This is a genomic window from Bradyrhizobium sp. B039, from assembly GCF_038965675.1.
Taxonomy (GTDB): domain Bacteria; phylum Pseudomonadota; class Alphaproteobacteria; order Rhizobiales; family Xanthobacteraceae; genus Bradyrhizobium; species Bradyrhizobium diazoefficiens.
This window is the reverse complement of record NZ_CP152416.1, coordinates 2037559-2266663: the sequence shown is the minus strand read 5'-3', so window position 1 is coordinate 2266663 and position 229105 is coordinate 2037559. Positions and strand designations below refer to the sequence as shown.

Sequence of the window (229105 nt, the reverse complement as noted above, 5' to 3'; positions counted from 1 at the left end):
CGCTGCGAGGAGGTCTCGACCGTGCCGGCCGGGGTCACGTTGTTCTGCTTGGCGAGCGAATCGAACAGCGCCTGCGGCGTGATGCCGAGGGTGGCGAGCTTGGCGTGGCTGAACTCGACGAAGATGCGCTCGTCCTGATTGCCGTAGACGTCGACCTTGGTCACGCCCGGCACCTTCAGGAGGCGCTGACGGAAGCCTTCGGACACCTTCTTGAGCTGGGCATAGTCGGCGCCGTCGCCGGTCATCATGTAGAGGATCGAATCGACGTCGGAGAACTCGTCGTTGACGACGGGTCCGAGGATGCCGGCGGGCAGCTGGCCCTGCACGTCAACAAGCTTCTTGCGCAGCAGATAGAAGAGGTACGGCACGTCCTTCGGCGGCGTCGAGTCGCGGAAGGTGACCTGGAGCGCGGTGAAGGCCGGCTTCGAATAGGTCTGCACCTTCTCGAAATAGGGCAGCTCCTGGATCTTCTTCTCGATGGGATCGGCGACCTGGGTCTGCATCTCCTGCGCGGTCGCGCCCGGCCAGATCACGGAGACGTTGACCACCTTCACCGTGAAGAACGGATCCTCGGCGCGGCCGAGCTTCTGATAGGAGAAGAAGCCGGCGACACCGAGCACGAGCATCAGGAACAGGACCAGCGTCGGATGGCTGACGGCCCAGGCCGAAAGGTTGAAGCGCTTCATCGCTCTCTCCGAAAAGACGATCCAGTTGCAAAAAACGACAGCCACTCAGTTCAACCCGTCGTCGCGAGGCAGCGAAGCAATCCAGGGGGCTGGGCAGGTTCTGGATCGCTTCGCCGCTTCAGCCCCAGCATTTGCGCTTGGGCCGAAACTCACCTCACACGACGAAACTCGACTTCTCTTGTCATTCCGGGATGGTCCGAAGGACCAGACCCGGAATCTCGAGATTCTCAGGTGCGCAATTGCGCACCATAGAGTTCGCCCTTCGGGGCGCCCCTAGAAAGACAGTGACGAGACGACCCGCACCCTCTGGCCCGGATCGAGCTTCTGCACGCCGAGAGCGACGATCCTGGCGCCCTCTTCGACACCGCTGGTGATGATGACGTCGTTGCTCTCGTAGGACTTCACCACCACCGGCTTCAGCGTCACCGCGCCGTTGTCGTCGACGACGTAGAAGGAGGGCTTGCCGCCTTCGTTGAACAGCGCCGACAGCGGCAGCCGCGCGACGCGCTCGGTGGCGGCGTCCGACAGCGTCAGCGTCGCGGTCATGCCGAGCGAAACCTTGTCGTCGGCCTCGGGCAGCGAGAACTTTGCGAGATAGGTGCGCGTGGCGGTATCCGCGGTGGGCGCGATCTCGCGCAGCTTGGCCGTATATTTCTTGCCCGGCTCCGACCAAAGAGTGACGCTGGCGGCGCCCGACTTGGCACGTCCGACCAGCGTCTCAGGGATCGCGACGACCGCTTCCTTCTCGGCAAAGCGGGCGACACGGATCGAAGCCTGGCCTGCGGCAACCACCTGGCCGGGCTCGATCAGCGTTGCGGTGACGACGCCACGGGCGTCGGCGTTGAGCGTCGCGTAGGAAAGGGAATTCTTGGTCAGCTCGACCGAGCGCTCGGCCCGGTTCAACCGTGCGCGGGCCTCATCGGCGGCGGCGCGGCTCGAATCCATCTGCGCGTCCGTGGTCCAGCCCTTGGCCTTCAGATCCTTGGCGCGCTGCTCGGCGGCGGCGGCCTGGGCCAGCACGCCGGTCGCAGCGGTCTGCTCGGCCACGGACTGCTCGGCCTGGAGCTTCAGGTCGACCTCGTCGAGGGTGGCGAGCGGCTGGCCGATCTCGACGGTCTGGCCGACCTCCACGAGGCGCTTGGCGACCTTGCCGGCGACGCGGAAGCCGAGGTCACTCTCGATCCGGGGCCTGACGGTGCCGACGAAGCTGCGCTCCGGGGTCTCTGCATCATAATGCGCAGTCGCGACCAGGACCGGCCGCGGAGGCTCGGCCTTCTCGGCGACGGTGTCATTGCACCCGGCCAGCGCCGCGGCCATCAGGGCCAGCGACACACCCGCCAAGAGCTTGGAATAGCTGGATAAAACCGACCGGACGAACATCGGAGGACACTCCTGCGACTGCAATGAGAGGAATGTCGACTAATCACTGATAAAAGTCAATAATCGTCAGTCATCAGGAAAGCGTGATCGTTAAGGGGTAGTGATCCCTGTCGCCCTGGCGAAAGCCAGGGCCCATTACCCTGAACTCGGTTGCTGGAAGAGGCCGTCTCCCCGCGTGCCCCAAGAGGAGCCGCGGAGTATGGGCCCTGGCTTGCGCCAGGGCGACGTTGGAGGAGACAGCTCGCAGCCCGGATGGGGCGCAGCGCAATCCGGGGCCTTTGGAGCATCGTGCGCGTGGTCCCGGATTTCGCTTTGCTCCATCCAGGCTACGCAGTCGTGAGTGGTGCTTTACCGCCCCTGCCCGGCGAACTCGTGCTTGCTGTCGTGGCCGCCGACAAACACCAAAATGCCGGCGAGCAGGGGCAGCACCGCGAGCACCAGCAGTCCGGTCGAGGTCTGGCCGGTGGCTTCCTTGACCCAGCCGATCAAATACGGCCCGCCGAAGCCGGCGAGGTTGCCGATCGAGTTGATCAGGGCGATGCCGCCGGCCGCGGCCGTGCCGGAGAGCCAGGCGGTCGGCAGCGTCCAGAACACGCCGAAGCAGCAGAACACGCCGATCGCGGCCACCGTCAGCACCACCATCGTCAGGGTGGGGTCGGTGAGATAGGAGGAGACGCCGAGCGCGACCGCGGTGAGCAGCAGCGGCGCGCCGACATGCATCACGCGCTCGCGCGTCGCATCGGAATGCCGCGCCCACAGGATCATCGCGACGGTGCCGAACAAATACGGGATCGCGGTGACGAAGCCGGTTTGGGCATTGGTGAGACCGAACGCTTTCACGATCTGCGGCAGCCAGAACTGCATGCCGTAGAGCGCGCCGACGAAGCCGAAATAGATCAGGCTGAGCGCGATCACCTTCGGCGAGGACAGCGCTTCGCCGAGCGACAGATGCTTCACCGCCTGCTTGGCCGCGATTTCGGAATCGAGCTTCGCCTTCAGCCAGGCCTTCTGCTCGGCCGAGAGCCAATCCGCCTTCTCCGGCCTGTCGGTGAGATAGAACCAGGTGACGATGCCGAGCAGCACCGAGGGGATGCCTTCGATAATGAAGAGCCACTGCCAGCCCTTCAGCCCCATCACGCCGTCGAGCCCGAGCAAGAGGCCCGAGACCGGCGCACCGATCACGGTCGAGACCGGGACGGCGATGGCGAAGGCCGCGAGGAAGCGGGCACGATACTCGGCCGGATACCAATAGGTGAGATAGAGGATGATGCCGGGGAAGAACCCGGCTTCGGCGACGCCGAGCAGGAAGCGCAGGACGTAGAAGCTCGTCACGCCGCTGACCATCGCCATCAGCGCCGAGATGATGCCCCAAGTCACCATGATGCGGGCGATCCAGCGGCTGGCGCCGAACTTTTCCAGCGCCAGATTGCTCGGCACCTCGAAGATGAAATAGCCGATGAAGAAGATGCCGGCGCCCCAGGAGAAGATCAGCGGCGTGAATTTCAGCTCCGCGTTCATGGTCAGCGCGGCGAAGCCGAGATTGACGCGGTCGAGATAGGAGAAGAAGTAGGCCAGCACCAGGAACGGGATCAGGCGCCAGGAGATGGCGCGGATGGTCGAGGTCTCGATTTCCGTCTTGGCTGTGCCGGCGGAACCGGCATAGGTCGTGGTCTGGCTCATGGCTTCCCCCCGGGGTTGTTGCTTTTATGGGCTGATCCGGGGTTTTGAGCATCGCCGCGAAAGAGTCAATGGAGCAAGCAATGCATGGGGCGCAGCCGGTCAAACCCATAGCGCCGCTTCGGACATCCCTGGTCCGGGCCGGGCTGGCGCTGGTCGTGATCGCCTGCGGACTGTCCCTGCGCTGGTACGGCTTCCCGCTCGGCCTTCCCGCCTTCGTCGTGAAGTATGGCGGCTCGCTGTTGTGGGCCACGATGGTGTTCGTGCTGGTCGGGGTTTTGCTGCCAAGGCTGTCGCGGATGCAGCTTGCAGCCATCGCGGCGGCGATCGCGGTGGTCGTCGAATTTTCCCGGCTGGTGCACACGCCGTGGCTCGATGCGTTCCGGCTCACCACGGCCGGCGCACTGCTGCTCGGGCGCATCTTCTCGCTGTGGAATCTGGTCGCTTACGCAGCAGGGATTGCGTTCGGCATCTGGATCGATCGGCTCGCCGAGACGCGCAGCCTCGCTCAATCCGCCAGCTGAAACCGCTCGAAGCGATCGAGCTCTTCCTCGATCACACGCTTGAGCTCCTTGCGCCCCGCGGTCTTCCTCCCCTCCCCGACCCAGGTCCATTTCTGCATCAAGAGCTTCTTCGCCTGCCGGTCGGTCTTGAGATCGAGCGCGGCGACGATCTCGTCGCCGACCAGCACCGGAAGCGCGAAATAGCCGAGCTTGCGCTTGGCCTTCGGCACATAGGCCTCGAACAGATGGTTGTAGCCGAAAATGAGACTGGTGCGCTTGCGCTGGATGATCAGGGGATCGAACGGCGAGAGGATGTGGACGAGATCGGGCGATGGCCCCTCACCGCCGGCCTCCAGCACCGCGGGCGCCGCCCAATGCTCCTGCTTGCCGGCGCCGTCGATCGCGACAGGGACGAGTTCGCCGCGACGGACGCGCGCGGCGATCAGGCGCGCGACCACCTTCTTGCTCGGCGCGTCGAGATGGCAGACCGAATCGAGACTCACCACGCCCTGCGACCGCAGCGCACGATCGAGCAGATAGGCCGTGATGTCCTTTGCCGATGCCGGCTTCGGCAGCTTGTCCCAGCCGAAATGGCGCGTCATCAGCTCGTAGGTCTTGAGCATGCCCTGGCGCTCGCTGATGGTCACGGCGCCGGTGTAGAAGGCAAGCTGCAACGCGCGCTTCGAGGGCTTGCGGCTCTGCCACAGATGCTCCTTCTCGGTGAGCACGTCGTCCTCGATGTCGCGGATCGTCAGCGGCCCGGCGAGCACCAGCCGCATCACCTTGCGCGTGTCGGCCGGCTTCACCGAGGCGAACCATTTGTGCCCTTCGCGCCGGTGCTCGCGCATCGCCGGCAGGAAGAAGCGGAAATCGTTCGAGGGGATGTAGGACAGCGCATGGGTCCAGTATTCGAACACGCTCCTGTCGACGCTCTGGGCCTGGCGCAGATCGGCGCGGCGGTAGGACGGAATGCGGCTGAACAGGATGTGGTGGTGGCAGCGCTCGATGACGTTGATGGTGTCGATCTGCACGTAGCCGAGATGAGCGGTCGCGTCCGCAACGGCCTGCGCACCCTCGCCGAACGGGGTGCGCTCATCCAGCCGCTGGGCGTGCAGCCAGATCTGCCGGGCCTGTGTCCTGGTGAGTGGGAGCGGTTTGGGCGCGCGTGACATTGCAGGGAGCAATGTAGCGGGATTCGCGCCGGGAAAAAGCAGCGGACCAGGAGCAACAAAAGAAAATGCCGCGCTGCCATCTGCTGACAGCGCGGCCGTTCGGCATGAACGAGGCCTACTTCGCCATCATGGCCTTCTGCGACTTCATGTAATGCATGCAGCCGCTCTTCATCTTGCCGTTGCTCATGTCGGTGTTGGCCATGGCCATTTCCTTGTTGGCCGCCATCTTGGCCGGCGTGTCGGCGGTGCCCATCATCATGGCCGTCGATTTCGTCATGTTCTCGCCGGTGCACGCCATCATGGCGGCGGAGGCGGGAGACAACGAAAGAGTGAACGCGACAAAAGCTGCGGTCGTGAGCAACATCTTCATGGAAAAGTCTCCTCCGTAAAACGAAACCGGCGTCATGCCGGCCTTCGCAATTACGTATTCTCTCGCGCGGACGTTTCGCGGCGAAGACAATTTTCTTGCTGCGCTGCGAAGGCGAAGGGCCTCAACGGCCGTCTTTCGGCGCTCTGGGCCGATCGCTGAGGCTACCGGTGGCGATATCGGGCTCGCACGAGGCCTTGCCGCGCCCCTCCGCCTGGCAGCGGTAGACGTTGCCGGTGAGACGGTCGACCAGCCACATGTTCTCGTCGTTTGGCCCGTCAAGGCCGACATAGCGGGAGGTCAGGCCCGTGATCAGGGTCGACAGCAGGATCGCCACCGCGATCATCGCCGCACCGATATAGATGGGCATGGAGCTCAGGGACACAGTCCGATCCGGCGGGCTACTGCGAAAGGATTGATAATCACTCGGCCTCGGCACTGGATGGAACTCGGCCCCCTTCGTCTGCGGTTGATGGCGAAGAACTCTGCTAGGCGTGCATCTGGCCGATTTCTTGTTCGCGAGCGGGCCCTGCGGAGACGGCTTTGCGGCCATCGGTGTGCAAGGGTTTCCAAAGCGGAAGCGGCCCGCGGGATCGAGCTGCCTTCACGCATCGCCGGTCGCCGAACTACCGTCGGAACAGGCCGCCCATCATGTGGCCGAACAAGCCGCCCGGCCCGCCCATGCCACCGCCACCGCCGTGAGCACGGCGGCCGCCACCACCGGACGCGCGGCGACGGGCGGGTTCGTCCTCGGACTCGTCGGAGGCGGTAACGCGGGCAGAGACGATCTCGGACTGCATCGCCTTGTGCTGAAGCTTGTTGAGATAGCCGGTCGTGGGATAGCCGCGCGCCGCCTGCCAGCGCTTGATCACGGTGCGGGTCTCCTCGTCGAACTTGCCGGTCGCCCTGACGTCGAAGCCGAGGCCGGTGAGGCGGCGCTGCACGTCGCGGCGCTGGTTCTTGTCGAGACCGATCTGGTCTTCGGAGACCTGGTCGGCCGTATCCGTGAAGGTCGCGGGATCGACGCCGGCAGTGAGGTTGCGCGTCGTCGTCGAGGGGCCGTCCTGGAGCGCGGCAATGCGGGCGAGCGCCAGCGGCTTGAAGGTGCCGTTCGGATAGTTTGTGAGGTAGGCGTTGAGCTCCTCGACCTTGTTGGTGTCCTTGATCGAGCGCCAGAACTCGAGCTCGACCTCGCCGGCCTGCGCGACGACGGATGCCGACGCTGCGGCATCGGGCGCTGCCATGGCCGCCGGATTGAGATAGACCGTGCCGGTGAGATTGGTGTGGCCCCAAGGCAGCTGCGCCTTGTTGGTCTCGTCGTTGACCTGGGCCCGGACCCTGGTCATCGCTTGCTGGATCTCGATGCCGGGCTGGGCGATATTGGCGAGAAGCGCGCGGGTGAACGGGCTGTTGGTGCCGGCTTCGCCGTCGAGCGCGGTCTGGCCGGGGCCGGTTGCGAACGCGATCAGCGTGCCCTCGCCCGACTTCATCTCGGCAAGGCCGCTCGCGACATTGACCGACCGCGTCGCCCTGGCCGAGCGGATCTTTGCGGCGAAGGGATTGTCGCGGCAGGCATCGAGGAACACAAGCTTCACCTTGGCATCCGCCATGGTCTGCTCCAGCGTCAGATCGACGTTGATGGCAGCGCCCAGCTTGACGTCCATCTCGGATTTGAGGTCGGCGTCGACAGGCAGCAGGTAATTGGTGCCGTTCACAGCGATGCCGTGGCCGGCATAAAAGAAAAGCGCCACATCGGCGCCTTCGCTCTTCTTGCCGAACTCGAGCAGCTTCGCCGTCATGGCGTCGCGGCTGAGGTTACTACCCTCGACCACGTCGAAGCCGACATTGCGCAGCACCCGTGCCATCGACCTGGCGTCGATCGCGGGGTTTGGAAGCTGTGGGACATTCTTGTAGGCGGCGTTGCCGACCACGAAGGCAACGCGCTTGTCGGCGAACGCCGCGTTACCGCTGAAGACGAAGGCTGCGAAGGACACTGCCGCGATCAGGAAACGCATGGTCTTTCTCCAGAGATCAAGAACCACCGACGCCCCCAGTGTGATCTCTTCCACGGAAGAGAAATGTGATTTAGATCACGTTTGGGTCGTGAAGGATCGAACCGGCCTCAAAGAAGACGCGACGATAATTGCTGGCCTGCCGAGCCTGACCTTCCCTCCGGAAGCAAAGCAGCCCGGTCGCGCACTCCGAAACGGCGCAAAGTGCGCTAGGATGAGCCCGCAGGCTCCTGCAGCCACCGTGACCAGGATCACATCGGGGGCTTTGAACCTGCCCTATGCTCGCAGCATCAAATCGTCATCAGGCGTAACAGCGAGGATACACAATGACCCGTTTTGATAAGTTTTTTGCACTGAAGGCGATTACGCTCACGGCCGCGCTGTCAATGACGGCGGGCCTGGCACTGGCCGGCGACAACAACATCTCTTCCGACAAGATCCTGGATGCGTTGAAGCCGAAGCCGGTGACCCGCGGCCTCTCCGTCGGTCCGCAGGCCGATCCGGCGGTGCAGGCCAAGGAAGCGACGTTCCTGAACACCGTGCGCAACCGCTCGACCCGGTCGCTCTCGACCGGCGAACGCGAGCAGATCGCCGAGTTAGCTGCGACCAAGCCGAAGATCGATCTGGAGATCCAGTTCGACTACAACTCGGCCGACATCGCCAAGACGTCGGTGCCGTCGGTGCAGGCGCTTGGCAAGGCGCTCTCCGATCCGGCGCTGAAGGGCTCGACCTTCGTGGTCGCCGGACACACCGACGCGATCGGCGGCGAAGAGTACAACCAAGGGCTCTCCGAACGTCGGGCCGACACCATCAAGAAGTACCTGGTGCAGAACTACGGCCTCAACGGCACCGATCTCGTCACCGTCGGCTACGGCAAGACCAAGCTGAAGGATACCGCCAACGGCGCCGACCCGATCAATCGCCGCGTCCAGGTCGTCAACATGGACACCAAGACCGCGTCGAAATGATCTAGAGCATGATCCGGACCCGGAGGGCCGCGCTAGCGCAAAGTACGCAGCGGTTTTCCGAAAAGACCATGCTCAGACAATGAGCTAAAGCGCGATGACGATTCATTCCAATCTCATCGCGCTGTCGTGCCGACCCGCCGCCCGCGCGGCAGGCGGACCGCGGCTCAGACCGGCACCGCTGCGGCGAGTGCCTCCCGCACCAAGCGCGCAAGCTCCGCCTTGCGGTAAGGCTTTTCAAGGATCGGGGCGGCCTGCTGGACGTGACCGTTCGCCGCCAGTGTTTCGAGGGCGTAACCCGACGTCAGCAGCACGCGCATCTCGGGCCTTGCCTTGCGCGCGAGCCCTGCAAGCTCCCAGCCGTTCACGCCTCCGGGCATCACGACATCGGTGAACAGCAGGTCGATGTGCGGCGCTGCGGCGAGCGTCTGGAGCGCCTCCTTGCCGTCGACCGCGGAGATCACCCTGTAGCCCAGGCTCTCCAGGCTCATCACCGCATAGGAGCGGACGAACGGATCGTCCTCGACCACCAGCACGGTTTCGGAGCCGCTCTGCACCACGTCCTTCTCGACCGCCAGCGGCGCGCTCTGCGTCTTCGCCAGCACGGCCGGAAGATAGATCCGCACGGTCGTCCCCAGGCCCGGCTCGCTGTAGATCGTGACATGGCCGTTGGATTGCTTGACGAAGCCGTAGACCATGCTGAGCCCGAGCCCACTGGCCTTGCCGACCTCCTTGGTGGTGAAGAAGGGCTCGAACGCCCGCTCCAGCACCCGCCTCGGCATGCCGGAACCGGTGTCGGTCACGGCGATCACGATATACTCGCCCGGCCCGACGTCGGGATGCGTGTTGTGATCGCCCACATCGAGCGATGCGTTCGCCGTCGAGATGGTCAGGCGTCCGCCCGATACCATCGCGTCCTGAGCGTTGAGCGCGAGGTTGAGGATCGCCGATTCGAGCTGCACCGGATCGGCGAAGGCCTGCCGCAGCGCAAGAGAATTCTACCGGGGGCCTATGCACGCGAGCGGGCACTAGATCCAGCTCTGGAACAGCATCAGCCGGTTGAAGCCCTGCATCGACGTTCCGATGAAGGCTGCGGAGATCGGCAGCATGATCGCAAATCCGATCGCGGCGAGGCCGACATAGGCCCACAGCAGCCAGCGCGGCAGGCCGTTCCGGCGCAGCACATAGACCAGCGCAAGCGACACCGCGGTTGCGGCCGGCAGATAATAGTAGATGAAACCCAGCGTGCGCGGCAGCAGCGCCCAGGCGAGCCACGGGCCGAAATAGAACGCCGCGATCAGGAACGCGTCCCAGCGGCGCGCGACGATGACGTCGCGCAGCACGATCGCGAGCGCGGCCAGCGCCGGCCACAGCACCAGCGGGTTGCCGAGGAAGACGATCGCCGACACGCTGTCCTCCGCCGTCTTGTCGAACAGGAACCACACCGGGCGGGCGAGCAGCGGCCAGGATGGCCACGAGCTCATGTAGGTGTGGCCGGCGATCGCAGTGGTGGTGTTGTCGGCAAAGATCCGGCGCTGCGCCTCGATCAGATCGGGCAGCGACAATCCATAGAGCGGAATGAAAGCGGCAAGATATGTCATCGCCGGCAGCACCGCGAAGCAGAGCGCGACATGCGGCGCCCTGAAGTCGGGCCAGAGGTCGGGCCGATACCAATCGTCCGGCCTTGCGTCGGCGAACAGCGTGCGCCAGCCCTGCATCAGGCGGATCACCGCGACGATGACGATGCAGATGCCGAGCGGAAACAGGCCGCTCCATTTGCAGGCCGCAGCACAGCCGAACAGGCTGCCCGCGAGCGCGAACAGCGCATGCGGCCGTTCCCTGCGAAAGCCATGCATGAAGGCGGCGGTCGCGAGCAGTCCGAAGCCGAGCGCGAAGATGTCGAGCATCGCGATGCGCGCCTGCACGTAGAGCATCTGGTTGAAGGCCGCGATCAGCGCCGCGGCGATCGCGGGCCCTTGCGCGGCAAACAGCGCGAGGCCGCACAGATAGATCGCGACGATCGCAAGCGCGCCGAACAAGGTCGCCGGATAGCGCCAGCCGAGCGCGTTATCGCCGAACGCCGCAATCGACGCGGCGATCAGCTCCTTGGCCAGCGGCGGATGCATCGGATTGAGCATCGGCTGCGACATCACCGGCGCAAGCATCTGCCGCGCCGCCGGGACGTAATGCACCTCGTCGAAAACGAACTTCTCCGGCGCGGTGAGACCGATCAGCAGCGCCAGATGCGCCATCAGGAAAATTGCGACAGCAATCACTGCGCTCCGCGACATCTTCGGAACCGCAGGCAATTCAAGCGGCTTTTGTGGGGATGTTTTGCGTGGCAAATCTGCTTCACCGCGGAGAAAACTATGGATGACGCTTTTCATTGAACGCATTCTGCCGCAACTGTCACTAAGCATAGCGCATGTCCCGCGCCGCTTGTGATAATTTCGCCACATCGCAAGCGCGCGCGATCCGGTACGATCAGGGACACATCGATCGGTTGCGAAATGAATTTGCGTTTCTGGCTTTTCCTCTCTCTGTTGTCGGCCGTAGTGTGCGCGGCGCCTTGCGCGCAGGCGCAGACGCGCGTCGGCGAAGCCGTCGTGATCCAGAACGAGGTGGTGCGCGTCGCCGCGACCACGACGCCGATCAGCGTCGGAGACAGCATGCTGCGCGACGAGACCGTGCGCACCGGCGCCGACAGCGCGGCGCGCTTCGTCATGGCCGACAGCACCAATCTGTCGCTCGGTCCCAGCGCCACGCTGAAGCTCGACCGCACCGTCTTCAACGACGAGCACAGCTATCGCGACGTCGCGATCCGCATGACGACAGGCGCATTCCGCTTCGTCACCGGACATTCCGAGAAGACCGCCTACAAGATCACGACGCCGCTCGCGACCATCGGCGTGCGCGGCACCACGCTCGACATCCTGTCCCAGCGCGGCCGGTCCGTCGTCGTGCTTCAGGACGGCGCGGCCAGCGTCTGCACGACGAGCTTCCAGTGCGTGCAGCTCACCCAGCCCGGCGATACCGCGGTCATCACCTCGACGGGCGGCAAGGTCAGCATCACCAAGACCAACACGCCGCCCTGGACCTTTGCCGCGACCTGCACCGCGAATGCCGGGCTATGCTCGGTCAACCAATATGCCAACGCCTCGCCGACCATCACGCCCGCCGTCCATGACGACGGCATGCTGTGCGGACGGTGACGATGGCGGAACTCCACCTGAGGCGCTTCATTCTCGCCGGCGTGCTGACCGCAGTGGCTGCGTTTGCGCTCGTCGCGTTCGATGCCCGTCCAGCGGCTGCGCAGGCGGCCTGCGAGTCCGAGTGCGGCGAACCGACGCCCACCCCGTCACCGACATATTCGCCCTCGCCGGCGCCGTCCCCGAGCCCGTATCCGTCACCGAGCCCGTATCCGTCGCCGAGTCCGTATCCCGCGCCGAGCCCGACGCCGACCGGCGCTGACTCCAGCGGCAACTCGATCGGTGGTCTCGCCAACCAGCGCTTCAACCAGATGATCACCAACCGGGTGCTCGGCACGGTGCTGCTCGGCGTCAACGAGCAGGTCAATTGCAGCGACTGCATCAGCACGTTCGGCTCGGCCGGCTCGTTCTCGGCCGGCATCCACGGCCGCAAGGAGCTGGCCAACAATCTGTCGCTGCTCGCCGGCATCGCCTACACGCAATACAGCGAGGGTGGCTACAACATCACCAGCGCACCGATCGGCGCCTTCGCGCTGCGCTATGATTTCACCGATTGGGGCTCGTCGCGCCCGTTCTTCGACATCGGCACGATCCTGACGCCGTGGGAGAAGGCGCGCTACACCCGCAGCTACAACACCAGCCTCGGCCCGGTGAGTGTCACGAGCTCCACCAACGCCTCCAACTACGCCGTCTACGGCCGCGCCGGCTGGATGAGCCGCATCTCGCCGCGCGACGAGGTCGCCGCCTCAATCGAGGTCTGGCAGCTCTGGCAGCGCGTGTCCGGCTATTCGGACAGCGCCGTGGCGTTCAATCCGTTCGACGCCACGATCGCGACCGGCACCGACCGCACCAGCCTGGTCAAGATCGGCGGCCAGTGGACGCATCTCTTCGGCAGCAACATCGAGGCCAACATCAACGGCGGCTGGGTGCAGTCGTTCGCCAGCCATAGCGGCATCGTCGCCACCGTGACCGGCGACGGCATGGTGGTGCCGACCATGGGCAACCAGGGCTGGTTCGAATATGGCGGCCGCCTCGGCTTCCGCGTGCAGAAGGGCTGGATCGTGGACCTCTTCGCCAATGGCACGCTGGGTCCGCAGCCGGTGGGGAACACCATCCACGGCGGCGTGGGGCTAAGGATTAACTATTAGCGGCGGCTTGGTACGCGCAGCCCCGGTCTCGTAGGGTGGGCAAAGCGCAAGCGTGCCCACCACTCCTCTCTCAACTGGGGACAGATGGTGGGCACGGCGCAATAGCGCCTTTGCCCACCCTACGGCACCTGTGCCGCCGTCACGCCGCCGACTTGCCCTCGAACGCCTGACGCAACACGGCGACGTCGAGCTTCACCATCTTCATCATGGCCTGCATCGCGCGCGCGGCCGCGGCCTTGTCGGGGCTCGTAAGGAATTCGAACATCACCTTCGGCACGACCTGCCAGGCCACGCCCCAGCGATCCCTGAGCCAGCCGCACTGCTCTTCCTTGCCGCCATGGGCGATGAAGGCGTTCCAGACGCTGTCGACCTGGGCCTGGTCGTCGCAATGGATCATCAGCGAGATCGCGTGGGTGTACTCCATCTTCATGCCGCCGTTGAGCGCGACCAGGGGCTGCCCGGCCACCGTGAACTCGACGACGAGCACGGAGCCTGTCTTGCCGGATGGGCCGTCCGAAACGTTGCGCTGGACGTGCGTGATCTCCGAATTCGGAACGAGCGAGACGTAGAACTTCGCGGCTTCCTCGGCATCGCCGTTGAACCACATGCAGGGCACGAGCTTGGACATGGAGAACGCTCCTCTTCAGGTTTTCAATGCTCTCGGATTTTCGATCAGGCGTTCGCCATCTCGGACTGCGCGGCGAATGCCGCGAGGTCCATCCAATTCACACCCCACATATGGCCATCCGGATCCTCGAAGCTGCGGCCGTACATGAAGCTGTACTCATCCTTCGGGCTGGGATCGGCCACCCCGCCCGCGACCTCGGCCTTGCCGACGATGGCGTCGACTTCGTCGCGGCTGTCGGCCGACAGGCAGAGCAGCACCTGGTTCGAGGTCTTCGCATCCGCGATCGGCTTGGGTGTGAACTGGCGGAATTTGTCGTGGGTCAGGAGCATGGCGAAAATGGTCTCGGAGAAGACCATGCAGCTCGCCGTATCGTCGCAGAACTGCGGGTTCCTGACCGCGCCGACCGCCTCATAAAAGGCCGTGGCGCGCTTGAGGTCGGTCACCGGCAGGTTGACGAAGATCATCTTGGGCATCGGAAGCTCCTTGGGCGGGGTTCTGCCCAAGGACGGACGGGCAGACGGCCATCCGACACGGCTTCCGGATATTTTTTTCAGGCCTGCCTGCCGTGGTCCTGTCGCGCAGAACCGGCAGGCCCGGGCCGGCCTTACTTCTTCTCGTTCGGGTCCCGGTGCACCGGATCGATCCACAGCACGGTCTCCGGCTTCTCGACCGGCTCGATGTCGAGATTGATCGCCACCGCCTCGCCGTCGCTGCGCACCAGCACGCATTCCAGCACCTCGTCGGGGCTGGCGTTGATCTCCTGGTGCGGCACGTAGGGCGGAACGAAGATGAAATCGCCGGGGCCGGCCTCCGCGGTGAATTGCAGGCTCTCGCCCCAGCGCATCCGCGCCTTGCCCTTCACCACATAGATGACGCTTTCGAGATGGCCGTGGTGATGTGCACCGGTCTTGGCGTCGGGCTTGATGCTGACCGTGCCCGCCCACAATTTCTGCGCGCCGACGCGTGCAAAATTGATGGCGGCCGCGCGGTCCATGCCGGCCGTCGACGGCACGTTGGTATCGAGCTGGTTGCCGGGAATGACGCGCACGCCGTCATGTTTCCAGCGATCGTCATGATCGTGTGCATGGTGGGAATGCGTGTTGTCATGGCCCGTCATGATCTTGCTTTCTGTTGGTTCCGTGCGCGGCAAACTAACCAAAGCCGCGGCATCAAGCCATACCAAAAAAGGAACGCTCGTAGTCGTCCCGTGTTGTCCCCGCGATAGAACTGGAAGGAGAGTTTCATGGGTAGCACGACCGACAAGATCAAAGGCAACGCCAACGAGGCGATCGGCAAGGCCAAGCAGGGCATCGGCGAGGCAACCGGTTCCGACCGCCTGAAGGGCGAAGGCGTGGTCCAGGAGGTGAAGGGCAAGGGCCAGCAGGCCATGGGCGATGCCAAGGACGCCGCGAAGGAAGCGATCGATCGCGCCGCGGCTGCAGCGAGGCGCGCGGCAGAGTGACGCGCGCAGAGCTGCAAACGAAAAGACCGGCCGCAAGGCCGGTCTTTTTGTTTTGTCCATTTGACCGTCATTCCGGGATGGTCCGAAGGACCAGACCCGGAATCTCGAGATTCCGGGTTCGATGCTTACGCATCGCCCCGGAATGACGGCTGCGCCGTCACTTCACCGCGAGCAATTCCACGTCGAACATCAGCGTCGCGTTCGGCGGGATCACGCCGCCGGCGCCGCGCGCGCCATAGCCGAGCTGCGGCGGGATGATCAGCGTGCGCTTGCCACCGACCTTCATCGAGGCGACGCCCTCGTCCCAGCCGGCGATCACGCGGCCCTTGCCGATCGGAAACTCGAACGGCTCCTTGCGATCGACCGAGGAGTCGAATTTCTTGCCCTTCTGGCCGTTTTCATAAAGCCAGCCGGTATAGTGCATCACGCAGATCTGGCCGGGCTGCGGCGAGGCGCCGGTGCCGACGGCGGTGTCGATGATTTGCAAGCCTGAAGCTGTGGTCATGGTCTTTCCTGCGGTCTGGGCCGAGGCCGTGGTGGAAACGAAATCGGACACGCCGGCGATCACGGTGATCGCGAGTGCCGACATGATGGCGAGGAGCACGCGCTGGAAACGCTGCATAAAACACCTTCCGTTTGAGGCGGGAGGTGTCTAGCGCAACGAGGGTGCAGTTTCCAGCCGTAACGTTGCAGCTCTGGCCCTCGATCAATACCCGAGCGCGCAGCCGTCCTTGCGCGGATCGGAACCGCCGGTGAGCGTGCCCTTGTCCCAGTCGATCCAGATCGCCTGGGCGCCGCCAAGCGGGCCGACCACGCTGGTGGTCTTGTGGCCGAGCTTCTTCAGGCCCTCGACGATGTCGGCCGGCACGCTGTCCTCGAGCTGGTACTGGCCCTCGTAGTGCAGGCCGCGCGGCATGTCGATCGCCTCCTGCACGTCGCAGCCATAGTCGAGGATGTTGGTCAACAGATGGGTCTGGCCGGTCGGCTGGTACTGGCCGCCCATCACCGCAAACGGCATCGTGGAACGGCCGCCCTTGGTGAGCAGGCCCGGCATGATCGTGTGGAGCGGGCGCTTGCCGCCCTCGATGCAGTTCGGATGGCCCGGCTGGATGCGGAAGCCACCGGCGCGGTTCTGGAGCAGCACGCCGGTCTTGTTCGAGACGATCGCCGAGCCGAAGGAATGCGCGACCGAATTGATGAACGAGCAGACGTTGCGGTCCTTGTCCACGACCGTGATGTAGATGGTCGAGGGGTTCATCGGCGGCGCGACGTTCGGCAGGTCGAGCATGCCGTCCATGCGGATCTTGCTGATGTACTCGTCGGCAAAGCCCTTTTCGAGCATCTCTGCGACGTTGATCTTCATGTGGTCGGGCGAGGCGACATGCATCTCGCGGTTCATGTAGGCGATGCGCGCGGCTTCAGCCTCGAGATGGAAGCGCTCGACGCTGACGGGCGCATACTTGGTCAGGTCGAAGCGCGACAGGATGTTGAGCATCAGAAGCGCGGTGACGCCCGGGCCGTTCGGCGGGCACTGCCAGACGTCGTAGCCCTTGTACATGGTGCCGATCGGCGTCGTCACTTCGGTGGTATGCGCGGCGAAATCGTCGAGCGTGTGCAGGCCGCCGATGCCGCGCAGGGTCTCGACCATGTCTTCCGCGATCGCGCCCTTGTAGAAGGCGTCGCGGCCGTCCTTGGCGATCGCGCGCAGCGTCTTGCCGAGCTCGGCCTGGCGGATGATGTCGCCGGCCACCGGCGGCTTGCCGCCCGGCAACAGGTAACGCACGGTGTTGGTGCCGCCCTTCAGCTTCTCGAACTGGTTCTTCCAGTCGAACGCGATGCGGGGGGCGACGACGTAGCCTTCCTCGGCCGCCTTGATCGCGGGCTGGAGCAGGCGGTCGAAGCCGAACTTGCCGTGATCGCGCAGCACGGTCGCGAAGGCGTCGATCACGCCGGGGATCGAGACCGCGTGCGCCGAGGTCAGCGGCACGGACGTGATCTTGCGCTCGAGATACCAGTCGGCATTCGCCGCCTTCGGTGCCCGGCCGGAGCCGTTATAGGCGATGATCTTGCCTTCACCGCGCGGCTGGATCAGCGCGAAGCAGTCGCCGCCGATGCCGGTCGATTGCGGCTCGATCACGCCGAGCACGGCCGAGCCGGCCACAGCCGCGTCCACTGCCGTGCCGCCCTCGCGCAGCACCTCGATCGCGGCCAGCGAGGCCTGCGGATGCGAGGTCGCCACCATCGCGTTGGTGGCGTGAACCGTGGACCTGCCGGGGAAATGGAAGTTTCTCATGCGAATTCTTGCTCTCTTGGGCCGTGCACGCGCACGGCGCGCCCTCTCGGAAAAACCGGGCTTACATGACACATTCCCGCCCGCCGGGGCAATGCTGGCATGCCAGGGAAATGGCTGCCATCCGCTGGGCGTATAGACCTTTTGCAAGCTCCGGCCATGCGGGTTTTCTGGGCGCCGGCCGCCTGCTAAACGAGCCCCATGTCTGACAAGAATTCGGTCACCAAGGTCGCCGCCTTCTACCAGTTCGCCGCCCTGCCCGATTACCGCGAGCTGCGCGAGCCGCTGCGCGCGTTCTGCGCTGGCCTGGCGCTGAAGGGCAGCGTGCTGCTGGCGCAGGAGGGCATCAACGGCACGATCGCCGGCGCACCTGACGCCATCGACACCTTCGCTCATGAACTCGCCCATGGCGTCATGTTCGGCGGCCGGCTGGACAATCTCGAGCTGAAATTCTCGACCGCCGAGGCGATGCCGTTCGGCCGGCTCAAGGTGCGGCTGAAGAAGGAGATCGTCACGCTCGGGGACGCGGCTGCCGATCCGACCCGGCAGGTCGGCACCTATGTCGATGCCGCCGCCTGGAACGCGCTGATCGCGGCGCCGGACACGCTGGTGCTGGACACCCGCAACGCCTTCGAGGTGGCGATGGGCACGTTCGAGGGCGCGGTCGATCCCGGTATCAAGAGCTTTGGCCAGTTCAAGGACTTTGCCGCGGAACGGCTCGATCCGGCAAAACACCGCAGGATCGCGATGTTCTGCACCGGAGGCATCCGCTGCGAGAAGGCGAGCGCGCACCTGCTCGCGCGCGGCTTTGCCGAGGTCTATCACCTCAAGGGCGGCATCCTGAAATATCTGGAAGAAGTGCCGGAAGCGCAGAGCCGCTGGCGCGGCGAATGCTTCGTGTTCGACGAGCGCGTCGCGCTCGGCCACGGACTGCGGGAACGGGACAAGGACGCAACACGTGACCAATGAGATCAAGACGCTGAGCGAGCGCATCGACACGCTGGAGACACGCCTCGCCTACCAGGACGACACGATCGAGACGCTGAACCAGACCATCACCGCGCAGTGGAAGCAGATCGACGCGCTGACGCGGCAGATCGCGCAGCTCAGTGAGCGGCTGCAGGAGGCCGAGACGAATGCGCCGGGCCCCGCCAACGAGCGCCCGCCGCATTATTGAGCGATATTGCTGCCGGACGGCCTTTACTGACCGGACGCTTTGGGCAGCAGGTTCATGACCTCGCCCGACATCATCAGCCGGTCACGGCCCATATCCTTGGCGGCGTAGAGCGCGCGGTCGGCGGCCTCCACCAGCGAAGCGGACCCTGCGGTGCGCTCGAACGACGGCCGGCAGGTCGCGCCGCCAAGCGAGACGGTCACAGATGCCGAAATCGGGCTCGAGGCGTGGACGAGGCCTGCCTGGTGAATGGCCTCGCGGATCCGCTCGCCGATCCGGGCGCAGCCGGTCGCATCGGTATTGGGGAGCAGCATGGCGAATTCCTCGCCGCCGTAGCGCGCCGCCAGATCGCCGGCGCGGTGCATCTCGGCCGCGAGGATCCTTGCGACCACGCGCAGGCAGGCGTCACCCGCGGGATGGCCATATTCGTCGTTGTAGGCCTTGAAATGATCGACGTCGATCATGAGCAGGGCGAGGCTGGAGCGGTCGCGATAGGCACGCGCCCATTCGTCGTTCAGACGGTCGTCGAAGCAGCGGCGGTTGGCAAGCCCGGTGAGGCTGTCCTCGGTCGCGAGCGTCTCGAGCCTGGTTTCCAGCGTCTTCTGCTCGGTGATGTCGCGCGAGATCGCGACCACGCCGTCGACGCTGCCGTTGTCCTTGCGTGTCACCCGCATGGTCGATTCGAGCCAGACTTCGCCCTTCTGCCGGTGCGAGTTGCGATAGGTGACGCGCACCTCGTCCTTCTCGCCGCGCTTCATGGCATCGACGAGGGCCTGGACCTGCGGCAGGTCGTCCGCTTGAACGCCCGCGAGCGCGGGCGTTCCGATCAGCTGGCTGGCCCGCCAGCCGACGACGCGGACCGACGAGGGAGAGACATAGCGCAGCCGCTCGTCGAGCCCGATACGGGTCACCATGTCGCTGGAGCCTTCTGCGAGCAGGCGGAAATGTGCTTCCTTCTCGACCAGGGCCGCCGCCATGCGCTGGCCCCGCTGCAACTGCCGCACCAGCACCGCGCCGATGATCGCGATCAACATGACCAGCGCGAGCACATACAGCATGCGGGAAATCGCGGCGGCGCGCCAGGGCGCCAGCAGTTGGTCCTTGTCGACGGTCGCGAGCAGGAAGAACGGATAGCGGCCAGAGCGCTTGAAGAAGCTGACGCGTTCGGCGCCGTCCAGCGGCGACTTGAAGTGATAGGCGCCGCTCGGCCGTTGCAGGCTCGGGTTGCGGAACAGCGGCTTGTCGGCGACGCTGCGTCCGACGAATTTCTCGTTGCTCGGGTAGCGCGCGACGATCAGGCCGTCGCCATGCGTCAGCGCCACGGAGCTGTTGCGGCCGATCTCGAACTGCTCGTAGAAATGCGACAGATATCCGGAGCTGATGGTCGCGAGCACCACGCCGCCAAAGCTGCCGTCCGGCTTGTTGAAGCGGCGCGACAGGGTGAGGACCCATTCGCCATCGAGCAGGCTCTTCACGGGACGGCCGAGATGGGCCTCTCGTTTCGGGGAGAGCTGGTGATGGCGGAAGAACGCGTCGTCGCTGAGCGTCGAGCCGATCGTGCCGGGCGAGGTCAGCCAGTTGCCATGGTCGTCGATGATGGCGAAGCTGTGCACGCGCTCCGTCGCCTTCTTGCGCACCTCCATGAGGTTTCTGAGCTTGGCGATCGTGGCAGGGTCGGTGCCGTCCATCTCCAGCCGGCTGACGACGCCGACGACGCCGGAATCGAGCAGATCGAGGCTGTCCTCGGCATGCTGCGTCAGCGAGCGCGCAACGTTCGCCATCTCGGTCTCGGCGCCCTTGAGCACCGCGTCGCGAGCGGCCCATTCACGCCAGGCGCTGACGCCGAGGATGGTCGCGCAGGTCAGCACGACAAACGCCGCCGCGCGTAGCGGCAGGCGGCTCCATCCGGCTCGTTGGGTAGCAGCGCTCATGCGGCAGAATTCTCCGATCGTTCGGAAAGTCTGCCGCTTCTGTTATTGAACTCTGAAATGACTGCCGAAATACACCGTAATACCTGCGCTTTCCAGTAGTCCTACGGACGCTGGGATCAGCGCATCGCTAACAAGGTATTAGCGAACCTATCGGAATCCAGCGCCCCTCCCGCTAGCTGAAGATGGCCTTAACCTTGTCCCAAAGCGAGGGACTGTCCGCATCCGCATCGGCCTTCGAGGGGGTCGGCTGGGTGGCGCTCACGGGATCGGACGCCGGGAAGCTGTCCTTGAGCCCGGTATCGAGCTTGGCATGGCGATCGGCGACGAGTGCCTCATGCAGATCGTCGGCGTGCTTGTCGTGCGGCGCGGGATTGAATGACTCAACCATGATCTCCTCCATTGGTTGGTCAACGCGGCCCAATTGCGCTTGTTCCCCTGTTCCGCTGAAGGCCGCGGCGGTGTATCAGGAGCCGTAACCTTGCTCAGGATCCTTCGTGCCCCAGTCAGCGACAAAGCCCTTCATCGACGTGCTCTCCGGCCAGCGCCAAGCCATCCCGCCGATGTGGATGATGCGCCAGGCCGGCCGCTATTTGCCGGAATATCGCGAGGTGCGGGCGAAGGCCGGCGGCTTCCTCGATCTCTGCTTCAACCCGGAACTTGCGGCCGAGGTCACGCTGCAACCGATCCGGAGATTCGGCTTCGATGCGGCGATCATCTTCTCGGACATCCTGGTGATCCCCTACGCGCTCGGCCGCTCCGTGCGCTTCGAGGTCGGCGAAGGCCCGCGGCTCGAGCCGCTGGATGATCCTGCGAAGGTCGCCACGCTCGCCCCGCGCGCCGACTTCGGCAAGCTCGCGCCGGTGTTCGATGCGCTGAAGATCGTGCGCGGCGCACTCGATCCCAAGACCGCGCTGATCGGCTTCTGTGGCGCGCCGTGGACGGTGGCGACCTACATGGTCGCGGGCCACGGCACGCCCGACCAAGCCCCGGCGCGGATGATGGCGTACCGGCATCCGGACGCGTTTGCGAAAATCATCGACGTGCTGGTCGACAACTCGATCGAGTATCTGCTGGCGCAGCTCGCAGCCGGTGCCAATGCCTTGCAGATCTTCGACACCTGGGCCGGCGTGCTGCCGCCCGCCGAGTTCGCGCGCTGGTCGGTCGAGCCGACGCGGCGCATCGTCGAGGGCGTGCGCGCAAAAGTGCCGGACGCGAAGATCATCGGCTTTCCCCGCGGCGCCGGCGCGCAATTGCCTGGTTATGTCGAGGCGACCGGCGTCAACGGCGTCAGCATCGACTGGACCGCGGAGCCGGCCTTCATCCGCGAGCGCGTGCAATCACGCGTCGCCGTGCAGGGCAATCTCGATCCGCTGGTGCTGATCACGGGTGGGGCCGCGCTCGACCGCGCGGTCGACAACGTGCTGGCGAACTTTGCGCAAGGGCGCTTCATCTTCAATCTCGGCCACGGCATCCAGCCGGAAACGCCGATCGCCCATGTCGAGCAGATGCTGAAGCGCGTGCGGGGGTGACAAGTCCCGCCCCCGAAGGGGCGGAAACAAAAAACGCGAAAACAACCCCATGCACAGTAGATGCACAGTACAAATCATTGGAGAATTTCGGTCGGCATGGTTCTGAGCCCTGCCGCGATCACGTTTGACTCGTCGGGCAAGACAGGCGCAGAATTACATGATCGCACCGACGATCGTTTAGCAGCAGGCTAGCGCGGCCGACTGCGCTCGATGATCTCGGCAGCGCCCTTCCCCAGCAGTTCAAGTCCCACCGCACGGCCAAGCTCACGCGGCCGGTTGGCGGGGCCTGTGCGCGAGGCTTCGATGATGGTGTTGCCGGAGAGGTCGAGCACGGATGCGGTGAGCGACATCTGATCGCCGGCGATGGTCGAGAAGCCCGCCACCGGCGAATTGCAGTGACCGTTGAGCACCCACAGCACTTCGCGCTCGGCATCGGCAGAGGCGTGTGCAGAGGGATCGTCGATCGATGACAGGATTTTTCGCGTTTGCCAGTCCTGCGCGGCGCATTCGACGGCGACGATGCCCTGCCCCGCCGCCGGCAACATCTCCGCCGGCGTAAACTCGTAGGCAATGCGGCTCGCCAGACCAACGCGATCAAGGCCCGAGCGCGCCATGATTAGCGCATCCGCCGGCCCCACCGCGCCGCCATCCGGCAGGCGCTGCTTCTCGCCATTGTCGAGCTTTCGCACACGCGTGTCAGCAGCCCCACGGAAGTGGATCACTTCTACATCGGGGAACAACCGCCGCGCATAGGCGCCCCGGCGGACGGCATTGGTGCCAATTTTAAAACCCTTGCCGCGCGACTGGCGCAGCGCCTCCAGCGTCACGCCGTCGCGCAGCACCAGCGCATCGCTTGGCGGATCGCGTGACAGCGTGGCGCCGATGACGAGGCCGGGCGTGTCCTCGTTGCCCGGCATGTCCTTCAGCGAATGCATCGCCGCCTGGAGCTCACCCGACAGGACGGCGGCGCGGATCTGCGCCACGAAGGCGCCGCCCTTGCCGCCATGCGGCAACAGCTTGCTGGTCTGGTCGAGATCGCCCGTGGTGTCGAACTTGACGATCTCGACGTCGAGACCGGGCACGGCGGCGGTCAGGCGGCGCGCGATCTCTTCCGTCTGTGCCAGCGCCATCGCGCTCTTGCGTGTGCCGATCTTCAGTCGCGTAGCCAAACTGTCTGCTCCTTCTCGCGCGGGTTTTACCGCGCATCCTCCAATATCATGTCGGAGGCCTTTTCGGCGATCATGATGATCGGCGCGTTGGTGTTCCCCGATACGAGGTCCGGCATGACCGAGCCGTCGACGACGCGAAGGCCTTCGAGCCCCCTCACCTTCAGCCGCTGGTCCACCACCGCGAGCGCGTCGTTGCCCATACGACAGGTCGAGGTCGGATGGTAGATGGTGCTGCCACGCTCGCGGCAATAATCGAGCAGCTCTCCATCCGTGGATACCTTCGCCCCGGGATCGTATTCGCTGACCACGAACGGCTTCAGCGCCGGCGCATTCAATATCTTGCGCAGGATCTTCAGGGCCTCGACGTTGGTGGTGCGATCGGTCTCGGTAGACATGTAGTTGATGCGGATTTCCGGCGGCACGGTCGGGTCGGCGCTCCGGATCCGCAAGGTCCCCCGGCTTTCGGGGCGGAGCTGGCAGACCGAGGCGGTGAAGCCGGAGAAATCGTGCAGCTTCTCGCCCATCTTGTCGGTCGAGAACGGCAGGAAGTGGACCTGGATGTCGGGCGAGGCAAGCCGCGGGCTGGTCTTGAAGAACGCACCCGCCGTACCGGCCGCGATCGTCAGCCAGCCCTTCCGGAACAGCGCATAGCGCGCGCCGGCGAGCGTGCGGCGGAGCGGATGATTGACGGTGTCGTTGAGCGTGATCTTCTGCGAGCAGCGCATCACGATGCGGACCTGCATGTGGTCCTGGAGATCGTGGCCGACGCCTTGCGCATCCAGCACCACGTCAATGCCGTGCTTGCGCAGCAGATCGCCGGGGCCGACGCCGGAGAGTTGCAGCAGCTGCGGCGAATTGTAGGCGCCGCTCGATAGCACGATCTCCTTGCGCGCGCGGGCACGGCGCACAGTTGCGCCCTGCCGATACTCGACGCCGACGGCGCGGCGGCCCTCGAACAGCACGCGCTGGCCGAGCGCCTCGGTCTCGATCCTGAGGTTGCCGCGCGTCTTCGCCGGGCCGAGATAGGCGACCGACGTCGAGGCGCGGCGGCCGTTGCGCGTCGTGGTCTGGAACAGGCCGACGCCTTCCTGCGTGGCGCCGTTGAAATCGGGATTGTAGGGCAGACCGGTCTCGACCGCGGCGTCGATGAAGGCCTTCGACAGCGGATCGGTCACGGTCATGTTGGAGACCGGCAGCGGGCCGTCGCTGCCGTGATACTGGTCGGCGCCGCGCGACTGGCTCTCGGCCTTCTTGAAATAGGGCAGCACGTCGTCATAGCCCCAGCCGGTGTTGCCGCGCTGGCGCCAGCGGTCATAGTCCTCGTGCTGGCCGCGAACATAGAGCAGGCCGTTGATCGAGCTCGAGCCGCCCAGCGTCTTACCGCGCGGCTGGAACACCTGGCGCCCCTTCAGCTCGGGCTCCGGCTCGGTCTGGTACATCCAGTTGACGCTCTTCTCCTTGAACAGTTTGCCGTAGCCGAGCGGCACGTGGATCCAGATGTTGGAATCTTTCGGGCCGGCCTCGAGCAGCAGCACGCTGTGCTTGCCGTCCGCAGACAGGCGGTTGGCGAGCACGCAGCCGGCGGAGCCGGCGCCGACGATGATGTAGTCGAATTCGGGATCGATTGGTGCGAGAGAGGAGTTTGCGGTCATGTCTTACTAGTCTTCTTGTTGATGTGGGCGTTTCCAGATTCGTCACTTACCACGATCATGCGCGCAGACGCAGCGCCTCGACCAGCGACTTGAACGCACGGGCATATTCCGCGCCCGCCCTTGCGATATCCGCGCGTCCGGCGCAGGCGACCGCAGCCTCCGTGACCGCACCGAGCAGCAGCCGCGCCAGTGGCTCGACCGGCTGCCGCGCGATCAGGCCGGCCTCCATCGCGGCCGCGATCGCGCGCGGCAGCTTGCCGCCAAAATGCTGCGCGTCGATCTCTCGCCAACGCTCCCAGCCCAGCACGGCCGGGCCGTCGCGCAGGATGATCTGACCGGTCGGGCCCTTGGCGGTCGCTGCAAAGTAATGCTGGGTGCCGGCGACCATCGCGGCGAGCACGTCCTTCTCGGCCCGCGCGGTGCTGTCGATCTCCGCGACGAGGTCGCGCGAGACCAGGTCGAATACGGCCTCGAACACTGCCTCCTTGGTCTTGAAGTGATGGTAGACCGCGCCCTTAGCGACGTCGGCCGCTTGCGCAATCTCGTCCATCGTGGTGGCGGCAAAGCCCTGCGTCCCGAACAGGCGGCGCGCCGCCGCCAGGATCGCCTCCGATGTCGCCGCCCGCCGCTCCGCCTGTTTCGCCATGTCGTCTCGTCTATAGCGCGGTGAGTTGAGATCGAAGCGAGTTCGGCCACGAGCGACGCTCCTTCCGTTCCCTCCCCCCATGTGAGGGAGGGTCAGTTAGGGGGGTGCCACACGGGGATTCCATCGATCGCGCATCCGTTCGGTGCATCATCAACAACTGGCACTCTTTGCTGAGCTACCCCTCTCCCTAGCCTTCCCCCACAAGGGGGGAGGGAACGCATCTTCGTTGAGGCACTGGCTGGGCTTCATCTCATCAATCTCGTGTAATCGAATTCGCTTCACGCAGCCAGTTGACTTTTCGACTACCGGTCGGTATTTACCGACCAGCAGTCGGTTTTAATCGAAAGGTGCGCCATGCCGAGCCGTGAGATCGTCGAAGCTTTTGCAAAGCGGCTGGAGGACGGGGACTTCGTCGGCGCGATCGAACAATTCTATGCGCCCGACGCCGCCACCTATGAAAACAACGCCGCGCCGACTGTCGGCCGGGAAGCACTGGCAGCGAAAGAGCGCGGTGTGCTGGCAGCGACCAAGGAGGTCAAGGCCGCGCGCATCGGGCCGAGCCTGATCGAGGGCGACACTGTCGCGACACGCTGGCGGTTCAGCTTCACCAGTGCTGAAGGGGTCGTCCGAACGTTGGATGAGATCGCGTGGCAGACCTGGCGGGGTGACGAGTTGATCGAAGAACGGTTCTATTACGACCCGAAGCAGCTGGGGCGGTGATCGCGTCTCCCGGCCACAGGTGTCATCTCCCGACCTGAACACCTGACCGGGCGATCAAGTATTCCGAGACGATGGTGATTGATCCGATAGGCCGCGGCGTACTGGATGCCGCCTGCGGCCTACGCTAAAGCTTCGGCGTCCCTGGACCTCAACCTCGGCGAAGCCTTGGCGTAGCCGGGTCGCGGGGCATGACCGCGGAGTTGGCAGGGAACATGCTCCTGCGGTTACAACCGTAACGCGGGGTGCCGCATTTGTATCGATTTGTTATCGATACTGTCGATTGGAACACGCAGAAGTGGTCGCGGCGACCGTGCCAAGCGGGGATAATTCATAGTTCGTCAAAGGTTTGCAGCGAATTCTCCCGATCGAGCCGGACGAACGGCCCATCCTGCTAGGCTCTGGAATGCGGACTCAACTGACCACCTATTTCGCGCGGCTGTTCGCCGGCGATCTGTCAGCGTTCGGCGGTCCCGCAACCGACGAGGCGCTGGCCGGTCACATCCGCGCAGAACAGATGTCGCTGGTGCTCGGCTATTCGGTCGGCATCATGCTCGCCAATGCCTGCAACGCCGCCGTGCTGGCGATCGCGCTGTGGCAGTCGCCGGACAGGGCGTTCGCCCTGATCTGGGCGGTCACCGTGGCCGGCGCCGCAATCGCGTTCGGTGTGCAATCCCATGCCTCGCGCCGCATCACCAAGCCGCAATTCGTCTCGCGGCGCGCCGTGCACCGGCTGGTGCGCAATGCCTTCGTGCTCGGGGCTGTCTGGGGCATCGTACCGGTCGCCTTCTTCGCCGACGCCGACACCGGCGGAAAACTCGTCATCACCTGCCTGTGCTCCGGGATGCTTGCCGGCGGCGCATTTGCCTTCGCCACGATTCCGATCGCGGCGATCGCATTCACGGCGCCCCTCTTCCTCGGGATCGCCATCTGCCTTGGACGCAGCAACGATGTGGCCTATTTGCTGATCGCCATCCTGGTGGCGGTCTACGGGACCGTGCTGCTCCGCGCCGTGTTCGTCAATTCGTTCTCGTTTGCGCGGCGCGTGATACGGCAGGTCGAGGCCGAGCGCACGGTGCGGCAGGATCCGTTGACGCATCTGCCCAACCGCTTCGCCTTCAACGAGACGCTCGATGCCGCCTTGAAGCGGCTGGCCCTGTCGGGCGAAGAGTTCGCGGTGCTGCTGCTCGACCTCGATCGCTTCAAGGAGGTCAACGACAAGTTCGGCCATCCCGCCGGCGACGAATTCCTGGTCCAGGTCGCAAGCCGCCTGCAACGCTGCACCCGCGCAGCCGAGCACGTCGCGCGCATCGGCGGCGACGAGTTCGCGCTGGTGATGGCCAATCTGGCACGGCCCGAAGATGCGCTCGAGATCGCCGAGCGCTTCGTCGCGTCGTTCGCCGAGCCGTTCCCGATCGAAGGCCGCCAGATCGTGGGCGCAACCAGCGTCGGCATCGTGCTGGCGCCACGGGACGGCAACACAGCGCTCGACGTCATGAAGAACGCCGACGCCGCGCTCTACCGCGCCAAGAAGGCGGGACCCGGCACGGTCTGCTTCTTCGAGGTCAGCGACGACAGGGTGTCGCGCGACCGCAAGGCGCTGCAATCGGACCTCGAGGGCGCGATCTCCAGGGACGAGCTGTTCCTGGCGTTCCAGCCGTTCCTCGACCTCGCCGAGAACCGGATCACGGGCTTCGAGGCGCTGTTGCGCTGGCAGCATCCCTCGCGCGGACTGGTGCCGCCGAGTGAGTTCATCCCCATCGCCGAGGAGACAGGGCTGATCCACGAGATCGGCGAATGGGTGATCCGGCGTGCCTGCGCCACGCTGGCGGACTGGCCCGAAGAGATCAGGGTCGCGGTGAATTTCTCCGCGGCGCAGTTTCACAACACCGGCATCCTCCAGACCATCGTGCAGGCGCTGGCCGACGCGAAGGTCTCGCCCAGCCGGCTCGAGGTCGAGATCACGGAATCGATGCTGCTGTCGAAATACGGCTCGGCCGCGTCGATCCTGAACGCGCTGCTGCAACTCGGCGTCACCGTGGCGCTGGATGATTTCGGCACCGGGTTCTCGTCACTGACTTACTTGCGCAAGCTGCCGTTCAGCCGCATCAAGATCGACCAGTCCTTCATCAGCGACATGCTGGTGCAGCCCGACTGTGCCGCGATCGTGAAGTCGGTGATTTCGCTCGCACGCGACCTGCGCATCGCCGTGGTCGCCGAGGGCGTCGAGACAGCCGACCAGCTCGAATATCTGCGCCAGATCAGTTGCGACGAAGTCCAAGGCTATCTGATCAGCCGGCCGGTGTCGGCCGATGGCGTGCTCGCGCTGCTCGACACGAAAAAGTTGGTGGCGACCTACGCGGCGTAGAGCATACAGTCGGAAAGTCGCCGGTATCATGGGATTGGTCTGCTTCCATGACCTAAGGCTACCCGCTGTTCTGAGAGTGGTTTCCGAGTGTTTCGGCGCGCTACCTCTAAAGATGACTTGCTGTGTCGGCTCCACTAAGCAACACTTGCCCCCATTTCAGAGTAGTCATTTTTGAGGGGCATCATCATGCCTGAGATATTTGACGTCGTGCTGTGGTGTGCCGCGCTTGCGACATGGCTGATGCTTCTGTTCGCCTTCCTGAGCAAGGCCCTGAAACCGCTCTCAAAGAGCGTCCGCCGCGTGATCGCGGAAGCTTTCAAGCCCAACTTGAAGTGATGTCGGCTACGATGCCCGATCGAAACTGAACCGGCCTGCCCCGGTGACGAAGATCAACATCGCGCCTCCCATGATCGAGATGTTCTTCAGGAAATGGTTGTATTGACCAATCTGCTGCGCGCCAGCGGGATACTCCCAGTAGCGGTGCGCGATAGCCGTTGCCGCCACGACGAACACAAACGTCAGAATTGCACAGTAGCGTGTGCCGATGCCCAATATCAAACCAACGGATATCAATACTTCCAGTGCGATGTTCGTCATGGTGAACAGCTCAGGTGCTGGAAGGTGCAGGGACCTGAAATAACCCACGGAGCCGCTGAAGTCGGATATTGCTCCGTAGGCGCTTCCGACGAATACCCACGCGAGCAGAACGCGGCCGATCAAAATCAGCGAGTCGGCACTCCCTGTGGCGAACTCATCGACTGCCCGCGAGACCGAATTGGATTTCATGGCAGAACCTCCACCCTTGTTGTCCAAGACCGGCTGAACACTTTGACTGCCGAGAGCAATCCTATCATGATTGGTGGACCGTACGAAGCGCTCTTGCCGGCTCGTTGGCGCGGCAAACGAAGCCCGCTTCGTCACGCAGAGCGGATGCGCAAGCCTTCAGGCCGATCGCGTTTTCCGGGTACGCCTTCCAGCCCGGTCAGATCGCGTCCGCGCGCAGCAACGTGTCCACGGTGATGGTGCCGCGGGCACGGGAGACGCAGGCGCAGATCTTCTGGTTGCTCTGTTTCTGATGGTCGCTGAAGAAGACGTCGCGATGGTCGATCTCGCCGTCGACCTCGACCACGTCGATGGCACACAGCCCGCATTCGCCGCGCTTGCAGTCGTACATCACGTCATGCCCGCTGGCATTGAGCACGTCCAGCATCGAGCGCTCGCGGGGAATTTCGAGCTCGATGTTCGTGTCCTTCAAGCGCACGCGAAACGTCTCGGTCGGCAGCGTGCCGCTGGAGCCGAAGGTCTCGTAGCGGAGATCGGGAAGCGGATGGCCGGCGCCGATCCAGGCGTGGCGCGCGGCATCCAGCATCCGCATCGGGCCGCAGAACAGCGCCAGCGCACCTTGCGGCAATGACGCGAACAGCGCGTCGAGATCGAGCCGGCAGCCTTCGTCGCTCGCATGGACCACCAGGCGGTCGCCGAGCATCCCGGCGAGATCGTCGAGATAGGCGGCCTCGCTACGCGAGCGCACGGCATAGTGCAGCGTGACGTTTGCCCCTCGCCGCGCCAGCGCCTGCGCCGCGCCGAGAATCGGGGTGATGCCGATGCCGCCGGCGATCAGGTAATAATTGTCGCGCGCCCAGTCGACCGCGAGCAGCGAGGCGGGCTGCGTGATGTCGAGCCGCGCGCCCGGTGCCAATTGCCACATATAGCGCGAGCCGCCGCGGGAATCCTCGGCGCGGCGCACCGCGATCCGCAAGCCACGCGAGGAGGCCTCGCCGACCAGCGAATAGGACCGCGTCTCCGGCAGGCCGTCGATGGTCACGCTGACATTGATGTGGCTGCCGACCGGATAGGCGGCGCCGTCGAACTGGTCGGGCCTGATCAGGAATTCGCGGATGCCGGGCGCAAGGTCACGCGTCGAGACGAGCGTCGCCGGGGTCCAGGTTTCGATGAAGCGCATGGTGACTAGCCCTGGTCGGTTGCGGTCTTGATCAGCGCGAGCGCCGGCAAGAGGTCGAGATGGGTCCGGTTGCGCAGCGCGAGCCGCAGGTTGCGTACGGCGAGCCGCGCGTGCTCGCGCATGATCGCTTCGGCGCGCGCGCCCTCGCGGTTTTCGATGGCGTCGATGACGACGCGGTGATGCTCCTGCCCGATGATCAGGATCTGCTGCGCCTCGGGCAGCGCCGATTGCGCCATCACGAAGCCGCTTGGCGAGGCGAATGGCAGCGCGGAGGCGCGGTCGATCTGCCGGATCAAGGGCGGGCTGCGCGACAATTCCGTGAGAAGCGCGTGGAAGCGCGCGTTCAGCGTGACATAGGACGAGAAGGCGTCGACCGAGATCGGCACCTGGCGCAGCAATTCGTCGATCGCAGCTAAGCATTCCTTCAACGGCTCGAGCTCGCGCGCGGAGACGCCGCGCTCGGCGGCAAAGCGCGCGGCGAGCCCTTCCAGCGTGCCGCGCAGCTCGATGGAATCGGAGATGTCGCGCTCGGAGAACGCCTTCACCATGAAGCCGCCGGAGGGAATCGCCTCCAACAGGCCCTCCTCCTCCAGCCGCACCAGCGCCATGCGCACCGGCGTGCGCGAGGCGCCCGTCGTCTCCACCGCCTGAAGCTCGGAGATGCGCTCGCCGGGACGCAACGCCCCCGACAGGATCTGGTCGCGCAGCGCGAGCTGCGCCTTCACGGTCTGCGAGACGGAGCGGTCGACCTCGCGCTCGGCCATATCGCTACTCCGCGGCCTGAAGGTGCTGCGGCGCGTTTTCCTTCGCCACCATCTTGTCGATCAGCTTGCGCGTCCACATCGCGCCGGCGTCGATGTTGAGGTTGTAGAAGACGCGATCCGGGTTCTCGTCCATCGCGCGCTGCTGCGCTTCGAGGATTAGCTCGTCCTCGCGGAAGATGCCGGAGACGCCCTCGCGGATTTCGGTGGTGATGCGCTGTTCGCCGATCTGATAGTTGCGGACGAAGGCCCAGAAATAGTGACAGGTCTTCTCCGTCTCCGGCGTGATGGTGTTGAGCACGAAGCCGTTGACGCCCTGCGAGCGGTCGCCTTCCGGCGCGCCGGTGCCTGTCGGCGCCACGCCGACGTCGATGGCGATGGTGCAGGGCGCCTCGAAGCGGATGATCTGCCAGCGGTCGACGAGGCCGGGCTTGCCGAGCTGCTTGGCCCAGAACGGCGGTGGCTCGATGTTCCGCATCCAGCGCGTCACCGTCACCGTCTTCTCGCCATGGGTGACGTCGAAAGGGGCTTCGGCAACGGCGTCGTTGCCGATCGAGGAGCCGTGCACGAAGGTCTCGTGGGTGAGGTCCATGAGATTGTCGAGCACGAGGCGGTAGTCGCAATTGACGCGGATGGTCTTGCCGTCGCCGGCCCAGGCCGGATCGTGATTCCAGTGCATGTCGGGCACGAGCGCGGGGTCGGCCAGCGCAGGGTCGCCCATCCAGAGCCAGATGTAGCGATGGCGCTCGACCACGGGATAGGCGCGGACGCAGGCCGAGGGATTGATGGTCTCCTGCGAGGGCATGAAGGTGCAGCGCCCCTGCGCATTGTACTTCAGGCCGTGATAGCCGCAGACGACGGTGTCGCCCTCGAGCCGGCCCTTGGACAGCGGCACCAGGCGATGCCAGCAGGCATCCTCCAGCGCGGCCACCGAGCCGTCGGCCTTGCGGTACATCACGACGTGCTTGCCGCAGATCGTCCGCGGCAACAGCGCCGGCTTCACCTCGGCGTCCCAGGCGGCGGCGTACCAGGCGTTCATCGGGAAGGGTTTTGTCATCGGTCTCACTCCCACGGCTTATGAATACGTTATGTATACAATAGTGGAGGAAAAAGAGCCATTCAAGGCCGAAATAGCCCTACTAAATTACCATTATAGACTATCCAGTATACATCCTCACCGCATATGGCCTGAGAGCTTAGTCACTAGCGCCTCAATAGCGTCATGGCCGGGCTTGTCCCGGCCATCCACGCGTTGCCACGCGGTGCAAAGAACGTGGATGCCCGGGATAAGCCCGGGCATGACGATCTATCGTGAGCGCGTGTGATTTTGCTCTGCTCTTAAGGGCAACTACGCCCCGAACACCTTCGCCAGCCCGGCCTGGGCCTCTTCCTGAATCCGCTTCAGGTGCTCGGTGCTGCGAAAGCTCTCCGCGTAGATCTTGTAGACGTCCTCGGTCCCCGACGGCCTCGCTGCGAACCAGCCGAAATCGGTCTCGACCTTGATGCCGCCGAACGGCTGGCCGTTGCCGGGCGCCTTGCTCAGCGTGGCGCGGACGGGATCGCCGGCGAGATCCTTCAGGCCGAGCTGCTCGGGCGTGACGGACTTCAAGATGTTCTTCTGCGGTGTGGTCGCCGCGACGTCGATGCGCGCGTAATGCGGCACGCCGAACTCGGCCGTGAGGTCGCCAAACAGCTGACTCGGATCGCGGCCGGTCTTCGCCATGATCTCGGCGGCGAGCAGGCCGAGGATGATGCCGTCCTTGTCGGTGGTCCACACCGTGCCGTCGCGGCGCAGGAACGAGGCCCCCGCACTCTCCTCGCCGCCGAAGCCGAAGCCGCCCGTGAGGAGGCCGTCGACGAACCATTTGAAGCCGACCGGCGTCTCGACCAGCTTGCGGCCGAGTTTTTTGGCCACGCGATCGATGATCGAGCTCGACACCACGGTCTTGCCGATCGCGGCGTCCCTGCCCCAGTTCGGGCGATGCGCGAACAGATGCGAGATCGCGGTCGCCAGATAATGGTTCGGATTCATCAGGCCGCCGGTGCGCGTCACGATGCCGTGGCGGTCGGCATCGGTGTCGTTGGCGAAGGCAACGTCGAAGCGGTCGCGCATCGCGATCAGGCTCGCCATCGCGTAAGGCGAGGAGCAGTCCATGCGGATCTTGCCGTCCCAGTCGACGGTCATGAAGCGGAAGGTCGGATCGATCGCCTCGTTCACCACCGTGGCCTTGAGGCCGTAGCGCTCGATGATCGGATGCCAGTAATGCACGGCGGCGCCGCCGAGCGGATCGATGCCGATATTGATGCCGGCGGATTTGACGAGATCGAGATCGACGACGTTGCCGAGATCGGCGACGTAGGGCGTGATGAAGTCGTAGGCGTGGACGGTCGCGGACTTTTTCGCCCTGGCATAGTCCATGCGCGCGACGCCCTTGAGCCCGTCGGCGAGATAGGCGTTGGCGCGCTTCTCGACGACGGAGGTCGCATCGGTGTCGGCCGGGCCGCCATGCGGCGGATTGTATTTGTAGCCGCCGTCTTCCGGCGGATTGTGCGAGGGCGTGACGATGACGCCGTCCGCGAGGCCCGACGTGCGGCCCTTGTTGTAGGTGAGGATCGCGTGCGAGATGACAGGCGTCGGCGTGTAGCCGCCATCCTTGTCGACCATGACGTCGACGCCGTTCGCCGCGAACACCTCGACGGCGCTGACCAGCGCCGGCTCGGCCAGCGCGTGGGTGTCGATGCCGATGAAGAGCGGGCCGGTCAGCCCCTTCTCCTTTCTGTAGTCACAAATTGCCTGCGTGGTCGCGAGGATATGGCCCTCGTTGAAGGTGTTCCTGAACGAGGTGCCGCGATGGCCGGAGGTGCCGAACGCCACCCGTTGCGCCGGATCAGCCACGTCCGGCTTGCCGGCGAAATAGGCCGTCACCAGCCGCGGAATATTGGCGAGCGCGCTCGGCGCAACCGGCTTACCCGCCGCGGGATCAACTTCTGCCACTGCAACTCCCCTGTACCCTTCGAACGACGCACTAGAACACCATACCATCGGCCAGCCCGTCGCCAAACCGGCCCGATGCCGCGCTCCGGTCAACGATCAACCGACAACGCCAATCCGCACAGGATGATCCATGGCGATTACGCATGGCGCGCCCTCGTACTTTGGTCCCGGATATCGGTTGATGCAGGACAAAGACGCCGCCGCGCCGCGTAGGGCACGCTGCTTTCCGATTGATGAACGAAGGCGGGGGATTTGCGGGATTAGCCGCCTGATCCCTTGGCTGATTCCTTGGCTGATTCCGTGGGGGAGTAGACTAAGATGACCGGTCGTCTGATCTTCGTGCTCATGCTGGCCCTGACCACATCGTCTTTGGCCACGTCGTCCGCCTCCGCCGCGGAGGGCGATCCGGCGAGGGGCAAGGCCGTCTTCCAGCGAACCTGTGAGAACTGCCACGCGGCGGTGATCGGGGTGAACAAGGTCGGCCCAAGTCTCTGGAATGTCATCGACCGCAAGCCCGCAATCGTCCCGGACTTCGCCTATTCTGATGCAATGAAGGCCAACAAGCAGGCCTGGACGCCAACAACGCTGGACGCCTATCTCGCCGATCCCCGCGGCGACGTCCACGGCGTCAAGATGTTCTTCAAGGGTCTGCCGAACCCCGCAGACCGGGCCAATGTCATCGCCTATCTTCAGACGTTGAGATGAACGATCGGGGCGGACGCTAGATCGATCCGGGACAACGCCCGTTCGCCGGGTCATGCGGTTCTGTTATGATCCGCGCGGCCACGGAGAATCATCCACGCATGGACCTCGCGCGCTGGCATCTGCCCGTGCTTATCTTGCTCGCCATTGCGGGGGCTGCGGCTCGCGCGAACGCCGCCGAGTTCTACACCGAGGATCTGCGCATCCCGATGACGGAGGCCGGGCCGCAGGGGCTGGAAGCTTTTCTGGTGCGCCCGGCGGGGACGAAGCGCTATCCGCTCGCGCTGCTCAGCCACGGCTCGCCGCGCAATTTCGACGACCGCGCGACCATGTCCGCGCACAAATATTACGGCATCGCGCTGGAATACGCCCGGCGCGGCTTTGCTGCGCTGATCGTGATGCGGCGCGGCTACGGCACCTCGCCCGGTGGACGCGTCGACAGCGTCGGCGGCTGCGCCAACGCGGCCTACCTGCCCGCGGCGGCGGTTGCGGTCGCGGATTTGCGCGCGGCGATCGATGCGATGGCACGTCGGGCCGACGTCACGACATCGGGCATGATCGCGGCCGGCCATTCCGCCGGCGGGCTCGCCACCGTCGCGCTGACTGCGCAGGCACCGGCCGGTCTCGTCGCCGCGATCAGCTTTGCCGGCGGCCGCGGCTCGCGCGACGACGACGACGTCTGCAACGAGGGTGGGCTGATGCAGGCCTTCGCCAGCTTCGGCAAGACGTCCCGCGTGCCGATGCTGTGGGTTTACGCGACCAACGACCTGTTCTTCGGGCCCGATCTCGCCCGCCGGCTCTATGACGGGTTTCGCGGCGGCGGCGGCAACGTGAAATTCGTCGCGGCGGCGCCTTACGGCGACGATGGCCATTATCTCTATTCCGTGGCGGGTCGTCCGCAATGGACGCCGTATGTGGACGCCTTCCTGCGCGAGCGCGGGCTCGGCCACGACGTCCTCAGTCCGCCCGATCCGCTGCCGCCGCCGAGCCAGCTCAACGAGGCCGCGCGCGCCGAGTTCGCGCGCTATCTCGCCAGCACCGTGCCGCACAAAGCTTTTGCGGTGTCGCCCAACGGCGGTTACGGCTGGCGTTCGGGGCGCGCGACGGCCGACGATGCCCAGCGCGATTCGCTCAGCGCCTGCATGAAATGGTCGCCCACCTGCGCGCTCTACGCGGTCGATGACCGGCTGGTCGGGGCCGCGCAAAGGACAATAACGGACCAGAGCGCCCGCGCGCGGTAGGCGCGAGGGCGATCAGGTCTTTCGACGGATGAGGCTAGAGCCGTTCGCTGAGCGCGAGCTTGTAGCCGACGCCGGTGACGGTCGCGATCACGGGCGTGCCGCTGCCGACGAGCTTGCGGCGCAGCCGCGCCACCAGCGCATCGACCGTGCGGATGTCGACCTCGGCCTGGCGGTTGCTGACGACCTCGATCAGATAGTCGCGGCTGAGCGGCCTGCCGTCGGCGCCGACAAGCGCCGCCAGCAGGTCGAACTCGGCCCGCGTCAGCGACACCGGCTTGCCGTCGTTGCCGAGCAGCTCGCGCCGCGTCAGATCGATGATCCAGTCGCCGAAGGCGATCGAATTGTGGTTGCGCGCCGCCTTGCGGTCGATCGAGCGCCGCCGCAGCACGCTGCGGGCGCGCGCAAGCAGGTCGCGCAGATTGATCGGCTTGGTGACGTAGTGGTCGCCCGCGATCTCGAGGCCGAGGATGCGATCGACGTCGGTGTCGCGGCGGGTCACGAAGATGATGCCCGCGTTGCTGGTCGCCTGGATTTCCTTGGCGAGCTCGAAGCCGTCGCCGTCGGGCAACTGCACGTCGAGGAAGATGAGGTCGGCGCGCCCACGCAGCGCCTGGCGGCATTCCGCGCAGGAGCCGGCGCCGACCACGTCGAAATTGTTCTCGCCGAAGTAACCGACCAGCATCGTCCGCGTCACCGGATCGTCTTCGACGACGATCAGCCGCTCGCGGCCTGCGGGACGCACGTCCTGACGTGCGGGATCAGCCACGATGGTGGATGTCCTGTGTGCTTGCGGGCCGGCCTGAAAATTCAAGTCGTCGCGCAACGCGCTGTCCTGTGAACGAACATTCACAACTGGTTCGAGCCCCCGAAATTGCCTGCTGGAATACTAGGCGTGTTGTGTTGCCTAAACAATATTGGTCACAGTCTCGACGTATAAAGTATGAATTGGCCCACAATTCTCATCCCGCGCATCATCGCGCAGGCACGGCTCGCGCGAGCGCCGGGAGCCGGCCCAAGACGGCCGACCGCGCACATCGGGACCCGGATTCAACCACCGGCTTATGCAAAGAAGCCCGTCACTTCGGAGAAACGGCAGCGCCTCCGACGCCCGATGCGGCTTGCCCCGCCGCGGACTTCAAATCTAATGTGAGTCCCCGGGGGATCTGGACGCTGGAGTAGGCGCCATGGAAGTCATACTGCTCGGCACCGGCGGCCCGCGCCCGGACCCGCGCCGCATGGCGACGACCACGCTGATCAGGCTCGGCGAAGAGAACATCCTGTTCGATGCGGGCCGCGGCGTCATGGTGCAGCTCAGCAAGGCCGGCGTGCCGCTTGGCGCCATCAACACGGTCTTTCTCACCCATCACCATTTCGACCATATCGGCGACCTCTACGATGTGATGCTGAATTCATGGATGCACGGGCGCAAGGACGCGCTGCGCATCTATGGGCCGCCGGATACCGAACGGCTGGTCAACACGCTGGTCACACAGGTCTACGACAAGGACATCACCTGGCGGGATCGGGGCGAGCCGACCTTCGGCGGCTGGAAGCCGGTCATCGCAACCGACATCATTCCGGGCCCGGTTCTCGACACCGGGCGCTGGAAGATCAGCGCCGAGCTCGTCTCGCATGGCGATGGCCTCGACATGCCGCCGGCCTTCCTCGCGCGCTGGATGTGTCTCGGCTACCGCTTCGAGGCGGAGGGCAAGGTCATCGCGATATCCGGCGACACGGTCCCCTGCCCCGGCCTGGAGCGACTGGCTGAGGGAGCCGACCTGCTGGTGCAGTGCTGCTTTCTCGCGACGCCGGAGATCAACAACGAGCACCTCCGCCGGCTTGCGAAATTCACGATCGCCTGCGGCGACACGGTCGGCAAGGTCGCGGCCAAGGCCGGCGTGAAGAAGCTCGCGCTGACCCATCACCGGCCGCGCACCGACGATTCCATGCTGAACGCGCTGCTCGCGGATGTCCGGCAGGACTATTCGGGTCCCGTCGTGCTCGGCGAGGACCTCACGCGGATCGAGGTCTGAAGGCCACCGATCTCAGGACGATGCGACCTCGATCCGGAACGACAAGCGCTCTTCGGCGCCGGCTGCGATATGCATCAGGCCGGGCTTGTCACTGAACGCGCCGTCGAAGCCGGCCGGGCTGGCATAGCCGCGCCATGGCTCGATGCAGAGGAACGGCGCGCCTGACGGTTTCGACCAGACGCCAAGCTCGCGAAAGCCGCGCCAGGACATCTTTAGCCAGGGCCCGCTGGATGCACTCGGCCCGGCCGCATAAAGCACCGAATTGCTGTCGATGCGATCGAAGATGATGGCGTCATCGACGAACAGGGATTCGGACAAGGGGAGCACGGTGCCGCTGACGGGACTTGGCTCCGTTGCCGCGCGCAGCAAGCCGCCGTCGAGACGGCGGACGGGCGACGACTCGGCGTTCGCGAAGGTCAGCGCATAGTCTTCCTTGGACACGCCGGGCTCAAGCGGCCAGTTGAATGCGGGATGGCCACCGAGCGAAGCCGGCAATGTTTCCTTGCCGGTGTTGGCGATCGTGAGCGAGAGATCGAGACCGGCGTCGTCGATCGCATAGGTGGCCGTCAGGCGGAACGCGAACGGGTAAAGCGCGCGCGTCGTCTCGCTGTCTTCGAGCACGAGCACACAGCGGCTCTCGCCGCGCTCCGCCCACGTGAAGCGGCTGTCGCGCGCAAAGCCGTGCTGGGTCATCCGGTATGTCTTGCCCCGGTGCCGCAGCTCGTCGTTGGCGAGACGCCCGACGATGGGAAACAACAGCGGCGCGTGGCGCGGCCAGGCCGGTGCGGCCTGCCAGACGAATTCGAGGCCGGCATCGCTCTTCAGCGAGCACATTTCGGCGCCGTGCGCCTTGATGGTCGCGGTCAGCCCGCCGCTGCGGATCGAGTGCGTGTCGTCGGTCATGACAATCTCCATAGCGGCAGCGAGGCCGACGGGCCGGGCGCGACCGCCTCGTGTGACCGATCATATCGCATCGAAGACGATTTCGCCCGCCTCGGGACGAGGCGGGCGAAAGGTCGCGAAGCTCAGTGCCCCGCGGCTCGTGTACTAGGCCTGAGACGACGGACGGCCGACGCTCTCGTAGGTGAAGCCGGCGGCGTGCATGTCTTCGGGGCTGTAGATGTTGCGGAGGTCGACGACGACGGGCTGCGCCATGACACTCTTCAGCCGGTCGAGATCGAGGCCGCGGAACTGCACCCATTCAGTGACGACAACCAGCGCATCGGCGCCTTGCGCACAGGAATAGGCGTCCTCGCAATAGGTGATGCTGGGCAGCTCACTCTTCGCCTGCTCCATGCCGACGGGATCGAAGGCCTTCACCTTGGCGCCCATGTCGATCAGGCCGGTCACCAGCGGGATCGACGGCGCATCGCGCATGTCGTCGGTGTCGGGCTTGAAGGTGAGGCCGAGCACGGCGATGGTCTTGCCGCGCAGCGAGCCGCCGAGCGCCTGGCTGACCTTGCGCGCCATCGCGCGCTTGCGGTTCTCGTTGACGGCCAGCACGGATTCGACGATGCGCAAGGACACGTCGTAGTCCTGCGCGATCTTGATCAGCGCCTTGGTGTCCTTCGGGAAGCACGAGCCGCCGAAGCCGGGACCTGCATGCAGGAACTTGGTGCCGATGCGGTTGTCCAGGCCAATGCCGCGCGCGACCTCCTGCACGTTGGCCCCGACCTTTTCGGAAAGGTCCGCGATCTCGTTGATGAAGGTGATCTTGGTCGCGAGGAACGCGTTGGCAGCGTATTTGATCATCTCGGCGGTGCGGCGCGCCGTGAACATCAGCGGCGCCTGGTTCAGCGACAGCGGGCGATAGATGTCGCCCATCACCTTGCGGGCGCGCTCGTCGGAGGTGCCGACCACGACGCGGTCCGGGAACTTGAAGTCGCGGATCGCCGCGCCCTCGCGCAGGAATTCGGGGTTGGAGGCGACGACGACGTCGGCGTTGGGATTGGTTTCGCGGATGATGCGCTCGACCTCGTCGCCGGTGCCGACCGGCACGGTCGACTTGGTCACGACGACGGTGAAGCCCGACAGCGACTGCGCGATCTCTTTCGCGGCGGCGTAGACGTAGGACAGATCGGCGTGGCCGTCACCGCGGCGCGACGGCGTGCCGACCGCGATGAAGACGGCATCGGCGTCCGCGACCGGCTTCGACAGGTCGGTGGTGAAGTCGAGCCGCTTGGCCTTGACGTTGGTCGCGACCAGCTCGTCGAGCCCGGGCTCGTAGATCGGGATCTCGCCGCGATGGAGCGCCGCGATCTTCTTCTCGTCCTTGTCGACGCAGGTGACGTCGTGACCGAAATCCGCAAAGCAGGCCCCGGACACCAGTCCCACATAGCCCGTTCCGATCATCGCGATTCGCATGAAAGACTCTTTCCGTTGAAGACGGATGCTCCACTGAACACCCTAGACCAATTCTCTATCCGACCGCACGCCCAACATTAGGGCAGCCTGCATCACCTGCCGAACAAACCTTCACCGCCTTGCGCGGGGGCAACGGCGGACATTTCCCAAAACGCGCCGCATATGCAGTCGACATATGCGACCGGTGCGCTGCACTTAACCATCGGTCCGGATGCGGAACACGGTGTTGGCGCGGTCGCGAGGTTACACGCCGTGGTACTTTCGATACCACTCGACGAAGCGGCCGAGACCCTCCGCAAGCGGCGTCGAAGGCGCGAAACCGACGTCGCGCTGGAGCGCGGAAATGTCGGCGCGCGTCTCCAGGACGTCGCCGGCCTGCATCGGCAGCAGCTTGCGGATCGCCGGCTTGCCGATGATCTTCTCCAGCGTCTCGACGAACTCGATCAGATTGACCGACCGGTTGTTGCCGATGTTGTAGACGCGATACGGCGCATAGCTCGTCGAGTTTTCCGGCGCTTCCGCGTTCCACGCGGGATTCGGCGTCGCGGGCCGGTCGAGGGTGCGGATGACGCCCTCGACGATGTCGTCGACATAGGTGAAGTCGCGCCACATGTCGCCATTATTGAAAATCTTGATCGGCTCATTGGCGAAGATCGCGCGCGTGAACAGCCAGGCGGCCATGTCGGGCCGGCCCCACGGACCGTAGACGGTGAAGAAGCGCAGACCGGTCACCGGCAGCTTGTGAACATGGGCGTAGGTGTGCGCCATCAATTCGTTGGCCTTCTTGCTCGCGGCGTAAAGGCTGACCGGATGGTTCACCGAATGCTCGGTCGAATACGGCAAGGTGCGGTTGGCGCCGTAGACGGAGCTCGACGAGGCGTAGACGAGATGCGCCACACCATGGCGCCGGCCGGCTTCGAGCACGGTGACGAAGCCGTCGCAATTGGCGCGGATGCTGGTGATGGGATCGTCGATCGACGCACGCACGCCTGGCTGCGCCGCCAGATGCACGACCCGATCGGGCGAGACCTCGTCGAAAACGCGCGTCACCGCGGCGAAGTCCGCAAGATCGATCTCGTGGAAGCTGAACCCGGGACGGTGCTCGAGCGTTGCAAGGCGTGCACGTTTCAGCGCGGGATCATAATACGGAGTGAGCGCATCGATGCCAACGACCTGCTCGCCACGCGCCAACAGCCGTTCACAAACGTGCATTCCGATAAAGCCGGCAGCACCGGTAACGATCACTGGCCGCAAATTTGTCACCTCGTTGATTCCGCGAATGCAATGCCAGACCAGGACATGAGAGGCAAGGTTCGGACGATCACGACAATCGTCAAATCAGGCGCTCATGTAAGCGCATCGAAATGTGTAGGAAACATGATGGCGCCATGCATCCTCGCATGCTATCCGCCTGCGAGGATGCTCGGACGATAGCTCCACATGTGTTACACCGCATAGATCGTATATTCGGCGCGAATGCTCAGTCTTGAGGCAACGTTCGCGCAGGATACCCACCGTAAGACACCCACGAAAAACAAGACACTCACGAAGAAAAAGATCGGCTTTGAAACTCTCCATCAATGGCAGGTTCCTGTCACAGTCGCTAACCGGCGTGCAGCGCTATGCCGCCGAAATCGTCAAGGCGATGGACCGTTTGCTGGCGAGCGGAGAGGCTCCGCGACAACTCCTGGACGCAGAGTGGCAAGTGCTGTCGCCGCCGAACGCGCAGCCGCTCCCCGGTCTTCGCCGTATCAACGTCAGGCAGGTCGGATCGTTGCAGGGGCACGCGTGGGACCAGATCGATCTGGCACGCGCGGCCGCCGGCACGCGCCTCATCAGCCTCGCCAATTCCGGCCCCGTGCTTCATCGCGACCACCTGGTCGTGATTCACGATGCGCAGGTTTTCAAACGTCCGGACTTCTTCAGCTGGCGCTACCTCGCCCTGCATCGGACGCTCGGCCATTTGCTGGCACGCACAGCAACGATCGCAACAGTTTCCACGTTTTCGCGCAACGAACTTGCCGAGGCGCTGTCGCTTGATCCTGCGTCGATCCCCGTCATCCCCAACAGCGCAGAGCACTTCGCCACCGTCGTGCCCGATTTCTCGATCATCGAAAAGCTGCATCTTGCGCCCTACGGGTTCTTCCTCTTCGTCGGCTCGATGACGAAGAACAAGAATGTCGACACCGCCATTCGCGCCGCCGAGCGGCTTGGCCGCGCGGATTTTCCGCTGGTCGTGGTCGGAGGCGACAACAGCAAGGTCTTTGGCGGCAACGCCATGGAATCGAGAACCGGCGTCGTCGTCGCCGGGCGCCTCAAGGACGAGGAGATCGCGGCGCTGTTCGCTCGAGCTGCCGCGTTCGTTTTTCCCAGCCTCTACGAGGGCTTCGGCATACCTCCCCTGGAGGCGATGTACTTCGCCTGCCCGGTGATCGCGAGTTCGGCCGCAGCCGTGCGCGAAACTTGCGACGACGCGGCCGTTTATTTCGACCCCCTCAACGCGGGCGAGCTTTCGGCACGAATGCACGAAAGAATTGCACTCGGCCGGATCTCGCCGGCGGAACAGGAGAAGCAGCAGAGGCGACTGGCGACATATTCCTGGGCCAAGTCCGCCGCAGCGATGCTCGAATTCCTCGCCAAACCCGCTCCCCACGCCGCATCCAGCCGTCAGACACAATGACGCGGCCCAAATATTGCTGCTTCGAGACGTTAGACGCGCGCCTGCAATATCCGGCGCCTGCAAGCCAAGAAAGGAATGACCGTTGTCCAGCGGCCTGAAAGTCCTGCATGTCGCCGAAACGGTCAGAGGCGGCATCGCGACCTACCTCAACGAGCTGCATCCGCATCAATGCGCGAGCTTCGGGCGCGGCAACGTCAACTATGTCGTCCCGTCCGATCATCGCAGCGATCTGGTGAACATCGAGGATGATGCCATCACCACGTTTCCGCGCGACGGCCGCAACGCGGTCGGCCTGTTTCGCATGCTGTCTGCGACCATGCGTGCGGTCCGGGAGTTTCGGCCCGACGTCATCCATCTTCACTCGTCCTTCGCCGGGCTCGTGGTGCGCCCGGTGCTCTGGCTGACCTATCGGCGTTCACGCATCGTCTATTGCCCGCACGGATGGGCATTCGGCCGCGAGACCGGCCGCCTCAGCCGCGAAGTCACGAAGTTCACCGAGCTCGTGCTGTCGAAATTCACCCACCGCATCGTGTGCATCTCGGAAAGCGAGCGGACCGATGCGATGCAGGTCGGGATCGCGGCGAACCGCCTCGTTCTTGTGCACAACGGGATTTCCAAGCAGCGGCCCGTGCTCGACACGCGCGCAGCGCCGTGGCGATCGGAGAAGATCAAGGTCCTCTTCATCGGACGCCTCGACCGCCAGAAGGGGTATGATCTCCTCATCGAGGCGGCCCGCGCGCTCGGAAACACGCTGGATGTGCGCCTGATCGGCGCGTCGGTCGTCAGCAAATTCCACCGAAGCGATCTGCCGGCCAACGTTTCCTTCCTGGGCTGGATGAACCGCAACCAGATCGAGGCCGAGCTCGACCAGGCCGACATGGTCGCAATTCCGTCACGCTGGGAGGCGTTTGGCCTGGTGGCGATCGAGGCCATGCGGGCGGCCAAGCCGATCATCGCCTTCCGCATCGGCGCCCTGCCGGAAATCGTCGAAGACAATGCGACGGGCGTGCTGTGCGACGAGGTCTCGGCGGAAAAGCTGGTTGAAGGTTTTCAGCGCGCAAGCCGGCTGGACCTGCCTGCGGTCGGCCGGGCCGGATATGAGCGCTTCAGCCGCCTCTACGACATCGAGCAGACGCACCGCACCCTGAGCCAGGTCTATGCCGACGTCCTGCACGTGCGGACAAGCGAATCCGGGCAGCAGGCGAAGCTGCAATCCGACTTCCCGAACAATCTGCGGTCGTAGCGGCCGTGCGATCAAGCCATCCGGCGGGCATCGCCCTGCGCGAACTCGCCGTCACTCACACGGTTGTCGGAGAACGACCACGCAATTGCGGAGGCGACCATCATCGCGCAGGTGAGAAAGCCGGCTGCGAACAGCAGTGATCCGGTGTGCAACATTGTCTTCGCCTTCCCTTTTGGTTTGGCCGACAAGTAGGCGGATCAGGATTAGGAAGACCTTACGGACGCCAGCGCGCGGCCAGCTTCCGAATCTAAGCGTTAACGGAGGTGGAATCCCGCCGCAGAAATATCGGTGCGATCACCCGGCGAGGGCGTCCGCTCAGGCTCCATGCCCGCCGCAGGACGACGAAAACACAACGCAGGGTCACTCAAAATCGGATCCAAGACTTGAAGTTTAGGCGATCTCATCTCGCGACGATGCAATTCCATCTGCGCGCCGCAGCTCACTAGTTCAGTCGCGGCCTCAATCGTGACATCGATCGGACACGTGTATGTCTAGTTTGCGAACTGCTTATAAAAGAGTACGTCGCGCACAAATTTTGCACAGCGATTCTGACGTGTATCTCGGTTCACAAGTTGCAATAAGGTCACAGCCATAAGTGCTTTACCATAAAGTCGAAGAGGCAGCAGTGACTCACCCGCACGATGGTTGGTACGGTGATTCCGATTTTAAATGAGTACGAGGGAATGGTGGTGGCTAAGACCGAACGTTTTTCTTTTGATTTCGGGATTAGTCGAATCCTGGCGCTGGCTGCTGTCGGCATCTCGCTGGCGGGTTGCGCGGGCTTCATCCCTCTGGACTCTCCGGATGCCGTTGCCACGCAGACCAACGCTGCGCTGGTCACCGAGCCGACCGCACCGCTCGCCTATGCCCTGATGCCGGTCAATCCGGCGATCGTTCAGGCGACCAACGCCTTCACCGATTCCTCCGGGATGGTGTTCTCGCGTCTTCCCGGCGGCAATTATCGCGACGTCACGATCGGCATCGGCGACATCGTCACCGTAACCGTGTACGAAGCGCAGGCGGGCGGCCTATTCATTCCGCGCGAAGCGGGCGTCCGGCCGGGTAACTTCGTCGACATTCCGCGTCAGCAGGTCGACCAGTCCGGCAACATCAACATTCCCTACGCCGGATCGATCAAGGTCGCCGGGCTGACGCCGCGCGCCGTGTCGAACATCATCCGCGAGCGCCTCAAGGACCGCGCCATCGATCCGCAGGCGGTCGTGAGCGTGGCCGAGCAGCGCGGCAACCAGATCAGCGTGCTCGGCGAGGTCAACTCGCCGCTCCGCTTTCCGGTCGACCCCGGCGGCATTCGCCTGATGGGCGCGATCGCGCGCGCCGGCGGCCCGAAATACCCTTCCTACGAGAGTACGATCACGATCAAGCGCGAGGGCCGCACCTACAATGAGTCGATGTCGACCGTGGTGCACCATCCCGGCGAGGACGTCCTGCTCGCGCCGGGCGACGTCGTCTTCCTGACCCGCATTCCGCGCGTCTACATGGTGTTCGGTTCGACGCCGTCGCCGGGATCGATCGGCGGCACCAACAATCGCCGCTTCTCGTTCGAGAACGACAACATGTCGCTGGCTGAAGCCATCGCGAAGGCGGGCGGCCTCGACGGCAACCGTGCGGATTCCAAGTCCATCTACGTCTACCGTTTCGAGCCGAAGCCGCTCCTGGAGCGTATCGGGGTCGAAGTATCCCAGTTCCCGACCAAGACGATCCCCGCCGTCTACAAGTTCGACATGAGCAAGCCCGACGGCTGGTTCCAGGCGGATACGTTCAGGATGCGCGATCATGACGTGATTTCGGTGGCGGAATCGCCGTCGACCGAATTCGTCAAGCTGATGAACCCGCTGAACGCGGCGACCACGAATGCGGACAACATCAGCACGGTGATCGTGAACTCCAAATAGCCCAACTCGGCGCGCTCCGTGGGGGCGCGCGGACAAGGTCGCCTCACCCAATTCGGGCCACAGAAGAGGATTAGCCTTGTCGAGTTGACGCGAGCAGGAGTGGATACGAGCGTGACGGAGCCAAAGAGGAAACGAGCCTTGCGTCGTTTCCGGATGCTGATGTGCGGTCTCTGCGCCGCGACCGGCCTCTCATATCCTGCGAACGCGCAGACCGCGCAGCCGCTCGACCAACGTTTCCTGCTGGGCGTCGGTACGCACCAGGGCCTGGGCGGCGTCACCAGCGCTCGCGGTTACGTACCTGCGACGGCCATCAAGCAAATGAAGGAGCTCGGGGTCACCGCGTTCCGGGACGATTTCCCTTGGTCGGATTTCGAGTTGCCCGGCAAGCGGCTCGGCTTCAACGCCCTGAACGGCCGCCTCGAGACCCAGATCAGGTCCGGTGTCGGAATTCCTCTGCTCATTCTCGGAGCCGGCCATCACCTCGTCCCGAACTCCGATCCGCCGACGACCGACGAAGCGCGCCAGAGATTCGTCACCTATGCAGCGGCGGCCGCGCAAGCGGTCGCAGCGCGGCAGCCCATCTTCGAATTGTGGAACGAGTACAATCTCCGAGCGCGCGCAGAGCCGCAATTCACGGTCGAAAATTACGTGACGCTTGCCCGTTTGGTGCAGCCGGCGGTCAAGCAGGCGGCGCCTTCTGCGCCCTTCGTGGTGGGCGCACTCGGCGACGATCCGGGCTGGAAATGGACCGACGCCCTGCTGAAGACCGACCTGCCTCGCATCGCCGACGGCATGTCCATCCACATCTACAACCATTGCCTGCCGCCGGCCGGGCGCACCGCGGCTGAAGCGATCGAGCGATTGGAAAACTTTCATCAACGCGTCGCACAGGCGACCGGCAATCCCAACTATCCGATCTACCTGACTGAAACGGGCTGGCCGACCCCGACCGCGAAATGCGGCGTGAACGAGCAGCTCTCGGCCGACAACATGGCGCAGATCATCCTCTGGTCATCGACCGCGGGTCCCTGGCTCAAGGGAATATGGCTCTACGAGCTCAAGGACAGCGGGACGAAGCCCGGCGAACTCGAGGACAATTTCGGCATCTATCATTTCGACAATTCGCCGAAGCCCGCGGTGTGTTCCATTCGCGAAAGCTGGGCCTTCATCCGTACGAGCCTGAAGGCGGCGCGCACCACGCCGATGCCGGGCGTCGTGCAGATCCGCAGTGACAGCGGATCCGAGACGAAAGTGGCGCTTTGGTCGGAGAATCCGTCGAAGCGCTTCGAAGTTCGATTAAAAAATGCGGAACCGAATGCCGAGATCAGCTATGTATGTCAGCAAGCACCGGGCTCTGCCGCCGGCGCCTGGACGGCGTTATCGACGACGCCCCTGCTTGTCAGTGTCAAGGGCACGACCGTGCCGGATTTCGAGATTCGGCCATCGAACTGACGCTGCGGCGGACTGCGCAATCCGGGGCTATCCTTGAAGATACTGATCGTTAACACGCTCTATCCGCCCGAAATCATCGGCGGCGCCGAAGTGTCTGTGTCGCTGCTCGCGGAGGCGCTGGTTCAGCGCGGCCACCAGGTTGCCGTGGTCTGCCTTCAGAACAAGCAGGATCGCACCGTCAACGAGCTCAGGGGCGTGCGCATCTACCGGGTGCCGCTGGACAACGACTACTGGCCGTTCGGCAACGACAGGAAGCCCTCCTCGGTCCAGCGCCTGAAGTGGCATCTCCAGGACACGTGGAATCGCAAGTCCGCGGCGCGTTTCGCCGAAATTCTCGATCTCGAAAAGCCCGAGGTCGTCCACACCAACAACCTCACCGGATTTTCGGTCTCGTTGTGGGCGGAAGCCAGGCGGCGCAACATCCGGATCGTGCACACCTTGCGCGACTATTCCCTGCTCTGCAAACGCTCGACGTTGTTTCGCGGAGACGCGACATGTGCGCAGCGCTGCACCCTCTGCGCGGCCATGACGTCTCCCTATCTGCTGGCCTCGCGCATGGTCGATGCGGTGGTCTCGAACAGCCAGTTCGTGCTCGACCAGCATACCAGGCTGAAATACTTCCCGGGCACCGATGGCCGGGTCATCTTCAACATCGCCGATCCAAGCTCCGTAGTACCCTCACCTCCCTCGAGCTCGGATGACCTGATATTCGGGTTCATCGGCCGGCTCGAGGCGGAAAAAGGTATCGAAGTGGTACTAAAAGCTGCCGCGCAGCTCCCCGACCAGGGATGGCAACTGAAAATTGCCGGAAAGGGGCTTGAGGATTACGTCCGGGGGCTCAAAAGCCGCAGCGGGAGGAACGTCGAATGGCTTGGCTTTGCAAAGGCGGCCGAATTCTATGCCAGCATCGACGTGTGCCTGGTGAGTTCGGTCTGGCCGGAGCCGCTGCCCCGGACGTTGATCGAAAGCATCAACGCCGGCCGGGCAACTATTTGCTCCACAGCAGGAGGGATTCCCGAGATCGCGGGGTTTTCCAACATGGTTGGGTCCTACGAGCCCAACGATCATAAGCGACTGGGAGAACTGATGCTGAAGGCCGTCAACGAGAGATCACGCTGGAAGCTCGCCCGGCCTCCGCAGCCCGGATTTGCCGAGAGGTTCTCTGCCGATTCAGTGACAGGTCAATATTTGGACGTCTATTTGAATAACAGTCGAACGAGCCGGCAATAGGCCGAAACGGAGATTTCACGAAGCCATTTGGCAGGATAGCTGGACAGACCTTTTCGATGAAGATCCTTATCACGTCATCCCTTTATCCGACGCCGTTGGCTCCGAAGGTGGTCGGTGGCGCGGAAACTTTCGTCCGTCGCCTCGCCGAGACGTTGGTCGGCCAGAACGACAGCGTGGAAGTGATACGTGCTGCCTCCACACCGAACCAGCAGATGGAGACCTGCAACGGCATCGACGTGCACTCGGCGGCCGTGCACAACATCTACTTTCCCTTCGCCAAGCAGCACAGCGCGCCCGTGCGCGGCATCTGGCACGCGATCGAGGACTGGCAGCAGATGTCGGAGCTCGTCGCCGCCAGGATCAAGGCATTCAAACCGGACATCCTGCATTCCAACAATCTCTCCGGCCTGACGACGGCGGTGTGGCGAACCGCGGCGGAACTGGGCATTCCGGTCCTGCACACGCTTCACGACTACTATCTCACCTGCCCCCGCTGCTCGCGCTTCTCGGACGGACACGCCTGCAAGGCAAGCTGCATGAGCTGCCAGATCCTGACCTTTCGCCGCCGCGGGGCGACGCGACATCTGGACGCCGTCGTCGGCGTCAGCCAGCGCATTCTCGACATCCATACCGGGCTCGGTCTCTTCACGCAGACACCGCTGAAGATCGTCATTCGAAACGCCTCGACGGCCGACGTCGGCAGCGAAGAGACGGCGATGCTCGACGGCACCGTCACATTCGGATTCATCGGGCGACTGACCGAAGAAAAAGGCATCTACAATCTGGTTCGCGCCATCGCGACGATCCCGCCTGAGCGGATCCGGCTCGTCATCGCGGGTCATGCCTCCGAGAGCCAGCGCAAGCAGATCAAGGGGCTCGCCCCCAATGCGCGGATCGAGTTTCTCGGCTTCGTGCAGCCGAAGGAGTTTTACGAACAGGTGAACGTCGTGGTCGTCCCCTCGGTCTGGGAAGATCCAAGCCCGCTCGTCGTCGCCGATGCCCAGGCCGCCTGCAAGCCCCTGCTCGGCACGCCGTTCGGCGGCATCCAGGAGGCGATCAAGCCGGGCCTGACCGGCTGGCTGACGTCTCCCGATCCGGACTCGATCGCCAAGAGCATTTCGGCGATCGTCGAGGCTCCCCAGCAGATCGTGGAGATGAGCGGACGATTGAAATCCGGCATCAACAAATGGGCCTTTGACGACGTGGTCACCGGCTATCGCAACGTCTACGACCAGCTCATGCGCGGCCGCGGCATGCCTCGCGCGTAATGGGGGCGGACGCAGATGCCACCGACGGCCTTCAATCATCCCGCCATGTTTTCCTTCACGCGTAGCCAGAAATGATCAGCCTGCTCGCATTCGGCAGCTACATCTACCAGAGTGCATCCGCGATCATTCTGATCTTCGCCGTCAGCCATATCCTCTCGCCAGCCCAATACACCTCGTTTTCGCTGGCACTGGCGGCGAGCCAGTTGTTCTGCGTCTTCGTGTTCGAATGGCTGCAACTGGCCGGCGTTCGCTTCCTCGCCGCCGCTTCCGGAGAAGAGGCGGCGCGTCTGCGATTCTCGCTGTTCAGCGCGGGACTGCTCAGCGCGCTGGTTCTGCTGCTCGTCGGCAGCGTGGCGGGGCTGGTGGGCACGCTCGAGACAAGCGTCGTCGCCCTCGCGCTGGCGATGGCCGTGCTACAGGGCGCCACCGACCTGTACTTCATGATCGTGCGCGTGTCCGATCGGCTGGCGACCGCATCCGTCCTCCTGATCCTGCGCGCCAGCGTGCTCCTGGCCGGCGCCGTCACGGCGGCGCTGCTCTACGGCACCGCGGCGGCGACGCTGTGCGGCATCGCCGCGGGCTACGGCGCGGCGCTTCTGGTGAGCCTGATCGTGCATCGCACCTCGCTGCATCGGGCGTCGCGACACGCCCTGCTGACGGATTGGCGCAATTTCTGCCGATACGGCATCATGGCCGCGGCCGCCTCCGTCATCCATCTCTCCGTCCCCGTCACCTTGCGCCTGATCGTGATCGCCACGCTCGGACGGACATCGACGGGTGCCGCCGGTTTTTCGATGGCGATCGACCTCCTGCAGCGGCCGTTCTCCGTTCTGGTGACCGCCATTCACACCGTCAGCTACCCCAATGTCGTCGTGCAGTTCGAGCGCGACGTCGACGGCGAGGCGCGCAGAGCAACCGCCCGCATGCTCGATTTCATCCTCTGCGCGACGATCGTGATGCTGGGGGGGCTGATCGGCCTTCTGCCCGATGCGGCGCATCTGTTCGTCCCGGCCGATCTGCTGGTCGATTTTCTCAACGCAGCGCCGGTCGCGGCGGTCTTCTACTTCCTCCACATTCACCTTCAGGCCACGCTCGCAGTGGTGCCGCATCTGACCAAATCGGCCACCAGGCTGGTGGTCGTCGCGGCGTGCCAGCTGGTGCTGGTATCGGCGGCCGCTTCGATCGGCGCCTTGCTGCACATATCGGTCGCCGGACAAATCGCGAGTGCGGCATTGGCCACCGCACTCATCATCCTCTTCGCCAGCGGCCCGTTGATCCGGTTCCGCGCTGCGCCACGGGCGCTGCTGATCGTGGAGGCAACCGTCGCGGCCGCCGCGATCGCCATGCTCGCGGCAGCTCCGTCAGCCTCTCTGCTCTGGCTCGCGGGAAAGATCGCCTTCGCCGGGCTCGCCGTCGTCCTGGTGACGTGGCGAGGCGATCTGCTGGCCTCGGCACGCAGTTCGAACTAGGCCTGCATCGGATGGGCCAGCGGATTCCCGCTGGCATCGCCCGCCAAACCGTAGATCCTGAGGGTCTGGTCAACCATCGGCCCGACACCGAAATATTGCTGGGCGCGCGCAAGAGCATTGCGCGACAGCGCGGCGCGCAACGCGGGATCGGCCAACTTCTCGAGCGCCCCCACGAGCGCGTCGACGTCTTCGAACGGCACGATGAAGCCGGTCTGGCCGTCGATGATCTGATCCGAAGCGCCCCCTGCCGGGGTCCGCACCGGGACCAGCCCCGTCGCCATGGCCTCGGCGACGCCGAGCGGGAATCCTTCGAACCGGCTCGGCAGCGCGAACACATCGGCGGCCCAGAGGATTTCGCGGACGTCGCCCATGAACCCGAGGAACTTGAACGTGTCCTTGTCCTTCTCGTCGGCGAAGGCAAACGACTTGATTTCCTTCTCGCGCTCGGCGCCGCCGCTGCCGACGAAGTAGCATTTGATGTCGATGGGCGAAGGACTGGCGCTGTCGCGGATCCTGCGCGCCGCCTTGATGAGCAAATCATGGCCCTTCACCCAGGCGAGACGGGCCGCCAGCAGGCACATGAACTCACCCTCGGCAACCCCGAATTTCGCGCGCGCATCGCGGCGCTCGGCATCCGACGGCGGCCGAAAATGCACCGTATCGACGCCGCCATACACCTTGGCGATCCGGTTCTTGCCGAACAAGACGTAGCGCCTGAGATGCCGGAGCGATTCCTCCGACATCAGGATGAGGGTGTGCGGAAAGAAAAGATTGAAGAACAGGATCTGGACCGGGCTGAAAGTCGATTGCGGCGCATTCTGCACCTTCTCGATGTTCCCGAGCACCGAGGGGTGATAGGTCGCGACGCAGCGCGCGCCGGTGAGCAGGGAGAGCAGCCTGCCCCACATCAGCATGCCGAGCCCATGGACGTTGATCACGGTGATGTCGTTCTCCCGGATCAGCTTCCAGAGCTGCATGAAGATCGATAGCGAGGGCAGCTTGCGAAGTCCGGGAACGACGTGCCACTGCTTGACCGCCGCCGCCAGCTTCTGGCGCTTGTATTCGGACTTCTCGTCCGACCGCACGATGCCGGAGACCAGGTGGATCTGCACGCCGCGGGCGTGCAGCCCCGTGGCCAAGGTCTCGCAATAGGATGCAATCCCGTCATTGCAATTCACGACCTCAACCAGAAACATGACATTCGGGGCGCCCGACATGGGATCCTGCATAGGAATGGCCTTCTACTCCGTTCGATCAACGAGACTTTAACCAGTGCTTAGCGGCAAAATTCGTGCCGTGCCAGCGGTTTGCCCGCCATAGCTTTGCGCGCCTAACATATTGACGTTGCGGATCTGCGACACTCCGCCCGGCATGGCCGCATCGCTCGATGTTGCCTTCACGCGCCCCCGCCGCCTCGGTCGGGGTGAGCCTGCCACGCGGATCGCGAAAGCAACGCCAAGTTGCACATCCTCGATATTCGCCCCGCCTCCGCGACGCGCCCGACCGATCGTGTCGTTCGTTCGACCTCCCGCTTCAATGCCGGTGAAGATCACCCCCTGCCCGTTCGGAAGGCAGACGAAAATTTCATCGACATCGACGCGACCGCCACAACACCAGGAGAGAAGAAAAAAAATTGCGTGCGAAAGTGCCGTGGCACTGCTTGCCAGCTTCTCGGGAAAATTTGGAAGGCTCCAGTCGACTTCGGCGCAAGACCAAGTGTCACATTCGACGCTTGATCCGTGTTTCTACGACTCCTAACAGCGCTTGACGCAAGACATTGGAAACAAATCTGCCCGCACGAGAAGCAAATGCGTTGCGATTAGGCATCGGCACAACATCGCTCGAACATCGTCGTTGCATCGCCATCGCGACGTCATGCTGCAAGCACATTAGCGTGGTCTTCACAGATGAAGCTCAGTCTAAGCAGATTCGTGCGCTGTGAGCGTCGCGCAGGAAAGTCTCGGCGAGAGAATCTCCGGGGTGCTTCCATTTTTACCGATCTCACCAACTCGAAAAACAGAGATTGGCCGATACGACGGACACAGGCGGCAACGAACTCTCGCGTTCCAGAAAAGGCTCTGAAATACCGATGACCACCGCATCACCAGATCAAACGATCCTGTCGGCGAGCACCTTCATCAGTTCCATCGGCGTCAATGTTCATGTTGGTTATTCGTGGGGCGCCTACGACAACCTCGCCCTCGTAGAGGACGACCTCAAATATCTCGGGGTGACCAAACTGCGCGGTGGACTCGCCACGAGCCCCGAGGCGCAACCGATCGTCGAAGGACTCGCGAAGGACGGATACAAATTCGATCTCGTGGTTCCGTCGGGTGTTCCAGAAGGCGGAACCGCAGCGCTCCAAGCCTATCTCGAGTCCGTCAAGGAGTTTGCGGCCAGCCATCCCGGCAGCGTCATCGCGCTGGAAGGCCTCAACGAGGCGAACATCCAGGGCTTCAGCTACAACGGCAGCTCCAGCGTTTCCGCCGCGGCACAGTTCCAGGCGGCCTACTATAACGCAATCAAGGCCGACGCCGCGCTCAAGGACATCCCCGTCTACAATCTGTCACTGGGCTACAACGACACGACCGACTACGCCAAACTTGGAGATATGTCGGGAGCGACCGACTACGCCAACTCCCACGCCTATGTCAGCACCAGCCTGACCCCCGCGGCAGCCCTCCAGGCTCTGCTCGGCAACGCGACGTCGATCACACCCGGCGATCCCGTCGTCATCACGGAAACCGGCTATACGACCAAGAGCGATACACCTTATGTTGGCGCCAGCGAAAACGTGCAGGCCAAGTCGATCCTGAACACGCTGGTCGACGCCTACAAGGACGGCGTCAGCACCACCTATCTCTATCAGCTGCTCGACGCTTCGGCGAGCAACGACCCCACCGATCCGGAATCGCACTGGGGCCTGTTCAACGGCGACGGAACCCCGAAGCTGGCGGCGACCGCGATCCACAATCTGACGACAATCCTGGCTGACGACGGCACCGGCGGCCACACGCCGACGGCTTCGCTGAACTACACGCTCGACGGTCTGCCGGCGTCCGGGAACAGCATGGTTCTCGGCAAGAGCAACGGCGCCTACGAGTTGGTGGTCTGGGCGGAACCCAAGATCTGGAACGACGCCACCGACACCGAGATCTCGAACCCAACCAGTTCGGTCACGGTGAACCTCGGCAGCGTCCACCATCTGATCAACGTTTACGACCCGCTGAAGGGCAGTTCGCCGATCGCCACCTACACCGACGTCAGCCAGATCGTGGTTCCGATCACGGATCATCCCCTGATCATCGAGATCGACGCTCCGACAGGAGGCGGCACGACACCGCCCGCCGTGACCGACGTCAGCGGAACCGCCGAGGACATCGTGTCGCAGATGTCCGAGCTGAACGCCTCGACCTCGCTTCAGACCATCACGCTCACCGACACGCACGTGCTTCCGGTCGCCTCGATCGCGACCATGGAGTACATGATCTCGCACTATACCAACGCGCTGGCGGCGATCCAGGGCGGCTACCAGTTCTCCGTCACCAACTCGACCGATACCTGGAGCGTGACCAGGGTCTACGACTCCTCGGCAAGGCTTGTATCGACCAGCACGTCCAACTTCACGAACGGCGTCATCACCAGCAAGGTCACGCTCAATACCGACGGCTCGTCGGAGAACATCGCCTATACCGACGGCAAGATGGTGCGTGACGTCACGGTCTCGCCGATCGGCGACAAGGACACCAAGACCTACGATGCAAGCGGCAATCTGATCGCGGACCTCGTCCAGAACAAGGACGGATCGTCCTCGAACACGCTCTACACGGCCGGCGTCAAGACCAAGGTCTATGTCACCAATGCCGACCGCACTCACGACAACTACTATTACAACATCACCGGCCAGTCCTACACGACCGAGCACGACCAGCTCGACGCGGGCGGAAGACTGCTGTCCGTCGTCCGCACGCATGCCGACGGCTCCATGGCCTACAGCCAAGTCTACAACAGCGACGGCAGCAAGGTCACGACCCAGTACGACTCCACGGGCCACAAGACCTCGGTGATCACCGTCACGGCGTCGGCGACCACGACCGATTTCTACACCACGGCCGGCGTCCTCAAGCAGACGGTCGTGCAGACGACCTCCGGCAACGTCACCACGACGAACTACAACGGCTCGTTGCTGGTGTCGGTCTACGTCGTCAACGCCGACGGGTCAAAAGAGTCGAAATTGTACGACGCCCAAGGCATCATCGCGAGCGACCTGATCCAGAATGCTGATGGCTCGTCCTCGAACACACTGTACACGGCCGGTGTCAAGACCAAGACCTACGTCACCAACGCCGACGGCAGCCTCGACAACTATTATTACAACATCACCGGCCAGTCCTACACCAGCGAGCACGATCATCTCGACGCAAGCGGCAAGCTGCTGTCGGTCAGCCGGACCCATGCCGACGGCACCATGGCCTACAGCCAGGTGTTCAACAGCGACGGCAGCAAGGTTACGACCCAGTACGACTCCACGGGTCACAAGACCTCGGTCGTCACCACGACGTCGACGGCCACCACGACCGATTTCTACACCACCGCCGGCGTCCTCAAGCAGACGGTCGTGCAGACGACCTCCGGCAACGTGACAACGACCAACTATAACGGCTCGCTGCTGGTGTCGATCTACGTGGTGAACGCCGACGGCTCGAAGGAATCGAAGCTCTACGACTCCAACGGCATCATCTCGGGGGACCTGGTTCAGAACACGGACGGCTCGTCCTCGAACACGGTCTACACGGCCGGTGTCAAGACCAAGGCCTACGTCACCAACGCCGACGGCAGCCGCGACAACTACTATTACAACATCACCGGCCAGTCCTACACGACCGAGCACGACCACATCGACCCGAGCGGAAAGCTGCTGCTGGTCAGCCGCACCCACGCCGACGGCACGATGGCCTATAGCCAGGTGCTGAACAGCGACGGCAGCAAGGTCACGACCCAGTACGACTCCACGGGTCACAAGATCTCCGTCGTCACCGTCACGTCGTCGGCCACGACGACCGACATCTATGACGCGGCGTCCGGAGCACTGAAACAGGAGATCGTCACGACGAGTTCCGGCAACACCACCACGACCAACTACAATGGCTCGCTGCTCGCGTCGGTCTACGTCGTCAACGCCGACGGGTCAAAGGACACCAAGCTGTACGATTCCAGCGGAAAGATCGCCAGCGACCTGGTCCAGAACAAGGATGGCTCGTCCTCGAACACGGTCTATTCGGCCGGCGTCAAGACCAAGCTCTATGTCACCAATGTTGACGGCAGCCATGACAACTCCTTCTACAACATCACGGGCCAGAGCTACACGACCGAGATCCAGCACCTCACTGCGGCCGGCACGCTCACGACCCTGACCCGACTCCATGCCGATGACACGCTTGCCTACAAGCAGGTGATCAACAGCGACGGCAGCAAGGTCACCGACCTCTATGACAGCACCGGCCACAAGACCAGCGAGATCCTCAACTCAACCGATGGCTCGACCACGACGGACAATTATGATTCGTCGGGAGCCCTGAGCCAGGAGATCCACAAGACAGCCGGCGGCGACGTCACGACCACGAACTACGCGAACGGGTTGAACGCTTCGATCTACGTCGTCAACGCCGACGGCTCCAAGGAGACGAAGCTGTTCGACAGCAGCGGCAGCCTGACCAGCGACTACGTGCTGAACAAGGACGGCTCGAACTCGACGACGGTGTACACGTCGGGCGTCAAGACCGCGGTTTATGCCAACAACACCGACGGCTCGCACGACAACACGATCTACAACATCACCGGCAAGAGCTATGTCACGGAGCAGCAGCACATCGACGCTGCGGGCAAGATGACGTCGCTCATCCGTTCGCACGCAGACGGCACGCTCGACTACACGCAAGTCATCAAGTCGGACGGCAGCAAGGTCACCGATGTCTACGACTCTACCGGGGTCAAGACGACCGAGACCCTCAACAACGCCGACGGAACGACGGATGTCTTCAAGTTCAAGGTCTCCGGCCTGCCGGGCGCCGTCGAACACGACAGCTACAATACCAGCGGCTCGCTGCTCTCGATCGACGTCCTCAACACCGACGGCACCCACACCGTCACGGCCGTGACTGCGGGACTGACGCTGGCCGGCGGCACCGGCAACGACGTCTTCTCCTCCGCACCGGGCACGACTACCGTCATGTTCGACGGCGGCAACGACCAGATCAAGAGCTTCCACGCCGGAACCGCGTCCAACCACGACACGATCGAAATCCTGAAATCACTGGTGGCCGACTACAGCCACCTCCAGATTTCGCAATCGGGCTCCGACACGCTGATCCAGCTCACCTCGGCCGATTCCATCCTGCTGAAGAATGTGAATTCGGCGACGCTCGATCACGGCAACTTCCTGTTCGTCTGACGACGCATCGGGCCGGCAGGTACGCCTGCCGGCCCGATGACGGAACACGGATGAACGGATGAAACGATGTCAGTGCGGCCGCGTGGCCGCACCGATGAAGATGATGTCCTCGGCGAGCAGCGGAAGCTGCCGCAGCAGCATCGACTTCAGCATTCCGGCGCGCATGAAGGTCGCCATCTTCACCTCGACCGGCGCATACCCGGCATCGATTGCGACCTTGGCGATCGTATAGGGCGTGAAGAAGAACCGGTGATCGCTGTTGATCGTCTCGACGTTCTTCAGGATACCCTTGATGTTGCCGCCCCTGAAGGCGTTCGGAACGGTGATCACGATCTGGTCGACGACGTCGCCGTAGTTCTCCCTGAAGCGCGACAGGAACGAGACCGGGTTGGGAATGTGCTCGACGACTTCGCCGAACACGGCGATGTCGAACTTCCGGCCGGATATTGCTTCGATCTTTTGACCCGACGTCACGTCTCCCGCGACCATGTTGTCGAGGCCGGAAACTCGTGACGCTTCCCGCACCGCGTCCGCATCGATATCGACGCCGACGGTGTATTCGGAACATTCCGTAATCAGGCCGTGCAGCCAATCCCGGTTGTCGATCTTGCGCTTGATGAGCGGCAGATGGTCACAGCACCCGACATGCAAGACCCGCTTGCCCCGACAGATATCCACCAGGACGTCGCATCTGTATCTGACGTCGCCGTCGCCCCGATACTGCACGACGATGGTGTCTTTGAATTTCGAGCCGTCGAGATAGGGATAGACTTGCGAAAAATCGGTAATGATCGACGACATCGGCTGGCCCTCGGTTACATGATTAGACGTTTCCCGACACAACTATACATAGCCAGCAATCAGAATTGTGACCGCTTTGCCGCCAAGGCCGATTAGAAGGACGTCACGATGATGGCCGGAATCTATGCAATTTGCCGCCTGTCGCATCATGGCCGGACGCGACATCGCTCGAACCAATGGAACCTGCTCAGGCCCATGCGTAGGACGGTTCGCCGGTCCGCGAACAAACGAGCAGCGCGGAACGAATGACGGTTCCGAACAACACTGAACCGCCCGAAAAGCACGTGTTGAACAAGAGCCTCTTTCGAGCGCAATGCCCCGATAACCAGCAGGGCCCTGGGCCCCGCCTTGCTGCTTTAAGCGCGCATCCGATCGGGTGCTTCCGAGCGCACGACCCGCGCAGGTGCTCCCGCAGCGACGGAACGCGGCGGAACGTCACGCGTCACAACCGCGTTGGCGGCGACGTTTGCTCCTGCGCCAATCGAAATGGGGCCGACGATTACGGCACCGGTATAGATGACGGCATCGTCCCCGATGGTCGGACAACCCGGCTCATCCCAGGCGCGCCGGCCAAGCGTGACGTTGTGATACAGCATCACGGAACGGCCGATCCGCGCCCCCTCGCCGATCACGACTCCGGTCGGATGCGGCAGGATCAGTCCCGGACCGATTTCTGCGAGAACCGAGATGTAGCAGCCTCGCCGCATCAGCGCCCTCACGAGCAGCCAGGTGATCTGATGACCCCAGCGCGTCCGGAAGCGCAGCATCTTGGCGATCCGCCACGTCGTGATCACGGCAAAGCCCGGGCTCGTCAGCAAGGCGACAATAGCGGCTCCAACGCCGGACCTGCCGGTGTTTGCCATCAGGTCCTCCCGCCACGGAATTCCCGGCTGGGACTTGTCGCCCATTCCCTCTCCTGAAGACATCAACCGATCTCTACTAACCTGCCGAGGGAAGATTTGCCTGCATCGGCGGAACCGACCCGCCGAGCAGCGACTGCATGCTGTTCCAGATACGACGCCTGAATATCACGTAGCTGCAAAGCACGACGACCGCATAAACGGCCGTCGCGATCAGCCAATGCGACAGACTTGCGACCTCGCCCTTCGTCGCCACGAGCGCGCACAACGTCCCCAGGGACGTCCCCACGGTGGCGGGCATCAGAGAACCGAACAACGACGCATAGGGAACCCCGCAGTTGCGGGCTCCGATCATCAGCATGAAAGCGCAAACCAGGATCGACACGACAAGGTACACCACGGCGACGGCCGTGAGTCCGAACGGCAGTGCGACGACAAAAGCAAGAATCATGCTGGCGCTATTGGCGCTGCTCACCCAGAACTGGAGCCGCGCCTGGTTGTGGGCCAGCAGGATCGGGCCGGCATAGGCCGCAATCGACTGCGCGGCACCCGCGGGCGCGAGAATGGCGATCAGCGGCAGCACCTCCTGCCAATGCGGCGAAAGGAATGTCGCAACGGGATATTTCAGCCCGAAGGTCAGATAGATCATCGCCGGGAACGTGATCATCGCCGTCATGCCGAGCACCGCGCAAATTGCCGCCTTGCGCCGGTCCTGTTCCCGCTCGCCGCTCATCCGGCTCAAGGTGGCCATGAGAACCCCTCCGCCCGGCCAGGAGAGAATCATCAGCGGAAGCGTCATGAACTGGAAGGCGAGACCGAACAGGCCGACCGCCGCCGCGCCCAACTTGGCGCCGATCAGGAGATTGCCGACGTTTCTGGCAGTGAAGTTGAGGACGTTCGAGGCCAGCACCCAGCCGCCGAACGACAGCATCAGGGCGACGCCGCGCCATTTGAAGTTCAGATGAATGTGGCGTCTGGTGTTCACATAGAACGCGACGGCGCGCACCGCCTGCATCAGGACATAGTACGCGATCAACGCCCAGATCCCCCACCCGAGCAGGGCGCCGACCACGCCCACCGTCGCGGACGCCATCGCGGCCCCGGCTTCGATCAGGGCGATCGTTTGATATTGCAGCGAGCGCTCCAGAACCGCACGCGGTCCCATCGCGGAAATGGACAAGACGACCGAACCGGAGAGCGCGGCCAGCACGGCCGGCAGTCCCTGCATGTCGACGGCGGCTCCGAGCGGCTTCGATGCGGCGGCCAGCACCAATGCACAGCCGATCCCGATCGCGACCATCAGCGTCGTCGCCGCACCGGCCTCCTCCTTCGTGAGCGACGTCCTCTGGATCATCGCGCTCGACAGCCCGAGGTCGGTCAGCATGGAGATGAAGGCGATGAACGGCAGCGAAAACGCCACGAGCCCGAATTCCGTCGGCGTCACGAAATAGGTGATCAGCAGCGTGATGAGGAACTGAACCGCCGACTTCACGACGTTCACGCTCGACATCGAGAGCAGATTCTTGATGATCATGACGTTACCCGCATGTGATCCGGCTGAAACGATGGCGAGCGCATGCGCTCAGGCGACATAACGGGCTTCACGACGCACTCCGAAAAACAGTCCTCGCAGCGCCGGGTCCAGCAAACGGCGCAGTCGCACTTCGATCAGCTCGTAACTGACCGTACCCGCTATCAGCGCGGCAATTAAGCCAAGACCTGCAAATCCGGCCCAGAGGAGCCAGAGATTGACTCCGTGCGCGGCCAGCTTCACTCCGATCACCTGCAACGGGAATAGCGCAAAAGGATGGACCAAATAGAGGCTATAGCTGATCTTTCCAAGGAACTGGAGGAATTTGCCGCTCAGAGCAACGGCAACACCGGAGTCTGGAGCAAGGACCATTCCAAACAGCAGCGCCCCCGGGAGCAAGCCGACCAGCGGATGCACATATTCGATCGACACGTACATCGCGGCCCCGCAAAGGATGCCGGCCAGCAACCCGGGCCAGCCGACGACGCGGATCCGCAGGCTGACGAGACTGAACAGCAATCCGACAAGGAAGAACGCGGCGATCGGCCGAAAGGCGATGCCCGCGAGACCGAGCAGGATAAAAGGCGCCGCCAGAAGCCAGTTCTTCCGCCGCACCACCGTCACGAAGACCAGCGCGAACAGGATGTAGAACGCCCATTCGTAGCTCAGGGTCCAAGCGTTCTGCTGGCCGATAGGCAATCCCAGTGCGTCCGGCAGGAACGCCAGATTGACAAGGAACAGCTTGAGATATGTCGGCAGATCGATCCCCTTGAAGAACTTGTAGCCAACCAGGGGCCCTGCCGTGAACAGGATCAGGTGCAGGATCACGAACACGGGAAGGATACGCAGGGCGCGATCGAGAAAGAACTTCCCGACGCTGCGGTGGCGCATGAGGCTCGCCGGAATCAGGAAGCCGCTGATCATGAAGAACAGCTCGACGCCGTGCCCGCCCATGTTGACCGTCGCTTCAAGCCACGGCCAGATGGGGGGCAGGAAGCCCGCCAGAAGCGGCATGTCCTGGAGATGCACGATCAGCACGCTGAGCGCCGCGACACCGCGCAGCCCCTGTATCGCCTCTACGAAATTCCTGCTGTCTCCGCTCACCACCACGATCCGATCTCAAGATGAAAGAAGGCGACGGACCGGAGCCCGCGCTGCGCGCCGCAGCTCATAGCTTGAAGCACCATGGCGATCATGCCGGCCGCGAAACCAGATCCTCGACGTCAGGCGCGAGCGGTGCCGCACTCGGGGCGGTCCTGTCACCCTTCTCCCGCGCAAAGACCTCGCTGAAGGCCACGCCCAGCATGATCAGACCGCTTGCCGGGCCATAGGCCAAGACAGTGATGGTGAAGAGGTTCATGGCGACCGCGAAAGACAGCTTGTAGATGTCCCTGGTCCTTGCGACCGCGAGGATGACCAGGATCATGAACACCACGAAGATCGGCCCGAACATCAGGTAGGTGCCGAGGTAGAAATTATCCACCGGGACGTAATAGCTGAGCTTGTTCGAGAACAGCAGCTGCGGATAGTTGAAGCAACCGAGGCCGCAGCCGACGAAGAAGCCGACCGGCATGAGATCGGCCATGTAGACGAACGGCAGCTGCCAGCTGTTGTTGACGCGGTCCTGCAGGCTGAACAGGCCGCGCGACATGCTGACGAGGCCGTTGCCGGAGAACAAGGCGATCAGCACCGCCGGCACCAGGATCGACAGGAACGAAAGAAGCGCCATCCGCCGCAGCATGGGAAACTTCTCGCGCTCGGGAACGAGACGAACGATGATCAGGCAAAGAACGTAGATCACCATCACGCCGAGCGACGTCTTGTTTGTGGTCAATTTGATGGCGTAGAGACCGATGGGCGTCCAGAACAGGCACCACGGCAGGCTTCGGCGCACCGAGATGATCACAAAGGAAATGAACACGAAGAACGCGGCCATCGTGCTGTCGGCAGCCAGTCCCGCCAGGCGTGTCTCGGAAGCCGACCACCACAGCCGCGTCGCCTGCCGCGTCGTGCCGAAAGTCTCGTAGGCATAGCCCACCCACGGCATCTGGAAGCGAGACGACAATATGATCCCGACGATCGTCAGGTAGAAGATCGGGTGAAGCCAGCGCTGTAGTCGATCGTAATCGCCGAAATTACGCCCGCAGAAGCAGAAGCCGACGAACACCGGCGCGATCATCTTGAACGACGACATCATGCCGCTGAAATAACCCAGGAACACGTATCCGAGGTAGAGCGCAAAGCAGATGTAGAACAGCGTGAGGATGGCGACGAGGTTCCGTCCCATCAGGATGTAGCGCTGCACGAAGGCGAAAATGCAGACCAGGGCAAAAATGTCGGGCAGGAACCACAACGGACTGATCTTGAGGACCGCCAGATAATAGCGCAGCGCGCCCGCGAGCGCGTCGCGGTAGAAATAAAGCAGGAGTGCGATCGCCTCGAGATTGAAGAATGCACTGCCTTCCTGCTGATGATGCAGAGGCATCCGCACCGGATCGACGATGCGCCAGTCCGAACTCGGGAGAGCCGAAGAGCTGCTGGACATCGCGCCTCACTCCGCCGCGGCAACAGAGGGAACGGCACGGCGGCTGAACAGCCGAAGCACGAACCGCGAACCGGGCATCTCGACCCGGAGATAGGTGAAGTTGGAAAGCGCAAGCACGGCCACGACGAAGACGGCCAGCAGCAGCGACGCCGCCAGTCCGGGAAGAAGATTGTCCACCATCTGCAGACGCGCCGGCCCCACGCCCCGCGCGAAGTACTGGATGAGAACGAGGACGAGGGCGTGCACCATGTAGATCGAATAGGAGCGCTTGCCCAACCACACCAGGGGTCGAACAGACAACAGCTTCGGCAGGAGCCGCTCGGGAAACGCCATCAGCGAGCCCAGCAGAGCGGCGAAAACGACCGGCGCGACGAAGCTGAGCCGTTCATCGAAGCCGACGACACAGACCAGCACGACGGCAACGGCGGCCAGTCCAATCTGGCAAACCGACTGAACGAGAGGGCTCACCGCGCGGCCTCTCCCGGTGACGAAGCGAAGCGTGAGCACGCCGATGAAGAAACCCAGAAAGCATCGGGTGAAGCCGTTGGTCTGGAAATCAAGCGTTTCATTCTTGAGCACGAAGATGATGAGCGCCGCGCCCAGGACGGCCAGCACGGCACTGAGGACATAGACGAGCCTGATGTAGCCGAGGCGCTGCGCCAGGACGACGACGCCGGCGAATACAATGTAGGTGTAGAATTCGGCGCTGATGCTCCAGCTCGGGCCGTTCCAGCTCAGATAGTCGAGCACGCCCATGGCATGGAGCAAAAACACGTTCGCGACGAACGAGTACACGTTGTTAACCTGGAGATCCGCCGATTCGTTGGTGGAGAAGTGCAGCAGGCCCATTTCGGTCAGCGATAGCCGCATCAGGCGGAACGCCAGAAACGCGAACAGCATGACGATGTGCAGCGGATAGATGCGTGCGATCCGACGCAGGGTAAACGTTCGGAAGTCGAACTCGCTGAATTCCGACTGAACGTAGCTCATCGAGATCACGATGCCGCTCAGCACGAAGAACAAATCGACGAAGAGCCAGGAATTGTGAAAGAACGCGACGTCGATCCAGGCGCGGTGAGGCAGCGCAGCGGCGAGCGGATCCGATCCGACGAAGTGATGGACGACCACGCAGAGGGCGGCGAGGCCGCGGACGCTGTCCAGTGGAACGTAGTGCGCCTTTGTTTGATGAGCTAGCACTTGAAAGACGCTCTACGATTCGACCAAAGCGAAATGCTGCGGTGCAATATAATGCCTCCACCGGGTGGTTTATTCAACTGAAAAGAGCCGAACCGCCGATCTCCGGCGCCGGACACTGCACACAAGATGCGGCAGCAAGAAGCCGGACACATCTGTGCTCCGGCTTCGGCAACGTGCTCATAAACTTCAATTCAGCTTTCGTGAGGCAACGGGCATTGCGTTTGGAACAGATCAGGGCTGCGCGCGCGAACCTCCGCCGCATTCCGTGCAATCGTGCGAATGACGGTCAACACGCCAGCTCGCATTAACTTGATCTCATGCGGGGTTCTGATAGCTCCGTCGGCGCTGAGCAGAACGACAGAGGGGCCTTTGGGCGCGATATCGCGATTTTTCGCCGCAGCCGTGTTTGTGCTGGCGCCACTTCCGCTCGGATCCCTCGACCTCGCGTGGATTTGCTTCTGGAATTTTCTGCTCGTTTGCAGCCTGCTGACCGCCGATCTCTCAGCGGTGAGCCGTCGCAACGCCATGCTGCTGATTCCGGCGGCAGTGGCCGTCGCGACAGTGGGCGTCATCGTCACGTTGCAAATGTGGAGCGGCCCTCCTGCACAATCCGCAACCATCTGGGAACTGCCGCGACGGTCGTTCGGTCTTGCCCTGCCTGACCTCCTTTCGATGACCGCACGCGGACCGTGGTTGGCGTTCGGGTCGGTCCTGCTGCTGTCACTCGCCTTCACGCGCGCGGTGATTCTTGCAAGCGATGCGAGAGCTGCCCGTTCGCTGCTACGAATACTGGCATGGGCCGGGTGCCTGTATGCACTCTACGGAATCCTGGCGGAGCTGATCGCGCCTGACGTGGTCCTATTCCGGCAGAAGGAAGCCTATCTCGGCTTCGTCACGGGAACGTTTGTCAACCGAAACACGGCGGCGACGTTCTGGGGCACCTGCGCCCTGCTGTTTCTGGTGCCGCTCCTGCGCACTATGCACCGCCAGGAGAGCGGGCCGCCGGAGCAACCGGATTGGCGAGCGCAGCTGGAGCAGATGCTCTCCACGCCGGTGGCGCTTGGCGCGGGCTTCGCGATCTGCACGATTGCGCTTGCCATGACCGGATCGCGCGCGGGCCTTCTGCTGTCGGTCGGCACATTCGTGCTGGCCATCATCCTCTATCTCGTGCCGCTCGAACTCGGCAGATCGCGGAAATGGCTGGTCCTTGGCGGCTCGGCGGCTGCAGGGCTCGTGCTCCTGCAACTCGTCGGCGGCCTCGTCGCAGGGCGAATCGTCGAACATGGGCTGATCGATCCCCAGAGGATTGCAGCCTACCAGGCCTCATTAGGGATCATCGCCGATCATCGGCTGCTCGGAATCGGGCTCGGCAATTTCGAGGCTGTTTTTCCCGCCTACAGACCCACAGTGCTCGGCAGTCTCGGCATCTGGGATCGCGCCCACAGCACGCCGGTGGAAATTGCCGTCGAATTGGGCATTCCCGCCTTTGCCGTGATCGCGCTCGTCAGCCTCTGGTACTTTTACCATTTGCTTACCGGAAGCTGGCGCAGGAAGCGCGATCGCTACATACCCGTCATCGGCGCGAGCGTCGCCGTATTGGGCGTATCACATAGCTGCATCGATTTTTCACTGCAAATCCCAGGATATGGCGTGTTTTTCGCGGCTATCGTCGGATGTGGCCTCGCGCAATCGCTGCCGTCACAATTGCGAAAAGAACGTGGCAAATCTGCGCAAATCGAGTTAAAGTAAAAAGAATGGAAATGGGCAGGGCAATGAGTTGGAATTCTGGTAAGCGCTTCGCTGTGGTTGTCGGAGCACTAACATTATTTGGTGGGTCGCCGGCTGCATTTGCTGCGACCGGCGTGAGTGCAGGCTGTATCGCCAACACCGGAATCGTTTCCGCGGAGCGAGCCACCGACTTTCTGGCCAATCCCGGAGGCCTGCTCGATCAGTTCAAGGACGGCCAGGGCGGTCTCGCATCGGCTGTCCGCGACCTTTTGACCGCACGTCCCGAGACCGTCGAGGGCATTGCCTCATTAGCGAAGGCCAGCAGCGCGGATCAGAGCCGCGCCATCGGCGCCGGACTCGGCACTGCGGCTTCCACTTGCGTGCTGACGCAGCCTCAGGTTGCCCAGCTGATCCAGCAGGCGGTTCTCAAGACAGACAATCCCGATCTGATCCAGTCGTTCACCAGCATCACCGGCGATATCGCCACCGAAGTGACGGCGGGCGCCGATCCGACGGGCGAAACCACTGCCGGAGGCGGACCGGGCTCGACCGCCGCGGAGGCGCGCGGTGGCGCGGCAACCTCGACCGTGCCCGTGGTGCTGAATCAGAGCGGCGGCAGCGCCCAGTCGCAGACGCAAACGCTGTTTGCAGCGACGTCGACCGCGGTTCTGACCTCCGTAAGCCCGTCGCGTTGACGACTGGAACCGCCGCGTTGACAGCGGATTAACCACCCCTGCCCGGCCGGTCTCGAGACCGGCCGATTTCGCTACAATTGTAAATTTCCGCGGAACCAAAGCTCAAATCGTTTGTGAGATACCCGTAGCGTCAAAAAGAAAACGCGAAATGGGGATGTCATGAGCTGGATTATCAAATCGCTGGTTGCGATCGGGGTCGCGACGGCCGGTGCGGCAGCCAAGGCCGACACGCTGAACGACGGTTCACAAAACCAGGCAAAGCGCGCATTCATCAGCGAGTACGACAATGCGCTCGCGCCGCTGCAATTCGTCAAGTTCTGCATGAACTACGACACCGAATGCGCCGCCGACACCGCCGAACGGACCCTGCCTTCGGGCGAGCGGGCAATGAGCATGCTGCGCGAGGTCAACAGTTCGGTCAACGCGTCCATCACTCCGATGCAGAAATCCACCAATCCGATGGTGGCGCGCTGGACGCTTGCGCCGTCCGCCGGCGATTGCAACGACTACGCGGTCACCAAGCGCCATCAGCTGATCGAGATGGGCTGGCCCAGATCGGCGCTGCGACTTGCAGTTGTCCTGACGGGCGGCAGGGGCCACCTTGTGCTGGTCGCGCGTCTCGCCGACGGAGACTTCGTTCTCGACAATCTTTCCGCTTCGGTGCGCCCCTGGAACGCGGCGGACTATGAATGGATCTCGATGCAGTCCGGCGGCAACCCGCAATTCTGGGTCGCGATCGGCGAGCATGGCGAGCGCCTGCGCGCCACGCGTCTCGCGATGCTGCGAACCGTCCAATAGATCGCGCGTTCCACTCTACCCGCCCCCAATCGACAGGCGCGAGGAGATGGTCCCTGGACCATTCCCTCGCCTTTGTCTTGACCATGGCGTTTGCCTAAGAATCGTGCTTAAGGCATGCGACCTTGATGCAATCATTTGCTGAATCTGCGTCTGATCGCAGCAGCAGCTTCGTTGATGTTGAATCGCGGTGCGGAGGATGGCAATTCGGTCCGCGCTGGGTTATATTTTGCGCCGCACAAGAATTTGACATAGTTTTGGGCCATCAAGGACCTACGGTCTAAATCGATACGCCATCCATAGTTCGCAACGAGATATGAGCGCGATCCTCCTCAAACTCGATAGCTTGTTGCGTGGTCCTCTCCGGGCTTCGCCGATTGCCGTCGCCGTTGCGCTGTTCGCAGCGTTTGCAACGCCGGCGCATGCGCAATGCGTCGATCGCGGCGAACGCGCCCCATCGGCCGCGATCAGTGCCTTCGTCTCGGATCCCTCGGTTCTGTTGCGGCAGTCGAAGAACGACAGGGACAAGCTCTCGGGACGGCTAACCGGGCTGCTGGTGACCGACATCGCGGCGCTCGAGCCGGTCCGGGACATGTTGCGCGAGGCGAGCCAGGCCGATCGCATCGCAATCGGCGCCGGGCTTCACCGTGCCGAGGAGCGCTGCGTCGCGACCAAACCCGACGTCGCGCGCAGGATCAGCGAATTCGTCGCCAAGCTGCACGACGGCTCCGTGCTTAAGGGATATTTCGCGGATCAGGATACGGCGGTTGCGCCCGCTTCGGGGAGCCCTGCCCCATCTACAGCCAATAACCAGCCGGCAGGCTCGAGCCAGGGCGCCGGCCTGATGTCGGGTGAATGGAAGACCGAACTCGCCGACCCGTTCAAGCCCGTTCCCCTCCCTGAGTGACAACCTCAAGATTCCCAGAGATGTTTCAGCCACGAGACCAGTTTCCGCAACGTCCGAGATATGCCATCGAGGTCGGTGGCACGACGCTTAGCGCCGAGCGCGCTCTGGACATCGTACGTCGCCAATGGCCGCTGATCGTCGCCATCGTGGCCGGTACGCTCGCGCTCGTTCTCGTCTACCTGATCGTTGCGACGCCGATGTACACGGCAAATGCGCGCATTCTGATGGATACGCGTCAGACCCAGGTGCTGGACAAGGACAGCGGAACCGCCAACGCGCTGATCGACCCGGGCTTCGTCGACAGCCAGGTCGAGATTCTCCAGTCCGACGACCTGCTCCTGTCGATCGTCCGGCGCCTGAAGCTCACCGAGGATTCGGAGTTCAACGGTTCAGACCCAGGATTGATTCCGCTGGTCATCGGCAAGGTCATCGCGATGTTCGGATCGGATGGCCCTCCGAGCAAGGAGCGCGTCGAGCGTGGCGCGGTCGAGCTGCTCCAGAAGAATCTCAAGGTCGAGCGCGTGCTGACGACCTATGTCCTTTCGATGAACTTCCGCTCGATCGATCCGAACAAGGCGGCGCAGATCGCGAACGCCATCGCGGACGCCTACATCGTGGGCGCGCTGGAAGCGAAATATCAGTCGACCAAGCGCGCCGGCGAATGGCTCCAGCAACGCAGCGCCGAGCTGCGTGAGCAAGCGACAGCGAGCGATCGCGCCGTGCAAACGTTCAAGGCGCAGAACAACATCGTCGGCACCAGCCGGGGCCTGATGAGCGAGCAGCAGCTCGCCGACGTCAACTCTCAGCTCATCGCCGCGCATGCGGCAACCGCGGAGGCCAAGGCCCGTCTCGACCGGATCGAGGCGTTGCTGGACAAGGACCTGGTCCAGCCGACGGTGACGGACGCCCTCAACAACACCGTGATCACCCGCCTGCGCGCCCAGTATCTCGACCTTGCGGCCCAATATGCCGATTGGTCGACCCGCTACGGCAAGACCCACCAGGCGGCCGTCAACCTGTCCAACCGCATGGACGAGCTGCGCAAGGCCATCGCGGACGAAGTGCGCCGTATCGCGGACGCGTATCGCAGCGAATACGAGATCGCCAAGAGCCGCGAGACGGCACTCGAGGACAACCTCAAGAATCTCGTGTCCCAGGCCGGCAGCACCAGCCAGGCGCAGGTCAAGCTGCGCGATCTCGAGAGCGCGGCGGACACCTATCGCAACCTCTACAACAACTTCCTCGAGAAGCTTCAGAACGCGACGCAGAACCAGAGCTTCCCGATCAGCGAAGCGCGCATCATCAGCACGGCGGTCAAGCCTGACAAGAAGAGCTCGCCCAAGACGCTGCTGGCGCTGGCCGGCGGCCTGCTCGGCGGCCTCTGTTTCGGCTTCGGCGCCGCCTTCACGAAGGAGCTGATGAGCGACGTACTGCGGTCTCCGAACGACGTCGAGGACCAGCTCGGGGTGAAATGCCTCGGCGTCCTTCCCGACATTCGCCCGGCGAGAGCCTCGGCGGATCATCCGGAAGCAAACATATCGAGCTACGTCGTCGAGCATCCGTTCTCGCGGTTTGCGGAGACGCTGCGGAACATCAAGGTGTCGATCGACGTCGCGCGCCTCTCGCGCGAGGTCAAGGTGATCGGCATCCTGTCGTCCCTGCCGAAGGAAGGAAAAACCACGGTCGCCGCCAATTTCGGTCATCTGACCGCGTTGACCGGCCACCGCACGCTGCTGATCGACGGCGACCTTCACACTCGCTCGCTGACGCGGGCGCTGGCTCCACATTCCAAGACCGGTCTGGTCGAAGCCCTCAAGGATCCGCACTCGTTCGGCTACCACATCCAGCGCAGCAAGGAGAGCGGGCTCGACTTCCTGCCCTCCGTCGTCGCCTCGCGCATGGTGAACTCGGCGGACGTCATTGCCTCGAAGTCGATGGCCGACCTGCTCGCGGTGGTTCGCGAGGAGTATGAGTACATCGTCATCGATCTGGCGCCGGTGATGCCGGTGGCCGACGCCAAGGCCGTCAGCCACCTCGTCGATGCGATGGTTTACGTGATCGAGTGGGGCCGCACGAGCCGCAATGCGCTCCAGGAATCGATGGCCAGCTCCGAGGGCATCCAGAAGAAGCTCCTGGGCGCCGTGCTCAATCGCGCCAATCCGAAGATGCTGAAGCGGATCGAGGCGTACAAGGGCTCGCACTACAACAGCTATTATGTCGAGGGCGCCTAGCACCGAGCCGCCGGCACAGCAGCCGGCGGGATCCGCGTTTCGCTGGCTTCTGCGCGGCTCGACCATCGCTCTCGCCGCTGTCGCGCTGGTCTGGGTCGCATCGGTTGTCCCGGATGTGACCAATCCCGCGGTCCCGCAGATCGCCGGCCGCGTGGCGCGCGGCGAACGCTATGAAACCGATCGCTTGAGGCGGATCGTGGGGGACAATCTGCCGTCCGCCCGCCGGCTATGCAGCGCCAAGACGCTGCGCGAACTCCTGCTGCTCCAGCTCGCAATCGCCGACGACTCGACCCGCGCAGGCGATCTGAAGCAGATCGACATCGACGCAGACGCCGTCGCGTCCACGAGCCTCGCGTTGCTGACGTGCGCACCGACGGAAGGACTGGGCTGGTTCGGCCGCTACTGGGCCGAAATCCGCCAGGTCGGCTTCGGGCCGCGAACAGCGGAGTTGCTGGATCTTTCCTATCGCTTCGCGCCGCACGAGGCCTGGCTCCAGCTCATCCGCGCACCGTTGGCTCTTCGCGTCTTCAACGCGGTCTCGCCGGAGCTCAAGGACTACGCCACACAGGACTTCGCCGACATCTTCCAGGCCCGCCTGTACCCCAGCGCCGCCACGCTCTATCAGGCGGCGGGCATGGAGGCGCGCGTCGCGCTGCTCGAACGCACTTGCGCGGCGCCGGAAGCCGATCGGGACCTGTTCTCGCATTTCGTCGCGGAGAAAGGCCTGCGGGTCCGCCATCGCTGCTATCCAACCGACGGCGACGGCGTTCGTACGAGCCGTTGAGGTTGGCAGGGGCCCTCGGCGTGTGCGCCGATGTCCGCGACATTCGGCGCCACGCAAACACCTCGCCTATTTGAGTTCGGTTCGCGGCACGCCCTGGGAAGGGCTGTCGGGCAGGTATTGCAGGAAGAACTTGGTCAGCCCGCGGCGGCTGCGCAGGATCGGCGACTCGAAGTACTTCCAGGACACATGCGCGACCGCGTAGGAGATCACGAAGCCGATGGCTGCGCCCGCGCTGATCTTCACGCTGTTGGGCACCGACATCCCGCCATAGAGCGTGAGCGCCTTACCGAGCGGGTTCGGGATGAAGTTATGCACGAGATAGAAGCCGTAGCTGATCTTCCCGAGATGCTCGAGCGGCTTCCACTCCAGTGCGTGAACAACGACACTTTCCTGGTTGGCGCGAACCCACCACACCAGGGCGACCAGGCAAAGCCCGATCGCAGTGTCGATCACCGGGAAAAGATACGAAGGCGCGTCGTAAATCACGCCGTTCGAGCACAACGCGAACGCCAAAATGAGGAGAAACGCGAACGTGCCGTTTCCGTTCGGAGCCCATCCTTGCCTGTGCAGATGCAGGATCGTGATCGCGCCACCGAACGCGATCAGGCTGAAATTCCAGGGCGACAAGGTGTGGATGGCGGTGTGATTGAAGCCCGACGAATACATCAGGAAATGACCGACCAGCCCGAGGGCGACGACGCACATGCAGGTGACGAAATGGCGCTCCAGGGGAAGCAGGATGAACAGGAAGGGCGCGACCACGTAAAACTGCTGCTCGACCGAGAGCGTCCAGAGCACGCCGAAGGGACCTGCGGTCCCGCCGATGACGCTGCCGATCCAGTAGTTGGACAGGTACACGACGTGATAGCGGAAGCCGAGGTCGGGCCCCGCGTGCTGAAAATACGCCCGGGTCAGGAACAGGATGGCGAGAAGCGCATAATATGCGGGAAAGATGCGCGTCGCGCGCTTCACCCAGAAGGTGACGATCTCCGCTGCAGGCCGGGACGCGGCCGTCTCGGCCTTGCTGCGCTGCCTGTTGAGCTCGCCGATGATGAGGAACCCGCTCAGGATGAAGAAGATCCAGACGCCGACGCTGCCTGAGTAGAACTGCAGTCCGCACTTGTGATTGAGATAGACCAGAACGACCGAAAGACCGCGCAGTCCGTTGAAGCCTAGAATACTGCCCGACTTTTCGGCGTTGGGGCGGTCAGATCCAAGTAGGGACATTGCTGGTTCTTCTCTTTGCACGGAGACCGAGAGCTACAGTCCCCTGGTTCTCAACTCTGTCAATTCTTCAGCCGACAGACGGCCGCCCGCAAACTCCGAGAGCAGAAAGAGCGCGACCTTGGGCCTGTCGATCTCGTACATCAGCCCAAACCTGTTCTCCGGAGGCTTCTTCTGCGGCTCGTCGAACAGCTCGTAGACCATGACGCTTTCGATCTCGACGTCTTTCTGGTTCTTCAGATATTGGAAGGTGTCCCGCAACGTCCGCAGGCATTGCTCCGTCAGAGCATCGCCAGGCTGGTTTCCATAGGCCGGCTTGTAGATCTCGCCGCAATTGACCTCGTTGAACGTCACCGGGCGGCGATAGGACGCGAGCTTCTTGAACAGGTCGAAGGGCAAATTTCGTCCATTCCAGTGCCGATGCGGATTCTGCCCCGCCACCTCGTAATAGTGGTAGGAGATCACGTCGTATTTCACGCCCCTGGACTCCATGAAGTCCAGGAAGCCCAGCATCGTCGAGGTCGTGTTCAACACCTTGCGCAGATGGCTTCCGGTCTCGCGATTGATCTGGTCGATGGCATCGGAGGCGCCGTGCAACACCTGGGCCCAGTCCTCCATCACCGGCATTTCGAAGTCAGCCGCCGTCATCCCGCGCCCGAACAGCTTCTTCCCGTCGGAATCGAGAGCGAGCAGGTTGATCTCGTTCTCCAGCTCCCAGTCGAGGACATCTGCGCTGAACTGCCGGACGAACGCGTAGGTCCGATCGTAACCCTGCCTGTAGAGGGCTTCCCCATCTCCCTTCGGATAGCGCCCTCTGTCTGTGCGGTCGCCATAGCGGAAGGGGAAGTTGATGAGAGGATGAAGCGTGATCGAATATCTTTTGGCCAGCGCGACGGTTTTCCGGAACATCGGCGCTTCGACCGGCTCGGCATCCTGCGTGAGATTGAGGCCAGTCCTGTATTGCGTCAGCCCTCGCGCCTTCATCAGCTGAAAGATCGGCTCGAGATCCCTGCGCTTCTGCGGCGGTCCGCCGACGCCCCATTCCAATGCGAGCGCATCGGAGCAGGACGCGACAACCGCGACGGCGAGCAGCAACAGCATGAGGGCTGACCTGACAAGGCGATGGCTCAATCTGCAAGGCTCCGCGTTTCGGTGGCTCCAATGGCCGATGGGGGGCGATAGATCGCGTGCTGCAAGATGCAGGCCGTCTCCGCCTCGCACGGACGTGATCGGCATCCAGCGCGACGAATGCGCGCCAGATTCAATCCGGCTCAGTAGGCTTCCTGATGAATCAGCGCCAGCGCGGTCTTCAGGATGATCCTGATGTCGAGCCAGATGCTCCAGTTGCTGACGTACCAGACGTCATACTCGACCCGCTTTTCCATCAGATCGATGGTCGGCGTCTCGCCACGGAAACCGTTGACTTGGGCCCATCCGGTCAGGCCCGGCTTCATGTGATGCCGGTACACGTAATTGCTGATGAGCTGGTCGTAGTAATTGTCATGCGCAAGCGCGTGCGGGCGCGGCCCGACCAGCGACATCTCGCCGCGAAGAACGTTCCAGAGCTGCGGCAGCTCGTCGATGCTGGTCCGACGCAGCACGCGGCCGACACGGGTGACACGCGCGTCGCTCTTCGTCGCCTGCGTGACGACATGACCGTTCTCCGCCACCGTCATGGAACGGAACTTCCAGATCTCGAACTGCTTGCCGTTGAAGCCGCGCCGGGACTGCTTGAAGATCACGTTGCCCCTGGAATCGAGCTTGATCATGATCGCGGCCGTCACCAGCAGCGGCGCCAGCAACAGCAGGGCGAACGAGGCAAGGCCGATATCGAGGCAGCGCTTCTGCGCCTGCTCGAACACGCTGAGCGGCGCACGCTGGATCTCAATCGCGACCGTGCCGCTGACCGGCTGGAACGGACGCGACACCAGATCCGCGATCGGAAAATCCGGCAGGAGACGAATCGGCTGGGGAACGACGCGCAGATGCTGGCTCAGCTTCTGGAGAAGCGGCATCTCGTCCCAGTCGATGACCAGGAGATATTCTTCCACGTCCGCCGTCCGGCCCTGACGAATGATGTCGCGAATCTCGCTGTCCCAGCCTGCGCCCTCTTCGGACGGCTCGAGCACGAAATGCCGCACGACGTTGAAGCCGTGCTTGCGCAGATCCTTGAAGCGGGTCGAGGTGAAATCGAGCGGCTTGAGGCTGAGCAGCACGACCTTGCGATCGACCAGACGGCCCTTGGCATAGCTCGAGGTCAGGGCCAGGCGCCACAACACGCGGAGCCCGCCCAAGGCAACGCCGCCGGTCGCAGCGAACAGCAGCGTAGTTCCGCGCGACAGATCCGCGGACGATTTGAGCAGGAACGCCTCGACCGCGAGGATGGTCAACGAGATCAGCCAGACCGCCAGGGCCTTGCGCAGCTGCCAGACCGTACTCAACAGGCGGTGATGATCGTAGACGCCCTGGAAATAGGCGATGGTCACGAATACCGCGCCGACGACGAGACCGGCTCCGACGGACGAATCCTGCTCGACGACAAGCACGCGATACAAACCGCTCGCGACGAAATAGCTGAGCAGCACGGCGAGGAAGTCGCCGGCGATCAAAGCCACCTGGAGGGGTCTCTGGAGGGCACCGCGTCGGTTCGATATAGCCGAATAATAGTTTTCCGAACCGTAAGTTGCTACAGCCATCCGAACCTCGCTGCCTCGTCACGCACCCGCAATCACGATTGCGAGCAAATCGATCGAAATTTTTCGACGTGCGCCGAAGTATATCTTAACTAAACAAAGCGACATTGCGGCAGTGCACCGAAAAAATCAAATCGATTTTTCTGCAACGCAGTATCGCATCGAGAGAATGCTCAAACTGCTGTCACACACGTGACAATTATGCGGGCAATGCGCCGCGATTTCTGTCAAATCGCGTCATTTTCGCGCAACGCGTCGCGCGCATTTGAACGACTGTTCAACCATGCCGCTTAAGTCGTTATTAGCCCGCGGCCATTAACACTCGTGACCAATTCGAGGAGTTGTGTCGTGAGTACCGTCGTCGTCTTCAGCCTGCTGATCGGATCGTTGCTGGGAGGCCGATTCCGAGTCTTCATCCTGCCGCCTGCCATCATTCTCGGTGCAGCGATCCTCGGCGCGGGCGCGGTCTGGCAGGGACATGATTCGGGTCACACCGTTGTTACGATTCTCGTCTTTGCGGCGGTGCTCCAGTTTGGCTATTTCTGCGGCGCGGCTCTGGTCCGCGTGCGAGCATCAGCCTATCGCGGCAAGGCCGCGCCATCGTTCGACAGCCGGAGCTTCGGCTAGTCGGCCTGGAAGCAGCAAGGATCGGCGGTTCGCAGAGCTCTGATGAGCCTTCAGCATCAGAAGGCGGGAAAAAAGCGGCTCTTGGCACCCCGATTCCGTCGATAGCATATTGACATCCCGGGCGAAGCTCTCTGAAAGAGTTGGGCCCCATGCCCACGACAGCGCCCCGAAATTCGCCCCGGCCGAAGCTACCGAACGGCGTGCGCATCTATGCGCTCAGCGACATCCACGGCTGCGCGCACCTGCTCGAACAGATGTTTGCCGTCATCGATGCGGACATGGCGAACAGCCGGCCCTATCGCGCGATCGAGGTCTTCCTCGGCGACTACATCGATCGCGGACCGGACTCGCGCCACACCCTCGACCTCCTGATCAGGCGCAGCCGCCGCCGCAACACGGTCTTCCTCAAGGGCAATCACGAGGCCTATTTCACCTCGGTGCTGGAGGACCCCTCGCGCGCCACCGAATGGTTTCAGTTCGGCGGACTCCAGACCCTGATGTCGTATGGCGTGTCGGCCGCGCCGGGCCTCAGCAAGGACGAACAGTCCGATCTCGTGCGCGAACTCACATCCGCGATGCCGCCGGAGCACATCGCGTTCCTGCGCCAGCTGCGGCCGACATTCACATGCGGCGACTTCTTCTTCGTCCATGCCGGAGTGCGCCCGGGCATTCCGCTCTCCGAACAGCGCGAATCCGACCTGTTGTGGATCAGGGACGAATTCCTCCAGAGCAAGAGGCGTTTCGGCAAGTATGTCGTGCACGGCCACACGCCGGTGCGGCAGGCCGAGCTGCTGGAGAACCGCGCCAACATCGATACCGGGGCGTACGCCACCGGAAATCTGACGCTGCTGTCCATCCAGGGCAACAGCATGCTCGCGATCTAGCCGCCCACGCTCGCGCGCCACACTCTAATTGGTGGAGCTTGCCGGAGGCCGATATTCCGGAAAACGGCTCAGCATCGCCGCCTTCAGGAACTTGAAATGCGCGATCGAGGCACCGAGCTCCTTGAGCCGGCGCTGGCCGTTCAGGATCTCCTTGTCGAACAGATCCTGATGGTGATTGTCGAGCGCCTCGCGCTCGAGATATTCGTCATCGCCGTTGCCGAAGGTCACGGCCGCACGCGCCAGCACGTCTTCCACCCGGCGATTGAGGCCCGATTGCTCCCGCTCCGCCGCATGGAGCGCGTCCTCGATCGCGATCATGATGGCTTCGATCCGCGTACGATCGGTTTCGGCGTCGCGCTCGGGCGAGCGCGCACGGAACGTCTGCTCTCCCCCGAAACGGTCCTTCAGGAAGTTATGGGTGCGGGCCCGCAAGAAGAGCTGAAACATGCGTGCACTTTCCGGTTCGAGGCGCCAGACCAGAAAATGGGTCCGGGATGGTTAATAAAGATTGAAGCCTTCGCGCCGTTCGGTGCGGCTTTGCGCCATCCAGGCCCTCCAGGCGCCCTCGTGCTTCTCGTAGAGCTCAAGCCGGCGCCGCTCACCGGCATCCGGCCACACGTCACGGCCGCCGGACGCGACCTGCACCCGGCCCGGCGCCTGGCCACTGTCGAGCCGCTCGAACTCGAACGTCTCCTCGGGCGTCAGGCCAATCAGGACACGCCGGCCACCCGCATCGACGAAATAGCGCCGCGGCGCCGTGTTCGTCGAACTGGTGATGGCGTCTACCCGCGTTCCCGTCATGATCCACTCCCCTGCATCCACGCCCCTGCCTACAACCGTGCCACGCCGGTTGTAAATCATCGGAATACACGTCCGCGCCATCGCCAACACGATGCGCCAGTGTCATCTTCGAGTTGTGTCGAGATCATGATGAGCGCCGCTGATTTTCTTGCCACGCCCGAGATTTTTTGGGCAGCACCGTGCTTGCGAAGTGGTCCGCCGCGCGCTCAGCCGAAGAACCAGAGGAACAACCGCACCAGCAACAGCGTGATGAAGTACACCCAGCCCGCCATCGCAATCAGCGCAACGCTGAAAAATGCGCCTTCGAATGCCCACTCTCTGATCTTCGTGAGGGGAAGTGCCGCTCGCGCTCTCTGAAGCATCTCGGTCTTCTGATTGTTTGTTTGATTTGTTCTTCGCCGTTCGCGCGAACATAGCCGAACGAATTCGACGATCTCGTGACGAGTCGTCTGAGCGAAGTGCAATGCTGCTTGTCGGGATTTGCTTGCACCTTGCGCGGCGTCGCGATTGGATCGCTTCTCGTTCGGAGCGGTTGCGATCGACACCGCGCGGTGATTCAATTCAAATTGATTCCGCGCGACGCAGCCGCCGCGACGACGATTCTGCAATCGCGCGCAGGTGATCGCGGCAAGATCAAGTGATCGCTGCAAGATGATGTCTCCGGGTATGGCGCGGCGCCCGTCAGTCGAGGATGCGGCGACCCGGCTCCGCACAACGGGTACGCGACGAGGCCGGCTTCGTGGCGGATCGCTCCGGCCACGATCTCCGCGACGCCGTGGATTCCGGCAAGGCCGGACGCGAGCCCGGCCGGCGTCCCCGCGAGGCTTCGAAAGCGGGCTTGGCGAAGGCCGTCCGCTGGCTCTGCGACAGCCGGACATGATGACAGAACATCCTCGATCGCGGCTGTCGGAGCGCGCGGATCGACCGCGGTTCACAAAAACACCGTGGTACTACGGAGCGCCGCGCGCCGATTTCATCGCGGTAAGGTTGAGCGGTTAGCTTAATCCGCGTTGTTTGTTGCGAATGCCGAGGGATCGCATATCCATCTTCACACCGGGCTGCCCCAAGCCCGGCCCCACCCAAGCAAAGCCGTCGAGCGAACATGGGTCCGCTTGGCGGCTTTGTCGTTGTGTCGACGAGAGGATGAATTCGGTTATGGCGCGCAGGCCCTGGTCGTTCAAGGAAGACCGCCGGCTGATGGAGTTGGCCAAGTCTTCGACTTCGCTGGAAGAGGCGGCAAAGCTTCTCGGTCGCTCGCCCGATGCGATCAAGCGCATGGCCTTGCGTCTCGGCCTGTCGCTGAAATCCAAGGGCACCAAGAAGAACTAGCGTCCGTCGCGCCGGCCGTGCGCGACAGTTCACGGACGTGCGCGCCTGCCCGATCGACCGGTGAGCGGAAAGCCGCCAATCGACGCAGCCCGAACGCCTTCAGCACACTCGATCTCTCCGCGCCTGGATGTTAAGCTGCCCGGCGATGAAGATCGATCATCGACGGGCTTCGATGTCCGCCCGATCGTTTGTTGGAGGAATGGATCATGTTGTCCCGCGCACTGGCTGTAGCTTTGCTCCTGGCTCTGCCCTCGATGGCGTCGGCGCAAGTCCCCGTGCGGTTCGGATTTCCGAATGGTGCGCCATGGTGTGCCTTTGGCTTCGATTGCAGATTTCTGAATTACCGCGAGTGCGCGGACTGGATCTATGATCCTGCGCGAAACTGCCTCAAGAATCCGTACTTCGCAGCCCACTACCCGACCGATGTCGACAAGGGCTGGTCCTACAATCGGCGCTGAACGTCGCCCTCCTGCCGACGACTTCGTCATGCGGTCAGGCGCGCGGCTTCGTGCCTGGCCCGGCTCGTCAATGACGAGAATTTGGGCAGGGACGATCGGCTGCTCCTCCGCAAAGCCGGAACTCTCGACCGCGCCCCGCATTGTTCCCGAAAGGAATGCGGGAGGCGGCGCCATGGCAAGCTCTTTCCTGATCGTGATGTCGATCTGGCTTGGCATCAACATCCTGTTCGTGGCCGTGAGATTGTGGGTCACAAGACCAGGGAGCCGGCGGGTTGATGACGCCCCCAGCCAATTCAGCATGAAATCGCGACTGCATCGCCACGCTTGACGTCGTCAGATGCGCAACCGCCGAAATGGGCCGTCTCTGCCGTTCGCTCGTGAACCTCGGTTCATGCCCGCGAAGGTTTATGAACCTTAACGATGTTCCTGGCTTTCGAAACCGACCAGCGGGCCGACCGGTTATGTTGGCGCCATGCGCCGCAACCATCTCATCGCAGCCGCCGGAATCTGCCTCGCGCTCATCATCTATGCCACGCTGGCCAAGCTCGCGGGCAGGCCGGCGCTCATGGGCCATGCGGAGGCCTACTCGGTCGTCGTCATCGAGCGCTTCAGCGCCTACGGCCTGTTGGGCTTCCTGCTGTCGTTCCTGCTGCCGGGGCGCGTCAAACTGGCTTGCGCGTTTGTGGTGGCCGTTGCAGTCGGTCTCGAGGTTATGCAGGCGGTGACGCCGGATCGTGATCCGCGGCTCATCGATGTGCTGCAAAAGGCCGCCGGCGGCACCGTCGGCGTCCTTCTGGCCCAAACCATCCTGGCTTTCCTGCCAAGGCCGCCGTCTTAGCGCGGCCGACGGCCGACCTACGCCACTCCGCGCCTGAGGCTCTCCTGCTGGGTCGCGAGAACTCCCGACATCTGCCGATGGGTTTCACGCAACGCCGCGATCGCATCATCGAGACCGAATTCGGCTTCGCGAATGGTCTCGAAGAACCGGGCCATCAAGGCGAGGTTCAGCTTGACGCGGGTGTTACCGTCGCGACTCTTGCGGCGATCGAGCGACAGATGCTGCGCCTGAAGCCGGGCTTCGGCAGCACTACAGCCGTTGAGCGTCGCGAGTTCGTCATATGTCATCCAGATTTGAGGCATGTCCCTGTCCGTCTTTTGTTATGGACCTCAACCTAGATTTCACCTCTAAAGGCACGGTTGCCGCAATGCGGTGACGAAGGGTTTTCGCGACAACAGCGTCAATGCAAAGCTAAGACGCGGGATCCTTTGCTGTATCCTTTGCTGTATCCTTGGGCGACGCAAATGGATGGCGCGGCCGGGAGCGGCTGTCGAGATTCTTGGGCAATTTGTCGGCATTGAGCTTCACGACCGCGCATCGAGCGTCGGCGGCAGGCGCATCTTCCTGGCTGTAGATCAGCGTCGCCTCGAATTTGACGTCGGGTGCTTCCTTGGCCGTGCCCGAGCAGGTCGCGACCAGGCCATTGCACACACCCGCAAGATCGACCTCGACCTCGTCCGGCCCGAACACGCTCGGCGGACCATCGGTGTGCCGGTTCACGGTCAAGACGGCCGAGAAGTGCTTCTCATTGACACGATAAGAGCCACCATAGGTGAAGAAGCTGTCGCTACCCGAGATCCGGCCCTCGATCAGATCCACGACGCCGGTGCCCTGGCCGCGCGGCGTCCTGAACCAGGCAGCGTATTTGCCGTCTCTCAACATACGAATTTCTCGGCGTGAAAATTGACGGGTATTTGCAACCAACTCTGGGGCGCGACAATGACCAAACCGCCAGCGCTTTCGGCAGGGTTAACGCCCCGAAAACCCGATCCATCGAATTGCCGCCGGCGCGCGACGCGACGGCACCGACGTCAAAACAATTCTATGCCGTCGTCGGCGGTCTCGACCGCCTCGACGCGCCGCGTGGCGGCGACCGACGCAAGCCCGAGCGTTTGCAGGAACTCCCGGTGGACGTCCCGCTCGCGCTCCATCGTGTAGCGCGCGAAGAGATCGTCGAGCATGGCCTCGTCCTGCGCACCCGGTTGCGGCCGCCGGGCGACCGCACTCGCAGTCTCGAGGCGCGCGGCCACCGCAGGCAAAGTCGCGGAGCTTTCGCCGAGCTTGCTCATCAGGCCTTGCGCCGAATTCATCAGGCTCTCGAATTCCGCTCCCTCGTCGACGAGCCGGCTCATCAGCTTGTCGAGCCGTTCGTTGCCGGCCTCGACCTCGCGCAGCGCCTGGAGGATCTGCGGCTCGAGGTTGGCAAGCTGCGTGGGATCGCCCTGCACGCGAAGCTCCTTCAGTGCCTTGGCCGAGCGCTCGATGCCGTCGAGCACGGGCCGGAGGCGCCCCGCCCCCGCCGAAACCTGGTCCGCAGTCGCCTTGAGCTCGTTGGCGATCACGACGAAGGCGCTGCCGCGGCTGCCGAGATGGCTTGCCTTGAGACCGGCATTCATCCCGATCAGGGTGATGTCGACGGTCGCATCGGCGAGCCCGGCGATCGCCTGGCGAAATTTCGCCAGCGTATCCTCGACAATGGCCAGCGCGTCATCGACCGCACGGCCGGCGCCCTCGCAGGTGGCGATCAGGGTCGAGGCATGCGCCAATATCTGCTTGATGCGCGTCAGGAACGACGACGAGCCGCCATCCTCACCGCCGAACAGGGTGCGGCCGTGGCCGACGACGCTGGCCGCATCATTCAAGATAGCCGCCAGCGCGCGAACGATCTGGCCGATGTCGCCACCGAACTCGCGCTGGGCGTCCCTCAGCTGGGCGGCCTGCAACAGGCAGATGGCGCGCGCGCCGTCATCGCTCGTGACGGGTTCGGGAACGAGGCTTGGTGAAGGTCCTGACGCAAGACCGAAACCGTGACAGACATGCTCGAGACGCTGGCGCGTACTGTCGCCGGCCTGCAAGGAAATGATCGCGCTGCCGACCGCCTCGGCGATCTTCCTGGTGCTGGCGCTGGCGAGATCGGCGACATGGCTGCTCTTGCTGCGCTGGTCGCGCAATCCGCCATAGGCCTCGCCGAGCTCGGCGCTCTCCGAGACCAGCTGGTTCCCGTAACGGCTCTCGAACTCCTTCTGCCGGCCGGAGGCGGTGGCAACGGCTTCCGACAGACGTTGCTGGTCCCGTGCGCAGCCCTCGATCGAGCGCTGCACGGCCTTGCCGAGATCGTAGGCTTCCTGCGTAAAGGCGAGAAAGCCTTCACGGTCGCCATCGAGCGAAGCCGCCTCGATCCGCGCGCTGCGCGCGATGATGGTGATCATTCCGATGTGCTTGAACAGCGGTTTGAGCAGCGAGGACGCCTCCTCCGTACTCTTGCCGATCGTCGCAAGCAGTGCGCTCTCGGCCGGCAGCGTCTGCGCCAGCTCGCTGAGCCGCGCGGCGATCTCCTGCAGCGCGGTCGCGGCGCCCTCGATCTCGGCGCCGGAGAGCTCCTCGGAGAGCGTGGCGAGGCCCTGGTTCAGCTCCTTGAAGATGATGTGGCCGCGACCGAGCTCCCGACCGACGCGCGCAAAGACATCCTCGATGCGCGACGAGACATCCTCGATCGCCGCGGTCGCTTCAGTGAGCGTGGTGGCCGGAATGGCGGACATTGCAATCAACCTGCCACCGCGACGTGCCCGGCCTGATACCAGAGCATGATCTCGCGCGGAATATGGTGCAGCGGCACGACCTTCTCGACCCCGCCATGGGCGATGGCTTCCTTGGGCATGCCGAACACCACGCAGCTGTCTTCATCCTGTGCTCGCGTCGAGGCGCCGAGCTTGCGCATCTCCAGCATTCCGCGCGCGCCATCGTCGCCCATGCCGGTCATGATGACGCCGAGCGCGTTGGCGCCGGCGTGCTGGGCCGCCGAGCGGAACAGCACGTCGACTGAGGGGCGATGCCGCGACACCGGCGGACCGTCCTTGATCGCAATCTGGTAGCGCAGCCCGATACGCTGAAGCAGCATGTGACGGGCGCCCGGGGCAATATAGGCGCTGCCCGGCAGCACCGGCTCGCCGTCCTCGGCCTCCTTGACCCGGATCTGGCAGACGCTGTCGAGACGTCTGGCAAACGCCGCGGTGAACCCCGCCGGCATGTGCTGGACGATGAGAAGCGGAGGGCAGTGCGGCGGCAGCATCTCGAGGACGTCGTTGAGCGCCTCGGTGCCGCCCGTCGATGCGCCGATGCACACGATGCGCTCCGTCGTCGGCCGGACCTTGCCCTGCACCGGCGGCGGGATGATGGCGTCGGCCGTCAGCTTCTTCTCGACCACCCGGCGCTCCGCACGCGGGCGCACGCGGGCGCGCGCCGCCGACTTGACGGCCTCGCGCAGCCGCGTGGAGCATTCGAGCAGCGCCTGCCGCGTGTCGATCTTCGGCTTCGGCACGATGTCGACCGCGCCCGCCTCGAACGCCTCGAACATCACGTTCGAGCCTTCTTCGGTCAGCGAGGAGCAGATGATCACCGGGATCGGACGTTGCGCCATGATCTTGCGCAGGAACGTCATGCCGTCCATGCGCGGCATCTCGATGTCGAGGATCATGACGTCGGGGATCTCGTTCTGGAGGCGGCGCGCGGCTGCGAACGGGTCGGACGCGGTCCCCATCACCTCGATGTCCGGATCGTCATTGAGGATCGTCTGAAGGATTTGGCGCACCGACGCCGAATCGTCCACGATCAGCACGCGAACTTTCTCCCTCGGCATTCTGGTTGCGCTCCGGCTAGACCTTGAAAATGGTTGGCTGAACTTGCTTCAAACCCGGCACTGCACTGTGAATCATCGATTCCGAATGTCCGACCAGCAGATAGCCGCCGGGCCGCAAATGGCTGCACAATTGCTCGATCACCTTGCGCTGCGTCTCGCGCTCGAAATAAATCAGGACGTTGCGGCAAAAGATGATGTCGACGTCGCGGTCGACGGGATAGGACGCATCCATGAGGTTCATCCGCATGAAATGCGTCATGCGCCGCAATTCCGGCACCACCCGCACCTCGCCGCGCGACTTGTCCCGCGACGACAGGAAGTACCGCTTCACGAAGGGCTCCGGCACCGGCGCGAGAACGTCGCGGGTGTAGATCGCGGTCTTGGCAAGGCGCAGCACCGCGGTCGAGATGTCGGTCCCGAGGATGCGGTACTGAAACCGCGAGCCGTTCCGCGTCATGTCGTCCAGCACCATCGCGGTCGTGTAGGCTTCCATGCCGGTGGAGCTCGCCGAGCTCCAGATCTTCAGGTTCGCGTTCTTCCGTCCATGCAATTTGAGCAGGGCCGGGATTGCGACGTCCCGCATGAAAGTGAAGTGCTGGGGCTCGCGGAAGAAGTCGGTCTTGTTGGTCGTCACCACATCGATCAAATGGGTGAGCTCGGTGTCGAAATGCTCCGCCCCGAACAGGTTGTCGACATATTCGTTGAGGTCGGAGAAGTTCAGCGCGCGCACGCGCTTGTGCAGCCGCCCCTCCAGCATCAGCCGCTTGCCTTGCGGCAGCTTGATGCCGACCTGGCCCTCGATCAATTCGGCAATGGTCCGGAAGTGGCGGTCCGACAGATGCACGGCCATGTCCTGCACGGCGGGCATCATGGTCGCCGGCCCCGGTCCGAGATGGCCGCCTGCACTGAATGTCGGGCCACCCGGGCCATCTTGAATCCTACACGTTTACGCAATCACAGATCGGCCCCCGGTGGGGGCCGATCCCTCAGAGAGCCTTAGCGCTGGAAATCGGCGTCCCGATCGTCCTCGCCGTCGTTCATGTCGAAGGCGAAGCCACCGCCGCCCGCAACCTTCATGGCACGCGCGGGCTTGGCCGGCGGCTTCCTGGCCGGGCGCTCGACGGCCGCCATGGTGGCCGCCTTGGCGCGCAACTGATTGACCGCCCGGTCGATCGGTGCGGCCGCGCGGCCCTTTCCACCCTGCTCGATGCGGAAATAAGCGATAGTGGACTGGAGCTGCTCGGCCTGCGAGGCGAGCTCCTCCGAGGTCGAGGACACCTGCTCGGAAGCGCTGGCGTTCTGCTGGCCGACCTTGTCGAGCTGCTGGATCGCCTGGTTGATCTGGGCCGAACCGACGTCCTGCTCGCGGCAGGCCGCGGTGATCTCCTCGACCAGCTCGGCGGTCTTCTTGATATCAGGGACGAGCTTGGCAAGCATATTGCCGGCTTCCTGCGCGACCTTGACTGTTTCAGTCGAGAGCGTGCCGATCTCGGCCGCCGCAGCCTGGCTGCGCTCGGCAAGCTTGCGCACTTCGGAAGCGACGACTGCAAAGCCCTTGCCGTGCTCGCCGGCGCGCGCGGCTTCGACCGCCGCGTTCAGCGCGAGCAGGTCGGTCTGGCGCGCGATCTCCTGCACGATGGTAATCTTCTCGGCGATGGTCTGCATCGCGTTGACGGCGCGTCCGACGGCCGCGCCGCTGGCCTCCGCGTCCTTGGCCGACTGCGCGGCGATCTTCTCGGTCTGGTTGGCGTTGTCGGCGTTCTGCTTCACGTTCGAGGCCATCTCCTCCATCGAGGACGAGGCTTCCTCGGCGGACGAGGCCTGCTCGGTCGCGCCCTGCGAAAGCTGCTCGGCGCTCGCGGAAAGCTCCTGACTGCCGGCAGAGACGTTCTGCGCCGCCGTCAGAGCTTCCGACACGATCTGGCGGAGCTTTTCCACCATGCGCTCGAGGGCAAGGCCCAGCGTGTCCTTGTCCGACTGCGGCTTGGCCTCAACCATGAGATTGCCCTGCGCAATCTCGTTGGCGACGGCCGCAGTGGCGTTCAGGTTCACGGTCATCGCATTCAGCGATTTGATGAGATCGCCGATCTCGTCATTGCTGGACGACTCGATCTTACGGCTGAGATCGCCGATCGCCACCGCGTCGGCGAGGCCGACGGCCTGTGCCAGCGCGCGGCTGATGTTGAGGGCGATCCAGGTGGCGGCAACAGCGGCGATCAGGAGCGAGGCAATGACCAGGCTCATCAGCAGCATTTCGGCGCGGGCGCCGTCCTGCTTGGACTGCTCGGCCTGCTCCGCCATGTTCTTCTTGACGTTCTTGATGTAGCCGTCGGCTGCTTCCAGCGCGTCCGCGACGACCTTGCGGCCGTCATGCATGGACCGGTCCAGGGCCTTCGGCTTGTCGGACTTCGCGAGCCTGACCGTCTCATCCTGATAGGCGCTCAGCTTGGCAAACGCCGTGGAGAAGTTCTCCATCAGTTTCTTGCCGCCTTCGCTGGCGGCGGCGTGGATCTCGTCCTTGGACTTGATGAGCGCTTCGCGATTCTTGGCGAGGTCGGCTACGAACTGATCGTATTCAGCATCGGTCGCCGCGAGGATCGAGTTCTTTTCGGCGCGCACCAGAAACAGGATGCCTTCCTTGAGTTCCGCGGCCTTTTCCATGCGGCCCGCGCGGCTAACCAGAGTCTCGGTGGTGCCGACCATGTCCGACAGCTTCACATAGCCGACCGCGCCGGCGATCATGGAGAGCAGGATGACGACGCCGAAGGCGCTGGCAAGCTTGGCTTTGACGGTAAATCTCATGTCAATCTCGTTGGTTCGAATTGGGGGGCATACGCTTGACCATGCTTACTCTTGCAAACTCAGGCGGCGCGGGGCGCATCGCGCCCTTCCGGGATCTCGTCATGCGCCATCAGCTTGGCGAGATCGAAGATCACGACGAATTTCTCGCCCTTGCGGCCGATGCCGGCGGCGTAGTCGGATTGCCATTTGCCACCGACCTCGGGGATGGGCTCGATCGCCTGCTCGTCGATGTCGGTGACCTCGAACACGCAATCGGCGACGAAGCCGACACCGACCAGACGGTCCTTCATCGGCACGTCGAGGATGATGATGCGGGTCGCCTCGGTCGTCGCCACGCTCGGCAGGCCGAGCTTGGTCCGGAGGTCCACGATCGGATAGCCGCTGCCGCGCACGTCGATCATGCCGAGCAGGAAGTTCGGCGCATGCGGCAGCCGCGAGATCGGACGCATGTCGAGAATTTCGCGGACGTTGCGGATGCTGATGCCGAACGTCTCGCCGGCGAGTCCGAGCGTCAGATATTGCGAGGTTGCGGCCATGCTGCAGTCCAGGGGTCCCGGGGTTTGCGAATGAGCACGATCCGGCACGAGGCCGGACCGCCTGATCAACGTTGGAATTCGGCGTCGCGGTCGTCTTCGCCGTCGTGCATGTCGAACGCGAAGCCGCCACTGCCGGCGACCTTCATCGCACGTGCGGGTTTGCGGACAGGCGCGGGCTTCTTCACGCCGCGATCCGCCGCAGCCATGTGCGCCGCCTTGGCGCGGAGCTGGGTAACGGCACGATCGATCGGCGCCGGCGCCGCGCTCTCGCCGCGGCCGGCATGGTCGATGCGGAAGAACGAGATTGTGGACTGGAGCTGCTCGGCCTGCGAAGCGAGCTCCTCCGAGGTCGAGGAGACCTGCTCGGAGGCGCTGGCGTTCTGCTGGCCGACCTTGTCGAGCTGCTGGATCGCCTGGTTGATCTGGGCCGAACCGACGTCCTGTTCACGGCAAGCGGCGGTGATCTCCTGGACCAGCTCAGCCGTCTTCTTGATGTCGGGCACGAGCTTGGACAGCATGTCGCCGGCCTCCCGGGCGACCTTCACCGTCTCCGTGGACAGCGTGCCGATTTCGGCCGCGGCCGCCTGACTGCGCTCGGCGAGCTTGCGGACCTCGGAAGCGACCACCGCAAAGCCCTTGCCGTGTTCGCCGGCCCGCGCGGCCTCGACCGCGGCGTTGAGCGCCAGCAGATCGGTCTGCCGTGCGATCTCCTGCACGATGGTGATCTTCTCAGCGATCGTCTGCATCGCGTTAACCGCACGACCGACGGCCGCGCCGCTGGATTCCGCATCCTTGGCGGACTGCGCGGCAATCTTCTCGGTCTGGTTGGCGTTGTCGGCGTTCTGCTTCACGTTCGAGGCCATCTCCTCCATCGAGGAAGAAGCTTCCTCGGCGGACGAGGCCTGCTCGGTCGCGCCCTGCGAGAGCTGCTCGGCGCTGGCGGAGAGCTCTTGGCTGCCGGCCGAGACGTTCTGCGCGGCGGTCAACGCCTCCGCGACGATCTGCCGGAGCTTCTCGACCATCACGTTCAGGGACCTGACGAGGTCGCCAATCTCATCGTTGCTGGCGGACGGGATGGTCTGGCTGAGATCGCCCTCCGCAACCGCGCCGGCAAGGCCAACGGCGCGGCCCAGCGAACGGCTGATCGAGATGGAAATCCAGAGCGCAGCCCCGATCGCAATCGCCAGCGAAATGCCGAGCAGCGTCATCAGCACGAACTGCGCCTGGTGGCCTTCCTCCTTGGATTGGACCGCCTGCTCCGCCATCTGCTTTTTCGTGTTGCCGACATAGGCGCTCATGGCTTCCATCGCGTCCGCGACGACCTTGCGACCGTCGCCCATGGAGCGTTCGGTCGCCTTTGCCTTGTCGGTCTTGGCCAGTCTGAACGTCTCTTCCTGATACGCATTCATCTTGGCGTATGTCACAGCGAAGCTGTCGAGCAGCTTCCTGCCGGCTTCGCTCGCCAACGCGTAGACCTCGTCCTTGGTCTTCAGCGCCTGGTCACGAATCTTGGCGGCATCGGCGGCAAACTGTTCGGCCTGGGCTTCCGCTCCGAGAATTGAATTCTTCTCCGCCCGCAGCTGAAGCAGGATATCCTTTTCGATTTGCGTCGCCTTCTCCATCCGGGTCGCGCGCAGGACCATGCTGTCAGCAGTGGCCATCATGTCGCCGAGCTTCATGTACGCGACACCGCCGGCGACCATGGACAGGACAATGACCAGGCCGAATGCGCTGGCCAGCTTCGCTTTGACCGTAAATCTCATTTCCAGCCCCTAAACCTCAAGTCCCACCCCTGGGACTCATTTCAATTCAGAATGCGTTCCATGTTGGGAACGATGACGAACTCTTCACGCCATTTGGCGATGAAGCGAATGAACTCCGGCTTCCAGTGCATGCCGACGCGCGGCGTCTGCTGCACGTCGGTCTGCGAGATCTCCGTGACCTCATAGACCTTGTCGGCGGTGACGCCGACCAGGACGGGCTCGCCGTCGAGCTCCAGCTCGATGACGACGATGCGCGTGTCGGCCGAGTTGTCGAGCTGCGGCATACCGAAGCGGATGCGCAGGTCCGCGAGCGGAATGACGTTGCCGCGTACGTTGATCACGCTGGGAACGAAAGCCCGTGCGCCGGCGACCTTGGTCACCGGCACGGGATCGATGATCTCGCGCACGAGGCCCGCGTCGAGCGCGAACTTCTCCTCGCCGAGGCCGATCATCACGACCTGCATCGCGTCGGCCTGATGCTCGCCGGCCAAAGTCTCGTTCATCACGCCGCCTCGCTGATGTGCTGCTTCTCGACCTTCGACTGCGCCAGCGCGACGAGCTGCGCGACGTCGAGGATCAGCGCCGCCGTGCCGTCACCCAGGATGGTCGCGCCCGAGAAGATCGTGACATCCGAATGCAGCTTGGAGAGCGACTTGATCACGGTCTGGTGGTTGCCGATGATCTGGTCGGCGACGAGACCGACGCGGCTTTCACCGGTCGAGATGATGATCGTCTTCTGGTGCCGGTCGGGCGCCCCCGACGACGACATGATCTCGCGCAGGCGCAGGAACGGAACGAGGTTGCCGCGGACGTTGAGGAAATTGCGGCCGCGCGAACGCTCGTCCTCGGCCGTCAGCTCGACGCATTCCTCCACCGCCGACAGCGGAATGATGTAGCGGCCTTCGCCGACGCGGATCAGGAGGCCTTCGATGATCGCGAGCGTCAAGGGCAGGCGCAGCGTCACGGTGGTGCCCTCGCCCGGCTTGGTCGACAGGTCGATGGTGCCGCGCATGTTCTCGATGGTGCGCTTGACCACGTCCATACCGACGCCGCGGCCGGACAGCGCCGAGATGGTCTGCGCGGTCGAGAAGCCCGGGTGGAACAGGAACTGGTGGATCTCGTGATCGGTCAGCACGGCGCCGGCTGCGATCAGCCCCTGCTCTTCCGCCTTGGCACGGATGCGCGCGGTGTTGAGGCCGCCGCCATTGTCCTTCACGGTGACGAGCACCTGCGCGCCGGAATGAACGGCGGCGAGCTCGATCCGGCCCTGCTCGGTCTTGCCGTTGGCGGCGCGCGTTGCGGTGTCTTCGATGCCGTGGTCGATGGCGTTGCGGATCAGATGCACCAGCGGATCGGCCAGGCACTCGATCATGGTCTTGTCGAGTTCGGTGTCCTCGCCCGTGGTGACGAATTCGACCGGCTTCGACAGATCGCGTGACAGATCGTGGATCAGGCGGCGGAAGCGGCCGAACAGCGAGCCGATCGGCACCATGCGCGCGCCCATCGTGGTGTCGCGCAAGGAGGAGGCGAGGCGCTCGATCTCCTCGGCGATCATCTTGATCGAGAGGTCGGAGCCTGACGATGCGAGCTGGGTCAGCCGCGCCTGGGCGATGACGAGCTCGCCGACCCGGTCCATCAGTTCGTCGAGGCGTTCGGCCTGGACGCGGACGGTGGCGATGCCGCGATCGTCGCGCTTGGCCTCGGCCTTCGGCTCCGGCTTCGGTTCAGATTTGGGCTCCGCCTTTGCGGCGGGCTGCGCGGCGATCGGCGCGGCAGCAGCCTCGACCACCGGCGCAGGCATCTCGGCCTCAGGTGCCGGCTCCTCGTCGATGAGCTGGAATAGCGGCATCGGCGCGGGCGCTTCGACATGCTCCAAGGGCGAGAGGGTCAGCTTCATCTCGTCCTGGACGAACATGAAGACGTCGTCGATCGCGTCCTTGTCGCAAGCCGCGTGCAGCTTGACGTCCCACTTCAGATAGCAGTCTTCCGGCTCCATCTCGTCGAGGAACGGGATGCCGTCGGTAACAGGCACGACGAAGCAGGGGCCGAGCTTGCAGAGATCTTCCAGGAGGTCGAGCGGGTTCGAGCCGTTGCGCAGGATGTGCGATTCGAATTCCAGATACAGGTGCCAGCCGGGCTGCTTGCTCTCGACCGGCGCCGCCGCCTCCGCGATCCCGGCGACCGGCGCAACAGGCTGGTCGGACGAGACAAAGCGCTTGAGGTCGTCGAGGATGCCTTCGCCGATGACGTCATCGGTCGACTGGGGATCCTCGATCAGGGCGCGGATATAGTCCTTGGCGGCGAGCGCGACCGAGATCAGTTCCTGCGTCGGCTTGATCTCGCCCTTGCGGACGCGATCGAACGCGGTCTCGAATTCGTGGGTGAAGGAGGCGACCTTGTCGAAGCCGAACATGGCGCCCGAGCCCTTGATCGTATGCAGGGCGCGGAAGGCGGAATCGACGAGTTCGCGGTCATCGGGACGCAGGCCGAGATCGAGCAAGGCTCCTTCAAGAACTTCGAAGAGCTCACTGGCTTCCTGACGAAAGACCTCGGTCGGGTCCATTGCACTCATGCGCGCACCAGCTTGCCGACGACGGCGAGCAACTGCTCCGGCTTGAAGGGCTTGGTGATCCAGCCCGTGGCGCCGGCGCTCTTGGCCTCCTGCTTCACCGTGTCGTTGGATTCGGTGGTCAGGAACACGATCGGCATGCCGACCGCGCTCGGCAGCTTGCGCAGCGCCCGGATCAGCTCCAGCCCGTTCATGACCGGCATATTGAGGTCGGTGATCACGAGGTCGAGCTTGCCGGCCTGGGCCTTGGCGAGCCCTTGCGCACCGTCACCGGCCTCGATCACGTTATGACCGGCCGGCTCGAGCACGACCTTGATCATTTGCCGAATGCTGGGGGAATCGTCGACGGTCAGAATCGTGGCCATCAGGTGCCATCTTTCTTTTGCGGGAAGTGCTGTTCGATCATCGCCTCGCTGGCGAAGCCGGCGCGGCGAAGGGTGTTGCGCAGAGATTGGGAGAATGCGGTGAGCACCACCGGGCGGCCCTGGGCCTCGCCCGTCCTGGCGGTCGACAGCAGAAGCTGGATCGAGGTCACGTCGGCCTTGTCGACGCGCGAACAATCGATCTCGAGCCGCTGCTCGCGGCCGAACGCCTCGCGAATGAGGTCATAGACGCTGCGAATGGCCGCGATGCTGCAATCGGCGGGTAACCGCAACGACCACTTCGGCTCCGTCGGATTGAGCGCCATCGCTGCCCCCGCCCTTGCAAAATTCCGATACACGTTTGACGCGAATCAAGTGAGCAAACCCCTAACGGAGAGGTCCGTACAACTACGGGTCACATTCCCGAGGACTTCGCGCAATTGCATGCAACGGTGCATAGCCTGCTGAAATCGCATGCGAGGCGCGCATATCGCAGCGCGTGCGCACGCACGGCGCATTTGCTTCGCGTTAAATTCGCACGGGTTATGCAGTCGGTTCGTGCCCTTGCCAGCGAAGAGAGCCCCGGCCGCCGATGCTGACCCAAGCGCTTCTGGTTGACGACAGCCGTTCCGTCCTCAACTTCCTGAAACGTCACATCGAGGCCGAAGGTCTGGTCGAAGCCACCACCTTCCTCGATCCCGTGCAGGCACTGGCCTGCGCACGGGAGCGCGTCTTCGACCTCGTGCTGGTCGACTACGAGATGCCGCACATGGACGGCATCAGCTTCATCCGCACGCTCCGCACCCTTCCCGGCTGCGTCGACATCCCTATCGCGATGATCACGTCGCGGCAGACCGATGACGTGAAGATGGAAGCGCTGCAGGCCGGTGCAACCGATTTCCTGCCCAAGCAGCCGCAGAGCGTCGAGATGACGGTGCGTCTACGGAATTTGATTCAGCTTGGTGCAGCCGTACGCAAGCTCAACGATCGCGCCGCGCATCTGGCCAGTGAAGTCGCGGCCGCGATACGCAAGCTCGGCGAGCGCGAGGAAGAGATCATCCTGCGGCTCGCGCTCGCGGTCGAATACCGCGACAACGACACCGGCGAGCACACCCTGCGGGTCGCCCGCTACAGCCGCATCATCGCCGAGCAGCTCGGCCTGCCGGCCCGGCTCTGCCGCGACATCTATCTCGCCGCACCGCTGCACGACGTCGGCAAGGTCGCCATTCCCGACAATATCCTGCTCAAGCCCGGCCGGCTGACCGACGAGGAGATGGCGGTGATCCGTACCCACGCCACGATCGGCGAACGGATCCTGGCGGACTCCAGTTGCGAGCTGATCCAGCTCGGTGCGCAAATTGCCGCAGGCCACCACGAGCGCTGGGACGGCGCAGGCTATCCGAACGGCCTCAAGACGGACGAGATCCCGGTGGCCGCTCGCGTGGTCGCTGTCGCCGACGTGTTCGACGCGCTGACGACGCGGCGGCCATATAAAGAGCCGATGCCGCTCGAGGCGGCACGCAACTACCTGGTCGAGAACCAGGGACGGCAGTTCGACCCGGCCTGCGTCGAGGCTTTCCTGTCGCGCTGGAACGAAGTCATGGAGATCGCTGCCGGGCAGCAGGCGACGCCATTTCAGAAGACGGAGGCGACGCTCGCCCCTGTCATGGAGAGAGCCGTCGAGGGCCGGACGGCCGAAGACCGTTCGCCGCAGGCCGTTCCGGCCGCCTGAGATCGCATATCCCGGCAACAGCTTGCCGCGGCTCTGTTTTCTCCGGTCGCCGGTTTGAACCTGTTCCTGATAGAGTGCACCAATGTCCAAGAGTGATTCCGGTCACACTTGCCTGGGCGCTCCTCTGCTAAGCATCGAACCAGGACGGGACCGGTAGAGCATCGGTAGAATTGAATGAGAATCCCCATGAGAAGCCTGATCGGCGCCGTTGTCGGCGCGCTCTGTGTCGCGACCCCCGCTCTGGCGGAGACCCCGGCCGCGATCGTCGAGGACGTCCAGGGCAAGGTCGACGGCATCGCGTTCATGGACTATGTGGCGCCGGGCAAGATCATCAAGCTCGGCCCGAAGGCGAGCGTCACGCTCAGCTATCTCAAATCCTGCCTGCGCGAGACGATCAGCGAAGGCGTCGTGCTGGTCGGCGCCGAGCAGAGCACCGTACAGCTCGGCGAGGTCAAGCGGGACAAGGTGCCCTGCGACACCAACGCGGCGAAGCTGTCCGAGCGAGAGGCCAACCAGAGCGCCGCGACCACCTTCCGCACCATGCGCTCGGACGCCAAGGGCGCGCCGGCCAAGCTGCCGACGATCTACGGCGTCGCACCGCTGGTGCAGGCCAAGAGCGGCAGCACGCTGGTGATCGAGCGCACCGACGGCAAGGAACCCACGATCACCGTGCCGCTCAAAAGCGAAGCCATGATCGGCGGCAAGTTCTATGATTTTGCCAAGGCCGGGAAGTCGCTGACCCCCGGCGGCAGCTATCTCGCCATTCTCGGCGCCAAGCGCTATGCCTTCCAGGTCGACGCCAGCGCCACCTCATCGCCGACGCCGATCGTCGGCCGCCTGCTGCGGCTCGAATAGGCGGCTTGCGACGGGGCGATGCGGCGGATCGGAAGGCGGGACATCGTTGCAGCGATCCTGATTGCGCTCTTCGCGGGCGCGGTCTTCACGTCTCCGCCGCTTCAGACGCTGCAGGGCCTGTCGCTCGACATCCTCACCGCGATGCGCGGCAAGCTGGTCGGCGACCGCCGCGATCCCGCGACATCGCCGGTCGTCGTCGTGGCCATCGACGGGGAGACCTACGACACTCCGCCCTTCAAGGGATCGCCGACGCTGACCTGGACGCGCGAAATTGGCCGCGTGCTCGGAAGCATCACTGAGGGCGGCGCCAAGGTGATCGGCTTCGACGTCATCTTTCCCAGCTCGATCGAGCAGTCGGAGATTCCCTTCGGCGACGCGCCACTCGGCAGCCGCATGAAGGGTTTTGACCGGGACTACCTCATCGCACTCCGGCAACTTTCCGACAGCGGCAAGCTGGTGCTCGGCGAGATCCTGAGCAACGACCATCCGGACAGGCCCTACCGCGCGCAGCAACTGGCGGTGAAAAACAATATCCGCGCCCTCAACGTCCATACCGACCCCGACGACGTGATCCGGCGGATGCCCCTGAGCTTTGCCATCGACGGCAAGCCGGTCCCCGCGATGGCGATCGAACTCGCCGCGCGCGCGCTCGGCACGACGCCCGGAACCGAGCCATCCGGCGCGATGCAGCTGTCCGGCTACACGATCCCGAGCGCGATCCCCAACACGTTGACGCTCAACTTCCGCGGCATGGGCCGCGACATCCCGGCCTATTCCTTCGCCGACCTGCGTGCCTGCGTCGAGAAGGGCGACCGCGATTTCTTCCGCCGCGCCTTCGAGGGCAAGGTCGTCCTGCTCGGCACCGTCCTCAATTTCGAGGACCGCAAGCTCACCTCGATGCGGCTGTCCGGCGGATATGACGGCTCGCCCGCGCCGCGCTGCGCCCTGCCCGCCTCGGCGGGTACCGCGCAAAAGGCCCGCAGCGATATCGCCGGCGTGTTCGTGCATGCCACCGTCGTGCGAAACCTGATCGAGCGCGACGCCGTGACCGAGCTCGGCTTTCCGGCGCGGACCATCCTCACAATTGCGTTCGCGGCGATCATCGCCTGCGCGGCCTGCATGCTCGCACCCGGCGGCGCTGTGATCGCCTGGCTCGCCCTCACCGCCGTTTACGCCGGTATGGCCGTCGCCGCGTTCGTGCATGCCCTGGCGCTGCCCTTGACGGAGCCCGCGCTCGCGAGCCTGGCCGCGCTCGCGATGATGATCGGCTACCGCTTCATGCTGGCCGATCGCGACGAGCGTTTTCTGCGCAAGAGCTTCGCCTTCTATCTCGCGCCTGAAGTCATCAATACCATGGTCGCGTCCGGCAAGATGCCGGCGCTCGGCGGCGAGATGCGCAACGTCACCATGTTCTTCTCCGACCTCAGCGGGTTCTCCTCGATCGCAGAGACGATGACGCCGGGCGAGCTGGTCACGCTGATGAACGAATATCTCTCCGCCATGACCGACATCATCGAAGGCCATGGCGGCTATGTCGACAAATATATCGGCGATTCCATCGTCGCCATGTTCGGCGCGCCGGCCGACGATCCCGCCCACGCGCGCAATGCCGTCCGCGCGGCGCTGAAGTGCCACGAAAAGCTGGCGGACCTCAACGCCAACAACGCCGCCTTCGCGGGCCACGGCCTGTCGCACCGCATCGGGCTCAACAGCGGCGAAGCCGTGGTCGGCAATATCGGCTCCCGCCGCCGCTTCAACTACACCGTGATGAGCGACACCGTGAACGTCGCCTCGCGGCTCGAGGGTGCGAACAAATATTACGGCACCGCGATCATGGCCTCGGAGGCGACAGTGGCGCAGACAGGTGACGCCTTCGCCTGGCGCGAGCTCGACGCAATCAGGGTGCAGGGCCGCGGCGAGGCGATCAAGGTGTTCGAGCCGCTGGCGGAGAGGGACGGGGAGAGTGCCGAGCAGAAGAAGGTGACGGCGTTGTATGCGGAAGGACTGGCCTGCTGGCGCGCACGGGAGTTCGCGAAGGCGGTTGATGCGTTCGACCGGCTAGCCAAGGTCGATCCGCCATCGTCAATGTTTGCAAAGCGCGCCAGAGCGCTTGTCGCAAATCCACCGTCGCTGGAATGGACACCAGTCAACACGCTCGAAGGGAAGTAGCCGCGTCAGCCGAGAGCGCTAGCTTCCCCTCTCCCCTTGCGGGAGAGGGTGGCTCGCCGCAAGGCGGCGAGACGGGTGAGGGGTTTCTCTCGGCGCATCCAACTCTCACTTGAATTCGCGGAGACATACCCCTCATCCGGCGCTTCGCGCCACCTTCTCCCACAAGGGGAGAAGGGAGGGCAGCATCGCGTGTTGCGCGATCATCTCGCTCAAAACGGCAGGCCCACATAGTTCTCCGCGAGCAGGCGCTGCGCCGTTTCGGACGAGAACAGATATTCCAGCTCCGTCTGCTGAAGACGATCCTCATAGTCAAGACGATCGGGGAAGCGATGCAGCAGCATCGTCATCCACCAGGAGAAGCGCTGCGCCTTCCAGATCCGCGCCAGCGCCTTGGCGGAATAGCCTTCGAGGCCGGAATCATCGCCGCTCTGATAATGTGCGAGCATGGCATGATAGAGATAGTAGATGTCGGAGGCGGCGCTGTTCAGCCCGCGCGCGCCGGTGGGCGGCACGATGTGGGCTGCATCGCCGGCGAGGAACAGGCGGCCATAGCTCATCGGTTCGGCGACGAAGCTGCGCAATGGCGCGATGCTCTTTTCGATCGCGGGCCCCGTGATCAAGCGGCCGGCGACCTCTTCCGGCAGGCGGCGCTTCAGCTCGGCCCAGAACGCGTCGTCCGACCAGTCCTCGACCTTGTCGGTGAGCGGCACCTGGATGTAGTAGCGGCTCAGCACCTGTGAACGCAGGGAACACAGCGCAAAGCCGCGCTCGTGCTTCACATAGATCAGCTCGGACGAGACCGGCTTGGTGCGCGACAGCACCCCGAGCCAGCCAAACGGATAGACCTTCTCGTATTCGCGCAGCACGTCCTTTGGGATCGACCTGCGGCTGACGCCGTGGAAGCCGTCGGCGCCGACGATGTAGTCGCAATCGACGCGAACGATCTCGTCGTTCGAGCGGTACGTCACGTAGGGGCGGTCCGACGCGAGATCATGCGGCGTCACGTCCTCGGCATTGTGCACGACCTTGCCGCCAAGGCGGTCGCGCGCCTCGTAGAGGTCGCGCGTCAGCTCGGTCTGGCCGTAGACCAGCACCGAATTGCCGCCGGAGTGCTTGTGCAGATCGATGTGGGAGAGCACCCCGTCATGGGCGATCTCGAACCCCCGGTGGATCTCGCCTTCGCGGTCCATCCGCTCGCCGCATTGCGCCTCGCGCATCAGTTTCGCAAAACCGTGCTCGAGCACGCCGGCGCGGATCCGGGCCAGCACGTGGTCGCGGCTGTATTTCTCCAGCACGACCGTGTCGATGCCCTTCAGATGCAGGAGCTGGGACAAGAGCAGCCCGGACGGCCCGCCACCGATAATACAGACCTGAACTTTCATTTTCGCGTCCTCCCGTCGGCACTTTTTTGCAGATTCAGCCGCGCAAACCGATGGAGGGTTTCGTCTTTGTCTTGTACTATTCGAACATGAAAAGCGCCGCCCCTGCCCCCGCGATCCGGGTCTACAATCTGTTCGGCGAGTCCGGCGACCTGCCCGACGTCGTGCATTGTGAGACGATCGCGTCCCGCTCCGTACTTCACGACTGGACCCTGGCCGTGCACCGCCATGCCCGGCTGCACCAGGTCCTGCTGATCGAGCGCGGCGGCGGCGAGGCGACGCTCGACGGACGCGTGGTGCCGTTGAAGCCGATGCAGATCGTCAACGTACCCGTCGGACACGTCCACGGCTTCCGCTTCGTGCCTGAGACCCAAGGCTGGGTGCTGACCATCGCGGCGGAGATTCTGGACGAGGCGCTGCTCGCCGCCGAAGGCCTGCGCGGGGCCCTGTTACAATCAGGCGTGGTGCGCGGCACCCCGCAGATCCGCGCCACCATGAAGCAGATCTTCGCCGAACACGCCGCCCGCGATTTCGGCCGCGCACATGTGCTGCGCGCTTTGTCGGCAGCCATGATCGGGCTGGTGGCCCGCGCGCTCACGAGCGAGACCGGTGGCAATGGCACTGCCGAATCCGGCCTGTTCCGCCGCTTCGAGGCGCTGCTCGAGCAGCATCATCTGGAACGCTGGAGCGTCGCGGACTACGCAGGCGCGCTGTCGATCACGCCGACCCATCTCAACCGGGTGACGCGGGCGGCGACCGGCGACACCGCCTCGCACCTGATCCTCAACCGCCTGATCCGCGAGGCGCGGCGCAACCTCGTCTACACCAACCTGCCGGTCTCGACGATCGCTTACGCGCTCGGCTTCGAGGACCCCGCCTATTTCAGCCGCGTTTATGCCGCCGCCACGGGGCTATCGCCGCGCGCCTTTCGCACCCGGCTGCATGGTGATGAAGGCTGACACATCAGCCGATCGAACAGCCGCGCCCATGGTCGAAGGCCACGCTGGGAACCGCAATGGCCTTTGTTGCCCGCGCTGCCACTTACCTTCGTATATCGGGCCCTATCCTTTGGATAGAGGCCCTTTACCTCAGTACAATTGAGTAGGGAACGCGCGCGCCTTAGCCTGGCTGCATTCGGCGCCCTGGCGCTAGTGGCATTGGATCCTCCCTAACCTGGGCGCAAGACGGCCGCCCCTGTCCGGTCGTCTGCGCTGCTTTTTCGGCAAGCCATCGGTGCCTTCATTGTTCTTCCGGCCGACACACCGCGCCCTGGCGGTGGGATCGGCCGCCTTTCGCGTGCAACTGGAGATTTACGCAGAATGTCTTCGATTGAGAAGATCGCACTCTTTATCGATGGCTCCAATCTCCATGCCACCTCCAAGGCGCTCGGCTTCGACATCGACTACAGGCGTCTGCTCGGCGAATTCCAAAGCCGAGGTGCGCTGTTGCGGGCCTTCTACTACACGACCCTCATCGAGGATCAGGAGTATTCGTCGATCCGCCCCTTGATCGATTGGCTCGACTATAACGGATACACCGTCGTCACCAAGTTCACGAAGGAATTCGTCGACGCCATCACCGGCCGCCGCAAGGTGAAGGGCAGCATGGATGTCGACCTCGCCGTAAATGCGATGGAGCTCGCCGAGCACGTCGATCAGATCGTGTTGTTCTCGGGCGATGGCAATTTTCGTTCGCTGGTGGAAGCGCTGCAGCGCCGCGGTGTCCGCGTAACGGTCGTCTCCACACTCTCCACTCAGCCAGCCATGGTCGCCGACGACCTGCGCCGACAGGCGGACGTATTCATTGATTTGGCAGAACTGAAACCAAAAGTGGGGCGCGATCCGGCCAATCGGCCGGGATCGCGCGAGATGCGCCAGTTACCGCAATTCCTCGCGCGCGTAGCGATCGATCGCGGCGACCAGGTGGAGTGATCCTGCGGGAGGCCGCACGACTCTCAGACGTCGAAGAACACGGTCTCCTCGGGCCCCTGCAAATTGATCGTGAAGGAATACACGACCTTGCCGGCGCGCTCGCTTCGCGTTGCGATCAACGTCTTGCGCCGGGCCGGCTGTTCGATCAGGTTGAGCACGGGGTCTCCGGCGTTGGCAGCCTCTTCATCCGAGAAATAGAGCCGCGTGTTGAGACCGATATTGATGCCGCGCGCGACGATCCAGACATTGACGTGCGGCGCGCATTTGCGCCCTGCCTTGTCGGTGATGGCGCCGGGCTTGATGGTCTCGAAGGTCACGAGCCCGCTGTCGAAGTCGGAGCCGGCGCGGCCCCAGCCGCGAAACTCCTGCTCCAGCGCGCCGGCCGAGCGGTCGGCCGGATGGTTGTAGCGGCCGGCCGCATTGGCCTGCCAGATTTCCAGCAGCACGTCGCGCAGCGGCGTACCGGTGCCGTCAAGCACCTTGCCTTCCAGCGTGATGCGTTCGCCCCGGGTGTTCGGCGTCACCAGCACGTTGGAAAAGTTCTTCTCGAAGATATCGAAGCCGGCCATGGCCGGGATCAGGCCGATGTGGACGTAGGGGCCGGCGGTCTGCGAGGCGGTTTCCTTGAGATAGTTGAGCGGCTGCGGCATTTGCTCAGTTCCCCGCGGTGCGATTTTCGAAATAGGTGGAACGCTGACCGCGCAGGACGATGTCGAAGCGGTACGCGAGCGAGTCGAACGGTGTCGAGGCGTTGAGGTCGAGCGGCGCGACCAGGCGATCGAGCGCATCCTTGTCCGGAATCGTCGTCAGGATCGGGCAGACCGGGATCAGGGGATCGCCCTCGAAATACATCTGCGTGATCAGCCGCTGCGCAAAGCCTGAGCCGAACACCGAGAAGTGGATGTGGGCGGGACGCCAGCTGTTGACGAAGTTGCGCCAGGGATAAGGACCCGGCTTCACGGTGCGGAAATAATAATAGCCGGTGTCGTCAGTCAGCGCGCGGCCGCAGCCGCCGAAATTCGGATCGATCGGCGCCAGATACGTGTCCTTCTTGTGCCGGTAGCGGCCGCCGGCATTGGCCTGCCAGAATTCGACCAGCGTGTTCGGAACGCCGCGGCCGGTCTCGTCCAGCACGCGACCGTGGACGATGATGCGCTCGCCGACAGGATCGCCGTCCTTGGCGTAGTTGCGGATCAGGTCGTTGTCGAGCGGGCCGAGATCGTTGTGGCCGAACACCGGTCCCGTGATTTCCGAGACCGAATTCTCCAGTGACAGCAGCGCCTGGCGCGGCGAGCGCAGCACCGAGGATTTGTAGCCGGGGGCATACGCGGGCGGATGGATGGAACGGTCGCGCTGGAAGAAGCCGCCGTCGCCGAGCGGCGGCGTGAACGGCTCGGGGCGGTTGAGGCGGGGATCCTGCAAGGCTGTCGCCTGGGCATTCATCGGCGTTGTCTCTCCCTAGGGCATCCCGGGGTCCGGGTGCGCGGCTTATTGAACGATAATGCCGCCACCTATTCTCAAGATAAATAGATCGATTATAATGAATTCCATGAAAAAAATCGATCATTTGGCCCTCGACGGCCATGCCCTCGAATTGTTCCTCGCCGTGCTGGAAGAAGGCTCGGTGACGGCGGCGGCAACGCGGCTCGGCCTGACGCAATCCGCCGTCAGCCACAGCCTGAATAAGCTGCGGCGGATCGCTGGAGATCCGCTGTTCGCCAAGTCCGGCCGCGGCATCGTCGCCACCGCGCACGCCCAGGCCCTCGCGGCGAAGGCGCGTGCGCTGATCGACGAGATGCGCAGCTTTGCCGGCGGCGTCAGCTTCGAGCCGGCGCAGGCCCAGCTCTCGCTGACGATCGCCGCCAACGATTTCCAGCGCGACCTGTTGCTGCCGCGCTTCTTCGGCCATGTCAGCGAACAGGTGAAGAGCCTGCACCTGCGGGTAATCCCCTCGCAGTCCCCCTCCCCCGCGATGCTGCGCGAGAACCGGTGCGATCTCATGATCACGCCGCTGCCGCCGTCCGGCGTCGACATCGTGCAGAAGCGCGTGCTGAGCGACCACTACGTCTGTTACTTTGACCCGAAGGCACGTACCGCGCCCGCCGGTCGCAGCGCCTATCTCGCAGCGCGCCACATCACCGTGGTCTACACCGACAATGAGCGGCTCGACTTCGACCGCCGGCTGGCGGCCAACGGCTTCCACCGCGACATCGCCATCTCCGTACCGAGCTTTTCAGGCGTGCCGTCGTTCCTGCGCGGCACGCAGATGCTCGCGAGCATGCCGAGCCTGCTCGCGTCCGGTGTCATGCAGGGCTTCGCACATGCCCGAATTCCGCTGGCCTCGGGCACTCGGACCCTGGCCGAGCTGCCGATGTTCATGGTCTGGCACCAGCGCTACCAGAAAGACCCGGCCCATCGCTGGATCAGGAACCAGCTCGAGACGGTAGCAGAGACCGCCGCAGGAGCATGAACGGCAGAATCGGGAACGTCCGAACTTCAGGTCAATTCCGCCGACAGCTTGCGCATCGCGCGGTCGAGAACCTCGACCTCCTCCGAAGTCAGCACGGCAAGCAGCCTCGTCTCCCGTTCCAGCGCGAACGGCACGATCTTGCGGAAAAGCGCGCGGCCTGCTGACGTCAGCGAAACGATCAGCTCGCGACGGTCATCAGAAGCATGTTTTCGGCTGACGATGCCGCGCGTCTCCAGTCCCTGGACGGCGCGGCTGACCTGCATCTTGTCGAGCGTGGTGAGCGGCCCGATTTCCTTGGTCGCAATCTGGGTCCGCGCGCCAAGAATGGCAAGCACACGCCATTCCTGACGCGTCAGCGCAAAGCGTTCCGAATAGACTTCGGCCACGGCCAGCGACACCTGTTCGGCCAGACGCGCCAGCCGATACGGAAAATACTGCTGCAGATCGAGCTCGGTGCCGGCATCCTGCGCCGGACCCGCTGCCCTATTTCGTGCTTCGCGCAAACGTCCCGCCATGCCGCTCAGTCCCTGGCTTGCATTCCTGCAAAAGTTTTCCGGGCAGATTGATCCAGATCAACCCAGGAGATTGTAACATTTGATACTAATTCCGCAACCATCAAAGGGAGTGACGCCGCCATGAAAATCGAGAAGATCCATCACGTCGCCTATCGCTGCGTCGACGCCAAGGCAACCGTCGAGTTCTACAAGAAGGTCTTGAACATGGATCTTCTCGGCGCGATCGCCGAGGATCGCGTGCCTTCCACCAAGGCGCCCGATCCGTACATGCACATTTTCCTCGATGCAGGGAACGGCAACATCCTCGCCTTCTTCGAGCTGCCGAACTCGCCGCCCATGGGCCGCGATCCCAACACGCCGGAATGGACCCAGCACATCGCCTTTCAGGTCAAGGACCTCGCCGAGCTCGAGGAAGCCCGGGCGCGCGCGGAAGCTACCGGCCTCGACGTCGTCGGCGTCACCGACCACACCATCTTCAAGTCCATCTACTTTCGCGATCCGAGCGGCCACCGCCTCGAGATCGCGGCCTGGACCGCCACGCCGGACCAGATCGACCGCATGAAATCGGTCGCGCACGAGATGGTCGAGGAATGGTCACGCACCAGGCGTCCGCCACGTCATAACGCCTGGATGCACGAGAAAGAGTTTCAGGACGCACATTGAATTCGGCACGACTCGCGAGGAACCGGACATGACGAACTACATCTATCCGAAGTTCGGCTATTTGCGCTCGAAAGAACAGGCCGAGGGCATCGTCAAACGGCACCCGATCGTCGTCATCGGCGCAGGTCCCGTTGGGCTCACCGCAGCCCTCGATTGCGCGGCGCGCGGCCAGCCGGTTGTTTTGCTCGACGACAACGATACCGTCAGCATCGGCTCACGCGCCGTCTGCTATGCCAAGCGCCCGCTGGAGATCTGGAACCGGCTCGACTGCGCCGATCCCATGGTCGAACGCGGCGTGAGCTGGAACGTCGGCAAGGTATTCTTTCGCGACGAGCTTTCCTACCAGTTCGACCTCCTGCCCGAGAGCGACCACGAGTGGCCCGCCATGATCAACCTCCAGCAATATCATTTGGAGGAGATCCTGGTCGCCAGGTGCCGCGCCAGCCCACTCATTGATCTACGCTGGAAGCACCGGCTGATCAGCCTCAAGCAGGCGGCCGATCATGCCGAGCTCGCGGTGGAGACGCCCGATGGCATCTTCACTATGGAGGCGCAGTGGGTGATCGCCTGCGACGGCGCCAATTCCGATACGCGCAAGATGGTAGGCGCCGAATTCAAGGGGCAGTACTTTGAGGACCGCTTCCTGATCGCCGACGTCGCCATGAAGGCGGATTTCCCGACCGAGCGTTGGTTCTGGTTCGATCCGCCGTTCCATCCCGCGCAGTCCGTGCTCCTGCACCGGCAGGCCGACGACATATGGCGCATCGACTTCCAGCTCGGCTGGGACGCAGATCCCGACGAGGAGAAGCGGCCGGAGCGGGTCATCCCGCGCATCAAGGCGATGCTGGGCGAGGATACGGAGTTCGAGCTCGAATGGGTCTCGATCTATCAGTTCGCCTGTCGGCGGATCGACGAGTTCCGCCACGGCAGGGTGCTGTTTGCCGGCGATGCTGCACACCAGGTCTCACCGTTCGGTGCCCGCGGCGCCAACACCGGCGTGCAGGACATCGACAATCTCGCCTGGAAGCTCGCTATGGTATTGCGTGGAGAGGCGCCGAAGGCGCTCCTCGACAGCTATCACGACGAACGCGCATACGCCGCCGATGACAACATCCTGAACTCGACGCGAGCGACCGACTTCATCACACCAAAAACCAAGGTAAGCCGCCATTTCCGCGACGCCGTGCTCGAACTCGCGCAGCATCACGGCTTTGCGCGCCCACTGGTCAACAGCGGCCGGCTGTCGACACCGACACCTTACGTTACCTCGCCCCTCAATACCTTGGACGACAGCCTGCTCGACGGCGAGATGCGGCCCGGCACCAACGCTGCGGACGCTCCGGTGACGATTGGCGGCAAGCCCGACTGGTTTCTCAACTGCCTTGGCGCGGGCTTCGTCGTCGTGACATTCGACCAAGCGGTGGACAACGAGCGGATCGAGGTCGGGCCAATCGCGGCACGGGTCATCCGTGTCGGGCGTGACATTGATGATCCCAGGGGTGTTCTGGCGAGTCGCTACGGCACGTCGACTGGCACCACATACCTCTTCCGGCCCGACCAATATGTCGCCGCGCGCTGGGCTGGCTTCGACGAAGGAAAGATCTCCGCGGCGCTGTTGCGCGCTACTGCTCAAGACGCCGTACGGCAGAAGGAGATTGCGGCATGATGCTCAACCGCTCACCGAATATCGCCGATCCAGACGGATTCTATGCCGAACTGATCGGCAGCCAGCGGGATTTGAACGAAGAGCAAGCGCTGCGCATGAACGCTCGGCTGATCCTGCTGCTCGCCAATCACATCGGCGACCGCGACGTGCTCGCGGAGGCAATCAGCTGCGCGCGCAGCGGCCGCGGATAGGCGCGTCTTCGCACCGCCCTCGATATCAGGATGTTCGGCGTCGTTGCCGGATCAGGCCGAAGCCATCTTCCGGTACGGGCCGGCGGGGACGGGAGGCAGCCTTCCAACAGGCCTTTCCCAAATTCAGGCCGCCCTTCGCCAAACCCACTGGTTGCGCGCGGACCGCCACGCTAGAATTCGGCCATGACAGTGACCGATATTGCGAGCCGGACCTACAATCACAGCTGGCGGCTGGATCCCATCATCCGCAGCCTGCTCGATACCGACTTCTATAAGCTATTGATGTTGCAGATGATTCGGGATGACTACCCGAATCAGCAGGTGACCTTCTCGGTCATCAACCGCTCGCGCCATGTGCGGCTCGCCGAGATCATCGACGAGGGCGAGCTGCGCGCCCAGCTCGACCACGCCCGCACCATCCGCTTCACCAAGAAGGAGCTGATCTGGCTCGCCGGTAACACCTTCTACGGCAAGACCCATATGTTCTCGGCGGATTTCATCCGCTGGCTGGCCGAATTCCGCCTGCCCGAATACGAGCTGCGCAAGGTCGAGGGGCAGTACGAATTGCACTTCCACGGGCCGTGGACCCACACCACGATGTGGGAGATTCCGGCGCTCGCGATTCTCAACGAGCTACGCTCGCGCGCGGCGATCAAGGGCCGCGGCCGCTTCGAGCTCGACGTGCTCTACGCCCGCGCCAAGGCCAAGCTGTGGACCAAGGTCGAGCGGCTGCGCAAGCTGGAGAACCTGAGGCTCTCCGACTTCGGCACCCGCCGGCGTCACGGCTTTCTCTGGCAGCGCTGGTGCGTCGAGGCGGTGAAGGAAGGCCTCGGCCCCTCCTTCATCGGCACCTCCAACGTGCTGCTCGCGATGGACAACGACCTCGAGGCCATCGGCACCAACGCGCACGAGCTGCCGATGGTCGCGGCCGGGCTCGCCAAGGACGACGAGGAGTTGCGCTGGGCGCCCTATCGCATTCTCGACCAGTGGCGTCAGACCTACGGCGGCAACCTCCTGATCGCACTGCCCGACGCCTTCGGTACGAAAGCGTTCCTGCGCGATGCGCCGGAATGGGTCGCCGACTGGACCGGCTTCCGCCCCGACAGCGCGCCGCCAATCCAGGCCGGCGAGGAGATCATCGCCTGGTGGGAGAAGAAGGGCCGCAACCCCAGGGACAAGCTGCTCGTCTTTTCCGACGCGATGGACGTCGGCTCGATCGAGGAGACCTATCACCACTTCACCGGCCGCGTGCGGCTCTCTTTCGGCTGGGGCACCAACCTCACCAACGACTTCGTCGGCTGCGCCCCGGACGGCTCGTTCAATCTCGATCCGATCTCGCTGGTCTGCAAGGTGTCGTCGGTCGACGGCCATCCGGCGGTCAAGCTCTCCGACAATCCGGAGAAGGCAACCGGCCTCCCCTCGGAGATCGAGCGTTACCTGCGCGTGTTCGGCGACGTCGGCCGCGTGCGCAAGCCGGTGCTGGTCTAGCAATTCTCTCGATCGGGTAAACCGCACGCCACGAATGCGCGGCATTGGTTCGCCAATACCGCGCCAGTTCCGCTTCCTCAGTATTTGAAGCGATCTGCGCGCATCCACGTCACGACGCCTTCACCCTACGGCGCAGTCCCCCGCGTCTTTCAGGTCGAGTTAAGCAACCATCCCTTCTACTTGACGTTGCAGGCGCAACGCTCCGCTGGGGTCGTTGATCGATTTGGGGAACTAAGGGTGTTTCGCAGGACATCGGCGTCGACGAAGGGACACAGCTTCCTTCATGTCATCAAGCTCGTCTCGCCTTTCGTGATGGTCGTCGTGCTTCAGGCGGCGATTGCGGGATTCAGCCTCGAGGTGATGTCATCGGTCCGCGCCTATGTCGCGGGCGAAGCGCTGTGGTCGCGCTCGCAGAAGAACGCCGTCTATTTCCTCAATAGCTATTTGCATTCGGGCGAACCGAGCCAGTTCGCGCAATACCAGGCCTCGCTCGCCGTTCCGATCGGCGACGAGTTCGCACGCTGGGCGCTCGAGCGAGATCCCGTCGACGTCGAAGCCGCCCGCATCGGCTTCCTGCAAGGCGGCAACCATCCCGATGACGTTCCGGGATTGATCTGGCTGTTTCGCTATTTCAACCGCGTCAGCTTCCTCCAGGAAGCGATCCGCGAGTGGGCGGCCACCGATCCGATGCTGCTGGAGCTGAGCGTGTTCGGCGAGGTCATCCGGTCCGAGCTGGAGAAGGGCCCTGTTCAGGACAGCGGCCGCCTGCGATTCCTGTCGTCGCGGCTCTCTGAGCTCAACACCCAGTTCACGGTGCATGCCAACCGCTTCTCCACCGTCCTCGGCGAAGGCTCCCGCGCGATCAAATTGACGCTGACCAGCATCAACATCCTCACCGCCGTGACGCTGATCCTGCTGCTGATCTGGCACACGCGGCGATTGGTGCTGCAACGAAAGGCGTTCGAGGATGCCCTGCATGCCGAGAAGGAGCGCCTGGCCTGGCAGGCGTCGCACGACTGGCTGACGGGCCTTGCCAACCGCCGCGCCTTCGAGGCGCGCCTGCAAGGCGAGCTCGACAATATCGCGGCAGGCTCGCTGGGCCTGATCCTGCTCGACCTCGACCAGTTCAAGAACGTCAACGACAGCTGCGGCCATCTTGCGGGCGACCGCCTGCTCTGCCAGGTCTCGCGCCTCCTGCAACAGGACCGGCGCCCGCATGATCTGGTGGCCCGGCTCGGCGGCGACGAATTCGGCCTGATCCTGCCGCGGTGCTCGCCGTTCGACGCAACGGACATCGCCGAACGGCTGCGACGAGCGCTCGAGCTGTTCAGCTTCGCCTGGGACGATCGCTGCTTTGCAGTGACTGCCAGCATCGGCATCACCTGCATCACCGACCGCGACACCACGCTCGAGGACGCGATGCGGCGCGCGGATGCCGCCTGCTATCGCGCCAAGGAAAAGGGACGCAACCGGGTTCAGGTCGACGGTGTGCGGCCCGACGTCGTCCTCGTTGCAGCACGGCCACGCGAAGCTGCCCGCGCCTGAGGCCGCCCGCCCTATCGGCGCAAAGGCAGAATCCCGAGGCCCGCAAGGTGCGCGTCGAGGAACTGCTCCACCTGCTGGCGCAGCAACTGGGGCGGCACGGCCACCATGCGCTCCTCGAGACCGAGCGAGATGATGCCGTGCACCGCGGAGAACAGGGTGCGCGACAACAGCGCGATCTTCACGTCATCCGCATCCGGCAGCAGCCGCACCAGCGGCGGGTGCATCAGCGCGAAGGCGTCCATCACCATCTGAAGGATGTCGTCCGGATAGGGGCGATCGTCCTCCATCCGATGCTCGAACAGCGAACGCAGCAAATTCGCGTGCTCCGCAAAGAATTCGAGATAGGCCTCGGCAAGCCCGTAGAGCTGGCCGACCGGATCCTCGGCCGGAACCCCCGAAAGCCGCGATGTGAGCGCCTGAACGGTCTCCCGATTGACGGTCAGGATCACCCCGTCGAAGTCGCCGAACTCGTTATAGACGCTGCCGACCGAGCAGCCGGCGGCTTCGGCGACGTCACGAACCTTCAATGATCTCAAACCCTTAGAAGAAATTATGGTGCGGGCGATCTCCAGGATCAGGAGCCGTCGCCGAACTTTTTTTTGGTCGCGCAGCGATTCTTCTTGAACATTGTTCATTTTAAAGCTACTCATGTGAACATTGTTCAAATTAACCCGGAGACCTGCAAAATGCAAACCCTCGCTGTTGATATTGCCACCACCTTCGTCGACGACGCCGCAGCCCTCGTGACCGGGCTCGGCCGGGCCATCCTCAAGCGCGCGATGGCGCCGATCGATCGCATCGCCAATGCCTGCGACATTGCCGGCGTGCTCGCTGAGCGTCGCGCGACCTTCCGGATGTGGCGCGCCAACCGTGGCCGCACCCGTCGCGAAGGCCGCAGGTTCAGCCTGCTTGGTCGCTTCTCCCCCTTTCGCCACCTCGCTCACCTCACCTGAGGCACCCGCCGCGAAGCGGTTCGAATGCAAGAAAAGGCCGCAATGAAGGACTTACCATTTTCCGACATTCGCGGCCGATGTCGCGGGCCTTACCGGTGCGGTTCAGTTTTTGCTCACGGCCCGTCGCATATCCGGGTCAGCGCGGCCCTTCCGTCCAAAGCCGACGCGGCCGCAACCGGAAATTTGCGAACCTAACGAGACCATTTGGAGACCAACAGGATCGGAGGGATCGAGGGGACAGAGCAAGCCGACGACCATCGTCACTCTGCAATCGTTCGTCCCATTCCCTTCCGGTCGTGACGCTTTCACCGCCCACGAAGCAACCTCAGGCTGCCTTTCCAAAACAGGACTAGTCATGATCAGGGAATTGATGTCGTCACGCCGCTTCGCGCCGCTGTTCTGGGCGCAGTTCTTCTCGGCGCTCAATGACAACGTGCTCAAGAACGCACTCGTCATCATCCTGCTTTACAGTGCCGCGACCGGCCACGGCGACGCGCTGGTGACGGTGGCAGGCGCCGTCTTCATCTTCCCCTATTTCATCCTGTCCGGGCTCGGCGGACAGCTCGCCGACAAATACGTCAAATCCGTCGTCGCAAGGCGGCTCAAATTCACCGAGATCTTCGCCGCGGGCTTTGCCGCCGCCGGCTTCTTCCTGCACTCGGTGCCGCTGCTGTTCGCAGCGCTCGCGCTGTTCGGCATCATCGCCGCCCTGTTCGGCCCCGTGAAATATTCCATGCTGCCGGACCAGCTCGAGCTCGGCGAGCTCGCGACCGGCAATGCGCTGGTCGAAGGCGCGACCTTCATGGCCATCCTGCTCGGCACCGTCGCCGGCGGGCAGTTCGTGGCCGGCTCCGCCCACATGGGCTGGGTCGCATCGGCCGTGGTCGTGCTGGCCATGCTGTCCTGGGCTTTCGCTTCCCGCATTCCGCAGACCACGCCCTCCGCGCCCGATCTGCCCGTCGATGCCAATCCCTGGACCTCGACTCTCGGCTTACTGAAGACGCTGCACGCCGACCACCGTCTGTGGGACGGCACCGTGATCGTCTCCTGGTTCTGGCTGGTCGGCGCCATCGTGCTGTCGCTGCTGCCGGCGCTGGTCAAGGAGGTCGTCGGCGGCACCGAAGGCGTGGTGACGCTGTGTCTTGCGATCTTCGCGATCGGCATCGCCATCGGCTCGCTGTTCGCGGCGCAACTGAGCCACGTTCGCCCGAACCTCGCCCTGGTGCCGATCGGCGCCATCATCATGGGGTTTGCCGGCCTCGATCTCGCCTGGGCCATCGGCGTGACCACCAAGGGTCACGACATCACCGCGCTCGACTTCGCAACCTCGTTCGCCGGCCTGCGCATGCTGATCGACTTCGTCGCCTTCGCATTCGGCGGCGGCCTGTTCGTCGTTCCCTCTTTCGCCGCAGTTCAGGCCTGGTCGGAACCTTCCGAGCGCGCCCGCATCATCGCGGCCGGCAATGTACTACAGGCTGCCTTCATGGTGGTCGGCTCGCTGTTCGTCGCGCTGCTGCAGGCCGCAGGCCTCCATGTCGGCTGGATCTTCTTCGGCCTTGGCGTCGCCAGCTTCGGCGCGGTGTGGTTCGTGCTGACGAAATGGGGCAAGGAAGGCGTGCGCGATTTCGGCGGGTTGCTGTTCCGCGCACTGTTCCGCACCGAGATCCGCGGCCTCGAGAACCTGCCGCCATCCGGCACGCGCATGCTGATCGCGCCGAACCATGTCAGCCTGATCGACGGCCCGCTGCTGCACGCCGTGCTGCCGATCGACGCGAGTTTCGCGGTCGATACCGGCATCGCCAAGGCCTGGTGGGCCAAGCCGTTCCTGCGGGTGGTGAAGCATTACACCATGGACCCGACCAAGCCGCTGGCCGCGCGCGACCTGATCAAGCTGGTTGCCGCCGGCGAGCCGGTGGTCATCTTTCCGGAAGGACGCATCACCGTCTCCGGCTCGCTGATGAAGGTTTATGACGGCACCGCGATGATCGCGGACAAGGCCGACGCCGTGGTCGTGCCCGTCCGCATCGAAGGCGCGCAGCGCTCGCATCTCAGCTACCTCAACAGCAGCCAGATCAAGCGCTCGTGGTTTCCGCGGGTGACGGTCACGATCCTGCCGCCGGTCAAGCTTCCGGTCGATCCGGCGCTGAAGGGCAAGGCACGCCGCAACGCCGCGGGTGCAGCGCTCCAGGACGTGATGATCGACGCTCTGGTCAAGAACGCCATGCTCGATCACTCGCTGTTCGAAGCGCTCGGACACGCCTATCGCGACCGCGACACCGGCAAGGTCATCGTCGAGGACGCGCTCGGCACCAAGCTGACCTATCGCAAGCTGATCCTGGGCGCGCAGGTCCTGAGCCGGAAGCTGGAAGACGGCACCGCCGTCGGCGAGAATGTCGGCGTGCTGCTGCCGAACTCCGCGGGCGTCGCCGTCGTCTTCATGGCCCTGCAGAACATCGGCCGCGTGCCGGCGATGCTCAACTTCTCGGCCGGTCCGGTCAACGTCCTCGCCGCCATGAAGGCCGCGCAGGTCAAGACCGTACTGACTTCGAAAGCCTTCATCGAGAAGGGCAAGCTCGACAAGCTGATGGCCGCAATCTCCGCGGAGGCGCGCGTGGTCTATCTCGAGGACGTCCGCGCCTCGATCGGTGTGGCCGACAAGATCAAGGGCCTGCTCGCAGGCACCGCGCCGCGTGTCGCACGCCAGGCGAACGATCCGGCCGTCGTGCTGTTCACCTCGGGTTCGGAAGGCACGCCCAAGGGCGTGGTGCTGTCCCACCGCAACATCCTCGCCAACGCGGCGCAGGCGCTGGCGCGGGTCGATGCCAACGCCAATGACAAGGTGTTCAACGTGCTGCCGGTGTTCCACTCCTTCGGGCTGACAGGCGGAATGATGATGCCGCTGCTCGCGGGCATTCCGATCTACATGTACCCGTCCCCGCTGCACTACCGGATCGTGCCCGAGCTGATCTACCAGACCGGCGCCACGATCCTGTTCGGCACCGACACGTTCCTCACCGGCTATGCGCGCTCGGCGCATGCCTACGACTTCCGCACCCTGCGTCTGGTGATCGCCGGCGCCGAGGCGGTCAAGGACCGCACCCGGCAGGTGTTCATGGAGCGCTACGGCATCCGCATCCTCGAGGGCTATGGTGTCACCGAGACGGCGCCGGTGCTGGCGATGAACACGCCGATGGCCAACCGTCCCGGCACCGTCGGCCGCCTGTCGCCGCTGATGGAAAGCCGCCTCGATCCGGTCCCCGGCATCGAGGACGGCGGCCGCCTCTCCGTGCGCGGACCGAACGTGATGCTCGGCTACCTCAGGGCCGAAAATCCCGGCGTGCTCGAAGTGCTCGCGGAAGGCTGGCACGACACCGGCGACATCGTCGCCATCGACCCGGCCGGCTTCATCACCATCAAGGGCCGCGCCAAGCGCTTTGCCAAGATCGCAGGCGAGATGGTCTCGCTGTCGGCAGTCGAAAGCATCGCGGCGACGCTGTGGCCGCAGGCCGGCTCGGTCGCCGTGTCGATCCCCGACCAGCGCAAGGGCGAGCGCATCGTGCTGCTGACGACGGAGAAGACCGCCGAGCGCAGCGCGATGCAGGGCCAGGCCAAGGCGATCGGCGCGTCCGAGCTGACCGTGCCCGCCGCGATCATGGTGGTCGACAAGGTGCCGCTGCTCGGCACCGGCAAGACCGACTATGTCACGGCAACGACGATGGCCCGCGAGCAGGCATCCGCGCCGGAGCGCGAGGTGGCGTAATCCAGATGCACGAGGCGCCTCAATCAGGCGACGCGCGATGTCCGGGAGTGGTTCTGCTTCATGGCATCGCGCGCACCTCGGCATCCCTGACTAGGCTGGAGCGGGCGCTCCGGGCGAGCGGGTTCACGACGCTTAACATCGACTATTCCAGCCGCAGCAAGCCGATCGCGGCCATCGTAGACGACATTCATCCGGCGATCGCCCGTTTCGGCGAAGTTGAGGCGCCGCTGCATTTCGTCGCACATTCGATGGGCGGCCTCGTCGCGCGCGCCTACATCGCAAGACACCGCCCCGCCCGGCTTGCCCGCGTCGTGATGCTGGGCACGCCGAACAGCGGCAGCGAGGTCGCTGATCTCCTGCAGGGATTTCTGCCCTACCGCGCATTCTACGGGCCAGCCGGCCTCGAGCTCACCACCACGCCCGCGACCGCGCCGAATGCCTTCCCCGCCATCGACTATCCGGTCGGTGTGATCGCCGGAAACCGCTTCATCGATCCCGTCGCCGGTCTCTTCGTTCTGCCGAAGCCCAATGACGGACGGGTGTCGGTGCAGAGCACGATGCTGGCCGGCATGACCGACCATGTCGTCGTGAAGGCGTCCCACACCGGGCTGCCACGTCACGCCGTCGCGATCGCGCAGACGATCGCTTTTCTGCGCAACGGCCATTTTCGGCCGAGGTAACGGGGTCACGGCGCCGTCCGCCGTTCCTGTGCATAACGAACCAGCGCCGCGAAGCGATAGATGCCGTGCACGAACTTGCCGTAGGGCATGGTGATGAACAGCGCAAACACGGCGCCGAGATGCAGCGCCAACAACGGCCCCATGGCCGCGGTCTCGCGCAGGAGCAGAAGCAGCATGCCGGTGAGACCGGTCAGGAACAGCATGGCGATGAAGCCGACATCCATGCCGTAGCTGTTCTCGTCCAGCAGTTCCGGCGCCCTGCGCAATTTCGCGACGTACAGGCCGATCGGCCCGACGATGAGGCCGATGCCGCCGAGCGCGCCGAGCACGACGGGCAGATCCCACCACGGATACGGCGCCTCGCGTCCGAGGAGATAGTGATACAGCGTGGCGACGGACGTCGCGGCAAAGCACAGCAGGAAGCCGTAGAACGTCAGGTGATGATAGAGCTTGCGCCGGTCGGTCGGCTTGTCGTCCTCGTTGTAGCAGCCAACGCCGCCGCCATGGAGATAGCGCAGCTCGCCGGCATCGCGGATCGCCTGGACAATCGAGCCGCCGTCGGCGCGGCCGCCGATCGGCGTGCCGATATCGCGCCAGAAGGCACGCACGCTCATGACAAGCGCAAGGATGGCATAGAGGAATGCCGCGCTGAACAACGCAGCCATCGCGTTGTGCGGCATCAGTTTGTAGAACGCGCCCGGCCCGGTATGGACACCGAACAGCACGCTGCGATCGTTCAGCGCAGCAAAGCCGAAGGTAAAGGCGCCCATGCTGAGCGCAGCGACGATGCTGATCAAGAGACCATTGCGCGCGAAGGCGCCGGACAGCGCCTGCGGCCAGGCGTAGGCCGCATAAGACTCCGCGCGCGCGACCGCGAGCGTCTTCGGGACGTTGACGTCGAATTCGTGCGGCGGCGAAAACTGGCAATCGACGTAGCAGGCGCCACAGGAATGGCAGAGGTTGGCGAGATAATTGAGATCGCCGTCGGAGAAGGCGCGGCGCATCTCCATGGCGGGAAATACCGCGCAAAGACCCTCGCAGTAGCGGCAGGAATTGCAGACCGTCATCAGGCGGTCGGCTTCGTCCAGAATTTGGGTTCCGTGCATGGCTCTACTTCGTCAGGCCTTTGCCCTCGAGCCATTTCTGGATCAGGGCCGCGACCTCGAGGTTGTTCTTGTCCATCATCACCATATGCGAATTGCCCTTGATGCCGGCCTGTGGGAGGTCGACGATGTCGACGCTGCCCCCGGCCGCCTTGATGGCGTCCGCAAAGGCGATGCCGTTGGCGCGGATCTTGGGCCAGCGCGAATCGCGCTCGATATAGTCGCCGTAGATGATGAGGGTCGGAATGTTCTTCAGCACATCCGCCCTCGCGGGATCACCGATGCCGGCCGGCTCGATCGCAATCAGCGCCTTGACCTTGTCAGGCCGGGCTTGCGCGACCTTGAAGCCGAAGCTGCCGGCCTGGCTGTGGAACAGGATCACCGAGGGGCCGACGCGATCGAGCTCGGCGATATAGGCGGCGATGGTCGCATCATCAGTCGTGGTCCAGCGCGGTACGTTCTGCTTGACGAAATTCTGGTAGCCCTCGACCGGAAACTGGTTGCCCGGCAGCACCTTTCGCTTGGCGGGATCGGGATCGTAGGAGTTTGGCCCATCACCGATGCGGAAACGCTCGAACGGATTGGCCGTGGTGAGGAAGACAGGCTCGCTCTTGAAGATATCAGGATATTGCGCCCAGCCTGCGCGCCCGCGCTCCACCGCGTCGGAATTGTAGACTGCCCATCCCTTGCGCAGAAAATAATTCAGCCAGCCTTCGCGTCCGTCAGGCGTGGTTTCGTAGGTGACGCCGGTCAGTCCGCCGCCGTGCCACATCAGCAGCGGATAAGCCCCCTTCTCGTTGGCCGGCAGGAAATACTGCACGTACATCTGCTCGACCTGATACGTGCCATTGGGATCGACCTTGGCCGGCACGCCGCCAGGCGCGAACACGACCTCCTTCACCGCCTTGCCGGAGATTTCGACAAGACGCCCGCCGACATGGAACGACCCCATGTCGCGCAGGGTGATCGGCTCAGCGGCGCGGGCGTGGCCGACGATCAGCAGCGCCGTGATCGAGGCAATGACAATACGCGACATGGTTTCTCCCATCACCTTTCTTCTTGGTCCCTAGTTCTTCGCATGACGTGCCGCTTCCCGCCCTGCGATCCGCCCGAACACGCTGCCGATGGTCATGCCAATGCCCGCCGCGTAGCCCTTGCCGAGCACGTTGCCGGCCATGATCTCGCCGGCCGCGAACATGTTCGCCGACGGCTTGCCGTCAGCCATCAGCATCCGCGCTTCCTTGGTCACGCGCGTGCCGAGATAGGTGAAGGTGATGCCGGGCCGCACCGGATAGGCGAGATAGGGCGGCGTCTCGATCCGCCGCGCCCAATGCGTCTTCTGCGGCGTGATGCCCTCCGTGCGGCAGTCGTCCAGGATGGTGTGGTCGAACGTGCCGGGCCTCACCGCGGCGTTGAACTCGGTGATGGTCTTTTCCAGCGCGGCCGGATCGAGCTCGAGCTTGCTGGCAAGCTCCGCGACCGTCTGCCCGGCGATCGGCGGGAACAGCGTCGGCATGAACGAGGTAACGACGGTGGAATCGAAGATGATATAGGCAATCTGATCGGGCTGCGCCGCGACCAGCCGGCCCCAGATCGCATAGCGCTTCGGCCAGATGTCCTCGCCCTCGTCATAGAAGCGCTGGGCGTGCTTGTTGACGACGATGCCGAACACAACCGAGTCATGACGCGTGATGATGCCGCCGTCGAATTTCGGCGCGCGGGCGTCGATCGCCACCGCGTGGCACTGGGTGGGATCACCGACCTCCTGCACGCCCTTGTCGAGCAGCATTTTCAGGATCGAGCCGCGGTTATAGGGCGTGCCGCGGATCAGGAAGTTGTCAGCCGCCTCGCCCCAATATTGCTTCAGCCATTCGATGTTGGCCTCGAACCCGCCGGCCGCGGCGACCAGCGACGTCGCGCGGATCTCGGTCTCGCCCTTGATCGGTCGCTTGAGGCGGGCGGCCAGGAACATGCCGTCCTCGATCACGAGGTCCGTGACCTCGGCATCGTATTCGACATCGACGCCGAGCCGCTCGGCGGTGAGGTAGAGCGCATTCAGCATCGCGCGGCCGCCGCCGAGAAAGAAGGAGTTGGTGCGGCCGAGGCTCAGCGTGCCGCCGAGCGAGGGCTGCCAGCGCACGCCCTGCTCCACGATCCAGTTCAGGATGTCCTTGGACTCCCGGATCATGTGGCGCGCAAGTTCCTCGTCGGTCTGCCCGCCGGTGACCAGCAGCAGATCCTTCCAGAATTCCTCCTCGGTGTAGGGGCCGGTGAGGATTTCGGTGGCAGCGTCATGGGCGCAGCGCATGTTGCGGGTGTGGCGGGTGTTGCCGCCGCGATAGAATTTTGGCGCGCCTTCAAGCACGAGCACCGAGGCGCCGCCACGACGCGCCGCGATCGCCGCACACAGCGCCGCGTTGCCGCCTCCGATCACCAGCACGTCGTATTTGCTGCTCATGCCGTCTGCCCGATACGACGAAGTTGGAGACATTCTGCCCGCCGGCGGCCTCGGTCAACCGGTCTGCCATTGCGTACTTTTGTATACAAAGATATACAGAAGCTGCGCAAGCCGCATCTCTGCATGGGCAGGATGCGCTTTTTGCTTCGAGGATGCATGACGAGACGCCCGGCAAAGGCAGGATCGATCGCGCGCGGCGCGGGCGTCGCGCTGGGCGAAGCGGTGTTCCGCTCACTCTGCGAGGCGCTCCAGGCCGGCAGCTACCGCGCGGGCGATCGCCTGCGCGAGGAGGAAGTGGCGCAGCGGCTGAAGGTCAGTCGCACGCCGGTTCGCGAAGCGCTGGGCCGCCTCGCGGCGCGCGGCTTCGTCGAGCCCGCCGGCGGCCGCGGCCTGATCGTCCGCAACCTCGATATCTCCGAGGTGCTCGAGCTCTACGCCATGCGCGAGATCATGGAAGGCGCCGCCGCGCGCCTCGCCGCCGAGCACGCCTCGGCGACCGAAATCGACGCGCTCCGGGACATCGAGCAGACCTTCGTCGAGGCGCCCGCGACCGACGCGATCGAGATGGCGCGGCTCAACCGCGCCTTCCACGAGGCGATCTGCCGCGCCGCGCGCAACCGCTATCTCGACAACGCCTCCCGCGAACTGCAGGACTGGATCGCCCTGCTCGGCCCGACCACCTTCACGGTGACGGGACGCCCCACGACCAGCCACGGCGAGCACCAGGCCATCATCGACGCCATCGCCGCGCGCGACGGCGACAGGGCCGAACAGCTCGCGCGCGCACACATCCGCGAGGCGCTGCGCTGCCGGCTGAAATTGTTGCAGAAGCAGTAGAGCGCTGCGCTCACGCCAGCACATCCGCGGCGACCGCCTTCGAGACATCCCGGACGTCGGCGGGCTTGAGCCGCACCTGCAAGCCGCGCTGGCCGCCATTGAGATAGACGTAGTCATGCGCGAGCGCGCTCTGCTCGATCACCGTGCGCACGGGCTTGCGCTGCCCGAACGGGCTGATGCCGCCGACCTTGAAGCCAGTGACGCGCTCGGCTTCCGGCGGCTTCATCATCTGCGCCGACTTGCCGCCCACGGCGGCGAGCTTCTTCATCGAGACTTCCTGGTCGGACGGAACGATCACGCAGACCGGCTTGCCGTCGACGAGCGCCATCAGCGTCTTCAACACGCGCGCCGGATTCTCACCGAGGGCCGACGCCGCCTGGAGCCCGATGCTCTCCGCATCGGGATCATAGTCGTAAGCGTGGACGGTGAAGGCTACATCGGCGGCCGCGAGCGCGCGTGTGGCGGGAGTGACTTTGGACATGGGTCACATTTACCACCGTCATTGCTGGGAGCGAAGCGACGAGTACGGCGCAAACTCTCCCCGGGTCGTCCTGGCGAAAGCCAGGACCCATTACCCCAGGGAGCGGTTTGGCGAAGACTTGTCGTTGGGTATTGCCACCGTCCGCGCTCGATAGATTCCGCGGTATGGGTCCTGGCTTTCGCCAGGACGACATCGGAGTGTTTGGCGGATATCGCGCCGCCCAACGAACGCCGCCCTTACTCCGCAGCGTCGCGCATCTCCACGCGTTCGGCTCTGGCCGCGCAGAACTTGAATTCCGGGATCTTGCCGAACGGATCGAGCGCCGGGTTGGTCAGGAGGTTCGCCGCTGCCTCCGCGTAGCAGAACGGCATGAACACCATGTTCTCCGGAACGTCGCGGTCGGAGCGGACCTTGACCTCGACGGCGCCCCGGCGGGTCTCCAGGCGAATGAAATCGCCAGGCGCGAGCTGCTTCTTGTGCATGTCCTTCGGGCTCATGAAGGCGACCGCCTCCGGCTCGATCTGGTCGAGCACCTGGGCGCGGCGGGTCATCGAGCCGGTGTGCCAATGCTCCAGCACGCGGCCGGTCGAGAGCACCATCGGATATTCGGCGTCAGGCAATTCATCCGGCGGGATGACCTTCGCGGGCACGATCTTGCCGCGGCCGCTCGCGGTCGGGAAGCCCGTGGTGAAGATGATTTCGTTGCCCGGCTTGTTCGGATCGTCCGCCGGATAGGTGACGGCACCTTCGCGCACCAGCCGTTCCCAGCTGATGTTCTTGAGCGACGGCATGAGCTCTGCCATCTCGGTGTAGACATCGCCGGCGCCGGCGTAATTCCACGGCAGGCCCATGCGCTTGCCGATCTCCTGGATGATCCAGAGATCCTGCCGCGCATCGCCCGGCGGCTTGATCACCTGGCGCGCGAGCTGCACGCGGCGATCCGTATTGGTGAAGGAGCCCTCCTTCTCGGCGAAGGCCGAGGCCGGCAGGATGACGTCGGCGTGGAATGCGGTCTCGGTCACGAAGAGGTCCTGCACCACGAGATGGTCGAGCATGGCGAGCGCGTGGCGCGCGTGCTGGAGATCGGGGTCCGACATCGCGGGGTTTTCACCCTCGATATACATGCCCTTGATCTCGCCGGCATGGATCGCGTTCATGATCTCGACCACCGTGAGGCCGCGAACGGGATCGAGATCCTGCTGCCACAGCTTCTCGAAGGCCCCGCGCAAGTCGTCGCGGCCGACCGGCTGGTAATCCGGCAGGAACATCGGGATCAGGCCGGCATCGGAGGCGCCCTGCACGTTGTTCTGGCCGCGCAGCGGATGCAGGCCGGTGCCGGGGCGGCCGACCTGGCCGGTGATCAGCGCGAGCGCGATCAGGCAGCGCGCATTGTCGGTGCCGTGGACGTGCTGGCTGATGCCCATGCCCCAGAAGATGATCGACGATTTTGCCCGCGCATAGGTGCGTGCAACCTCACGCAGCGTTTGCGCCGGGACGCCGCAGATCGCCTCCATCTTCTCCGGCGTGAATTCCTTGATCTTCTCCTTGAGGTCCTCAAAACCCTCGGTGTAGCCGGCGATGTACTGGTCGTCGGTCAGGCCTTCAGTGATGATCGTGTTGATCATCGCGTTCAGCATGGCGACGTCGGAGCCGGGCTTGAACTGCAGATGCTTGGTCGCATGGCGCGACAGCGTCTGCCGGCGCGGGTCCATCACGAACAGCTTGGCGCCGTTCTGCTTGACCGCGTTCTTGATGAAGGTCGCGGCGACCGGATGGTTCACGGTCGGGTTGGCGCCGATCACGATGATGACCTCGGCGTCCATCGCCGCGGAGAACGGCGCCGACACGGCGCCCGAGCTGAGACCTTCGAACAGCGCCGCCACCGACGAGGCGTGGCACAGCCGGGTGCAGTGGTCGACATTGTTGGAGCCGAAACCGGTGCGCACCAGCTTCTGGAACAGATAGGCCTCTTCGTTCGAGCCCTTGGCCGAGCCGAAGCCGGCGAGCGCCTTCGCGCCGTTCGTGTCGCGGATCTTGACGAGCCCCTTGGCGGCGATGTCGAGCGCCTCTTCCCAGCTCGCTTCGCGGAAATGGGTGAAGGGATTGGCCGGATCGACCTGGTCGTTGGCATCCTTCTTCGCATTAGGCAGCCGCACCAGCGGCTTGGTCAGGCGGTGCGGATGGTGGATGTAGTCGAAGCCGAAGCGGCCCTTCACACAGAGACGGTTGTGATTGGCGGGGCCATCACGGCCCTCGGCATAGATCACCTTCTCGTCCTTGACCTCGTACGTGACCTGACAGCCGACGCCGCAGAACGGGCAGAGCGAATCCACCTTCTTGTCCGCGTAAGTCACGCGGGTCTGGTTCTCGTCGAGCATCACGGCCGGCATCAACGCGCCGGTCGGGCAGGCCTGCACGCATTCGCCGCAAGCAACGCAGGTGGACTCGCCCATGGGATCGTCGAAGTCGAACACGATCTTCGAGCCATGGCTGCGGTAGGCCATGCCGATGACGTCGTTGACCTGGACCTCGCGGCAGGCGCGCACGCACAGGCCGCACTGGATGCAGGCATCGAGATTGACGCGCATCGCCGGATGGCTCGCGTCGGTCGCCCAGCGCTCGGCAGCGGGAAAGCGGCTCTCGGTGACGCCGGTGGTCTCGGCCCAGTGCCAGAACTTCGAGTCCGGATCGTGCGAGGTTTCGCGCGCCGGCTGGTCGGCGACGAGCAGCTCCATCACCATCTTCTGCGCGGAAACCGCACGCGCGGACTCGGTCTTCACCTTCATGCCGACCGACGGCGTGCGCTTGCACGATGCGGCGAGCACGCGCTCGCCCTCGATCTCGACCATGCAGGCGCGGCAATTGCCGTCGGGACGATAGTCGGGCGCCGGCGAGTAGCAGAGATGCGGGATCTCGCGGCCCTGGCGTTTTGCGACTTGCCAGATGGTCTCGCCGGGACTGGCCTCGACCTGCTTGCCGTCGAGCTCGAACGTAATCTTCGTCATTCGGCCGCTTCCTTGAACTCGTCAGGGAAATATTTGATCACGGTGGTAAGCGGATTCGATGCCGCCTGCCCGAGCCCGCAGATCGAGGCATCGCGCATCGCCTGGCTCAATTCTTCCAGCAACGCGCGGTTCCAGACTGGCTTCTGCATCAGCAGCGCCGCCTTCTGGGTCCCAACGCGGCACGGCGTGCACTGGCCGCAGCTCTCGTCCTCGAAGAATTTCATCAGGTTCAGGGCCGCTGCTCGCACGCTGTCCTTCTGCGACAGGATCACGATCGCGGCCGAGCCGATGAAGCAGCCGTATTTCTCCAGCGTGCCGAAATCGAGCGGGATGTCGTCCATCGACGCCGGCAGGATGCCGCCCGAGGCGCCACCCGGAAGATAAGCGTAGAAGGTGTGGCCGTCGGCCATGCCGCCGCAATATTCGTCGATCAACTCGCGCACGGTGATGCCTGACGGCGCGAGCTTCATGCCGGGATTCTTCACGCGGCCGGAGACCGAGAAGCTGCGCAGGCCATGACGCTCGTGGCGGCCGTGGCCCTTCCACCAGTCGGCGCCCTTCTCGACGATGTCGCGCACCCACCACAGCGTCTCGACGTTGTTGATCAGCGTCGGCAGTCCGAACAGGCCGACCTGGAACGGATAAGGCGGCTTGTGCCGGGGCAGGCCGCGCTTGCCCTCGATGCTCTCGAGCAGCGAAGATTCCTCGCCGCAGATGTAGGCGCCGGCGCCGCGGCGCATGTGCAACGTCGGGCCGCCCGGCGGCAGCTTTGCGATCTCGCGCTCCAGGATCTCGCGTGCGGCCGGATATTCGTCGCGGATGTAGATGTAGACGTCGGACGCCTCAACGATATGCGCACCGATCAGGGTGCCCTCGAGGAAGCGATGCGGGTCGTTGTTGAGGTAGACGCGGTCCTTGAAGGTGCCCGGCTCGCCCTCGTCGCCGTTGACCGCCATCAGCCGCGGGCCGGGCTCGCCAAGCACCGCGCGCCATTTGCGTCCCGTCGGGAAGCCCGCGCCGCCGAGACCACGCAGGCTGGAATCCTCGAGAAGCCTGAGGATATCGTCCTTGCTGACCGCCCCGGAGCGCAGCCGCTCCAGCAGCTTGTATCCGCCGTCCTTCACATAGGCGTCGTAGTCGACATAAGCAGGAATGTGCGCGTGAACGTCGCCGCGCGCTGCCGTGGCCAGCACCTCGGCGGCCGTAGCCTGATGCACGAAATGATGGCCGACTTCCGCGACCGGGGCCGCGTCGCACAATCCGACACAGGGCGCGCGTACGACGCGAATACCGGGACCGGCGCTGCGCTGGAGATCCTGCAACAGCTGCCCACCGCCGAGCATCTCACAGGTCAACGAATCGCAGACGCGGATCGTCAGCGGCGCGATATCAGGCTCACCTTCCTTCACGATGTCGAAATGCGCGTAGAAAGTCGCGGTCTCGAACACCTCGGCGAAGGCGAGCTTCATCTCGTCGGCGAGGGCCGCAAGATGCGCCGCCGAGATCTGGTGATATTTGTCCTGGATCAGGTGGAGATATTCGATCAGGAGGTCGCGCCGCCGCGGGCGATCGCCGAGCAGCTGCTCGATCTCGTGTGCGGCGGTGGGATCGACCTGCCGCCCCTTGGGCGTGGCCTTGGCTCGCTTCCGCCCCTCGCCCGGATGTTCGAACGAGCGGACCTCGTGCACGTCATGGCTCATCGATGAGTCTCGTAAACCTTCTTTAAAACACGTCCAAGTCTAGCCGTTGGCATACCAGATGCCAAGAGAATTCATCCATTCCGATAAGCATTTAAGGGGCACGGGGCCAACAAGCCCCACGCCCCTTGCCTCGAACTGTTGGTGGAACCCGACCTCAGGTCTTGTTCATGCACTCCTCGATGTAGAACCAGCGATCGTCGCCGGCGAGGCCCTTGGACTTCACGTCGGCGCGGCAGGCCTTGAGCTTCGGCTTGTTGGCGGACCACTTCGCCTTCATGTCCTTCAGCTTCTGCATGGTGAGCTTGATCTTGCCCGGCTTGGCCTCCGTCGTCGCGGCCGGTGCCGTGGTGGCAGGCGCCGCCGCGGTTTGCGCGGACGCTGCATGAAGGCCTGCGACCAGCAACACGGCCGCAAGGCAAATTCGGGTGCGAAGCATTTAAATCCCCTAAGTACCAGTCTTGATGATGTCTGAAAGGCGAACGCCGCGGGACACCGATGATGAGCATCCCGCGGCTGTCTTGATGGCGATCAGAATATCTTGACCGCGCTCTCCAGCGTCTTCCACACACCCCAGAGCAGGGGAATGCCGACGAAGGCCCAGAACAGCGCCGCCTTGGCGTCAAGCCCGCCAAACCCGATGCCGTAAGAGCCGTGCGGTCCGGCTGCGGCGGCGCTGGCGCTCGCCGCCTGCAACTTGGCGACATCGGCCTCCTTCATGTGCCACTTCGGATCGACCGGCTTGATCAGGTAGTTGCAGATCAGGCCCGCAATCAGCATCGCGCACAGGATGTACATGGTGGTGTTGTAGAGCTGATCGCGCGGCACGCCGGCCGCGAGCTGGAACTCGCGGATGTAGTTGACCACGACGGGGCCGATGATGCCCGCGGTGGACCATGCCGTCAGCAGCCGGCCGTGGATGGCGCCCACGAACTGCGTGCCGAACATGTCGGCGAGATAGGCCGGCACGGTCGCGAAGCCGCCGCCATACATCGACAGGATGATGCCGAAGCCGAGCACGAAGAGCAGCTTCGAGCCCATCGCCGCAAAGGTCGGCGCCAGCGCATAGAGCACGATGCCGAGGATGAAGAAGGTGTAGTAGGTGTTCTTGCGTCCGATCTTGTCCGACAGCGATGCCCAGAAGAAGCGGCCGCCGATGTTGAACAGCGACAGCAATCCGGCGAAGCCCGCGGCGATCGCCGCGATCTGCGCCTTCTGCCCGGCATCGAGCGCGTTGAAGCCGACGTCCGGCAGGCCGATCAGCTTGCCGGCGAAGATCTCCTGCAGCATGGGCGAGGCCATGCCGATCACGCCGATACCCGCCGACACGTTCAGGCAGAGCACCCACCAGATCAGCCAGAACTGCGGCGTCTTGTGTGCGTCATTGAGATGAACGTTGTTCTTCGAGATCATCGCGTTGGCCTTGGACGGCGGGGTCCAGCCTTCGGGCTGCCAGCCGGGCGGCGGCAAGCGATAACGGAACGCGCCGATCATCATGAACACGAAGTAGATGACGCCCATCGCCACGAAGGTCTCCCAGACGCCGACCGAAGTCGGGGTCTTGAAGTAGTTCATCAAGAGGTTCGCCAGCGGCGCGCCGATCATGGCGCCGCCGCCGAAGCCCATGATGGCCATGCCGGTCGCCATGCCGCGGCGGTCGGGGAACCACTTCACTAGCGTCGACACCGGTGAGATATAGCCAAGGCCGAGACCGATGCCGCCGATCACGCCCGAGCCCAGCCACATCAACCAGAGTTGGTGGGTGTAGATGCCGATCGCGCCGAGAAACAGGCCGCCGCACCAGCACAACGCGGCAACGAAGCCGGCCTTGCGCGGACCGACCCGCTCGAGCCAGCCGCCCCAGATCGCGGCCGAAACGCCGAGCAGCACGAAGAACAGCGTGTACATCCAGCCCAGGCTCGCGACTTTCCAGTCGCAGGTGGTGGAGAACAACTCCTGGAACAGCGAGATGTCGGAGCACGCCTTCGGCGCGTTCAACCCGATCGCGCGCGACAGTGGCAGCCAGAACACCGAGAAGCCGTAGGCCATGCCGATGCAGAGATGGATGCACAGCGCCGCAGGCGGCACCAGCCAGCGATTGAAGCCGGCGGTCGCAATCGTCCGCTCACGATCAAGAAAGCCAGAGCCAGCGCCCGATATCGTTCCGGCGCTCTCAATAGTAGACATACAGTCCTCCCCTAAGCCGCCCTTCTGAGCAGCCTGCCGCTAAGATCCTGATCCTCAGCCATTCACGGTGCAGCCAGCTGTCCCCGCTGCCCCGCATCATCATCCGGCGCGCGCCAGGATCGGTCACGCACCTCCGAAAAGTTAACCCCTCGAGCGGGGCTCTATGCCCGATACCACGTGCAGGCTTCGTGTTTGGCCCGTTGATCCGCGTATCGCAGACAACACTCAACCTCCGCGCCCGCACGGAGAAAGTCAATTTGGGCAGAAGCCATGATCGATGTCGATAGACAAAAGGTCGGTATCAACGCGGTAACGCGTCAGGAACGCAGCGCACCATTGGTGTTGCCTATCGGACCATTTGCCTTTTCTATCAAGAACACGATGCGCGCGTCGTTGCGCTCGGTGATCTCCACCGTGTCGCCGGTCTCGCGAATCAGATTCGGAATGTCGATCACCGACAGCGGATCGGTGCAGTACACCTCGAGCTGATCGCCAGGCTGCAACGGTTTGAGCGCCTTGCGTGTCTTCAGGGCGGGCAGCGGGCATTTCAGCCCGGTGAGATCGAGCGTGGTTCTGGTCATGGGCGCAACATGGCGGGACCGATCAATGGCGTCAACGCAACCGGTCAGAGCAGATCGGCATAGGACAGGAACCCCACGCCCTGCCCTGGCTCGACACGCGTGATGTCCTCGCCGAGCTCGACGAGGCCGTCGGTCTCGACCAGCGACGACAACAGCCCGGCGCCTTCGCGCGGGAACTTGATTGCCTCCAGCGCGCCATCCTCTCCCCGCCGCAACGAGACACGAACATATTCGCGGCGGCCGATCTTCTTCTTGTAGGTGAACGCCGCGCGCACCGGGATCGGCAACAGCGGCTCCGGCAAACCACCCATCAGCGCCAGCACCGTCGGCCGCACCACATGGACGAAGGTAACGAAGCTCGCGACGGGATTGCCGGGCAGGCCGATCAGCGGCGTGCCGCCGATGATGCCCATTGCCACGGGCCGGCCGGGCTTGATCGCCATCCGCCACAGCACCAGCGAGCCGATGCTCTCGACCGCCGCCTTGACGTGGTCCTCCTCGCCGGTCGAGACGCCGCCGGTGGTGAGGATCAGGTCGTGGCTGCCTGCAACCTGCTTCAAGCCATTCGCGAGGGAAGTCCGCTCGTCACGCAGGATGCCGAGATCGCTGACCTCGCAGCCGAGCCGGCGCAGCATCGCCATCAGCATGAAGCGGTTGGAGTCGAACAGCTGCGAGGCGGCGCGCGGCTCGCCCGGCGACGCCAGCTCGTCACCGGTCGAGAACACCGCAACGCGGATGCGCCTGACGACGTCGACCCGCGTCAGGCCGAACGCCGCGGCGAGCGCGACGTGCTGCGGCAGCAAGCGCTGGCCGGCGCGCAGCGCGACGTGCCCTTGAGGGATGTCCTCGCCCGCGGGCCGGACGTTTGCGCCCGGCTTCAGCCCCGGCGGCAGCACGATCCTGGCGGCGTCATCGGTGCGGACATCCTCCTGCATGAAGACGGTCCCGGCATCCGGCGGCATCGGCGCACCCGTGAAGATGCGCGCGGTGTGGCCGGGCCTGATCGGCGCGTGAGCAAGGCCGCCGGCCTGGATGCGGCCATCGAGCGGCAGCGCCCGTTCCGCGCTGTCCGGGAGATCGGCGTCGCGCACGGCATAGCCGTCGACGGCGGAGTTGGTGAAGGGTGGCAGCGGCAGGGGCGCGGCGATGTCTCGGGCCAGCACGCGCCCGTCCGCATCGACCAGCGCCACGGTTTCGAGATCGGCAATCGCGTTGACGCGCGTCGTGATCAGGCCAACGGCCTCGTCGACCGACATCATCGGTCCGCCAAAGGCAAAGCAATCGTCAGACAGTTGCGCCATGGTGCCTCGTCAGCGCATAGCAGCGCTTTTCGCGACCGCTTCCTCGACCGGCATCGCCACACGCAACAGCAGCGACGCCGCGGCCGGGATATCGTCGAGATGGACGGTCGGCAGCCGGGTGTCAATCGCAGCGTCGGTCGCGATCCCGGCAATTCCGGGATCGTCGGGAAACAGCAACGGTTTGCCGTTGCCGGCACGATGGACCTCGATCTTGCGGTGCGGCTCGCGCTTGAAACCCTCGACCACGACGAGATCGACCGCGGAAAGCTTGCTCAGGAGTTCCGGCAGCCGCGGCTCCGCCGCGCCGCGCAACTCGTGCATCAGAGCCCAGCGATTTGACGAGGCAACCAGCACCTCTGCCGCGCCCGCCTCGCGATGGCGCCAGGAATCCTTGCCGGGCACGTCGACGTCGAACTGGTGATGCGCATGCTTGATGACGGAGACGCGCAGGCCTTGCGCGCTGAAATACGGGATCAGCCGCGTCAACAGCGTGGTCTTGCCCGCACCGCTCCAGCCTGCAAGGCCGATGACTTTCATAACCGATCCGTCTCCGCCAACGACGCGCCTGCCGATGGAACCGCCGGCCTCTCCCCGTCATTGCGAGCGTAGCGAAGCAATCCAGACTGCCACCGCGGTATAGTTCTGGATTGCTTCGCCGCGCGCAATGACGGCGAGGCAGCATTTTCGCTTTCCGCCAGCATGCTTATATCGGCTTGACCCGAATGTCATGCTAACGTCGTGGCCATGATGAAGATCGACAAAGCGCCGGTGCCCCTGATCGTCCCCAATCCGGATGACCCGCGCCTGACCCAGAGCGTGACCGGGACCGACCAGACCGGCGCCAGGGTCGAGATCAAGGTGCCGATGGAGCGGCCGCTGACGCTCTACCTGAATTCCCAGGAGATCGTCACCATGATGACGATCGGCGACTATCCGGAATATCTGGCGCTGGGCTATCTGCTCAACCAGAACATGCTGAAATATAATGACGCGGTGACCGAGGTCGAATACGACGACGACCTCCAGGTGGTGGTCGTGCGCACCTCGCATCACACCAATTTCGAGGCCAAGCTGAAGAAGCGCACGCAGACCTCGGGCTGCGCCCAGGGCACCGCCTTCGGCGATCTGCTGGAAGCGGTCGAGAGCGTCGCGCTGCCAAAGGCGGAGCTGCGCACCTCATGGCTCTACCAGATGACGCAGACCATCAACACCATGCCCTCTCTGTACCTGGAGGCCGGTGCGATCCACGGCTGTGTGCTGTGCAAGGAGGGCGAGCCGCTCTGCTACACCGAGGACGTCGGTCGCCACAACGCCGTGGACAAGATCGCGGGCTGGATGTACCGCCACGGCGTCGATGCCGGCGACAAGATCCTCTACACCACGGGACGTCTCACCTCGGAGATGGTGATCAAGACGGTACGCATGGGCATTCCGATCCTGGTGTCGCGCTCCGGCTTCACCGCGTGGGGCGTCGATCTCGCAAGACAGGTGGGCCTGACGCTGATCGGCCGCACCCGCGGCAAGCGCTTCATCGCGCTCGCTGGCGAGGAACGGATCGTCTACGACCAGAACCTTGCTTACGTCGAAGAGGAGTCGGCCAAGCACAAGCGCAAGGGTGAAGGTGGTGACGACTGAAACTCCGCTGACGCAAGGCGTGCTGCTCGCCGGCGGCCTCGCGCGACGCATGGGCGGCGGCGACAAGCCGATGCGCACCATCGGCGGACGCACCATCCTGGAGCGCGTGATCGCACGTCTTTCGCCCCAGTGCAGCGGACTGATCCTCAATGCGAACGGCGATCCCGCGCGCTTCGCCACATTCGGCCTGCAGGTGGTCGCCGACGACGTACCCGGCTTTCCCGGCCCGCTCGCCGGCATTCTCGCCGCGCTCGACTGGACCGCGGCGAACCGGCCGGGGATCGAATGGGTGCTCAGTGCCGCCGGCGACTGCCCGTTCCTGCCGCGCGATCTCGTCGCGCGCCTGCATGAAGCCCGTGAGCGGGAGAGCGCGCAGCTCGCGGTCGCCGCATCGGGCGACCAGTCGCATCCGGTGATCGGGCTGTGGCGCGTTGCCTTGCGCGACGAATTGCGCCACGCCCTCGTCGTCGAGGACCTGCGCAAGATCGACCGCTGGACCGCACGCTATCCGCTCGCAACGGTGACGTGGCCGGCCGAGCCGCTCGATCCGTTCTTCAACGCCAATACGGTCGAGGACATCGCCGAGGCCGAGCGGCTCGCGGCGCTGGATGACGCGGCTTAGCCTCGCGCATCCGCGCCTCCAGCCCCAGCGCGCGCAACACCTTCATGGCATTGCAGCCGATCTGGATGCCGGCGCCAATGCGGGCGAATTGGGAGGCCTGCTCGTAGACCATCACATTGATGCCGACGCGCCGGAGCGCCGCGGCGGTCGCAAGCCCGCCCATGCCGGCACCGACGATCGCAACCGAAAGCGGCCTTGCCATCGCGTCCCCCAACCTGTCGCACGGCTTGAACGCCGTGTCGTCGTCTATCGTCTACGCCGGCCGGAAGCCCGCTCGCTCCAGTGCCGTACGTGCCTCGCCCGAGCCGAGTGCGTCGAGAAAGGCCTGTACCGCCGGACGCTGCTTGCGCGCCGTCACCAACGCAAAGTCATAATGCTCTTCCGCGAGCGGAATGAAACCGAGGCCGACCGCATGGGCGACCGGCGCAATGGTCATGCCCCAGTCGGCGCGTTGCTGCGCGACGGCGGCGGCAACGGCGTTGTGCGAGCGCGGCTGGTTCCAATAGCCTTCGGGGCGCGCACCGCCGAGCAGCCGGTCGATCAGGATACGCGTGCCGGCGCCCTGGTTGCGGTTGACCATGATGCAGGCGGGATCCGTGAGCGCGGCGGCAACGGCGTCCTTTGCGCTGAGGCCCTCGAAGCGCTTGTCGCCCTCGCGGAACACGATGCCCTGCATCCGCCGCCAGCCCGGCACGAGCTCAAGCCCTTCGACAAGGTAAGGCGTGTTGTAGGTCTCGCTTCTGTCGTCGAACAGATGGATCGGCGCGAGATCGCACTCGCCCCGTTTCGCCGCCGCAAGCCCGCCGAGGCTGCCGACCGCGATCGAGCGCACCGTGAGGCCCGCATGCGCGAGCTGTGCGGTGACGAGGTCGAGGCCGGTGCAATGGCTGCCGACGATGACGAGATCAGGCACGCGCACATGCGGCGTGAACAGCGTCACCTCGGCCTCGGTCCCCGCGGGCATCTGATCGGCGAGCGCATCGATGCGCAGGAAGCCGTCGGCCTGCGCGAAGGAGGTGATCGCACCGGAGCCCTTGCCGGAGGGATAGGCGATCAGGCCGCCCCTGCCCTCGACCAGCGAGACCATGACGAATTCGGTGCGGCCGAGCTCGGAGGCAATGCGCACCGGCACGGTCGCGCTGACCTTGGCATCGGAGCGCGGCGGCAGGCCGGCCATCCTGCGCAGCACCGGCACGATCATGTCGTGGAAGGTGAACATCGCCGAGGTCGGAAAGCCCGGCAGGATCACCACCGGCTTGCCGTCGCAGACCGCGAGGCACAGCGGCTTGCCGGGCTTGAGCGCCACGCCATGCGCGACGATGCCGGGCTGGCCGAGCCGGCTGATGATGCGGTGGGACAGGTCGCCCGCGCCTTTCGACGTGCCGCCGGAGAGCACCAGCATGTCGGCGTCCGCCAGCGCGCGGCGCATGGCGGATTCGAGCTTCGCATCGTCGTCGGGAATGGCGCCAAGGAAGATTGCCTCGCCGCCATTCTCGTCGATCGCGGCCGCGACGATCGCGCCGTTGGTGTCGTAGATCTCCGCGGGCGCGAGCACCTCGCCGGGCTGAACCAGTTCGTCGCCGGTCGAGATCACGGCGACCCGCGGCTTGCGCGCGACGGCCACCTCGGCGATGCCGCAGGCCGCCAGCATGCCGATCTCGCGTGAGCCGACGAGCGTGCCGGCGCGCAGCAGGGCTTCGCCGCGCGCAATGTCGGAGCCCGCATAGGAGACGAACTGCCCGGGAGACGCGGCTCGGCGGATATCGATCGCATCCGGGCCGGCCGGCTGGGTGTGCTCGACCATGACGACAGCGTCGGCGCCGCGCGGCAGCGGGCCGCCGGTGGCGATCGGCGTTGCGGTGCCCGTGGCAACTTGCATCCTCGGCGCGGTGCCGCAGTGGATGGTCTCGCCGTTCAACGCAAGGCGAACAGGCGCACCTTCGCCGGCCGCGGCGAGGTCCGCGGAGCGGACGGCAAAGCCGTCGACATTGGAACGGTCGAACGGCGGGACGTCGATCGGGGCGGTGACGTCTTCGGCGAGCGCCGTGCCGAGCGTATCGGCAAGCTTGCGCGTTTCGCTCGGAATCGCGCGGGGAAACAGCGCCGCCTCGAAACGAGCCATCGCCTCCTCACGCGAGAGGATCTTGAGGAACTGCTCCTGTTCGAGCGCGCTGCGGTCTTGCGATTGCGGGATCATCGTCATGCCGGAACCCATATCACTCCCGCATCAGATAGGCATCGACGGATGCGCCCGCTGCAAATCCCTCGTGGCTGGCGGGTATGATCAGCCATGCATCCGTACGGGCAATGGCCTGGAACGGCCACTCCCCCACTGCAAGCGGCATCCAGGCATGATGGTCCTCGGCCAGCAGTGCGATTTCGGCAATGCCGACACTGGACGCGATCTTGCGCGCGAGCGGCCGTGTCACGTGCCGGCGCTGCTGCCGTGCCGACAAACGATCGACGAGCGGAAGCACCAGCGCGAGCCAGGCTGCGAGCGCATGATCCGGCGAGCCGGGCAAGGCAACGACGGGAACTTTTTCGAGCCGCCCGACCGCGGCGGTGCGGCCGGGCTGAAGCGCAATGCCATGGGCGATCACGTCACCGCGCCGGGCCAGCGCCGTGACAGCGGCATCGCGGCGGCCGACGCCGCTGCCGCCGACTATCAGCAGCAGGTCGCAGGAGGAAGCATCGAGCGCATCTGCAATCGATGCGCCATCGCGCGCGGCGGCCTCGAACGCCCTCACATCCAGTCCCGCGACGCGCGCGATCCCGGCAATCATATGCGCCGTCGTCGTCGTATCAGGCACATTGACGATGCGCAGCCGCGGCCGCCGCACGCTCAGCCTGTCCACCGCCGCGACGCCGGCGAGCATCAGCGCGGCCGGACCGACCGGATATCCTTCTGTGCCGGCAAGCGTGCGAACGGCGATGTCGCTTCCGGCGCGGCGGACACCCTGCCCCGGCACGCCCTCCGCCAGCACCTGCGCGAGCGGTCCAGACATCTCGACGGCGTCGGCATCGAGCACACAGTCGCATCCCGCCGGCATCGCGTCGCCGGCATCGACCCAGGCCGGCGCCGTCGCCAGCGGCGACGGCGAATAGGCGGACGCACCGACGAGATCATTGGCGCGCAACGCCCACCCGTCCATGCCGGCAATGTCGTGCGGCGGATAGGCCGCAAGCAGCGGAGCGTCCGCCGCGATACAGCCGATCGCTTCAGTCAGCGGCAACGCAACAGGTGTGATCGGTTCAACGTCTCGCAGCAACGCGGCAAGCGCGGTGTCGAGCGGCGTCAGCGATGGCGGCAGGCGCTGGGTCATGCGCCATGATGGACCATGCAACGCTGCGTTTGGCAACCGCCGGAGATGCAGATGTCAGCCGGCCGACTTGTCCGCATTCGGAAAGAACAGCTGCTGCCCGTCGACCCTGTAGCCGGCGATCGCCGCCTGCCCGTCCGGCGAGATCAGCCAGTCGATGAAGGTCTGCCCCAGCTCCTTCTTCACGCTCGGAAACTTCTCGGGGTTGACCAACATCACGCCGTACTGGTTGAGCAGCCGCTTGTCGCCCTCGACGATGATGTCGAGATCGCCGCGCTCCTTGAAGGCGATCCAGCTGCCGCGGTCCGACAGCACATAGGCATTTGCGACACGCGCAGCTTCGAGCGCCGCGCCCATGCCCTCCTTGGCCTCGCGGTACCAGGCGCCTTTGGCAGCGGCGATGTCGATGCCGGCGACGATCCAGAGCGCGAGCTCCGCGGCGTGGGTGCCGGAGCGATCGCCGCGCGTCACGAACGGCGCGCCCTTGGCCTCGATCGCCTTGAGCGCGGTCGCGATGTCCTTGCCCTTCACGCCGGCAGGATCGCTCTTCGGCCCGATCAGCACGTAGTCGTTGTACATCACGTCGAAGCGCTTCACGGCAAAACCTTCGGCGACGAACTTTTCCTCCTGTGGCCGCGCATGCATCAGCACGACGTCCGCATCGCCCTTGCGCGCCTCGTTGAGCACCTCGTCGGCGCGCTGAGCGATCACCCTCACGTCAATGCCGGTCCTGTCACGGAAAATCGGCAGCAGATGATCGAGCAGGCCCGAATCCTGCGTCGCTGTGGTGGAGGCCAGGACGATGGCGCGGTCCTCCGCGAACGACGCTGCGATGTCCGCGGTCAGGCCGCAGAGAAGCGCGAGTGCAACGGACAGGCGGCGAAAGGCCATGAGCTGGTTCCCATTGGATGCGGCCACGATCATGAGGATCGATTGCGCCGCACTCGTGACGCATTTGCCCCTCGCGCGCTACCGTTCGGGAAATTCCGGCAATTGCAGCCGATTGCAATCGCGCGCGCGACAGCAAGGCCCGCACCATGTGAGCGCTTCAGGATCGTTCACCAAAGCGGAAGAGGCGCCTGCGGATGTGTTGCAAAGCAACGAGATGATCGGGCATGGTTCCCGCGGACCGAAAATGAACTGCAGAATTCCACCTGCGACGAAAGTCCAAAAAGAAGCAAGAATTTGCATAGGAATGCAGGATGGAATTCCTGACGACCAGTGAAGCCGCTGACTATCTCCGACTTGGCGAACGCAAGCTCTACGAACTCGTCACCACCGGCGCGATCCCCTGTAGCAAGGTGACCGGGAAGTGGCTCTTCCCGCGGCACGAACTCGATCTCTGGGTGCTGTCCGGACTGGCGCGCCCTGCGGGCATGCTGGCCACGGAGCCGCCACCCGTCGTGGGCGGGAGCCAGGACGAGCTCCTGGACTGGAGCCTGCGCGAATCCGGCTCCGGCCTGGGATCGATGAGCGAGGGGAGCGCGCGCGGGCTCGAGCGCCTGCAGCGCGACGAGGTGACGGCTGTCGCAGTGCACTTCCACAGCCTGGATGCCTCCGGCAATCTTGCCTCCGACGCCAATGTGACGGCGCTGCGAGACGCTCCGGACCTGCATGACGCGCTGCTGGTCGCATTCGCGCGCCGCGAGCAGGGTCTCGTGCTGCCGCCGGGCAATCCGAAGCGATTGCGCGGTCTCGCCGACGTGCTCGCGCTCGGCGCCAGGATGGCGATGCGACAACAGGGCACAGGCGCGCAGATGCTGCTCGACGTGCTCCTGAAGCGCGCCGACGCCACCACCCGCGATTTGCGCCGGGTGGAGACGCCGGCCCTCACCGGGCCGGATCTTGCCGAAATGGTCCGCGCCGGCCAGGCCGATTGCGGGGTGGCGACACGCGCGGCGGCGCGCTCGGCCGGCCTCGATTTCGTGCCGCTGGTCTGGGAAAATCTCGATCTGGCGATGCGACAGCGCAGCTATTTCCGCCCCACCATGCAGGCCCTGATCCGGTTCCTGAGCGAAAGACGGCTGCGCCAGCGCGCCGAGGAGCTGACCGGCTACGACCCCTCGCCGGCGGGGCAGATCCGCTTCGCCGCCTGACATTGACGCCCGCCCCCAAATAGTTGCAAAAGAAACCAATTCAGCCGGGCATACCCGGGCAACACCGGCCAACGAGCCGGATCAGGGGAGGACAAGCGTGAATCCAGCAAGATTTGGACTGCCGGTCGCGGCCGGCTTTGCAGCGACGTTCTTGGCGGCAGCACTGCTGCCGGGCGCCGCAATGGCGCAGGTTTCCGACAACGTCGTCAAGATCGGCGTGCTCACCGACATGAACGGTCCCGCTTCCGCGCCGACCGGCCAGGGCTCGGTGACGGCGGCGCAGATGGCGATCGACGATTTCGGCGGCACCGTGCTCGGCAAGCCGATCAGCATCGTGATCGGCGACCACCAGCTCAAGGCCGATATCGGCGGCGCCATCGCGCGGCGCTGGTACGACGTCGACCAGGTCGATCTGATCGTCGACGTGCCGGTCTCGGCGGTCGGGCTCGCGGTGCAGAACATCGCCAACGAGAAGAAGCGGCTGTTCATCACCCACTCCACCGGCACCGCCGATTTCCACGGCAAGTTCTGCTCTCCTTACGCGATCCAGTGGGTGTTCGACACCCGCGCGCTCGCGGTCGGCACCGCGGATGCCGTGGTCAAGCGCGGCGGCGACAGCTGGTTCTTCATCACCGACGACTACGCCTTCGGCCATTCGCTGGAGCGCGATGCCTCCAGCGTCGTCACCGCCAATGGCGGCAAGGTGCTGGGCTCGGTGAAGCCGCCGCTGGCAACGCCCGACCTCTCATCGTTCGTGCTGCAGGCGCAGGCCTCCAAGGCCAAGATCATCGGCATTGCGGCAGGCCCCCCGAACAACATGAACGAGATCAAGACCGGCTCGGAGTTCGGCGTGTTCAAGGGCGGCCAGCAGATGGCGGCGCTGCTGGCGCTGATCACCGACATCCACGGCCTCGGCCTGCAGGCGGCGCAAGGCCTGTTGCTGACCACCTCGTTCTACTGGGACATGGACGACAAGACGCGCGAATGGTCGAAGCGCTATTTCGCCAAGATGAACAAGATGCCGTCGATGTGGCAGGCCGGCGTCTATTCGAGCGTGATGCACTATCTCAACGCCATCAAGGAGACCGGCACCGACGATCCGCTGAAGGTGGCGGCGAAGATGCGGGAAAAACCGATCGAGGATTTCTTCGCCCGCAACGGCAAGCTGCGCGAGGACAATCTGATGGTGCACGACCTCTGGCTGGTGCAGGTGAAGACGCCGGAAGAGAGCAAATACCCGTGGGATTACTACAAGATCCTCACGACCATCTCGGGCGACAAGGCGTTCGGGCCGCCGGACCCGGCGTGTGCGATGGTGAAGAAGTGACGATCGCTTAAAGCGATCGTCATTCCGGGGCGGTGCAAAGCACCGAACTACGGTGCGCAATTGCGCACCTGAGAATCTCTCGAGATTCCGGGTTCGCGCTTTGCGCGCCCCGGAATGACGGCCGCTTAGGGAGCGACCGTCATTTCACCACCCCGATCTCGCGAAAATACTTCACCACGCCCGGATGAATCAGCTCCGGCTTCGGCGCGGCTGCGACGGTGTTCGCCGTGGTCGTCTCGCAGGCCTGCGCGAGCCTCTTGCAGAACGTCGCCTCCACGCCATGCAGCGTCTTGGCGAGGCGATAGGCGACATCGTCGGGCAGATCCTCGCGCGTGAGGACAAAACTCCACGAACCGAGCGAGGCGATCGGCTCGGCCTGCTTCGGGTAGCTGCCGGCCGGCACGATCATCGGCTTCAGGAACGAATGCTTGGCGCGGATGCGCGTGACCTCTTCCGCGCTGGGCGCGATGAAGCGCGCGCCTGATGCGCTCGATGCGACCGCGGCAAAGCCGGGCCAGCCGATGCCGGCGCCCCACAGCGCGGCGACGCGTCCGTCCTCGACCATCGCAGGGCCGTCGCCGGCGCGGTCGAGATAGACGGCCTTAAAATCCTCGTCCTGCCTCAGCCCGAGGCCATCGAGCACGTAGCGCGCGAGGATCGGCAGGCCCGAGCCCTTGGCGCCGAACGCAACAGGCTGGCCAACGAGATCGCGAATGGTCTTGTAGGGGCTGTCGGCCCGCACCACGAACATGCCGGGGTTGGAATAGATCGCGGTGAGAATCTTCAGCCGCACCTTCGCACGGCCGATGCCGGCGAAGGCCTCGTAGGCCGGCTCGCCCGCGACCAAGGCGAGATCGAGCTCGCCCTTCTCCAACAGCGGAATGTTCTCGTTGCTGCCCTTGGTGTTGCGGGGTGCGATGGTGATTTGCGGATCGGCCGCGTTCATCACCTCCGCGAAGGCGTTGCCGTAGAGCGGGAAGCCGCCGCCGGGCGTTGCGGTGCCGAGGCTGAGTGTCGTGGTCGGAATGGCCGTGCCTCCGGTTTGAGCAGCAGCGGGGCTTAAGAGCAGCGCCGCGGCGAGAAGGATGATCGCGAATCTCATGGTCGTTCCCGGCGGACCTGCGTCAACACCGACTTGCGACGATGTAGGCAGCGGCCCGATTTTGTGAAAGCATGCAGCCCAACGACAATAATGCAATGGGAGGCGTCATGTTGCGAATTTTGCGTAACTATGTTTTCGGGCTGGTTTTTCTCTTAAGCCTTTTCAGCGCCGCACCTCCCGCCTCCGCCGCATATCCCGACCGCCCCGTGCACTGGATGATCGGCTTCGCCGCCGGCGGCCCGGTCGACATCGTGGCGCGGATCATGGCGCAGTGGCTGTCGGACCATCTCGGCCAGCAATTCATCGTCGAGAACCGCGCCGGCTCCGGCGGCAACATCGCCGCCGCCGCCGCGATCAACGCAGCCCCCGACGGCTACACGCTGCTGTTCGTCGCGCCCAACAACGCGATCTCGACCTCGCTCTACAAGAAGCTGCCTTACGACTTCCTGCGCGACACCGTGCCGGTCGCGAGCATCATGCAGCTCACCAACATGCTGGTGGTCTCCAACGCGATGCCGGTCAAGACGGTTCAGGAGTTCATCGACTACTGCAAGGCCAATCCCGGCAAGATCTCGTTTGCCTCGTCCGGCAACGGCACCTCGGTGCACATGTCGGCGGAGCTGTTCAAGGTGATGACCAAGTGCGACATGGTGCACGTGCCCTATCGCGGCTCGGCGATCGCCTTCCCCGACATCATCTCCAACAAGGTGCAGCTGATCTTCGACAATCTGCCGTCCGCGCTGGAGCAGGCGAAGGGCGGCAATGTCCGCGCGCTCGGCGTGACCTCGCCGCAGCGTTGGCCGATCGTGCCCGACGTGCCCGCGATCGCCGAGACCGTGCCCGGCTTCGAATCAGTCGGCTTCTACGGCATCTCCGCGCCGAAGGGCACGCCGCCCGACGTGGTCGAGATCCTCAACAAGGCCGTCGGCGAAGCGCTGAAGGACCCCAAGCTGGTCGCCCGCCTCGCCGAGACCGGCGGCATCCCCAAGCCGATGACACCAGCCGAGTTCGGCAAGCTGGTCGCGGACGAGACCGAGAAGTGGCGCAAGGTGGTGGAGTTCGCCGGGGTTTCGGTGGATTAGACAACGATCTGTGGCGAGCTTGCAGCTCGCCGGCAAGACATTGGAGGGGCCCCAGGAAGGCCCCTCCCATCGAAACATCGAAAACAACCGCATGCACAGTAGAAAGATCAAGCGATCACAAGGGGTTACAAAATCCAGGAAAACGAGCCTAGGCGGGGCTGGTTTGACCCGTCGGGCAAAACAGGATTATAAGGGCATCATCGCCAATTTCGGTATTTTAGAACTCGCAGGCATTGCTGCGCCGGCGTTTCCATCGGCCAGCGCCGGCATTGCACCCTCGCCTCCAGCCTTGTAAACGAACCGCGCACCGTTGCCGGCCGCGCGCGTTCCCGCGGCCGTCTCGCGGCGGGGCCTGTAGCTCAATGGTTAGAGCCGGCCGCTCATAACGGTCTGGTTGCAGGTTCGAGTCCTGCCGGGCCCACCACGCTTCGCCCTTCGTCGGACTACGCGTGGCGCAGCCACGCCGAGCCTAAATCCGGCTCAAGAAAAAAGTCTCCAATTTGCCCTTGCCCTTCACGTCAATGCTGCCGCGTGGCTCCAGCGCGAAGCGACCGACGAGGTGGCGGGCGATATCCCGGGACACATGGATTCGATTGGGCAGAGAGTAGGCCTCGAGCCGGCTGGCGACATTTACGGTATCGCCCCACACGTCGTAGATGAAGCGGTGTGCGCCGATGATGCCGGCAACCACGGGGCCCGAATGTATGCCGATCCGGATTTGCAACGGCCAGCCGAAATGGCTGTTGACGCGTCCCAGCCGATCGATCATGCCAAGTGCCATTTTCGCGATCGCTGCGATCGCATCGGGGTTCGGATCGGGCAAACCGGCGACGGCCATGTAGGCGTCGCCGATGGTCTTGATCTTCTCGACACCGAGCTCACGGGCAAGCGCGTCGAATTCCGAGAACAACCGGTTCAAGTACTCGACCATCGCTGCAGGCGTGACCCGTGACGAATGCTCGGTGAAGCCCACCAGATCGGCGAACAGAACGCTCACACCCTCGAAGCGGTCGGCAATCATGGCTTCGCCGTGGTTCAGACGGCCAATCACCTGTCTTGGCAGGATTGTCAGCAGCAGCCGCTCAAACTTGGCGGTCTCCTCCTCGATGCGGCGAAGATACTTCTGCTCGCGGTCGCGCCAGCGCTTCTTGTGCAAGCAAGCATTGATCCGCGCGCGCAGCAGGATCGGATCAAACGGCTTCGGCAGATAGTCCTCGGCCCCGGCCTCGATGCAGCGGACGGCGCTCTCGGTCTCCGCCAAGGCCGTGATCATGATCACCGGAATGCGGCGCAGCCGCTCATCCGCCTTCATGCGCACCAGCACATCAAGCCCGTTGATATCGGGCATCATCAAATCGAGCAGGACGAGGTCGAACTCATCGTTGGCGAGCGCCTGCAGCGCCTGCTGGCCGCCGGCCACCGAAGAGACGCGATGGCCGTCGCGGGTCAGTCGGCGCGACAGGAGGTCGCGATTGGCCTCGATATCGTCCACGACGAGAATAGAACCGGTTTCGGTGGCAGCATACTGCCGGACCGGCCCGAGGCTGCGCATCAGGTCGCTAACCATGACCGCGCCGGTCTGATCGGGAGCCAAGCTCGTCTCCTCGACATCAACCGAGAATCGCACGATGCGATCGAGGCGCAGCAACAGGTCGGTGGCCGCAGCCAGCAGGCGATCGAAATCCGCCCTCAGGGAGTCGCTTGAGAAACTGGCTGCATCCTCGCGCAGCATCTCACCATAGCCCTTGATCGCGTTGAGCGGCGTGCGCAGCTCGTGACGAAGATCCTGTTCTTGCGTGGTGGCCGCTGAGCCGGGCGGGCTCTTGGCGCGATCGCCGTCCATCAGCCGGTCGACCTTGCCGGCGAGATCCCGGGCTGCGCCGAGGATACGGTTCATATCGGGGAGGATGTCCAAGCGCCCGTTCCGGGACGCCTCTTCGTGCAGGATCTCTGCGTAGCCGAGCAAGGCGTTGACCGGGGACTGCAGTTCCTGGCGAAGATGGGCAAGCTGAATGCGCCAAGCGCGCGCGCTGTCGGTGTCAATGATACTCATGGCCGATCCGCGCGCGCGCGCCGGGCGTGCAGGGGTACCAGCTCGTCAAGCGCCGCCAGCACGGCCTTGCCGCTGTATTCGCCCTTGTGCACCAAATGCTGTACCTGGCCGTTGAGGCGCGAGCGATCCTCAACGGTCAGCGTCTTTGCGGTGACGACGATGACCGGGATGCTCCGCCAGCGGGACTCGGCTCGCACCCGTGCGATGAACTCGAACCCGTCCATCTCCGGCATCATCAGATCGAGCAGAATTGCATCGGGTGAAGCCTCATTCAAACGCTCAAGACCAATCCGACCATTCTCTGCTTGCGTCACCATGCAATCGATCTGCCGCAAGGCGCGCCCCATCAGCTCGCTGGCCGACGCGTCATCCTCGACTATCAGCACGTGTCGCGGCGCGCCCCTTGGGCAGCACTTTTCCACCGCGCTGACCAGTCTGTCGCGATCAATCGGCTTGACCAGGTAATCGGCGGCACCGAGCGAGAAGCCAATGCCCTGGTTGTCGACGATCGTGACCATGATCACAGGAATTTCCGCGAGTACCGCATCTTCTTTCATGGCGCTGAGCACGGCCCAGCCATCCATCTGCGGCATCAGAGCGTCGAGCGTGACGACATCGGGGTGCAGCGTGCGGGCGAGTTGCATCGCCTCCTCGCCATTTGCAGCCAGGCGAACGGCGTAGCCGCCGCGCTGCAGGTGTCGGCGAAGCAGCTCACGCGCATTGGGATCATCGTCGACCACGAGAACGATCGGCGCATGCTCGGGCTCGGCAGCCTGCGGACCCTCGGAACGCTTGTCTGCCGCCGAGACTGTAGTGTCCGATGCAGCGCGTGTTACCGCCGGCAGACGAACTACAAACGCCGTCCCCTTGCCGGCTTCGCTCGTCAGCGTCACGTCGCCACCCATCAGCCGGCAGAAGCTCTTGGTGATGGCGAGGCCCAGCCCCGTACCACCATAGACGCGGGTCGTCGAGTCGTCCGCCTGAGTAAAGGCCTCGAACACCTTGGCCTGCTGATCTGGCGTCATGCCGATGCCGGTATCGCGCACCTGGAACTCGATCCATTCGCCAGCCGCATTCGTGTGACGCAGCGCGGTCAGCGTTATCGTCCCGTTCCGCGTGAACTTGCAGGCATTGCTGAGAAGGTTGAACAGGGTCTGCCGCACCTTGGTCAGATCGCTGTGGATCGTGCCGATCTCGTCAGCACAGTTCGCCACCAGAGCGTTGCCGGTCTTGTTGGCCAGCGGGGTGACGGTCGCCGCGACGCTATCGATCATGGGGCGGAGCTCGAAGGTCTCGAGATAGAGCGTCATCTTGCCAGCCTCGATCTTGGAAAGATCGAGGATGTTGTCGATCAGGCCGAGCAGATGCTTGCCGGCATCCTGAATCTTGCGCAGGTCCGCCATCTCCGATTCGCGGCCGGCGCTCTGGGCGTCCTCGAACAGGATCTCGCTGTAACCGATGATCGCGTTCAAGGGTGTGCGCAGTTCATGACTCATGTTGGCTACGAAGTCCGACTTCGCGCGTGTCGCCTGCTCGCTCGCCCAGATCGCCTTGTGCAGCTCGCCTTCCATGCGCTTGCGGTCGCTGATGTCGGCGAGGCCGTTGATCATCGCCGGGCGCCCTTCGAACTCGACGCGCTGAGAAGCTATGAGCGCCCAGAACTCCTCGCCTCCAACCCGCTTGAGCAGCATCTCCATGCCCTCCACATGGCCGTGCTCGGTGAGCGCGCCGATGAAGCGCTCGCGATGTTGCGGGTCTGCGTAGAGGGTTTTCGCTTGCAGGCCCAGGGCAGACGAACCTTCGAGCTCGAACATCTCGCTGAAGCGCCGATTGGCATACCGGATGATCCCGTCATCAAAGGTTACGATCGCCACCGCCATAGGCGCGGCCTCGGCGATGACGCGCAGCCGCTGTTCGCTCTCTTGGATCGCCTGCTCCGCCTTCTTCACGTCGGTGATGTCGGTGTAGGTCGCCACGGTGCCGCCGTCGTCGGTTTTGCGCTCGTTGATCTGGATCCAGCGCCCGTCGGAGCGGCGTTGCACATGCGTGCCCTTGGGATCGCGATGCTGAGCGAGGCGTTGCTCGATCCAGGCTTCGACGCGCCCCTCCGCGTCGCGGATCTCGCCGCTCGCGGTCGCGTTGCGGAGGATTGTCTCGAACGATACGCCCTGATTCACGACATTGATGCTGGCGGTGCCGTGCATGTCCCGGTACCGCCGGTTGTATATAACCAGCTTGTCGTCGGCATCGTAGAGCGAGAAACCCTCGGAGATGCTCTCGATCGCGTCGACCAACCGGCGCTGCGCCTCTGTTGCCTTGTCGCGTGCCTCCGACAGCTCCTTCGAGCTCAGCTCTTGCGAGCGCTCGACCATCGCCCGATCGCTATCGAAATCGGTGTATGCGGAATCGACGGCCGCCACGAAAGACTGCAACGCAGCCGGTACTTCGCCCTCCATACCGAGGTGCTTTCTGAGCTGGCGTCGTAGCAGCCTGTGCATCTGTGCCCTGTGACCGTTCAGTCCTCGGCGAAAGTTGTAATTGTCATGGTTTGATTGTGAAGGCGGCAGTCGCCGCCATGCATGAAGGGGCAAAGCTCGCCGTACGAGTAGAACCCGGAAATCTTCGCATCCGCCCCGAAGACATTTCGAATTGCTTCGATTTCTTCCTCGGTGCGCTGCTTCATCACGAGCTTACGACCGACGCAGCTCACCAGAATTGCAAGGTCCGGTCGCCTGCCGCCGAGCCCGCTGAGACTGGCGTTGGCGGCGGCGGTCGCGCCGTCGACCAGATCGTCGACATTGGTCTTCATCAACTGCGCCGTTCCGCCCTGTGGGATGTCGCCCGCGAACGTCATTGACTTTTTCTGCTCGTCCACAGACAGGACGGTTCGGACGACACCCTGGCCGCCCTTTGCCTCGGTAACCAGGATGGGAAAAAGCAAGGCAGAGCTTGGCAACTGGTCGGCGTGGGGGCCCAGGTACGATTTATAGAGATCGAGCGCCGAACGCTCATCCAGCTCATAGAGGATGTTGCCTTCGGCCCGTGTGATGGTGCGCAGGGGCCCAAATGCCTGCCAGCCGCCCATCGATCCGTAGCCAATGCGCAAATCGTCGCCATACAGACCGACCGCCGCCACGCGCTGAGGGCCAGCGCCACCGTCGGCAATGACCCAAGTCTCGGCGAAGTTGGTTCCATCTCCGGAAAGGCCGCCAGTGATCGACACGCCTTCCGAGACGCCGCTCGCGAGACCGCGCGCCAGGTCGGAGCCGTTGACGTGCAAGCCGTCCGAAAGCACGAACACGTGGCGCAACGAGGCGTCGTTCAACTGCTGCGCGAGCTCCTTGCCGACGTTGTAGCTTGCCTTTGCGTCACCAATCGTAGCGGAGGCGAACCGCAGTCGCGTATGTTCGAAGTCGACAAGGGTGGCACTCACAGAGTCGTCGACGACCACGTCGCCGAGAATCTCGCCGGAAGTCGAGCAACCAAGCATGGCGGCCCCTTTGAAGTGGTCGCGCAACTCGCCCACGAGGCTGCCTGCCTGCACCAACGACCTAGCACCGAAAACGAACACGACACTCTGACGTCCGAGACGTCCGACTTCGCCAGTTGGCAAATTCGGCCGCCACCCGTCACTTTTGGACCACTCGTACTGCGCTGTTTTCATGAGTCGTCTCCATCACAAAGACAAACTCTCCGCCCCGATCGGGCCTCTGCCCCGGTCAGGACGTCCGCCTGAGCAGGGTAGCTGATCGCCGGTGCCGGCGATGAAATTCGCAGGACTGCACCCACCGCCTGGCCAGAGTCCATCCCATCTGGAGCGCGGCGAGCGGCCATTTTGTGTGTTCTTACGCCGGCCGCAATATGGCGACGACAACCTCCTGAAGCCGTGTAGCTAGCTCGTCATCTGTCCGGAATTTCTAGCCCCTCCATTGTCCCGTAGCTGCGAGCAGCGTCTCGATCTTGCCCAACAGCCTCTGCAGCTCGATCGGTTTTGTGTCGTAGTCGTCACAGCCGGCCTTGAGGGCCTTGTCCCGGTCGGTCGCCATGGCGTGCGCCGTGAGCGCGATGATAGGGATCTTGCGCAGTTCGGGCGTCGCCTTGATCTGGCGCGTCGCCTCCCAACCGTCGATCACCGGTAGGCTCATGTCCATCAAAATGAGATCTGGCCTGTCGCTCGTCGCGATCGCGACGCCGCGCGCTCCGTCCTCGGCAATGACGACCTCGTACCCACTGCGCACGAGGCGTCGCGAGAGCATATCGCGGTTCATCTCGTTGTCTTCGACCAGCAGGATCTTGGGCATCGCACCGCCTCGAGCCGGACTGTCAGTACCGCTTGCCGAGACTTCCAAATAGACGCCTGAAGAACAATTTAGCACCCAAGCCTACCTGTCGCATCACAAAAGATGGCGAGCAGTGGCGCCGACATTGAATTGAGGCGGGACGCGTGATCTGGGGCTGCGCCGACAGGTAGCTAACCACCTCTGCCACAAGAACGGCCGTGAGCCGGCGTTGCAGATGGTTGATGCGGGGTCGCTTTCCCTTGTCCGCAAGGCGAGGTCGACAGCGACCCGTACCGCGACGCAGGTCTTGCTACTCGCTTACGGAGATCGACGCAATCGCCGTTCCCACCAACCACCACGCGCACCGCACCAGTTTCGCACCAGAAACGACCGCGCCAAAATGCAACGAACGCGATCCAACCCGAACAACGGCACAGCAAGATCAACGAAGCTGAACCATATCCCGCCGCTCATAACGGTCTGGTTGCAGGTTCGAGTCCTGCCGGGCCCACCAGCCTTCGCTCGCTTCGCGAGCTTCGGCTCGGCGAGCCAGCGCCACACGTCCAAGGCGAAGCGAGTGAGGCTGCCGCGCCGAAGCCCAAAGGGCGAAGGCGGGTATCTGAACCCTGCGGGCTACGCGTGGCGCAGCCGCGCGGAGAACGAGAGGCGAAGCGTGGGCTCCCGCCGCTTCGCGGGTTCGAAGGCTCATGAATCTAACGAACGACCCGTATTGGTTGTCACCGCGGCAATAGACCCGCCCCGCGTATCGGACCATACTACCCGGGCATCACTTTGTTCGACGAGCAAGGGGCCACCGAATGTACGCCAACATTCTCTTGAGCACGGATGGATCGGACGTCGCGAGAAGAGGCGTTGAGCATGGCATTGCCTTGGCGAAGGCCTTGAACGCCAGGTTGACAATCATCACCGTGACGGAAGCGATGCCGGTTGACTATGGGGGCGGACACGACTCGGGATGGATTCCGACGCGGGACGAGATTGACAGCTTTAACGCGGCCTGCAAGGCCCGTGCGGGCAAAGTGCTTGATGACGCCCGCGCCATGTCGGAGCAGATCGGTGCGCCTGCAGAATTTTTGCACGTTCCGAATGCGCACCCGGCGACTGCTATCATTGAAACGGCGAAGTCCAGGGGCTGCGATCTGATCGTCATGGCCTCTCATGGACGACGCGGCCTCAGAAAGCTGTTTTTGGGCAGCCAGACATCCGAGGTCCTGGTGGACGGAAGCATTCCGGTGCTGGTGGTGCCGAAGCCGGCATAGATGACCGTTCGGGGTTGACCCGGCGACGCTCGGCTGTTCCGCTGAGCTACCGGACAAGACCGCTCTCTCGCGGCAGGAGAATTTCATGACCAGTGAAAAAGGCCCGAACATCAAGAAGAAGCAGAAATGCAAAAACTGTGAAGGCAAAGGTTTGTTGAAGAAGGGCGACAAGGTGGTGAAGTGCCAGCGCTGCAAGGGCACGGGCGTGCGGTGATGTTGAGCTGATGACCTCTCCAATACCAAGGTAAGAGCCGCTAGCTGCCCACCAGTACGTCAACCGATTATCGGACTTTCGTTTCGCTGCCGCTATGTCGGCAACCCGCCGCGGCGCCGCAGAGATATCCCGGCCATGTTCGACCGCGTGCATAGGGGAAACTCTGACGCGAGGTGGATCGCCTTGCGTCAACGCCCGTCTTTCTGATAATGAAACGTCGTTCTAAAATATGGTCGCCTTCGAGTGGAGGAACACCGATGTCTGCCGGATTTCGAGTTTTGCCGCGGAAACGAAAGGTCGGCGAGGACGTCGTTGCGGGCTTTGCCCGCTTGCCCGTCGCGAATGTGAGCGACAGCATGTCCCGCCTGACGGCAGCCGGCGCCCGGCTTCGTCCCATGCACCAGGGTGGCGGGCTCGCAGGCCCCGCGTTGACAGTGAAGGCACCTCCCGGTGACAATCTGATGGTGCACAAGGCGATCGCGCTCGCCGAGCCCGGCGACATCATCGTGGTCGATGCCGGCGGCGATCTGACCAACGCAATCATCGGCGAGATGATGCTGATGCAAATGGCTAGGCGAGGGGTGGCCGGCGTGGTCATCAACGGCGCGATCCGCGACGCCGGTCATATTCGCGGCCAAAAGCTCCCGGTTTTCGCGGCTGGAGTCACGCACCGCGGCCCCTACAAGAACGGGCCTGGTGAGATCAATGTGCCGATCGCGATCGACGGGATGGTGATCGAGCCGGGTGACCTCATCATTGGCGACGACGACGGCCTGCTCTGCGTGCCGTTCGATCAGACCGGCGCGGTGTTCAAGGCCGCGACGGCGAAGTTCGAGGCTGAGCAGAAGCAGATCGCCAACATCGAGGCCGGCACGCACGATGCCTCCTGGGTGGACCGGCAATTGCGCGAGTTGAAGTGCGAAGGCATCGACTGAGACGCCTGTCGCCTGGCGGCTAGAAGCCGAACAGCTCGGCGGGATTTTCGACCAGGATGCGCCGGCGCGTAGGTTCGTCCGGCGCCCAGTCCGCGAGGAGATCGAGCAGCTGGGCGTCATCCGGCTTGGTCCCGCGCTGGGTGGGATGCGGCCAGTCCGTGCCCCACAGGATGCGCTCCGGCGCTGCGTGCACGTAGGCACGCGCAACCTCGCCGGAGTCGGCATAGGGCGGTCCGAGCTTGCTGTCCTCATAGGGCTCGGTCACCTTCACCCAGGTGCGGCCGCCATCCAGCATGCGGCGTATCGCGGCGAATGCCGGATGCTTGACGCCCTCCGGCTGAGGGATACGGCCGAGGTGGTCGATGACCACCCTGGTGGGAAGCGACCGGATCACGCTCTCATGGGTGGCGATCTGATCGCCCGTCATCAGGATCTGCACGTGCCAGCCGAGCGGACTCACCCGCGTTGCGAGCGTGGTCAGCATCTGCGGTGTCGTCGTGCCCCAGGTCTGCGGAGAAACGAAATTGACGCGGATGGCACGAACGCCGGCATCGGCGAGCGCCCGCAGCTCCGCATCCTTCACATCCGTGTCAACGACGGCAACCCCTCGCGACGAGGCGCCCAGCTGGCCCAGCGCGTCCACAAGGCACCGGGTGTCGATCCCATATGTCGACGGCTGGACCACCACGCTGCTCGTGGTGCCGAGCCGCCGCTGCAGCAGCCGATAGTCGGCGACCGTCGCGCCCGGCGGAAAGCCCTGGCGCCAATGCGGCGAGACGGGAAAACGCCCGTCATAGATGTGATGATGACAGTCACACGCGCCCGCCGGCGCATCCAGGCGTGGCGCCGCCGACCCGGTGCTGTTGGGCACCGCTTGCTCCACCCCGGCAGCCAAGGCGCCTGTGCTGCAAGCCAGCATGCCCATGACAACGCCGCGTCGCGTGATGAAGCGCTGCGGTCCTTTGCTGCGTGCGCTCATGGCTTCACCGCCGCCATTTCCGCCGCGCGCGCGACGTTGCGTCCAAGCACGAGGACACAGGCCGCGGCCACGGCACACAGCAGCGCAAGCGGCAACATCCCGAGCACGAAGCTGCCTGTCCGCTCCTTGACGACTCCGACGACGTTCACCATCAGGCCGCCGCCGATCAGGTTGGAAATCGCGTTGATCCCGGCGAGCCCCGCCGCGAGCGTGCTCGTCGAAAGCCAGCTTGCCGAAAGTGCCCAGAACGGTCCCTTGAAGGCATATGCGCCGACCAGGCAGAACGTCACCATGACGATGGTCGGCGCAACCGCGGTCCCGGTCATGCCCAGTGCCGCAAAACCACCTGCTGCGAACAACAGCGGGATCGCCGTGTGCCAGCGGCGCTCACCCGTCCTGTCCGAATGGCGGCCCCACAGCACCATGAGCACGGTCGCGATGCCGTACGGGATCGCATTGACAAAGCCGGTCTGCAGGTTGGAGAGGCCGAACGACTTCAGCAACTGCGGTTGCCAGACCGACAGCACGCTGCCCGTGGCGGAGGCGCCGGAGCAGACCAGGGCCATGACAAGAAAATGCTTGTTGGTGGCGAGCTGCCAGAGCGTGAGATGCCCGACCGGCTTGCGCGCGGCGGCCTCCGCCTCCATGCGCCGGGTCAGCCATTCCCGCTGTTCCACGGTCAGCCAGGAGGCCTGCGCGGGCTTGTCGGTCAGGACGAACAGGCACGCAAGACCCAGCAGAACCGTCGGCAGCCCTTCCAGAATGAACAGCCACTGCCAGCCGCGCAGACCGAGCGCGCCGTCGAGTTCAAGCAGGCCGACCGAAAGCGGCGAGCCCAGGAACGTGGCGAGCGGAATCGAAACCGTGAACGTCGCCAGGATGCGCGCCCGATACTGCGACGGCAGCCAATAGGTCAGATAGAGGATGGCGCCGGGAAAGAAGCCGGCCTCGGCCGCGCCGAGAATGAAGCGCATCGCATAGAGCGAGTACGGCCCGACGACAAACGCCATGCACGCGGTCACCAATCCCCAGGTAATCATGATGCGCGCGATCCAGCGCCGGGCGCCGACCTTTTGCAGAGCGAGGTTACTGGGCACCTCGACCAGGAAGTAGGAGACGAAGAACAGGCTGGCGGCGAAGCCGAACATCGCCGGCGTCAGCCCCAGATCCTTGTTCATCTGTAGGGCTGCGAAGCCGACGTTGACGCGGTCGAGCAACGCGAAGAAGTAGCAGATCATCAGGAACGGCACGAGGCGCAGGATAACCCTGCGCATCGTCCCCTTTTCGATCTGGTCGATTTCCGTTCGGGCGGCCGTCACGTTTCTCTCCCTGTTGTCTTCGGCGGGCTTGGCCTTATTCGGCCGCCTTCGCCCCGGCCTGCGTCTTGGCCACGATCGCGTCGATGGCGATCTTGTAGTTTTCGGGAACGACGCCCTTGAAATGCTCCTTCAGACCCAGGCTATCCTTCCAGCGAAGCCGCGCCGCCGTGGCGCGCGCCATCAGCGGCTCGATCCCGGCATCCGCGACCGCCTCGGCGGCCATCTCGACCTCTTCGGTGCGCCGCTTGGCATGGATGACGCCGGAGGGCGTCAGGCTCTCGACGGTGTCCATGAACGGACGCGTGAGCGTCTTCGACGCCGAGGCCAATACGGTTTCGTCCAGACCGTAGGACCGGGCCGCCAACAGCGTCTCGTCGATCAGCGCCTCGATGCCCTTGATCAGGACGGAGCGAAGGATCTTGATGCCCGAAGCCGTGCCGAGCTTCTCGCCCGCGAATGCGATGCTCATGCCCCAGGGCACGAGCAGATCGACGACGCGCTGCCCGGCGGGACCACTCGACATCATGTGCATCGAATAGCCGTGCTTGGGCGTCCCCATGATGGAGCCGTCACCGAGCGTGGCGCCCGTCCTGGCAAGCCGCTCGGCCACGCCGTACTTCACCTTCGGAGTGGCGGAGGCGAAGTCGAGGAAGGTGTGGCGGCCATCGAGCACGGGTGCAAACGCATCCGCGCTCTCGAGCGACGCCGAGCCCGGCGTGACGCTGAAGATCAGCTCCGCGGTATCGGCCAATTCCTTGTTGGACTTGACCAGCGTGACGCCTGCCGCCTTGGCGCGGCTCTGGATCAAGTCGGCGTATGGACCGTCGAAGGCGTATTTGTCGTAGCAGAAGATCTGCTGCAGTCCCGCCTCGCGCAGCCCTTTTCCCAACGTGCTGCCGATCTCGCCATAGCCGACCAGACCGAGGCGGAATTGCTGCTTTTCGCTCATCTTCAGATTCCTTTCGAGAGGCTTGCGATCGGGCCGGTGTGGCGGTCAGTCGCCCCACCCGGTCGCTGGAGACTGGCACCAACCACGCGGATCAGGATGGCGGCCAAGGTGAGAAATGCGGCCACCGAGATCAGGGCCCATGAGAAGCTGTCGGTCGACTGCCGGATCATGCCGATGAGATAGGGACCAACGAAGCCGCCGAGATTGCCGATTGAGACGATCATCGCGAGGCCGCCGGCGGCAGCGCTGCCGGTGAGGAAGCTCGACGGGATCGGCCAGAAAGTGGACTGGTAACACATGATCCCGATCACGGCGCCGCAGAGCGCGACGATCGAGATCAGCGCGGACGATGTCGCATAGCCGCAGACAATCAGTGACGCTGCGCCCACGAGCAGCGCGGATGCCACGAACCAGCTTCGTTCTCCGCCCCTGTCCGACAGGCGAGCCCACAGCATCATCGTGACGGCGCCGCAGATGTAGGGAATTGCCGCGATAAAGCCGACGGCAACGACACTGAAGCCGAGGCCCTTGATGATTTGCGGCATCCACAGGCCAAGCCCGACGGAGCCGATGATGGCGCAGAAGTTGACGGCGGCGCAGACAAGGACCCGCCAATTGACGAAGGCGTCCTTGAGCCGCGATAAGTGCTTGGCGGCGATGGCCTGACGCTCCGCCGCCAGCACCTCCGCGAGCCAGCTCCGCTCCTCGGGGCTCAGCCACTTGGCCTGCTCGGGCTTGTCGGTGAGCGTGAAGAAGCACACGAAGCCAAGGAGCGTCGCCGGCAGGCCTTCCAGGATCAGAAGCCACTGCCAACCATGCAAGCCGGCCAAGCCGTCGAGCGTCAGCAGCGAACTCGAGATCGGGGCGCCCACGATGTTCGCGATCGGAATGCCGAGCAGGAACGCCGCGGTCGCCGTACCCCGGACGCGCGCCGGAAACCAGTATGTAAAATAGAGGAATACGCCCGGCGTGAAGCCGGCTTCGCCGAGGCCGAGCAGGAAGCGCATGACGCCGAAGCTGACGGGACCGACCACGAATGCCGTTGCGGCCGAGATCAGGCCCCAGGTGATCAGGATGCGCGCGATCCACTTACGGGCGCCGATCGCCTGCAAGGCAAGGTTGCTCGGCACTTCTGCGAGGAAATAGCCGAAGAAGAACAGCCCCGCGCTCCAGCCGAATTCATAAGGCGAGATGCCGAGATCGCGGTTCATCGTCAGGCTGGCGATGCCGACGTTCACCCGATCGAGATAAGCGACGATGTAGCAGAGCAGCAGGAACGGCACGATCCGCCACAGCAACTTCGAGAGGATTTTCTCCTGCTCGGGTGTGAAGCCGGCGCCGACCGACGCGGCAGAGACACTTGCCATTGTTCCCTCCGAGACCGGCCGATGTTTCCCGGCCATGACGCGCCATAACAAAAATAGAACGACGTTGCAATTTATAATGAAACGCTGTTTCATTTTCTAAGAGTTGCAGCGAAGCGCTTGCGTCGCCCGATCGGAGGCGCTCCCCTGGAAAAGTGGAGTGCTGGCCGCCGGTTACGGTGTCCGGGAGGCCTGGAGAGAGACAGGCTGCCGCGCGTTTTCGATATGCGGCCACCTGCTCCGATGCATACCGAACTGATCGCGAGCCGGGCGCTGACCTAGTCGGCGTGCGAGAACAGCGGCATGCCCGGCGTTTCGAGTTCGGCGCGGAGCAGTGTTCCCGTGCGGCTCTCGGTAATGAAGAGGCTCTTTCGTTCCGGTCCACCGAACGCAAGATTGGTCGTGCCCACGCCCGCGCAGGAAACGATGCGATCGAGCGGCTCGGCGAGGGGTGACAGCCGCCACACGGAGCCGAAGCCGGTGTGGCAGACCAGCAGGTTGCCGCCGCTGTCCAGCGCCAGGCCGTCGGGGCCGCCGGGACCGCCGTGCAGGTGCGAGAATATGCCGACCTTCGTCGTCAGGCCGCTGGCCGGCAGTGGCACGCGCCAGACCTGGTTGGCCCGTGTCACGGCCACCAGCAGAAAGCTCTCCTCGTGGTCGACGACGATGCCGTTCGGACTCGGGATCGTGTTGATCAGGCAGGTGAGCCGGCCGTCGGGCGCGAGCTTCCAGACCCGGCCCGTGGGATCGTGCATCCCGGTCTGGCCCTGATCGGTGAAGTAAAGATCACCCGACGGCGCGAAGATGAGATCGTTCACGCCCTTGAAGCTCTCGCTTGCCGCCGTCTCCAGAAATGGCGTTACGCTGCCGCTGGCCGGATCCAGCAGCATGATCCCGCGCTTGTAGTCGGTGATGAACATGCGGCCGTCGCGGTGAATCTTCAGCCCGTTCGGCCACCCGTCATACTCGGTCACGAGCTCCCACGCGCCTTCCGGACTGACACGGAAGATGCGTCCATACGGAATATCGGTGACATACAGTCGGCCCTGCCGATCGAAGGATGGCCCTTCAAGGAAGGAGTCGATCTCACGTCCGCCCTGATTGGCGTCCGCCCAGGCGGTGCGGCGTGGCTTGCGGAACTGGTCCGGAAGCCGTGTGAAGATGCTGGTTTCGATCCGGCGCGGTGGGGCGAAGAACGTCATGGCGCGACCTTGGGAAAACCGTAGAGTTCGGCAGGGTTGTCGACGAGGATGCGCTTGAACACCGCATCGCCTCCCGCCCATACGGCGAAAAGATCGAGCAGATGCGCATCGTCAGGCTTGCGCTCCTTCTCGGAAGGGTGCGGCCAGTCGCTGCCCCAGACCATTCGCTCGGGCGCCGCCTTGACATAGGCCGCCGCGACGGCTCCGGCGTCAGCGTAGTCCGGCGCACCCTGCTTGCTCGACACATAGGGACCTGACAGCTTCACCCAGGTCTTGCCGCGGTCGAGCAAGCCGCGGATGATCTTGTAAGGCGCGCTCTCCAGGCCAGCCGGCTGCGGTATCTGGGCCAAGTGGTCAAAGACGAGGCCCCCGGGCAAAGACGCCAGAAGGTCCGCATTGTCCTCAATCTGCTTGGGACGCATGTTGATCTGGCAGTGCCAACCGAGATTGGCCAGTCTCGGGGCGAGCGACTTGAGAGAGTCCACCGTCAACGCTCCCGGAAAACCGAGATTGAAGCGGACACCGCGGACGCCCTGCTCGTCGAGCCGTTGCAGATCGGTATCCGATACGTCCTCGGGCACAACGGCGACCACGCGAAAGTTCTCCGGCCCAAGCGCCCGTCGTGACGCAATCTGCAGCCGGTTGTCCGTACCGTAAGTCGAGGGCTGGATGATGACGCCCCGCGTCGTGCCGATCCGGCGCTGCAGGGCGCGATAATCTTCGGGCAAGGCGTCCTCGGGCAGCAGCGTCGCGCCCTTCATGACCGGATAGCTCTTGTCATAGGTGTGGAAATGGCAATCGGTCGCGCCCGGCGGCGGAACGAAGTGCGGCTTCTCCGAGCCGCTCGACCAGCGCACCTCCTGCGCTGTCGCAAACCGGGGAAGCGCGGATGCAGTGAGTCCGGCCAAGACCGTCCTCCGCGTGAGCGAAGCTGAAGCCACGACGTTCGTCCTCCCCATACTTTGTTATGGCGAGCCTTATAAGTCGCGTCGACGGACCAGGCAATAAAAAATGAAACGACGTTGCGTTTTACGCAGACAGGCTGGCCGCCCGTTTGCGGGTGCTCTTTCCGGCTCCAGATGGCGGGGTTCCCCCGCATGCCACAGTGAGCCTGTTTGCAGCCTCGACCAGCGCGCCCTTGATTTGCTCTGCGCGCGCCGCCGTCAGCCGACTGACCGGCCCGGAGATGGCGAGCGCCCCGACCAGGGAGTCGCCGATGCCGAAGACGGGCATGGCGAGAGCGGCCGCATGAGGATCCGTGATGCCGGAGGTGAACAGCGGCAATTCGTCATCCGGTCGAGGCGGCCCGGACTCGTAGCGGCGGAGCGTTTGGGCAATGGCGGACTTGTCCATGGGACGGGTGTCGCCCGGCTGCACGGTCATCCGGATCCGATTGGTGGTCTCCACCCTGAAAAGACACAGCCTCTCCTCGCCGTTTCGCACATAGAAGGACGTCGTCTCGCCGGTTTTCGCCGCGAGCTGCTCAAGCACAGGCATGACATGATCGGACAGACGAAACGCCTGCTGATAGGCTGTCCCGAGACGCAAGGTCTCCGCATCGAGCCGATAAGAGCCGTCCGGCAGGCGCGCGAGCAGTCGGTAACGTTGCAGCGATAGAGCTAGCCGCAGGATCGTACTCTTCACCAGACCGGTCCGCTCGGCCAACTCAGCCAGGCTCAAGGCGCCGTCGCCCCGGCGAAATGCCGTCAATACCGCTAACGCCCGTTCGGCTGCCGATACGCCTTTGAGTGCAGGCGGCTTCTTCTCGGTCTGCTTTGCCATGTCCAATCCTCGTCGCTGCCATTTCCTACGGCATTCTCGCCGCGGGTAGAAGGGCTACGATGGCCTGCAGGGCTTTGGCGGGATATCGAGAGATCGCGTTCCGAGCTGGGCAGCTCTGCGTAAGGTCCGCGGGTCGTTTTGCCGTGAAGGCGAAGCTGATCGTTATCCCGAGACCGGATTGCAATGCTCGATCAGCAATTCCGTGAGGACCCGGATCTTCCGCGCGGGATGCTGGCCCGGCGGGCGGATGACATAGGCACCCGCCGGAGGTGGTGGATGACGGGTCATGACGGAAACAAGCGCACCCGATGCCAGCAATTCATTGGTAAGGAAATCGGGGAGGTAGGCAATCCCGAGCCCTGCTGTTGCGGCGGCCGCCAGAGCAGTGCCGTTGTCGGCCTTGAAGCGACCCTGTGGACGAACCGTGATGATCTTGTCGCCGTCCATGAGCTGCCAAGTTTCGGTGCCCTGCATGAGCGCTTGATGGGCGACGAGTTCCTCGGGTGTCTCAGGCGACCCGTGCTCTTTGACGTAGCCAGGACTCGCAACGAACTTGCCGTAGATCGGTCCGACGCGCTTGGCGATCAAATTGGAGTCTTGAAGATAGCCAATCCGAATCGCGCAGTCATAACCTCCTGCGATGAGATCGACGAATTGGTCACTGTAGCAGGTGTGGATTTGGAGCTGAGGGTGTCGTCGCGCCATTTCCGCCATCATGGGGGCGAAGTAGCTCGAGCCGAAGGACAGCGGCACAGCAACTCGCAAGCGTCCACGAAGCTCGCCGGCAGGCAGGATCGTCTCTTTGGCTACGTCGATCTCGGTGCAGACTCTGGCAGCATAGTCTCGGAACGTCACCCCAGCTTCCGTTAGAGCGGCGCCGCGGGTGGTTCGTGCAAGAAGCTGGACACCAAGTTCCGATTCAAGCCGCAAGAGCCGTCGGCTGACGATTGACTTGGAGACGCCGAGCCGGAGCGCAGCAGGCGAAACTCCGCCAGCATCAGCAACTTCTACGAATGTCCGCAGCTCCTCGATGTCCACTTTGGCGTTCCTCATTTCGCGACACAGCTCGCCACAAAACGGTACTACCGCATCGAACACGGGAACGGCAATAAGCCCTGCAGGTGGCCCGCCTTTGGCGAGCATCTCCCCAAAACCGATGCCGCATTGAACGGCAACAAAGGATGTCATGATGAAACTTCGTAACGGCCTTGCTTCGCTTCTTCGTCCCGAAGACTCAGTGCTCGTCCTGATCGACCACCAGCCCTATCAGCTTGCGAACGTGAACAGCCACGAACCGCAGATGGTGATCAACAACACGGCAGCTCTCGCGAAGGCAGCCAAGGCCTTCGGTGTCCCCACGATCCTGACGAGCGTGATTGCCGAGCGGGGTGGCCTGCTCTTCCCCCAGATCACCGAAGTGTTCCCCGGACAGGAGGTGATCGACCGGACGTTCATCAACACCTGGCAGGATAAGAAGGTGGTGGACGCGGTCAAGGCGACGGGCCGCAAGCAGCTGATCATCGCCGGTCTGTGGACCGAGATATGCGTCGCGATGCCGACGATCCAGGCCCTCGGCGAAGGCTGGGACGTCACTGTGGTCACAGATGCGTCCGGCGCCGTTTCGGTCGAGGCCCACGAGGTCGCCATCCAGCGCATGATTACGGCTGGCGCCAACATGATGACTTGGCTGGCAGTGGCGGCCGAATGGCAGCGCGACTGGGCCAGGGCCGATCAAGCCGTCAAGCTGACGGAGGTGATCCTGCAGCATGCCGGCGGGAGCGGCATCGCGTTCCTGTGGGAGCAGCAGCTGCTCAACACACCGGTACCGAAACGCGCGGGCTGAGCTGAACCGGGTGATGAGGATCCTCGATCTGGAACGGTGACTTTCGTGCATGCCCCGATTGGGGCATGCACCTCTCACTGCCGGCTCGCTCAATGTCCTGATCCGGGCAGGTTGCCGTGAATCAGAAGTGGACCTCGGTGCGCATACCAAGAACCACGGCATTGTCGGTCTTCACGCCCACGGCGTTATAGCCGCGCCCGCCGGGATTGATCACATACTGCGCGTCGAACTTGAGGTTCAGCCAGCCGGTCGCCTGCCATCCGTACCAGACTTCGATCGGAACTTCGTTGCCGCCGGCGTTGGGGCTGAGGGCAGCCGAGTTCACGTGGGTCGTGCCCACCGCGAAGCCGACTTCGTCCTGGGGACGCCAGCTAAACGTTCCGGTATGCCGGAAGCCCAGGGCGATCTGGTAGTCCTGATACGACGTCCGGTGATCGGCAACGGTCGTGTTGAGGAAAGTGTACCAGCCCTGCGCGCCCGGACCGTCGACGGTCAAGCGCTGAAGGATGGACTCGTAGACGCCGTAGCGGCCGCGTTGATCCCCGAGATTTTGATCCGGGACGCCTCCAATGCCGGGGATGGTGGAGATGACCCCGGGAAGGCCACCATCAATGGTCGATGCGCTGTCATACCAGCCGCCCAATCTCCAGGTCCCGTTCAGCGGCCCCGACGGCGCCCAGACCAACTCCACCGGCACCATCACGCCGCTGGCGCGGCTTGAGGCGGGGATGCCCGGCAGGAAGTAGATGGCAGGGTCTGACGTCGTCAGATAATTCGGATTGGCATCGTAGACGCCGACCGAAATCGTGAATTCCGGCGCCAGCTTGTAATGGACGACACCGGCCCATTGGCTCACCGGCCAGTTGTAGATGTAGCCACCCTGGATGTTGCCGGGCTGGCCGCCGCAGAAGGTCAGGTTAATGAACTCGCACAGGCCGAAGAAGAAGTCGGAGCCGACCGGAAGACGGCCGCCCTTGAGTTCGAGGCGGTCATCGAAAAGCTTCTGCGAGTAGTAGAGTTGTGTCAGGCGCAGAATATTGCCGCGGCCAAACACCTCGTTGGTCAGCTGCAAGGCGGGAATGTCCGCTTCGGTGTTCAGATTCTTGCCGAAGCGGTCGACCAGCGTCAGACCGACCGTGCCGCCGGGGATGCCCGCGAGCTTCCCCATATCGAGCTTCGCGCCGAACCACAGCTGACCGGCGTTGGCTGCGGTGTTCCTGCTTCCACCCGTGACGTTGCCGACAGATTCGTTACCCAGCGTCAGGCCCAGCTCGATGCCCTGCTCCTTCAGCTTCGTCCTGCCGAGATCGCCGAATAGATACGGTCTCGTCCAGAAATCGTCGGCAGCATAAGGAACAGGAGCAGCTTTCGTCGAAAAATCGGCCGCATGCACCGCGCCGCCCAGCAGCGACGAGAAAGCAATCCCCACACTGCACACTCGTGCGGTGTTTACAAACCTGCGCAACATCTTACTCGTCCTCCCGCCGTCTCAGGCTTTGCTTGTTTTGCCTCACGTTCCGGCCCAAAGCCCTCGAGCCAGGAACGCACTCCCTCCCCCAGCGGCCGCCGACGAAGCGGCCTTGTGTCAACTGGAGCGTGGATTCGTCATGCTTGATCACTCGTTCTCACCGGCAAGGCATCCGCGGCGCGCGGTGACGCGCCTTGTCCTTGCAACGGTGTCGATTTCGGCGCCGTGCGAGCGAGGCCCGCGAGGGCCTGCCTGCGCCGCCGGCGCGCCTGCAATTGCTGATCCGCCAGCACGCCGATCAGAATCACGGTCCCCATCACCGCGAAGTTCAAGGAATTGGGGATGCCCAGGATATTCACGAGGTTCTGCAGCACCTGTAGCAGCGCAGTCCCCAGCACGATACCGAGAATGGAGCCCTCGCCGCCGCGCAGGCTGCACCCGCCCAGGACGGCAGCTGCGATCGCGTAGAGCTCATAGAAATTGCCGAAGGAGCTCGGAGACACCGAGTTCGTGTAGAACACGAACAGGACTGTTGAAACGCCGGCCAGCCCACCGCTGATGATATAGGCGGTTGCGATCACGAGATTCGTGTTGATGCCCGAGAAGCGCGCCGCTTCCTCGTTCTTGCCGACGGCATAAAGCCAGCGCCCGTAGACCGAGCGATGCAGCAGCACGCCGAGGACGAGCGCAAGGACGATCAAAAGGATGAAGGTGTTCGGGATGCCCGCCAAGTTGCCGGAGGCAATGTTGCTCAGTGTCCCGGCCTCGTCGCCGTAGCCGAAGCCGCGCGTCGAGTCGCTCGTATAGTAGCGCGCGGCGCCGCGATAGATCAGCAACCCGCACAGCGTCACGATGAAGGGCTGCATCTTCAGCCGGGTGACGAGAAGACCCTGAATGGCGCCCAGCACGAGTCCGCCCAGCAACACGGCCAGCAGCGCCAGCGGCCAATGAACCTGATGAGTCGTCAGAAGATCGATGAAGATGACGCCGAGCAGCGCGAACATCGAGCCGAGCGAAAGGTCGATGCCGCCGGTGATGATCACGAGCCCCTCGCCCAGCGCAAACACACCGAACAGGCCAATCAGATTGGCCATGTTCAGCAGGTTCACCAGCGACAGGAAGGCCGGATTGATCAGGCCCGTGATGGCGGAAATCACCACGAGCAGCAGGCCCAGGCCGAGTTCCTTCTTGATCATGGCGCCGCCGCTTCCACGGTTTCCGGCGCCTGGCCCATTGCGAGCTGCAACACGTTGTATTCGCTGAACTGCGGGCGCTCCAGCACGCCGCTGACACTCCCCTCATGCATCACCGCGATCCGGTCGGAAACGCCGATCACCTCCTCCATGTCCGAGGAGATCATCACGATCGCGACGCCGTGGTCGGCGAGCTCGCGCATCAGCGCGTAGATCTCGCTCTTGGCACCGACATCGACGCCGCGGGTCGGCTCGTCGAAGAACATCACGCGCGGCTGCATGGAGAGCCACTTGCCCAGCACGACTTTCTGCTGGTTGCCGCCGGAGAGCGTGACGGCCTCGATATCGACGCTCGGCGCCTTGATGGAGAGGCGTCTGACCTGCTCCTTCGCCACCTTGCGCTCGGCCGCGCCGCTGACCAGCCACATCCGGGCATAATTCAGCAGGCTTGCCAGCGTCACGTTCTCCCGGATCGGCAGCTCCAGCACGAGCCCGGATTTCTTGCGGTCCTCCGGCATCAGATAGATGCCTTGCCTGATCGCGTCCCGCGGCGATGTGACATCGACCGGCGCGTTGTCGATCCTGATCTCGCCACCCAGCAGCGGATCGATGCCGAAGGCCGCGCGGGCAAGCGAGGTGCGACCGGCACCCACCAGCCCCGCCAGTCCGAGGATCTCGCCATGCCGCACGGAGAGATCGATCTGCCGATCGGGAAAGGCCGATGTCACGAGGCCGAGGATGTCGCAGCCACCCGGCTGCGGCGGCCGTTTCGGCGGCGTATGCAGCGCTTTCAGGTCGCGGCCGATCATCAGCCGGATCATTGCGGCATGGCTCAACTCGTCTCGCGCCAGCTCCCCCACCGTGCGCCCGTCGCGCAGCACCACGACGCGGTCGGCGCAGGTCATGATCTCGCCGAGCCGATGCGAGATATAGATGACCGCGATGCCGTGCGCCTTCAGATCGGCAATCACCTCGAGCAGCCGCTCGGTCTCCGAAATCGTCAGGCTGGAGGTCGGCTCGTCCATGATGATCACGCGGGCGTCGATCGAAAGCGCCTTGGCGATCTCCACCATCTGGCGCTCGGCGATCGACAGATTGTCGACCAGTGTGTCAGGAGCGAAATCGGCACCCAGCCGCTCCAGCAGCGGCGTCACGCGGGCGCGCATCTCAGCATTGTCCACCAGCTTCAGCGGGCCGCCGACAAGCTTCTCGCGTCCGATGAAGACGTTCGCGGCGACGTCGAGATTCTCGAACAGGTTCAATTCCTGATGCACGAAGGCGATGCCGGCCTGCGTCGCCTCGCTCACCGTCATGCGGGCGCGGTCGACGCCGCCGATGCGGATCACGCCCTGGGTTGGCGCGATCACGCCACCCAGCACGCGCATCAGCGTCGATTTGCCGGCGCCGTTCTCGCCGATCAGGCCCAGCACCTCGCCGCGGTACACGCGCAGGCTGACATCGTCGAGGGCCATGACCCCGGGATAGGACTTGCTGATCCCGGCGAGTTCGAACAGGATTTCCGCCATTCATCTCCTCCCGCACGACGCCCGGCGGCAGTGCCAGCCGGGCGTCGAAAGGCGGTGCTACTTACTTCTTCAGCAGGGCCTTCAGATCTGCGGTGAACTCCGCGACGTTGGACTTGCTGATCACCTTGGTCGGTACGATCAGCTTGCCGCCCGCCGGGATCCAGGACTTGTCCCCGTTCAGCGTCTTGATGATGTTGGTGGCGGAGAGATAGCCGAACTCGTACGGCTGCTGCACCACCGTCGACTCGATCGTGCCGTCGGAAACGCCCCGCAGCGTGCGCTGGTCCTCGTCGAAGCCGACGATCTTCACCTTGCCGGCCTTGCCCGCCGCCTTGACCGCGTCATAGATCAGCGGTGTCTCGTAGCTCCAAAGGCCGGACAGCAGTGCGATGTCGGGATATTTGACGAGCACGTTCTCCATGTTCGCCTTGGCCTTGGCGAAGTCCACCTGGTCGGTGAACACGTCGACCAGCTCGACCTTGGTGCCGGCGATCGCTTCCTTGATGCCTTGCACCCGCTCGCGGGCGTTGTCCGCGTCCATCGTGCCGACAAACAGCGCGATCTTGCCGCCGTTCGGCAACGCCTTCTTGATCTCCTCGCCGGCCTGCCGCCCGGCCGCGACGTTGTCGGTGCCGATATAGGCGAGGCGATTGCTCTGCGGCGCGTCGCTGTCCGTCGTGATCAAGACGGTCTTGGCCGCAACCTTGTTGAGCTGTTCGGTTGCGTGCGGCGCGTCGTCCACCGAGATGGAGATGCCGGCGACACCGCGCACCAGGAGGTCGTCCAGCTCGCGCCGCTGGCCCGCCGCCGTGCCTTCGTTGGTGACGATCAATTCGATATTGTAGTCCGGGTGCTCCTTCTGCGCCTTTTCGAGCCCGCGCCCGGCGATGGTCCAGAAATCGGCCGCGACATTGGTAACCAGCGCGATGGTCTTTTTCTGCTGCGCCTGCGCCATTCCCGCGGTCATCGCGAGCGCGGCGGCCGCGAGCAGCGGCACTATCAATTTCGTCCTTGATCCGTTCATGTGCACCTCCCTTTGGTCGCCCCGCATCAGGCGACTTCACGGCGCTTTTTGCGCCTTATTTTATTCACACAGCGAAGAAATGTCGCAGAGCAAAACAGAAAAATCAGGATGCACTTGCTCACTCTTCGAGTTTAGATAGTACATGGGGTATTATAATAGTAAATATGACGCATAACGACTCCCTTTGGCTGTGCTTTTTCAACAACACTACCGAGACACGCACCTATTAAATTCACTAACAGAATTAAATGGACAGCATGGTTGACCAGATTGAGCCACCGCGACGCGTTTCCAGCCTGGCCCGCGGGTCGAACCGCGGCCGCCTCGTCGAACTCTTGCGACGCCAGGGGCCATTGCCCCGCGTGGCGCTCGCCCGGAGCACGGGACTGAGCTTCCCCGCCGTTTCCGGTCTGACGTCGAGACTGATGGCGGAAGAGTTGTTGTGCGAGACCGAGACAGCGGCAACGTCATGGTCCGACGATACCGACGACGAGGATGCGGACGGGCTGAATGGCCGCCGCCGTGGCCGGCCGGTCGTGCTGCTGACCTTGAACCCGGAGTTCGGGCGCATCATCGCGGTCTCCGTACGCATGAACCTGATTGAGACGCTGATCGCCGATTTCGGAGGCTCTGGCCTGGCGCAGTCGCGACTTGCTCTCCCGACGCGCGCTCTCGATGCAGGCGCACTGCGCGATCTGGTCATCGCGCAGATCAATGCGATGCTTGATGCGACGGCGACGCCGCGCCATCAGCTGTTGGGAATCGGGCTTGCGCTGCAGGGTATCGTGAACGCCGATACCGGCCGGACGCTGTGGAGCCCGGCACTGTCGATCACCGACGTCGATCTGGCGACGCCGATACGTCAGGCGTTCGGGGTCGAGGTCGTGATGGCGAACGACGCCGTCGCAGTTGCGCTCGCCCTTACGGCCGCCGAACCGGCGCTGGCGGAGGGCCTCTCGGCCACGATCATGGTCGGTCACGGCATCGGGATGGGCGTTGTCGCCGATGGCGAAGCGCACTGGGGCGCCGGCAGCGAGATCGGCCATGTCAAGCTGGCGCCGGATGGTCCGCAATGCCGCTGCGGCCAGCGCGGCTGTATCGAGGCCTATCTTGCCGACTATGCGCTCTACCGCGACGCCCGCACCTTTCTCGACTTGCCGCCGGCGGACTCGCAGCAGCCGTCCGAGGCGCAGATGGCTCTGCTGCGCGAGCGGGCGCTGGGCGGCGATCCGCGCCTCGAGAACCTCTTCCAGCAGGCAGGTCGCGCGCTTGCCGAGGCGGTCGCGGCAACGATATCCGTGCTGCGCCCACACCATGTCATTCTGGCAGGGCCCGGCCTGCAGGCATTTGACATGATGCGCCTCGCCTATGAGGAGCGGCTTGAGCAGGCGGTGTTGCCATGGCTGCTCAAGTCCACGGCGATCTATCTGCGTCCAAGCGAGTCGACGGCAATTGTCGACGGCATGGTGCGGAGGACGCTGCGGGTGGTGGACCGAAACCACATGGAGGCGACCGAGTGAGCAACGGAGGTCGCTTGATTTTCAAGGCGAGGTCAGGGTTTGCGAGCCGGAGGTACTTACCCCTCCACCCGATAGAGCCGCCACCGCTCCGGCACGCCCTTGAGCTGATGCACACCGTGATCCCTGAAGCTGAACGTTGACTGCGTCTTCATCAGGTCCTTGACCGCGCTCGACACCAGAACCTCGCCGGCGCGCGCTTTGGCGGCGACGCGGGTGCCGATGTGAAAGGCGAGCCCGACCATTTCGCCGCCGCTCACCGTGTACTCGCCGGCATGCAGGCCCACCCTGACATCGAGGCCCAGCGTACGCACGGCTTCGCGGATCGCGGTCGCGCAACTGACGCCGGCCGCCGGCGCCTTGAACGTCGCGAGCACCCCGTCGCCCGTCGTCACGACTTCCTTGCCGCGCGAGGTCTTCAGCTCCTTGCGGACGGCCGCGTAATAGTGGCCCATGATCTTGGTCCATCGCGCATCGCCGAGCTTCGCGGCCTTTGCGGTGGAGCCGACGATATCGACGATCAGGATGGTGGCGAGCGCCTGCTTGGGCTCGGCGCTACCGTCGGCCGACCGGCGCCGGTTCGCAATGGGCCCGGTCAACGGCTCGTAGCGATGGTTCCGCCGCCGCGCGATCGCGGCCTTGGCATAGTCCTGGGCGCGCTGCACCGTGCCGCAACGAATTGTCTTCTCCTGCGGCAGACGCGTCCAGTAGACCTTTCGCCTGGCACCGGTGCCATGGACCTCCACGGCACCCCATTTCAGGAAAACCACCGGGCCAACGCGCCTGACGCACCACGCCTTCGACGTGTACCCCGATACGTTCGACCAATGGACTCCGATGCGAAGAAATTTTGGCATGAACGCGCGGCCACTTGCAGGAACGATTGGGCTACCGAGTGCAAAGCGTAGTGGTACACCCTCGCGTTTGCAATACGATCCGGCGTGAAGCCGTCCGGCGCGCGGCGGCCGGCGCCTGGAGCCGGCTCCGATTCTCCTGATGTGACGGACGCAATCAGCGAGCCTCGACAACTCGCACCCTACGCTCCTCTGCGAACCTCCTGCCTGCCGATCGTGCAGCGCCACGCCGCGAGACGTTCGGCTGGATGCTGCGCCATCCATTCGGCAAGCTGCGGCGCGCCCATCAGACAGGACTGCATCGTCACGTCCGCGAAGTCCGAGGTCGTGACGATCTGCTCACGGCAGTCTGTCGGAGACGAGAGGCTGCAGAGCACGGCAATGATCTTGATCATGTCACGAGAACTCCTTCGACCTGCTCGGGTTTTGCGTCGCCGCCCGGGTGGTCGACCCGCGGCCTGACAGGCTGCTTGCCGTCGGGATCGGTCGGTGGAAAGACGGCGTCACAGATGGCGCGCGCTTCCCGGATCAAACGCGCTCGTTCGCGCTCGGCCCTTGTGACCAGTCGAACAACTTCGCCCATATCGGCTCCACAGGTGGCAAAAGAGGAAACTGGCAAGCCGGCCTGGTTAAGCGACCAAACCGGCGGCGCAACCCGCCCTCACGGGTACCCTTCGTATCCAGTGCCGGTCGAACGCGCCGACGATTTCGCCGCATCGACCGTTGATGCCTTTTCGGCGCGCCGCTGATAGTCAGTGGCGAGCATCTCGAGCCGAGCCGCGACCACGGCGTCCGTCATGGTCCGGGCTGCGCGCAACAGGCTCTGCGCCGTCTCGAGATATTCCTTTCCTCGTCGCGACATCAGCATGGTCATAGGAGCCTCGCGCGGTTCTCTGAAAGCGTGTCGAAAGCCAACGGAAATCGGCCCACCCAGTCGCAGTCACCCTGCCGGCGCACCGTGAAACGTTCGAGGCACCTTTTCGAGCAAAGGGGCTTTCGCCAAGAGTAGTAGCGGACCAGACCAAACCTGCCGTCGCACACGGCACAGCGCCCGGTTCGACTGCGAATATCTTCGGAACAGCTTGGCATTGGCGTCTCCTCTTGGGATCGCATCCGATGCGTCGATCACCTTTTCTGTTGCATCGCGCCGGCAGCATTGACTGTCGTCGATGCGTTCGTGCGGCACCATTGGCAGGGCCGCCAGTAAAGCCAACCTAGGAGTTCTGCGCGGAGATTTCTTTTGACAATGCGTCCGATATTGCCCATCCGCACGACTTGCGACGCGCGCAGGGAGGGCGCACCGCAGCAACCGTGCGTTCGCGCAATCGCGTGATCCGGTAATGAGGCTGACAGGAACCGGCGCATCGCTCGGACGTTGGCGCAGGCCGGGTCCCACAAGACACCGGCACTTTGGCGGCTCCGGCTCTCAGCCCCCCTTGCGGAGTCGGCGTCGTCTCAAGGAGACAATGATCGATGGACGAAAGCCTGAGGGTCGTCTTTGCAATCGGCGCCACCGCGGCTGTCGTCGCAGGGGCATATCTCGCAATCCGGTTCTTCGCCGGATTCTACTAGGCCTTTCGCCCGGCGCTTTCAGCCGTGAAACGCGAACAGCTCGATCGGATCGCTGAAGCCGCGCACCTCGTACTCGCCCACCCGCTCCAGCTCGGACTTTCGCTCCACCAGCTCGGCGAAGTCGCGCGACAGCAGCACCGGTCGTCCCACCTGCTTGGTGAGCGCTTCGAGACGCGAGGCCATGTTGACGGCCGGGCCGATCACGGTGAAGTCGAGCCGGGTGGTCGAGCCGATATTGCCGTACATGACGTCGCCGACATGGACGCCGATGCCGTAGTTCAGCGGCGCGCGGCCGCTGCCGTTATTCCGCTCGTTGAGCGCGGCCATGGCCGCTCGAGCCTCGGTCACGGCATGCAGCAGGTTTGCGCAGGCGTTGGGCTGGCTGAGCGGGAAGATGGCAAGGAGGCCGTCGCCGATGAATTTCAGGATCTCGCCGCCGTGCCGCGCGATCGGCTCGGACATCGCGTCGAAATAGTCGTTGAGGAGGTCGATGACGTCGTCGCGCGGCCAGTTGTCGGAGATTTTCGTGAAATCCCTGAGGTCGCAGATCATGATCGCGGCGCGAACCGTGGTGCCGGTGCCGCGCCGGGTAGCGCCGGCGAGAATCAGCTCGCCGGCGTGTGCGCCGACATAGGTCTCCAGCAGGGTCCGCGCCAGGCGGTTCTTGATGCGGATCTCGCTGACCAGCGCCAGCACCGGCAACAGCTTCTTCAGCGCAGCGATATGCGCCTCCTCGAAGCCGCCGGGCCGGTCGGTCGCGAAGGTGATGAGATGACGCTTGCCGAGGGTGTGGTAGAGCGGCCAGGCCACATAGTCGGTCAGGCCCTTCGTCCGCATCTCGTCATAGAGGGCGTGCTTGCGGCCGAGCGCCGGATCGCGTTCGAGGTTCTCGCGCACCTCGGTCGCCCCGTCGAACATTTCGTTGGCGGGACTGCCGATGAATTCGGACCGCTCGCGCACGTCATAATCGACCCGCGCAATCTCGGCCTCGCGCATGCCGTCGGACCACATGAAGCGGGCCCCCAGCCATTGCGGATGATGGATCAGGACATGAAGCGTGGACCGCTTCAGCGGAATGCCGGCCTGCTGGAGGCGGATGCACATCTGCGCAAAGATATTGTCGATGAAGCGCTCGTCGCGCGTGCCGTTGGTCAGCCAGTCGACGACACCGTCGGACAGCGTCGCGGGGGGATTCTTGTCTGGTGCGCTCATATCCTGCCCTTCGCGGCGGCTTGCATCAAGGCAGATATCGTGCGCTGGCGGGGCCGCGTCAACCTAGCCAGTTGCACGGATCGTGCGCATCAGCAACAGTTGTGATCTAACCGGCGAGCCGGATCGATCCCAGCACCCCCAGCCCCGAGACGAGCGCCAGCCTGGACGGCTCGGTCAGCTCGACCTTCAGCGTGCTGCCGTGGGGAACCGCAAACTCCTCGCTATTGAGACGAATGCTGCAATGGCCGGAAACCGCGTAAACCAGATGCGTGCCGGCGGACAATGGCCGATCGCCGGGCTCCCGGAGCGCCAGGAGCTCGATCTCCGCCGCACCGCGCCGGGCCATCAGGTTCACGACCTCGACCGGACCCGCCTCGAGCTCGGTCACGATCTCGAGCTCGCCGGTGAAGCGCACGGTCGTGAACGGCTCGCGCTCGTCGAATTCCCGCCCCGGTGCTTTCAGCACCAGCCCGCGCCCACCCACGACCATCTGCAAGCGGTCGATGCCGGGCATGTAGGAGAACGGACCGGGCGCCACGATCGGCGTGGACGCAAAGCGCCAGAGCAGACTGTCCCAATCCTTCGTCGGGCTGCCTGCACGATGCGCATCCGCAATATCGGTGAAGATGCCGCCGCCGTTCTTCCAGGGCGAGCGGGTGTAGTATTCGGATTTCAGCAGCGTGGTTTTCATGTTCCTGGGTCGTCCGGGATCGCAAAAGGGCGAGATATCACGCAGCATCATGCGCGTGGCGAACCCGCTTTGCCAACCCGTTCGACGGCCGTTTCCGATTTAGCGGCTGGAGGCCTTTACCAGCGGGCATTTGCTCTCCGCGAGCGGCCAGACGGTCTCTTCAGGCGGGATCTTGCGCACGATGTCGAAGTAGTCCCAGGGATATTTCGAATCGGACGGCTTCTTGACTCGAACGAGGTACATGGTGCGCGTGACGCGGCCGTCCTCACGGATGCTGGCGTCCTCCGAGAAGACATCCTCGACCGGTATCGTCCTCATGGCGGCCGCAACCCGGCCGGCATCGTCGGTGCCGGCGCTGGCGACGGCCTTGAGATAGTGACGCACCGCGCCGTAGACGCCGGCATGCAGCATCGACGGCATCATGCCGGTCTTTGCAAAAAACGCCTTCGACCATGCGCGCGTCGCCTCGTTCATGTCCCAGTAGGAGGCCGTCGTCAGGTAGGTGCCCTGCGCATCCCTGAGGCCGAGCGCGTGCACGTCCTGGAGGAAGAGGATCAGCGCGGCGAGGCTTTGGCCACCCTGCACCAGCCCGAACTCGCCGGCCTGCCGCATCGCGTTGACGGTGTCATTGCCGGCATTGGCGAGGCCGATGACCTTGGCGCCGGAGGATTGCGCGCTCAGCAGGAACGAGGAGAAGTCCGACGTATTGAGCGGATGGCGCGCGCTGCCCAGCACCTTGCCGCCCAAGGCCGCAATCACGCTGGTCGCGTCCTGCTGGAGCTGATGGCCGAAGGCATAGTCCGACGCCAGGATGAACCAGGTGCCGCCTCCCGCCTTGACGACCGCGGACGCGGTCCCGTGCGAGACCGCATAGGTATCGTAGGTCCAGTGGAAGCCGTAGGGCGAGCACTGCTCGTTGGTCAACGCCGTCGTCCCCGGCCCCGAATAGAGAACGATCCGCTTCTTCTCGCGTGCGAGGCTCTGGACCGCGAGCGCAACGCCGGAATTGGGCACATCGACGATCGCATCGACATCCTCCACATCGAACCAGCGCCGGGCGATCGCCGTGCCGACATCGGCCTTGTGTTGGTGATCGGCCGAGACGATCTGGATCGGCTTGCCGAGAACCGCGCCACCGATCTCGCTCACCGCCATCTCGGCGGCGACGACCGAACCTTTGCCGGTGATGTCGGCGGTCACGCCGGCCATGTCGGTGAGGACGCCGATCTTGACGACGTCACCACTGACCTGCGCCCGTGCCGCGACGGGCTGCGCCAGCAGCAGAAGGACACATGCAATCCGTCTCATCCTTGGTATCCTCCAATGTGCCTGCAAGGCGCGGGATCTCAGCATCCGACCGTATCGAGCCAGGCCAGGATCATGGCGGCGAGATCATCGCTGTTGTCCTCGATCATCATCATGTGGCCGTTCCCCTCGATGCCGCGATCCGGAAGCCAGACGAACTCGGCGCCGAGATAGCTCGCCGTCGCCGCATCCACCTCGCGCGGATGGCGCGGGTCGCGGTCCCCGGTCACGATCATGATCGGCCTTTCCCGCAGACGCTCGGGATCAGCAATCCTGAGCCCCCGTCCGCCGATGTTGAAGCGCTCGTTCAGGATTCGCGCGCTCTCCGGCGCAAACGAGCGGCAGTAGTTTTCGAACGCGTGATGCGGAAAGCGCGGCCCGTTGGCCCAATAGGCGGCGGCAAAGTCCGCCGTCAGCCATACCGGCGCATCCTCGCTCGAGTAAACGGGATGACCGGCGCTGGCGTCATCGCGCAGCGCGCGGATCGCTGCCGGATCGTCGGGCAGATCGCGCAACAGATTGGCCGGTGGACCGGGGGCGATGCCGACCACGGCGCGGACCAGATCGGGACGCCGCTCGGCCATCCACCAGGCCATCGGACCGCCCGGCTTGCAGCTCGAGCGCCTCCTGTTCGCGCACCATCGAGCGGCTCCCGACCACCATGAGAAGCGGACAGGCCATTCGGCGCGGCGACGACAACGGACGCATCGAGGCTCCGCCCTCGACGACCTGCTCGACGCCTGTCATCCAGTGAACCGATGCCCGGTGCGCGACCGACCGCAAAAGACCGCCGTCGCACACGGCGGCGGCTACCCTGCGATCCGAGAGGACAAGGCGGGAGGCATGACTGGCACCCGCTCCTTCGCCGTAGATCGCTATCCGCTGCGCGTCGACATCCGGGCGGGCCTCCAGATAGTCCAGCCAGCATTGGAGGATATGCTCCTGTTTGAGCGGACGACGAACAGGCGAACTGCCGGGATCGATGAGCAGAAGTGACATGTTCCGGCGAAGCGAGGCGGGCAAGAGCCTGCTCATCATCGAGGCCAGGGTGACGTCCTCGTCGGCGATGCAGATGACCGCGGGCGCGGAAGGCCCGTGACAGAGCGCCGGCAGGAAGAAGCCGGTCAACGCTCCCTGCTCGAAGCCGTCGATCTCGACGTGCTCGATCGCGTGAGCCGCATCGTCCGCGAAGCTTCTCAGGCTGAGACCGACCCTATCGGCGAAGTCAGTACTCGCGAGATCGTCCGGAGAAGACAGGCTTCGCGCGACCTCGAACGCCATCAGCGCGCATATCCACGCTTCGCACGCGACGATCCGGCCGGCACCGTCCGCGCGCGCGGATTCGGCGGAGCTCCGGTAGTCTTCCGCAACCCTCAACCAGTCTGAAAACCAAAGATGCCTGTGCGCCTCGCGCGCAAGCTCCGCGACAGACAGACTTTCGAAAAATTCGGACGCGCGCTTTCGCAAGCGTACGAGGCTTCCACCGGCGCCGTCACAGCGGCCGTGAGGCCAATGATCACCTTCCATTTTTTTCTCCGAACGGCGCCGTCAGCGATTGGCCGGGCTTGCCGGCTGCGCATTCAGCGCAGAGCCGTGCACGCCTGCTCGATGCGATCCCAGGCGTACCTGGTCGCGTCCATCGCGCTTGCGTCTGCTGATGCCGTCCGCCTCGCCGATCTGTCTCGCTGCCGTCTCGACTCCACGCAGGGACAGCACATCGTGCCCCGCGCAGGATCGGAGCGTTGCTGCAGCGAGACCCCATCCGATGTTCGTTTCGTCTTCGCTTCGCGCGGGCGAGTGCACTTGGCCAAACCGTGTGTAGCCCCCATCAGCCGGTCTCAACACAAGTTGCACGCCGGCTCCAACTCAATCGTCACGTCTCAGCTCCGTTGCTGATGTACAGTCATGGCCCCGCGCCACTTTGCCATTTTTGCGGTCCTAGGTTTGTAGTTTTTTGTTGCGATCGACGACTAAATATTGGCTGCCATTTGATGACAGAGGAGGCAGGGCCTGTGTCGGCTTTCATCGTGAACCTGTTATGACCCGAACCGGCGCGCCGCCAATCAAGATAGCGAAGAAAGATGCGGCGGATTGCCGCTTTCATCGATGGCGGCCGTCTTCGCCGCGGTTTTTTTGACTGTCGATGTCGCAGGAAAACTCGCGAGACGAACCATCAACGCCGCTCATCCGCACACGGTGCGCGAAACGTGACGACATACGATCGCCTTCTAGGTGAGCCGGATGATCGAGACATCCGACATTCCGAAATTCGGATAAGCAGCTTGCTGTGAGCAGTGCGAGGATCTGCAGACCCATAGCCGGCCAGGAATCGTCACACTCCTGGCGTCAGCAACACGACTGCGCCGCCTGCCGGCCCCCTTGTATGCATTATCCCAGTTGCCATTATCGGGCACTTCGCTTTACATGCCGGCAACCTGCCCTCGGATTGCAGCCGGGGCACAAAAATCACATGACATTTCCAAGGGACGAAACATGGCGCGCAACATATTGATTCTCGGGGCTTCCTACGGCTCCCTGCTGGGCACGAAGCTGCTGATGGCAGGACACAACGTCACCCTGGTCTGCCGCGCCAAGACCGCGGAGCTGATCAACCGTGACGGTACCGAGGTCCGCATCAAGTTGCGCGACGAGGCGGTGCACCGGGCGATCTTCTCGCGCGACCTGCCCGGCAAGCTCGATGCGGTGACGCCGGCCGATGTCGACGTCTCCCGTTACGACATGGTCGGCCTTGCGATGCAGGAGCCGCAATACACCAACCACACGGTGCGCGTGCTCATGGTCAAGATCGCCGCGGCGAAGCTGCCGTGCCTGTCGATCATGAACATGCCGCCGCTGCCCTATCTGAAGCGGATTCCGGCGCTCGCAGGCATGGATCTCGAGGAGGCCTATACCAACGCGCAGGTGTGGGAGCGGTTCGAGCCGGGCCTGGTGACGCTGTGCTCGCCCGACCCGCAGGCCTTCCGTCCGCCGGAGGAAGCCGCGAACGTGCTTCACGTCGGCCTGCCCACCAACTTCAAGGCATCGGTCTTCGCCGACGAGAAGCACAACAAGGTGCTGCGCGAGCTCGAAGCCGACATCGACGCGGTGACGCTCGACGGCCACGACGTGCCGGTGAAGCTGAAAGTGTTCGATTCCCTGTTCGTGCCGCTGGCGAAGTGGTCGATGCTGCTGACCGGCAACTACCGCTGCATCACGCCGCACGAGCCGCAGTCGATCCGCGACGCCGTGCACGGCGATCTCAAGCGCTCGCAGACGATCTACGATCATGTCGACGCGATCGCCCGCCGCCTCGGCGCCGATCCGCAAGACCAGGTGCTGTTCGCGAAATACGCCAAGGCGGCCGAAAGCCTGCTCAAGCCGTCGTCGGCCGCGCGCGCGGTGGCCAGCGGCGCGCCCTTCATCGAGCGCGTCGACCTGCTGGTGAAGCTGATCTCGCATCAGCTCGGCGTGCCCAACCCCGAGATCGACCGCACGGTCGAGACCGTGGACCAGAAGCTGAACGAGAAGATCGTGCAGGGCGGATCGGGCGCGCAGTAGCCGCGCGCCACGTCTGTCGCTATCGCGCGACGCAGGCGCTCACGCGCTCAGGAATGATTGAAGCCAGATCAGGCCGGTCACGGCGACGAGCGTGACCGCGCCGGTGCGCGTGATGATCTCAGGGTAGCCGAGACGACGGGCGCCGCCGCCAAGCGTTGCGCTCAACGCAATCCACGCGGCGCCCGCGGTGACGATCTGAAGCGCGATCATTCCGAGCCACGGCAGGAGCTCGAACAGTCCGGCCTGGAGCGGCAGGAGCAGGAAGGCGAACACCATCGCCTTCGGATTCAGCAGCGTGGTGATCAGCACCTGACGGAACGTCACCACGGCGCCGCCGCGCAGCTCGCGCGCGTTGACGCGCCAGAGCATGACGGCAAGGCCCAGGATGTAGACACTGACCGCCACGCGAAGCACGACGGCCGCGAGCGGAATGCCGCTCACGACGGGACCGAGCGCCAGCCGCAGCAGCGCAATCGCCGCGAGATAGCCGAACAGCTCCGCCGCGAGCAGACGGAGCGACCGCGATATCCCAATCCCTGCCCCCGATGTCGCGAGCAAGGTGTTGGTCGGTCCCGGCATGGCGAGGAGAAAACAGGTCGCCGTGAAGAAGGTCAGGAAGTTCATAGCCCAGGCTAACAGCATCGCGCCGGCAAATCTTGATCTGCGTCATGCGGCGGCACCGCCATGCTCGACTTTGGCCGCGTTCGCACGGAACGGTTCCCGGTGTTGCCCGAACTCGATGAGAGCGATCGCGCCGTCCTGATCACGCGATCGTGTCGCTGCCCACGTCTCGTCGTCTTGCCTCGCGCTTAGGCGTGAGCAAGATAGCTTTGTAAGTCACCTTGCCCGGCATTGATTTGCGATGCCTGCGTTTGGGATCCAGACAAGAACACGAGAAGAAGCAATGGATCAGGCGATGCTGAGCGTCGTCCGTGCGGTCGAGGCAGGCGCGACGACCATGAAGGGCGTCATCGACGCGACCGGATTATCCCGTCTCAAGATCGAACGTGCGTTGGCTGCGCTGGAGAAACAAAAGCTCCTGGTGCGCGACGGCCAAGGCTTCAGGGCAACGGGTCTGCCGAGAACAGGGCTCAACCCGCGTCAATGCGGATCGTGCAACGCCTGCTGCGATATCCTCGAAGTCGCTGCGGTCGACAAGCCGGTGAACCAGCTCTGCAGGCATTGGCAGGCGGGCACCGGATGCACCATCTACGCGAGCCGCCCGCAGATGTGCCGGTCGTTCGCCTGCGCCTGGCTGCAAGGCCATCTCGACGATGCATGGTTTCCAGCGAAATCGGGCATCGTGGTGCATTTCAGCCAGGACGCCGTCAACGTCACGGTCGACGACGACTGCCCCGATCGCTGGCGCGAGGAGCCGTATTTCAGCAAGCTCGCCGAATGGTCGATGAACGGCATCAGGCGAATCGGAAACCGCGGCTACGCGACCCTCGTGGTCTCCAGCGAGAACCGATTCCTGCTGCTCGGACGCACCGTCGTTCCCGATCCGACGCCATCAGGCACCGCGTTCCTGCCGCTCACCCCCGACACGTTCCGGTTCTGGCGGGCAACATCACCGGAACATCTGCAGCGGCTGCACGAGCGCATCGCCGAGATCGAGCGGATCAGGCGGGAATTCGGCTCCTGCGCGATTCCCCCAAACGAGGACGACGATCCCGTCCCGCCCTATCGCCCCGCGCTTCTACGGTTGTCGAATCACGCCTGAACGCCGTCGTGGGCAACAGAGCATGATTCGCGCTGTGGTGCTCGACGCGCCCCGGCCGGGTTGATAAGCCCCTGTCCGCGAATGATGGGGACTTGAGTCGGGACATGACGGTTGCGATCGAGATGGGGCAGACCACGGCGGGCGCCGCGGCGGCCATGGACCTCGAGGAACTGCTGGCGACCCGCCTCCTGGTGCAGGGCAATTCGGGCTCCGGCAAGTCGCATCTGTTGCGGCGGCTGCTGGAGCAGAGCGCACCCTGGGTGCAGCAGGCCATCATCGACCCCGAGGGCGATTTCGTCACGCTGGCCGAGCGCTTCGGCCATCTCGTGATCGAGGCCGAGGATCACACCGAGCGCGGCCTTCAGGTCGCGGGCGAGCGCGCGCGGCTGCATCGCGTCTCCACCGTGCTCAATCTCGAGGGCCTCGATGCCGAGAACCAGATGCGCCGTGCCGCCGCGTTTCTCGGCGGCCTGTTCGACGTCGATCGCGACCATTGGTACCCGATGCTGGTGGTGGTGGACGAGGCGCAGCTGTTCGCGCCGGCAGTCGCCGGCGAGGTGTCGGACGAGGCGCGAAAACTGTCGCTCGGTGCCATGACCAATCTGATGTGCCGCGGCCGCAAGCGCGGGCTCGCCGGCATCATCGCGACCCAGCGGCTGGCAAAGCTCGCCAAGAACGTCGCGGCCGAGGCCTCCAACTTCCTGATGGGCCGGACCTTCCTCGACATCGACATGGCGCGCGCCGCCGACCTGCTCGGCATGGAGCGGCGCCAGGCGGAAGCCTTTCGCGATCTCGAGCGCGGCCAGTTCATGGCGCTGGGACCTGCGCTGTCGCGGCGTCCGCTACGCCTGAACATCGGCCCGACCGATACCCACGCGCGCAACTCCACGCCGCGGCTGATGCCGATGCCGGACTCCGCACGCGAGGATATGCGCGCCGTGATCCTGGCCGCGCCGCCGCCCGATGCCAGCCGGCCGCAGCGCCGGCCCGCGCCGGATCTGCTCGAACAGCTGCGCGCCGCGAAAGCGGCCGCCACGCCGGAGATCCGGCCTGAGGTGGTCGAGGTTCAGGTCAGCGCGGAGGAGCTCGCGGAGCGGCGCGAACGCGTCGACCGGACCCTGCGTGCCGTGCTCGCCGAGCCCGATGCCGGCTTCCGCGCCGTCGGCGTGCTCTATCAGGAGTTCGTGGTCCGCTGCCGCATCGAGGGCCTCGGCGCGGCCGTGCCTGACCTCAACGAATTCCGCCGCATGCTGACGCGCGCGCGCGCCGGGGTTGGCGCCGAGCATGCCGAGGACGACGACTGGCAGGACGTGTCGCTGCGCGCCTCGATCCTGCCCGACGACATGCAGGGCGTCTTCATGATGATCGCGCGCGCGGCGAAGGAAGGCTGGCCCTGCCCGGGCGATGCCGCGATCGCCCGCGCCTATGGCTCGCATTCGCTGCGCCGCGCGCAGCGCCTGCTCAGCTACATGGAGGAGCAGGGTCTCATCGTCTGCCAGCTCGACGGCGGCGGACGCAGGATCGTGACGCTGGTGGAGCTGGCCTGGGCGACCGCGCCCGGTGATCCCAATGGCGACGATCTGCCGGCGGAGCCGGCACAGAGCGCAGCTTCGGCCTGATCGTTACGCGGCCTCGGCCCCGCCGAGATAGGCGTCGCGGACGCGAGGATCGTCCTTCAGCGCCCGCGCGGGGCCGGAGAGCACGATCTTGCCGGTCTGGAGCACATAGGCCTCGTGCGCGATCTCAAGCGCGAGGCTGGCGTTCTGCTCGACCATGAACACGGACACGCCCTCCTGGTTGATGGTGCGGATCAGCTCAAGCACGCGGTCGACATAGAGCGGCGACAGGCCCATGGTCGGCTCGTCCATCACGATCATCCTGGGACGGCTCATCAGCGCGCGCGCCATCGCCACCATCTGCTGCTCGCCGCCGGACAAGGAGCCTGCGCGCTGCGACAGCCGCTGGCCGAGCTTCGGAAACAGCGTCAGCATCTTGTCGAGATCCTGCGCCACCGCATCGCGGTCGTTGCGCACGAAGGCGCCCATCAGGATGTTCTCGCGGACGGTCATGTCCGCGAACAACCGCCGCGCCTCCGGCACCGAGGCGATGCCGCGGCGGACGATCTGCGGCGTGGAGAGGCCAATCAGCGAGGCGCCGTCGAACGTCACGTCGCCGGACCGCGGCTTGACGAGGCCGAGGATGATCTTCATCGTCGTGGACTTGCCGCTGGCATTGCCGCCGAGCAGGCAGACGATGTGGCCGCGCGCGACCGTGATCGACAGGTCGAAATGCACCTGGGCCTGGCCGTAGAAGGTGTTGACATCGGACAGCGCGAGCAGCGGCCCGGAAGAGGAATTCGTCATGCCGCGCTCTCCTGCTCCGCCGCCCCCGACAAACCGTGACCGAGATAGGCCTCGATCACCTTGGGATCGCCACGCACCTGTTCGCCCGGCCCTTCCGCGATCTTCTTGCCCTCGTCCATGACGATGACGCGGTCGGAGAGGCGCATCACCATCTCGAGCTTGTGCTCGATCAACAGGATGGTCAGCCCCTCCGCCTTCAACTCGGCGACGAGGCCCTGCATTTCGGCAGTCTCGGTCGGGTTCATGCCGGCGGTCGGCTCGTCGAGCAGCAGCAGGCGCGGCTTAAGAGCGAGCGCACGAGCGATCTCGACGCGGCGGCGGTTGGCGTAGGAGAGGCTGTAGGCCGGCTGGTCGATCCGCGGCAGCAGCCGCTCGCCAAAGCGGGCGAGGATGGCTTTCACCTCCTCGCGCAGCCGTTCTTCCTCGTCCCTGACGCTGGCGGGACGCAGCAGCGCCAGCCCCAATTCCAGCAGCGGGCCGATCACCGGCACCGTCGGCTTTACCGCGCGCAGCCGCGTGTGCGCGCCGATCAGGACGTTGTCCATGACGCTGAGATTGCCGAAGACGCGGCCGAGCTGGAAGGTGCGCGCGATGCCTTCGGCCGCCAGCCGTTCCGGCGAGAGGCCGGTGATGTCCTGGCCTTCGAAGTGGACTTGACCTGCGTCGGGCCGGTCGAGCCCGGTCACGAGGTTGAACAGCGTCGTCTTGCCGGCGCCGTTCGGGCCGATGATGCTGACGAGCTCGCCCCTGGCGAGGTCGAGATCGATGGCGTCGACCGCGGTGAGGCCGCCGAAGCGCCGCGTCAGCCCGCGCAGCGACAGCATGGATGTGTGCTGCTCTGCCATCACATCGTTCCCAACAGGCCCTGCGGCCTGAACCGCACCAGTAGCAGCAGCACGATGCCGTAGATCAGGATGCGGTACTCCGCCGCGATCCGGAACAATTCTGGCAGACCGACCAGCGCCACCGATCCGACGATGGCGCCGACGACATTGCCGAGGCCGCCGAGGATCACGACCGTCAGCGCCAGGATGGACTGCTGCGTGTTGAAGGTCTCGTGGTTGATGTAGGAATAGAGATGCGCGGCGATGCCGCCGCTGATACCCGCCGCAAACCCGCCGAAGATGAAGGCCAGCGATTTGTAGCGGTTCAGGCTGAGGCCGTAGGCGCGCGCGGCGATGTCGTCGTCGCGGATGGCGCGAAAGCTGCGGCCGAGATGCGAGCCGAGCAGGCGCGCCTGGAGCAGCGCCAGAACGACCATGACCGCAAGGCTGAACCAGTAGACCGACGACGGGCTGACGAGGTCGTAGCCGAACAGCGACAGCGGCGGAATGCCGGAGATGCCGATCGGCCCGCGCGTGACGCTCTCCCAGTTCAGGATCACCAGCGACACGATCTCGCCGATGGCGAGCGTCGCGATCGAGACGTAGTGCCCGCGCAGGCGGAACGACGGCGAGATCAGAGCGGTGCCGAGCGCAGCGCTCATCAGGCCGCCGCCGATGATGGCGAGGCCGACGGGAACGGCGAAGCTCAGCGACAGCAGCGCGGACGTGTAGGCGCCGATCGCGAGCAGAGCCGCGTGTCCAAGCGAGACCTGGCCGATCGTGCCGGCGACCAGTGTCAGGCTGAGCGCGAGCATGCCGAGCAGCCAGGCGTTGATCAGGGTCTGGAGCACGTAGAACGACACCGGGAATAGCGGCAGGATCGCAAAGGCAGCGGCCGCCACCAGCAGCGCCCAGCGCGGAATGCGCACCGGCCGGCTCGGTGCGATGAAAGTCCCGGTGAGCGGCTCGGGCGGCGCTTGCCGCGCGCTGGCGAACAGGCCGTTCGGCCGCAACACCAGCACGACGACCAGCAGCAGGAACGCGAACAGATTGCGGTAGCTGGTGCCGAACACGGCGACGCCGTAGCTCTCCACCAGTCCCAGCAACAGGCTCCCGATCACCGCGCCCGGCACGTTGCCGGCGCCGCCGACGACTTCGGCGACGACGCCCTTGAGTGTCGCCTGAAGGCTCATCGCGGTGTCGATCTGGTTGTAGTACATGCCGACCAGCATGCCGGAGACGCCGCCGAGCGCCGCGGCGATGCCGAACACCGCCTGATTGACGCGGTTGACATCGACGCCCATCTGCATCGCGGCATCGCGGTCCTGCGCGGTGGCGCGCACCGCCCAGCCGAGCTTGCTGTAGCGCAGGAACACGAACAGCAGCAGCGCGCTGGTGATGCCGACGCCGGCGATGAGCAGATCGAGCGGGCCGATCGTGCCGCCGCCGATCTGGAAGCGGACGTCCGGCAACTGGCTCGGCAGCGCACGCGGGTTCGGCGAGAACGTCAGCATCACCAGCTGGTCGAGCACGAAGCTGATGCCGATGGTCGCGAGCAGCGGCGCGATGCGCACCGAGTTCTGGAGCGGCCGCAGGCCGAACCGCTCGATGATCAGCCCGACCAGCGCTGCGGCCACCGCGACCACGATGATGGTGAGCGGCAGCGGCGTATGCAGCTGCACCACCGCGACCCAGCCGATATAGGCACCGACCAGATAGATCGAGCCTTGCGCAAAGTTGATCAGCCGGCTGACGCCGAAGATCAGCGCGAGCCCGACCGCAACAAGGGCGTAGACATTGCCGACGATCAGCCCGTTGATCGTGTAGTCGAGCCAGGAAGACAAACGTTGGTCCCCGCGTAGGAAGGAAGGCAGCCGGAGCGGCGCGCTCCGGCCGTCAGGTCAGGTCGGCTTGCCGTCCCAGAGCGCGAACTGGCCCTTGCGCACGACCAGTTCTGCGTTCATGGCGCCCTTGACCCGGCGGCTCTCGACGTCGAACGTCGCCGAGCCGAAAATGACGCTCGACACATCCTTCACCTTGGCGAAGGCGTCGCGGATGGCGCGGCGATCGGTGCCGCCGATCCTCACGACCGCGGCCGCCATGTTCATCGCGTCGTAGGCATAGGCGTTGAAGGCGTCGGGCTCCTGCCCGTTGTACTTGGCCTTGAAGCCCGTGATGAATTTCTTCACCTCGGGCCTGGGATCCTCGGGGAAATAACGCGTGCCGAGATGGACGTCCTCGACCGCCTCGCCGCCGAGCTCCAGAAATTTCGGCGAGTATACCGAGCTTGCCGCGCAGATCGTCTGCTTCAGCCCGACCTGGCGGGCCTGGCGCGCGATCAGCGCACCGTCGGAATAGTAGGAGATCAGGATCAGCCCGTCCGGACTGGCGTCGCGCACGCGCACCAGGGTGGAGCGGAAGTCGCGCTCCTCCGCGATGTAGCCCTCGGTCACCGCGATCTCGGCGCCGTATTCCTTCGCCGCCTTGACGAAATAGTCGCGGCTGGTGCGGCCCCAATCGGTGTTGAGGTGGAGTATCGCGAGCTTCTTGAGACCGAGGCGCTTGACGGCATAGGCCGCCAGCAGCGGCTGCTCGTCGGCCTGGCTCACCGACGTGCTCCACATGAAGTCGCCACCCTTGGTGAAATCGGGGTGCGAATTGGTGAAACCGAACTGCACGAGGCCGCCGCGCTGATAGATCGGGGATGCCGCCATCGAGGCCGGGCTGGAGAAATCGCCGAGCTCCATGACGATCCGGGGATCGGACACGAACTTCTGGGCGATCGCCACCGACTGGCGCGGGTCGCTCTGGCTGTCCTCGAAGCTGTAGGCGAGCTTGCGGCCGTTGATGCCGCCCGCGGCCTGGATCTCGTCGAGTGCGAGATCGAAGCCCTGCTTCCACTGCGTGCCATATTGCGCGTTCGGCCCGGTCAGGGGGCCGCTGACGCCGAGCAGGATCGGCTCGGACGACTGCGCAAACGCGCTGCGCGAGAAGGCCGCTCCCGCCATCATGGCGGCGAGCGAGCCCTTGACCAGGGTACGGCGATCGATGTTGCTCATCTACGGCTCCATCCACTCAATGTTGAAACAAGCAGCAATTTCCATGCCGGTGAGGTTGCCTATTTCGAGGGCTCACCGAGCGACAGCATCAGCCGGTTCGCCCAGTTGAAGAACGAGGCGCCGTTGATGACGTCGACGATCTCCGCATCGTCGAGACCGGCGCGGCGCAGCTCCTCGATATTGTCGGGCCCGAACGCGATCGGCGTCGCGGCCAGCGCCACCGAGGCCTTGACCACGGCATTCCAGCGCTCGCCGAGATCGGCCTCGACGCCTTCGTCGAGCAGCCGCTGCACGTCGTCGCGGCGCTTGGAATAGGTGCTGGCAAATCGCGCATGCACGGAGGCGCAATAGATGCAGCCGTTGTAGCGCGAGGTCGCGGCGGCTGCGAGCTCGCGCTCGGCGCGCGGCAGGCCGTCGGCGACATTGTAGAAGATGTCCTTGTCGGTCTTGGTGCGGGCTTCCAGCACCTCGGGATCGCGCACCAAGAGGCGGAAATATTCCGACTTGGCGCGGGCGCGATCGACCAGGCCGGCGAAGTGCCGCTCGGTCAGCTCGGCCTCGGGCAACGGGTCGATCCACGACACCCAGCCGAGCTCGTCCTGGGTGAAGACGACGGGCGGATTGACGGTGTTTGCAGCGCTCATGATGCAGCCTCCTTACGCGCCAGCCGCGGCGTTTGCAGTGCGCCCAAGCGAGGCGCCGAGCACGCGCAGGCCCGTGACGACGCGCACCTGGAACGACAGGAACGCAACGAGCTGGGAGAAGGTGACGATGCCGGTATTCGACCAGCCGGCGGCCAGCAGCGCCTTCATGTCGGCGGACGCGGCATCGCGCGGCCGGAACACCAGCAGATGCGCATGCTCAAGCGCCGCAACGAGCCGGGGACCGAGGTCGGGCTTGCGCTCCGCGCTGACGCGATAGATCAAACCGGCCGTGTTCTCCACCGACAGCGGTCCAGCCGGGAACGCGCCGTACGGGCCCGAGGTCGCGCCGCGCGCGATTTCGACCTCGATCGCTTCGACGAGGCGCGCTCCCTCGGCGGTCGCAGCGAGCTTTGCCCGGTAGAACGCGGCGACAACGGGCTCGCGGTGAAGACCGATCACGAAGAACGCGACCGCGGCGCGCTCGGAAAGCAAAAAATCGCCGGCGTCGATCGGCTCGAACAGCGACAGATAGCTCTTCTGCGCGTTCTCGCGCGCCTGCACGCGCTTCGCGCGGATGCCGTCCAGGGCCGACCCCGGTTCGATCCCGGCGAGCGTGTCGATGATATCCTTCGTCGCCATCATTCAGCCTCGTACAACGCGATCATGTTCATTCCGATTATTGCTTGAGCGCGATCTTTTCGGAAAACCACCTGCGCACCTTGCGCGAACGCAGCCCTTCGGGTCCGGATCATGCCTTAGCCCGCCAGCGCCACGTCTTGCGCCGCCGTCCGGGTCCAGCCCAGCGCCGGCGCCACCTTGTCCGCGACCAGCTCGATCGAGCGCAGGACATAGGGGTGCGGTGCATCGACCGAATGCACCTGGAAGACCAGGTCGGTCACCCGCTCCAGAGTCGCGTCGCCACGCAGCGAGGCGATGACCTCGTCGGCGGCGCCGACATGGGTGTCGAACGCGGTGATCATCTCCGCCAGCGTCTCGCCCGGCGGAAGGTGACCGCCCTTCATGAATTGCGGCAGCGCGCGCCGCAATCCAATGTCGGCAAGGCGCATCGCTTCACGATGGTCGTCGGCGACGAAGACGCTGCGCGAGGCCATGATGCGCGGCTCGCGTCCCGGCGGCAGCGCTTCGAGATAGGCGTCGATGATCGGGTTCTGGATCTCGGCCAGCGTTGCGCGCGGCGCCTCCTTGGCCCGCGGCTGGGTACGCGAGAGCAGGAGGCCATCGCCCGCCTTGCCGGCGCGGGCGCCGCCGGCGACCGAGAATGTCGCCTGCCAGATCCGGCCGTCCAGTTGCGGCCGCTGCGGATAGAGCGTGTCGCCGCCGGTGAGCGGCTTACCGGCGAGCGCGGTGCGGACGACCTCGAGATTGCGCGCGAAGATCTCGTTGCGCTGGGCGCTGTCGAGACCGAAGGCGGCAAAGGCCGACGGATTGCCGCCGGTGCCGACGCCGAGCTCGAACCGGCCGTCGCAGAGAAGGTCGAGCACCGCGGCGTCCTCCGCCACCCTCACCGCATTCTCCAGCGGCAGCGTGACGATGCCGGTGCCGAGGCGGATGCGCGAGGTCTGCGCGGCGACATAACCCAGGAAGGTGAAGGGCGACGGCAGGCCGCCCTCGCGCTCGTGAAAATGGTGCTGCGCGATCCACGCGGAATCGAGGCCGGCCTTCTCGGCGCGCACGATCTGCTCGGCCGCAAAGCGATAGCGGTCCGCCGGCGGCGCCTCGTCGAGAAGCCGCGTGAAGAAGCCCAGTCTTTTCAGATTTGCGAACCGTTTCATGCCAACCGCGCCCGACGTTGCAACAGCCCGCATGATGTCTGCTGCCGCAGCGCGAGGCAAGCAGCCGCCGCGCAGGGCTGCCACCCCGGAGCCATCCATTCCTGCCGAAGATACGACGCCGGCTGCCTACCAGCTGGGCAGCACCGCCCCCTTGAACTTGGTCAGGACGAACTCCTTCACCTCAGGCGTATGGTAGCTGTCCACGAGCACCTTGACCCAGGGCTTGTCCTTGTCGGCGGTGCGAACCGCGATCAGGTTGACATAGGGTCCCTTCGGGTCCTCGCGCAGGATCGGATCCTTGACCGGATCGAGGCCCGCCTGGGTTGCATAGTTGGTGTTGATCGCGGCTGCGTCGACGTCGTCGAGCGCGCGCGGCGCCTGGGCGGCGTCGACCTCGATGAACTTCAGCTTCTTGGGATTCTCGGTGATGTCGAGCACCGTGGGCTTGAACCCCGTGCCATCCTTCAGCTTGATCACGCCCTTGTCGCGCAGCAGCAGCAGCACGCGGCCGCCATTGGTCGGATCGTTCGGGATCGAGACCTTGCCGCCCTCCGGGATATCGGCGAAGGCCTTGTGCTTCTTCGAATAGACGCCGATCGGGAAGTTCACGGTCAGGCCGACGGCCTCGATCTTGTAGCCGCGATCGGCTTTCTGGTTGTCCAGATACGGCTGGTTCTGGAACGAATTGGCCTGGATCTCGCCGGCGTCGAGCGCGGCGTTCGGCACCACATAATCGGAGAACTCGAGCAACTGGATATCGAGCCCCTGCCTGGCGGCGATCGGCTTCACCGCCTCGAGGATCTGCGCATGCGGCCCCGGCGTCACGCCGATCTTGATGGTCTCGGCTGTTGCTGTGGCCGACCAGGCGGCGAGCACGGTCGAGAGGATCAGAGGGAGGCGAAACGACATCTTGGTCTCCGTAGGTCTGCGACAATGATTGGAACCGTATTCGCTTCTCCGCAGGATGAAATCAATAAAATGGAAATCCATATTGGCGGCCTGGGCGGGCCACACCTTCTCCATTCGACGCCAAACAGAAAACGAATTCACGGCGCCCGACGGCGCTACAGTTGGTGACCAACGCGCTACTGCTGCCGGTGCCGGCCGTTGGCGTTGCCAGCATCAGGTGAGCCGCGCCTATTCGGACCGCCAGGTCGACGGCGACAGCATGACCAGGGCGCAGATCGCGGCATAGGCTGCGAGCGCCACCGCGACCATGGTGGCGAGCCCCGCCATGCCCGCGCCAAAGCTTGCCACCGCGATCCAGCCGCCGCCGGCCGCGATCAGGATCCGCGCGATCGAGGAGGCGAGCGGCCCCATGGCGCGCCCGGTGCCTTGGGCGGCGAAGGACGTGACGAAGCCGAAGCCGAGCGCGGCATAGGCCGGCGCCACGATGCGCAAATAGGTCATGCCTTCGCTCACCACCTCGGCATCGCGGCTGAAGAGATTGAGCCAGGCGGTCGGGAAGATCGCGACCAGCAGGCCGATCGTCCCGGTCATGACCATGCCGACGATGCCGCTGATCCAGCCGATCCGGCGCGCCCGCGCGGTCTGGCCCGCGCCCATGTTGACGCCGACCATGGTCAGGGTCGCCGTGCTGATGCCGAACAGCAGCGGGATCATGATGTAATCGAGCCGCGAGGCGATGCCGTAGCCGGCGAGCGCGGAGGTGCCGAACAGGCCGACCGCGCCAGTGACGAGGATGACGGTGAGGTTGGTCAGCACCGCATTGAAGGCGGTTGGAATGCCGACCTTCAGCATGTCGCCGAAGATTTTTGGGCGCAGCGGCACGATGTGCAGCGTCAGGCCTGTCGCACCCGAGGCCATGTAGCGCAGCAGGAACAGCATGGCCGCGCCATAATAGAGGCCGAAGGCGACGCCGGCGCCGCCGATGCCGAGCCGCGGGATCGGCCCGAGGCCGAAGATCAGCGCCGGCGAGACCGGGATGGTCACGATTGCGCCGACCAGCGTCACCAGCGCGGGCACCTTGACGTTGCCCGAGCCACGCAGCGCCGCCGCCTGGAGGTTGACGATCCACACCGGAATGGCGCCGGCGAACAGATAGTTGGAATAGGTGGTGGCCGCAGCGAGCGCATCGCCCTGGCCGCCGAGGGTACGGTAGAGCCACGGGCCGCCGAGAGTCACGCCGAGCGTGAACACACCGCCGGCGAGGATGGCGAGCACGACGGCATGAAACAGCGCCGCCTCGGCGTCATCACGGCGCCCCGCCCCGACCGCGCGCGCGACCGAGGACGCAACGCCAGAGCCGAACCCGCCGTTCGACATCATGGTCATCAGCATGAAGATCGGAAATACCAGCGCGGCGCCCGCCAGCGCGTCGGTACCGAGGAACCCGACATAATAGGCCTCGGCAATGTTCACCGCGGTCTGCGCCACCAGCACGGTCACGGTCGGCGCAGCCAGCTTGAGCAGCGTGGGGAGGATCGGCGCGATCAGCAGTGCCGCTCGCCGCTGCTCCGCCGCGCTTGGGGTGACGGCGGCGCCTGGCGCGGCCGCCTGGCGAAGCGGAGCCGCGGCATGGGCCGCGACTTGCGCGGCGGGCAAGGCTGGGGCGGCGGCATCCTCGACTGACATGGCCATGGTCCTTGCGTGCCTGCCGGACCGCCGCCAATCGGCCGCCCATTGCATTACGGCCATAATGTAATATTATGATCGTAATTCAATAGCCCGCTCCTCACGATTTCGTTGGCCGGGGTGGACATCGGCTCCCAAGGAGGCGCGATTGGCGCGGTACGACAAGGGACACCGGGACGCGACGCGGCGGCACATCATCGACGTCGCCTCGGCGCAGTTCCGCGAGAGCGGCATCGCCGCCGTCGGTCTCGCCGGCATCATGTCCGAGGCCGGCCTGACCAACGGCGCCTTCTACACACATTTCGAATCCAAGGAGGATCTGGTGCGCGCGGTGCTGCTGGATGCGCTTGAGCGGCGCGAGCAGCGGCACAAGGACAATCTCGAAAACGGCATCGCGCTGGAGACTACGATCCGCGACTACCTCTCCCCGCGCCATCGCGACCACGCCGGGACCGGCTGCCCGACCGCGGCGCTGGCGTCCGAGATCGCGCGGCATCCGAACGCGACGCGTGAAGCCTTCACCGCAAAGATGTCCGACATCATCGCGCTGATGGCGGCGCAGATGCCGGATGGCTCGGCTGCGGAGCGCCGGCGACGCGCGATGTCGGTCTATGCGACCATGGTCGGCGCGCTGCAATTGTCGCGGGCCGTGAGCGACAGGCAGTTGTCGGAGGAAATTCTGGAGAACGCGGTGAAGGCCGCGTTGGCGCTTGCGAATGGGCGGTGACGCGTTCGAAATCTTCGGCGACCCAACTGCGGCCGCTCTCCGACCCAGCTAGACGATGCCGCTTTGCCGGAGCGCGGCGATCGCGGCCGCGTCATAGCCGAGCTCCGCGAGGACACGATCGGTATGCTCGCCGAGCGTCGGCGGGCGGCTCGCGATGTCACCCGGCGTTTCCGACAGCCGCACGGCGGCCCGCGCCACCGGCGCGGGCTTCGGCAAGCCCGGATAATCGACGTCCTGCATGAAGCCGGCGGCACGAATGTGCGGATGATCCAGCGCCTGTTGCGGGCTGAGCACCGGCCCTGTCGGAATCATGGCCTTGCCCAGCGTGTCGACGGCCTCCTGCGTGGTGCGCTCGGCGCACCAGCGCGCCATCCGCTCGCTGATGACGGGGCCGTTGTTGCCGCGGCTGATGTCGTCGGCAAAACGCGGATCGTTCAGCCACTGCTCCTCCTCGCCCATCAGCCTGGCCCAGCGCTTGAACAGCGGATGACCGGTGACCTGGCACAGCACCCAGCCGTCTTTGGTGCGGTAGATGTCGGGGGGCGCTGCGGTCTGGCCGAGATTGCCTGTCGGAACGCGGTTGACGTTGATGACGGCCTGTTCGATCAGCGTGGCATTGGTGAAGGACAGCGCGGTGGCCAGCAGCGCGCCCTCGACGATCTGCCCGCGCCCGGACTTGCCGCGCTCGATCAGCGCGGCGAGCGTGCCGAACGCGCAGTGCAGCGCGGTTCCGAAATCGACCCAGTTCACCGCGGCGCGGTACGGCGGATCACCGCCGCCGGTCATGTACACCGAGCCCGACATGACCTGGCCGACACCGTCGAAGCCGACGCGGTCGGACCAGGGCCCCGGCCCGCCGAATGCGGTTGCCGTCGTCAGGATGATGTCGGGCTTGACCGCGCGAAGCGAGTCGTAATCGAGCTTCATCGCGCGCAGGGTCTGCGGCGGCAGGTTGGCGACGACCACGTCCGCGGTCGCAACCAGGCGGCGCATCACCTCCTGCCCCTCCGGCTTCATCGGATCGAGCGTGATGCACTTCTTGTTGCGGTTGACCTGGAGGAACAGCGCGCCCTCGCCGCCCGCGCCGACCGGCGCCACGAAGCGATCCTCGCTGCCGTCGCGCTTTTCAACGCGAATGACCTCGGCGCCGAATTCGGCCAGCAAGGTCGCGCAATAGGGACCCGCGATATAGCGCCCGAAATCGAGGACGCGCACGCCTTCCAGAACTCCCCCCATTGACCCTTTCCTTGATGTCTTCCGCCTAGATTACAGGGAATGGTTGCCGCGGCAAGGTGGCCGACGGCATGCCCCGATCAGCAGATGTGATCGGCCGACGGTTCGACTGGCCGATATTCTGCTCTAGTATGACCCGTCCGTCCCGCACCCAGAGCCGCAGCCATGCCGCAACAGTTCGATCGATCCGCTGAAGACCTCGGCAACGCGATCCATTTCGAGCACGTCAACATCCAGGTCCCGGATCAGCGCCTGGCGACGTTATTCTACGTCACGGGACTTGGGCTCACCCGCGATCCCTATCTGATGGTGTCCGACACCAACATGTGGATCAACGCCGGGCGGAGCCAGTTTCACCTGCCGAGCGGCAGGCCGCAGGTGCTGCGCGGCCATACCGGCCTCGTCATCGAGGGCCGCGAGGCGTTGCTGGCGCGATTGGCATCGGTCGCGAAGAAGCTCGAGGGGACGGCATTCACGTTCGCCGAGCACAATGACTATGTCGAGGCCGTCTGCCCATGGGGCAACCGGATGCGCGTCCATGAGCCGGACGCGGCGCGCTTCGGGCGGATCACGCTCGGCATTCCCTATGTCGAATTCGACGTGCCGATCGGAACGGCATCGGCGATCTGCGCCTTCTATCCTGACATCATGGGCATGCCCTCAGGCATGCGGAATGGCGACGGCACGGTTGCGGCGGTGAAGACGGGCCGCGACCAGCACCTGCTGTTCCGCGAGAGCGATCGGCCGCAGGGCGAGTATGACGGGCACCATGTGCAGATGTACATCACCGACTTCTCCGGCCCCTATCGCAAGCTGCTGGCGCGCAACCTGATCTCGCGCGAGGACAATCAATATCAGTACCGGTTCTGCGACATCGTCGATCTCGACAGCGGCAAGAAGCTGTTCACGGTCGAGCACGAGGTGCGCAGCGCGACCCACCCGATGTTCATGCGGCCGATGGTCAATCGCAATCCTGTCGTCACCAACCGGAACTACGCGTTCGGCCATGATCAGACGTCATGGGCGATGGGGCCGGATCAGTACGACGGATAGCGCGTTCAGGCTTCGCGATAATCCAGCAGGATCAGCCCGACCAGGATGAAGGCGACCGGCCAGATCCAGGCCGCCGCCCGCCTGACCCGGCCGTCGAGACGCAGTTCGAGCCAGCGGGCCCAGCCGGCGGCGACGCCGCAGAGCGCAAGCGGGGTGTGGCTCATCTCGATGAGCAGCTGGTCCTTGATGTTGGCGATCGCATGAGAATGCGTGAGCAGCAGGGCGCCGCCGAGCGCCGTGGTCAGGGGAAACACCAAGGCGGACGGACCGGCCTTGGTGCCGCGCAGCCGCACACGCCATTCGAACAGGCCGAACACGGCGATGAGCAGCACGAAGATGCGATGCTGCGCCACCTCCGGATCACGCAGCGACTCGAAGAAGCCCGCCGGGCCGAGCGGCCAGGCCTGCTCGTCGGCGCGGAAGAACAGGAAGGCCGCCATCGCGAGGAAGAGCAGCGGCCAGTGCCGCGCCCAGCGCCCCCAGCGGAAATGCTCGACCAGCGCCAGGAGCCCGATCAGCACCACGAAGACGCCGGCCCAGTGATGGTTGTACTCCGACCAGGCGATATCCTCGGCATTGCGCGGCAGGATCGTGCCCTCACCGGGAACGTAGGCCGATTGCGCGCTCGCGCGCCCGGCGTCTGCCAGGGTGATCTTCGCCTGGAGCTGCGCGACGGTCAGTCTGTCGTAATCCGGGCTGGTCAGGCGCGGCGGCCATTGCGGCGCGGCGCGCTCGACGATCTCCTGCCAGTCCAGGCGATCATGAGGGAGATCCGCGCCCGGCGGCAATGACGTCAGGGACGCCGCAGCAAGCAGCACGGTGATGCCGATGCCGATCTCGACCTCGGCGAAACGCTTCAGGCGAAAGATCGGCGTCGTGGGGTCGCGGCGCAGACGTTCGACGAGGAAGTAATTGCTCGCGCCAAGCATCAGCAGCATCAAGAGCAGCCCGACCTTCGCCAGTGTCATGACGCCATAGGCGGTGCCGTAGACCGCCGCGACGGAGCCGATATAGTTCGCCGCCATGACCAGACCACCGGAGACGATCGCCGCGACCGCCGCCATCGACATCAACGAATAGCGGCGCGCAATGAGGCGCCAGTCACCGGCGTCCTTGCAGCCGTTCAGCGCGATCAGGAAATAGGGCAGACCGCCGATCCAGGCGGCCGCCCCCGCCATGTGACCTGCGTCGGACAGCAGCAGCGGCCAGCGCACATCCGGCCGGCTGGCCGCATGCGTGAGCCGGGTCTGCATCGCGAGCGCCAGCACCGACAGGGCGAGAAGCGCGGCCGACCGCACCCGGTGCGCGGGGCCTTTCGTCAGGACGGCGATGCCGGCTGCGCAAGCCGCGATCACGAGGTCAGCGCGGCCAAAATCGGCAGTGACCGCTTCGCTCCAGGGCACCTGGAGCGTTCCGACGAGCGCGGCCGCGTTGAGCGCCAGCGAGGCGACGGTGAGGAGCGCCCATGCGACGGCGCTGAACCGCAGGAACGCGCGGCATCGCTCCTCGATCGAGAGGCCGAAGACGGAGAGCTGCGGCTGCAGCGGCCCCCACAGCAACAGCTGAAACGCGAGACCGCCGAGGGTGAACGACTGGGCGATCAGGATCAGGCCCCGCAGGACCACCGACAGATAGCCGAAGATGTCGAGGAGCAGGTACACGGCCGTGGTTTCAGCGGACGGTGAACGGAATGTCGCCGCGGGTGATGTGCCCGTCGACGCTCAAAACCTGCCAGCGCAGGTGCCATGTCCCCGCCGGCAGCAGCGTCTCATCGGCATTGAGCTCGTCGGCGGGCGCATCGGAAGCCGGCCTCAGCGCGCGCGACGCACCGTCCGGTGCCAGCAGCGTCAATTTCGAGCGGGCGTGATCGATCCGGCCGTTGAAGTGCAGGCGGATCGCGACGGTGTCACCGGATATTGTCGCGCCGGTCGCCGGCGAGGACGAGACGATGATGGCGTGGGCCTGGGACGCGTGCGGATGAGCAGGAAGCCACAGGGCAGTTAGAACGAATGCGATTCGGAAGAACCCGCGCATGATGCTCACTCGCTGTCGACAGCCGTCTCTTTCACCCGCCCCCTGGCGTGTGAACTTTACCGGACGCTATGTTGGAGCGAGTTGGTTGTTCGCAAGAGCGCGAGGAATTTGGATCTGATCGCGGATCGCGGAAAATCGCCGATTGTTGCCGTTGCGACACACTCAGGTGCGATCACCCCGCCGCGGCGTCCCTGCTCAGCGCGTCAGGATCGACCATGCGCCGCCGGGCGCCCGGAGCGATACGGCGATAGAGCACGACCGAGACGAGCCAGGCGAGCGCGAACAGCGCGATCACGGCGAAGCCGAAATTGGCGAGGGAGTCGTTGATGGCCTCGACCAGCGACCACAGCCCGCCGGACAGGCCGAGCCGGTCGCCGACGAGCCCCAGCGCCTCGATGCCGCCGATGAACAGCGCGACCGCGATCGAGGCGCCGGTGATCGTGAGGTTGTACCAGAGCTTGCGATAGGGATCGACGAAGGCCCAGCGATAGGCGCTCACCATCAGCGCGGAATCGGCGGTGTCGACCAGCGCCATGCCGGCGGCGAACAGGGCGGGGAACACCAGCACATGCGCGAGCGAGGCGCCGCGCGCGGCTTCGGTGGCGGAGATGCCGAGCAGGCCGATCTCGGTCGCGGTGTCGAAGCCGAGCCCGAACAGCAGGCCAAGCGGATACATGTGCCAGGGTTTGGTGACGAGGCGGAACATCGGGCCGAGCAAGCGCGCCAGGAATCCGCGGGCCGCGAGCAGCGCCTCGAGCTGCGCGGCGTCATGAATGCCTTGCTCGCGCACCTCGCGCAGGATCCGCCACAGGCCGACGAAGATGGCGAGATTGATCGCCGCGATCACCAGCAGGAACAGCGCCGATACCGAGGTGCCGATCAGGGCGCCGATCTCCTTCAGCAGGCTGTCGCCGCCGAGGCTCACGACGCCGAGCGCGAGCAGCGTGGTCGCGGCCAGGACGACCGTGGAATGGCCGAGCGCGAAATACAGGCCGACGCTGCGCGGCGCATCGCCCGCCTGCATCAGCTTGCGCACGACATTGTCGATCGCGGCGATGTGGTCGGCATCGACGGCATGACGCAGGCCGAACACCCAGGCGAGCAGTGCGGTCGCCATCACCGCGGGCCGGTCGCCGAACATCGCGAAGGCGAAGGCCCATGCGGCGATGTTGGCGGCGATCAGCCCGCCAAACAGCACGCCGGGCTCGAACGCCAGCCTCGCGACACCACCTGACTGAATCACGTCACCCCTCCGAGTATGATGTTCATACCAATCCATCATACTCGCCGGCAAGAGCGGGGCCATGTTCGGGGGACACAGCCGGTCACCCGGGAACGCGCGTCTCCACGATCGGCGATCGCGACATAGCGACGGCAGTTCGCGTCGAGCGCCTGGGTGGCGTGCAGGCGACCATCGGACCCATCCCCGACTCAATGCGCCGCCAGGATCTCTCCCAGAAACTTCCTGGTGCGATCGTGCTGCGGATTCCTGAAGAAGCTTTCCGGCTCGGCCTCCTCCACGATCCTGCCATCGGCCATGAAGATCACGCGATCGGCGACCTGCCGCGCAAACCCCATTTCATGGGTGACGCAGATCATGGTCATACCATCCGTCGCGAGCCCGATCATGGTGTCGAGGACCTCCTTGACCATTTCGGGGTCGAGCGCGGAGGTCGGCTCGTCGAACAGCATCACCTTCGGCTCCATGCAGAGCGCGCGCGCAATCGCAACGCGCTGTTGCTGGCCGCCCGACAACTGAGCCGGATATTTCTCGGCCTGGTTCCCTATTCTGACCCGATCGAGCAGACGGCGCGCGGTCTCTTCGGCTTTCGCCCGCGGCACACCCCGGGAGCGCATCGGCGCCAGCATGCAGTTCTCCAGCACGGTCATGTGCGGAAACAGGTTGAATTGCTGGAACACCATCCCGACCTCACGACGCACGGCATCGACCGAGCCGGCAGCGTCGTTCAGCCGCGTGCCGGCGACGACGACTTCGCCGCGCTGGTACGCTTCCAGCGCATTGATGCAGCGGATGAGGGTGGACTTGCCCGAACCGGACGGCCCGCACAGAACGATTTTTTCGCCCGGGCGGACCGTCAGGCTGATCTCGGTCAGGACCTGGTAGGTGCCGTACCATTTGCAGACGTCGCGCATGGCGATCATCGGCTCTGGAGCAGTTTCCATCGCGGCTACACCCGGCATGGCGCTCTCTCCCTGCCTAGCTGACGTTGAAGGGAATACCGGGAATGGTGTCGGGGAAAGCCGGCAGCCGATTATTCATCCACTTCTGATAGATCTTCGCCAGCTCGCCATTGGCCCTGATCTTCTCAATGAAGTCGTTGGCGAAGGCGTTGATCTCCTTCTCTCCGAGCCGGGTGCAGGCGCCGTTGTAGAGTTTCGTGAATTCGAGCTTGTTCTCGTAATAGCCGGGCTTCGATTCATCGAGGCGCGGAACGTAGAAGATGTTGCCACCGACCGCCTGGACCTGACCGGACAGCAGGGCCTGCATGGTCGGCGCGTCGCCGTCGAAGCGGCGAATGGTCGTGCCCGACGGCGCGGCCTTGGTCACGTCGCTGTCCTGCACGCTGCCGCGCGCGACGCCGATGACGTATTTGCCCATGTCTGCCGGAGATTTGATCTCGAACTCCTTCGGCGCGATGAAGGTGATGATGTTCGCGCCATAGGGTTTTGAGAACTGCACGGCCTTGGCCCGCTCCGGCAGCATGGCCATGGTCGCGAACAGGATATCGACACGACCGGAGGTCAGGGCCGGGATACGATTGGCGACCGCCAGTTGCGTGAACTCGGCGGGCACACCGAGCTCCCTGGCGAACAGCGCCGAAATCTCCGCATCGTACCCATCCTGCTTTCCCGTCGCATCGACAAATCCCCAGGGCGGATTATCGCCCTGGATGCCGATCAGAACCTTGCCCCTCGCCTTGATCTCCGACGGCGTCACCGCATAAGCGGCGCGCGTCAGCACGAATGGCGAGGCGATCGTCGCCGCTCCGAGCGCCAGCAGACGACGCCGGTTGAGTCCTGTGGTCCTTGCGTTGGTCATCATTCCCTCCTCTGTCCTCGTCCTGTTGTCTGTTGTTGCCCTCGTCATCGCGCGGCGACGGCCATCCGGCGTTCAAGCTGCGCGCCAACGAGCGACAGCGTCCAGCAGATGGCGAAATAGAGGGCGCACACCAAGCCGAGGACGAGCAGCGGCTTGAAGTTCTGGTTGGACACGATGGTCCCGGCCCGCATCAATTCGGTGAAGCCGATGATCGCTGCGAGCGACGTTCCCTTGATCAGCTGGACCAGAAATCCGATCGTCGCCGGCAGCGAAATGCGGATCGCCTGCGGCAGGACGACATCCTGCATCCGCGAGCCGTAGTTGAGGCTCAGCGCCTTGGCGGCCTCGACCTGGCCTTTCGGCACGGCCTCGATCGCGCCGCGCCAGATTTCGCCGAGGAACGCGCCGGAATGCAGCGTGAAGCCGATGGAGACCGAAACCCAGGCATCGAGCTTGAGGCCCGCCAGCGCCAGCCCGTAATAGACCACGAACAATTGCATCAGAAGCGGCGTGCCCTGGAACAAGGCGATGTAGCCGGCCGCGACGCGCTCCAGCGCGCGGTGGCCCGACGTGCGCGCGAGCGCCACGCCGAGGCCGGCGATCGAGCCGACCACGAAGCCGATCGCGGACAACGCAAGTGTCCATTTGAGGCCACCGAGCAGAAACAGGAACTGATTCCGGTCCATCGCCCCTCACTTCACGGGATAGCTGAAGTAACGCGCGTTGATCAGCGCGAACATCTGCATCAGCATCCACGACATGGCGAAATAGAGCAGCGTGACGACGCCATAGACCTCGAAACTGCGGAAGGTATTGGTCTCGATCGTCTGCCCGACCGAGGTCAGTTCATAGGCCGAGATCGCAGACGCGATGCTGGTCGTCAGCGTCAGCATGACGAACTGGCTGGTCAGCGACGGATAGATCGCACGCAGCGCCGGCTTCAGCACGATCAGGCGGAATACCTGCGCCCGGCTCAGGCTGAGCGCGAGACCGGCTTCCACCTGCCCCTTGTTGATCGACTGCACGCCACCGCGGATGATCTCGATCGCATAGGCCCCGCCGTTGACGCCGAGCGCGATGATCGCGGTCAGTGTCGGATCGAGGCGAACGCCGACCAGCGGCAGCGCAAAGAAGATGAAATAGATCTGCCCGAGGAACGGCGTGTTGCGGATCGCCTCCACGAAGGCGATGACGAGCCAGCGCAGCGCCAAGGCGCGGGATTCGCGCAGCACGACGCCGCCGATCCCGATCGCAAGCGCAAGCACCATGCCGGACAGCGCAAGCTCCAGCGTGCCGGCACAGCCCCACAGCAGGTCCGGAAGTCCGTCCAGCACGGGGCCAAAATCGAACGTGTAGTTCACCTCGTTCCCTCCCTCCGGGCGGCCCTTTTGCCGGCGTCGTTGAGATCGCGCCGCGGCTCTGCCCATCCTGGTCCGCCGAGCGGCGGTGAATGTGTTTGCGCTCAGGAAACCCTTTGCTGGTCTGGCGTTGCCGGTACAAACGGACTTGCCAGCGTTTCGTAGCGATGGCGCAGGTCGACGCGTCGTCCACCGACGGCCGCCTCGGCGACTGCCAGGGTCGCGATCAGGCTTCGCGCGCCGTCCTCGACCGGCTGCAACGACCGCACGTTGGCGCGAATGATGTCGCGGAAATGGTCGAGCTGGGCGACGTAGGGATCAATCGAGGAGGCATGGATGCGCTGGGCCTGGATCGGCTTGTTCCAGTCCTGCGCACCGCCGGCTTGCGACCATTGCACGAGCGCCGGAAATTCGATCGACCCGGCTCGGCCAAGGAAGCGATAACTGCTCTCGCCGCTGAACGGGAATTCGGGGGCCTCGCCGAGCCCCTGCTCGGAGGTCCAGGGCGAGACGGCGCTGTCGCTGATGAAAAACGTGCCGAGCGCGCCGCTGTCGAATTCGATCAGCGCCGCGGCGGTATCCTCGACCGCAAAGCTGCGCTGGCGGTTCGACGCAATCGCTTCCACGGCGACGATCTCGCCCACGGTGAAGCGCAGGAAGTCGATCTCGTGGATGAGGTTGATCAGGATCGGTCCGCCGCCGGCCTGTGAGCGCCACGGCGCGATCTCGAAGTAAGCGGCCGGCTTGTGGGTGGCCCAGATCGCCGACACCCCGACGACATCGCCGATCCGCCGTTCCCCCAACACTGCCTTCAGCGTCCTGACCTGCTGATGGTGGCGGCGGTGATGCCCGACCAGCGACTGGACGCCGGCCTTGCGCACCTCGGCAATCAGGCTTGCCGCGGTCTCCACCGTATCCGTGACCGGCTTCTCGATCAGGATGTGAATGCCGCGCCTGGCGCATGCGATGCCCTGCTCGGCATGAAGCTGGTTGGGCGAGGCGATGATCACGGCCTCCGGCCGCGCCTCGTCGAGCAGTTTCCTGTAGTCGGCGAAGACAGGGGTCCCGGGATAATCGGCTGCGACCCGGTCGGAGTTCACGTCCGCGATGCCGACGAGGTCATAGTCCCCGCGCCCGGCCAGCTTGGCGAGGTGCTTCCGCCCGATCAGTCCCGCGCCGATGACGCCTATGGTGATGTTCTTCATCTCACGTCGTCCGTATCTGGATTGGGCCGCCGGCTTCGCGGCGATGGTCTGGCCGCGACGCTCCCCGTACCCGATGCTCGAGCAGGCGCCTGGTGGCGTTGAGCGCGGTGGCGAGCCGGGGCCGCACCGCCAAGGCCGGCAACGGCATCTCGACGCTGAGGCTCGCGTCCACCGGAAGCGCTTCGAGGAGCTCGCCGAGCGGCAAGGCGCCTTCGCCCGGCGGCAACCGGCCTTCGCGCGCTTCAGCGATGATGGCGGCATCGCTCGCAGGCATATCCGCGACGACGTCGCAGATCTGCGCGGCGCGCAAATAGTGCGCGGGAATCGATATCAAGTCGCCCGGCTTGCCGCCGGAACGATGGAGATGCAGCGCATCGACGAGAATGGTGCCGTTGGCCTTGCCCGCGCCACGCACGATCGCCGCGGCCTGCGGCAGCGAGCCAATCGCGCGCCAGCGCATGAACTCCAGATCGACACGCAGGCCGAATTGCTGCGCGAGGTCGCAGAGATCGGCGAAATGCGCGGTGAGGCGGACCGGATCGTCGTCATCCCCCGATGCCGTGACCGCCACAGCGCCGAGATCGGCTGCGGCTTCGAACAGGCCCGCGAGCGCCGGAATGTCGATGCGAGGCGTGAGTTGAACGAACTCGATCTCGTTCAGTCGCACCCCCTCGCCGGCGAGAGAGCGTTTGAGCTCGCGGTGCGCGTCCGTTCCCAACCGCGTCGGATAGGCAGGTCCGCCGGCAGTCGCAGGGATCACGCGCAGGCCGATGAAGCTGAAGCCGGCACGCGCGGCCTCGGCCACAAGCGCGGCAGGCGCAAGGTCCAGGGCCGTCAGATGAGCAAGGCCGAGAGCCGTCATAGCTAATTAACCCATAGGTTAATTACAATTAACCCACGGGATAATTGATGTCAAGAACCGCCGATTGCGCTATGGAGGGTGGGGCAAGCAGGCCTGGCCGGATGCAGAGGACCGAACCGCCGGATGAGACCCAAGGAAAAGCCCGTCGCGGAGGACGCGAAGCAGCCGCCGGTGCGGCGGCGCGACCGGGAGCGCACCAAGCGCGAGATCCTGGAGATCGCGTTCGCGGAATTCGCCGAGAACGGCCTCGCCGGCGGCAATACCGATGCCATCGCCGCGCGCGCCAACATCACCAAGCGGCTGATTTTCTACTACTTCAAATCCAAGGAAGAGCTGTTCACGGCCGTGCTCGAGATGGCCTACGCCAAGATGCGCGTCGCCGAGCAGGATCTTCACCTCGAAGCGCTCGCGCCGGAGGCCGCGATTCGCAGGCTGGCCGAGTTCACCTTCGATTTCGACCAGGCCAACCCGGAATATGTCCGGCTGGTCACGATCGAGAACATCCATCGCGGACGGCACATCCGGGGCAGCAAGAAGCTCAAGGAGATGACGCGGCCGATTGTCAGCCAGATCGCCGCGGTGCTGGACCGGGGCGTTCGCGCCGGCGCGATCAGACCCGGCATCGATCCGATCGAACTGCACATGTCGCTGAACGCGCTCTGCTTCTTCTCGGTCGCGAACCGGCATACGTTCGAGGCGCAATTCGCAACCGACATGTCCTCGCAGAAGGCCAAGGCACAGCGGCGGCTCGAAATCGCCGACCTGCTCTGGCGCTATGTGCGGAGCGACTAGCGAAGGCGAATTGACGATGCCCCGCCCGGCTGGGCGCGATGCATCGTCGCGACGGCACGACCGCGCCATACACACCTTCGCCATTTCGCCGCAGGGGTTCCCCGCCTTGTCGGCATTGCCGCCTTGCCCGCGATGCAACATGATGGGTCGCCGGTGACGACTTTTCTGCGCGAAGGTGGAGCTCATCCGATGAACGAGAACGAAATCCGCAAGGCCATCGCGGAGGTGAAGGACGGCACGCTGTCGCGGCGCTCGTTCATCCGGACAATGGCCGCGGTCGGGATCGCGGCGCCCGTTGCAAGCCAGATTCTGCTCTGGAACGACGTGGCGATGGCGGATGCCACCTTGCCATACAAGCCGACCAAGGCCGGCGGCGGCGGCCCGCTGAAGATCCTGATCTGGCAGGCCCCCACCTTGCTCAATCCGCATTTCGCGCTCGGCACCAAGGACCAGGTCGCCTCGCGCATCTTCTTCGAGCCGCTCGCCGGCTGGGACAGGGAGGGCAACCTCATCCCCTGCCTCGCTGCGGAGGTTCCGACCAAGGCGAACGGCGGCCTCTCGCCGGATGGCACCAGCGTGACCTGGAAGCTGAAGCAGGGCGTGCGGTGGCATGACGGCAAGCCCTTCACCGCCGACGACGTCGTCTTCACCTGGCAATACGCAGCGGACCTCGCGACCGCGGCGTACACCACGGGGTCCTACCAGAACATCAAGGTCGAGAAGATCGACGACCACACCGTCAAGGTCATCTTCAAGGCTCCGACCCCGTTCTGGGCCGACCCCTTCGTCGGCGCGGTCGGCCAGATCCTGCCGAAACATCATTTCGGCGACTATGCCGGCGCGAAGTCGCGCGACGCACCGGGCAATCTGAAGCCGGTCGGCACCGGCCCGTACAAATTCGTCGAGTTCAAGCCGGGCGATTTGATCCTGGCCGAGCGCAACCCCGATTATCACGTCAGGAACCAGCCGCATTTCGACACGCTCGAGGTCAAGGGCGGCGGCGATGCGGTCTCTGCCGCGCGCGCCGTGCTGCAGACCGGCGAATACGACTATGCCTGGAACCTGCTGGTGGAGGACGAAGTCCTCAAGCGCATGGAGGCCAGCGGCAAAGGCAAGGTGGAGTTCACGCTCTCCGGCGGCGTCGAGTTCATCGTCCTCAACACGACGGACCCGTGGACCGAGGTCGACGGCGAGCGTTCGAACGCCAAGACCAAGCACCCAACGCTGTCCGATCCGGCCGTTCGCCGGGCGTTCAACCTGCTGGTCGATCGCGAGGCAATCCAGAAATTCATCTACGGCCGCGCCGCCGTCGCGACGGCGAGCTTCGTCAACCAGCCCAGCCAGTTCAAGTCGAGCAAGCTGAAATACGAGTTCAACGTCGACAAGGCGAACAAGATCCTCGACGAGGCCGGCTGGAAGATGGGCGCTGACGGCATTCGCGAGAAGGACGGCAAGAAGCTCAAATACGTCTTCCAGACCTCGATCAACGCCCCGCGGCAGAAGACGCAGGCCATCATCAAGCAGGCCTGCCAGAAGGCCGGGATCGACATCGAGATCAAGTCGGTCACGGCATCGGTATTCTTCTCGTCCGATGTCGGCAACCCCGACACCTATTCGAAGCTCTATTGCGACATGGAGATGTACAACACGACGCAGCCGCAGCCCGACCCGGAGCGGTTCTTGAACCAGTGCGTGTCGTGGGAGATTTCGACCAAGGAGAACAAATGGCTCGGCCGCAACGTCTCGCGCTGGTCCGATCCCGAGGCCGACAAGGCCTACAAGGCCGCGCAAAGCGAGCTCGATCCGGTCAAGCGCGCCGCGCTGCTGATCAAGGTCAACGAGATCTTCTGCGAAGCCAACGTGCTCGTGCCGCTGCTGTCGCGCAACATCGTCGGCGGCGCCGTCAACAGCCTCATGACCGACATCTCGGGCTGGGACGTCACGACGTGGAATCTGGGGAGTTGGTATCGGAGTTGAGGTGAGAAGCTGGCTTCACGCGCGCGCTGTCTCAACCGCATCATTGCCCTCCGGACGAGGGTGAATGCGACTTTCTTTCCGTTCAAGTACGGCGAAGGGTCGCTGCGCACGCTGATCCGCTCACCCTCTATCCACCACGCACTCGGCGGCATCGATGACGTACGCCGCGTGACGAAAATCCCTGATGACGGCGAGCTTGTCGGCGGACCAGTTCAGCAGCATGAAGTATTTCGGCCGCCCGTTCGGCTCATTGGGATCGAACACCAGGATCGCGGGACGTCCGTCGACCTGCCCCGTCACCAGGTGCCAGTCGCTGATCTTCGAATAATTGCCGAAATAGCGCGACACCTCGGCCTTGCCTTTCAGCCTGGTGCGGTTGACGAGCTCGAGCCTGACGTCATCGGCGATCATTTCGCGGATGGCGTCGAAGTCGCGGGCATTGAAGTGGCCGACATAGGCGTTGAGCCGCGTGCGGTCGGCGTCCGACAGGCCCGGCTGCGGCACATCGTCGGGCTGCTCGGCAAACTCACGCAGCCGCGTGCGCCCGCGATGCAGCGCGGCCTTCACCGCCGGCAGGCTGAAATCCATGATGTCGCAGACTTCGGCCAGCGAGCAGCCGAGCACGTCCATCAGGATCACGCTGGACCGCTGCGCCACCGGCAGCCGCATGAAGGTGCGCAGGCTGGTGGCAGCGATCTGGCGGCTTTCCAAATCATCGAGCTGGTCGGCAATCATCTCCACCTCCTCAGCCGAATGCAGCGCCTCCTGCCGGTTGCGGCGGCGCAGGAAATCCAGCGCGGTGTTGTGCGCGATGCGAAACAGCCAGCCCTCCGGATTGACGGCGGGCGTGACCGATTGCAGCGCTTCCATCGCCTTGATCAGCGCGTCCTGCAGCACGTCCTCACCGTCGATGACCGAGCCGACCATGCGCGCGCAGTAGCGATGCAGCTTCGGCCGCATCCCCGCCAGCAGGGCCTCGATATCGATGGTGGCCAGGGGGTGTGGCGCCATTGTTCCTCCGCCTCGCCTGCTCAGGACTCGTCCAGCATACGATAGTTGCCGACGATCCTCACGTCACGAACCAGCGGCGGCTCCGCGCAGCGGTCGCGGATGCCGTCCTGGAACGCCTGAAACGCCCTAAGCTTCGGGATCGGGCTCGAGCCGTCCTCGGCCGCGGCCTCGACAAAATGGATGAAGGTGTCGTCCTCCAGCCGCAGCGTCAGATAGCGCACGCCGTCTGGGCTCTCCGCCTTCAACTCCGCAAACACCGCCGCAACCAGCTCGGCGTTCCGGTCGGCCAGCTCCGGCTTGGTCTTGTACCTGATCAACGTCCTTCTCATCGCGCGCTCCTTTTTCGTGTCGCGACCTGGCTCGCGGCCGCCTCACCCCTAGGACGTTTGCCGGCAGCCGAAGGATGCGGCCCGGGAAAGATTTTTTTTGGGCGCATCCTTTGCCCCTCCGGCCTCGTCTAGCCCGCAGAACGCGCCGCGACAGGGTGGCGCAGCACACGGAGAGAGGGCGATGCAGATCCCGACCAATCCCGCCGAGCAGAACTGGGTGCTTGGCGTCACCGCGCTGGCATCCTTCATGATGGCGCTGGACGCCATGGTCATCACGACGGCATTCGCGGCCATCCGCGCTGAATTCGGCAGCCGGGTCGAGACGCTGCAATGGACCGTCAACGCCTTCAACCTGACCTTCGCAGTGCTGCTCCTGACCGGCGCCGCACTCGGCGACCGCTTCGGGCGCCGCCGCATGTTCGCGGCCGGGATCGCCCTGTTCGTCGTTGCATCGGCGGCCTGCGCGCTCGCCGGCAACGCCAACGCGCTGATCGCCGCCCGCGCGCTGCAGGGCGCCGGCGCCGCGCTGGTGATGCCGCTCGCAATGGCGATCCTGAGCGGCACGTTCGGCCGCGAGGAGCGCGCCCGCGCGCTCGGCATTTTCAGCAGCATCACCGGATGCGCGCTGATCATTGGCCCCGCCATCGGCGGCTTCATCACCGAGCACCTCGGCTGGCGCTGGGTGTTCTGGATCAATCTGCCGATCGGCCTGATCGCGATCGCCCTGGTGCTGGCACGGTTGCGCGAAAGCTTCGGACCGGCCGCCGCGTTGGACATCCCCGGACTGTCGCTCGTGGCGCTTGCGGCGCTCGCACTGGTCTGGAGCCTGTTGCGCGGCAACGCTGTGGGGTGGGCGAGCGCCGAGGTCATGGGCGCGCTGACGTCGGGCCTGGTGTTCGCGGCCGGCTTCGTGCTGTGGGAGTTGCGCGCGGCCGCGCCGATGGTGCCGATGCGGCTGTTTGCATCGCGTGCCCTCGCCTCCGGCATGTCGGCAAGCGTCCTGTTCTACGCCGCGATGTATGGCGTGGTGTTCCTGCTGCCGCAGTTCCTGCAGACCACGCTGGGCTTCGATGCCTTCGGCGCCGGACTTCGCCTGCTGCCCTGGACAGCGACGCTGTTCGTCACCGCGCCGATCGCCGGCGCGGTCGTCAACAGGTTCGGCGAGCGGCCGCTGGTGGTGACGGGATTGCTGATGCAGGCGATCGGCCTTGGCTGGATCGCCGAGATCGTGAATCCCGCGCTTCCCTACTCCGCCCTGGTCGCGCCGCTGGTGCTGGCCGGCGTTGGCGTCTCGATGGCGATGCCGGCGGCGCAGAACGCCATCCTGAGTTCGGTCACGGTGGCCGAGATGGGCAAGGCGTCCGGCGTCTTCAACATGGGCCGCTTCCTCGGCGGCATGTTCGGCATCGCTGCGCTGGTGGCGACCTTCTCGGCCAACGGCGGGGCCTACTCGGCCGCGCATTTCGAGAGCGGATTTGCTGCGGCGATGAGCCTCGCCGCAACGCTGTCGTTGGCCGGCGCGATTGCGGGGCTTTTCCTGCCGGCCCGGCGACGCATCGCCGGCGCAGCCGCGCCGCAGGATGCGTGACCTGTCAAACAGCGGACACGCCTTTCCGTTCTCGCGGCGCATGTCGCCCGAGCTTTGCTCCGTCGCTCCACCCTCTAAGCCAAGAGGGCGCAGGGAAGGCCGGGTGCCGGCTGGCACCCGCGGTCCGCTGCGCGAAAAGCACACGCAGGAAGAACCGCACAGCAGCATACAGGTGTAGCCAATCACTCGGCCTTCCCTGCGCAGTGGTTGGACGGCTTATGCCGTGCTCTCCCGGGAGCCGAACTTTCCCTCTGGCCTCCCTCACTCTCGCGAAAGTCGCCGACACCACGCCGGTTGACGCGAATGCCGCATCCGCAAGAGCTTGACCGTAGCAACGACGGCCAGGACCACACGGTTTTGCCGTACGCACGGCCCGCCATTTCGCCGCAGTTTTCCCGGCCCTGTCGACGGAGCCGGAAACTTACGGGCGAGACGAACCTGGCAGCGCCGCTCATCCGGCACGAAGTTTTGGGCTCACGGAGAGCAATCCGCCCTGCCCACGCTTCTCGCACCCGACGCTGCCGCGTCCACCGCAAGCCCGGCTCGCGAAAACGTGACGACACAAGATCGCCCCTCAAGGATGAGCCGGGATGGGCGACACATACGACAAATCCGAATTTCGGCAAAGTGGAATATTTTTGCGGGGAGGGGTTGACGGGGTGGCGAAACAGGACAGGATTTGGCTAGCGGCAGCCAAAGTAAACGCGACAAAATCAGGATTCGCGGCGCTCTAGTCGTACTCCTCAAACGCCACTAGAAGGTCGGCGCTTCGGTGTGCCACCGCACCAGGGCGTCCATATCGACCAGCTCTATCCTATCGGACAGCCTCGCCGATTCCGTAGCCTCCTCAGTGAACGCGGCTGTGGTGACGATGTAGCCCCGAAAAGCGCCTTGTTCTTCAATGACGCCCTTGAATTGCTGGACAGTGGGCCGTCCGACCTTATTGTCAGCCGAATGTCGCTTGCATTGTATGACCATCAATCCATCAGGATGAACGGCAAAGCCGTCGGCACCGAAGTCGTTCGATTTTCGCGTCGCCCATGCCTCAAGGCCGGCGGCTTCGAAGAAGCTCATAGTGTGGCGCTCGAACTGGAAGGGGTCCATGCCAAGCAGATGCTTCCGAAGAGCCAACTCCTCAACCGGCACGGCGAACCGAGTTGGGTCCATCGGCTGCTCCTTCATCGCAGCCTTCATTCGCGCACTAGTGCGGCGCAGCCGTTCGTCTTGGATGATGACCTCTATGATCTCGGCGACATGAGGCCGCACCTCAGGGTTTGTAATGACGGCTTCGATTATCGATGTGATGCCCGCCGTGCCGAGAAAAATCAGCAATAGTACTGGGACCCCAAGAGCACCGCCAAACGCTGCGATACCGGCTGCATGTCCGCCGACTAACGGAATGGCAGCTAACGTCGCGGGCAGAGCGATCTTCATCGACAACGGAAGGTCGGATTTCCGGTAGTTTGAAACGGCTTCAGAAACACTCTTCGCAATCGCAACAATGGCCGTTCGAGAACTGATCAGTGTATTCAGCTCCTTGAATTTTTCGACAGGTCGCAGATCACTGGCAACGATAGCGCGCGACTCGCTGAGCCATTGTACGGCGAGCACCCGATCTTCCGCGCGCGTCGTATGCTTGATGGCCGAAGCAAAACGGCCGACCAGCCATTTTCTGATGCCCTCTGTGATTGCATCGAACATGATTGCCCCTAAAACTGTAGATATTTCTATAGTGTCTGCGAACGATTAGCCAAGGAAATTTCAGATGAGAGCAATATTGATACTCGTCTTGTTAGCCATCGCCACTTGCAGCGCCCGGTGTGAGGAAACGCCCGCTCCCAGCCGGATCGACGGAATAACCAAGTCGGCGCGTGACATGATACCAGCCATGCCTTCAATGCCGTCCGTATCCCTTCCGTCGATGCCTGACCTCTCCTTACCAGACCTTTCCGATGCGACCGGCAAAGTCATGACGGAGTTCAATACGTTCATTCAGCAAGTCGGCGACGCGCTGCCTGTCCTCGAACAGATGGGTTATGAGGTCACCACATTCAAAATCACCTGGGGTCTGCCACCCAAAGCCCGGTTGCGACTGAAATCGACTGGCAACCCCGACGTTCAAAAAGTGAATGCAATCGCGGCAAAGGCAGCAAGCGGCGGCGTGCTGGTTTCCGCGCTGATCACGAGCGCCACAACAGCAAAGCGCATTCAGAGCACTATGCGTTTGGGAACGGCCTACCTAGACGTGGATTTCGCTGTGCCGCCTCGGGTGAACATGAAGTTCGTTAGCTCGAAGGCGAGCGACAAAGATGAAATGCTCCGCGACGCGGACGAGTTGGAGATAGCTTGCAAGTGACTTTGCGTCTCTTCTTCGCGACAGCAATCGCGCAGCGCACGCGCGACCGCATTCTCGGGCACGCCAGCGATGTCCGCGGCCGCTATGGTCGAAAAGGTCTTCTCGATCCTGAGATTGCCGCAATGATTGAGAAGCTTGAGCCGCCGGTGGTCAAGCGGACGAGAGAAGTGTTTACGCAGCCGGCAAAGCAAAAGAGAACGTCGCGCCGCCGTCCGGCTCATTCGCGGCCAGAAGCTCGCCGCCGTGCTCGCGCACAATGCCGTAACTGATCCAGAGGCCGAGTCCGGTGCCCTCGCCGACCCGCTTGGTCGTGAAGAACGGCTCGAAGATGTGGCTGATGTGGTCCTTGTCGATTCCCGGACCGTTGTCCGAAATCCGGAACAGGATCTCGTTGCCCTTGCGCGCCGCCGAGACGACCAGCCGCGGCAATTCGGTGTCGCGCATCGCGTCGATCGCGTTCTCGACGAGATTGACGATGACCTGGTGCAACTGTCCCTCGTTGCCGGAGATCCAGAGTTCCGGCTCGAGCTCCATCTGCAGGTCGATGCGCACCTGCTTGGTGCGGACGGCCCACAGCACAGCGGTGTTGATCAAACGCTCGATATTGACGCGCTCGACCTCGCCGAGCTTGCTGAAGGAGAGCCGGCGCAGATTCTTCACGATCTCGCTGATCCGGACCGCCCCCTCCATCGTGCCCTCGATCAGCGGGCCGAAATCCTCCATGACCTCGTCGATGCGCAGGCTCTTCTTCAGTGCGGCGAGGTCGCTCGCCCGGCCCTTGCCGTGGATCGCGTCGAGATAGGCGACGATGGCCGCGCGGTAGCGGATCAAGGTGTGAATGTTGCCGTAAACGAAGCTGATCGGATTGTTCAATTCGTGCGCGACGCCGGCGACGAGACGGCCGAGGCTCGCCATCTTCTCCTGCTCGACCAGCTGCCGCTGGGCGCGCTGCAATTCCTGATGGGCCTTGTGCAGCGCCTCATAGGCGCGGCGCAGCTCGCCGATCGGCCGCCCCGTCAGCACCACGCCGATGAAGCGGCCGCGATGATCGTGGCGCGGCGAGCTGTTGATCGCGAACAGATCGGTGCTGCCGCCGTCCGTCGCGAACCTCAATTCACCGTCGACGACGTCGGGCGTGCCGCGCGGCTTCAATAGCGGCACCAGCTTGGCACCGTCGGCGGCATCGATGACGTCGGCGATGTTCCTGCCGACCACGTCCCCGACGCTGCGGCCGAGCGCATGCTGGAACGCGGAATTGACCTGCTGCACCATCCCCCTGGCGTCGCAGACGATCAGGATGTCCGAGACGGATTCGATGACGTTGGTGACGAAGGCCTGCGCCTCCTCGAGCTCCGCGTTCTTGTGCTCGAGGTCGACCTCGTAGCGCAACAGGTCCGAATAGACCTCGTCCATCTTGCGGATGACTTCGATCCAGGCGCCTTCGCGCTCGCGGTCGAACTCGATCGCGCCGCCGCTGGTGACCAGCTTGAGCAGCGAATCCGCCTCGCTCGCTTCAGGAGAATGCGTCGCCTTTGGCATTTTTTCTCAGATCATACCTGGACAGCTTGTTCCTGAGCCCTACCCGTGAGAGACCCAGCTCGCTGGCGACACGACTGATGTTTCCGTCGTTCCTCTCCAGGCAGTTCATGATAACCGACTTCTCGAGATCCTCCACCTTGTCTTTCAGCGAGGCCGATCCGTTCAGCCTGCCGTGGGCCGGCAGCGGCGCGGATCGCTTCCCGTTGCGGCGGCCGAGCAGCGGCGGTGCGGCCAGCTCGTCCCGGTCGGCGAGCACGGCCATGCGCTGGATCTCGTTCTGGAGCTCGCGGACGTTGCCCGGCCAGTGATATTTGCCGAATTCCTCCAGCGCCGAACGCGCGAAGCGCAGATTCGGCCGGTTGAAGGAACTCTTGACCGCCGACAGCACGCCCTCCGCAATCAGCGGGATGTCCATCGGGCGCTCGCGCAGCGCCGGCATGTGCACCGGGAATGCGGCGAGGCGGTAGTACAGGTCGCGCCGGAAGCGGCCGGCCTCGACCTCCGCCTCCAGGTCGCGATTGGTCGCCGCCACCACGCGAACGTCGACCTTGCGCACGCGCTGCGCGCCGAGCGGCCGGATCTCGCTCTCCTGCAGCACACGCAGCAGCTTGACCTGGAACGCCGGCGAGGTCTCGCCGATCTCGTCGAGGAAGATCGTGCCGCCATCGGCGACCTCGAACAGGCCGATGCGATCCTGGTAGGCGCCGGTGAAGGCGCCCTTCTTGCAACCGAACAGCTCGCTTTCCAGGAGCTCGTCCGGCAGCGCGCCGCAGTTCTCGACCACGAACGCCCTGTTGGCCCGCGCCGAGCCGTAATGGATCGCGCGAGCCAGAAGCTCCTTGCCGGTGCCGGACTCGCCGGTGATCAGAACCGAGATATCGTAGTCGGCGGCGCGCCTGCCGAGCTCGATCACGGCGTGCATCGGGCTTTCCGTCGAATGCACGATGCGGTCGAAATCGTAGAGCTGCTTGGCCACCCCGCGCTTGACCGAGACGACCTTCTTGATGTGCCCGGAGGTCGCCTTGACGTCGACGCCGGCGGTCTCGGTCTCCTTCTGCAGCCGATAGAGCTGAACCGCCTCCTTGACGGTTTCGACCAGCTGGTCCGGCTGCCAGGGTTTGGTGATGTATTGATAGATGCCGGCCTCGTTCAGTCCCGCGATGATGTCCTCGGACTCCGAATAGCCGGAAATGATCATCCGCACCGGATCCGGCCAGAGCTCGCGGACGCGCTTCAGGAAGCTCACGCCGGATTCGTGCGGCATCCGCTGGTCGCAGAGGATCGCGTGGACGATCTCGCCCTCCAGCAGCTTCTCCGCATCGGTCGCGTTGCCGACGCAGAGCACCTCGAAATCCTCCCTGAGCACGCGCCGCAACGCTTCCTGCGAGCGGACCTCGTCGTCGACGACGAGAATAGTTCCCTGAATGCTCACGATGACACCGCCATGCCGACAGGCCGACCTGGCGCACGCCTGATACGGTGACCTGCGATGGTCAGCGGCGTGCGCGACTTCGGTACCTTATGGATGAAATTGTAGCGCGCGACATGATAGCTCGGATCGAAGCCGTAGAAATTCAGCTTCATCCGCCGCAGCTCCTCGTCGCGGTAGGATTGCAGAGGCTTTTCGGCCTCATCGGCGGCTCGCCGCTGCTGCTTGGCGGCAAGGCGCGCGGCAAAGCCGGCATCCGACGCCATGGCCGCGCCGCTCCGCACGAGGCTTGCGTCGGCGAGCGCCTCGCCCGACAGCACGCGGTCGACGATGGCGAGGCGCCGGGCTTCCGCCACGCCCATCGGGAGCCGGCATTGCGTGATCCGGGTTGCGTTCGCGGCCCCCGCACGGCGCGGCAGCAGATAGGTCCAGTATTCCGAGCCGTAGAGATTGCCCATGTCCTTGTAATGCGGATTGAGGATGACCTGGTCGCTCGCCCAGACCTCGTCGGCGGCAAGACTCAGGAACACGCCGCCCGCACCCGCATTGCCGCGAATGACCGAGACGACCAGGCGATCGGTGGTCTCGATGATCGCGCGGGCGAGATCGTCGATCGCATTGATGTTGCGCCAGGACTCGTCCGCGGCGCTTTCGGCCGCTTCGATCCCGGCAAGATGGATGCCGTTCGACCAATAGTCGGGGCCGCCGGTCAGCAGCAACACCCTGGTCGGGCGTTCCAGCGCCGCGCGATAGGCGCCGAGCAAGGCTTCGCAGTCGCCGGTCGCCATGGCGCCGTTGTAGAAGGAGAACGCGAGCTCGCCGACTTCGCCATGCTCGCGATACCGGATCGGGGCGTAGCCGCAGCCAGGCCGGTGCGGCAAATACGCCGCCTCCGCGGCGAAGACTTTCGCAGCCGGCAGCTTCAGGCTCTTCGGCGCGAGTCGCCTGACATGGCCGATCCAGACCGCGCCATCGACCGTGGCACGCGCCAGCGCGCCCTCGCATTGCGCGATGACGGTGCCGGGCACGCCGGAGATATCGTGCGCTTCGTGCGCATCGAACAGCCTGACCTCCTGGAAGAACAGGCTATCGACGAGGCCCGGCATGCCATCGGCGCTGTTGATCTTGCGCAGCACGGTCGCGGTGCTGTCGTGCTGCCAGTCGATCGTCCGGTCCGCCTGACGGCAAGGTCCGCGCACGCGAATGCGCGGGTCGCCCACCTGCATCGGCTGCGGGGCTGCCTGTCCGGCTTCGATCGCAGCGACCGCTTCGAGCACGGCCGCGACCGCGCAGGAGGTTAGCTCGTTGCGGTAGATGCTGGACTTGGCCGCGCGCCGCATCGGGAAGCTGCGGAACGCCCAGACCGGACCGGCATCGAACTCGCCATCCGCCTGCAGCACCGTGACGCCCCACTCGGCGACGCCTTCCAGAACCGCCCAGTCGAGCGCGGCCGGACCGCGGTCGCCGGGCGGCCCGGGATGGACGACCAGGCAGCGCACACTCCGCCAGACGTCGTCGGGGATCGCGCGCTTCAGGAACGGCGCGATCACCAGGTCCGGCCGATGCAGCGCCACGCTCTCGCGCGTGACGTCGGCGTGGATGTCCAGCTCGACCGAAACCTCGTGGCCGCGCTCGCGCAACTCGACATGGAGCCGCTGCGTCAGGCTGTTGAAGGAATGCGATAACAGCAGGATGCGCATCTCGAAGCCTCAACAGATTCTCGGCAGTTGCTCGCCCGACAGCCAATCGACGATTCGACCGCCGCCGAAGCTCGTCGCCATCTGCACGAAATGATGATCGTCGGCAACGGCCTCGCCAATGTCGGCGGCGTCGCGGCCGAGCGGATGCGCCCGCATCGCGGCCAGCACCGCTCCGGCGGCCTCCGGCGCGACGATCGCGACCAGCTTGCCCTCATTGGCGACGTGGAGCGGATCAAGTCCAAGCAGCTCGCAGGCCGCAGCCACGCCCGGCTTCACCGGGATCGCCTCCTCGAGGAGATGGAAGCCGAGGTTGGACTGCTGGGCGATCTCGTTCAGCGTCGCGGCAAGCCCGCCGCGCGTGGGATCGCGCATCAGGCGGATGCCACGACCGCCGGCCTGCACCATCCTGGCGACGAGATCGTGCAGCGACGCCGAGTCCGAGACGATCTCGGTCTCAAAAGCGAGATTCTGCCGCTTGGACATGATGGCGACGCCGTGGTCGCCGAGCGTGCCGGAGATCAGGACGCGATCGCCGACGCGGGCCTTCTCGGCCGACAGATCGAGCCCGTCAGGCACGACGCCGACGCCCGCGGTCGAAATGAACAGGCCGTCGGCCTTGCCGCGCTCGACCACCTTGGTGTCACCGGTGATGATGTGGACGTCGGCCTCGCGCGCCGCCGCCCCCATCGACTCCGCGATCAGCTTGAGGTCGGCGAAGCGAAAGCCCTCCTCGATGATGAAGCTCGCCGAGAGATAGAGCGGCTTCGCGCCGGCCATGGCGATGTCGTTGACGGTGCCGTGCACCGCGAGCGAGCCGATATTGCCGCCGGGAAAGAACAGCGGCGAGACCACATAGCCGTCGGTCGTCATCACCATGCGCCCGGCGCGGACGTCGAACGCCGACTGGTCGTTGCCGCGCGCCAGCCATTCATTGCCGAAGGCTTCGTGGAACAGGCCGGAGATCAACTGCGCCATGGCGCGGCCGCCCGAGCCGTGGGACAGGTCGACGCAGCCGTTCCTGATGTCGAGCTTGCGCTGATAGGCCTTCATGACGCCCGCCTCTGCTGATGATCGCGGAAGCGGCCGTAAGTCCAGTGCGCGGCGCAGGCGCCTTCGGAGGAGACCATGCAGGAGCCCATCGGCGTCTCCGGTGTGCAGACGGTGCCGAACAGCTTGCAATCCACCGGCTTCTTCACACCGCGCAGGATCGCGCCGCATTCGCAGGCCGGATTGTCGTCGACGCGCAGCTCGTTCATGTCGAAGCGGACCTCAGCGTCGTATTTCGCGTAAGCGCGCTTCAGCTTCAACCCGCTATAGGGCACCTGCCCGAGCCCGCGCCACTCGAACTGATCGCGCAGCTCGAAGATGTCGGACACCTCTTCCTTGGCGCGCAGATTGCCGTCGCGGGTCACGGCGCGGCTGTACTGGTTCTCGACCTCATGCCTGTGCTCGTTGACCTGCCGCACCAGCATCAGGATCGCCTGCATCATGTCGAGCGGCTCGAAGCCCGCGATCACCACAGGCTTGCCGAACTCCTCGGCAAAGAACTCGTAAGGCGCGGTACCGATGATGGTCGAGACGTGGGCGGGTCCGACAAAGCCGTCGATCTCGACGCGGCCGATGTTGCGGATGTCGGGGCTCTCCAGAATGTTCTGCATCGCCGGCGGCGTCAGCACGTGGTTGCAGAACACGCTGAAGTTTTCGAGTTGCTTCTTCCCGGCCAATCGGATCATGACCGCGGTCGGCGGCGTCGTCGTCTCGAAGCCGATGGCGAAGAACACCACCTCGCGCCCGGGATTGTCCTCGGCGATCCGGATCGCGTCGATCGTGGAATAGACCATGCGGATGTCGGCACCACGGGCCTTCGCCTTCAGGAGCGATGCGCCCTGCGAGCCCGGGACGCGCATCAGGTCGCCATAGACGCACAGGATGATGTCGGGCCGCATCGCGAGCCGGATCGCCATGTCGATGCGTCCGGCCGGCAGCACGCAGACCGGACAGCCGGGACCGTGAATCATCCGTACGTTCGCAGGCAGCATGTCCTCCAGACCGTAACGCGAGATCGCGTGGGTATGGCCGCCGCAGAATTCCATGAAGCGATAGGGCTTTCGCGGATCGGCTTCCGCGCGGATCGCTTTGGCGAGCCCGAGCGCGATCTCCTTGTCGCGAAACTCATCGGCATATTTCATGACGCGGCTCCCTGTCCCTCGGTGCTGAGCTCGCGCAACAATTCGAGCGTCCGCCTCGCCTCCTCCGGATCGATCTTGGTCAGGGCGTAACCGACATGGATGATCACGTAGTCGCCGACGGCGAGGTCCTCGATCAGGGCGACCGAAATTTCCTTGCTGACGCCGTCGATGGAGACGATCGCCATCTCGTCGGGCAGGAGTTTTGTGACCTCAGCGGGTATCGCGAGACACATCAGGCGGTTCCTTCCTGGCCTTGCTGTTCGAGGAGTTTGAGTGCGGCGATCCAGGCCTGCCCGAGGCTGAGACCGCCGTCATTGGGCGGCATTTGCCGCGGCAACAGCGGCGAGAGACCGGCCGCGATACAGCCGCGCTCGATCTCGGAACTGAGGATCGCGTTGAGAAAGCAGCCGCCGCTCAAGGCGACGGTCGTGATGCCGGTCTCGCGCGCCGCGCGGCCGATCCAGTCGACGCAGGCAGCCGCAAGCGTGCCATGGAACAGCCCGGCCCCGTCGACTGGATCGATGCCCTCCGCCGCAAGCCGCGCAAGCAACGGAAACAGGGACAGCACCCCGTCCTCGATCGTCCAGCCGTCTTTCATGGAGCGCGGCGTGCGAACATGCGCCTCCAGCTTCATCGCGGCTTCGCCCTCGTAGCTCTGCACCGGGCAGAGACCGAGCAATCCCGCCGCTGCGTCGAACAGCCGGCCGGCGCTGGTCGTCACCGGCACGCCCGGCTGTTCGAGCATGGCGCAGAGACGTGCGGCCTGCGGCTGCGCCGCGAAACGGGTTGCGATCGCATCGCTGCGGCGAAGGCCATGCAGCACGCTTGCGGCCATGCGCCACGGCTCGCGCGCGGCACGATCGCCACCCGGCAACATCATCGGCGCCAGATGTCCGAGCCGCCGGAACTGCGCGCTCTGGCACAGCAGGAGCTCGCCGCCCCAATTGCCGCCGTCGCTACCCTGGCCGAAGCCGTCGAGCACCAGCGCCAACGCAGGTCCCGTGAGGCCATGCTCCGCCAGGACGGAAGCGGCATGGGCATGATGGTGCTGGACCGCGATCAGCCGCCGTCCGCTCGCTTCGGCGAAGCGGGTCGATGCCATGTTCGGGTGCAAGTCATGGACGATAACCACCGGCTCGACGTCCAGCGTCGACAGCAGATGGCCGACGGTTTCCTCGAAGAAGCGGACGCCTTCCGCGGTGTCGAGATCGCCGATATGCTGGGAGACGAAGGCCTCGTTGCCGCGCGTGACCGTCACGGTCGACTTCAGCGCGCCGCCGACGGCCAGGATCGGCGGCACGGTCTGTGCGAGACGAACCGGCTCGGGAACGTAACCACGGGCGCGGCGGATGAACCGCGTCCGCCCGGCGACGACCGCCGCCACGGAATCGTCGGCGCGCGTGACGATGTCGCGGTCATGGGTGACGATGAGATCGGCGATGCCGGCAAGGCGCAGCTCCGCCTCGCGATTGTCGATCAGAAGCGGCTCGCCGCCGGGATTGGCGCTGGTGGCGACGGTCGCCCAACTTTCGCCGGCCCGCTTATGCACCGAATTCAGCGCCTCGAAGATCAGGTGATGAAGCGGGGTGACCGGCAGCATGATGCCGATCCGCGACAGCCCCGGCGCAATCGCAGGCGCGAGCCTATGGCGGGACGTCATCAGCACGATCGGCCGCGGCGACGTTTCGAGCAAGGCAAGCTCGGCAGCGTCGGCAGCGGCGATGCCGGCGACCGCGTCCACCGAGCCAACCATCACGGCAAACGGCTTCTGGTCGCGCTCCTTGCGCTGCCGCAGCCGCTGCACGGCCGCTTCGTCACGGGCATCGCAGATGAGCTGGTAGCCGCCGAGCCCCTTGATCGCGACGATTTTGCCTGCGGCAATCGCGGCGGCAATCTCCTCGATTCCGTGGCTGAGCCTTGGGCCGCATTGCGGGCAGGCAATCGCCTCGGCATGGAAACGGCGGCTCCTGGGGTCGGCATAGTCGTCCGCACAGGCCTTGCACATCGCGAAGCGCTTCATCGCGGTGGTGGGGCGATCGTAGGGCAGCCGCTCGGCGATGGTGTAGCGCGGACCGCAATGGGTGCAGTTGACGAAGGGGTAACGATGAAACCGGCTGGCGGGATCGAACAGCTCACGCAGGCATTCCGGACAGGTCGCGGCATCGGCGACGATGCGCGTCGATACCCTGCCCTGCTTGCTGGCGCGGATGCAAAACTCCTCGCTCGCCATGGCGCCGACCGGGTGCACCGAGATCTCGTCGATGCGGGCGAGCGGCGGCTTTTCGAGCGGCAGCGCCGCGACGAAGTCCGACGCGCGCTCTCCTTCCACCTCGATGATGACGCCGTGGGGATCGTTGGCGACGAAACCGCCGAGGCGATAGCGCGTGGCGAGGCCGTAGACATAGGGACGAAAGCCGACACCCTGCACCGCGCCACGCACATGCAGGCGCAGCCGCCGTCCGTCCAGTGCTGTAGCCTCGCCGCCCATCGTCATTCCGCCGCCGTCATCGCGGCCGGCCTCGTCGCCTCCATCCGCCTGCGAATCCAGGCATAGAACGCCGCAAAGCCTTCGCCGGTGCGCGCCGACACCGTCAGCACCTCGATCTTCGGGTTGACCCGCCGTGCATATTCGATCGTCTTCGCCAGATCGAAATCAAGGACGGGCGCGAGATCGATCTTGTTGATCAGCATCAGGGACGAGGCGGCGAACATGTCAGGATATTTCAGCGGCTTGTCCTCGCCCTCGGTGGTCGAGAACACCACGATCTTGCAGGCTTCGCCAAGATCGAACGCTGCCGGGCAAACGAGGTTGCCGACATTCTCGATGAAAAGCAGCCCGCCGTTCAGCCAGGGCAGCCGGTCATAGGCCTCGCCGACCATGGCGGCATCGAGATGGCAGCCCTTGCCGGTGTTGACCTGGATCGCCGGCACGCCGGTCGCGCGAATGCGCTCGGCATCGTTGGAGGTCTGCTGGTCGCCTTCGATCACGCCGATCGCAAAACTGTCCTTCAGCTCGGAGACGGCACGGACCAAGAGCGAGGTCTTGCCGGCGCCGGGGCTCGAGACAAGGTTGAAGGCAAGCACCTCGTCGGCGCGGAAGCGGGCGCGATTGTCGGCGGCGAGCCTGTCGTTCTTGCCGAGGATGTCGCGCTCGACCTGGATGATGCGGTCGCTGCTCATGCCGGCGATCTTCTGGCCGGCCGGATTGGCGCCGCAGTCGAGCAGCCCGGTGTCGCCGTGGGCGTGATCGCGGTGATGATGGTGGTCATGGTCATGACCGTGGTGGTGGTGATGATGCCCGTCGTGACCATGATCGTGGTCATGCCCGTGATCATGATGATGATCATGGGCATGTTCGATGGACGCCTTGCCGTCGCTGCAGCCGCAGACCGTACACATCAGTCGACCTCCAATTCCCTCACGCGCATCTCTTCGCCGCCCGTCACCTGCAATTGATAGCCGCCGCAGGACGGACACGGTTCGTATCGCTGCTTGATCTCGACGCTCTTGGAACAGGCCATGCACCACGCCGTGCCCGGCGTCTCGACGATCTCGAGTTTGGCGCCTTGCGCGATGGTCCGCGCGGCGACGGCCTCGAAGCAGAATTTCAGGGCCTCCGGCGCGACATGGCTGAGCGCACCGATCTCGAGACAGACAACGTTCACCTTTGCAAAGACGCGCTTGCGCGCTTCCTCCTCGACGATGCCGATGATGCCTTCGCACAGCGCCATCTCATGCATGGCCGGCCTCGCGAAAATCCACGCTGAAGCCGACGCAGGGATCGAAGGAGCCGACCAGCGCGCGAACCGCATCCTGGCCCGGTCGGCCCGCGGCGAGCGTCGCGCCCTTGAGGCTTTGGACCAGCGGACCGCGGGCGTGAAAGTTCCACTCGGTCGGCGCCAGGAATTCGAAGTTGACGATGCGATCCTCGTCGTCGAGTCCGACGGCGTGATGGAGCCGGCCGCGCGCGCATTCGACCGCGGCCGCGCCCTTGCCGGCGCCGAGCCGATAGCTCGCCACGATACCGTGTTCGAGATCCGCGTCGCCGTGATCGAGCCAGGTGCAGAGCTGCGCGACCTCGGCAATGCGCGCCCTCAGGCGCGCGGCGGGGCCCGCCGCCGTCGCTGAAATCTCTTCACGGTGCGCCCTGCGTGCCCAGACGCCGGTTTCCGGAATCTGGCCGCAGAGGTCCGGCGCATCGGAATAGGCCGCCCCGTCCGCCAGCAGACGCGCGACGATATCGAGATCGTTAGCCGCCGTCAGGAACGTTGGCTCGGCCACCGGCTGCGACACCAGCTTGCCATCGCATCCCTCGACGGAAGCTGCGAGCGCGCTGCCCGACGCAAGCGCATGGTCTTCGGAGATCCCCAGCGTGCCGACCGCGGTCCTGATCTGCGCGACCGCATCGCGACGCAGGGCCTGCGGCACGGCCTCGCTCGGACCGCCGAGGAGCGCACTCGCCTGCATCACTGCGCGCACCGCCGCAGCGCTTGTGCCGTCGAGCGCGCGCCGTCCGACGAAGAGGCCGCGCAGCAATTCGGTCAGCCGTTCGGCGACGACCACGGTGAGGCGATGCCGCACCGTCGCGGGCGCCGCCTCCTGCCCTTGCGCAGCTTCCACTGCCGACAGGAATGCGACCTGATGGGCAACCGAGCAGAGCGAGAACAGCCGCGGCAGCACCGGGAGCAGCGAGGCCGCCGGCTTTCCCGCAAACAGGCGCGTCAGCGGCGGCCGGCTGCGCGGCTGGATCGCGACGTCGGCGATCGTGGCGCCGGAGAGCCACACCGTAATGTCGATCTCGTTGCGGAACGAGAGGCTCATCCGCGCCGCTCCGTCAGGGTACCCCGCAGGAAGTTACGCCGATCGATCGGGGTTGTCGCGGGCTCGCGGCGGCGAACCGCCTCCTCGCTGTCGGCCGGCAGCATCAGCTCGGCAAGCGCGGCTTCAGCCGTCGCCCGCGCGGTGTCCATGTCGGCGAACTGGAACATCGGCGAGAACAGCGAGCAGCTCGCGATCCGGCCGATTTGCCCGACCTCGCTGATGGTGAACTCGATATCGCCCGCGGGAAAACGAATACGCGCAGTCGCGCCCGAGGTGGCCTGTGCCACCGCGCTCGCCGGCAGCACCACGTTCATGAACCAGGGCGTGACCATGATGCCGACGATCGTGCCGTTGAAGGCGCGGAAGCCGACCGCTTCGACGCCGAGCGCATCGTTGTAGATCGGCAGATCGCGCATGGCGCGCTCGCCGATCTCCCGATAGCTTCCGGCCAGGAGATCGCCCCATGCTACGGCGTCGGCGTCCGGATTTGGCGCGCTCCCGGTCATGATTCGATCGCCATGAACTTGGACTTCGGGGCGTCGCAATTCGGGCAGTGCCACTCCTCCGGCAACGCCGCGAACGGCGTGCCGGGCGCGATCTGCGCCACATCGTCACCGTCAGCCGGATCATAGACGGTCCAGCAGATGCCGCATTCCAGCCGCGTGACGTCGGTGACGTCCTGGCGCACGCCAAAATTCTCGAAGGCGCTCATTTGAAATAGGCCTCGATGATTTCCTTGAGCCGCTCGGCGGAATCCTCGAAATCCTCGTCCGCGGCCAGCGCAACGGTCGGCACGCCGCCGACTTCGAGCGTATCGAGAATGATGGTGTCCATGGCGTTGAAGAACTGCACGGACCAGACATTGCGGATGCCGGTGGACAGCACCCGGCAGGTGCCGTAACCGCGCGACACCAGTTGGATCGGTCCGTTCCGGATCGTGTCCTGCAAAAAGCTCATGTCGACCGGACTCATCGGCAACAGCGTGAAATTGATGATCTGCGAGCGGATGCCGGGCCGCCACGCGAGCGCCCGCTCGCGGATCTCGGCGAGCACCGGCAGCACGTTCATGGCACCCTCAGGCACCTGTCCGATCTCGAAATCGGCGGATGTCAGGTCGGCGGCCGCGCGCTTGACGATCTCCGGGACGGCGCCGATCTCGAGGTATTCGTGGTTGGCGTCGGTCTCGAGCCGCACGCGCCAGATCCCTGCCAGCACCGATTCCTGGATCTGCGTCAGCGATCCATCCGGCAGCGCGACGACGCCGGCGACCTCGCCTTCGCCGAGCACATCGGCAATGAGCTTGCTCTCGAGATCGTTGAGATTGGCGAGCCGGAACAATTGCGACGGCGCGTCGGCTTTCTGGCCCGCGATCGCATCTGCGATCCGCGAGAGCAGCGCGACCGCGTTTGGGCAGCTCCTGGCAAGCTCCGCGCTGTCGAGCGTTGCAAGCTTGGCGAGCGCACCGGCCGCCGTGAGGCTTCCTTTCGATGCATTGAGACTCTCTTCGCCGATCGGAAACACGCTGACCGGTTGCTCGGCGCCTTCGGGCGCATCCCAGAATCCGACTTTCATAACTCGACACCTTGTGTGCGGTGCTGGGGCACGATGGTGACGGCCACCGCGGCGCTTTGCCCGCGCGGCCGGTCGATCAGCTTGGTGATGCGGTCGACATAGACTGACCAGTCCTGGATCTTGGCGATCAGCCCCAGTGTCTCGCCCTTGGCGACGAAGATCAGCGTCGGCTGCACGCGGACGCCAAAACGCTGGCCGAGCGCGCTCTCGTCGCCGCGCGCGATGACCGCACCGCGCAGCCGGCCACCGAATGCGGCGATCAGCTCCGGCAGCACCACAGCGACGTCGGTCGCCTCCGGAAAGCGGTTGGGATCGCCCGCCGACAGCAGCACGGCGATCGCACCAGCCTCGTCTGTTGCGCCAAGAAAATGTTCAACCGTCGCGGCATCGACCTCATTCAGGCCGTGCCGCGTCAGATCATGCTTCCCCACCTGGAATTCCATTGGACCTCCCCTGACAAGCTTATGAATTGCTCGGGATAGGGGTTAGCAAGGCATGTGCCAGGATATGTTAGCGACTTTCTGGGTTTATCTCATTGACCTACATCAGATATTTTATTGCGCGCGGATGACGCAAGCTCTCGATGATAAGATACTTTCCATTATCAGTGAAAGCTATCTTTGCAGATAGAAAGACGCATTCCAGGTAGCTTGTGGCGCCCGCACGCCGATCCGGCCGCGGAGGCGGTGATTCCAGTTGATGCCTGGACGTGGGCCTATTCGGACCGCAGGTGCGCTGGCAGTTGCGGCTCGCGGTCGATCAAATCGGCGAAGAAGCGGTCGCAATCCTCACCGTCGAGCGCAGCACCAAGACCGTCGATCGCGGCGCCAATCAGGCGCGCCTCTTCCTCATCGAGAAGCCGGATCGCGGTGTCGATATAGACCAGCACGTGGGTGCCGACCGGCGGGTTGGAGAGCAGCAGCACGGAGACGCGGCGCTGTTCGCCGCGAAATGCGCACAGCGCCGAGACGCCATCCGTCTCGACAATCGTCATCGGCAGGCCGAGGCACATCGTGCTTTCTCCGGAGATCGCGCCTCTCAGGCCGGCCGCATCTCGTAATTGGCGTGATCGATGTCATTGGCGAGCAGCCGCTCGGACTCCGCCAATGGCGCGCTGCGGCGGCTGACCGTGACGCCCCACTCGGCCAAGACCTGGCAGGCGAGATCGATCGCGGGCGCGATCTGGTCGCGCACCGGCGGCGTCAGCGGCCCGCCCCAGTCTTCGAGATCGAGCGGCTGGCAGCCGATCAGCACGAGATGCTTCGGGCACCGGCCGAGCAGGTCGGCGGCGCTGATGACCTCCTGGAAGCCGGTCTGGTGCAGGCTCATCTTCTTGGCGCCGGTGAAACGCGGCACCTCGTCGTCGCGCACGAGCTTCAACCGGCCGGGCTCGAGCCCATAGTCGATGGCGTCGAACACGATGAGGCGATCGGCCTCCTCCAGATAGTTCACGAGGTAGAGCCCCTGCGTGCCGCCGTCGAGGATCGTGACGTTGTCAGGCACGGCGTAGCGGCGGTGGAACTCCTCCACCGCGCGCACGCCAAAGCCTTCGTCGGCCCACAGGATGTTGCCGATGCCGAGCACCAGGATGCGATTGTCTTGCGAGGATGTCGGCATCGTCAGTCTTCCCGTTTCAGTCGCGGAATTGCCGCTCGCCCGAGATCATCGAGGAGATGATGCTCTGGCGCGACATGATGTCTTCACGGACCGCGGCGTAGATGTGCACCATCACGAACACGACCAGCGCCCACATGCCGAGATGGTGCCAGGTGTGGACGTCCTGGCTGTTCGGCCAGATCGCAAACACCCAGCCGAACAGCTTGTGCTGCCAGCTGTCGATGCCCTGACCTTCCGAATAGAGCGCAAAGCCGGTGACGATCATGAAGGCCACGAACAGGGTGAAGCCCGTGAACATCGCGGTTTGCGCCAGCGGGTTGTGCCCGACATACATCTTCGGCTCGCGTTCCAGGAACGCGTACCAGCGGATCTCGTGCAGCACTTCCTTCCAGAACTGCTTGCGGTGAACCGGGATGTAGAAGATCTGCCGGGAGTGATGGTTGCCGACGAAGGCCCACAGGATACGCGTGAGGAAGAACACGGCGAGCACCTGTCCCGCAGCGAAATGGGCGAAGCGAATGTAGCCCATCACGAAGTTGTCGGACGCCTCGCCCGCGACCGTTGGCAGCGGCGTTCCGATCAGATAGCCGGTCACCATCAGCACGATGATCGAGAACGCGTTCACCCAGTGGCAGATCCGCACCGGCGCTTCGTAGACATAGACGGTGGGCCGCCCCACCGCACGTTCTCCGGAAGCGTCGGCGGCGATCGCCGCGAGGTCGGGCCTCGCGTCGGAGGCGGGAGCAACTGCATCCATCATGGCGCCCTCCTACCTGACCTTGACCTTGGCGAGCTCCTGGCCATCCGGGCTCATGACGTGCGTCGAACAGGCCAGGCACGGATCGAAGGAATGGATCGTGCGCAGAATCTCGAGCGGCTGCTCGGGATTGACCATCGGCGTGTTCATCAGCGACGCCTCGAAGGCGCCGATGTTGCCCTTGGGATCGCGCGGCGAGCCGTTCCAGGTGGTCGGCACGACGCACTGGTAGTTGTCGATCTTGGTGTCCTTGATCTTGATCCAGTGCGCGAGCGCGCCGCGCGGCGCCTCGGTGAAGCCGACGCCCTTGGCTTCCTTCGGCCAGCTCTCCGGCTTCCACTTGTCGACATTGGCGGTCGAGCTGTCCCCGGCCTTGATGTTGGCGACGAGCTTGTCCTGGAAGTAGCGCATCTGCCGTCCGGCCCAGACGGATTCGAGCGCGCGCGCGGCGGTGCGGCCGAGCGTCGAGAACAGCGCCGACGTCGGCAGGTTCAAATCCCTCAGGAACTTGTCGACGGGATCCTTGAACTCGGATTTGTTCTGCGCGTAGCCGACCACCCAGCGCGCCAGCGGGCCGACCTCCATGGCGTGGCCCTTCCAGCGAGGTGCCTTGATCCACGAATACTTGCCGCCCTCGTCGAGCTGCTCGATCGCGGTCTTGGTGCCCTTCGCATTGGGCCCCAGCACGTAGTTCGGCTCGGTGACGCCGTCCCAGGGATGCAGGCCCTTGGTCTCGTCAGGGTATTTGTACCAGGAGTGGACCACGAACTCCTGGATCTCGTCGGGGTTGGCGTGATCGACCGGAAACACTTCGGACAGATTGCCGTTGATGATGGCGCCCCGCGGCAGCTTCAGGCTCTTGGCGGAATAGTCGTTGGCATGTTCGGGCACGTCGCCATAGGCGAGCACGCTCTGGCCCGAGAGGCCGCCGCCATAGAGCCAGTCCTTGTAGAACGACCCGATCGCCGCCACGTCGGGCAGATAGACCATTTCGTTGAACTCGATCAGCCGGTCGATGATCGAGGAGATCAGGTTCAACCGCTCCATGTTGATGGCGCCGACGGCACCCGTGCCGTCGACGTTGATCGGACAGGGCACGCCGCCGACCAGCCAGTTCGGATGCGGGTTCTTGCCGCCGAAGATGGTGTGGATCTTGACGATCTCCTTCTGGAAGTCGAGCGCCTCCAGATAATGCGCCACGGCCATCAGATTGGCCTCGGGCGGCAGCTTGTAGGCCTTGCTGCCCCAATAACCGTTCTTGAACGGACCGAGCTGCCCGGATTCGACGAACTTCTTCAGCCTTGTCTGCAGATCCTTGAAATAGCCGGGCGACGACAGCGGCCAGTTCGAGATCGACTGCGCCAGCGTCGAGGTCGCCCGCGGATCGGCCGAGAGCGCGGAGACGACGTCGACCCAGTCCAGCGCGTGAAGGTGATAGAAATGCACGACGTGGTCGTGCACCTGCAATGCAAGCTGCATCAGATTGCGGATCGAATTGGCGTTCTCCGGAATGGTGATCCCGAGCGCGTTCTCGACCGCGCGCACCGACGTCAGTGCGTGGGTGCCGGTGCAGACGCCGCAGATCCGCTCGGTGAACGCCCAGGCGTCGCGGGGATCGCGGTTCTTCAGGATCACTTCGATCCCACGCCACATCGTGCCGGTCGAGACCGCATTGCGGATCACGTTGTCGGCGTCGACATTGACCTCGACCCGCATGTGACCTTCGATACGGGTCACCGGATCGACGACGATGCGCTTGCCGGAATTGTCGAGATTGAAGCCGTTGGGAGTCTGGATACCCATTGTGTTCCTACCCTAGTGTTTCTCTTCGCTCAGCTGTTGTGGTCGGCGTCTTCGCGCTTGGTCGCGAGCCGCTTCACTGCGGTCACGGCCGCATGCGCGGCCACCGCGGCGCCGACGGCGCCCGCCGCCACCATGCCGATCTGATCGGCGTTCTTCTCGATGCCGAACTGCTTGATGTTGGTGAGACGGTCGTAGAACGAGCCCTTGTCCCAGAAGCCGTCCTCGGAGCAGCCGATGCAGCCGTGGCCCGACTGGATTGGGAAGGACACGCCGCCGTTCCAGCGCACGGTCGAACAGGCGTTGTAAGTGGTCGGGCCCTTGCAGCCCATCTTGTAGAGGCAGTAGCCCTTGCGGGCGGCCTCGTCGTCCCACTCCTCGACGAACTGGCCGGCGTCGAAATGCGGACGGCGGTAGCATTTGTCGTGAATGCGCTGCGAGTAGAACATCTTCGGCCGGCCCTGGCGGTCGAGCTCGGGCAATTTGCCGAAGGTGGTGATGAAGGTGACGACGCCGGTCATCACTTCGGCGATCGGGGGGCATCCCGGCACCTTGATGATGGGCTTGTTGGTGATGACCTTGTCGATCGGCGTCGCCTGGGTCGGATTGGGCTTTGCCGCCTGCACGCAGCCCCAGGACGCGCAGGCGCCCCAGGCGATGATCGCCATCGCGTCCTCGGCCATCATCTTGAGCTTCTCGACGAACGGCTTGCCGCCGTCGATGCAGAACATGCCGCCTTCGTTCAGCGGCGGATTGCCTTCCACCGCGAGGATGTACTGGCCTTTGTGCTTGGCGCGGGTCTCCTCGAGGATGGCCTCCGCCTGGTGACCCGCGGCCGCCATGATGGTGTCGTCATAGTCGAGCGAGATCATCGACAGCACGGCATCCTTGACCAGCGGGTGCGCGGACCGGATGAAGCTCTCGGAGCAGCAGGTGCATTCGAGGCCGTGCATCCAGATCACGGGCACGCGCGGCTTGGTCTCGAGCGCGTTCGCGATGCGGCTCGCCGCCAGCGGCCCGAGCCCGAGGCTCGTCGCCGTCAGGCTGCAAAATTTGTGAAAGCTCCGACGCGTGATGCCTTGCCGCCTGATCACGCTGTAAAACGTTTCCGTCGCCGCGCCCATGTATCCTCCCGCCTTCGCTTTGACTTTTCGATGACGCCAAGGACAGCAAGAAGCAGGCCAACAGCCTGGAGCGATTCAAAAGTGGAGAGATTCCAGAACGTTGGGTGTTTGAATTGCTCGCAGGAGCGGTACACGAGGATGCTGGAGATACGAGAAGCGGAAACAATTCGATTTGCAGCCGGCAACGAAGTTTCCGGTCAGTGCGCGGTGCACACCATGCAGGGATCGAACGAGCGCACGATGTGCTGGATCGCGACCGCACGTGGGCCGGCGTCGCCGACATCGGTGCCGACCAGCGCCTGCTCCAGCGGGCCGCCGACGTCGAAGGAATCGCGCGGCGAGAAATTCCAGGTGGTCGGCGCGATGATCTGGTAGCGCTCGATCCTACCCTGGCTTACCGCCATCCAGTGCCCGAGACTGCCGCGGGCGGCCTCGACGAGCCCGACATAGCTTCCGTCGGGGATCTCGCGCGCATTGTTGCAGAATTGCTCCGACAATCGCAGCGCGCGCGTCCACTGCTCCATGGCCAGCGCGATGCGCGCGGTCTCGATCAGCCGCGCGATCACGCGGCTGCGCACGTTGGTGCCGTGCCGCGCGACCAGATCCGTGATCAGCGCCTGACCGGCCACCGTCTGGCGCGCGATCGCGCCGACCTCGATCGGCTGGCCCGACAGCCGCGGCGCCTTGCACCAGCTATAGGCCGCCGGCTTGTCGGGATCCGGAACCGTGCTGCTATGGGCGGGATCCGCGGAGGAATCCCGCATCCAGGCGTGCGAGACGTCCTCGGTGATCTGCGTCAGCGGCAGCGGTTCGATCGTGGCGCGCGGACCGAACAGGCCGCGTGGAAACAACTCGCCGTCGACGCCATGATAGGCGCCGTAGCTCATCATCAAGCCAGTGCCCCTGCCGAGCCCGGTCAACGCAAGACTGTCCGCAAGCCGCAGGAAATGGGCGAAATCGCCGCCGCGGCCGTCGCGCCAGCTATCCAGCTCGTCCGCGGAGGCAATCGCCAGCACATTCTCGAGCGAGTCCGCGAAGACGACACGCTCGAGAAAGCTTCGAAAGGCCGTCGTGATCGACAGCAGCCGGACGCGCTCGCCAAGGTCGATGGCGCGCGTCGTGCCGCCTGGCTGGAACGCGAGGCTATGCGGCCATTTCCCGGCGATGATGCCCATGGTCTCGAGCAGCCGCGCCCGCGCCGGCAGGGCATCGCGTGCTGCACTGCCGCGGGTCGCGGCAAAGCGCTCGCGCGTCTCCGCATGCCAGGAGTGCGCCGCATAGGCCTCGCGGGCAAAGTCGGGCATGAAAAAGATATAGAAGTGGGTCAGATGGTCGGCTGCGTTCTCCGCCGCATGCGCAATGTTCGTGGCAAGCAAGCCATTGGGCGCAGCCTCTATGGCCATGCCGTCGCGCAGGGCGGCAGCGGCCGCAACCGATTGCGAGACCGAGCAGATGCCGCAGATCCGCGGCGCCAGCGCCAGCGCATCGAGCGGTGGCCGTCCCTCCAGGATCTGCTCAAAACCACGGTAGAGCGGCGCCGTCACCTCGGCGCGCATGACGCGGCCGCCCTCGACGTCGAGGCGGACTTCGAGATCGCCCTCGACACGGTTGAACGGGCCGATCGTGATCCGCGTCATGGCTTGCCCTTGGCCGTCGAACGGCCCGGCGGCACGACGACGTGGTCGGCGGTCGCATTCAGCCGCACGCGCCGCGGCGTCGCCGACTTCGACAATGCCGCGAGCGCGACGAACCAGGCCTTTGGCATGTCAGTCGGCAAACCAACCGGAATGCCGGCGAGCTTGGCGGTCTCCAGGAAGTTCTGCGCCCCTTCGAATCCCGGCGAGGTGCAGGCGATACAGGCATAGCCGCCCTTGGTGCAGGAGCCGCCGCCGTTCCAGGAGCGCTGGTTGCAGTCGCCGACCGCCTGCGTCGCCTTGCAGCCGAGATGCTCCATCAGGCAGCCGCGCTCCGACATCGTCTCGGCGCTCGCCTTGAACTCGTAGAACTCGTTGCGCGAACAGCCGTGATGGGCAAGATGATTGGCGATGAATTTCGGCCGTCCGTAACCGTCGAGATCGGTCGCGGCAAGATCCTTGCTGGTCAGTGCCAGGATGGTTTCCATCATCCAGCCAGGATGCGGCGCGCAACCCGCGACATTGATGACGGGCAGACCGAGTCGCGAACGGAAGCCCGCGCCCAGCGCGCCGCCGCTGTCGGAACCTTCGAACTGCAACCCCACGGCATCGGTCGGGTTCGATCCCGCGGCCGGCACGCCGCCATAGGCAGCGCAGCTTCCGACCGCGATCACGTAGTCGGCGAGCGGCGCGAGATCGAGCATCCAGCGATAGACCGAGCGGTTGGTGCCCGCGAGCATGTTGAAGCGGCCGCTGTCGTTCGGGCCGCGGGCGACGGAGCCTTCCAGCAAGAGCAGATCCAGCTGCACCTTGCCGTCCAGAACGGACTGGAGCACCTCGACCGCTTCCTCGCCCGTCTCTTCGCTCACTGACGGATGCCACAGCAGGTTGATGCCGAACTGCCTCAATTCGTCGAACCAGCCGGAGGCGCCGCTTTCGAGGATCGACATGGTGCAGCCGCCGCAACTGGCTCCCTGCAGCCAAAGCACGTTGGTCGTCCCATCCGATCGGCTCATGGCTCCTCCTTAGCCCGCAAGCATCCGTCGCTCGTAGCACAAGAGCAAGGCTCTGGCTTGAGGGAACTCAATCATGCCCACCCGACGTCGCGCCGTCATGCTTCAAGTGCCGCTGGCGAATCCGGTGCGTGACAATCCAGGTGACGCCGATAGCGACCGGCACGAACAGCGCGGTCGCCAGCGACGGCTCGACATGTACGCCGCCGTCATGCGCGCCCTTGGCAAGATACCCGAACAGGCTGACGACGTAATAGCCGATCGCTGCCACCGACAGGCCCTCGACCGTACTTTGCAGGCGCAATTGCAGCTTGGTGCGCTCGTTCATCGAACGCAAGAGGTCACGATTTTGCTCCTCCAATTCGACGTCGACGCGGGTGCGCAGGAGGTCGGCGGCGCGCGCAAGCTTGATCGACAAATTGGCCTGACGCTCCTCCAGGGCGGCGCAGGTCCGCATCGCCGGCGCCATCCGGCGGGCGAGAAACGACGACCAGGTCGGATAGCCTGCGATCTCGCCGCCTTCGATCACCCCAAGTCGAGCCTGCACGATGTCGTAATAGGCCCGGCTGGCCCCGAACCTGAACAGGCTGCCGGCGGCGCCGCGCTCGAGCGAGGCGGCGAGCGCAGTCAGCTCGGTCAGAAGGTGATTGTTGAGCTTGAGGCCCTCCGCACCCTGCATCTCCTCGAGCACCTCGACCAGTCGGCGCCCGATGTGATCGACCGATGGTGCGAGTTCGAGCGCAGCCGGCAAGCCGAGCAGCGCCAGCGTGCGATAGGTCTCGATCTCCAGCACGCGCTGCACCAGAGCGCCCAAGCGGCCCGGCGACAGGCCGTCGTTGCAGATGAGGATGCGAACAAAACCATGGTCGTCCGCGCGAAAGTCGGAGGCGACCACGGCAGATCCGCTGCGGACCGCCGCCATCGCGAGGCTGCCTCGTTCGAAAACCTCCTGGGCACGCTCCAGCGCCGCCGAGGTTTGCTCGACCCCGAGCTTGACCGCGACCAGCAATTGGCCGGACTGCGACAGGGAGCGTATCAATGCGGCGGGCCCATCGCCGATCTCGCCGAAACTCCGAGCGGACGTATCCGCGTTGCCGAGGATCCAG

General features: G+C 64.4%; 213 protein-coding genes and 1 tRNA gene (2 of these 214 running past the window's edge). 69 read left to right on the top strand and 145 right to left on the bottom strand.

Going from position 1 to position 229105, the window contains the following annotated elements; translation table 11 throughout:
- The 3 genes from AAFG50_RS10780 to AAFG50_RS10770 form a co-directional block, all read right to left on the bottom strand.
- Positions 1-686, bottom strand: the start of a protein-coding gene (locus AAFG50_RS10780; RefSeq protein ID WP_011085210.1) for an efflux RND transporter permease subunit. Its footprint begins 2452 nt before the window's first position; only the first 686 of its 3138 coding nucleotides appear in the window; the start codon lies at positions 684-686; the stop codon falls past the left edge of the window.
- A 273-nt stretch (positions 687-959) separates the two neighbouring features.
- A complete protein-coding gene (locus AAFG50_RS10775; RefSeq protein WP_011085209.1) occupies positions 960-2066 on the bottom strand; it encodes an efflux RND transporter periplasmic adaptor subunit in 1107 nt (368 codons plus the stop codon).
- A 348-nt stretch (positions 2067-2414) separates the two neighbouring features.
- Positions 2415-3746, bottom strand: a complete 1332-nt coding sequence (locus tag AAFG50_RS10770) for an MFS transporter (RefSeq protein ID WP_011085208.1) — start codon at positions 3744-3746, stop codon at positions 2415-2417.
- Between the two features lie 80 nt (positions 3747-3826).
- Between AAFG50_RS10770 and AAFG50_RS10765 the strand changes: the two genes are divergently transcribed.
- Positions 3827-4267: a DUF2809 domain-containing protein gene (locus AAFG50_RS10765; RefSeq protein WP_039184951.1), complete on the top strand. Its 441-nt coding sequence runs from the start codon at positions 3827-3829 to the stop codon at positions 4265-4267.
- Here the strand turns inward: AAFG50_RS10765 and AAFG50_RS10760 are convergent.
- The 4 genes from AAFG50_RS10760 to AAFG50_RS10745 all read right to left on the bottom strand — a co-directional run bounded on the left by AAFG50_RS10760 (position 4252) and on the right by AAFG50_RS10745 (position 7800).
- The gene (locus tag AAFG50_RS10760; RefSeq protein WP_028175070.1) at positions 4252-5418 is read right to left on the bottom strand and encodes a crosslink repair DNA glycosylase YcaQ family protein; all 1167 of its coding nucleotides are present in this window, start codon (positions 5416-5418) and stop codon (positions 4252-4254) included. The genes AAFG50_RS10765 and AAFG50_RS10760 overlap by 16 nt on opposite strands.
- A gap of 115 nt (positions 5419-5533) precedes the next feature.
- On the bottom strand, positions 5534-5788 hold the full coding sequence (locus AAFG50_RS10755) for a hypothetical protein (protein WP_028175071.1): 255 nt from the start codon (positions 5786-5788) through the stop codon (positions 5534-5536).
- Between the two features lie 121 nt (positions 5789-5909).
- Positions 5910-6155 (bottom strand): hypothetical protein, encoded by a 246-nt coding sequence (locus tag AAFG50_RS10750; RefSeq protein ID WP_028175072.1) that lies wholly within the window; start codon positions 6153-6155, stop codon positions 5910-5912.
- 256 nt (positions 6156-6411) lie between these two features.
- Positions 6412-7800 (bottom strand): caspase family protein, encoded by a 1389-nt coding sequence (locus AAFG50_RS10745; RefSeq protein ID WP_028175073.1) that lies wholly within the window; start codon positions 7798-7800, stop codon positions 6412-6414.
- Between the two features lie 323 nt (positions 7801-8123).
- On the opposite strand from AAFG50_RS10745, the gene AAFG50_RS10740 reads away from it, so the two are divergent.
- Positions 8124-8765 (top strand): OmpA family protein, encoded by a 642-nt coding sequence (locus AAFG50_RS10740; protein ID WP_028175074.1) that lies wholly within the window; start codon positions 8124-8126, stop codon positions 8763-8765.
- Positions 8766-8929: 164 nt separating this feature from the next.
- Here the strand turns inward: AAFG50_RS10740 and AAFG50_RS10735 are convergent, their stop codons facing one another.
- Entirely contained in the window at positions 8930-9724 is a 795-nt protein-coding gene (locus AAFG50_RS10735) for an ATP-binding protein (RefSeq protein WP_080668229.1), read from the bottom strand.
- Between the two features lie 66 nt (positions 9725-9790).
- Positions 9791-11221 (bottom strand): phospholipid carrier-dependent glycosyltransferase, encoded by a 1431-nt coding sequence (locus AAFG50_RS10730; protein WP_039183954.1) that lies wholly within the window; start codon positions 11219-11221, stop codon positions 9791-9793.
- A 51-nt stretch (positions 11222-11272) separates the two neighbouring features.
- On the opposite strand from AAFG50_RS10730, the gene AAFG50_RS10725 reads away from it, so the two are divergent.
- Together AAFG50_RS10725 and AAFG50_RS10720 are read left to right on the top strand one after the other, a co-directional pair.
- Complete coding sequence (locus AAFG50_RS10725) at positions 11273-11974, top strand: FecR family protein (protein ID WP_028175076.1); 702 nt, start codon at positions 11273-11275, stop codon at positions 11972-11974.
- A 2-nt stretch (positions 11975-11976) separates the two neighbouring features.
- Positions 11977-13119 (top strand): hypothetical protein, encoded by a 1143-nt coding sequence (locus AAFG50_RS10720; protein ID WP_039183952.1) that lies wholly within the window; start codon positions 11977-11979, stop codon positions 13117-13119.
- 139 nt (positions 13120-13258) lie between these two features.
- Here AAFG50_RS10720 and AAFG50_RS10715 read toward each other — a convergent pair whose 3' ends face one another.
- The 3 genes from AAFG50_RS10715 to AAFG50_RS10705 all read right to left on the bottom strand — a co-directional run bounded on the left by AAFG50_RS10715 (position 13259) and on the right by AAFG50_RS10705 (position 14864).
- Positions 13259-13747 carry a VOC family protein gene (locus AAFG50_RS10715; protein WP_011085196.1) on the bottom strand — a complete coding sequence of 163 codons (489 nt, stop codon included), beginning with the start codon at positions 13745-13747 and terminating at the stop codon, positions 13259-13261.
- Between the two features lie 44 nt (positions 13748-13791).
- Positions 13792-14220: a VOC family protein gene (locus tag AAFG50_RS10710; RefSeq protein WP_028175078.1), complete on the bottom strand. Its 429-nt coding sequence runs from the start codon at positions 14218-14220 to the stop codon at positions 13792-13794.
- Between the two features lie 131 nt (positions 14221-14351).
- The gene (locus tag AAFG50_RS10705) at positions 14352-14864 is read right to left on the bottom strand and encodes a cupin domain-containing protein (RefSeq protein ID WP_028175079.1); all 513 of its coding nucleotides are present in this window, start codon (positions 14862-14864) and stop codon (positions 14352-14354) included.
- 126 nt (positions 14865-14990) lie between these two features.
- Between AAFG50_RS10705 and AAFG50_RS10700 the strand changes: the two genes are divergently transcribed.
- Entirely contained in the window at positions 14991-15209 is a 219-nt protein-coding gene (locus AAFG50_RS10700; protein WP_011085193.1) for a CsbD family protein, read from the top strand.
- Between the two features lie 157 nt (positions 15210-15366).
- On the opposite strand, the gene AAFG50_RS10695 is transcribed toward AAFG50_RS10700, so the two are convergent.
- On the bottom strand, positions 15367-15831 hold the full coding sequence (locus tag AAFG50_RS10695; RefSeq protein ID WP_011085192.1) for an FKBP-type peptidyl-prolyl cis-trans isomerase: 465 nt from the start codon (positions 15829-15831) through the stop codon (positions 15367-15369).
- An 84-nt stretch (positions 15832-15915) separates the two neighbouring features.
- Positions 15916-17502 (bottom strand): gamma-glutamyltransferase, encoded by a 1587-nt coding sequence (ggt, locus tag AAFG50_RS10690; protein ID WP_028175080.1) that lies wholly within the window; start codon positions 17500-17502, stop codon positions 15916-15918.
- 198 nt (positions 17503-17700) lie between these two features.
- On the opposite strand from ggt, the gene AAFG50_RS10685 reads away from it, so the two are divergent.
- Both AAFG50_RS10685 and AAFG50_RS10680 read left to right on the top strand, forming a co-directional pair.
- Positions 17701-18468, top strand: a complete 768-nt coding sequence (locus tag AAFG50_RS10685) for a rhodanese-related sulfurtransferase (protein WP_028175081.1) — start codon at positions 17701-17703, stop codon at positions 18466-18468.
- Positions 18458-18676, top strand: a complete 219-nt coding sequence (locus tag AAFG50_RS10680) for a SlyX family protein (RefSeq protein ID WP_011085189.1) — start codon at positions 18458-18460, stop codon at positions 18674-18676. The genes AAFG50_RS10685 and AAFG50_RS10680 overlap by 11 nt, the downstream gene beginning before the upstream one ends.
- A gap of 23 nt (positions 18677-18699) precedes the next feature.
- Here AAFG50_RS10680 and AAFG50_RS10675 read toward each other — a convergent pair whose 3' ends face one another.
- Both AAFG50_RS10675 and AAFG50_RS10670 read right to left on the bottom strand, forming a co-directional pair.
- Complete coding sequence (locus tag AAFG50_RS10675) at positions 18700-20604, bottom strand: diguanylate cyclase (protein WP_028175082.1); 1905 nt, start codon at positions 20602-20604, stop codon at positions 18700-18702.
- 172 nt (positions 20605-20776) lie between these two features.
- Positions 20777-20992, bottom strand: coding sequence for a hypothetical protein (locus tag AAFG50_RS10670; protein WP_028175083.1), 216 nt, complete (start codon positions 20990-20992; stop codon positions 20777-20779).
- Positions 20993-21098: 106 nt separating this feature from the next.
- Here AAFG50_RS10670 and hemE point away from each other — a divergent pair, with 106 nt between their 5' ends.
- Entirely contained in the window at positions 21099-22133 is a 1035-nt protein-coding gene (gene hemE, locus AAFG50_RS10665) for a uroporphyrinogen decarboxylase (protein WP_011085186.1), read from the top strand.
- Between the two features lie 188 nt (positions 22134-22321).
- Here the strand turns inward: hemE and hemC are convergent, their stop codons facing one another.
- Genes hemC through AAFG50_RS10650 form a run of 3 tightly spaced genes read right to left on the bottom strand, consistent with a single transcriptional unit; the run spans position 22322 to position 25600 of the window.
- Complete coding sequence (gene hemC, locus AAFG50_RS10660) at positions 22322-23302, bottom strand: hydroxymethylbilane synthase (RefSeq protein WP_028175084.1); 981 nt, start codon at positions 23300-23302, stop codon at positions 22322-22324.
- Between the two features lie 26 nt (positions 23303-23328).
- Entirely contained in the window at positions 23329-24954 is a 1626-nt protein-coding gene (locus tag AAFG50_RS10655) for a choline dehydrogenase (protein WP_028175085.1), read from the bottom strand.
- Between the two features lie 55 nt (positions 24955-25009).
- On the bottom strand, positions 25010-25600 hold the full coding sequence (locus tag AAFG50_RS10650) for a TetR/AcrR family transcriptional regulator (RefSeq protein WP_028175086.1): 591 nt from the start codon (positions 25598-25600) through the stop codon (positions 25010-25012).
- Between the two features lie 354 nt (positions 25601-25954).
- On the opposite strand from AAFG50_RS10650, the gene AAFG50_RS10645 reads away from it, so the two are divergent.
- From AAFG50_RS10645 to AAFG50_RS10635, 3 genes are all read left to right on the top strand, one after another.
- Entirely contained in the window at positions 25955-26320 is a 366-nt protein-coding gene (locus AAFG50_RS10645) for a nuclear transport factor 2 family protein (protein WP_011085182.1), read from the top strand.
- 403 nt (positions 26321-26723) lie between these two features.
- A complete protein-coding gene (locus AAFG50_RS10640; RefSeq protein ID WP_028175087.1) occupies positions 26724-28685 on the top strand; it encodes an EAL domain-containing protein in 1962 nt (653 codons plus the stop codon).
- A 186-nt stretch (positions 28686-28871) separates the two neighbouring features.
- On the top strand, positions 28872-29021 hold the full coding sequence (locus AAFG50_RS10635) for a hypothetical protein (RefSeq protein WP_166466020.1): 150 nt from the start codon (positions 28872-28874) through the stop codon (positions 29019-29021).
- 6 nt (positions 29022-29027) lie between these two features.
- Here the strand turns inward: AAFG50_RS10635 and AAFG50_RS10630 are convergent, their stop codons facing one another.
- From AAFG50_RS10630 to pgm, 5 genes are all read right to left on the bottom strand, one after another.
- Positions 29028-29471 carry a DoxX family protein gene (locus AAFG50_RS10630; RefSeq protein ID WP_028175088.1) on the bottom strand — a complete coding sequence of 148 codons (444 nt, stop codon included), beginning with the start codon at positions 29469-29471 and terminating at the stop codon, positions 29028-29030.
- A 196-nt stretch (positions 29472-29667) separates the two neighbouring features.
- Positions 29668-30648: a PDR/VanB family oxidoreductase gene (locus tag AAFG50_RS10625; protein ID WP_028175089.1), complete on the bottom strand. Its 981-nt coding sequence runs from the start codon at positions 30646-30648 to the stop codon at positions 29668-29670.
- 5 nt (positions 30649-30653) lie between these two features.
- A complete protein-coding gene (locus AAFG50_RS10620; protein ID WP_028175090.1) occupies positions 30654-31412 on the bottom strand; it encodes a GntR family transcriptional regulator in 759 nt (252 codons plus the stop codon).
- A gap of 4 nt (positions 31413-31416) precedes the next feature.
- Entirely contained in the window at positions 31417-32466 is a 1050-nt protein-coding gene (locus AAFG50_RS10615; protein ID WP_028175091.1) for an aromatic ring-hydroxylating dioxygenase subunit alpha, read from the bottom strand.
- A gap of 291 nt (positions 32467-32757) precedes the next feature.
- Positions 32758-34404: a phosphoglucomutase (alpha-D-glucose-1,6-bisphosphate-dependent) gene (pgm, locus tag AAFG50_RS10610; protein ID WP_028175092.1), complete on the bottom strand. Its 1647-nt coding sequence runs from the start codon at positions 34402-34404 to the stop codon at positions 32758-32760.
- Between the two features lie 318 nt (positions 34405-34722).
- Here pgm and AAFG50_RS10605 point away from each other — a divergent pair, with 318 nt between their 5' ends.
- Positions 34723-35109, top strand: a complete 387-nt coding sequence (locus AAFG50_RS10605) for a c-type cytochrome (protein WP_028175093.1) — start codon at positions 34723-34725, stop codon at positions 35107-35109.
- A 98-nt stretch (positions 35110-35207) separates the two neighbouring features.
- Positions 35208-36347, top strand: a complete 1140-nt coding sequence (locus AAFG50_RS10600) for an alpha/beta hydrolase (RefSeq protein ID WP_028175094.1) — start codon at positions 35208-35210, stop codon at positions 36345-36347.
- Positions 36348-36381: 34 nt separating this feature from the next.
- Here the strand turns inward: AAFG50_RS10600 and AAFG50_RS10595 are convergent, their stop codons facing one another.
- Complete coding sequence (locus tag AAFG50_RS10595) at positions 36382-37197, bottom strand: response regulator transcription factor (RefSeq protein WP_011085173.1); 816 nt, start codon at positions 37195-37197, stop codon at positions 36382-36384.
- A 334-nt stretch (positions 37198-37531) separates the two neighbouring features.
- Here AAFG50_RS10595 and AAFG50_RS10590 point away from each other — a divergent pair, with 334 nt between their 5' ends.
- On the top strand, positions 37532-38380 hold the full coding sequence (locus AAFG50_RS10590; protein ID WP_011085172.1) for an MBL fold metallo-hydrolase: 849 nt from the start codon (positions 37532-37534) through the stop codon (positions 38378-38380).
- Positions 38381-38392: 12 nt separating this feature from the next.
- On the opposite strand, the gene AAFG50_RS10585 is transcribed toward AAFG50_RS10590, so the two are convergent.
- The 3 genes from AAFG50_RS10585 to AAFG50_RS10575 all read right to left on the bottom strand — a co-directional run bounded on the left by AAFG50_RS10585 (position 38393) and on the right by AAFG50_RS10575 (position 41998).
- Entirely contained in the window at positions 38393-39283 is an 891-nt protein-coding gene (locus AAFG50_RS10585) for an aldose 1-epimerase family protein (RefSeq protein ID WP_028175095.1), read from the bottom strand.
- Between the two features lie 144 nt (positions 39284-39427).
- Positions 39428-40744: a UDP-glucose/GDP-mannose dehydrogenase family protein gene (locus AAFG50_RS10580; RefSeq protein ID WP_011085170.1), complete on the bottom strand. Its 1317-nt coding sequence runs from the start codon at positions 40742-40744 to the stop codon at positions 39428-39430.
- Positions 40745-40987: 243 nt separating this feature from the next.
- Positions 40988-41998, bottom strand: a complete 1011-nt coding sequence (locus AAFG50_RS10575) for an NAD-dependent epimerase (protein ID WP_028174325.1) — start codon at positions 41996-41998, stop codon at positions 40988-40990.
- 310 nt (positions 41999-42308) lie between these two features.
- On the opposite strand from AAFG50_RS10575, the gene AAFG50_RS10570 reads away from it, so the two are divergent.
- Both AAFG50_RS10570 and AAFG50_RS10565 read left to right on the top strand, forming a co-directional pair.
- Positions 42309-43424 carry a glycosyltransferase family 1 protein gene (locus AAFG50_RS10570; protein WP_028174324.1) on the top strand — a complete coding sequence of 372 codons (1116 nt, stop codon included), beginning with the start codon at positions 42309-42311 and terminating at the stop codon, positions 43422-43424.
- Between the two features lie 82 nt (positions 43425-43506).
- Positions 43507-44667 carry a glycosyltransferase family 4 protein gene (locus AAFG50_RS10565; RefSeq protein WP_028174323.1) on the top strand — a complete coding sequence of 387 codons (1161 nt, stop codon included), beginning with the start codon at positions 43507-43509 and terminating at the stop codon, positions 44665-44667.
- 11 nt (positions 44668-44678) lie between these two features.
- Here the strand turns inward: AAFG50_RS10565 and AAFG50_RS10560 are convergent, their stop codons facing one another.
- Positions 44679-44822, bottom strand: a complete 144-nt coding sequence (locus AAFG50_RS10560) for a hypothetical protein (protein ID WP_165448142.1) — start codon at positions 44820-44822, stop codon at positions 44679-44681.
- Between the two features lie 528 nt (positions 44823-45350).
- Between AAFG50_RS10560 and AAFG50_RS10555 the strand changes: the two genes are divergently transcribed.
- From AAFG50_RS10555 to AAFG50_RS10535, 5 genes are all read left to right on the top strand, one after another.
- Positions 45351-46580: a polysaccharide biosynthesis/export family protein gene (locus AAFG50_RS10555; protein WP_039183945.1), complete on the top strand. Its 1230-nt coding sequence runs from the start codon at positions 45351-45353 to the stop codon at positions 46578-46580.
- A gap of 159 nt (positions 46581-46739) precedes the next feature.
- Entirely contained in the window at positions 46740-48032 is a 1293-nt protein-coding gene (locus AAFG50_RS10550) for a hypothetical protein (protein ID WP_049832526.1), read from the top strand.
- A gap of 33 nt (positions 48033-48065) precedes the next feature.
- Positions 48066-49262 carry a glycosyltransferase family 4 protein gene (locus AAFG50_RS10545; protein WP_028174320.1) on the top strand — a complete coding sequence of 399 codons (1197 nt, stop codon included), beginning with the start codon at positions 48066-48068 and terminating at the stop codon, positions 49260-49262.
- A 56-nt stretch (positions 49263-49318) separates the two neighbouring features.
- On the top strand, positions 49319-50530 hold the full coding sequence (locus tag AAFG50_RS10540) for a glycosyltransferase family 4 protein (RefSeq protein WP_028174319.1): 1212 nt from the start codon (positions 49319-49321) through the stop codon (positions 50528-50530).
- A 71-nt stretch (positions 50531-50601) separates the two neighbouring features.
- Positions 50602-51999: a hypothetical protein gene (locus AAFG50_RS10535; protein ID WP_028174318.1), complete on the top strand. Its 1398-nt coding sequence runs from the start codon at positions 50602-50604 to the stop codon at positions 51997-51999.
- Here the strand turns inward: AAFG50_RS10535 and AAFG50_RS10530 are convergent.
- Positions 51996-53216 (bottom strand): glycosyltransferase family 4 protein, encoded by a 1221-nt coding sequence (locus AAFG50_RS10530; RefSeq protein ID WP_231166654.1) that lies wholly within the window; start codon positions 53214-53216, stop codon positions 51996-51998. The genes AAFG50_RS10535 and AAFG50_RS10530 overlap by 4 nt on opposite strands.
- Before the next feature lie 872 nt (positions 53217-54088).
- On the opposite strand from AAFG50_RS10530, the gene AAFG50_RS10525 reads away from it, so the two are divergent.
- Entirely contained in the window at positions 54089-58450 is a 4362-nt protein-coding gene (locus tag AAFG50_RS10525; protein WP_342714170.1) for an RHS repeat protein, read from the top strand.
- 69 nt (positions 58451-58519) lie between these two features.
- On the opposite strand, the gene AAFG50_RS10520 is transcribed toward AAFG50_RS10525, so the two are convergent.
- The 6 genes from AAFG50_RS10520 to AAFG50_RS10495 all read right to left on the bottom strand — a co-directional run bounded on the left by AAFG50_RS10520 (position 58520) and on the right by AAFG50_RS10495 (position 65384).
- Entirely contained in the window at positions 58520-59251 is a 732-nt protein-coding gene (locus AAFG50_RS10520) for a methyltransferase domain-containing protein (RefSeq protein WP_028174315.1), read from the bottom strand.
- 356 nt (positions 59252-59607) lie between these two features.
- Positions 59608-60114 (bottom strand): serine acetyltransferase, encoded by a 507-nt coding sequence (locus tag AAFG50_RS10515; RefSeq protein WP_342714169.1) that lies wholly within the window; start codon positions 60112-60114, stop codon positions 59608-59610.
- A gap of 76 nt (positions 60115-60190) precedes the next feature.
- Positions 60191-61645 (bottom strand): lipopolysaccharide biosynthesis protein, encoded by a 1455-nt coding sequence (locus AAFG50_RS10510; protein WP_011085157.1) that lies wholly within the window; start codon positions 61643-61645, stop codon positions 60191-60193.
- Positions 61646-61693: 48 nt separating this feature from the next.
- The gene (locus tag AAFG50_RS10505; RefSeq protein WP_038966616.1) at positions 61694-62746 is read right to left on the bottom strand and encodes an acyltransferase; all 1053 of its coding nucleotides are present in this window, start codon (positions 62744-62746) and stop codon (positions 61694-61696) included.
- Positions 62747-62834: 88 nt separating this feature from the next.
- Positions 62835-64187, bottom strand: a complete 1353-nt coding sequence (locus tag AAFG50_RS10500) for a hypothetical protein (RefSeq protein WP_028174313.1) — start codon at positions 64185-64187, stop codon at positions 62835-62837.
- A gap of 6 nt (positions 64188-64193) precedes the next feature.
- Complete coding sequence (locus tag AAFG50_RS10495; RefSeq protein ID WP_011085154.1) at positions 64194-65384, bottom strand: acyltransferase; 1191 nt, start codon at positions 65382-65384, stop codon at positions 64194-64196.
- Positions 65385-65663: 279 nt separating this feature from the next.
- Here AAFG50_RS10495 and AAFG50_RS10490 point away from each other — a divergent pair, with 279 nt between their 5' ends.
- The 6 genes from AAFG50_RS10490 to AAFG50_RS10465 all read left to right on the top strand — a co-directional run bounded on the left by AAFG50_RS10490 (position 65664) and on the right by AAFG50_RS10465 (position 72524).
- Positions 65664-67133: an O-antigen ligase family protein gene (locus AAFG50_RS10490; protein WP_231166653.1), complete on the top strand. Its 1470-nt coding sequence runs from the start codon at positions 65664-65666 to the stop codon at positions 67131-67133.
- 23 nt (positions 67134-67156) lie between these two features.
- Positions 67157-67807 carry a hypothetical protein gene (locus AAFG50_RS10485; RefSeq protein WP_028174311.1) on the top strand — a complete coding sequence of 217 codons (651 nt, stop codon included), beginning with the start codon at positions 67157-67159 and terminating at the stop codon, positions 67805-67807.
- Between the two features lie 159 nt (positions 67808-67966).
- A complete protein-coding gene (locus AAFG50_RS10480; RefSeq protein ID WP_028174310.1) occupies positions 67967-68605 on the top strand; it encodes a transglutaminase-like cysteine peptidase in 639 nt (212 codons plus the stop codon).
- A 346-nt stretch (positions 68606-68951) separates the two neighbouring features.
- Entirely contained in the window at positions 68952-69509 is a 558-nt protein-coding gene (locus tag AAFG50_RS10475; RefSeq protein WP_231166652.1) for a hypothetical protein, read from the top strand.
- 20 nt (positions 69510-69529) lie between these two features.
- On the top strand, positions 69530-71740 hold the full coding sequence (locus AAFG50_RS10470; protein ID WP_028174309.1) for a GNVR domain-containing protein: 2211 nt from the start codon (positions 69530-69532) through the stop codon (positions 71738-71740).
- Positions 71724-72524 carry a hypothetical protein gene (locus AAFG50_RS10465; protein WP_028174308.1) on the top strand — a complete coding sequence of 267 codons (801 nt, stop codon included), beginning with the start codon at positions 71724-71726 and terminating at the stop codon, positions 72522-72524. Before AAFG50_RS10470 ends, AAFG50_RS10465 begins: the two co-directional genes overlap by 17 nt.
- 66 nt (positions 72525-72590) lie before the next feature.
- Here AAFG50_RS10465 and AAFG50_RS10460 read toward each other — a convergent pair whose 3' ends face one another.
- The 3 genes from AAFG50_RS10460 to AAFG50_RS10450 all read right to left on the bottom strand — a co-directional run bounded on the left by AAFG50_RS10460 (position 72591) and on the right by AAFG50_RS10450 (position 76444).
- On the bottom strand, positions 72591-73751 hold the full coding sequence (locus tag AAFG50_RS10460) for an acyltransferase (RefSeq protein WP_038966607.1): 1161 nt from the start codon (positions 73749-73751) through the stop codon (positions 72591-72593).
- A gap of 33 nt (positions 73752-73784) precedes the next feature.
- The gene (locus tag AAFG50_RS10455; protein ID WP_028174307.1) at positions 73785-74879 is read right to left on the bottom strand and encodes a glycosyl hydrolase 53 family protein; all 1095 of its coding nucleotides are present in this window, start codon (positions 74877-74879) and stop codon (positions 73785-73787) included.
- A gap of 140 nt (positions 74880-75019) precedes the next feature.
- Positions 75020-76444 (bottom strand): undecaprenyl-phosphate glucose phosphotransferase, encoded by a 1425-nt coding sequence (locus AAFG50_RS10450; protein WP_011085145.1) that lies wholly within the window; start codon positions 76442-76444, stop codon positions 75020-75022.
- Between the two features lie 345 nt (positions 76445-76789).
- Between AAFG50_RS10450 and AAFG50_RS10445 the strand changes: the two genes are divergently transcribed.
- Together AAFG50_RS10445 and AAFG50_RS10440 are read left to right on the top strand one after the other, a co-directional pair.
- Positions 76790-77068, top strand: a complete 279-nt coding sequence (locus AAFG50_RS10445; RefSeq protein ID WP_231166650.1) for a hypothetical protein — start codon at positions 76790-76792, stop codon at positions 77066-77068.
- Between the two features lie 149 nt (positions 77069-77217).
- Positions 77218-77952, top strand: a complete 735-nt coding sequence (locus AAFG50_RS10440; protein WP_011085143.1) for a metallophosphoesterase family protein — start codon at positions 77218-77220, stop codon at positions 77950-77952.
- A 24-nt stretch (positions 77953-77976) separates the two neighbouring features.
- Here the strand turns inward: AAFG50_RS10440 and AAFG50_RS10435 are convergent, their stop codons facing one another.
- The 3 genes from AAFG50_RS10435 to AAFG50_RS10425 form a co-directional block, all read right to left on the bottom strand.
- Positions 77977-78399 carry a hypothetical protein gene (locus AAFG50_RS10435; protein ID WP_028174305.1) on the bottom strand — a complete coding sequence of 141 codons (423 nt, stop codon included), beginning with the start codon at positions 78397-78399 and terminating at the stop codon, positions 77977-77979.
- Between the two features lie 51 nt (positions 78400-78450).
- Positions 78451-78753, bottom strand: a complete 303-nt coding sequence (locus AAFG50_RS10430) for a hypothetical protein (RefSeq protein ID WP_028174304.1) — start codon at positions 78751-78753, stop codon at positions 78451-78453.
- 206 nt (positions 78754-78959) lie between these two features.
- On the bottom strand, positions 78960-79403 hold the full coding sequence (locus AAFG50_RS10425; protein WP_162185812.1) for a hypothetical protein: 444 nt from the start codon (positions 79401-79403) through the stop codon (positions 78960-78962).
- A 493-nt stretch (positions 79404-79896) separates the two neighbouring features.
- Between AAFG50_RS10425 and AAFG50_RS10420 the strand changes: the two genes are divergently transcribed.
- The gene (locus AAFG50_RS10420) at positions 79897-80082 is read left to right on the top strand and encodes a hypothetical protein (RefSeq protein WP_131234219.1); all 186 of its coding nucleotides are present in this window, start codon (positions 79897-79899) and stop codon (positions 80080-80082) included.
- A gap of 930 nt (positions 80083-81012) precedes the next feature.
- Positions 81013-81378, top strand: a complete 366-nt coding sequence (locus AAFG50_RS10415; protein WP_028174301.1) for a VanZ family protein — start codon at positions 81013-81015, stop codon at positions 81376-81378.
- Between the two features lie 17 nt (positions 81379-81395).
- On the opposite strand, the gene AAFG50_RS10410 is transcribed toward AAFG50_RS10415, so the two are convergent.
- The 12 genes from AAFG50_RS10410 to AAFG50_RS10355 all read right to left on the bottom strand — a co-directional run bounded on the left by AAFG50_RS10410 (position 81396) and on the right by AAFG50_RS10355 (position 93592).
- The gene (locus tag AAFG50_RS10410) at positions 81396-81680 is read right to left on the bottom strand and encodes a hypothetical protein (RefSeq protein ID WP_028174300.1); all 285 of its coding nucleotides are present in this window, start codon (positions 81678-81680) and stop codon (positions 81396-81398) included.
- Between the two features lie 109 nt (positions 81681-81789).
- Positions 81790-82260 (bottom strand): hypothetical protein, encoded by a 471-nt coding sequence (locus AAFG50_RS10405; protein ID WP_028174299.1) that lies wholly within the window; start codon positions 82258-82260, stop codon positions 81790-81792.
- A gap of 149 nt (positions 82261-82409) precedes the next feature.
- Positions 82410-84137, bottom strand: a complete 1728-nt coding sequence (locus AAFG50_RS10400) for a chemotaxis protein (protein WP_028174298.1) — start codon at positions 84135-84137, stop codon at positions 82410-82412.
- A 5-nt stretch (positions 84138-84142) separates the two neighbouring features.
- Positions 84143-85234, bottom strand: a complete 1092-nt coding sequence (locus AAFG50_RS10395; RefSeq protein WP_011085136.1) for a chemotaxis response regulator protein-glutamate methylesterase — start codon at positions 85232-85234, stop codon at positions 84143-84145.
- A gap of 16 nt (positions 85235-85250) precedes the next feature.
- Positions 85251-86105 carry a CheR family methyltransferase gene (locus AAFG50_RS10390; RefSeq protein WP_011085135.1) on the bottom strand — a complete coding sequence of 285 codons (855 nt, stop codon included), beginning with the start codon at positions 86103-86105 and terminating at the stop codon, positions 85251-85253.
- Between the two features lie 125 nt (positions 86106-86230).
- Positions 86231-88036 carry a methyl-accepting chemotaxis protein gene (locus AAFG50_RS10385; protein WP_028174297.1) on the bottom strand — a complete coding sequence of 602 codons (1806 nt, stop codon included), beginning with the start codon at positions 88034-88036 and terminating at the stop codon, positions 86231-86233.
- 59 nt (positions 88037-88095) lie between these two features.
- Complete coding sequence (locus tag AAFG50_RS10380) at positions 88096-88572, bottom strand: chemotaxis protein CheW (RefSeq protein ID WP_028174296.1); 477 nt, start codon at positions 88570-88572, stop codon at positions 88096-88098.
- A 65-nt stretch (positions 88573-88637) separates the two neighbouring features.
- On the bottom strand, positions 88638-90335 hold the full coding sequence (locus tag AAFG50_RS10375; protein WP_028174295.1) for a methyl-accepting chemotaxis protein: 1698 nt from the start codon (positions 90333-90335) through the stop codon (positions 88638-88640).
- A gap of 41 nt (positions 90336-90376) precedes the next feature.
- Positions 90377-90838: a chemotaxis protein CheW gene (locus tag AAFG50_RS10370; protein ID WP_162185819.1), complete on the bottom strand. Its 462-nt coding sequence runs from the start codon at positions 90836-90838 to the stop codon at positions 90377-90379.
- Positions 90838-92907 (bottom strand): chemotaxis protein CheA, encoded by a 2070-nt coding sequence (locus AAFG50_RS10365; protein WP_028174294.1) that lies wholly within the window; start codon positions 92905-92907, stop codon positions 90838-90840. The genes AAFG50_RS10370 and AAFG50_RS10365 overlap by 1 nt, the downstream gene beginning before the upstream one ends.
- Positions 92904-93269, bottom strand: coding sequence for a response regulator (locus AAFG50_RS10360; RefSeq protein ID WP_008142319.1), 366 nt, complete (start codon positions 93267-93269; stop codon positions 92904-92906). The genes AAFG50_RS10365 and AAFG50_RS10360 overlap by 4 nt, the downstream gene beginning before the upstream one ends.
- The gene (locus AAFG50_RS10355; protein WP_028174293.1) at positions 93269-93592 is read right to left on the bottom strand and encodes an STAS domain-containing protein; all 324 of its coding nucleotides are present in this window, start codon (positions 93590-93592) and stop codon (positions 93269-93271) included. The genes AAFG50_RS10360 and AAFG50_RS10355 overlap by 1 nt, the downstream gene beginning before the upstream one ends.
- 266 nt (positions 93593-93858) lie before the next feature.
- Between AAFG50_RS10355 and AAFG50_RS10350 the strand changes: the two genes are divergently transcribed.
- The 3 genes from AAFG50_RS10350 to AAFG50_RS10340 all read left to right on the top strand — a co-directional run bounded on the left by AAFG50_RS10350 (position 93859) and on the right by AAFG50_RS10340 (position 98022).
- Positions 93859-94998, top strand: coding sequence for an HD domain-containing phosphohydrolase (locus AAFG50_RS10350; RefSeq protein WP_028174292.1), 1140 nt, complete (start codon positions 93859-93861; stop codon positions 94996-94998).
- Between the two features lie 186 nt (positions 94999-95184).
- The gene (locus tag AAFG50_RS10345) at positions 95185-95853 is read left to right on the top strand and encodes a hypothetical protein (RefSeq protein WP_028174291.1); all 669 of its coding nucleotides are present in this window, start codon (positions 95185-95187) and stop codon (positions 95851-95853) included.
- Positions 95854-95871: 18 nt separating this feature from the next.
- Positions 95872-98022, top strand: a complete 2151-nt coding sequence (locus AAFG50_RS10340) for an adenylate/guanylate cyclase domain-containing protein (protein WP_028174290.1) — start codon at positions 95872-95874, stop codon at positions 98020-98022.
- Between the two features lie 209 nt (positions 98023-98231).
- On the opposite strand, the gene pobA is transcribed toward AAFG50_RS10340, so the two are convergent.
- Positions 98232-99404 carry a 4-hydroxybenzoate 3-monooxygenase gene (gene pobA, locus AAFG50_RS10335; RefSeq protein ID WP_028174289.1) on the bottom strand — a complete coding sequence of 391 codons (1173 nt, stop codon included), beginning with the start codon at positions 99402-99404 and terminating at the stop codon, positions 98232-98234.
- 50 nt (positions 99405-99454) lie between these two features.
- Here pobA and AAFG50_RS10330 point away from each other — a divergent pair, with 50 nt between their 5' ends.
- Both AAFG50_RS10330 and AAFG50_RS10325 read left to right on the top strand, forming a co-directional pair.
- On the top strand, positions 99455-100360 hold the full coding sequence (locus AAFG50_RS10330) for a helix-turn-helix domain-containing protein (RefSeq protein WP_028174288.1): 906 nt from the start codon (positions 99455-99457) through the stop codon (positions 100358-100360).
- A gap of 360 nt (positions 100361-100720) precedes the next feature.
- Positions 100721-101332, top strand: a complete 612-nt coding sequence (locus AAFG50_RS10325; RefSeq protein ID WP_161536163.1) for an NYN domain-containing protein — start codon at positions 100721-100723, stop codon at positions 101330-101332.
- A 23-nt stretch (positions 101333-101355) separates the two neighbouring features.
- Here the strand turns inward: AAFG50_RS10325 and pcaG are convergent, their stop codons facing one another.
- Complete coding sequence (gene pcaG / locus AAFG50_RS10320) at positions 101356-101982, bottom strand: protocatechuate 3,4-dioxygenase subunit alpha (RefSeq protein WP_028174286.1); 627 nt, start codon at positions 101980-101982, stop codon at positions 101356-101358.
- 4 nt (positions 101983-101986) lie between these two features.
- Positions 101987-102775, bottom strand: coding sequence for a protocatechuate 3,4-dioxygenase subunit beta (gene pcaH / locus AAFG50_RS10315; RefSeq protein WP_028174285.1), 789 nt, complete (start codon positions 102773-102775; stop codon positions 101987-101989).
- Between the two features lie 97 nt (positions 102776-102872).
- On the opposite strand from pcaH, the gene AAFG50_RS10310 reads away from it, so the two are divergent.
- Positions 102873-103802, top strand: coding sequence for a LysR family transcriptional regulator (locus AAFG50_RS10310; RefSeq protein ID WP_028174284.1), 930 nt, complete (start codon positions 102873-102875; stop codon positions 103800-103802).
- A 26-nt stretch (positions 103803-103828) separates the two neighbouring features.
- Here AAFG50_RS10310 and AAFG50_RS10305 read toward each other — a convergent pair whose 3' ends face one another.
- The gene (locus AAFG50_RS10305; protein WP_011085119.1) at positions 103829-104317 is read right to left on the bottom strand and encodes a MarR family transcriptional regulator; all 489 of its coding nucleotides are present in this window, start codon (positions 104315-104317) and stop codon (positions 103829-103831) included.
- 120 nt (positions 104318-104437) lie between these two features.
- Between AAFG50_RS10305 and AAFG50_RS10300 the strand changes: the two genes are divergently transcribed.
- The 5 genes from AAFG50_RS10300 to AAFG50_RS10280 all read left to right on the top strand — a co-directional run bounded on the left by AAFG50_RS10300 (position 104438) and on the right by AAFG50_RS10280 (position 109870).
- Positions 104438-104980, top strand: coding sequence for a VOC family protein (locus tag AAFG50_RS10300; protein ID WP_028174283.1), 543 nt, complete (start codon positions 104438-104440; stop codon positions 104978-104980).
- A gap of 28 nt (positions 104981-105008) precedes the next feature.
- Positions 105009-106646, top strand: coding sequence for an FAD-dependent oxidoreductase (locus AAFG50_RS10295; RefSeq protein WP_028174282.1), 1638 nt, complete (start codon positions 105009-105011; stop codon positions 106644-106646).
- Positions 106643-106837 carry a DUF2783 domain-containing protein gene (locus AAFG50_RS10290; protein WP_011085116.1) on the top strand — a complete coding sequence of 65 codons (195 nt, stop codon included), beginning with the start codon at positions 106643-106645 and terminating at the stop codon, positions 106835-106837. The genes AAFG50_RS10295 and AAFG50_RS10290 overlap by 4 nt, the downstream gene beginning before the upstream one ends.
- 183 nt (positions 106838-107020) lie before the next feature.
- The gene (gene pncB, locus AAFG50_RS10285; protein ID WP_028174281.1) at positions 107021-108325 is read left to right on the top strand and encodes a nicotinate phosphoribosyltransferase; all 1305 of its coding nucleotides are present in this window, start codon (positions 107021-107023) and stop codon (positions 108323-108325) included.
- Between the two features lie 237 nt (positions 108326-108562).
- A complete protein-coding gene (locus tag AAFG50_RS10280) occupies positions 108563-109870 on the top strand; it encodes a GGDEF domain-containing protein (RefSeq protein ID WP_028174280.1) in 1308 nt (435 codons plus the stop codon).
- A gap of 11 nt (positions 109871-109881) precedes the next feature.
- Here the strand turns inward: AAFG50_RS10280 and AAFG50_RS10275 are convergent, their stop codons facing one another.
- Positions 109882-110505 (bottom strand): TetR/AcrR family transcriptional regulator, encoded by a 624-nt coding sequence (locus AAFG50_RS10275; protein ID WP_028174279.1) that lies wholly within the window; start codon positions 110503-110505, stop codon positions 109882-109884.
- A gap of 51 nt (positions 110506-110556) precedes the next feature.
- On the opposite strand from AAFG50_RS10275, the gene AAFG50_RS10270 reads away from it, so the two are divergent.
- From AAFG50_RS10270 to AAFG50_RS10260, 3 genes are all read left to right on the top strand, one after another.
- Positions 110557-110823: a hypothetical protein gene (locus AAFG50_RS10270; protein ID WP_028174278.1), complete on the top strand. Its 267-nt coding sequence runs from the start codon at positions 110557-110559 to the stop codon at positions 110821-110823.
- A 355-nt stretch (positions 110824-111178) separates the two neighbouring features.
- Complete coding sequence (locus AAFG50_RS10265; protein ID WP_028174277.1) at positions 111179-114583, top strand: acyl-[ACP]--phospholipid O-acyltransferase; 3405 nt, start codon at positions 111179-111181, stop codon at positions 114581-114583.
- 5 nt (positions 114584-114588) lie between these two features.
- Positions 114589-115263 carry an alpha/beta fold hydrolase gene (locus tag AAFG50_RS10260; protein ID WP_028174276.1) on the top strand — a complete coding sequence of 225 codons (675 nt, stop codon included), beginning with the start codon at positions 114589-114591 and terminating at the stop codon, positions 115261-115263.
- Between the two features lie 5 nt (positions 115264-115268).
- On the opposite strand, the gene tcuB is transcribed toward AAFG50_RS10260, so the two are convergent.
- From tcuB to tcuA, 3 genes are read right to left on the bottom strand one after another with little or no spacing between them, the layout of a single operon-like run.
- A complete protein-coding gene (gene tcuB, locus AAFG50_RS10255; protein WP_028174275.1) occupies positions 115269-116369 on the bottom strand; it encodes a tricarballylate utilization 4Fe-4S protein TcuB in 1101 nt (366 codons plus the stop codon).
- Positions 116370-116373: 4 nt separating this feature from the next.
- Positions 116374-117402, bottom strand: a complete 1029-nt coding sequence (locus tag AAFG50_RS10250) for an esterase (RefSeq protein ID WP_028174274.1) — start codon at positions 117400-117402, stop codon at positions 116374-116376.
- A gap of 30 nt (positions 117403-117432) precedes the next feature.
- Positions 117433-118824 (bottom strand): FAD-dependent tricarballylate dehydrogenase TcuA, encoded by a 1392-nt coding sequence (gene tcuA / locus AAFG50_RS10245; RefSeq protein WP_028174273.1) that lies wholly within the window; start codon positions 118822-118824, stop codon positions 117433-117435.
- A gap of 156 nt (positions 118825-118980) precedes the next feature.
- Here tcuA and AAFG50_RS10240 point away from each other — a divergent pair, with 156 nt between their 5' ends.
- Positions 118981-119661, top strand: coding sequence for a GntR family transcriptional regulator (locus AAFG50_RS10240; RefSeq protein ID WP_028174272.1), 681 nt, complete (start codon positions 118981-118983; stop codon positions 119659-119661).
- 10 nt (positions 119662-119671) lie between these two features.
- Here the strand turns inward: AAFG50_RS10240 and ybaK are convergent, their stop codons facing one another.
- The 8 genes from ybaK to mobB all read right to left on the bottom strand — a co-directional run bounded on the left by ybaK (position 119672) and on the right by mobB (position 129450).
- The gene (ybaK, locus tag AAFG50_RS10235) at positions 119672-120142 is read right to left on the bottom strand and encodes a Cys-tRNA(Pro) deacylase (protein WP_028174271.1); all 471 of its coding nucleotides are present in this window, start codon (positions 120140-120142) and stop codon (positions 119672-119674) included.
- 236 nt (positions 120143-120378) lie between these two features.
- Positions 120379-123147: a formate dehydrogenase subunit alpha gene (gene fdhF / locus AAFG50_RS10230; RefSeq protein WP_028174270.1), complete on the bottom strand. Its 2769-nt coding sequence runs from the start codon at positions 123145-123147 to the stop codon at positions 120379-120381.
- On the bottom strand, positions 123144-124847 hold the full coding sequence (locus AAFG50_RS10225; protein ID WP_028174269.1) for an NADH-ubiquinone oxidoreductase-F iron-sulfur binding region domain-containing protein: 1704 nt from the start codon (positions 124845-124847) through the stop codon (positions 123144-123146). Before AAFG50_RS10225 ends, fdhF begins: the two co-directional genes overlap by 4 nt.
- 154 nt (positions 124848-125001) lie before the next feature.
- Positions 125002-125283: a hypothetical protein gene (locus AAFG50_RS10220; protein ID WP_011085103.1), complete on the bottom strand. Its 282-nt coding sequence runs from the start codon at positions 125281-125283 to the stop codon at positions 125002-125004.
- 92 nt (positions 125284-125375) lie between these two features.
- Positions 125376-127031, bottom strand: coding sequence for an OFA family MFS transporter (locus tag AAFG50_RS10215; RefSeq protein ID WP_028174268.1), 1656 nt, complete (start codon positions 127029-127031; stop codon positions 125376-125378).
- Between the two features lie 317 nt (positions 127032-127348).
- On the bottom strand, positions 127349-127612 hold the full coding sequence (locus AAFG50_RS10210; protein ID WP_028174267.1) for a sulfurtransferase TusA family protein: 264 nt from the start codon (positions 127610-127612) through the stop codon (positions 127349-127351).
- Positions 127613-127656: 44 nt separating this feature from the next.
- A complete protein-coding gene (gene glp / locus AAFG50_RS10205) occupies positions 127657-128913 on the bottom strand; it encodes a gephyrin-like molybdotransferase Glp (protein WP_028174266.1) in 1257 nt (418 codons plus the stop codon).
- A 9-nt stretch (positions 128914-128922) separates the two neighbouring features.
- Complete coding sequence (gene mobB / locus AAFG50_RS10200) at positions 128923-129450, bottom strand: molybdopterin-guanine dinucleotide biosynthesis protein B (protein ID WP_028174265.1); 528 nt, start codon at positions 129448-129450, stop codon at positions 128923-128925.
- A gap of 207 nt (positions 129451-129657) precedes the next feature.
- Here mobB and fdhD point away from each other — a divergent pair, with 207 nt between their 5' ends.
- The gene (fdhD, locus tag AAFG50_RS10195) at positions 129658-130548 is read left to right on the top strand and encodes a formate dehydrogenase accessory sulfurtransferase FdhD (protein WP_028174264.1); all 891 of its coding nucleotides are present in this window, start codon (positions 129658-129660) and stop codon (positions 130546-130548) included.
- Positions 130535-131170, top strand: a complete 636-nt coding sequence (mobA, locus tag AAFG50_RS10190) for a molybdenum cofactor guanylyltransferase MobA (RefSeq protein WP_039184935.1) — start codon at positions 130535-130537, stop codon at positions 131168-131170. Before fdhD ends, mobA begins: the two co-directional genes overlap by 14 nt.
- Here mobA and AAFG50_RS10185 read toward each other — a convergent pair.
- The 4 genes from AAFG50_RS10185 to AAFG50_RS10170 form a co-directional block, all read right to left on the bottom strand.
- Positions 131103-131333: an FAD-dependent monooxygenase gene (locus tag AAFG50_RS10185; RefSeq protein ID WP_231166717.1), complete on the bottom strand. Its 231-nt coding sequence runs from the start codon at positions 131331-131333 to the stop codon at positions 131103-131105. The genes mobA and AAFG50_RS10185 overlap by 68 nt on opposite strands.
- A 90-nt stretch (positions 131334-131423) precedes the next feature.
- Positions 131424-133373 (bottom strand): molybdopterin biosynthesis protein, encoded by a 1950-nt coding sequence (locus AAFG50_RS10180; protein WP_028174262.1) that lies wholly within the window; start codon positions 133371-133373, stop codon positions 131424-131426.
- Between the two features lie 13 nt (positions 133374-133386).
- On the bottom strand, positions 133387-134493 hold the full coding sequence (locus AAFG50_RS10175; RefSeq protein ID WP_028174261.1) for a molybdopterin-binding protein: 1107 nt from the start codon (positions 134491-134493) through the stop codon (positions 133387-133389).
- 54 nt (positions 134494-134547) lie between these two features.
- Entirely contained in the window at positions 134548-135381 is an 834-nt protein-coding gene (locus AAFG50_RS10170; RefSeq protein WP_028174260.1) for a substrate-binding domain-containing protein, read from the bottom strand.
- On the opposite strand from AAFG50_RS10170, the gene AAFG50_RS10165 reads away from it, so the two are divergent.
- The 3 genes from AAFG50_RS10165 to AAFG50_RS10155 all read left to right on the top strand — a co-directional run bounded on the left by AAFG50_RS10165 (position 135380) and on the right by AAFG50_RS10155 (position 137913).
- Positions 135380-135715 carry a hypothetical protein gene (locus AAFG50_RS10165; RefSeq protein ID WP_131234218.1) on the top strand — a complete coding sequence of 112 codons (336 nt, stop codon included), beginning with the start codon at positions 135380-135382 and terminating at the stop codon, positions 135713-135715. The two genes, AAFG50_RS10170 and AAFG50_RS10165, sit on opposite strands and share 2 nt — an antisense overlap.
- Positions 135693-136586, top strand: a complete 894-nt coding sequence (locus AAFG50_RS10160; protein WP_028174259.1) for a helix-turn-helix transcriptional regulator — start codon at positions 135693-135695, stop codon at positions 136584-136586. The genes AAFG50_RS10165 and AAFG50_RS10160 overlap by 23 nt, the downstream gene beginning before the upstream one ends.
- Positions 136587-136683: 97 nt before the next feature.
- Positions 136684-137913: an ABC transporter substrate-binding protein gene (locus tag AAFG50_RS10155; protein WP_028174258.1), complete on the top strand. Its 1230-nt coding sequence runs from the start codon at positions 136684-136686 to the stop codon at positions 137911-137913.
- Between the two features lie 139 nt (positions 137914-138052).
- Here AAFG50_RS10155 and AAFG50_RS10150 read toward each other — a convergent pair whose 3' ends face one another.
- Complete coding sequence (locus AAFG50_RS10150; protein ID WP_028174257.1) at positions 138053-139015, bottom strand: TAXI family TRAP transporter solute-binding subunit; 963 nt, start codon at positions 139013-139015, stop codon at positions 138053-138055.
- Between the two features lie 107 nt (positions 139016-139122).
- On the opposite strand from AAFG50_RS10150, the gene AAFG50_RS10145 reads away from it, so the two are divergent.
- From AAFG50_RS10145 to AAFG50_RS10135, 3 genes are all read left to right on the top strand, one after another.
- A complete protein-coding gene (locus AAFG50_RS10145) occupies positions 139123-140097 on the top strand; it encodes a tripartite tricarboxylate transporter substrate binding protein (protein WP_028174256.1) in 975 nt (324 codons plus the stop codon).
- Positions 140098-140107: 10 nt separating this feature from the next.
- The gene (locus AAFG50_RS10140) at positions 140108-140392 is read left to right on the top strand and encodes a hypothetical protein (protein WP_131234217.1); all 285 of its coding nucleotides are present in this window, start codon (positions 140108-140110) and stop codon (positions 140390-140392) included.
- Positions 140393-140445: 53 nt separating this feature from the next.
- Positions 140446-140521: transfer RNA gene (locus tag AAFG50_RS10135), tRNA-Ile, on the top strand.
- 45 nt (positions 140522-140566) lie between these two features.
- Here AAFG50_RS10135 and AAFG50_RS10130 read toward each other — a convergent pair.
- From AAFG50_RS10130 to AAFG50_RS10115, 4 genes are all read right to left on the bottom strand, one after another.
- Entirely contained in the window at positions 140567-142150 is a 1584-nt protein-coding gene (locus AAFG50_RS10130) for an adenylate/guanylate cyclase domain-containing protein (protein WP_011085076.1), read from the bottom strand.
- Complete coding sequence (locus AAFG50_RS10125; protein WP_162185818.1) at positions 142147-144570, bottom strand: response regulator; 2424 nt, start codon at positions 144568-144570, stop codon at positions 142147-142149. The genes AAFG50_RS10130 and AAFG50_RS10125 overlap by 4 nt, the downstream gene beginning before the upstream one ends.
- 95 nt (positions 144571-144665) lie before the next feature.
- Entirely contained in the window at positions 144666-145814 is a 1149-nt protein-coding gene (locus AAFG50_RS10120) for an FIST N-terminal domain-containing protein (RefSeq protein ID WP_028174254.1), read from the bottom strand.
- Positions 145815-146067: 253 nt separating this feature from the next.
- Positions 146068-146451, bottom strand: coding sequence for a response regulator (locus AAFG50_RS10115; RefSeq protein WP_028174253.1), 384 nt, complete (start codon positions 146449-146451; stop codon positions 146068-146070).
- 797 nt (positions 146452-147248) lie between these two features.
- On the opposite strand from AAFG50_RS10115, the gene AAFG50_RS10110 reads away from it, so the two are divergent.
- The 3 genes from AAFG50_RS10110 to AAFG50_RS10100 all read left to right on the top strand — a co-directional run bounded on the left by AAFG50_RS10110 (position 147249) and on the right by AAFG50_RS10100 (position 148859).
- Positions 147249-147710: a universal stress protein gene (locus AAFG50_RS10110; RefSeq protein ID WP_011085072.1), complete on the top strand. Its 462-nt coding sequence runs from the start codon at positions 147249-147251 to the stop codon at positions 147708-147710.
- 85 nt (positions 147711-147795) lie between these two features.
- Positions 147796-147924, top strand: coding sequence for a hypothetical protein (locus AAFG50_RS10105; protein WP_007600646.1), 129 nt, complete (start codon positions 147796-147798; stop codon positions 147922-147924).
- 257 nt (positions 147925-148181) lie between these two features.
- Positions 148182-148859, top strand: a complete 678-nt coding sequence (locus tag AAFG50_RS10100) for an RraA family protein (RefSeq protein WP_028174252.1) — start codon at positions 148182-148184, stop codon at positions 148857-148859.
- A 19-nt stretch (positions 148860-148878) separates the two neighbouring features.
- Here the strand turns inward: AAFG50_RS10100 and AAFG50_RS10095 are convergent, their stop codons facing one another.
- The 8 genes from AAFG50_RS10095 to AAFG50_RS10060 form a co-directional block, all read right to left on the bottom strand.
- The gene (locus AAFG50_RS10095; RefSeq protein WP_342714167.1) at positions 148879-149838 is read right to left on the bottom strand and encodes an amidohydrolase family protein; all 960 of its coding nucleotides are present in this window, start codon (positions 149836-149838) and stop codon (positions 148879-148881) included.
- Positions 149835-151157, bottom strand: a complete 1323-nt coding sequence (locus AAFG50_RS10090) for an MFS transporter (protein WP_028174251.1) — start codon at positions 151155-151157, stop codon at positions 149835-149837. Before AAFG50_RS10090 ends, AAFG50_RS10095 begins: the two co-directional genes overlap by 4 nt.
- A 34-nt stretch (positions 151158-151191) precedes the next feature.
- Entirely contained in the window at positions 151192-152106 is a 915-nt protein-coding gene (locus AAFG50_RS10085) for an NAD(P)-dependent oxidoreductase (protein WP_028174250.1), read from the bottom strand.
- Positions 152107-152108: 2 nt separating this feature from the next.
- Positions 152109-153473, bottom strand: a complete 1365-nt coding sequence (locus AAFG50_RS10080) for an MFS transporter (protein WP_039183926.1) — start codon at positions 153471-153473, stop codon at positions 152109-152111.
- 275 nt (positions 153474-153748) lie between these two features.
- The gene (locus AAFG50_RS10075; protein WP_028174248.1) at positions 153749-154672 is read right to left on the bottom strand and encodes an SMP-30/gluconolactonase/LRE family protein; all 924 of its coding nucleotides are present in this window, start codon (positions 154670-154672) and stop codon (positions 153749-153751) included.
- Positions 154669-155580, bottom strand: a complete 912-nt coding sequence (locus AAFG50_RS10070; protein ID WP_311996194.1) for an amidohydrolase family protein — start codon at positions 155578-155580, stop codon at positions 154669-154671. Before AAFG50_RS10070 ends, AAFG50_RS10075 begins: the two co-directional genes overlap by 4 nt.
- A 121-nt stretch (positions 155581-155701) precedes the next feature.
- A complete protein-coding gene (locus AAFG50_RS10065; protein WP_039183923.1) occupies positions 155702-156454 on the bottom strand; it encodes an IclR family transcriptional regulator in 753 nt (250 codons plus the stop codon).
- 162 nt (positions 156455-156616) lie between these two features.
- Positions 156617-157492, bottom strand: coding sequence for a LysR family transcriptional regulator (locus AAFG50_RS10060; protein ID WP_028174246.1), 876 nt, complete (start codon positions 157490-157492; stop codon positions 156617-156619).
- 151 nt (positions 157493-157643) lie between these two features.
- On the opposite strand from AAFG50_RS10060, the gene AAFG50_RS10055 reads away from it, so the two are divergent.
- Positions 157644-158297, top strand: a complete 654-nt coding sequence (locus AAFG50_RS10055) for a hydrolase (protein WP_028174245.1) — start codon at positions 157644-157646, stop codon at positions 158295-158297.
- 121 nt (positions 158298-158418) lie between these two features.
- Here the strand turns inward: AAFG50_RS10055 and AAFG50_RS10050 are convergent, their stop codons facing one another.
- The 4 genes from AAFG50_RS10050 to AAFG50_RS10035 form a co-directional block, all read right to left on the bottom strand.
- Entirely contained in the window at positions 158419-159765 is a 1347-nt protein-coding gene (locus AAFG50_RS10050) for a carbohydrate porin (protein WP_011085060.1), read from the bottom strand.
- Between the two features lie 137 nt (positions 159766-159902).
- On the bottom strand, positions 159903-160961 hold the full coding sequence (locus AAFG50_RS10045) for an ABC transporter permease (RefSeq protein ID WP_011085059.1): 1059 nt from the start codon (positions 160959-160961) through the stop codon (positions 159903-159905).
- Positions 160958-162484, bottom strand: coding sequence for a sugar ABC transporter ATP-binding protein (locus AAFG50_RS10040; protein ID WP_028174244.1), 1527 nt, complete (start codon positions 162482-162484; stop codon positions 160958-160960). The genes AAFG50_RS10045 and AAFG50_RS10040 overlap by 4 nt, the downstream gene beginning before the upstream one ends.
- A 61-nt stretch (positions 162485-162545) precedes the next feature.
- Complete coding sequence (locus tag AAFG50_RS10035) at positions 162546-163508, bottom strand: sugar-binding protein (protein ID WP_028174243.1); 963 nt, start codon at positions 163506-163508, stop codon at positions 162546-162548.
- A gap of 257 nt (positions 163509-163765) precedes the next feature.
- Between AAFG50_RS10035 and AAFG50_RS10030 the strand changes: the two genes are divergently transcribed.
- Entirely contained in the window at positions 163766-165028 is a 1263-nt protein-coding gene (locus AAFG50_RS10030) for an ROK family protein (protein ID WP_028174242.1), read from the top strand.
- A gap of 56 nt (positions 165029-165084) precedes the next feature.
- Here AAFG50_RS10030 and AAFG50_RS10025 read toward each other — a convergent pair whose 3' ends face one another.
- The 9 genes from AAFG50_RS10025 to AAFG50_RS09985 all read right to left on the bottom strand — a co-directional run bounded on the left by AAFG50_RS10025 (position 165085) and on the right by AAFG50_RS09985 (position 171940).
- Positions 165085-165882 (bottom strand): adenylate/guanylate cyclase domain-containing protein, encoded by a 798-nt coding sequence (locus AAFG50_RS10025; protein ID WP_028174241.1) that lies wholly within the window; start codon positions 165880-165882, stop codon positions 165085-165087.
- A 179-nt stretch (positions 165883-166061) separates the two neighbouring features.
- On the bottom strand, positions 166062-166274 hold the full coding sequence (locus AAFG50_RS10020) for a hypothetical protein (RefSeq protein ID WP_028174240.1): 213 nt from the start codon (positions 166272-166274) through the stop codon (positions 166062-166064).
- The gene (locus tag AAFG50_RS10015) at positions 166271-166462 is read right to left on the bottom strand and encodes a hypothetical protein (protein WP_074077301.1); all 192 of its coding nucleotides are present in this window, start codon (positions 166460-166462) and stop codon (positions 166271-166273) included. The genes AAFG50_RS10020 and AAFG50_RS10015 overlap by 4 nt, the downstream gene beginning before the upstream one ends.
- Positions 166463-166540: 78 nt before the next feature.
- On the bottom strand, positions 166541-166753 hold the full coding sequence (locus tag AAFG50_RS10010) for a hypothetical protein (RefSeq protein ID WP_028174239.1): 213 nt from the start codon (positions 166751-166753) through the stop codon (positions 166541-166543).
- 716 nt (positions 166754-167469) lie between these two features.
- Positions 167470-168663: an adenylate/guanylate cyclase domain-containing protein gene (locus tag AAFG50_RS10005; RefSeq protein WP_028174238.1), complete on the bottom strand. Its 1194-nt coding sequence runs from the start codon at positions 168661-168663 to the stop codon at positions 167470-167472.
- A gap of 106 nt (positions 168664-168769) precedes the next feature.
- The gene (locus tag AAFG50_RS10000) at positions 168770-169354 is read right to left on the bottom strand and encodes a HutD family protein (protein WP_028174237.1); all 585 of its coding nucleotides are present in this window, start codon (positions 169352-169354) and stop codon (positions 168770-168772) included.
- Positions 169355-169453: 99 nt separating this feature from the next.
- On the bottom strand, positions 169454-170662 hold the full coding sequence (locus AAFG50_RS09995; protein WP_039183919.1) for an ABC transporter substrate-binding protein: 1209 nt from the start codon (positions 170660-170662) through the stop codon (positions 169454-169456).
- Positions 170663-170700: 38 nt separating this feature from the next.
- A complete protein-coding gene (locus AAFG50_RS09990; RefSeq protein WP_231166648.1) occupies positions 170701-171174 on the bottom strand; it encodes a hypothetical protein in 474 nt (157 codons plus the stop codon).
- On the bottom strand, positions 171125-171940 hold the full coding sequence (locus AAFG50_RS09985; protein WP_231166647.1) for a hypothetical protein: 816 nt from the start codon (positions 171938-171940) through the stop codon (positions 171125-171127). The genes AAFG50_RS09990 and AAFG50_RS09985 overlap by 50 nt, the downstream gene beginning before the upstream one ends.
- 1212 nt (positions 171941-173152) lie before the next feature.
- Here AAFG50_RS09985 and AAFG50_RS09980 point away from each other — a divergent pair.
- Positions 173153-174217 carry a 2-dehydropantoate 2-reductase N-terminal domain-containing protein gene (locus AAFG50_RS09980; protein WP_028174233.1) on the top strand — a complete coding sequence of 355 codons (1065 nt, stop codon included), beginning with the start codon at positions 173153-173155 and terminating at the stop codon, positions 174215-174217.
- A 39-nt stretch (positions 174218-174256) separates the two neighbouring features.
- On the opposite strand, the gene AAFG50_RS09975 is transcribed toward AAFG50_RS09980, so the two are convergent.
- Positions 174257-174859: a hypothetical protein gene (locus AAFG50_RS09975; protein WP_074077307.1), complete on the bottom strand. Its 603-nt coding sequence runs from the start codon at positions 174857-174859 to the stop codon at positions 174257-174259.
- A gap of 262 nt (positions 174860-175121) precedes the next feature.
- Between AAFG50_RS09975 and AAFG50_RS09970 the strand changes: the two genes are divergently transcribed.
- Together AAFG50_RS09970 and AAFG50_RS09965 are read left to right on the top strand one after the other, a co-directional pair.
- Complete coding sequence (locus AAFG50_RS09970) at positions 175122-175940, top strand: YkgJ family cysteine cluster protein (RefSeq protein ID WP_028174231.1); 819 nt, start codon at positions 175122-175124, stop codon at positions 175938-175940.
- A gap of 104 nt (positions 175941-176044) precedes the next feature.
- Positions 176045-177559: an ATP-binding protein gene (locus tag AAFG50_RS09965; RefSeq protein ID WP_028174230.1), complete on the top strand. Its 1515-nt coding sequence runs from the start codon at positions 176045-176047 to the stop codon at positions 177557-177559.
- Positions 177560-177562: 3 nt separating this feature from the next.
- Here AAFG50_RS09965 and AAFG50_RS09960 read toward each other — a convergent pair whose 3' ends face one another.
- The 9 genes from AAFG50_RS09960 to AAFG50_RS09920 form a co-directional block, all read right to left on the bottom strand.
- Positions 177563-178303, bottom strand: a complete 741-nt coding sequence (locus AAFG50_RS09960; RefSeq protein WP_011089634.1) for an ABC transporter ATP-binding protein — start codon at positions 178301-178303, stop codon at positions 177563-177565.
- Positions 178300-179148, bottom strand: a complete 849-nt coding sequence (locus tag AAFG50_RS09955; protein WP_028174229.1) for an ABC transporter ATP-binding protein — start codon at positions 179146-179148, stop codon at positions 178300-178302. The genes AAFG50_RS09960 and AAFG50_RS09955 overlap by 4 nt, the downstream gene beginning before the upstream one ends.
- Entirely contained in the window at positions 179148-180971 is a 1824-nt protein-coding gene (locus AAFG50_RS09950) for an ABC transporter permease (protein ID WP_028174228.1), read from the bottom strand. Before AAFG50_RS09950 ends, AAFG50_RS09955 begins: the two co-directional genes overlap by 1 nt.
- A gap of 57 nt (positions 180972-181028) precedes the next feature.
- Positions 181029-182186, bottom strand: a complete 1158-nt coding sequence (locus tag AAFG50_RS09945) for an ABC transporter substrate-binding protein (RefSeq protein WP_028174227.1) — start codon at positions 182184-182186, stop codon at positions 181029-181031.
- A gap of 59 nt (positions 182187-182245) precedes the next feature.
- Positions 182246-182830: an alkylhydroperoxidase domain protein gene (locus AAFG50_RS09940; protein WP_028174226.1), complete on the bottom strand. Its 585-nt coding sequence runs from the start codon at positions 182828-182830 to the stop codon at positions 182246-182248.
- A gap of 12 nt (positions 182831-182842) precedes the next feature.
- Positions 182843-183469 (bottom strand): CMD domain protein, encoded by a 627-nt coding sequence (locus AAFG50_RS09935; RefSeq protein WP_028174225.1) that lies wholly within the window; start codon positions 183467-183469, stop codon positions 182843-182845.
- Positions 183470-183585: 116 nt separating this feature from the next.
- Positions 183586-184623 carry a putative FMN-dependent luciferase-like monooxygenase gene (locus tag AAFG50_RS09930; protein WP_028174224.1) on the bottom strand — a complete coding sequence of 346 codons (1038 nt, stop codon included), beginning with the start codon at positions 184621-184623 and terminating at the stop codon, positions 183586-183588.
- A 126-nt stretch (positions 184624-184749) separates the two neighbouring features.
- Positions 184750-185532, bottom strand: coding sequence for a MetQ/NlpA family ABC transporter substrate-binding protein (locus AAFG50_RS09925; RefSeq protein ID WP_028174223.1), 783 nt, complete (start codon positions 185530-185532; stop codon positions 184750-184752).
- Positions 185533-185760: 228 nt separating this feature from the next.
- Positions 185761-187218, bottom strand: coding sequence for an MATE family efflux transporter (locus AAFG50_RS09920; protein WP_028174222.1), 1458 nt, complete (start codon positions 187216-187218; stop codon positions 185761-185763).
- 148 nt (positions 187219-187366) lie between these two features.
- Here AAFG50_RS09920 and AAFG50_RS09915 point away from each other — a divergent pair, with 148 nt between their 5' ends.
- Positions 187367-187945: a TetR family transcriptional regulator gene (locus AAFG50_RS09915; protein WP_028174221.1), complete on the top strand. Its 579-nt coding sequence runs from the start codon at positions 187367-187369 to the stop codon at positions 187943-187945.
- Positions 187946-187993: 48 nt separating this feature from the next.
- On the opposite strand, the gene AAFG50_RS09910 is transcribed toward AAFG50_RS09915, so the two are convergent.
- Positions 187994-189181 carry a CoA transferase gene (locus AAFG50_RS09910; RefSeq protein WP_028174220.1) on the bottom strand — a complete coding sequence of 396 codons (1188 nt, stop codon included), beginning with the start codon at positions 189179-189181 and terminating at the stop codon, positions 187994-187996.
- A gap of 162 nt (positions 189182-189343) precedes the next feature.
- On the opposite strand from AAFG50_RS09910, the gene AAFG50_RS09905 reads away from it, so the two are divergent.
- Entirely contained in the window at positions 189344-190231 is an 888-nt protein-coding gene (locus tag AAFG50_RS09905) for a hypothetical protein (protein ID WP_028174219.1), read from the top strand.
- Positions 190232-190236: 5 nt separating this feature from the next.
- Here AAFG50_RS09905 and AAFG50_RS09900 read toward each other — a convergent pair whose 3' ends face one another.
- The 9 genes from AAFG50_RS09900 to AAFG50_RS09860 all read right to left on the bottom strand — a co-directional run bounded on the left by AAFG50_RS09900 (position 190237) and on the right by AAFG50_RS09860 (position 198751).
- Entirely contained in the window at positions 190237-191892 is a 1656-nt protein-coding gene (locus AAFG50_RS09900) for a CopD family protein (RefSeq protein WP_028174218.1), read from the bottom strand.
- 10 nt (positions 191893-191902) lie between these two features.
- A complete protein-coding gene (locus AAFG50_RS09895) occupies positions 191903-192265 on the bottom strand; it encodes a copper resistance CopC family protein (RefSeq protein WP_342714166.1) in 363 nt (120 codons plus the stop codon).
- Between the two features lie 172 nt (positions 192266-192437).
- Positions 192438-193508 (bottom strand): HoxN/HupN/NixA family nickel/cobalt transporter, encoded by a 1071-nt coding sequence (locus AAFG50_RS09890; protein ID WP_049832519.1) that lies wholly within the window; start codon positions 193506-193508, stop codon positions 192438-192440.
- 188 nt (positions 193509-193696) lie between these two features.
- A complete protein-coding gene (locus AAFG50_RS09885) occupies positions 193697-194467 on the bottom strand; it encodes an amino acid ABC transporter ATP-binding protein (protein ID WP_074077324.1) in 771 nt (256 codons plus the stop codon).
- Between the two features lie 16 nt (positions 194468-194483).
- Positions 194484-195326, bottom strand: a complete 843-nt coding sequence (locus tag AAFG50_RS09880; RefSeq protein ID WP_028174214.1) for a transporter substrate-binding domain-containing protein — start codon at positions 195324-195326, stop codon at positions 194484-194486.
- A gap of 44 nt (positions 195327-195370) precedes the next feature.
- Complete coding sequence (locus tag AAFG50_RS09875; RefSeq protein ID WP_028174213.1) at positions 195371-196012, bottom strand: amino acid ABC transporter permease; 642 nt, start codon at positions 196010-196012, stop codon at positions 195371-195373.
- A gap of 6 nt (positions 196013-196018) precedes the next feature.
- Entirely contained in the window at positions 196019-196687 is a 669-nt protein-coding gene (locus tag AAFG50_RS09870; protein ID WP_028174212.1) for an amino acid ABC transporter permease, read from the bottom strand.
- Between the two features lie 101 nt (positions 196688-196788).
- Entirely contained in the window at positions 196789-197889 is a 1101-nt protein-coding gene (locus AAFG50_RS09865) for a Gfo/Idh/MocA family oxidoreductase (protein WP_028174211.1), read from the bottom strand.
- Between the two features lies 1 nt (position 197890).
- The gene (locus AAFG50_RS09860) at positions 197891-198751 is read right to left on the bottom strand and encodes a sugar phosphate isomerase/epimerase (protein ID WP_039183914.1); all 861 of its coding nucleotides are present in this window, start codon (positions 198749-198751) and stop codon (positions 197891-197893) included.
- Between the two features lie 123 nt (positions 198752-198874).
- On the opposite strand from AAFG50_RS09860, the gene AAFG50_RS09855 reads away from it, so the two are divergent.
- The gene (locus AAFG50_RS09855) at positions 198875-199543 is read left to right on the top strand and encodes a TetR/AcrR family transcriptional regulator (RefSeq protein WP_028174210.1); all 669 of its coding nucleotides are present in this window, start codon (positions 198875-198877) and stop codon (positions 199541-199543) included.
- 189 nt (positions 199544-199732) lie between these two features.
- Complete coding sequence (locus tag AAFG50_RS09850) at positions 199733-201520, top strand: peptide ABC transporter substrate-binding protein (protein WP_028174209.1); 1788 nt, start codon at positions 199733-199735, stop codon at positions 201518-201520.
- Positions 201521-201640: 120 nt separating this feature from the next.
- On the opposite strand, the gene AAFG50_RS09845 is transcribed toward AAFG50_RS09850, so the two are convergent.
- On the bottom strand, positions 201641-202531 hold the full coding sequence (locus AAFG50_RS09845) for a sigma-70 family RNA polymerase sigma factor (RefSeq protein WP_028174208.1): 891 nt from the start codon (positions 202529-202531) through the stop codon (positions 201641-201643).
- Positions 202532-202551: 20 nt separating this feature from the next.
- Positions 202552-202860, bottom strand: a complete 309-nt coding sequence (locus AAFG50_RS09840) for a hypothetical protein (RefSeq protein WP_011089658.1) — start codon at positions 202858-202860, stop codon at positions 202552-202554.
- 181 nt (positions 202861-203041) lie between these two features.
- Between AAFG50_RS09840 and AAFG50_RS09835 the strand changes: the two genes are divergently transcribed.
- Positions 203042-204448, top strand: coding sequence for a DHA2 family efflux MFS transporter permease subunit (locus AAFG50_RS09835; protein WP_028174207.1), 1407 nt, complete (start codon positions 203042-203044; stop codon positions 204446-204448).
- 753 nt (positions 204449-205201) lie between these two features.
- Here the strand turns inward: AAFG50_RS09835 and AAFG50_RS09830 are convergent.
- Positions 205202-206149: a restriction endonuclease gene (locus AAFG50_RS09830; RefSeq protein WP_039183911.1), complete on the bottom strand. Its 948-nt coding sequence runs from the start codon at positions 206147-206149 to the stop codon at positions 205202-205204.
- 64 nt (positions 206150-206213) lie between these two features.
- Here AAFG50_RS09830 and AAFG50_RS09825 point away from each other — a divergent pair, with 64 nt between their 5' ends.
- Positions 206214-206804, top strand: a complete 591-nt coding sequence (locus tag AAFG50_RS09825) for a hypothetical protein (protein ID WP_028174205.1) — start codon at positions 206214-206216, stop codon at positions 206802-206804.
- A 171-nt stretch (positions 206805-206975) separates the two neighbouring features.
- Here the strand turns inward: AAFG50_RS09825 and AAFG50_RS09820 are convergent, their stop codons facing one another.
- From AAFG50_RS09820 to AAFG50_RS09715, 22 genes are all read right to left on the bottom strand, one after another.
- A complete protein-coding gene (locus tag AAFG50_RS09820) occupies positions 206976-208343 on the bottom strand; it encodes an ATP-binding protein (RefSeq protein WP_011089662.1) in 1368 nt (455 codons plus the stop codon).
- Positions 208318-209775: a sigma-54 dependent transcriptional regulator gene (locus AAFG50_RS09815; protein WP_011089663.1), complete on the bottom strand. Its 1458-nt coding sequence runs from the start codon at positions 209773-209775 to the stop codon at positions 208318-208320. The genes AAFG50_RS09820 and AAFG50_RS09815 overlap by 26 nt, the downstream gene beginning before the upstream one ends.
- Positions 209772-211472: a hydrogenase maturation protein gene (locus AAFG50_RS09810; protein ID WP_028174204.1), complete on the bottom strand. Its 1701-nt coding sequence runs from the start codon at positions 211470-211472 to the stop codon at positions 209772-209774. The genes AAFG50_RS09815 and AAFG50_RS09810 overlap by 4 nt, the downstream gene beginning before the upstream one ends.
- Positions 211473-211481: 9 nt before the next feature.
- Positions 211482-212522 carry a hydrogenase expression/formation protein HypE gene (gene hypE / locus AAFG50_RS09805; protein WP_011089665.1) on the bottom strand — a complete coding sequence of 347 codons (1041 nt, stop codon included), beginning with the start codon at positions 212520-212522 and terminating at the stop codon, positions 211482-211484.
- Positions 212519-213661 carry a hydrogenase formation protein HypD gene (gene hypD, locus AAFG50_RS09800; RefSeq protein ID WP_028174203.1) on the bottom strand — a complete coding sequence of 381 codons (1143 nt, stop codon included), beginning with the start codon at positions 213659-213661 and terminating at the stop codon, positions 212519-212521. The genes hypE and hypD overlap by 4 nt, the downstream gene beginning before the upstream one ends.
- Positions 213658-213894, bottom strand: a complete 237-nt coding sequence (locus tag AAFG50_RS09795; RefSeq protein ID WP_011089667.1) for a HypC/HybG/HupF family hydrogenase formation chaperone — start codon at positions 213892-213894, stop codon at positions 213658-213660. The genes hypD and AAFG50_RS09795 overlap by 4 nt, the downstream gene beginning before the upstream one ends.
- Positions 213894-216155 carry a carbamoyltransferase HypF gene (gene hypF / locus AAFG50_RS09790; protein WP_028174202.1) on the bottom strand — a complete coding sequence of 754 codons (2262 nt, stop codon included), beginning with the start codon at positions 216153-216155 and terminating at the stop codon, positions 213894-213896. Before hypF ends, AAFG50_RS09795 begins: the two co-directional genes overlap by 1 nt.
- On the bottom strand, positions 216152-217060 hold the full coding sequence (gene hypB, locus AAFG50_RS09785; protein WP_028174201.1) for a hydrogenase nickel incorporation protein HypB: 909 nt from the start codon (positions 217058-217060) through the stop codon (positions 216152-216154). Before hypB ends, hypF begins: the two co-directional genes overlap by 4 nt.
- Entirely contained in the window at positions 217060-217401 is a 342-nt protein-coding gene (gene hypA / locus AAFG50_RS09780) for a hydrogenase maturation nickel metallochaperone HypA (RefSeq protein WP_028174200.1), read from the bottom strand. Before hypA ends, hypB begins: the two co-directional genes overlap by 1 nt.
- Positions 217394-218482, bottom strand: coding sequence for a nickel-dependent hydrogenase large subunit (locus AAFG50_RS09775; RefSeq protein ID WP_028174199.1), 1089 nt, complete (start codon positions 218480-218482; stop codon positions 217394-217396). Before AAFG50_RS09775 ends, hypA begins: the two co-directional genes overlap by 8 nt.
- Complete coding sequence (hybE, locus tag AAFG50_RS09770; protein WP_028174198.1) at positions 218479-218988, bottom strand: [NiFe]-hydrogenase assembly chaperone HybE; 510 nt, start codon at positions 218986-218988, stop codon at positions 218479-218481. Before hybE ends, AAFG50_RS09775 begins: the two co-directional genes overlap by 4 nt.
- Complete coding sequence (locus AAFG50_RS09765) at positions 218985-219194, bottom strand: rubredoxin (protein ID WP_011089673.1); 210 nt, start codon at positions 219192-219194, stop codon at positions 218985-218987. The genes hybE and AAFG50_RS09765 overlap by 4 nt, the downstream gene beginning before the upstream one ends.
- Complete coding sequence (locus AAFG50_RS09760) at positions 219191-220054, bottom strand: hydrogenase expression/formation protein (RefSeq protein ID WP_028174197.1); 864 nt, start codon at positions 220052-220054, stop codon at positions 219191-219193. Before AAFG50_RS09760 ends, AAFG50_RS09765 begins: the two co-directional genes overlap by 4 nt.
- On the bottom strand, positions 220051-220497 hold the full coding sequence (locus tag AAFG50_RS09755; RefSeq protein ID WP_028174196.1) for a hydrogenase expression/formation protein HupG: 447 nt from the start codon (positions 220495-220497) through the stop codon (positions 220051-220053). The genes AAFG50_RS09760 and AAFG50_RS09755 overlap by 4 nt, the downstream gene beginning before the upstream one ends.
- Before the next feature lie 272 nt (positions 220498-220769).
- Complete coding sequence (locus tag AAFG50_RS09750) at positions 220770-221066, bottom strand: HypC/HybG/HupF family hydrogenase formation chaperone (RefSeq protein WP_028174195.1); 297 nt, start codon at positions 221064-221066, stop codon at positions 220770-220772.
- A 26-nt stretch (positions 221067-221092) separates the two neighbouring features.
- A complete protein-coding gene (locus AAFG50_RS09745; protein WP_028174194.1) occupies positions 221093-221671 on the bottom strand; it encodes a HyaD/HybD family hydrogenase maturation endopeptidase in 579 nt (192 codons plus the stop codon).
- A 16-nt stretch (positions 221672-221687) separates the two neighbouring features.
- Positions 221688-222431, bottom strand: coding sequence for a Ni/Fe-hydrogenase, b-type cytochrome subunit (cybH, locus tag AAFG50_RS09740; RefSeq protein ID WP_028174193.1), 744 nt, complete (start codon positions 222429-222431; stop codon positions 221688-221690).
- A 9-nt stretch (positions 222432-222440) separates the two neighbouring features.
- Entirely contained in the window at positions 222441-224231 is a 1791-nt protein-coding gene (locus AAFG50_RS09735) for a nickel-dependent hydrogenase large subunit (RefSeq protein ID WP_011089679.1), read from the bottom strand.
- Between the two features lie 29 nt (positions 224232-224260).
- The gene (locus AAFG50_RS09730) at positions 224261-225352 is read right to left on the bottom strand and encodes a hydrogenase small subunit (protein WP_011089680.1); all 1092 of its coding nucleotides are present in this window, start codon (positions 225350-225352) and stop codon (positions 224261-224263) included.
- A gap of 197 nt (positions 225353-225549) precedes the next feature.
- On the bottom strand, positions 225550-226989 hold the full coding sequence (locus AAFG50_RS09725) for a nickel-dependent hydrogenase large subunit (protein WP_028174192.1): 1440 nt from the start codon (positions 226987-226989) through the stop codon (positions 225550-225552).
- Positions 226986-228002, bottom strand: a complete 1017-nt coding sequence (locus AAFG50_RS09720) for a HupU protein (protein ID WP_011089682.1) — start codon at positions 228000-228002, stop codon at positions 226986-226988. Before AAFG50_RS09720 ends, AAFG50_RS09725 begins: the two co-directional genes overlap by 4 nt.
- 67 nt (positions 228003-228069) lie before the next feature.
- Positions 228070-229105, bottom strand: partial view of a DUF3422 domain-containing protein gene (locus AAFG50_RS09715; RefSeq protein ID WP_011089683.1) — the 3' portion only. It continues 287 nt past the right edge of the window; the window shows 1036 of its 1323 coding nt (coding positions 288-1323); its start codon lies off the right edge, out of view; the stop codon is at positions 228070-228072.

Coding starts and splice junctions, on each gene's coding strand:
- AAFG50_RS10025 (WP_028174241.1), bottom strand. CDS start 165,882: ATGCCAAAATTTCTTCGCATCGGAGTCCATTGGTCGAACGTATCGGGG.
- AAFG50_RS10185 (WP_231166717.1), bottom strand. CDS start 131,333: ATGGGCGGGCTTGCGACCGCCGCGGCGCTCCGGCGCGTCGGCATCAAT.
- AAFG50_RS10390 (WP_011085135.1), bottom strand. CDS start 86,105: ATGATGCCCGCCGTGCAGGACATGGCCGTGCATCTGTCGGACCGCCAC.
- AAFG50_RS10540 (WP_028174319.1), top strand. CDS start 49,319: ATGAAGATCCTTATCACGTCATCCCTTTATCCGACGCCGTTGGCTCCG.
- AAFG50_RS10175 (WP_028174261.1), bottom strand. CDS start 134,493: ATGACCCAGCGCCTGCCGCCATCGCTGACGCCGCTCGACACCGCGCTT.
- AAFG50_RS10160 (WP_028174259.1), top strand. CDS start 135,693: ATGGAATTCCTGACGACCAGTGAAGCCGCTGACTATCTCCGACTTGGC.
- AAFG50_RS10410 (WP_028174300.1), bottom strand. CDS start 81,680: ATGCCTCAAATCTGGATGACATATGACGAACTCGCGACGCTCAACGGC.
- AAFG50_RS10295 (WP_028174282.1), top strand. CDS start 105,009: ATGACGAACTACATCTATCCGAAGTTCGGCTATTTGCGCTCGAAAGAA.
- fdhF (WP_028174270.1), bottom strand. CDS start 123,147: ATGACGAAGATTACGTTCGAGCTCGACGGCAAGCAGGTCGAGGCCAGT.
- AAFG50_RS10740 (WP_028175074.1), top strand. CDS start 8,124: ATGACCCGTTTTGATAAGTTTTTTGCACTGAAGGCGATTACGCTCACG.
- AAFG50_RS10260 (WP_028174276.1), top strand. CDS start 114,589: ATGCACGAGGCGCCTCAATCAGGCGACGCGCGATGTCCGGGAGTGGTT.
- AAFG50_RS10000 (WP_028174237.1), bottom strand. CDS start 169,354: ATGAAAACCACGCTGCTGAAATCCGAATACTACACCCGCTCGCCCTGG.
- AAFG50_RS10075 (WP_028174248.1), bottom strand. CDS start 154,672: ATGACGTTCTTCGCCCCACCGCGCCGGATCGAAACCAGCATCTTCACA.
- AAFG50_RS10405 (WP_028174299.1), bottom strand. CDS start 82,260: ATGTTGAGAGACGGCAAATACGCTGCCTGGTTCAGGACGCCGCGCGGC.
- AAFG50_RS10625 (WP_028175089.1), bottom strand. CDS start 30,648: ATGCGCTTCATCGAAACCTGGACCCCGGCGACGCTCGTCTCGACGCGT.
- AAFG50_RS10215 (WP_028174268.1), bottom strand. CDS start 127,031: ATGTCTACTATTGAGAGCGCCGGAACGATATCGGGCGCTGGCTCTGGC.
- AAFG50_RS10395 (WP_011085136.1), bottom strand. CDS start 85,234: ATGCCGAGGGAGAAAGTTCGCGTGCTGATCGTGGACGATTCGGCGTCG.
- AAFG50_RS10345 (WP_028174291.1), top strand. CDS start 95,185: ATGAGAAGCCTGATCGGCGCCGTTGTCGGCGCGCTCTGTGTCGCGACC.
- AAFG50_RS10535 (WP_028174318.1), top strand. CDS start 50,602: ATGATCAGCCTGCTCGCATTCGGCAGCTACATCTACCAGAGTGCATCC.
- AAFG50_RS10640 (WP_028175087.1), top strand. CDS start 26,724: ATGCGGACTCAACTGACCACCTATTTCGCGCGGCTGTTCGCCGGCGAT.
- pcaH (WP_028174285.1), bottom strand. CDS start 102,775: ATGAATGCCCAGGCGACAGCCTTGCAGGATCCCCGCCTCAACCGCCCC.
- AAFG50_RS09760 (WP_028174197.1), bottom strand. CDS start 220,054: ATGAAAGTCGGATTCTGGGATGCGCCCGAAGGCGCCGAGCAACCGGTC.
- AAFG50_RS10580 (WP_011085170.1), bottom strand. CDS start 40,744: ATGCGAATCGCGATGATCGGAACGGGCTATGTGGGACTGGTGTCCGGG.
- AAFG50_RS09920 (WP_028174222.1), bottom strand. CDS start 187,218: ATGTCAGTCGAGGATGCCGCCGCCCCAGCCTTGCCCGCCGCGCAAGTC.
- AAFG50_RS10180 (WP_028174262.1), bottom strand. CDS start 133,373: ATGACGATGATCCCGCAATCGCAAGACCGCAGCGCGCTCGAACAGGAG.
- AAFG50_RS10265 (WP_028174277.1), top strand. CDS start 111,179: ATGATCAGGGAATTGATGTCGTCACGCCGCTTCGCGCCGCTGTTCTGG.
- AAFG50_RS09935 (WP_028174225.1), bottom strand. CDS start 183,469: ATGGCGACGAAGGATATCATCGACACGCTCGCCGGGATCGAACCGGGG.
- AAFG50_RS10305 (WP_011085119.1), bottom strand. CDS start 104,317: ATGGCGGGACGTTTGCGCGAAGCACGAAATAGGGCAGCGGGTCCGGCG.
- AAFG50_RS10510 (WP_011085157.1), bottom strand. CDS start 61,645: ATGATCATCAAGAATCTGCTCTCGATGTCGAGCGTGAACGTCGTGAAG.
- ybaK (WP_028174271.1), bottom strand. CDS start 120,142: ATGTCCAAAGTCACTCCCGCCACACGCGCGCTCGCGGCCGCCGATGTA.
- AAFG50_RS10700 (WP_011085193.1), top strand. CDS start 14,991: ATGGGTAGCACGACCGACAAGATCAAAGGCAACGCCAACGAGGCGATC.
- AAFG50_RS10020 (WP_028174240.1), bottom strand. CDS start 166,274: ATGATCAAGATCATTGCCGTGCTCTGCAGCCTCTCGTCTCCGACAGAC.
- pncB (WP_028174281.1), top strand. CDS start 107,021: ATGACAGTGACCGATATTGCGAGCCGGACCTACAATCACAGCTGGCGG.
- AAFG50_RS10730 (WP_039183954.1), bottom strand. CDS start 11,221: ATGTGGCGAAATTATCACAAGCGGCGCGGGACATGCGCTATGCTTAGT.
- AAFG50_RS10590 (WP_011085172.1), top strand. CDS start 37,532: ATGGAAGTCATACTGCTCGGCACCGGCGGCCCGCGCCCGGACCCGCGC.
- AAFG50_RS10480 (WP_028174310.1), top strand. CDS start 67,967: ATGAGCTGGATTATCAAATCGCTGGTTGCGATCGGGGTCGCGACGGCC.
- AAFG50_RS09775 (WP_028174199.1), bottom strand. CDS start 218,482: ATGAGCCTCTCGTTCCGCAACGAGATCGACATTACGGTGTGGCTCTCC.
- AAFG50_RS10300 (WP_028174283.1), top strand. CDS start 104,438: ATGAAAATCGAGAAGATCCATCACGTCGCCTATCGCTGCGTCGACGCC.
- AAFG50_RS10415 (WP_028174301.1), top strand. CDS start 81,013: ATGCGCCGCAACCATCTCATCGCAGCCGCCGGAATCTGCCTCGCGCTC.
- AAFG50_RS10275 (WP_028174279.1), bottom strand. CDS start 110,505: ATGAACAATGTTCAAGAAGAATCGCTGCGCGACCAAAAAAAAGTTCGG.
- AAFG50_RS10360 (WP_008142319.1), bottom strand. CDS start 93,269: ATGGCCACGATTCTGACCGTCGACGATTCCCCCAGCATTCGGCAAATG.
- AAFG50_RS09855 (WP_028174210.1), top strand. CDS start 198,875: ATGAGACCCAAGGAAAAGCCCGTCGCGGAGGACGCGAAGCAGCCGCCG.
- AAFG50_RS10585 (WP_028175095.1), bottom strand. CDS start 39,283: ATGACCGACGACACGCACTCGATCCGCAGCGGCGGGCTGACCGCGACC.
- pcaG (WP_028174286.1), bottom strand. CDS start 101,982: ATGCCGCAGCCGCTCAACTATCTCAAGGAAACCGCCTCGCAGACCGCC.
- AAFG50_RS10770 (WP_011085208.1), bottom strand. CDS start 3,746: ATGAGCCAGACCACGACCTATGCCGGTTCCGCCGGCACAGCCAAGACG.
- AAFG50_RS10035 (WP_028174243.1), bottom strand. CDS start 163,508: ATGAACGGATCAAGGACGAAATTGATAGTGCCGCTGCTCGCGGCCGCC.
- AAFG50_RS09865 (WP_028174211.1), bottom strand. CDS start 197,889: ATGAAGAACATCACCATAGGCGTCATCGGCGCGGGACTGATCGGGCGG.
- fdhD (WP_028174264.1), top strand. CDS start 129,658: ATGATGAAGATCGACAAAGCGCCGGTGCCCCTGATCGTCCCCAATCCG.
- AAFG50_RS10645 (WP_011085182.1), top strand. CDS start 25,955: ATGCCGAGCCGTGAGATCGTCGAAGCTTTTGCAAAGCGGCTGGAGGAC.
- AAFG50_RS10210 (WP_028174267.1), bottom strand. CDS start 127,612: ATGACCAGAACCACGCTCGATCTCACCGGGCTGAAATGCCCGCTGCCC.
- AAFG50_RS10040 (WP_028174244.1), bottom strand. CDS start 162,484: ATGGCGGAAATCCTGTTCGAACTCGCCGGGATCAGCAAGTCCTATCCC.
- AAFG50_RS10620 (WP_028175090.1), bottom strand. CDS start 31,412: ATGGCCGAGCGCGAGGTCGACCGCTCCGTCTCGCAGACCGTGAAGGCG.
- AAFG50_RS09930 (WP_028174224.1), bottom strand. CDS start 184,623: ATGAAACGGTTCGCAAATCTGAAAAGACTGGGCTTCTTCACGCGGCTT.
- AAFG50_RS09995 (WP_039183919.1), bottom strand. CDS start 170,662: ATGAGACGGATTGCATGTGTCCTTCTGCTGCTGGCGCAGCCCGTCGCG.
- AAFG50_RS10725 (WP_028175076.1), top strand. CDS start 11,273: ATGAATTTGCGTTTCTGGCTTTTCCTCTCTCTGTTGTCGGCCGTAGTG.
- AAFG50_RS10250 (WP_028174274.1), bottom strand. CDS start 117,402: ATGTCGCGTATTGTCATTGCCTCGATCACGGCGCTGCTGATCGTCGGC.
- AAFG50_RS10720 (WP_039183952.1), top strand. CDS start 11,977: ATGGCGGAACTCCACCTGAGGCGCTTCATTCTCGCCGGCGTGCTGACC.
- cybH (WP_028174193.1), bottom strand. CDS start 222,431: ATGATGGATGCAGTTGCTCCCGCCTCCGACGCGAGGCCCGACCTCGCG.
- AAFG50_RS09960 (WP_011089634.1), bottom strand. CDS start 178,303: ATGACGAATTCCTCTTCCGGGCCGCTGCTCGCGCTGTCCGATGTCAAC.
- ggt (WP_028175080.1), bottom strand. CDS start 17,502: ATGAGAAACTTCCATTTCCCCGGCAGGTCCACGGTTCACGCCACCAAC.
- AAFG50_RS10225 (WP_028174269.1), bottom strand. CDS start 124,847: ATGAGCCATGACGTGCACGAGGTCCGCTCGTTCGAACATCCGGGCGAG.
- AAFG50_RS09795 (WP_011089667.1), bottom strand. CDS start 213,894: ATGTGTCTCGCGATACCCGCTGAGGTCACAAAACTCCTGCCCGACGAG.
- AAFG50_RS09845 (WP_028174208.1), bottom strand. CDS start 202,531: ATGGCGCCACACCCCCTGGCCACCATCGATATCGAGGCCCTGCTGGCG.
- AAFG50_RS09885 (WP_074077324.1), bottom strand. CDS start 194,467: ATGCCGGGTGTAGCCGCGATGGAAACTGCTCCAGAGCCGATGATCGCC.
- AAFG50_RS09725 (WP_028174192.1), bottom strand. CDS start 226,989: ATGACGCGGATCACGATCGGCCCGTTCAACCGTGTCGAGGGCGATCTC.
- AAFG50_RS10325 (WP_161536163.1), top strand. CDS start 100,721: ATGTCTTCGATTGAGAAGATCGCACTCTTTATCGATGGCTCCAATCTC.
- AAFG50_RS10340 (WP_028174290.1), top strand. CDS start 95,872: ATGCGGCGGATCGGAAGGCGGGACATCGTTGCAGCGATCCTGATTGCG.
- AAFG50_RS10330 (WP_028174288.1), top strand. CDS start 99,455: ATGGAGGGTTTCGTCTTTGTCTTGTACTATTCGAACATGAAAAGCGCC.
- AAFG50_RS09875 (WP_028174213.1), bottom strand. CDS start 196,012: ATGGACCGGAATCAGTTCCTGTTTCTGCTCGGTGGCCTCAAATGGACA.
- AAFG50_RS10685 (WP_028175081.1), top strand. CDS start 17,701: ATGTCTGACAAGAATTCGGTCACCAAGGTCGCCGCCTTCTACCAGTTC.
- AAFG50_RS10145 (WP_028174256.1), top strand. CDS start 139,123: ATGTTGCGAATTTTGCGTAACTATGTTTTCGGGCTGGTTTTTCTCTTA.
- AAFG50_RS09720 (WP_011089682.1), bottom strand. CDS start 228,002: ATGAGCCGATCGGATGGGACGACCAACGTGCTTTGGCTGCAGGGAGCC.
- AAFG50_RS10615 (WP_028175091.1), bottom strand. CDS start 32,466: ATGACAAAACCCTTCCCGATGAACGCCTGGTACGCCGCCGCCTGGGAC.
- AAFG50_RS10430 (WP_028174304.1), bottom strand. CDS start 78,753: ATGACGGGAACGCGGGTAGACGCCATCACCAGTTCGACGAACACGGCG.
- AAFG50_RS10270 (WP_028174278.1), top strand. CDS start 110,557: ATGCAAACCCTCGCTGTTGATATTGCCACCACCTTCGTCGACGACGCC.
- AAFG50_RS09955 (WP_028174229.1), bottom strand. CDS start 179,148: ATGGCAGAGCAGCACACATCCATGCTGTCGCTGCGCGGGCTGACGCGG.
- AAFG50_RS10005 (WP_028174238.1), bottom strand. CDS start 168,663: ATGAGCGCACCAGACAAGAATCCCCCCGCGACGCTGTCCGACGGTGTC.
- AAFG50_RS09750 (WP_028174195.1), bottom strand. CDS start 221,066: ATGTGCCTCGGCCTGCCGATGACGATTGTCGAGACGGATGGCGTCTCG.
- AAFG50_RS10750 (WP_028175072.1), bottom strand. CDS start 6,155: ATGCCCATCTATATCGGTGCGGCGATGATCGCGGTGGCGATCCTGCTG.
- AAFG50_RS10550 (WP_049832526.1), top strand. CDS start 46,740: ATGTGCGGTCTCTGCGCCGCGACCGGCCTCTCATATCCTGCGAACGCG.
- AAFG50_RS10485 (WP_028174311.1), top strand. CDS start 67,157: ATGAGTTGGAATTCTGGTAAGCGCTTCGCTGTGGTTGTCGGAGCACTA.
- AAFG50_RS10115 (WP_028174253.1), bottom strand. CDS start 146,451: ATGCCCAAGATCCTGCTGGTCGAAGACAACGAGATGAACCGCGATATG.
- AAFG50_RS10775 (WP_011085209.1), bottom strand. CDS start 2,066: ATGTTCGTCCGGTCGGTTTTATCCAGCTATTCCAAGCTCTTGGCGGGT.
- AAFG50_RS10670 (WP_028175083.1), bottom strand. CDS start 20,992: ATGGTTGAGTCATTCAATCCCGCGCCGCACGACAAGCACGCCGACGAT.
- AAFG50_RS10165 (WP_131234218.1), top strand. CDS start 135,380: ATGAGCTGGTTCCCATTGGATGCGGCCACGATCATGAGGATCGATTGC.
- AAFG50_RS10240 (WP_028174272.1), top strand. CDS start 118,981: ATGACGAGACGCCCGGCAAAGGCAGGATCGATCGCGCGCGGCGCGGGC.
- AAFG50_RS09755 (WP_028174196.1), bottom strand. CDS start 220,497: ATGGAATTCCAGGTGGGGAAGCATGATCTGACGCGGCACGGCCTGAAT.
- AAFG50_RS10400 (WP_028174298.1), bottom strand. CDS start 84,137: ATGTCCGCCATTCCGGCCACCACGCTCACTGAAGCGACCGCGGCGATC.
- AAFG50_RS09810 (WP_028174204.1), bottom strand. CDS start 211,472: ATGCGCATCCTGCTGTTATCGCATTCCTTCAACAGCCTGACGCAGCGG.
- AAFG50_RS10385 (WP_028174297.1), bottom strand. CDS start 88,036: ATGAGATTTACCGTCAAAGCCAAGCTTGCCAGCGCCTTCGGCGTCGTC.
- AAFG50_RS10755 (WP_028175071.1), bottom strand. CDS start 5,788: ATGAAGATGTTGCTCACGACCGCAGCTTTTGTCGCGTTCACTCTTTCG.
- AAFG50_RS10120 (WP_028174254.1), bottom strand. CDS start 145,814: ATGAAAACAGCGCAGTACGAGTGGTCCAAAAGTGACGGGTGGCGGCCG.
- AAFG50_RS10220 (WP_011085103.1), bottom strand. CDS start 125,283: ATGCTTCGCACCCGAATTTGCCTTGCGGCCGTGTTGCTGGTCGCAGGC.
- hypB (WP_028174201.1), bottom strand. CDS start 217,060: ATGTGTACGGTCTGCGGCTGCAGCGACGGCAAGGCGTCCATCGAACAT.
- AAFG50_RS10355 (WP_028174293.1), bottom strand. CDS start 93,592: ATGGCGCTCAATCCGACGGAGCCGAAGTGGTCGTTGCGGTTACCCGCC.
- AAFG50_RS10705 (WP_028175079.1), bottom strand. CDS start 14,864: ATGACGGGCCATGACAACACGCATTCCCACCATGCACACGATCATGAC.
- AAFG50_RS10470 (WP_028174309.1), top strand. CDS start 69,530: ATGTTTCAGCCACGAGACCAGTTTCCGCAACGTCCGAGATATGCCATC.
- AAFG50_RS10350 (WP_028174292.1), top strand. CDS start 93,859: ATGCTGACCCAAGCGCTTCTGGTTGACGACAGCCGTTCCGTCCTCAAC.
- AAFG50_RS10375 (WP_028174295.1), bottom strand. CDS start 90,335: ATGAGATTTACGGTCAAAGCGAAGCTGGCCAGCGCATTCGGCCTGGTC.
- AAFG50_RS10710 (WP_028175078.1), bottom strand. CDS start 14,220: ATGCCCAAGATGATCTTCGTCAACCTGCCGGTGACCGACCTCAAGCGC.
- AAFG50_RS10675 (WP_028175082.1), bottom strand. CDS start 20,604: ATGAGCGCTGCTACCCAACGAGCCGGATGGAGCCGCCTGCCGCTACGC.
- AAFG50_RS10080 (WP_039183926.1), bottom strand. CDS start 153,473: ATGGCAAGTGTCTCTGCCGCGTCGGTCGGCGCCGGCTTCACACCCGAG.
- AAFG50_RS10555 (WP_039183945.1), top strand. CDS start 45,351: ATGGTGGTGGCTAAGACCGAACGTTTTTCTTTTGATTTCGGGATTAGT.
- AAFG50_RS10110 (WP_011085072.1), top strand. CDS start 147,249: ATGTACGCCAACATTCTCTTGAGCACGGATGGATCGGACGTCGCGAGA.
- hybE (WP_028174198.1), bottom strand. CDS start 218,988: ATGACCGGGAGCGCGCCAAATCCGGACGCCGACGCCGTAGCATGGGGC.
- AAFG50_RS10465 (WP_028174308.1), top strand. CDS start 71,724: ATGTCGAGGGCGCCTAGCACCGAGCCGCCGGCACAGCAGCCGGCGGGA.
- AAFG50_RS10695 (WP_011085192.1), bottom strand. CDS start 15,831: ATGCAGCGTTTCCAGCGCGTGCTCCTCGCCATCATGTCGGCACTCGCG.
- hypD (WP_028174203.1), bottom strand. CDS start 213,661: ATGAAATATGCCGATGAGTTTCGCGACAAGGAGATCGCGCTCGGGCTC.
- AAFG50_RS09735 (WP_011089679.1), bottom strand. CDS start 224,231: ATGGGTATCCAGACTCCCAACGGCTTCAATCTCGACAATTCCGGCAAG.
- AAFG50_RS10715 (WP_011085196.1), bottom strand. CDS start 13,747: ATGTCCAAGCTCGTGCCCTGCATGTGGTTCAACGGCGATGCCGAGGAA.
- AAFG50_RS10655 (WP_028175085.1), bottom strand. CDS start 24,954: ATGACCGCAAACTCCTCTCTCGCACCAATCGATCCCGAATTCGACTAC.
- AAFG50_RS09880 (WP_028174214.1), bottom strand. CDS start 195,326: ATGACCAACGCAAGGACCACAGGACTCAACCGGCGTCGTCTGCTGGCG.
- AAFG50_RS10085 (WP_028174250.1), bottom strand. CDS start 152,106: ATGAGCGAAAAGCAGCAATTCCGCCTCGGTCTGGTCGGCTATGGCGAG.
- AAFG50_RS09745 (WP_028174194.1), bottom strand. CDS start 221,671: ATGCCGACATCCTCGCAAGACAATCGCATCCTGGTGCTCGGCATCGGC.
- AAFG50_RS09850 (WP_028174209.1), top strand. CDS start 199,733: ATGAACGAGAACGAAATCCGCAAGGCCATCGCGGAGGTGAAGGACGGC.
- AAFG50_RS10015 (WP_074077301.1), bottom strand. CDS start 166,462: ATGGGCGAAGTTGTTCGACTGGTCACAAGGGCCGAGCGCGAACGAGCG.
- hypF (WP_028174202.1), bottom strand. CDS start 216,155: ATGACGATGGGCGGCGAGGCTACAGCACTGGACGGACGGCGGCTGCGC.
- hypA (WP_028174200.1), bottom strand. CDS start 217,401: ATGCATGAGATGGCGCTGTGCGAAGGCATCATCGGCATCGTCGAGGAG.
- AAFG50_RS10365 (WP_028174294.1), bottom strand. CDS start 92,907: ATGAGTGCAATGGACCCGACCGAGGTCTTTCGTCAGGAAGCCAGTGAG.
- AAFG50_RS10600 (WP_028175094.1), top strand. CDS start 35,208: ATGGACCTCGCGCGCTGGCATCTGCCCGTGCTTATCTTGCTCGCCATT.
- AAFG50_RS10130 (WP_011085076.1), bottom strand. CDS start 142,150: ATGAGTATCATTGACACCGACAGCGCGCGCGCTTGGCGCATTCAGCTT.
- AAFG50_RS10440 (WP_011085143.1), top strand. CDS start 77,218: ATGCCCACGACAGCGCCCCGAAATTCGCCCCGGCCGAAGCTACCGAAC.
- AAFG50_RS09895 (WP_342714166.1), bottom strand. CDS start 192,265: ATGCGCGGGTTCTTCCGAATCGCATTCGTTCTAACTGCCCTGTGGCTT.
- AAFG50_RS09730 (WP_011089680.1), bottom strand. CDS start 225,352: ATGGGCGCGGCGACGGAAACGTTTTACAGCGTGATCAGGCGGCAAGGC.
- AAFG50_RS10150 (WP_028174257.1), bottom strand. CDS start 139,015: ATGAGATTCGCGATCATCCTTCTCGCCGCGGCGCTGCTCTTAAGCCCC.
- AAFG50_RS09940 (WP_028174226.1), bottom strand. CDS start 182,830: ATGAGCGCTGCAAACACCGTCAATCCGCCCGTCGTCTTCACCCAGGAC.
- AAFG50_RS10105 (WP_007600646.1), top strand. CDS start 147,796: ATGACCAGTGAAAAAGGCCCGAACATCAAGAAGAAGCAGAAATGCAAA.
- AAFG50_RS09965 (WP_028174230.1), top strand. CDS start 176,045: ATGACGGTTGCGATCGAGATGGGGCAGACCACGGCGGGCGCCGCGGCG.
- AAFG50_RS10045 (WP_011085059.1), bottom strand. CDS start 160,961: ATGATCAAGAAGGAACTCGGCCTGGGCCTGCTGCTCGTGGTGATTTCC.
- AAFG50_RS10515 (WP_342714169.1), bottom strand. CDS start 60,114: ATGGCAAACACCGGCAGGTCCGGCGTTGGAGCCGCTATTGTCGCCTTG.
- AAFG50_RS09860 (WP_039183914.1), bottom strand. CDS start 198,751: ATGACGGCTCTCGGCCTTGCTCATCTGACGGCCCTGGACCTTGCGCCT.
- AAFG50_RS09765 (WP_011089673.1), bottom strand. CDS start 219,194: ATGAGCGCCTTCGAGAATTTTGGCGTGCGCCAGGACGTCACCGACGTC.
- AAFG50_RS10170 (WP_028174260.1), bottom strand. CDS start 135,381: ATGGCCTTTCGCCGCCTGTCCGTTGCACTCGCGCTTCTCTGCGGCCTG.
- AAFG50_RS09905 (WP_028174219.1), top strand. CDS start 189,344: ATGCCGCAACAGTTCGATCGATCCGCTGAAGACCTCGGCAACGCGATC.
- AAFG50_RS10760 (WP_028175070.1), bottom strand. CDS start 5,418: ATGTCACGCGCGCCCAAACCGCTCCCACTCACCAGGACACAGGCCCGG.
- AAFG50_RS10520 (WP_028174315.1), bottom strand. CDS start 59,251: ATGTCGTCGATCATTACCGATTTTTCGCAAGTCTATCCCTATCTCGAC.
- hypE (WP_011089665.1), bottom strand. CDS start 212,522: ATGAAGGCCTATCAGCGCAAGCTCGACATCAGGAACGGCTGCGTCGAC.
- AAFG50_RS10030 (WP_028174242.1), top strand. CDS start 163,766: ATGGTTGACCAGATTGAGCCACCGCGACGCGTTTCCAGCCTGGCCCGC.
- AAFG50_RS09975 (WP_074077307.1), bottom strand. CDS start 174,859: ATGCTGTTAGCCTGGGCTATGAACTTCCTGACCTTCTTCACGGCGACC.
- tcuA (WP_028174273.1), bottom strand. CDS start 118,824: ATGAGCAGCAAATACGACGTGCTGGTGATCGGAGGCGGCAACGCGGCG.
- tcuB (WP_028174275.1), bottom strand. CDS start 116,369: ATGCACGGAACCCAAATTCTGGACGAAGCCGACCGCCTGATGACGGTC.
- AAFG50_RS10460 (WP_038966607.1), bottom strand. CDS start 73,751: ATGTCCCTACTTGGATCTGACCGCCCCAACGCCGAAAAGTCGGGCAGT.
- AAFG50_RS10055 (WP_028174245.1), top strand. CDS start 157,644: ATGAAACTTCGTAACGGCCTTGCTTCGCTTCTTCGTCCCGAAGACTCA.
- mobB (WP_028174265.1), bottom strand. CDS start 129,450: ATGAAAGTCATCGGCCTTGCAGGCTGGAGCGGTGCGGGCAAGACCACG.
- AAFG50_RS10310 (WP_028174284.1), top strand. CDS start 102,873: ATGAATTCCATGAAAAAAATCGATCATTTGGCCCTCGACGGCCATGCC.
- AAFG50_RS10290 (WP_011085116.1), top strand. CDS start 106,643: ATGATGCTCAACCGCTCACCGAATATCGCCGATCCAGACGGATTCTAT.
- AAFG50_RS10420 (WP_131234219.1), top strand. CDS start 79,897: ATGAATTCGGTTATGGCGCGCAGGCCCTGGTCGTTCAAGGAAGACCGC.
- AAFG50_RS09945 (WP_028174227.1), bottom strand. CDS start 182,186: ATGAGCAACATCGATCGCCGTACCCTGGTCAAGGGCTCGCTCGCCGCC.
- AAFG50_RS09910 (WP_028174220.1), bottom strand. CDS start 189,181: ATGGGGGGAGTTCTGGAAGGCGTGCGCGTCCTCGATTTCGGGCGCTAT.
- AAFG50_RS10370 (WP_162185819.1), bottom strand. CDS start 90,838: ATGAACGAGACTTTGGCCGGCGAGCATCAGGCCGACGCGATGCAGGTC.
- AAFG50_RS09820 (WP_011089662.1), bottom strand. CDS start 208,343: ATGCCAAAGGCGACGCATTCTCCTGAAGCGAGCGAGGCGGATTCGCTG.
- AAFG50_RS10765 (WP_039184951.1), top strand. CDS start 3,827: ATGCATGGGGCGCAGCCGGTCAAACCCATAGCGCCGCTTCGGACATCC.
- AAFG50_RS10065 (WP_039183923.1), bottom strand. CDS start 156,454: ATGGCAAAGCAGACCGAGAAGAAGCCGCCTGCACTCAAAGGCGTATCG.
- AAFG50_RS10530 (WP_231166654.1), bottom strand. CDS start 53,216: ATGTCGGGCGCCCCGAATGTCATGTTTCTGGTTGAGGTCGTGAATTGC.
- AAFG50_RS10525 (WP_342714170.1), top strand. CDS start 54,089: ATGACCACCGCATCACCAGATCAAACGATCCTGTCGGCGAGCACCTTC.
- AAFG50_RS09835 (WP_028174207.1), top strand. CDS start 203,042: ATGCAGATCCCGACCAATCCCGCCGAGCAGAACTGGGTGCTTGGCGTC.
- AAFG50_RS09985 (WP_231166647.1), bottom strand. CDS start 171,940: ATGGCGTTCGAGGTCGCGCGAAGCCTGTCTTCTCCGGACGATCTCGCG.
- AAFG50_RS10380 (WP_028174296.1), bottom strand. CDS start 88,572: ATGGCCGCAACCTCGCAATATCTGACGCTCGGACTCGCCGGCGAGACG.
- glp (WP_028174266.1), bottom strand. CDS start 128,913: ATGGCGCAACTGTCTGACGATTGCTTTGCCTTTGGCGGACCGATGATG.
- AAFG50_RS10650 (WP_028175086.1), bottom strand. CDS start 25,600: ATGGCGAAACAGGCGGAGCGGCGGGCGGCGACATCGGAGGCGATCCTG.
- AAFG50_RS10490 (WP_231166653.1), top strand. CDS start 65,664: ATGACGGTCAACACGCCAGCTCGCATTAACTTGATCTCATGCGGGGTT.
- AAFG50_RS10100 (WP_028174252.1), top strand. CDS start 148,182: ATGTCTGCCGGATTTCGAGTTTTGCCGCGGAAACGAAAGGTCGGCGAG.
- AAFG50_RS10745 (WP_028175073.1), bottom strand. CDS start 7,800: ATGCGTTTCCTGATCGCGGCAGTGTCCTTCGCAGCCTTCGTCTTCAGC.
- AAFG50_RS09830 (WP_039183911.1), bottom strand. CDS start 206,149: ATGTTCGATGCAATCACAGAGGGCATCAGAAAATGGCTGGTCGGCCGT.
- AAFG50_RS09825 (WP_028174205.1), top strand. CDS start 206,214: ATGAGAGCAATATTGATACTCGTCTTGTTAGCCATCGCCACTTGCAGC.
- AAFG50_RS10560 (WP_165448142.1), bottom strand. CDS start 44,822: ATGTTGCACACCGGATCACTGCTGTTCGCAGCCGGCTTTCTCACCTGC.
- AAFG50_RS10605 (WP_028175093.1), top strand. CDS start 34,723: ATGACCGGTCGTCTGATCTTCGTGCTCATGCTGGCCCTGACCACATCG.
- AAFG50_RS09925 (WP_028174223.1), bottom strand. CDS start 185,532: ATGTCGTTTCGCCTCCCTCTGATCCTCTCGACCGTGCTCGCCGCCTGG.
- AAFG50_RS09980 (WP_028174233.1), top strand. CDS start 173,153: ATGGCGCGCAACATATTGATTCTCGGGGCTTCCTACGGCTCCCTGCTG.
- AAFG50_RS10435 (WP_028174305.1), bottom strand. CDS start 78,399: ATGTTTCAGCTCTTCTTGCGGGCCCGCACCCATAACTTCCTGAAGGAC.
- AAFG50_RS09970 (WP_028174231.1), top strand. CDS start 175,122: ATGGATCAGGCGATGCTGAGCGTCGTCCGTGCGGTCGAGGCAGGCGCG.
- AAFG50_RS10500 (WP_028174313.1), bottom strand. CDS start 64,187: ATGTCCAGCAGCTCTTCGGCTCTCCCGAGTTCGGACTGGCGCATCGTC.
- AAFG50_RS10450 (WP_011085145.1), bottom strand. CDS start 76,444: ATGGCTGTAGCAACTTACGGTTCGGAAAACTATTATTCGGCTATATCG.
- pobA (WP_028174289.1), bottom strand. CDS start 99,404: ATGAAAGTTCAGGTCTGTATTATCGGTGGCGGGCCGTCCGGGCTGCTC.
- AAFG50_RS10050 (WP_011085060.1), bottom strand. CDS start 159,765: ATGTTGCGCAGGTTTGTAAACACCGCACGAGTGTGCAGTGTGGGGATT.
- AAFG50_RS10010 (WP_028174239.1), bottom strand. CDS start 166,753: ATGACCATGCTGATGTCGCGACGAGGAAAGGAATATCTCGAGACGGCG.
- AAFG50_RS10630 (WP_028175088.1), bottom strand. CDS start 29,471: ATGAAATCCAATTCGGTCTCGCGGGCAGTCGATGAGTTCGCCACAGGG.
- AAFG50_RS10095 (WP_342714167.1), bottom strand. CDS start 149,838: ATGAGCGCACGCAGCAAAGGACCGCAGCGCTTCATCACGCGACGCGGC.
- AAFG50_RS10635 (WP_166466020.1), top strand. CDS start 28,872: ATGCCTGAGATATTTGACGTCGTGCTGTGGTGTGCCGCGCTTGCGACA.
- AAFG50_RS09840 (WP_011089658.1), bottom strand. CDS start 202,860: ATGAGAAGGACGTTGATCAGGTACAAGACCAAGCCGGAGCTGGCCGAC.